General features: G+C 65.6%; 195 protein-coding genes and 1 tRNA gene (1 of these 196 cut by a window edge). 101 read left to right on the top strand and 95 right to left on the bottom strand.

Annotated features, from left to right (window positions below; translation table 11 throughout):
- Positions 1-510: the 5' portion of a DUF2066 domain-containing protein gene (locus tag WDC82_RS14070; RefSeq protein WP_340117970.1), read on the bottom strand. 696 nt of this gene lie to the left of the window's left edge; 510 of the gene's 1206 nt are visible here — the first part of the coding sequence; its start codon is at positions 508-510; its stop codon lies beyond the left edge, outside the window.
- A gap of 119 nt (positions 511-629) precedes the next feature.
- Here WDC82_RS14070 and purM point away from each other — a divergent pair, with 119 nt between their 5' ends.
- From purM to WDC82_RS14055, 3 genes are all read left to right on the top strand, one after another.
- On the top strand, positions 630-1700 hold the full coding sequence (purM, locus tag WDC82_RS14065; protein ID WP_370661553.1) for a phosphoribosylformylglycinamidine cyclo-ligase: 1071 nt from the start codon (positions 630-632) through the stop codon (positions 1698-1700).
- Positions 1700-2365 (top strand): phosphoribosylglycinamide formyltransferase, encoded by a 666-nt coding sequence (gene purN, locus WDC82_RS14060; protein WP_340117969.1) that lies wholly within the window; start codon positions 1700-1702, stop codon positions 2363-2365. Before purM ends, purN begins: the two co-directional genes overlap by 1 nt.
- 131 nt (positions 2366-2496) lie before the next feature.
- Positions 2497-2619 carry an aa3-type cytochrome c oxidase subunit IV gene (locus WDC82_RS14055; protein ID WP_340117968.1) on the top strand — a complete coding sequence of 41 codons (123 nt, stop codon included), beginning with the start codon at positions 2497-2499 and terminating at the stop codon, positions 2617-2619.
- 79 nt (positions 2620-2698) lie between these two features.
- On the opposite strand, the gene WDC82_RS14050 is transcribed toward WDC82_RS14055, so the two are convergent.
- The 3 genes from WDC82_RS14050 to ndk form a co-directional block, all read right to left on the bottom strand.
- The gene (locus tag WDC82_RS14050) at positions 2699-3202 is read right to left on the bottom strand and encodes a hypothetical protein (RefSeq protein ID WP_340117967.1); all 504 of its coding nucleotides are present in this window, start codon (positions 3200-3202) and stop codon (positions 2699-2701) included.
- Positions 3203-3289: 87 nt separating this feature from the next.
- Positions 3290-3748 (bottom strand): PRC-barrel domain-containing protein, encoded by a 459-nt coding sequence (locus WDC82_RS14045; protein ID WP_340117966.1) that lies wholly within the window; start codon positions 3746-3748, stop codon positions 3290-3292.
- A 197-nt stretch (positions 3749-3945) separates the two neighbouring features.
- Positions 3946-4368 carry a nucleoside-diphosphate kinase gene (gene ndk, locus WDC82_RS14040; protein ID WP_340117965.1) on the bottom strand — a complete coding sequence of 141 codons (423 nt, stop codon included), beginning with the start codon at positions 4366-4368 and terminating at the stop codon, positions 3946-3948.
- A 228-nt stretch (positions 4369-4596) separates the two neighbouring features.
- Between ndk and WDC82_RS14035 the strand changes: the two genes are divergently transcribed.
- Positions 4597-6480, top strand: a complete 1884-nt coding sequence (locus tag WDC82_RS14035) for an ABC-F family ATP-binding cassette domain-containing protein (protein WP_340117964.1) — start codon at positions 4597-4599, stop codon at positions 6478-6480.
- Here WDC82_RS14035 and WDC82_RS14030 read toward each other — a convergent pair.
- On the bottom strand, positions 6477-7001 hold the full coding sequence (locus WDC82_RS14030) for a PAS domain-containing protein (RefSeq protein WP_340117963.1): 525 nt from the start codon (positions 6999-7001) through the stop codon (positions 6477-6479). The genes WDC82_RS14035 and WDC82_RS14030 overlap by 4 nt on opposite strands.
- 235 nt (positions 7002-7236) lie before the next feature.
- On the opposite strand from WDC82_RS14030, the gene WDC82_RS14025 reads away from it, so the two are divergent.
- Positions 7237-8214: a DMT family transporter gene (locus tag WDC82_RS14025; protein WP_340117962.1), complete on the top strand. Its 978-nt coding sequence runs from the start codon at positions 7237-7239 to the stop codon at positions 8212-8214.
- Between the two features lie 21 nt (positions 8215-8235).
- On the opposite strand, the gene WDC82_RS14020 is transcribed toward WDC82_RS14025, so the two are convergent.
- Complete coding sequence (locus WDC82_RS14020) at positions 8236-8685, bottom strand: DNA polymerase III subunit chi (protein WP_340117961.1); 450 nt, start codon at positions 8683-8685, stop codon at positions 8236-8238.
- Positions 8686-8737: 52 nt separating this feature from the next.
- Positions 8738-10252 (bottom strand): leucyl aminopeptidase, encoded by a 1515-nt coding sequence (locus WDC82_RS14015; protein WP_340117960.1) that lies wholly within the window; start codon positions 10250-10252, stop codon positions 8738-8740.
- A 242-nt stretch (positions 10253-10494) separates the two neighbouring features.
- Here WDC82_RS14015 and lptF point away from each other — a divergent pair, with 242 nt between their 5' ends.
- The 6 genes from lptF (at position 10495) to rsmA (ending at position 18044) form a co-directional block, all read left to right on the top strand.
- Positions 10495-11616, top strand: coding sequence for an LPS export ABC transporter permease LptF (lptF, locus tag WDC82_RS14010; protein ID WP_340117959.1), 1122 nt, complete (start codon positions 10495-10497; stop codon positions 11614-11616).
- The gene (lptG, locus tag WDC82_RS14005; protein WP_340117958.1) at positions 11613-12746 is read left to right on the top strand and encodes an LPS export ABC transporter permease LptG; all 1134 of its coding nucleotides are present in this window, start codon (positions 11613-11615) and stop codon (positions 12744-12746) included. The genes lptF and lptG overlap by 4 nt, the downstream gene beginning before the upstream one ends.
- Before the next feature lie 115 nt (positions 12747-12861).
- Positions 12862-14955: an LPS assembly protein LptD gene (locus WDC82_RS14000; RefSeq protein WP_340117957.1), complete on the top strand. Its 2094-nt coding sequence runs from the start codon at positions 12862-12864 to the stop codon at positions 14953-14955.
- A gap of 139 nt (positions 14956-15094) precedes the next feature.
- Complete coding sequence (locus WDC82_RS13995; RefSeq protein WP_340117956.1) at positions 15095-16084, top strand: peptidylprolyl isomerase; 990 nt, start codon at positions 15095-15097, stop codon at positions 16082-16084.
- A 50-nt stretch (positions 16085-16134) separates the two neighbouring features.
- Entirely contained in the window at positions 16135-17151 is a 1017-nt protein-coding gene (gene pdxA / locus WDC82_RS13990) for a 4-hydroxythreonine-4-phosphate dehydrogenase PdxA (protein ID WP_340117955.1), read from the top strand.
- On the top strand, positions 17148-18044 hold the full coding sequence (gene rsmA / locus WDC82_RS13985) for a 16S rRNA (adenine(1518)-N(6)/adenine(1519)-N(6))-dimethyltransferase RsmA (protein WP_340117954.1): 897 nt from the start codon (positions 17148-17150) through the stop codon (positions 18042-18044). Before pdxA ends, rsmA begins: the two co-directional genes overlap by 4 nt.
- Here the strand turns inward: rsmA and gmk are convergent.
- Both gmk and WDC82_RS13975 read right to left on the bottom strand, forming a co-directional pair.
- Positions 18027-18665 (bottom strand): guanylate kinase, encoded by a 639-nt coding sequence (gene gmk / locus WDC82_RS13980; protein ID WP_340117953.1) that lies wholly within the window; start codon positions 18663-18665, stop codon positions 18027-18029. The two genes, rsmA and gmk, sit on opposite strands and share 18 nt — an antisense overlap.
- Positions 18666-18671: 6 nt before the next feature.
- A complete protein-coding gene (locus tag WDC82_RS13975; RefSeq protein ID WP_340117952.1) occupies positions 18672-19574 on the bottom strand; it encodes a YicC/YloC family endoribonuclease in 903 nt (300 codons plus the stop codon).
- Positions 19575-19719: 145 nt separating this feature from the next.
- Here WDC82_RS13975 and WDC82_RS13970 point away from each other — a divergent pair, with 145 nt between their 5' ends.
- Positions 19720-20508: an SDR family NAD(P)-dependent oxidoreductase gene (locus tag WDC82_RS13970; RefSeq protein WP_340117951.1), complete on the top strand. Its 789-nt coding sequence runs from the start codon at positions 19720-19722 to the stop codon at positions 20506-20508.
- On the opposite strand, the gene WDC82_RS13965 is transcribed toward WDC82_RS13970, so the two are convergent.
- From WDC82_RS13965 to fabD, 9 genes are all read right to left on the bottom strand, one after another.
- Complete coding sequence (locus tag WDC82_RS13965) at positions 20493-21371, bottom strand: SMP-30/gluconolactonase/LRE family protein (RefSeq protein ID WP_340117950.1); 879 nt, start codon at positions 21369-21371, stop codon at positions 20493-20495. The genes WDC82_RS13970 and WDC82_RS13965 overlap by 16 nt on opposite strands.
- 2 nt (positions 21372-21373) lie before the next feature.
- Positions 21374-22654: a TRAP transporter large permease gene (locus WDC82_RS13960; protein WP_340117949.1), complete on the bottom strand. Its 1281-nt coding sequence runs from the start codon at positions 22652-22654 to the stop codon at positions 21374-21376.
- A complete protein-coding gene (locus tag WDC82_RS13955; protein ID WP_340117948.1) occupies positions 22654-23145 on the bottom strand; it encodes a TRAP transporter small permease subunit in 492 nt (163 codons plus the stop codon). The genes WDC82_RS13960 and WDC82_RS13955 overlap by 1 nt, the downstream gene beginning before the upstream one ends.
- A 55-nt stretch (positions 23146-23200) precedes the next feature.
- Complete coding sequence (locus WDC82_RS13950; RefSeq protein ID WP_340117947.1) at positions 23201-24190, bottom strand: C4-dicarboxylate TRAP transporter substrate-binding protein; 990 nt, start codon at positions 24188-24190, stop codon at positions 23201-23203.
- 192 nt (positions 24191-24382) lie between these two features.
- On the bottom strand, positions 24383-25378 hold the full coding sequence (gene mltG / locus WDC82_RS13945) for an endolytic transglycosylase MltG (protein ID WP_340117946.1): 996 nt from the start codon (positions 25376-25378) through the stop codon (positions 24383-24385).
- A gap of 12 nt (positions 25379-25390) precedes the next feature.
- Positions 25391-26656, bottom strand: coding sequence for a beta-ketoacyl-ACP synthase II (gene fabF, locus WDC82_RS13940; RefSeq protein WP_340117945.1), 1266 nt, complete (start codon positions 26654-26656; stop codon positions 25391-25393).
- Between the two features lie 82 nt (positions 26657-26738).
- Entirely contained in the window at positions 26739-26975 is a 237-nt protein-coding gene (locus WDC82_RS13935) for an acyl carrier protein (RefSeq protein ID WP_340117944.1), read from the bottom strand.
- A 163-nt stretch (positions 26976-27138) separates the two neighbouring features.
- Positions 27139-27876 (bottom strand): 3-oxoacyl-[acyl-carrier-protein] reductase, encoded by a 738-nt coding sequence (gene fabG, locus WDC82_RS13930; protein WP_340118150.1) that lies wholly within the window; start codon positions 27874-27876, stop codon positions 27139-27141.
- Positions 27877-27964: 88 nt separating this feature from the next.
- Complete coding sequence (gene fabD, locus WDC82_RS13925; RefSeq protein WP_340117943.1) at positions 27965-28906, bottom strand: ACP S-malonyltransferase; 942 nt, start codon at positions 28904-28906, stop codon at positions 27965-27967.
- Positions 28907-29266: 360 nt separating this feature from the next.
- On the opposite strand from fabD, the gene rpsF reads away from it, so the two are divergent.
- The 13 genes from rpsF (at position 29267) to WDC82_RS13860 (ending at position 41183) form a co-directional block, all read left to right on the top strand.
- A complete protein-coding gene (gene rpsF / locus WDC82_RS13920) occupies positions 29267-29770 on the top strand; it encodes a 30S ribosomal protein S6 (RefSeq protein WP_340117942.1) in 504 nt (167 codons plus the stop codon).
- Positions 29767-30021, top strand: coding sequence for a 30S ribosomal protein S18 (gene rpsR / locus WDC82_RS13915; RefSeq protein ID WP_340117941.1), 255 nt, complete (start codon positions 29767-29769; stop codon positions 30019-30021). The genes rpsF and rpsR overlap by 4 nt, the downstream gene beginning before the upstream one ends.
- Positions 30022-30044: 23 nt before the next feature.
- Entirely contained in the window at positions 30045-30650 is a 606-nt protein-coding gene (gene rplI, locus WDC82_RS13910) for a 50S ribosomal protein L9 (protein ID WP_340117940.1), read from the top strand.
- A gap of 168 nt (positions 30651-30818) precedes the next feature.
- Entirely contained in the window at positions 30819-32336 is a 1518-nt protein-coding gene (locus WDC82_RS13905; RefSeq protein ID WP_340117939.1) for a replicative DNA helicase, read from the top strand.
- Between the two features lie 16 nt (positions 32337-32352).
- Entirely contained in the window at positions 32353-33480 is a 1128-nt protein-coding gene (alr, locus tag WDC82_RS13900; RefSeq protein WP_340117938.1) for an alanine racemase, read from the top strand.
- A gap of 6 nt (positions 33481-33486) precedes the next feature.
- The gene (locus tag WDC82_RS13895) at positions 33487-34260 is read left to right on the top strand and encodes an ABC transporter permease (RefSeq protein WP_340117937.1); all 774 of its coding nucleotides are present in this window, start codon (positions 33487-33489) and stop codon (positions 34258-34260) included.
- Entirely contained in the window at positions 34257-35084 is an 828-nt protein-coding gene (locus tag WDC82_RS13890; RefSeq protein ID WP_340117936.1) for an ATP-binding cassette domain-containing protein, read from the top strand. Before WDC82_RS13895 ends, WDC82_RS13890 begins: the two co-directional genes overlap by 4 nt.
- Before the next feature lie 34 nt (positions 35085-35118).
- Positions 35119-36585 (top strand): DNA repair protein RadA, encoded by a 1467-nt coding sequence (gene radA, locus WDC82_RS13885; RefSeq protein ID WP_340117935.1) that lies wholly within the window; start codon positions 35119-35121, stop codon positions 36583-36585.
- Positions 36586-36594: 9 nt separating this feature from the next.
- On the top strand, positions 36595-37299 hold the full coding sequence (locus tag WDC82_RS13880) for a CvpA family protein (RefSeq protein WP_340117934.1): 705 nt from the start codon (positions 36595-36597) through the stop codon (positions 37297-37299).
- Positions 37299-38774, top strand: coding sequence for an amidophosphoribosyltransferase (gene purF / locus WDC82_RS13875; RefSeq protein ID WP_340117933.1), 1476 nt, complete (start codon positions 37299-37301; stop codon positions 38772-38774). Before WDC82_RS13880 ends, purF begins: the two co-directional genes overlap by 1 nt.
- Positions 38775-38791: 17 nt before the next feature.
- The gene (locus WDC82_RS13870; RefSeq protein WP_340117932.1) at positions 38792-39289 is read left to right on the top strand and encodes a DUF2937 family protein; all 498 of its coding nucleotides are present in this window, start codon (positions 38792-38794) and stop codon (positions 39287-39289) included.
- Positions 39289-40020, top strand: a complete 732-nt coding sequence (locus WDC82_RS13865; RefSeq protein ID WP_340117931.1) for an SDR family NAD(P)-dependent oxidoreductase — start codon at positions 39289-39291, stop codon at positions 40018-40020. The genes WDC82_RS13870 and WDC82_RS13865 overlap by 1 nt, the downstream gene beginning before the upstream one ends.
- Before the next feature lie 125 nt (positions 40021-40145).
- Entirely contained in the window at positions 40146-41183 is a 1038-nt protein-coding gene (locus WDC82_RS13860; RefSeq protein WP_370661551.1) for a methionine synthase, read from the top strand.
- A gap of 1 nt (position 41184) precedes the next feature.
- Here WDC82_RS13860 and WDC82_RS13855 read toward each other — a convergent pair whose 3' ends face one another.
- The 6 genes from WDC82_RS13855 to WDC82_RS13830 form a co-directional block, all read right to left on the bottom strand.
- Entirely contained in the window at positions 41185-42147 is a 963-nt protein-coding gene (locus tag WDC82_RS13855; RefSeq protein WP_340117929.1) for an alpha-L-glutamate ligase, read from the bottom strand.
- A 178-nt stretch (positions 42148-42325) separates the two neighbouring features.
- Positions 42326-43108: an alpha/beta fold hydrolase gene (locus tag WDC82_RS13850; protein ID WP_340117928.1), complete on the bottom strand. Its 783-nt coding sequence runs from the start codon at positions 43106-43108 to the stop codon at positions 42326-42328.
- An 18-nt stretch (positions 43109-43126) separates the two neighbouring features.
- The gene (der, locus tag WDC82_RS13845; RefSeq protein WP_340117927.1) at positions 43127-44551 is read right to left on the bottom strand and encodes a ribosome biogenesis GTPase Der; all 1425 of its coding nucleotides are present in this window, start codon (positions 44549-44551) and stop codon (positions 43127-43129) included.
- A gap of 79 nt (positions 44552-44630) precedes the next feature.
- Positions 44631-45962 (bottom strand): PQQ-binding-like beta-propeller repeat protein, encoded by a 1332-nt coding sequence (locus tag WDC82_RS13840; protein WP_340117926.1) that lies wholly within the window; start codon positions 45960-45962, stop codon positions 44631-44633.
- Between the two features lie 7 nt (positions 45963-45969).
- Positions 45970-46614, bottom strand: coding sequence for a tetratricopeptide repeat protein (locus tag WDC82_RS13835; RefSeq protein WP_340117925.1), 645 nt, complete (start codon positions 46612-46614; stop codon positions 45970-45972).
- Between the two features lie 156 nt (positions 46615-46770).
- Positions 46771-47322 (bottom strand): thioredoxin family protein, encoded by a 552-nt coding sequence (locus WDC82_RS13830; RefSeq protein WP_340117924.1) that lies wholly within the window; start codon positions 47320-47322, stop codon positions 46771-46773.
- Positions 47323-47578: 256 nt separating this feature from the next.
- Between WDC82_RS13830 and WDC82_RS13825 the strand changes: the two genes are divergently transcribed.
- From WDC82_RS13825 to WDC82_RS13815, 3 genes are all read left to right on the top strand, one after another.
- Entirely contained in the window at positions 47579-47968 is a 390-nt protein-coding gene (locus WDC82_RS13825) for a hypothetical protein (protein WP_340117923.1), read from the top strand.
- A 153-nt stretch (positions 47969-48121) separates the two neighbouring features.
- Complete coding sequence (locus WDC82_RS13820) at positions 48122-48451, top strand: DUF2794 domain-containing protein (RefSeq protein ID WP_340117922.1); 330 nt, start codon at positions 48122-48124, stop codon at positions 48449-48451.
- A gap of 401 nt (positions 48452-48852) precedes the next feature.
- Positions 48853-49209 (top strand): PilZ domain-containing protein, encoded by a 357-nt coding sequence (locus tag WDC82_RS13815; protein WP_340117921.1) that lies wholly within the window; start codon positions 48853-48855, stop codon positions 49207-49209.
- Between the two features lie 92 nt (positions 49210-49301).
- On the opposite strand, the gene WDC82_RS13810 is transcribed toward WDC82_RS13815, so the two are convergent.
- Positions 49302-50210, bottom strand: coding sequence for a c-type cytochrome (locus tag WDC82_RS13810; RefSeq protein WP_340117920.1), 909 nt, complete (start codon positions 50208-50210; stop codon positions 49302-49304).
- Between the two features lie 327 nt (positions 50211-50537).
- Between WDC82_RS13810 and WDC82_RS13805 the strand changes: the two genes are divergently transcribed.
- The 3 genes from WDC82_RS13805 (at position 50538) to WDC82_RS13795 (ending at position 51769) form a co-directional block, all read left to right on the top strand.
- The gene (locus WDC82_RS13805) at positions 50538-50846 is read left to right on the top strand and encodes a BON domain-containing protein (protein WP_340117919.1); all 309 of its coding nucleotides are present in this window, start codon (positions 50538-50540) and stop codon (positions 50844-50846) included.
- 103 nt (positions 50847-50949) lie between these two features.
- A complete protein-coding gene (locus WDC82_RS13800) occupies positions 50950-51336 on the top strand; it encodes a DUF488 family protein (protein WP_340117918.1) in 387 nt (128 codons plus the stop codon).
- Positions 51337-51349: 13 nt separating this feature from the next.
- Entirely contained in the window at positions 51350-51769 is a 420-nt protein-coding gene (locus WDC82_RS13795; protein WP_340117917.1) for a VOC family protein, read from the top strand.
- A gap of 39 nt (positions 51770-51808) precedes the next feature.
- Here the strand turns inward: WDC82_RS13795 and WDC82_RS13790 are convergent, their stop codons facing one another.
- Together WDC82_RS13790 and WDC82_RS13785 are read right to left on the bottom strand one after the other, a co-directional pair.
- Positions 51809-52162, bottom strand: a complete 354-nt coding sequence (locus WDC82_RS13790; protein WP_340117916.1) for a RidA family protein — start codon at positions 52160-52162, stop codon at positions 51809-51811.
- A 44-nt stretch (positions 52163-52206) separates the two neighbouring features.
- Complete coding sequence (locus WDC82_RS13785; RefSeq protein ID WP_340117915.1) at positions 52207-53460, bottom strand: D-amino acid dehydrogenase; 1254 nt, start codon at positions 53458-53460, stop codon at positions 52207-52209.
- Positions 53461-53680: 220 nt separating this feature from the next.
- Between WDC82_RS13785 and WDC82_RS13780 the strand changes: the two genes are divergently transcribed.
- Complete coding sequence (locus tag WDC82_RS13780) at positions 53681-54478, top strand: Asp/Glu racemase (RefSeq protein ID WP_340117914.1); 798 nt, start codon at positions 53681-53683, stop codon at positions 54476-54478.
- 16 nt (positions 54479-54494) lie between these two features.
- Here the strand turns inward: WDC82_RS13780 and WDC82_RS13775 are convergent, their stop codons facing one another.
- A complete protein-coding gene (locus tag WDC82_RS13775) occupies positions 54495-55283 on the bottom strand; it encodes an alpha/beta hydrolase (RefSeq protein WP_340117913.1) in 789 nt (262 codons plus the stop codon).
- Between the two features lie 182 nt (positions 55284-55465).
- A complete protein-coding gene (locus tag WDC82_RS13770) occupies positions 55466-56365 on the bottom strand; it encodes a LysR family transcriptional regulator (protein WP_340117912.1) in 900 nt (299 codons plus the stop codon).
- Between the two features lie 105 nt (positions 56366-56470).
- On the opposite strand from WDC82_RS13770, the gene WDC82_RS13765 reads away from it, so the two are divergent.
- Positions 56471-57460: a zinc-dependent alcohol dehydrogenase family protein gene (locus tag WDC82_RS13765; protein WP_340117911.1), complete on the top strand. Its 990-nt coding sequence runs from the start codon at positions 56471-56473 to the stop codon at positions 57458-57460.
- Positions 57461-57625: 165 nt separating this feature from the next.
- Positions 57626-58132 (top strand): peptide-methionine (S)-S-oxide reductase MsrA, encoded by a 507-nt coding sequence (gene msrA / locus WDC82_RS13760; protein ID WP_340117910.1) that lies wholly within the window; start codon positions 57626-57628, stop codon positions 58130-58132.
- Positions 58133-58390: 258 nt separating this feature from the next.
- Here msrA and WDC82_RS13755 read toward each other — a convergent pair whose 3' ends face one another.
- The 7 genes from WDC82_RS13755 to guaB all read right to left on the bottom strand — a co-directional run bounded on the left by WDC82_RS13755 (position 58391) and on the right by guaB (position 65928).
- A complete protein-coding gene (locus WDC82_RS13755) occupies positions 58391-58783 on the bottom strand; it encodes an MAPEG family protein (RefSeq protein WP_340117909.1) in 393 nt (130 codons plus the stop codon).
- Positions 58784-58986: 203 nt separating this feature from the next.
- On the bottom strand, positions 58987-59592 hold the full coding sequence (locus WDC82_RS13750) for a hypothetical protein (RefSeq protein ID WP_340117908.1): 606 nt from the start codon (positions 59590-59592) through the stop codon (positions 58987-58989).
- Positions 59592-60626 carry a ParA family protein gene (locus WDC82_RS13745; RefSeq protein ID WP_340117907.1) on the bottom strand — a complete coding sequence of 345 codons (1035 nt, stop codon included), beginning with the start codon at positions 60624-60626 and terminating at the stop codon, positions 59592-59594. The genes WDC82_RS13750 and WDC82_RS13745 overlap by 1 nt, the downstream gene beginning before the upstream one ends.
- Before the next feature lie 262 nt (positions 60627-60888).
- On the bottom strand, positions 60889-62436 hold the full coding sequence (gene guaA, locus WDC82_RS13740) for a glutamine-hydrolyzing GMP synthase (protein ID WP_340117906.1): 1548 nt from the start codon (positions 62434-62436) through the stop codon (positions 60889-60891).
- A gap of 87 nt (positions 62437-62523) precedes the next feature.
- Positions 62524-63066, bottom strand: a complete 543-nt coding sequence (locus WDC82_RS13735) for a GNAT family N-acetyltransferase (protein WP_340117905.1) — start codon at positions 63064-63066, stop codon at positions 62524-62526.
- Complete coding sequence (locus WDC82_RS13730) at positions 63063-64376, bottom strand: RsmB/NOP family class I SAM-dependent RNA methyltransferase (RefSeq protein WP_340117904.1); 1314 nt, start codon at positions 64374-64376, stop codon at positions 63063-63065. The genes WDC82_RS13735 and WDC82_RS13730 overlap by 4 nt, the downstream gene beginning before the upstream one ends.
- An 88-nt stretch (positions 64377-64464) precedes the next feature.
- Positions 64465-65928, bottom strand: coding sequence for an IMP dehydrogenase (gene guaB, locus WDC82_RS13725; protein ID WP_340117903.1), 1464 nt, complete (start codon positions 65926-65928; stop codon positions 64465-64467).
- Between the two features lie 252 nt (positions 65929-66180).
- On the opposite strand from guaB, the gene WDC82_RS13720 reads away from it, so the two are divergent.
- Entirely contained in the window at positions 66181-66630 is a 450-nt protein-coding gene (locus WDC82_RS13720) for a host attachment protein (protein WP_340117902.1), read from the top strand.
- On the opposite strand, the gene WDC82_RS13715 is transcribed toward WDC82_RS13720, so the two are convergent.
- Positions 66627-67394: an RlmE family RNA methyltransferase gene (locus tag WDC82_RS13715; protein ID WP_370661550.1), complete on the bottom strand. Its 768-nt coding sequence runs from the start codon at positions 67392-67394 to the stop codon at positions 66627-66629. The genes WDC82_RS13720 and WDC82_RS13715 overlap by 4 nt on opposite strands.
- Positions 67395-67418: 24 nt before the next feature.
- Positions 67419-68504, bottom strand: coding sequence for a Ppx/GppA phosphatase family protein (locus WDC82_RS13710; RefSeq protein ID WP_340117901.1), 1086 nt, complete (start codon positions 68502-68504; stop codon positions 67419-67421).
- 461 nt (positions 68505-68965) lie between these two features.
- On the opposite strand from WDC82_RS13710, the gene WDC82_RS13705 reads away from it, so the two are divergent.
- Positions 68966-69039: transfer RNA gene (locus tag WDC82_RS13705), tRNA-Gln, on the top strand.
- 148 nt (positions 69040-69187) lie between these two features.
- Positions 69188-71182 carry a site-specific integrase gene (locus WDC82_RS13700; RefSeq protein ID WP_340117900.1) on the top strand — a complete coding sequence of 665 codons (1995 nt, stop codon included), beginning with the start codon at positions 69188-69190 and terminating at the stop codon, positions 71180-71182.
- A gap of 114 nt (positions 71183-71296) precedes the next feature.
- On the opposite strand, the gene WDC82_RS13695 is transcribed toward WDC82_RS13700, so the two are convergent.
- From WDC82_RS13695 to WDC82_RS13675, 5 genes are all read right to left on the bottom strand, one after another.
- A complete protein-coding gene (locus WDC82_RS13695; protein ID WP_340117899.1) occupies positions 71297-71839 on the bottom strand; it encodes a hypothetical protein in 543 nt (180 codons plus the stop codon).
- 243 nt (positions 71840-72082) lie between these two features.
- A complete protein-coding gene (locus WDC82_RS13690; protein ID WP_340117898.1) occupies positions 72083-72928 on the bottom strand; it encodes an ion transporter in 846 nt (281 codons plus the stop codon).
- Positions 72929-72963: 35 nt separating this feature from the next.
- A complete protein-coding gene (locus WDC82_RS13685) occupies positions 72964-73722 on the bottom strand; it encodes a hypothetical protein (protein ID WP_340117897.1) in 759 nt (252 codons plus the stop codon).
- Between the two features lie 59 nt (positions 73723-73781).
- The gene (locus WDC82_RS13680; protein ID WP_340117896.1) at positions 73782-79886 is read right to left on the bottom strand and encodes a DUF3320 domain-containing protein; all 6105 of its coding nucleotides are present in this window, start codon (positions 79884-79886) and stop codon (positions 73782-73784) included.
- Between the two features lie 542 nt (positions 79887-80428).
- Positions 80429-81004 (bottom strand): hypothetical protein, encoded by a 576-nt coding sequence (locus WDC82_RS13675; protein ID WP_340117895.1) that lies wholly within the window; start codon positions 81002-81004, stop codon positions 80429-80431.
- A gap of 185 nt (positions 81005-81189) precedes the next feature.
- Between WDC82_RS13675 and WDC82_RS13670 the strand changes: the two genes are divergently transcribed.
- The 5 genes from WDC82_RS13670 (at position 81190) to WDC82_RS13650 (ending at position 88252) form a co-directional block, all read left to right on the top strand.
- Positions 81190-82596, top strand: a complete 1407-nt coding sequence (locus tag WDC82_RS13670) for a hypothetical protein (protein ID WP_340117894.1) — start codon at positions 81190-81192, stop codon at positions 82594-82596.
- Between the two features lie 54 nt (positions 82597-82650).
- The gene (locus WDC82_RS13665; protein ID WP_340117893.1) at positions 82651-82914 is read left to right on the top strand and encodes a hypothetical protein; all 264 of its coding nucleotides are present in this window, start codon (positions 82651-82653) and stop codon (positions 82912-82914) included.
- 70 nt (positions 82915-82984) lie between these two features.
- Positions 82985-85015 carry an AAA family ATPase gene (locus WDC82_RS13660; RefSeq protein WP_340117892.1) on the top strand — a complete coding sequence of 677 codons (2031 nt, stop codon included), beginning with the start codon at positions 82985-82987 and terminating at the stop codon, positions 85013-85015.
- A 4-nt stretch (positions 85016-85019) separates the two neighbouring features.
- Complete coding sequence (locus WDC82_RS13655; RefSeq protein ID WP_340117891.1) at positions 85020-87050, top strand: UvrD-helicase domain-containing protein; 2031 nt, start codon at positions 85020-85022, stop codon at positions 87048-87050.
- A 122-nt stretch (positions 87051-87172) separates the two neighbouring features.
- A complete protein-coding gene (locus WDC82_RS13650; protein ID WP_340117890.1) occupies positions 87173-88252 on the top strand; it encodes a DUF3800 domain-containing protein in 1080 nt (359 codons plus the stop codon).
- 308 nt (positions 88253-88560) lie between these two features.
- Here the strand turns inward: WDC82_RS13650 and WDC82_RS13645 are convergent, their stop codons facing one another.
- Positions 88561-89052, bottom strand: coding sequence for a 3-methyl-2-oxobutanoate hydroxymethyltransferase (locus WDC82_RS13645; protein ID WP_340117889.1), 492 nt, complete (start codon positions 89050-89052; stop codon positions 88561-88563).
- Positions 89053-89343: 291 nt separating this feature from the next.
- On the opposite strand from WDC82_RS13645, the gene WDC82_RS13640 reads away from it, so the two are divergent.
- A complete protein-coding gene (locus tag WDC82_RS13640) occupies positions 89344-90369 on the top strand; it encodes a tyrosine-type recombinase/integrase (protein ID WP_340117888.1) in 1026 nt (341 codons plus the stop codon).
- On the opposite strand, the gene WDC82_RS13635 is transcribed toward WDC82_RS13640, so the two are convergent.
- The gene (locus WDC82_RS13635; protein WP_340117887.1) at positions 90366-91844 is read right to left on the bottom strand and encodes a transposase; all 1479 of its coding nucleotides are present in this window, start codon (positions 91842-91844) and stop codon (positions 90366-90368) included. The genes WDC82_RS13640 and WDC82_RS13635 overlap by 4 nt on opposite strands.
- Before the next feature lie 609 nt (positions 91845-92453).
- On the opposite strand from WDC82_RS13635, the gene WDC82_RS13630 reads away from it, so the two are divergent.
- The 4 genes from WDC82_RS13630 to WDC82_RS13615 all read left to right on the top strand — a co-directional run bounded on the left by WDC82_RS13630 (position 92454) and on the right by WDC82_RS13615 (position 94526).
- Positions 92454-93125: a GIY-YIG nuclease family protein gene (locus WDC82_RS13630; protein ID WP_340117886.1), complete on the top strand. Its 672-nt coding sequence runs from the start codon at positions 92454-92456 to the stop codon at positions 93123-93125.
- Positions 93126-93271: 146 nt separating this feature from the next.
- The gene (locus WDC82_RS13625; protein WP_340117885.1) at positions 93272-93751 is read left to right on the top strand and encodes a hypothetical protein; all 480 of its coding nucleotides are present in this window, start codon (positions 93272-93274) and stop codon (positions 93749-93751) included.
- Between the two features lie 112 nt (positions 93752-93863).
- Positions 93864-94178, top strand: coding sequence for a DUF6634 family protein (locus tag WDC82_RS13620; protein ID WP_340117884.1), 315 nt, complete (start codon positions 93864-93866; stop codon positions 94176-94178).
- Positions 94179-94235: 57 nt separating this feature from the next.
- Positions 94236-94526 (top strand): hypothetical protein, encoded by a 291-nt coding sequence (locus WDC82_RS13615; protein WP_340117883.1) that lies wholly within the window; start codon positions 94236-94238, stop codon positions 94524-94526.
- 196 nt (positions 94527-94722) lie between these two features.
- Here the strand turns inward: WDC82_RS13615 and WDC82_RS13610 are convergent, their stop codons facing one another.
- The 8 genes from WDC82_RS13610 to WDC82_RS13575 all read right to left on the bottom strand — a co-directional run bounded on the left by WDC82_RS13610 (position 94723) and on the right by WDC82_RS13575 (position 102167).
- A complete protein-coding gene (locus WDC82_RS13610) occupies positions 94723-95289 on the bottom strand; it encodes a helix-turn-helix domain-containing protein (protein WP_340117882.1) in 567 nt (188 codons plus the stop codon).
- A gap of 1012 nt (positions 95290-96301) precedes the next feature.
- On the bottom strand, positions 96302-96847 hold the full coding sequence (locus WDC82_RS13605; RefSeq protein WP_340117881.1) for a cytochrome c: 546 nt from the start codon (positions 96845-96847) through the stop codon (positions 96302-96304).
- Entirely contained in the window at positions 96834-98105 is a 1272-nt protein-coding gene (gene soxC, locus WDC82_RS13600) for a sulfite dehydrogenase (protein WP_340117880.1), read from the bottom strand. The genes WDC82_RS13605 and soxC overlap by 14 nt, the downstream gene beginning before the upstream one ends.
- Before the next feature lie 4 nt (positions 98106-98109).
- Entirely contained in the window at positions 98110-98625 is a 516-nt protein-coding gene (locus tag WDC82_RS13595; protein ID WP_340117879.1) for a DUF302 domain-containing protein, read from the bottom strand.
- 34 nt (positions 98626-98659) lie between these two features.
- Positions 98660-99688, bottom strand: a complete 1029-nt coding sequence (locus WDC82_RS13590; RefSeq protein WP_370661549.1) for an alkene reductase — start codon at positions 99686-99688, stop codon at positions 98660-98662.
- 180 nt (positions 99689-99868) lie between these two features.
- A complete protein-coding gene (locus WDC82_RS13585) occupies positions 99869-100204 on the bottom strand; it encodes a carboxymuconolactone decarboxylase family protein (protein ID WP_340118148.1) in 336 nt (111 codons plus the stop codon).
- Positions 100205-100339: 135 nt separating this feature from the next.
- Positions 100340-101098, bottom strand: coding sequence for a glycine betaine ABC transporter substrate-binding protein (locus WDC82_RS13580; protein ID WP_340117877.1), 759 nt, complete (start codon positions 101096-101098; stop codon positions 100340-100342).
- 40 nt (positions 101099-101138) lie between these two features.
- On the bottom strand, positions 101139-102167 hold the full coding sequence (locus tag WDC82_RS13575) for a zinc-binding alcohol dehydrogenase family protein (protein ID WP_340117876.1): 1029 nt from the start codon (positions 102165-102167) through the stop codon (positions 101139-101141).
- A gap of 168 nt (positions 102168-102335) precedes the next feature.
- Here WDC82_RS13575 and WDC82_RS13570 point away from each other — a divergent pair, with 168 nt between their 5' ends.
- Entirely contained in the window at positions 102336-103217 is an 882-nt protein-coding gene (locus tag WDC82_RS13570) for a LysR substrate-binding domain-containing protein (RefSeq protein ID WP_340117875.1), read from the top strand.
- 12 nt (positions 103218-103229) lie between these two features.
- On the opposite strand, the gene WDC82_RS13565 is transcribed toward WDC82_RS13570, so the two are convergent.
- Positions 103230-104336, bottom strand: coding sequence for an L-dopachrome tautomerase-related protein (locus WDC82_RS13565; protein WP_340117874.1), 1107 nt, complete (start codon positions 104334-104336; stop codon positions 103230-103232).
- Between the two features lie 289 nt (positions 104337-104625).
- Here WDC82_RS13565 and WDC82_RS13560 point away from each other — a divergent pair, with 289 nt between their 5' ends.
- Positions 104626-105783 carry an L-dopachrome tautomerase-related protein gene (locus WDC82_RS13560; protein ID WP_340117873.1) on the top strand — a complete coding sequence of 386 codons (1158 nt, stop codon included), beginning with the start codon at positions 104626-104628 and terminating at the stop codon, positions 105781-105783.
- 332 nt (positions 105784-106115) lie between these two features.
- Here the strand turns inward: WDC82_RS13560 and WDC82_RS13555 are convergent, their stop codons facing one another.
- Positions 106116-106652, bottom strand: coding sequence for an AraC family transcriptional regulator (locus WDC82_RS13555; RefSeq protein WP_340117872.1), 537 nt, complete (start codon positions 106650-106652; stop codon positions 106116-106118).
- A 448-nt stretch (positions 106653-107100) separates the two neighbouring features.
- On the opposite strand from WDC82_RS13555, the gene WDC82_RS13550 reads away from it, so the two are divergent.
- From WDC82_RS13550 to WDC82_RS13535, 4 genes are all read left to right on the top strand, one after another.
- On the top strand, positions 107101-108603 hold the full coding sequence (locus WDC82_RS13550; protein ID WP_340117871.1) for an ATP-binding protein: 1503 nt from the start codon (positions 107101-107103) through the stop codon (positions 108601-108603).
- Between the two features lies 1 nt (position 108604).
- Positions 108605-109267 (top strand): response regulator, encoded by a 663-nt coding sequence (locus tag WDC82_RS13545; RefSeq protein WP_340117870.1) that lies wholly within the window; start codon positions 108605-108607, stop codon positions 109265-109267.
- Between the two features lie 141 nt (positions 109268-109408).
- The gene (locus WDC82_RS13540) at positions 109409-110071 is read left to right on the top strand and encodes an alpha/beta hydrolase (RefSeq protein ID WP_340117869.1); all 663 of its coding nucleotides are present in this window, start codon (positions 109409-109411) and stop codon (positions 110069-110071) included.
- A gap of 141 nt (positions 110072-110212) precedes the next feature.
- Positions 110213-110728, top strand: coding sequence for a DNA starvation/stationary phase protection protein (locus WDC82_RS13535; protein WP_340117868.1), 516 nt, complete (start codon positions 110213-110215; stop codon positions 110726-110728).
- 362 nt (positions 110729-111090) lie between these two features.
- Here WDC82_RS13535 and WDC82_RS13530 read toward each other — a convergent pair whose 3' ends face one another.
- Entirely contained in the window at positions 111091-112071 is a 981-nt protein-coding gene (locus WDC82_RS13530; RefSeq protein ID WP_340117867.1) for an alpha/beta hydrolase, read from the bottom strand.
- A 266-nt stretch (positions 112072-112337) separates the two neighbouring features.
- Here WDC82_RS13530 and WDC82_RS13525 point away from each other — a divergent pair, with 266 nt between their 5' ends.
- The 5 genes from WDC82_RS13525 (at position 112338) to tehA (ending at position 118057) form a co-directional block, all read left to right on the top strand.
- Positions 112338-112805, top strand: coding sequence for a (2Fe-2S)-binding protein (locus tag WDC82_RS13525; protein ID WP_340117866.1), 468 nt, complete (start codon positions 112338-112340; stop codon positions 112803-112805).
- Positions 112806-112809: 4 nt separating this feature from the next.
- Entirely contained in the window at positions 112810-115008 is a 2199-nt protein-coding gene (locus WDC82_RS13520) for a xanthine dehydrogenase family protein molybdopterin-binding subunit (RefSeq protein WP_340117865.1), read from the top strand.
- A gap of 293 nt (positions 115009-115301) precedes the next feature.
- Positions 115302-116138 carry a 3-hydroxybutyrate dehydrogenase gene (locus WDC82_RS13515; RefSeq protein WP_340117864.1) on the top strand — a complete coding sequence of 279 codons (837 nt, stop codon included), beginning with the start codon at positions 115302-115304 and terminating at the stop codon, positions 116136-116138.
- Between the two features lie 56 nt (positions 116139-116194).
- On the top strand, positions 116195-116974 hold the full coding sequence (locus tag WDC82_RS13510; RefSeq protein WP_340117863.1) for a cysteine hydrolase: 780 nt from the start codon (positions 116195-116197) through the stop codon (positions 116972-116974).
- Between the two features lie 51 nt (positions 116975-117025).
- On the top strand, positions 117026-118057 hold the full coding sequence (gene tehA / locus WDC82_RS13505; RefSeq protein WP_340117862.1) for a dicarboxylate transporter/tellurite-resistance protein TehA: 1032 nt from the start codon (positions 117026-117028) through the stop codon (positions 118055-118057).
- A gap of 79 nt (positions 118058-118136) precedes the next feature.
- Here tehA and WDC82_RS13500 read toward each other — a convergent pair whose 3' ends face one another.
- The 7 genes from WDC82_RS13500 to WDC82_RS13470 form a co-directional block, all read right to left on the bottom strand.
- Positions 118137-118475: a hypothetical protein gene (locus WDC82_RS13500; protein ID WP_340117861.1), complete on the bottom strand. Its 339-nt coding sequence runs from the start codon at positions 118473-118475 to the stop codon at positions 118137-118139.
- An 86-nt stretch (positions 118476-118561) separates the two neighbouring features.
- The gene (locus tag WDC82_RS13495; RefSeq protein ID WP_340117860.1) at positions 118562-120166 is read right to left on the bottom strand and encodes an MDR family MFS transporter; all 1605 of its coding nucleotides are present in this window, start codon (positions 120164-120166) and stop codon (positions 118562-118564) included.
- 5 nt (positions 120167-120171) lie between these two features.
- The gene (locus tag WDC82_RS13490; RefSeq protein ID WP_340117859.1) at positions 120172-121470 is read right to left on the bottom strand and encodes an HlyD family secretion protein; all 1299 of its coding nucleotides are present in this window, start codon (positions 121468-121470) and stop codon (positions 120172-120174) included.
- Positions 121471-121797: 327 nt separating this feature from the next.
- Positions 121798-122622 (bottom strand): SDR family oxidoreductase, encoded by an 825-nt coding sequence (locus tag WDC82_RS13485; RefSeq protein WP_340118147.1) that lies wholly within the window; start codon positions 122620-122622, stop codon positions 121798-121800.
- A 52-nt stretch (positions 122623-122674) separates the two neighbouring features.
- On the bottom strand, positions 122675-123655 hold the full coding sequence (locus WDC82_RS13480; RefSeq protein ID WP_340117858.1) for an alpha/beta hydrolase: 981 nt from the start codon (positions 123653-123655) through the stop codon (positions 122675-122677).
- Positions 123656-123721: 66 nt separating this feature from the next.
- Entirely contained in the window at positions 123722-124423 is a 702-nt protein-coding gene (locus WDC82_RS13475) for a cysteine hydrolase (protein WP_340117857.1), read from the bottom strand.
- Between the two features lie 191 nt (positions 124424-124614).
- Complete coding sequence (locus WDC82_RS13470; RefSeq protein WP_340117856.1) at positions 124615-125382, bottom strand: NmrA family transcriptional regulator; 768 nt, start codon at positions 125380-125382, stop codon at positions 124615-124617.
- A 207-nt stretch (positions 125383-125589) separates the two neighbouring features.
- Here WDC82_RS13470 and WDC82_RS13465 point away from each other — a divergent pair, with 207 nt between their 5' ends.
- Positions 125590-127164 carry a winged helix-turn-helix domain-containing protein gene (locus tag WDC82_RS13465; protein ID WP_340117855.1) on the top strand — a complete coding sequence of 525 codons (1575 nt, stop codon included), beginning with the start codon at positions 125590-125592 and terminating at the stop codon, positions 127162-127164.
- Between the two features lies 1 nt (position 127165).
- Here the strand turns inward: WDC82_RS13465 and WDC82_RS13460 are convergent, their stop codons facing one another.
- From WDC82_RS13460 to WDC82_RS13420, 9 genes are all read right to left on the bottom strand, one after another.
- Positions 127166-128389 carry an NnrS family protein gene (locus tag WDC82_RS13460; protein WP_340117854.1) on the bottom strand — a complete coding sequence of 408 codons (1224 nt, stop codon included), beginning with the start codon at positions 128387-128389 and terminating at the stop codon, positions 127166-127168.
- On the bottom strand, positions 128377-129153 hold the full coding sequence (locus WDC82_RS13455; protein ID WP_340117853.1) for a Crp/Fnr family transcriptional regulator: 777 nt from the start codon (positions 129151-129153) through the stop codon (positions 128377-128379). Before WDC82_RS13455 ends, WDC82_RS13460 begins: the two co-directional genes overlap by 13 nt.
- Before the next feature lie 27 nt (positions 129154-129180).
- Complete coding sequence (fdxA, locus tag WDC82_RS13450) at positions 129181-129567, bottom strand: ferredoxin FdxA (protein WP_340117852.1); 387 nt, start codon at positions 129565-129567, stop codon at positions 129181-129183.
- Positions 129564-129965 (bottom strand): group III truncated hemoglobin, encoded by a 402-nt coding sequence (locus tag WDC82_RS13445; RefSeq protein WP_340117851.1) that lies wholly within the window; start codon positions 129963-129965, stop codon positions 129564-129566. The genes fdxA and WDC82_RS13445 overlap by 4 nt, the downstream gene beginning before the upstream one ends.
- A 177-nt stretch (positions 129966-130142) precedes the next feature.
- On the bottom strand, positions 130143-130589 hold the full coding sequence (locus WDC82_RS13440) for an Rrf2 family transcriptional regulator (protein ID WP_340117850.1): 447 nt from the start codon (positions 130587-130589) through the stop codon (positions 130143-130145).
- A 97-nt stretch (positions 130590-130686) separates the two neighbouring features.
- A complete protein-coding gene (locus WDC82_RS13435; RefSeq protein WP_340117849.1) occupies positions 130687-131091 on the bottom strand; it encodes a SirB2 family protein in 405 nt (134 codons plus the stop codon).
- 67 nt (positions 131092-131158) lie between these two features.
- The gene (locus tag WDC82_RS13430) at positions 131159-133459 is read right to left on the bottom strand and encodes a nitric-oxide reductase large subunit (protein WP_340117848.1); all 2301 of its coding nucleotides are present in this window, start codon (positions 133457-133459) and stop codon (positions 131159-131161) included.
- A 158-nt stretch (positions 133460-133617) separates the two neighbouring features.
- On the bottom strand, positions 133618-134049 hold the full coding sequence (locus WDC82_RS13425; protein WP_340117847.1) for a cupin domain-containing protein: 432 nt from the start codon (positions 134047-134049) through the stop codon (positions 133618-133620).
- Between the two features lie 238 nt (positions 134050-134287).
- Positions 134288-135871, bottom strand: coding sequence for a winged helix-turn-helix domain-containing protein (locus tag WDC82_RS13420; RefSeq protein ID WP_340117846.1), 1584 nt, complete (start codon positions 135869-135871; stop codon positions 134288-134290).
- A gap of 256 nt (positions 135872-136127) precedes the next feature.
- Between WDC82_RS13420 and WDC82_RS13415 the strand changes: the two genes are divergently transcribed.
- From WDC82_RS13415 to WDC82_RS13395, 5 genes are all read left to right on the top strand, one after another.
- On the top strand, positions 136128-136877 hold the full coding sequence (locus tag WDC82_RS13415; RefSeq protein WP_340117845.1) for an SDR family oxidoreductase: 750 nt from the start codon (positions 136128-136130) through the stop codon (positions 136875-136877).
- Between the two features lie 34 nt (positions 136878-136911).
- Complete coding sequence (locus WDC82_RS13410; RefSeq protein ID WP_340117844.1) at positions 136912-137352, top strand: hypothetical protein; 441 nt, start codon at positions 136912-136914, stop codon at positions 137350-137352.
- Between the two features lie 41 nt (positions 137353-137393).
- Entirely contained in the window at positions 137394-138344 is a 951-nt protein-coding gene (locus WDC82_RS13405; protein ID WP_340117843.1) for an MBL fold metallo-hydrolase, read from the top strand.
- Between the two features lie 43 nt (positions 138345-138387).
- Positions 138388-138843, top strand: a complete 456-nt coding sequence (locus tag WDC82_RS13400) for a carboxymuconolactone decarboxylase family protein (protein ID WP_340117842.1) — start codon at positions 138388-138390, stop codon at positions 138841-138843.
- Positions 138844-138912: 69 nt separating this feature from the next.
- Positions 138913-139641: an SDR family oxidoreductase gene (locus WDC82_RS13395; protein WP_340117841.1), complete on the top strand. Its 729-nt coding sequence runs from the start codon at positions 138913-138915 to the stop codon at positions 139639-139641.
- A gap of 402 nt (positions 139642-140043) precedes the next feature.
- Here WDC82_RS13395 and WDC82_RS13390 read toward each other — a convergent pair whose 3' ends face one another.
- Genes WDC82_RS13390 through WDC82_RS13365 form a run of 6 tightly spaced genes read right to left on the bottom strand, consistent with a single transcriptional unit; the run spans position 140044 to position 149910 of the window.
- Positions 140044-142851: a hypothetical protein gene (locus WDC82_RS13390; RefSeq protein WP_340117840.1), complete on the bottom strand. Its 2808-nt coding sequence runs from the start codon at positions 142849-142851 to the stop codon at positions 140044-140046.
- Complete coding sequence (locus WDC82_RS13385) at positions 142848-144116, bottom strand: alginate lyase family protein (RefSeq protein ID WP_340117839.1); 1269 nt, start codon at positions 144114-144116, stop codon at positions 142848-142850. Before WDC82_RS13385 ends, WDC82_RS13390 begins: the two co-directional genes overlap by 4 nt.
- Positions 144116-144982: a polysaccharide lyase gene (locus WDC82_RS13380; RefSeq protein WP_340117838.1), complete on the bottom strand. Its 867-nt coding sequence runs from the start codon at positions 144980-144982 to the stop codon at positions 144116-144118. The genes WDC82_RS13385 and WDC82_RS13380 overlap by 1 nt, the downstream gene beginning before the upstream one ends.
- A gap of 23 nt (positions 144983-145005) precedes the next feature.
- Positions 145006-146361: a UDP-glucose/GDP-mannose dehydrogenase family protein gene (locus tag WDC82_RS13375; RefSeq protein WP_340118146.1), complete on the bottom strand. Its 1356-nt coding sequence runs from the start codon at positions 146359-146361 to the stop codon at positions 145006-145008.
- A gap of 46 nt (positions 146362-146407) precedes the next feature.
- Positions 146408-147940 carry an HlyD family efflux transporter periplasmic adaptor subunit gene (locus WDC82_RS13370; RefSeq protein WP_340117837.1) on the bottom strand — a complete coding sequence of 511 codons (1533 nt, stop codon included), beginning with the start codon at positions 147938-147940 and terminating at the stop codon, positions 146408-146410.
- A complete protein-coding gene (locus WDC82_RS13365; protein ID WP_340117836.1) occupies positions 147940-149910 on the bottom strand; it encodes a glycosyltransferase in 1971 nt (656 codons plus the stop codon). Before WDC82_RS13365 ends, WDC82_RS13370 begins: the two co-directional genes overlap by 1 nt.
- A 1113-nt stretch (positions 149911-151023) precedes the next feature.
- Here WDC82_RS13365 and WDC82_RS13360 point away from each other — a divergent pair.
- The gene (locus WDC82_RS13360) at positions 151024-151383 is read left to right on the top strand and encodes a HigA family addiction module antitoxin (protein WP_340117835.1); all 360 of its coding nucleotides are present in this window, start codon (positions 151024-151026) and stop codon (positions 151381-151383) included.
- A 273-nt stretch (positions 151384-151656) separates the two neighbouring features.
- On the opposite strand, the gene WDC82_RS13355 is transcribed toward WDC82_RS13360, so the two are convergent.
- Positions 151657-152577: a LysR substrate-binding domain-containing protein gene (locus tag WDC82_RS13355; RefSeq protein ID WP_340117834.1), complete on the bottom strand. Its 921-nt coding sequence runs from the start codon at positions 152575-152577 to the stop codon at positions 151657-151659.
- Positions 152578-152690: 113 nt separating this feature from the next.
- Here WDC82_RS13355 and WDC82_RS13350 point away from each other — a divergent pair, with 113 nt between their 5' ends.
- From WDC82_RS13350 to WDC82_RS13330, 5 genes are all read left to right on the top strand, one after another.
- Positions 152691-153695, top strand: coding sequence for a D-cysteine desulfhydrase (locus tag WDC82_RS13350; RefSeq protein WP_340117833.1), 1005 nt, complete (start codon positions 152691-152693; stop codon positions 153693-153695).
- Positions 153696-153747: 52 nt separating this feature from the next.
- Positions 153748-154737, top strand: coding sequence for a TRAP transporter substrate-binding protein (locus WDC82_RS13345; RefSeq protein ID WP_340117832.1), 990 nt, complete (start codon positions 153748-153750; stop codon positions 154735-154737).
- Positions 154738-154871: 134 nt separating this feature from the next.
- Complete coding sequence (locus WDC82_RS13340; RefSeq protein WP_340117831.1) at positions 154872-155402, top strand: TRAP transporter small permease; 531 nt, start codon at positions 154872-154874, stop codon at positions 155400-155402.
- Entirely contained in the window at positions 155399-156682 is a 1284-nt protein-coding gene (locus WDC82_RS13335; protein ID WP_340117830.1) for a TRAP transporter large permease, read from the top strand. Before WDC82_RS13340 ends, WDC82_RS13335 begins: the two co-directional genes overlap by 4 nt.
- A 16-nt stretch (positions 156683-156698) precedes the next feature.
- Positions 156699-157466: an alpha/beta hydrolase gene (locus WDC82_RS13330; protein WP_340117829.1), complete on the top strand. Its 768-nt coding sequence runs from the start codon at positions 156699-156701 to the stop codon at positions 157464-157466.
- Between the two features lie 391 nt (positions 157467-157857).
- Here WDC82_RS13330 and WDC82_RS13325 read toward each other — a convergent pair whose 3' ends face one another.
- On the bottom strand, positions 157858-160065 hold the full coding sequence (locus tag WDC82_RS13325) for an adenylate/guanylate cyclase domain-containing protein (protein WP_340117828.1): 2208 nt from the start codon (positions 160063-160065) through the stop codon (positions 157858-157860).
- Positions 160066-160782: 717 nt separating this feature from the next.
- On the opposite strand from WDC82_RS13325, the gene WDC82_RS13320 reads away from it, so the two are divergent.
- From WDC82_RS13320 to WDC82_RS13310, 3 genes are all read left to right on the top strand, one after another.
- A complete protein-coding gene (locus tag WDC82_RS13320) occupies positions 160783-168330 on the top strand; it encodes a Calx-beta domain-containing protein (RefSeq protein WP_340117827.1) in 7548 nt (2515 codons plus the stop codon).
- A gap of 372 nt (positions 168331-168702) precedes the next feature.
- Positions 168703-169089, top strand: coding sequence for a hypothetical protein (locus tag WDC82_RS13315; RefSeq protein ID WP_340117826.1), 387 nt, complete (start codon positions 168703-168705; stop codon positions 169087-169089).
- A 695-nt stretch (positions 169090-169784) separates the two neighbouring features.
- Positions 169785-171551: a phosphoenolpyruvate hydrolase family protein gene (locus tag WDC82_RS13310; RefSeq protein WP_340117825.1), complete on the top strand. Its 1767-nt coding sequence runs from the start codon at positions 169785-169787 to the stop codon at positions 171549-171551.
- Here WDC82_RS13310 and WDC82_RS13305 read toward each other — a convergent pair.
- The gene (locus tag WDC82_RS13305) at positions 171541-172197 is read right to left on the bottom strand and encodes a hypothetical protein (protein ID WP_340117824.1); all 657 of its coding nucleotides are present in this window, start codon (positions 172195-172197) and stop codon (positions 171541-171543) included. The genes WDC82_RS13310 and WDC82_RS13305 overlap by 11 nt on opposite strands.
- A 350-nt stretch (positions 172198-172547) precedes the next feature.
- Here WDC82_RS13305 and WDC82_RS13300 point away from each other — a divergent pair, with 350 nt between their 5' ends.
- The 28 genes from WDC82_RS13300 (at position 172548) to WDC82_RS13165 (ending at position 204350) form a co-directional block, all read left to right on the top strand.
- Positions 172548-173558, top strand: a complete 1011-nt coding sequence (locus WDC82_RS13300) for a branched-chain amino acid ABC transporter permease (RefSeq protein ID WP_340117823.1) — start codon at positions 172548-172550, stop codon at positions 173556-173558.
- Between the two features lie 12 nt (positions 173559-173570).
- Positions 173571-174611, top strand: a complete 1041-nt coding sequence (locus WDC82_RS13295) for a branched-chain amino acid ABC transporter permease (protein WP_340117822.1) — start codon at positions 173571-173573, stop codon at positions 174609-174611.
- A 75-nt stretch (positions 174612-174686) separates the two neighbouring features.
- A complete protein-coding gene (locus WDC82_RS13290) occupies positions 174687-175922 on the top strand; it encodes an ABC transporter substrate-binding protein (protein WP_340117821.1) in 1236 nt (411 codons plus the stop codon).
- Positions 175923-175950: 28 nt separating this feature from the next.
- Positions 175951-176736 (top strand): ABC transporter ATP-binding protein, encoded by a 786-nt coding sequence (locus WDC82_RS13285; protein WP_340117820.1) that lies wholly within the window; start codon positions 175951-175953, stop codon positions 176734-176736.
- Positions 176729-179011, top strand: a complete 2283-nt coding sequence (locus WDC82_RS13280) for an ABC transporter permease (RefSeq protein WP_340117819.1) — start codon at positions 176729-176731, stop codon at positions 179009-179011. The genes WDC82_RS13285 and WDC82_RS13280 overlap by 8 nt, the downstream gene beginning before the upstream one ends.
- A complete protein-coding gene (locus tag WDC82_RS13275; protein ID WP_340117818.1) occupies positions 178998-179831 on the top strand; it encodes a phosphoenolpyruvate hydrolase family protein in 834 nt (277 codons plus the stop codon). The genes WDC82_RS13280 and WDC82_RS13275 overlap by 14 nt, the downstream gene beginning before the upstream one ends.
- A 13-nt stretch (positions 179832-179844) precedes the next feature.
- Positions 179845-181908, top strand: a complete 2064-nt coding sequence (locus WDC82_RS13270; RefSeq protein WP_340117817.1) for a flotillin domain-containing protein — start codon at positions 179845-179847, stop codon at positions 181906-181908.
- A 3-nt stretch (positions 181909-181911) separates the two neighbouring features.
- On the top strand, positions 181912-182349 hold the full coding sequence (locus WDC82_RS13265; protein ID WP_340117816.1) for an SRPBCC family protein: 438 nt from the start codon (positions 181912-181914) through the stop codon (positions 182347-182349).
- Between the two features lies 1 nt (position 182350).
- A complete protein-coding gene (locus tag WDC82_RS13260; protein WP_340117815.1) occupies positions 182351-183841 on the top strand; it encodes an SRPBCC family protein in 1491 nt (496 codons plus the stop codon).
- A complete protein-coding gene (locus tag WDC82_RS13255) occupies positions 183838-184617 on the top strand; it encodes an alpha/beta fold hydrolase (protein ID WP_340117814.1) in 780 nt (259 codons plus the stop codon). The genes WDC82_RS13260 and WDC82_RS13255 overlap by 4 nt, the downstream gene beginning before the upstream one ends.
- A gap of 39 nt (positions 184618-184656) precedes the next feature.
- Positions 184657-185994, top strand: coding sequence for an amidohydrolase family protein (locus tag WDC82_RS13250; RefSeq protein ID WP_340117813.1), 1338 nt, complete (start codon positions 184657-184659; stop codon positions 185992-185994).
- A gap of 320 nt (positions 185995-186314) precedes the next feature.
- Positions 186315-187502, top strand: a complete 1188-nt coding sequence (locus WDC82_RS13245; RefSeq protein ID WP_340117812.1) for a transporter substrate-binding domain-containing protein — start codon at positions 186315-186317, stop codon at positions 187500-187502.
- 6 nt (positions 187503-187508) lie between these two features.
- On the top strand, positions 187509-188117 hold the full coding sequence (locus tag WDC82_RS13240; protein WP_340117811.1) for an ANTAR domain-containing protein: 609 nt from the start codon (positions 187509-187511) through the stop codon (positions 188115-188117).
- 367 nt (positions 188118-188484) lie between these two features.
- A complete protein-coding gene (locus WDC82_RS13235) occupies positions 188485-189735 on the top strand; it encodes a transporter substrate-binding domain-containing protein (RefSeq protein WP_340117810.1) in 1251 nt (416 codons plus the stop codon).
- Between the two features lie 76 nt (positions 189736-189811).
- Entirely contained in the window at positions 189812-190705 is an 894-nt protein-coding gene (gene urtB, locus WDC82_RS13230) for an urea ABC transporter permease subunit UrtB (protein WP_340117809.1), read from the top strand.
- A gap of 4 nt (positions 190706-190709) precedes the next feature.
- The gene (gene urtC / locus WDC82_RS13225; protein ID WP_340117808.1) at positions 190710-191864 is read left to right on the top strand and encodes an urea ABC transporter permease subunit UrtC; all 1155 of its coding nucleotides are present in this window, start codon (positions 190710-190712) and stop codon (positions 191862-191864) included.
- A gap of 5 nt (positions 191865-191869) precedes the next feature.
- Entirely contained in the window at positions 191870-192640 is a 771-nt protein-coding gene (urtD, locus tag WDC82_RS13220; protein ID WP_340117807.1) for an urea ABC transporter ATP-binding protein UrtD, read from the top strand.
- Complete coding sequence (urtE, locus tag WDC82_RS13215) at positions 192640-193335, top strand: urea ABC transporter ATP-binding subunit UrtE (protein WP_340117806.1); 696 nt, start codon at positions 192640-192642, stop codon at positions 193333-193335. The genes urtD and urtE overlap by 1 nt, the downstream gene beginning before the upstream one ends.
- A 7-nt stretch (positions 193336-193342) precedes the next feature.
- Positions 193343-193810, top strand: coding sequence for an urease accessory protein UreE (ureE, locus tag WDC82_RS13210; protein WP_340117805.1), 468 nt, complete (start codon positions 193343-193345; stop codon positions 193808-193810).
- Complete coding sequence (locus tag WDC82_RS13205; RefSeq protein WP_340117804.1) at positions 193807-194484, top strand: urease accessory UreF family protein; 678 nt, start codon at positions 193807-193809, stop codon at positions 194482-194484. Before ureE ends, WDC82_RS13205 begins: the two co-directional genes overlap by 4 nt.
- Positions 194485-194500: 16 nt before the next feature.
- Positions 194501-195199, top strand: coding sequence for an urease subunit gamma (locus tag WDC82_RS13200; protein ID WP_340117803.1), 699 nt, complete (start codon positions 194501-194503; stop codon positions 195197-195199).
- A 4-nt stretch (positions 195200-195203) separates the two neighbouring features.
- Positions 195204-196916, top strand: a complete 1713-nt coding sequence (gene ureC / locus WDC82_RS13195; protein WP_340117802.1) for an urease subunit alpha — start codon at positions 195204-195206, stop codon at positions 196914-196916.
- Positions 196913-197590: an urease accessory protein UreG gene (gene ureG / locus WDC82_RS13190; RefSeq protein WP_340117801.1), complete on the top strand. Its 678-nt coding sequence runs from the start codon at positions 196913-196915 to the stop codon at positions 197588-197590. Before ureC ends, ureG begins: the two co-directional genes overlap by 4 nt.
- The gene (locus WDC82_RS13185; protein ID WP_340117800.1) at positions 197587-198471 is read left to right on the top strand and encodes an urease accessory protein UreD; all 885 of its coding nucleotides are present in this window, start codon (positions 197587-197589) and stop codon (positions 198469-198471) included. Before ureG ends, WDC82_RS13185 begins: the two co-directional genes overlap by 4 nt.
- Before the next feature lie 18 nt (positions 198472-198489).
- Positions 198490-200013 carry an amidase gene (locus WDC82_RS13180; RefSeq protein WP_340117799.1) on the top strand — a complete coding sequence of 508 codons (1524 nt, stop codon included), beginning with the start codon at positions 198490-198492 and terminating at the stop codon, positions 200011-200013.
- A 112-nt stretch (positions 200014-200125) separates the two neighbouring features.
- Positions 200126-201166 (top strand): aliphatic amidase, encoded by a 1041-nt coding sequence (locus WDC82_RS13175; protein WP_340117798.1) that lies wholly within the window; start codon positions 200126-200128, stop codon positions 201164-201166.
- A gap of 84 nt (positions 201167-201250) precedes the next feature.
- Entirely contained in the window at positions 201251-202069 is an 819-nt protein-coding gene (locus WDC82_RS13170; RefSeq protein WP_340117797.1) for a CbbQ/NirQ/NorQ/GpvN family protein, read from the top strand.
- Positions 202070-202076: 7 nt separating this feature from the next.
- On the top strand, positions 202077-204350 hold the full coding sequence (locus WDC82_RS13165) for a VWA domain-containing protein (RefSeq protein WP_340117796.1): 2274 nt from the start codon (positions 202077-202079) through the stop codon (positions 204348-204350).
- Between the two features lie 453 nt (positions 204351-204803).
- On the opposite strand, the gene cysG is transcribed toward WDC82_RS13165, so the two are convergent.
- The 14 genes from cysG to WDC82_RS13095 all read right to left on the bottom strand — a co-directional run bounded on the left by cysG (position 204804) and on the right by WDC82_RS13095 (position 230232).
- Positions 204804-206270 carry a siroheme synthase CysG gene (gene cysG, locus WDC82_RS13160; protein WP_340117795.1) on the bottom strand — a complete coding sequence of 489 codons (1467 nt, stop codon included), beginning with the start codon at positions 206268-206270 and terminating at the stop codon, positions 204804-204806.
- Positions 206245-208917: a molybdopterin-dependent oxidoreductase gene (locus tag WDC82_RS13155; RefSeq protein ID WP_340117794.1), complete on the bottom strand. Its 2673-nt coding sequence runs from the start codon at positions 208915-208917 to the stop codon at positions 206245-206247. Before WDC82_RS13155 ends, cysG begins: the two co-directional genes overlap by 26 nt.
- A 10-nt stretch (positions 208918-208927) precedes the next feature.
- Positions 208928-209272 carry a nitrite reductase small subunit NirD gene (gene nirD, locus WDC82_RS13150; RefSeq protein WP_340117793.1) on the bottom strand — a complete coding sequence of 115 codons (345 nt, stop codon included), beginning with the start codon at positions 209270-209272 and terminating at the stop codon, positions 208928-208930.
- A 13-nt stretch (positions 209273-209285) separates the two neighbouring features.
- The gene (gene nirB, locus WDC82_RS13145; protein ID WP_340117792.1) at positions 209286-211754 is read right to left on the bottom strand and encodes a nitrite reductase large subunit NirB; all 2469 of its coding nucleotides are present in this window, start codon (positions 211752-211754) and stop codon (positions 209286-209288) included.
- Positions 211754-213484: a nitrate ABC transporter ATP-binding protein gene (locus tag WDC82_RS13140; RefSeq protein ID WP_340117791.1), complete on the bottom strand. Its 1731-nt coding sequence runs from the start codon at positions 213482-213484 to the stop codon at positions 211754-211756. The genes nirB and WDC82_RS13140 overlap by 1 nt, the downstream gene beginning before the upstream one ends.
- A gap of 10 nt (positions 213485-213494) precedes the next feature.
- Positions 213495-214589 carry an ABC transporter permease subunit gene (locus WDC82_RS13135; RefSeq protein WP_340117790.1) on the bottom strand — a complete coding sequence of 365 codons (1095 nt, stop codon included), beginning with the start codon at positions 214587-214589 and terminating at the stop codon, positions 213495-213497.
- Between the two features lie 188 nt (positions 214590-214777).
- The gene (locus tag WDC82_RS13130; RefSeq protein ID WP_340117789.1) at positions 214778-216160 is read right to left on the bottom strand and encodes a CmpA/NrtA family ABC transporter substrate-binding protein; all 1383 of its coding nucleotides are present in this window, start codon (positions 216158-216160) and stop codon (positions 214778-214780) included.
- A 303-nt stretch (positions 216161-216463) separates the two neighbouring features.
- Entirely contained in the window at positions 216464-217717 is a 1254-nt protein-coding gene (locus tag WDC82_RS13125) for a CmpA/NrtA family ABC transporter substrate-binding protein (protein ID WP_340117788.1), read from the bottom strand.
- Positions 217714-218286, bottom strand: a complete 573-nt coding sequence (locus WDC82_RS13120) for an ANTAR domain-containing protein (protein WP_340117787.1) — start codon at positions 218284-218286, stop codon at positions 217714-217716. Before WDC82_RS13120 ends, WDC82_RS13125 begins: the two co-directional genes overlap by 4 nt.
- A gap of 780 nt (positions 218287-219066) precedes the next feature.
- Positions 219067-219222: an SDR family oxidoreductase gene (locus WDC82_RS13115; protein WP_340118144.1), complete on the bottom strand. Its 156-nt coding sequence runs from the start codon at positions 219220-219222 to the stop codon at positions 219067-219069.
- Positions 219223-219337: 115 nt separating this feature from the next.
- Positions 219338-223111, bottom strand: a complete 3774-nt coding sequence (locus tag WDC82_RS13110; RefSeq protein ID WP_340117786.1) for a calcium-binding protein — start codon at positions 223109-223111, stop codon at positions 219338-219340.
- Positions 223112-223756: 645 nt separating this feature from the next.
- Complete coding sequence (locus tag WDC82_RS13105) at positions 223757-225073, bottom strand: HlyD family type I secretion periplasmic adaptor subunit (protein WP_340117785.1); 1317 nt, start codon at positions 225071-225073, stop codon at positions 223757-223759.
- Positions 225070-226851, bottom strand: a complete 1782-nt coding sequence (locus WDC82_RS13100) for a type I secretion system permease/ATPase (RefSeq protein WP_340117784.1) — start codon at positions 226849-226851, stop codon at positions 225070-225072. Before WDC82_RS13100 ends, WDC82_RS13105 begins: the two co-directional genes overlap by 4 nt.
- Before the next feature lie 246 nt (positions 226852-227097).
- Positions 227098-230232, bottom strand: coding sequence for an Ig-like domain-containing protein (locus WDC82_RS13095; RefSeq protein ID WP_340117783.1), 3135 nt, complete (start codon positions 230230-230232; stop codon positions 227098-227100).
- Positions 230233-230686: the final 454 nt, after the last annotated feature.

The following is a 230686-nucleotide window of genomic DNA, read 5'->3' as shown; positions in this document are numbered from 1 at the left end:
CATGAGCGCCCAGACATCGCGCCAGGGGTTGTCCGCCAGCCACAGCGTCGCGTCCGTTCCCGGGGCGCTGAACACCGGCAGCACCACCACCGGTTTGCTGCGCGTCTCGGCGAAGCCGACACCGGCATTGCGCAGGAAGCTGCGCACCTCATTGCCGTTGAAGCGGAATGTCAGGTCGGCGAGGTAGCGCACCGTCGAGGTGCGCTCGTTGTTCACCGAGAAATCCTGCACGTAGTATTGCAGCGCGGACGACTCGACGGCGGGAACCCGGTCCTGCTGGTCTTCCGGCACCAGGCGCTCCATGAGGCGCCGGAAGGCCCGGCGCTGGCCGACCGCCAGGGCGGCCTGGCGGGCATCGGCCGCCGTCGCCGCTGTCTCGTCCACCGGCACATCGCGCACGGTGAAGATGTCCGCGCTGGCCTGGGCGAAGGCCGTGCCGGCAAGCATGCCGCTGCCCACCAAGAGGGCGAAAGCCAAAGTCAAGGCGCCGCTGAACCGGCGAAACCACATTGCAAACCGTCCCGGATTCTCTATCTTCGCCCGGCAAAGCGGGCAGAAATGCCTGATCCCCTAAATACCCCATGTGACCGGAGGACGCCATAACAAGCCGGAATTCGCGCGACAACCAGCTGACCTACAAGGACGCGGGCGTCGACATCGATGCCGGCAACGCCCTGGTCGAGGCCATCAAGCCCCTGGCTCGCTCCACGGCGCGCAGCGGCGCCGATGCCGGCCTCGGGGGCTTCGGGGGCTTCTTCGACCCCAAGGCGGCCGGATTTCGCGATCCCCTGCTGGTCGCCGCCAACGACGGCGTCGGCACCAAGCTTAAGGTCGCCATCGCCGCCGGCCGCCACGACACGGTCGGGATCGACCTGGTCGCCATGTGCGTGAACGATCTGGTGGTGCAGGGCGCCGAGCCGCTGTTCTTCCTGGATTACTACGCTTCCGGGCAGCTCGAAGTTCCCGTCGGCACGGCAATCATCGAGGGCATCGCCGAGGGCTGCCGCCAGGCCGGCTGCGCCCTGATCGGCGGCGAGACCGCCGAGATGCCGGGCCTCTATGCCGCCGGGGACTACGATCTCGCCGGCTTCGCGGTCGGCGCGGTGGAGCGCGACCAGGTGCTGACAGGCGACGGCGTCACCGCCGGCGACGTGGTGCTCGGCCTCGCCTCCTCCGGCCTGCACTCCAACGGCTTCTCGCTGGTCCGCCGGGTGGTCGAGACCGCCGGGGCCGACTATGCGGCGCCGGCCCCCTTCGCGCCGGAGAAGAGCCTGGGCGAGGCCTTGCTGGTGCCCACCCGCATCTACGTGAAGAGCTGCCTGGCCGCCCTCAGGGGCCCCGGGGCAAAACACGGCGGCATCAAGGCGCTGGCCCACATCACCGGCGGCGGCTTCCCCGAGAACCTGCCGCGCGTCATGCCCAAGACCCTGGCGGTGGTGCTGGACGGCATTACCTGGCCGGTGCCTGCCGTGTTCCGCTGGCTGGCCGCGACCGGCGGCATCGCCCCCAAGGAGATGATGCGCACCTTCAACTGCGGCGTCGGCATGGTGGTGGTGGTCAATCCGGATCATGCCGGCAGCGTCCGCGCGGCTTTCGAGGCGGCCGGCGAGAGGGTCTTCGAGATCGGCCGCATCCAGGCGCGCGCCGAAGGGGCCCCCTCGGTCGCCATCGAGGGGCTCGACGCGAGCTGGCCGCGCTGATGGCGGAGGCCGCGGCCCGCAGACTGAAGGTCGGCGTGCTGATCTCGGGGCGCGGCAGCAACCTGAAGGCCCTGCTCGATGCCTGTGCCGCGCCGGGTTTTCCTGCCGAGATCGTCACCGTCATTGCCAACCGGCCCGGCGCCGGCGGGCTGGAGCACGCTCGGGCGGCCGGGGTCGCCGCCGAAGTGATCGATCACAAGGCCTTTGACGGCAAGCCGGCCTTCGAAACCGCGGTCACTGCGGCGCTGGAAAGGGCCGGCGTGGAACTGCTCTGCCTCGCCGGCTTCATGCGCGTGGTCAGCGCCGCCTTCGTGCAGCACTGGCACGGCCGCATGATCAACGTCCATCCCTCCCTCCTGCCGCTCTTCCCGGGCCTCGACACCCACGAGCGGGCCCTCGCCGCGGGGGTGAAGCTGCACGGCTGCAGCGTCCACTTCGTCACCGAGGAGGTCGACGGCGGCCCGATCATCGGCCAGGCCGCGGTGCCCGTGCTGCCCGGCGACGACCCGGCCCGCCTGGCCGCCCGCGTGCTGGGGGTGGAGCACCGCCTCTATCCCGCCTGCCTGCGGCTGGTCGCCGAGGGCCGCGTCCGCCTGGCCGGCGGAAAAGCCGAGATTTCGGGGGACTTCGACGGTTCGGGCCAACTCTTGAACCCGGCTCTCTGAGCCCGCCGCCAAGGCGGGAAGGCTTGCCCGCCGCGGCATCTCGGGCTAGAAGAACGCCAGGAACGGGGTGTCGGCCGGGGGCGGCCGTTGCCGCAAGAGCAACCGTTGGACCACGCACGGGGACTTGGGAAATGGCAGACGATCAATTGCTTCGTGAGCATCAGCAGATCTGGAAGGGCTTCACGCGCTTCATCACGATCTCTACGGTGCTGGTGATCATCACCCTGGCCCTGATGGCGCTGTTCCTCCTGTAACACAGCTTCTCCGACAATCGGATCGCATCGCGACCGGCCTCGACGGCCGGCGAACGGGCCCGGCTGATCGGCACGCAGGCTAATCGGCACTGACCAAGGTCTGCACGCGCCAGCCTCCCAGCCCGCGCACGGCCAGCCGATAGGTGCCCGGCTCGATGGCCTCCGAACGGCCGCCGCCCCTGCCGATCTGGTTGCCCACCACATCGACCAGTTCACCCTGCTCCGTACGAAGCTCCACCGTCAGCAGGCTGCCCTGATTTTGCCAGACCAGCCGCCATGGCTGGTCGAACTCCAGGGCTTCGGAATCCCAGTCGTCCTTGCCGGTGAAGCTGTGCAGGGTGCCCGGTCCTTCGCTGTCGCTCGGCTGGTCGAGCCCCATGAGCGGCGCGGCCACCCCATCGTAGCACTCCAGCCGCTCCGCATCTGTGTCCAGGCCGGCGCAGCCGATGATCTCGTCGGCCAGCTTCGTGGTGTCGTCCTCCGCCCGTGATTGAGCAAGGGCCGCGGTTCCGGCAATAAATGCAGATGAGCCGTAAAAGACAGCGCCGAAGAGTGCGGCGGCAAGGGCGGTCGATGATTTCATATCTTCAGCATCTCTCGGACGGAGCGCACGGACAACCGCCCTCCCCGTCGCGGGAAAGGCGGTTGCTTGTCGCGTTGCAGAGGCGACTTACTGAGCCGGCAAGGTGGCCGGAGGCTGCTCCTGCTCCATCATTTTCTGATCGCTTTCCACCTGCTTGGCTTCCAGCGTCTTGAACTCCGGCGCTTCTTCCAGTTCCGCGCGGCTCAGGCTGGTGCGGAGCATCAGCTCGCCGTCATTCTGCTCTTCGCTGAGCGAGGCCCAGGAGAGCCCGACGGGCTTGGCGGCGACGCCGAGGAAACCACCGACATCCACGATGACGCCGACGATCTTGTTGTCGGGTCCCAGCACCAGGTCGGAGACCGTGCCGACGCTTTCCACGCCTTCGGGTGACCCGGCCACCACCTCGGCGCCAATGTACTTGTCGGAGAGGACCTGGTCGGGGCTCTGCTCCGCCATCACCGGCGGCGACATCTGCTGTGCCGCGGCAATCGCCGGCACCGCCGTCGCCGTCGCCAGGGCCAAGGTAACGGCTGTCAGGGTACGCATGGCTGTGCTCCTTTTCTGCTTCGATTACACGAAGGCCAGTTGCACTTCCTTCGCCTTATAGACGCACAACCCCCGACTTTTGTTCCTTGCGCCGCCAATCCCGGCACCAGCGCCCCTGCGCAAAGAAAAAGGCGGATCCGCGAGGACCCGCCTTTGCTCTGGCAGCGGGCGCCTGGCCCGCCGCGGACTTGCCTGCTTCAACCGACGATTTCGGCGTCCTTGAAGAAATACTTTATCTCCTGCGCCGCGGTCTCCGGAGCGTCGGAACCGTGCACCGAGTTCGCTTCAATGGACTCGGCGAAGTCGGCGCGGATGGTGCCGGGGGCCGCATCCTTGGGATTGGTGGCGCCCATCACTTCGCGGTTCTTGGCCACGGCGTTCTCGCCCTCCAGGACCTGGACCACGACCGGGCCGGAGATCATGAAGCTGCACAGGTCGTTGAAGAAGGGACGCTCCTTGTGCACCGCATAGAAGCCTTCGGCCTGCTCGCGGGTCATGTGGATGCGCTTGCTGGCGACGACGCGCAGGCCGGCAGCCTCAAGGCGGTCGATGATCTTGCCCGTGATGTTGCGCTTGGTGGCATCCGGCTTGATGATCGAAAAAGTGCGTTCGATAGCCATAGGCTCCGGCTCTCCTTTGATTGCTCGTGTGCGGGCCACCCCGGATAGCGGTGGGGGCGGCCCATTGCGTTTCGCGCCGGGCTTATAGACCCTTTGCCGGGTCAGGGCAACGGCCAGGCTGCGGCCCGTGCCCGGGCCTTTCCGGGGCCGCTTCAGCCGGACTTTCCCCCCTCCCCGGGCCGTGCTATCACCCCTCGCCGCCATTTCTGGCCGGAGCGCAACGGGCCGATGCTGCACATTAACGATCTTGTCTACCGGGTTCAGGGCGACCTGCTGTTCGACCAGGCGACGGTTGCCGTCAACAAGGGCGACCGGGTGGGTCTGGTCGGGCGCAACGGGTCGGGCAAGACCACCCTCTTGAAGCTGATCTCGGGCGACCTGCACGCCGACGGCGGCAGCATCACCTATCCGCGCCTCATCCGCGTCGGCAAGGTGGCCCAGGAGGCGCCCTCCGGCCAAACCAGCCTGATCGACACCGTCCTGGCCGCCGATACCGAGCGCACCGCCCTGCTGGCCGAGGCCGAACACGCCACCGACCCGCACCGCATCGCCGAGCTGCACGAGCGCCTCGCCACCATCGGGGCGGATGCCGCCCCCGCGCGCGCCGCGCGCATTCTCGCCGGCCTCGGCTTCGACGAGCCGGCGCAGCAGCGCCCCTGCGCCGAGTTCTCCGGTGGCTGGCGCATGCGCGTCGCCCTTGCCGCACTGCTGTTCCGCGCGCCCGATCTGTTGCTGCTCGACGAGCCGACCAACCACCTGGACCTCGAAGCCGCGATCTGGCTGGAGAGCTTTCTCAAGGGCTACCCCGGCACGCTGCTGCTGGTCTCGCACGACCGCGGCCTGCTGAACCGCGCGGTGAACCGGATCATCCACCTGGAACACCGCAAGCTGACCGCCTACACCGGCAACTACGACCGCTTCGAGCGCCTGCGCCGCGAGCACCTGGAACACCAGGCCGCGCTGCACGCCAAGCAGCAGGTCGAGCGCCGCCACATCCAGGCCTTCGTCGACCGCTTTCGCTACAAGGCGTCCAAGGCGCGCCAGGCGCAGTCGCGCCTGAAGGCGCTGGCGCGCATGGAACCGATCGCGGCGGTGATGGAGGACCGCACCGTCACGTTCGACTTTCCGGCACCCACACAGCTTTCGCCGCCGATCCTGACGCTGGAGAATGCCGCCGTCGGCTACGAGGTCGGCAAGCCGATCCTCTCGCGCCTCAGCCTGCGCCTCGACATGGATGACCGCGTCGCCCTTCTGGGCGCCAATGGCAACGGCAAGTCGACCCTCTCCAAGCTGTTCGCCGGGCGCTTGAAGCCGATGGACGGGCGCATGACCCGCTCCAGCAAGCTGAAGATCGGCTACTTCGCCCAGGACCAGGCCGAGGAGCTCGACCTCACCGCGACGCCGCTCGCCCACATGGCTCGGCTGATGCCGCTGGAGACCGAGACGAAGCTGCGCGCGCAGCTCGGCCGCTTCGGCTTCGGCGCCGACCGCGCCGAGGTCGCCGTCGGCAAGCTGTCGGGCGGCGAGAAGGCGCGCCTGCTGTTCGCGCTGATGAGCCGCGATGCGCCGCACGTCCTGATCCTCGACGAGCCGACCAACCACCTCGACGTCGATTCCCGCCAGGCCCTGGTCCAGGCGCTCAGCGCCTTCGAAGGCGCGGTGATCCTGGTCAGTCACGATGCTCATCTGGTCGAACTCGTGGCCGACCGCCTGTGGCTGGTGACCGACGGCGGGGTGGTGTCCTTCGACGGCGACATGGACGACTATCGCAAGCTGCTGATGGAGCAGCGCCGCCAGGAGCGCTCGCGCCAGCGCGAGGACAAGCCGGAGCGCGAGGACGTCGTCTCCAAGAAGGACAAGCGCCGCGCCGCCGCCGAGGCGCGCGCGGCCGTCGCCGACCTGCGCAAGGCGGCCCGGCAGGCCGAGGCGCAAATCGAGAAGCTGAACCGCCAGAAAGTCGAGCTGGAAAGGAAGCTGGCGGACCCGGAGGTCTATGACGGACCGACCGCCCGGCTGCAGGAGCTCCATATAAAGTTCGGCCAGATCAAGCAGACGATCGCCGAGGCCGAGGACCGCTGGCTGGAACTGCAGACCCAGCTCGAGGAAGCCTAGCCCGTCGCCTTCACCGGCACGCCGTCGTAACCGCTGAGGACCAGCAGCATGTCGACCGTCTCGCCGTCGCTCGCCAGGGGGTGATACATGCGCTGGGAAGCGATGAACTGGCGGTCCGCATGGGGCATGGGAAAGCTGTCATAGACGGGCAGCCGCTCAGTCGACGCCAGGGTCATGTTCGCCTGGATGCGCGGCACCAGTGCCGGCAATACGGCCTCCTCCACCGTCAGCCCGACGATGTCGCGCCCAGCGGCCTGGCGCTGCCGCTCACCCACCAGGCGGTAGCGGAACCGGAGACCAGCATCACCGGATTCGACATCGACCAGATTGATCAGGCCCAGCAACTGCGGGAAATCGCAAGGATCGATATGCTGGCGCCCCGGCAAGCGACCTTCCGGCGCGACCTTTCCCAGATAGCGGATCATCTCTGTGAAGCGCGGATGAACCGTCGGCGGGTCCACGCCCGCCAGATCTTTCAGGTAGAACTCGGAAAACAGAAAATCCGCCATCTCGATCGACACCCCGTCCATCTAATCGAAACAACTATGGCTCGCGCAGTTTTACATAGCTGGAGTGGGGAACAAGAGAAAAAACTCCCGGGCCGCCGTCCTGGGTTCGCCATGTCAGGGATTTCTTAAACGCCCGCGCCCAGACTGCGCGCTCGCCGCGCCGCAGCCCTGCAAGAACAGCGCATCCGGCGGGCCCCCCCGGCGCTTAATCTGCCATTGCTCCAATTCCGTTCCCGAAGAGAAATCCATGGCGATCGCCGACCCCAAGGCCGCTCTGCCGGCGGCGCCGGCCGCCCCCGCGGGAGCCCCGCTTGCGGGCGCCCTGCCGGCCGCCGTTTCGCCCGCGCGCGCCATCGTGATGATGGTCGGCAGCGTCGCTTTCTTTGCCGTCATGGACGCCCTGGTGAAGGACCTGGGGGCGCGCTATCCGACCCTGCAGGTGATGTTCTTCCGCAGCTTCTTCGCCTTCGTGCCCATCCTCTTCCTGATCCTGCACGGCGGTTCGCTGAAAGCGCTCAGGGTGAACAGCATCAGCGGCCACCTGCTGCGCAGCCTGGTCGGCATCGGCGCCATGTTCTGCTTTTTCCATGCCTATGTGCGCATGCCGCTGGCCGACGTCGTCGCCATCAGCTTTGCCGCGCCGGTTTTCGTGGTGGCGCTCTCGGTGCCGCTGCTCGGCGAGAAGGTCGGGCCGCGCCGCTGGGCCGCCGTGCTGGTCGGCTTCATCGGCGTCGTCATCATGATCCGGCCCGGCGCCGGGCTGCTCACCAGCGTCGCCCTGGTTCCGCTGATCGGCACGCTGTTCTTCGCCCTCGCGATGATCGTGCTGCGCCGGCTCGGCCGCACCGAGACCAGCGCCTCGGTGGCCTTCACCTTCACCCTCGCCTGCACGGTGGTCTCGGGGCTCGCCCTGCCCTTCGTCTGGGTCGCGCCGGATCTCGTCGACCTCGCCGCCCTGATCGCCGTCGGCCTGCTGGGCGGCGTCGGACAGATCCTGATGACCGCCGCCTTCAAGCATGGCGACGTCGCCGTCATCGCGCCCTTTGAGTACACCGCGATGATATGGGCTACCCTGCTGGGCTTCGTGTTCTGGAGCGAGGTGCCGGGCCTCAACATCTGGATCGGCGTGGCCGTCGTGATGGCCTCCGGCCTCTTCATCCTGTTCCGCGAGGCGAATCTGCGGCTGCCGCGTGGGCGTGCCCGCCGCCTGCAGGTGAAACGCTAGGCCTTGCGGCCGTCGCGGCCCCTAGGCCTTCTGGCCCCAGCGGCCATCATCGTCCTGCTGCCAGTAGCTGACGGCGTGACCGGCCTCCTTGAAAGTCTTCCACTGGGCGCGCGCCTGCGCCAGCGCCTCGTCGTCGCCGCCGTCGAACAGCAGCACGCAGCGGCCGAAGTCGGCGATCTTGTCGGAGGTGGCGCCGTCGGTGAGGAACAGCACCTCGGCGCCGTTGGGCGCCTCGTCCTGCACCGTCAGCCAGACCGGCTGGCGCTCCGCGCGGCCATCCTTGACCGTGCCGTGGGGCAGGAAAGAGCGGTCATGGTAGGTCCACAGCCGGGCCGACAGCGCCTCCACCCGCGCCTCTGAGCCCGCGCGCACCACCGCCCGCTGGCCGCGCTCCAGGGTCTTCTCCAGCATCTGGGGCAAGGCCTGGTCGAGCGGCGTGCGGGTCAGGTGGTAGAAACGCACCTCTGTCATCGGAAGCGGCCCCCCTGGACCGTGGGGGGCGGCGGGCCGCCCCCCGGCGGCCCTACTTCTCGTAGTGCTCCGCCACGAAGGCGTCGAGCAGGCGCACGCCGTAGCCGGTGCCGCCCTTGGGCACCGTCGGCTTGTCCTTGGTCGACCAGGCCACACCGGCGATGTCGAGGTGCGCCCAGGGCGTGCCTTCCTTGATGAAGCGCTGCAGGAATTGGGCGGCGGTGATCGATCCCGCGCCGCGGCCGCCGCTGATGTTCTTCATGTCGGCCACATCGCAGTCGATCGCCTTGTCGTATTCGGGCCCCAGCGGCAGGCGCCACAGCGGCTCGCCGACCTTCTTGCCGGCGGCCGTCAGCTGTTCGGACAGCTTGTCGTCGTTGCTGAACAGGCCGGCCTGCTCGTTGCCCAGCGCGATGATGATGGCCCCGGTCAGCGTCGCCAGGTCGACGATCAGCTTCGGCTTATAGTTCTCCTGGGTGTACCAGAGGGCGTCGCAGAGCACGAGGCGGCCTTCCGCATCGGTGTTCAGCACCTCGATGGTCTGGCCCGACATCGACGTCACCACGTCGCCCGGGCGCTGGGCGGTGCCCGAAGGCATGTTCTCGACCAGGCCGCAGATGCCGACGGCGTTGACCTTGGCCTTGCGGCCGGCCAGCGCATGCATGACGCCAACCACGGCGCCGGCGCCGCCCATGTCCCACTTCATGTCTTCCATGCCGGCGGCCGGCTTCAGCGAGATGCCGCCGGTGTCGAAGGTGACGCCCTTGCCGACGAAGGCGACCGGTGCGCCCCCCTTCCCCTTCGCGTCCTTGGCACCCGCCGCACCCTGCCACTCCATTATGAGCAGCTGCGGCTCCTGGGCCGAGCCCTGGGCCACGCCCAGCAGCGCCCCCATGCCGAGCTTCTTCATCTCCTTTTCGCCCAGCACCGTCACCTTGACGCCCAGCTTGGTCAGCTTCTTGGCCTCGGCGACCAGCGACTTGGGGAACAGCACGTTGGCCGGCTCGGTCACCAGATTGCGGGTGAAAAAGACACCCTCGGCGATCTTCTCAAGCTTCTGGAAAAGCCGCTTCGCCGTCGCAGCATCTTCCACCAAAACTTTGATTTCCTTAAGTTTTGGCTTCTTCTCCGGCTTCTCCTTGGTCTTGTACTTGTCAAAGCGGTAGCTGCGCAGCAAGGCGCCGAAGGCATAGTGGGCGGCGCGCTCCTGCGCGCTCTTGCCGCCGCGCAGCTTGTCGACCAGAAAGGCGGCCTTCTCGTCGCCGCCGGCCAGCAGCCGCGCCGCCGCGCTGCCGCCCAGATCCTCCAGGTCCTTTTCCGACAGCTTGCCCGGCTCGCCGATGCCGACCAGCAGGATGCGGCTGTTCTGCAGATTGGCCGGGGCGATGATCTCCAGGATCTCGCCTTTCTTGCCGGCGAAGCTGCCCGTGGCGATGGCACGCTCCAGCGCACCATCGGTCTGCTTGTTGAGGCTCGCCGCCGAAGGAGTCAGTTTCTTCCCCTCGAGCACGCCGACAACCAGGGCGCCGGACGTCGGTACGCTCGGCGCAGCAAAGCTAATATTCATCAATTCCCTCGCGGACAGAACTAGAGCCGGCGCCAGCTGCCCCGCGGCGCGGCGGCCATGAAATGATCAAAGGGCAAAACGATAAGGCGGAACAGACTGTCAGCGCCGGCGGCCAAGTTCAAGACCTCATCGAAGGCCCCGGCCAAGGCCTCGCCGAGGCCTGAAATTCCAGGGATTTCGCTGGACGCGGGCAAGGGCTGCGCGTTATCTCTGAACTTTGCGGACCGCAGCGATTGGGCCCGATGCCCTGGATCACACGCTACATCTTGGGACAGCTCGTCATGGCGACAATTTTTGTCACCATGGCGCTGACTTTCGCCATCTGGCTGACGCAGTCGCTGCGCCTGATCGACTACATCGTCAACCGGGGCCTGCCCGCGTCCACCTTTCTCACCTTCGTGGGCCTGCTGCTGCCCTCATTCCTCGGCGTCGTGTTGCCGGTTGCCGCTTTCGTCGCCGTGCTCTTCATCTATCACAAGCTGGCGATGGACAGCGAAATGGTGGTGATGCGCGCCGCCGGCCTGTCGCAGCTGCAGCTGGCCCGCCCCGCCCTCATTCTGGCGGTCCTGGTGACCGTTGTGATGTATTCCATCACGCTCTACTTCCTGCCGCTTTCCTTCCGTAATTTCAAAGATCTGCAGAATGCCTTCCGCAACGACTTTTCGACCGTGTTGCTGCAGGAGGGCGTTTTCACCGTGCTCAGCGAAGGCGTCACAGTCTATGTGCGCGAACGCTCCGCGGACGGAGAACTACGCGGGATCCTGGTGCACGACAACCGGGAGCCGGCCAACCCGGTGACCATGATGGCCGAGCGTGGCGCGCTGGTCGCCAGCGAAGCCGGCCCGCGGGTGGTGATGGAAAACGGCAACCGTCAGTCGGTGGACAGCGCCACCGGCCGTTTCTCCCTGCTCTACTTCGACCGCTACACGGTTGAGCTCAGCGAGTTCGGCGAAGCCGCGCAGTCGCGCTGGCGCGAGCCCAAGGAGCGCTTCCTGGGCGCGTTGCTGTTTCCCAGCGAGGAGCGGCGCGATCAGCGCTATCGGCAGGAGCTGATTGCCGAGGGGCACAATCGCCTGGTCGGGCCGCTGTATACGGTTGTCTTCGTCCTGATCGGCATGGCGGCACTGCTGTCCGGCGAGTTCAACCGACGCGGTCAGACCAAGCGCGTGCTGGCGGCTATCGCTTGCGTGGCCGCGCTGGAAGGCGCTTCGCTGGCGCTGCACGACCTGGCCAGCCGTAATGCCGCGGCGGTGATTGGAATGTATGCAGCGCCGGTGCTTGCCACCGGCCTCGGAATCTACGTTCTGCTGCACCGACCAGTGCGGCGCGAGAGTCCCTCGCGTCTCGGCGAGGCCTCGGCATGATGACCGACCTGGTCACCAGCCAGCCGGCGATGCGCCGGTTGCGCCTCTCCCCCACGCTGAGCAAGTACATCGCGCGCCAATACCTGTCCTGGTTCTGCAGTTTTTTCTTCGCCATCGTCGCCATCATCTACCTGGCCACCATCGTCGATCTGCTGGATCGCCTGGCCACCAAGGATGTTTCGCTCGGCATCACCCTGAACATGGCGTTCCTGAAACTCCCCTATCTCAGCCAGGAGGTGATGCCCTTCACCATTCTGTTCGCCGCCATGGCGACCTTCTGGCGCCTCACCCGCTCGCACGAGTTGGTGGTCGCGCGTGCGGCCGGTGTATCCGTGTGGCAGTTCCTCCTTCCCGTGCTGGCCAGTTCGGTGGTGCTCGGGGCCTTGGCGGTCTGCGCTCTGAACCCGCTTTCCTCGGTTCTGCTGAGCCGCTACGAGCGCCTGGAGGCCAACTACGTCCGCAACCAGGCCAGCATGCTGGCGGTGTCGGAAACCGGGCTCTGGCTGCGCCAGGCCGACGAGAGCGGCCAATCGGTGATCCATGCCGAAAGCATCAAGCCCGGGTCGGTCGCGCTGCAGCAGGTGATGGTCTTCCGCTACGCCGAACAGGACCGCTTCGTCGACCGAATCGACGCGCGCGAAGCACAGCTGCAGAGCGGCCGCTGGCTGCTGTTCGACGCCTGGCTCGCGCGCCCCGGCGTACCCTCGGAGTTTCACGAGCAGTTGGCATTGCCCACGGACCTGACGGCCGACAACATCCAGGACAGCTTCGCGCCGCCGGAGACCATTTCGTTCTGGAACCTGCCGGGCTTCATCAGCCTCATGCAAGCTGCCGGATTCTCCGCGACTCCACACCGGCTGCAGTTCCATCGGCTGCTCGCCTTGCCGATGCTGTTTGCCGCCATGGTCCTGCTGGCTGCCACTTTTTCCCTGCGCCCGCAGCGTCGGGGCCGGGTCGGCGTGGTGATTCTGGCGGGCATGTTGACAGGCTTTCTCCTATACTTCCTGTCGAACTTTGTATTCGCGATCGGGCTTTCAGGAACCATCCCGGTCGTGCTAGCAGCCTGGGCCCCCGCCGGCGTGTCGTTGATGCTCGGCGTGGCGATGCTGCTTCATTTGGAGGACGGATAGCCAAGGAATGGAACGGGGGGGATTGGGGCGAGCGGTGGCCGTGGCTGCCGCGATGTTTATTGTCTGTGCGGGCGTCGGGGATATTGCGGCGGCCCAGGACCTGGATGTCCAGGGGTTGGATGAAGTTCCGGCGCTGATCACGGCTGATCAGCTGACCTACGACGAGACCAACGGGCTGGTGATCGCTTCAGGCGAGGTCGAGATTTCGCAGGCCGGGCGCGTCGTGCTTGCCGATCGGGTGACTTACGACATCAACGCCGACGTGGTGACGGCTGAGGGCAACGTCAGCGTTATCGAGCCGAACGGGGACACGCTCTTTGCCGATTTCGTCGAGCTGACCGGCAATCTGAGGGAAGGTTTCATCCGCGACATCCGCGTGCTGCTGGCCGACAACACCCGAATCGCGGCAGCCAGCGGGACTCGCACCGGCGGCAATCGGACGGAATTCAACAAAGGTGTCTTCAGCCCCTGCGAGCTGTGCCGTGACGACCCGACGCGCCCGCCGCTATGGCAGATCAAGGCCAACGAGGTCATCCACGACCAGGAGGCCCACGACATCATCTACCATGACGCCTGGCTGGAGTTCTTCGGCATCCCGGTCCTCTACACACCCTACCTGCAGCACCCCGACCCCACCGTCGACCGCCGCAGCGGCGTGCTCGCTCCCACGGTCGGCAACAGCGACTATCTGGGCTACGCTTTCGAGGTCCCTTATTTCTGGGCGATCGACGATACCAGCGACCTCACCGTCGCGCCGATCGTCTCGACCGAGCAAGGCCTCAACCTGACGGGCGAATACCGCCACCTTTTTACCGATGGCGAAATACGCATCGCTGGCAGCGCCACTGTTGCCGACCGCGTGGAAAGCGGCGGCAACGTCGCCCACGACCGCTTTCGCGGCCACATCGACGCCGAGGGCCAGTTCGAACTCGACCCGACCTGGCGCTGGGGCTTCGAAGTCAACCGCGCTTCGGACGATACCTACCTGCGCGCCTATGACTTCGACTCATCGCGGACCTTGACCAGCGAAGGCTATCTCGAAGGTTTGAAGGGCCGCAACTACGCCGCCGTCCGCGGCTTCGCCTACCAGGGCCTGCGTGAATCCGACAGCAGCAACGAGTTCCCCATCGTCGCGCCGCTGGCGGACTACAATTTCATCAGCGAGCCCGGGATCGTCCTGCCGGGCGGCCACTACACCGTCGATGCGAATCTCGTGGCATTGAGCCGCATCGAAGGGCGCGACAGCCGGCGGCTGTCCGTGATCAGCGGCTACCACCTGCCCTTTGCCGGCCCGATCGGAGACATCTACGAAGTCACCGCGCAGGTCCAGGCCGACGGCTATTGGACCCACGGTGTGGTGCCGGGCTCCAACAACGTCAACCCCTCCAATGCCCCCGGCAGCGACACCGCCGGCCGCCTCTTTCCCCAGTTCGCGGTGAAGTGGCGCTATCCCTGGGTGCGCCAGGACGGCACGGTCCAGCAGGTCATCGAGCCGATCGCTCAGGCCGTCTTCGCGCCAAATGGCTCCAACCCCGGCGACATTCCGAATGAGGACAGTCTCGGCTTCGAGTTCGACGACACCAACATCTTCGAGCTGAATCGCTTTCCCGGCCGCGACCGCGTCGACTCCGGAACCCGCTTCGACTACGGCATCAAGTGGACGGGGACCTTCGGCGATGATGGATCCGCCGGCGCCTTCCTCGGCCAGAGCTACCGGCTGACGGAGAACCACGACGTCTATGCCGAGGGCTCGGGCCTCGAGGACAAGTTCTCCGACCTGGTCGGCCGGGTTCAGCTGCGCCCGCTCGAGGATCTCGATTTCCTCTACCGCTTCCGTCTCGACAAGGACGATCTGCAGGCCCAGCGCAGCGAAGTCTCGACGAGCATCGGCCCGCCGGCGCTAAAACTCGATCTCTCCTACTTTTTCATCAACGATCAGTCCGGCGACGAATTCGATGACCGCGAGGAGGTCACCTTCGGTATCCGCTCACAGCTCAACGAGAACTGGTCCGTCGGATTTTCCCATCGCCGCGACTTGCAGGAAGACCGAGCGCTGCGCTCCGCCATCACCCTCGGTTATCAGGACGACTGCTTCCTCATCGAAGGCGTCGCCCAACGCACCAACTACAGCGACCGCGAGCTGGAAGAAGACGACAGCGTCTTCGTGCGGGTGGTGTTCAAGTATCTTGGCGGGATCACGGGCGGTTGATGCGCTGTTGAAACCCTTAGGCTAACCCTCGAAGGGGTTAACTTGGCACCCGCCGGCAGCCACGCATCAGCTTCCGTTTGAACCGGCATTGACCGGCGCGATATACTGCGGCCACGTTTCAAAGAAACCGGAAATATCAATGAGTCTGCTGAAAAAGCCTCTTAAGATTGCGCGACGCCGTATCGTCTTCGGCCTTGGGGTCCTGGGTCTGGCCTCCGTCCTGGCCGCCGGCGGTCCCACGGATGCCGCCAGGGCGCAGTCAGACCTCTTCCGTCCCGCCGCGGTGGTCAACGACGACATCATCTCGGTGCTCGACCTCGCCATGCGCGTTCAACTGGCCGTGGTCGCAGCCGGGGTGGAAGACACCCAGGAGGTGCGCCGCCGGCTGACCCCGCAGGTGCTGCGCAGCCTGATCGACGAGCGCCTGCAGATGCAGGAGGCCGAGCGCCTGGACATCTCGGTGACCGACCTCCAGGTCGCCGGCGCGCTGGAGCAGATCGCCCAGCAGAACAGCATGACCGAGGGCCAGTTCCTCACCATGCTGCGCAACCGCGGCATTATCCCGACGACGCTGATCGACCAGATCCGCGCCCAGATCGCCTGGCAGGCCATCATTCAGCGGCGCCTGCGTCCCAACGTGGTGATCACCCCGGAGGAAGTCGAGGAGGTTGCCAGCCGGCTCTCCGCGCGGCGCGGCGCGGTCGAGCGGCGCGTCGCCGAGATCTTCATTCCCATCGAGTCGACGGCCAGGGAGGGCGAGGCAAGGGCCAACGCCGAGCGCCTGTTCGAGGAGCTGCGCCAGGGGGCGAACTTCGCCGGCCTCGCCCGCCAGTTCTCGCAGTCCGGAACGGCCTCGCTGGGTGGCGACCTTGGCTGGGTACGCGACGGCGAAATGGAGGAGGAGCTGAATTCCGTCCTCGCCCAGATGGGCCCGGGCGAGGTATCCGTTCCGATCCGCACCGTCTCCGGCTATCACATCCTCTTCCTGCGCGACATGCGCAAGAATGAAGGTCAGGACATCGACCGCGGGCGCATCGAGGAGACCCTGACCAACCAGCGGCTCGACCAGCTCGCCCAGCGCTCCCTGCAGGACCTGCGCCGCGCGGCCAACGTCGATGTGCGCATCTGACGGGCTGCCGGCCCGGTCTGCCCAACCTCTGTGCCGGATCCGTTGACGCCATGGCGGCGCCGGCGCCCCTGGCGCTCACCATGGGCGAGCCCGCCGGCATCGGCGGCGAGTTGACGCTGAAGGCTTGGCAGCGGCTGCACAGTGACGCCGCGGCGGCCTTTTTCGTCATCGATGATCCGCGCCGCCTCACCGCCTTGGCGAAGCGGCTCAATCTCGACGTGCCGGTGATTGAGATCGCCGGCCCTGAGGCCACGGCCGGGGCTTTTTGCGCCGGTCTGCCGGTGCTCGCCCTGGAGCAGGCAGTGGCCGGCGAGCCGGGACGCCTCGACCCCGCCCATGCTGAGGCCGTGCTGGCCTCGATCCGCCACGCCGTCGCGCTGGCGCAGTCGGGCGCCGCCGCCGGCGTGGTCACCAATCCCATTCACAAGCAGGTCCTCATGGAGGCGGGTTTCAAACACCCGGGCCATACCGAATACCTCGCCGAGCTCTGCCGCAGCGCGCGGGCGCCGGTGATGATGCTCGCCTGCCCCGAGCTGCGCGTGGTGCCTGTCACCGTGCACATGCCGCTGACGCGGGTACCCGAGGCGCTGACGACGGCGATGATCGTCGAAACGGGGAGGACCACCGCCGAGGCCCTGCGGCACCACTTCGGCATTGCCCGGCCGCGTCTCGCCGTCGCGGGCCTCAATCCCCATGCCGGTGAAGGCGGCCAGCTGGGCCGCGAGGACGACGCGGTCATCCGCCCCGCCGTGCAGAAACTCCAGGCCGATGGCATCGAGGCCTTCGGGCCCTTGCCCGCCGACACGATGTTCCACGCCGCTGCCCGGCGCGGCTACGATGTGGCGCTGTGCATGTACCACGACCAGGCGCTGATCCCGATCAAGACCATCGATTTCGAGGGCGGGGTGAACGTCACCCTCGGGCTGCCGATCATTCGCAGCTCGCCGGACCACGGCACCGCGCTCGACATCGCCGGCACGGGCAAAGCCTCGCCCGCCAGCCTGCTGGCGGCGCTGCGCATGGCGGCGGAGATGGCGGCGGCCGGCCGCCAGACCGCCGCGTCATGACGGGATCGGCCGAGCCGTCCCTGCCGCCGCTGCGCGAAGTCATCGCGCGCTACGGCCTCGGCGCCCGCAAGGCCCTGGGTCAGCACTTTCTGCTCGACCTCAACCTGACGGGACGCATCGCGCGCGCGGCCCCCGACCTGACGCAGGGCACCGTGATCGAGATCGGCCCCGGCCCCGGCGGCCTCACCCGCGCCCTGCTGGCAGCCGGCGCCACCCGGCTTGTCGCGGTGGAAAAGGACCGCCGCTGCCTGGAGGCGCTGGCCGAGCTCGCCGCCGCCTACCCCGGCCGACTGCAGGTGATCGAGGGCGACGCCCTGGAGATCGACCTGACGGCGCTCGGGCCGGCGCCGCGCCAGATCGTCAGCAACCTGCCCTACAACATCTCGACCGCGCTGCTGGTGAACTGGCTCACCGTCCTGGCCGATGACCCCGGCGCCCTTTCCGCGATGACCCTGATGTTCCAGAAAGAGGTCGCCGACCGCCTGGTGGCGAAGCCGCGCAGCAGGGCCTACGGGCGCCTCTCGGTGCTGACCCAATGGCTCTGCGCGCCGCGCCCTCTGTTCGACATCCCGCCCCAGGCCTTCACGCCGCCGCCCAAGATCGTTTCCACCGTCGTCGCAGTGACGCCGCGCGCCGCGCCGCTGGCCCCCGCCAGCCTGGCCGTCCTCGAGAAAGTAACCGCCGCCGCCTTCGGCCAGCGCCGCAAGATGTTGCGGCAAAGCTTAAAGTCCCTGGGCCTGAAATCGCTGACGCGCGATCCGGCCGCGCTGTTCGAGGCGACGGGCATCACGCCTACCGCGCGGGCGGAAGAACTCTCGGTGGAGGATTTCTGCGCGCTCGCGCGGCAGGTCGCATCCGGTGGGGCGGGCGGGCCGTCACTGGCCGGCGCGTAGGGTCTCGACGAAAGCGCGCAGACCGACGCGGCGCTCGCGCTTCAGACGCTCGGCGGTGAGGATCGCCTCCACCTGCTCGACGCTCTTTTCCAGATCATCGTTGATGATGATGTAGTCGTACTCGGCCCAATGGCTCATCTCATCGGCGGCCTTGGCCATGCGTGCATGAACCACCGCCTCGCTGTCCTGGGCGCGCGTATGGAGGCGCCGCTCCAACTCGGTCGTCGAGGGCGGCAGGATGAAGACGCTGACGAGGTCGTCGCGCGCGGTCTCGCGCACCTGCTGCGTGCCCTGCCAGTCGATGTCGAACAGCACGTCGCGGCCCGTCTCCAGCGCGCGCTCGACCGGTGCACGGGGCGTGCCGTAGTTGTTGCCGAAGACGAGCGCGTGCTCCAGCAGTTCGCCGTCGTCGACCATCGCGCCGAAGCGCTCGGGCGTGACGAAATAATAATCCTTGCCGTCGGTCTCGCTGGGACGCGGCGGGCGCGTCGTCGCGGAAATCGACAGCGAGAGATTGTCGTCGGTATCGAGCAGCCTGCGCGAGATGGTGGTCTTGCCGGCGCCCGAGGGCGACGACAGCACCAGCATCAGGCCGCGGCGCTTGATGTGGGTATCGACCATCCTGCGCTACTCGATGTTCTGGATCTGCTCGCGCAGCTGCTCGATCGAGGACTTCAGATCGAGGCCGATGCGGGTCAGCTCGACATCCGCCGACTTGGAGCACAGCGTGTTGGCTTCGCGGTTGAACTCCTGGCACAGGAAGTCGAGCTTGCGGCCGACGGCCCCCCCCTGGTCCAACAACTCGCGCGCCGCCTCGACGTGGGCGGCCAGACGGTCGAGCTCCTCGCGCACGTCGGCCTTGCCGGCGAGGATCGCCAGCTCCTGCGCCAGGCGCTCTTCGGCCACGCCGGTGCTTTCTTCCACCAGCACCGCAAGCTGCTCCTTCAGGCGCTGGCGCAGGGTCTCCGGCTGGGTGGCGGCGCAGCTGCGCGCGGCCTTGGCCAGGCGCTCGATCTCGTCGAGATGGCCGCGCGCCATGCCGAGCAGGCGCGCCCCTTCCGCCGCGCGCATGGCGAGCAGCGCCTGGAGCGCCGCATCGAGGTCTTCGCGCAGGGCGGCGAGCCGGACTTCCTGATCTTCGGGCGACTCTTCCTCTTCGACCGCTTCCAGCACGCCGCGCAGGCCAAGAATGCCGTCCAGGCGCGGCGGCGCCGCCTGGGTGCGCGACTCCAGCCTGGCCATGAGGTCGATGACCTGCTGCAGAAGATCCTCGTTGACCTGTAGCTGCAGCGGCGCGCTGCCGCGCTTCATGGAGAGATTGACCTGCAGGTTGCCGCGGCTGCAGGCCGCGGTCACGGCGCTGCGGACGATAGGGTCCAGGCTTTCGTAGCCCTGCGGCAGGCGGGCGCGCACGTCGAGGCTGCGACCGTTGACGCTCTTGACCTCCCAGGTCCAGCTCACCGTTGCATCGCCGCCGTCGCGGCGGGCGAAGCCGGTCATGCTGTGGACCACTTTGCCGGATTTGCTCACGCTGTCGAAGATTCCCCCTACCGCACGCGCCGCCGCCTTGCGGTCGGCGCAAATCTGTTCTGGACTGGTTATACTGGCCCGCCTTCAGGGCAACAAGCCCGGCCCGCCGCAGGCCGCCCGGCAGGAAAGGAGCGCCTGGACCCTCATGCAGAACCCCGGATCGATCCTCATCACTGGCGGCTCCAGCGGCATCGGCGCCGGACTGGCCCTTGCCTATGCCGCGCCCGGCGTGCGCCTGGCCCTCACCGGCCGCCACGCCGGACGTCTGGCGCAGGTCGCCGAACGTTGCCGCGCGGCTGGCGCCGAAGTGGCAGCGGGTGTCGTCGACGTCCGCGACCGCGCGGCGCTGGCGGCCTGGATGGCGGAGCAGGACCGCTGCCGGCCGCTCGACCTTGTGATCGCCAATGCCGGCATCTCCGCCGGCACCGGCGCCTTCGGTGAAACGGATCGCCAGGCGCGGGAGATCTTCGCGGTGAACTTCGACGGCGTGGTGAACACCGTGCTGCCTGCCGCCGAGCTGATGCGCCCGCGCCGCCGCGGCCAGATCGCCCTGATGTCGTCGCTGGCGGGTTTCCGCGGCTTTCCCGGCGCCCCGGCCTACTGCGCCTCCAAGGCCGGTGTGCGGGTCTGGGGCGAAGCGCTGCGCGGCACCCTGGCCGCCGACGGCCTCACCGTTTCGGTGATCTGCCCGGGCTACGTGAAGAGCCCGATGACCGACCACAACGACTTCCCGATGCCCTTCCTCATGGAGATGGACCGGGCGGTGGAGGTCATCCGCCGCGGCCTGGGCGCCGGCAAGTCCCGCCTCGTCTTTCCGCGCCGGCTCTTCGCGGCGGTCTGGCTGCTGGCGCTGCTGCCGCCGGCGTGGACCGACCGCCTGCTCGCCCGCCTGCCGACGAAGCCTGCCGATCCTGAACCTCAGGCCGGTCCATAGCTAAAGGGCGTCTCACGCTGCCCGCTGACGCCCGCCGTTCCAACGGCGAGGCATCCGCCGCCGCCTGTCTTGCCAAGCTTCGAGGTGAGAAACACCCGGTCCAGCAGCGGCCCGCCGAACGCGATCTTGGTCGGATCGGGCATCGGCGTCGCGACCTCGGCCACCCGCCGGCCCTGCGGCGAGAAGCCGTGCAGCATCCCGCCGCCGACGCCGGCGATCCAATAGTTGCCCGAGGCGTCTATGGCGCCGCCGTCGGGGCGCCCCTTCAGGTCCGCGAAACGGGCCAGTTCCTGCCATGCCCCGGTCCCACCGCTGGCGAGGTCGAGCGGCAAGCGCCACAGAGCCTGCACCGTGGGGTGCGAGTCGGAGAGATAGAGCAGGCCGCGCCCGCTATCGATGGCCAGCCCGTTGGGGGTCAGCAACCCGCTCGCCACTTCGCGCACCGCAAGGTCGGGGCCGATGCACAGCAGCCTGCCCAGGGGTTGCTTGTTGTCGACGTCGCAGGTCGCCGCCCACAGCCGGCCGGCCGCGTCGGTGGCGGCATCGTTGAAACGGGTGCCGCTGCCCTCCAGGCGCCAGATCAGCGTGAAGCCGCCGCCCGCCGGATCGAAGCGGAAGAGCCCGCTCTCCATGCCCACGACAATGGCGCCACCGGCCGCCAGCACGACGAAGCCGATCTCCTCCGCCGTGCGCCAGACCCGCGTGTGGCCACTCGCCGCATCGCTGCGCAGCAGCTTGCGGCCGGTGACGTCGACCCACCAGACGCAGCCGTCGCGCGGCGACCACTGCGGGCTCTCCCCCAGCACCGCGGCTGCATCCGACAGCGTCTCGAAGCGCCACTCCGCCTGCGCGATCTCGCTCATGCTCACATCAGGTGGTTGGGCAGGAACAGCACGATGTCCGGCACCAGGGCCATGGCGGCGATGAGCAGGACCATCGCCACGACGAAGGGCCAGGACCACTTCACGAAATCGGCGAAGCTGCACTTCAGGATGCCGCAGACCGTGTACATGATGACACCGACCGGCGGCGTGTTGCCGCCGACCGAGACCAGGACGATCATCACCACGCCCATGTGCACGGGATCGAAGCCGACGTGCACCAAGGCCGGCAGCACCAGCGGCGTCACCAGCAGCACGTTCACCGTCGCTTCCATTACCGTGCCGGCGACAAAGACGATGGCAAGCACGGCAAACAGCGTGACGTACTTGTCGCCGGGCAGGCCGGCCAGGAATCCCGTGATGGCGCCCGGTGCCTGCTCGATGGTAAGGGCATGGCCCAGCACCGCCGCCATGACGATGATCAGCATCACCATGCCGATGTCGATGACCGAGTCCCGCATGGCGCCGATGAGGTTCTTCCAGGTCAGCTCGCGGTAGACGAAGACGCCGATGACCAGGGCATAGAGCACCACGATGGCACCCGCCTCGGTCGCGGTGAACACGCCGAAGCGAAAGCCGATCAACAGGAAGACCGGGAACAGCAGCGCCCAGATGCACTCTAAGAAGCTGGCAGCCACCGCACGAAAGGCCGGCCGCTCGGCCAGTTCCGGCTGATAGCCCATGCGGCGCGCGACCATCGATGTGACGCCCATCAGCACGGCCGTCATCAGGATGCCCGGGACCACACCGCCCAGCAGCAGGCGGCCGATCGAGACCTCGCTGATGAAGCCGAAGAGAATGAGGCCGATGCTGGGCGGAATGGTCGCGGTGATGACGGAGGAAAAGGCGATGACGGCGGCGGTGAAGCCGGGCGCATAGCCGCGCCGCGCCATGGCGGGCCCCAACAGGCGCGACTCCATCGCCGCGTCGGCCACCGCCGAACCGGAAATGCCGCCCATCAGCGCACTCAATACGATGGAGACCTGCGCCAGGCCGCCGATCATCCAGCCGGTCAGCAGACGCGCGAAGGTCAGCAGACGGTCGGTGATACCGGTGATGTTCATCAGGTTGCCGGCGAGGATGAAGAAGGGGACCGCCAGCAGCGGAAAGGACTGCGTCGCGCCGTACATGCGCTGCATGGCGACGGTCAGCGGCATGTAATCGCCGAACACGAAGACCGGCACCGTGGCGAGGCCCAGCGCGAAGGCAACCGGCACGCCGATCGCCAGGAAGACGAAGAAAAGAGCGGCGATGACCGTCAGCATCACATCACGTCCCGCTCGGCATGAGCCTGCGGCAGGCCGCGCAGGTGGCGCAGGATCTGCTCGATCACGGTGACGATCATCAGCGCGTAGGCTACCGGCAGCGCGGCGGCGGCGTAGGACGACGGCACGCCGGTCATCGGCAAAGGCCGCGGGTCGGAGAGCCGCACCAGCGCCATGCCGTAGTAGACGAGGAAGACCAGCAGCACCGCGATGGTCAGCTTGATCGCCAGTTCCAGCAGGAAGCGCGGGGTCGCCGGCAATAGGCCGAGCAGCACGTCGATGCGGAAGTGTCCGGCCCGCTGCAGCGTCAGGTCGGCGGCCAGCATCGCCAGCCAGACGAACAGCGCCTGTGCCACCTCGTCCGACCACAGGACCGGCCGTCCGAGATAGCGCCCGAAGGTCCCCGCGAGGACGACCGCCACGATGGCGCCCAACAGCGCCACCGCGGCGGCCATTTCCACGCGCCGCAGGATCACCAGAATGCTCTGCAACGATACCCCCTTTGGAAGCGCCCTGTAGCGCCCTCGATCGTCCGCCCGCCGCGGCTCAGTTGTCGAGCGTCTTGCGCACTTCGGCGACCAGCTCGGTCAGGCCCATCTTGGCCCATACCGGCTTTACCGCTTCCTTGAAGGGGGACGTGTCGACCGAGGACACCGTGACGCCGGCGCCGCGGATGTCGGCGTAGATCTTCTCGGCGCCGTCGACGTTGGCTTTCAGGGCCTCGGCGCCCCAGCGCTTGGCCTCTTCGTTCACGATGGCGCGCAAATCGTCCGGCAGCGACTGCAGCCAGGCGTCGGAGACCAGGAGGCCGCTCATCAGGTAGATGTGGCTGGTCAGCGTGATGTCGGAGACGACTTCGTAGAGCTTGGCGCCCCAGATGGCCGCCGGTTGCGCCTCGGCGCCGTCGATGACGCCGGTCTGCAGCGAGGGATAGACTTCAGCCCAGGGCAGCGGCGTCGCCACCGCGCCCATGGCGCCGATGGTCTCGACCCACAGCGGCTGGCCGATGGTGCGCACGCGCACACCGCTGAGGTCGGCCGGCGAGGCGATCGGCTTCTTGGTCAGCATCTGCCGGGCGCCCTGGTACCAGTTGAACGACAGCAGGGTCAGGCCGCTCTTCTGGCGCAGTTGCTCGTTCCAGCCGGCGAAGGTGTCTGACTCGACGAAGCGCGCCAGTTCCTCCACCGACTCGAAGGCATAGGGCGCCACCAGCACGTTGAACTCGGGCACGAAGACCGAGACCCGCGAGGCTTCCACGAAAGTGCCTACATTCGCGCCGGCGGCCGCCTGGTCCATCATGTCCTGGGTGTCGCCGAGCTGCGAACTGGGGAACAGCTGGACCTCCATCGCCCCCTTGCTGCGCTCCTCGACGGCCTGCTTGAAGCCTTCCGCGGCAACCTGCAGCGGGTCGCTCGGCGCCAGGACGGAGCCGAGCCTGAGGGTGTAGTCGGCCGCGGCCGCCACCTTCGGCTGGACGGTCATGAGCGGAGCGAGCGCGAGGGCAGTGCCCAGCACCAGTGCGTTGAAGGCTTTCATGGTTTTCCTCCCGGGGATGTCTTTGGTTCCATAGCGACCGTCCCCGCTGCCCTCGGGGATCTGCATCTTGTTATACTAATATATTAGAGCATCAGTGAGCCGGACGTCAATGCGCTGACGGCCTCTTCTGCACGATCCGCCGGGAGTTGCGGAATGGGAGGCGGAGGAGTCGTCCGGCCGGGAGCTGAGGTCTTAGTTCGTCGTCTGCTTCTGCAGGCTGCGCAGATGCTTGCGCCACTTCGCCACGTTGCGGTTGTGCTCGGCCAGGGTCTTGGCGAAGGCATGGCCCCCGTCCCCGGCGGCGACGAAGTAGAAGTACTCGGTCGCGGCCGGATTCAGCGCGGCTTCCAGCGCGGCGCGGCCGGGATTGGCGATCGGCGCCGGCGGCAAGCCGGCGATCTGGTAGGTATTGTAGGGGGTCGGGCTGGCGAGGTCCTTGCGCGTCAGCGAACGGCCGAGCGGCGCCTTGCCGAGGGTAATGCCGTAGACCACCGTCGGATCGGACTGCAGCGGCATGCCCTTGTTCAGGCGGTTCACGAAGACGCCGGCGACCAGCGCGCGCTCGCTGTCGACGCCGGTCTCCTTCTCGATGATCGAGGCGAGCACCAGCGCCTCCTCCGGCGTGTTCAGCGGCAGGTTCGGCGCGCGCTTGTCCCACAGCTCGCTGAGCGCCGCGTCCATCGCCTCGCTCATGCGCTGCAGCACCGCCGCGCGGCTGTCGCCGCGGTGAAAGTGATAGGTCTCCGGCAGCAGCGCGCCGTCCGGCGGGATCTGGTCGATGGCACCGGCCAGCGGATCGGCGGCCTCCAGCAGCGCGACGATCTCCACGCTGGTGAGGCCTTCGGGAATGGTGAGGCGGTGGACCACCGTCTGACCGCTGGCGATCAGTGCCGCGGCGTCCTTCATCGAGGCGCCCGGCGCGAAGGCATACTCGCCGGCCTGCAACGCACGCGCGTCGCCGAAGAGGCGCACGCCGAGGCGGAACAGGGTGGCATCGGAGATCACGCCGGCCGCCGACAGATCGTCGGCGATGGCGGCGAGGCCGGCGCCGCGGGGCACGATGACCACGGCCTCCGCGGTCAGCGGACCCGGCGCTTCATAGCGGCTTTGCAGGTAGAACCATAGGGCGCCGGCGGCCACCGCCAGCAGGACGGCAAGGGATACGGCGATTGTCCCCAGCCGCCGCATCAGCCGGAATCGCTATTGGTACTCGGCCAGGACGACACTCGCGTTGGTGCCGCCGAAGCCGAAGGAGTTGGACAGGGCGCGGCGGATCGGCCGCTCCTTGGCCTGGTGCGGCGTCAGGTCCATGTCCGCGCAACTGGGCGACGGATTGTCTAGATTGAGCGTCGGCGGCGCGACGTTGTGGCGGATTGCCAGGATCGAGAAGATCGCCTCGACCGCGCCGGCGGCGCCCAGCAGGTGGCCGATCGCCGACTTGGTCGACGACATGGAGATATTCTTCGCGGCATCGCCGAACAGGCGCTTCACCGCACCGACTTCGATCTCGTCGCCCAGCGGCGTCGAAGTGCCGTGCGCGTTGATGTAGTCGATGTCGCTGGGGTCGAGGCCGGCACGCTTCAACGCCGCCTGCATCGCCCGGAAGCCGCCGTTGCCGTCTTCGGGCGGCGCGGTGATGTGGTGGGCATCGCCCGACAGGCCGTAGCCGACCACCTCGGCATAGATCGTCGCGCCGCGTGCCTTGGCGTGCTCCAGTTCTTCCAGCACCACCACACCGGCCCCCTCGCCCATCACGAAGCCGTCGCGGTCTTCGTCCCAGGGCCGCGAGCCGCGCTCGGGCGTGTCGTTGAACTTGGTCGACAGCGCCCGCGAAGCGGAGAAGCCGGCGATGCCGATACGGCACACAGCCGCCTCCGCGCCGCCGGCGATCATCACGTCGGCGTCGTCCAGCATGATCAGACGGGCTGCGTCGCCGATGGCATGGGCACCGGTCGAGCAGGCCGTGACCACGGCGTGGTTCGGTCCCTTGAAGCCGTAACGGATGGAAACCTGGCCGGAGACGAGGTTAATGAGCGCGGCTGGGATGAAGAACGGCGACAGGCGCCGCGGGCCACGTTCCTTCACGGTGATGGAGCCTTCGTAGATGGTCTCCAGCCCGCCGATGCCGGAGCCGATCATCACGCCCGTGCGCCAGCAGTCCTCGTCGGTTTCCGGCGTCCAGCCGGAATCGTCGATGGCCTGCTGGGCCGCCGCCATGCCGAAGATGATGAAGCGGTCCAGCTTGCGCTGGTCCTTGGCCTCAAGATAGTCGTCGGCATTGAACAGGCCCGCCGAGGTCTCGCCCAGCGGCACCTGACCGGCGATCTTCGCCGGCAGGTCGGAAACATCGAAACTTTGGATGCTACGCAGTCCGGATTGGCCGTTGATAAGGCGATCCCAGACATGACTGACGCCGCTTCCCAGCGGTGTGACCAGCCCCAACCCTGTAACGACAACCCGTCTCATACTGCAAGCGGCCTTTATGCGGCGAGATGATGGAGCGGCAGCGTCAGACGCCTAGCGCGCCCCCGCCGCCATCGCCGTTGGCTCAGGAGTGTTCCTGAATGAAGTCGATCGCGTCCTTGACGGTGACGATCTTCTCCGCCGCGTCATCGGGAATCTCGCAGCCAAACTCTTCCTCGAAAGCCATCACCAGTTCCACGGTGTCCAGGCTGTCGGCGCCCAGATCGTCGATGAAACTCGCAGACTCAGTAACCTTCGCATCATCGACGCCCAGATGTTCGACGACGATCTTCTTCACGCGCTCGGCGATGTCGTTGCTCATAAGAATTAGCCCTCAGGTTCTTCAATGCTTCTTAGCGGGAAGCGGTTGCCGTCACAGCGGATGACCACCCTGCCTCTAGGCAAGGCGCCGCCTCTTATCACAGTTCTTAAAGGTTTGCCAACGCCCTACAGACGCCTACTCGAAGTGGGTCCCCCCGCAGGCGTCATATCATGGCCATTCCCCCGTTTACATGCAAGGTTTGGCCCGTCACATAGCCCGCTTCCTCGCTCGCGAGATACGCCACGGCCGATGCGATTTCATCTGGGTTTCCAAGGCGTTGCATTGGAATCGCTGCGAGCAGCCGGGCGTGCTGCTGTTCATTGAGCGCGTCGGTCATCGGCGTCTCGATCATGCCCGGCGCCACGCAGTTCACGGTGATTCCGCGACTCGCCACTTCCAGGGCCAGCGCCTTGGACATGCCGATCAGGCCGGCCTTGGAAGCCACATAGTTGGCCTGGCCCGGATTCCCGGTCACACCGACGATTGAGCTGATTCCGATGATGCGACCCCAGCGCCGCTTCATCATGCCCTTCAGGGCGGCCTTGGAGAGCCGGAAGGCGGCAGTCAGGTTCACCTCGATGACCTCGCGCCAGTCCTCGTCCTTCATACGCATGGCCAGGCCGTCGCGGGTCAGGCCGGCGTTGTTGACCAGAATGTCGAGGTGACCGAGCTCCTGTTCGACGCGTCCGACCAACGCGCTCGCCTCGCCTTCTTCGGCGAGGTTGCAGGTCATGACATGGGCCCGCGCGCCCAGCTCGCCGGCCAGCGCTTCCAGCGCTTCGGCGCGCGTGCCGCTCAGCGCCACCGTGGCGCCCTGGGCATGCAGGCGCCGCGCGATGGCGCCGCCGATGCCACCCGAGGCGCCGGTCACCAGGGCAATCTTTTCAGTCAAATCAAGCATCAAGACGTCTCCACGACGATAAAGCTTCAAGCGGTGTCCCGGTTCGGCCTCGGGCCGGCGGGGCTTCGGGCCGCATGGCGCGGCTTCTTCAGATCTGGCCTAAGATGGCTTCGACTTCCTGCGGCGTCTCAACACTGTGGGCCGCCAGGGTCCGGTCGATACGCTTGGCAAGGCCGCTCAGCACCTTGCCGGCGCCCAACTCGATCACGGTCTCGACCCCCTGGCCTGCCATGTAGGCAACGCCCTCGCGCCAGCGCACCATGCCGGTGACCTGCTCCACCAGCTTGCGGCGGATCTCCTCCGGGTCGCTCAGGTGGCTGGCGGTGACGTTGGCGACCAGCGGCACAGCCGGCATGGCCACCTCGACGCCCGCCAGCGCCTCGGCCATCACCTCGGCGGCCGGCGCCATCAGGCTGCAGTGGAAGGGCGCGCTGACCGGGAGCATCACCGCCCGCTTGGCGCCCTTGGTCTTGGCGATCTCGCAGGCCCGCTCGACGGCGGCAGTGTGTCCGCTGATCACGACCTGGCCCGGCGCGTTGTCGTTGGCGGCGGCGCAAACCTCACCCTGCGCGGCCTCGGCGGCGACCTCCTGGGCCGCCGCCAGGTCGAGCCCCAGCAGCGCCGCCATGGCCCCCTCGCCCACCGGCACGGCCTCCTGCATGGCTTGGCCGCGACGGCGCAGCAGGCGCGCGGCATCGTCAAGGCCCAGGCTGCCGGCGGCCGCCAGAGCGGAATATTCTCCCAGGGAGTGCCCGGCCACGAAGGCCGCCTTGTCGCCGAGGCGCCAGTTGCCCTCGCTCTCCAGCACCCGCACCACCGCCATGCTGACCGCCATCAGGGCCGGCTGGGCGTTGGCGGTCAGGCGCAGTTCCTCCTCCGGTCCCTCGCGCATCAGCCGCGACAGGTGGAAGCCCAGGGCATCGTCGACCTCCTCGAAGATGTGGCGGGCGACGGGAAATGCCTCGGCCAGCGCCTGGCCCATGCCAACCGCCTGGGACCCCTGCCCCGGGAACACGAAAGCGAGGGTCATGGAAGGTAACTCCGCTGGATCTTGTGGTTGGAGGTCATGTGTCGGCGAACGCCACACCGGCCCACACATAGACACGCTGACTTGGCTGTCAAGCCAGATTGGCGCTCAAAGGCCGGAAAACCGCGCCTTACAATGGTGAAGAGTCGCTCCCTTAGGCCCGGAAGGGGACCGCACGCGCCCTCTTGCCTGGGGGAGGATAAAGTGTATAGTCCCGCGGCTTTGCGGCCTTGGGCAGCGCTTTTTGGCGTGTCCCGGGATAAAGACGCAAGGCGCTCCTTGCCGGCCTTATAAGAGGGTCGGCTAGGGCCGGGCGGCTGGTCCGACCAGCGCCGGTCCACGAATAGCCAGAGGGAGTACAGAATGGCATTCTACGAGTGCGTGCTGATTGCACGCCAGGACGTCGCCACGTCTCAGGTCGAAGGCCTGGTGGCGGAATACACCAAAATCCTCGAAGACAACGGCGGCCGAGTCGCGGGATCCGAGTACTGGGGGCTGCGTACCCTGGCCTACCGGATCAAGAAGAACCGCAAGGGCCACTACGTCATGCTGCGCATCGATGCGCCGGCGGCGGCGCTGCACGAGATGGAGCGCAACATGCGCCTCAGCGACGATGTCATCCGCTACCTGACCGTGCGCGTCGAAGAGCTGGAGGAAGGCCCCTCCATCGTGATGCAGGCGCGTGATCGCCGCGACGACCGGGGCGACCGTGGGGGCCGTGGCGATCGCGGTGACCGGGGCGACCGGGGCGACCGCCGTGGTCCGCGCGAAGGCGGCTACCGCGACCGTGGCCCGCGTGAGGGCGGCCCGCGTGAAGGCGGTCCGCGCGAGGAAAGAGCGACCTCCAGTGAAGGAGCTGCAGAATGAGTGTGCAAGTTGTCGGTGGCGGCGGTGGCCGTCGCCCGTTCTTCCGTCGCCGCAAGAGCTGCCCGTTCTCCGGGCCGAAGGCACCGAAGATCGACTACAAGGACACGCGTCTGATGCAGCGCTTCGTGTCGGAGCGCGGCAAGATCGTGCCGAGCCGTATCACCGCCGTGTCGGCCAAGAAGCAGCGTGAGCTCGCGCGCGCCATCAAGCGTGCCCGCTTCCTCGCTCTTCTGCCCTACGTGCTGAAGTAAGCGCCCTAGCAGGAGAACCGAAAATGGAAGTGATCCTGATGCAGCGCATCGAGAAGCTCGGTCAGATGGGCGACGTCGTGTCGGTCAAGCCGGGCTTTGCGCGCAACTACCTGTTGCCGCAGAAGAAGGCGATGCGGGCCACCAAGCAGAACATGGCCCGCTTCGAAACCCAGCGGGCTCAGCTCGAAGCCGAGAACCTGAAACGCCGCGAAGAAGCCGAGCGGGTCGCCAAGGACCTCGAGGGCATGACCGTGACCCTCATCCGTCAGGCGGGTGAGAGCGGCCAGCTCTACGGCTCGGTCACCAGCCGCGACGTCGCCGAAGCGGTCACCGCGGGTGGCGTCACCGTCAGCCGCGGCCAGGTCGACCTCGGCCCGGTGATCAAGATGCTGGGCCTCCACAAGGTGCGCGTCCGACTGCACCCGGAGGTCATCGTGACCGTCACCGCCAACGTGGCGCGTTCCGACGAAGAAGCGAAGATCCAGCTGCAGAGCGGCCGGGTTATGAGCGTGGAAGAGATGCGCCAGGCCGAGGAAGCCGCCGAAGCCGAACTGGAAGCGGCGGTCGATGCGACCGAGCAGCAAGAAGAGGCCGGCGAATCGGCAGGCGAAGAGGCCAAGCAGGACTAACGTCCGCTCCCCCTCGCCCTTCCGGCCGAATGACAACGGCGGCTCCCCTGGCGGGAGCCGCCGTTTCTCTTTTGCCAGACCTGTCAACCGAATAGAATCGTCCTTATCCCCGATTCTCCCGTAGAGTCCTGTTTGGGGATATCGGCTTTTCCCGTAGCTTTCGGACTCATGAACACACCCCAGCCGAACCTGCCGGCCTTCCTCGGTCCGACGAACGAAGACCTCCTGCGCCTGCCGCCGTCCAATGACGAGGCGGAGCAGGCCCTGCTGGGCGCCATCCTGGCCAACAACGCGGCTTACGAGAAAGTGTCCGACTTCCTGCGCGCGGAACACTTCGCCGATGCGGTGCACGCGCGCATCTTCGAGGCCTGCGGCAAGCTGATCGAGCGCGGCCAGATCGCCAACGCGATCCAGCTGAAAAATCTCTTCGAGCAGGAGAGTGCCCTCACCGAGGTCGGCGGTGCGCAATACCTGGCGCAGCTGCAGTCCAGCTACGTCACCATCATCAACGCCGTCGACTACGGCAAGACGATCCACGACCTCTACCTGCGCCGTCAGCTCATCGCGATGGGCGAGGACATGGTCAACGACGCCTTCGACTACGACCTCGACATCGACGCCAGCCAGCAGATCGCCGTCGCCGAAGACAAGCTCTACAGGCTGGCCGAGATCGGCGAGACCGAGGGCGGGCTCAGCACCTTCAAGTCCGCGGTGCTGGAATCGCTGCACATGACCGAGGCGGCGATGCGGCGCGACGGCCTGGCCGGCGTGTCCTCGGGTCTGCACGACCTCGACAAGCTGCTGGGCGGCTTCCACCCCTCCGACCTGGTGATCCTCGCGGCGCGCCCCTCCATGGGCAAGACGTCCTTGGCAACCAACATCGCCTACAATGTCGCCGCGGCGGCGCGCACCGAAAAGGACGCCGAGGGCAACCCCATCGAACAGCGCCAGCCGGTCGCCTTCTTCTCGCTGGAAATGTCGTCCGAGCAGCTCGCTTCGCGCGTCATCGCCGAGCGCACCGGCGTCCGCTCCGATTCCATGCGCCGCGGCGACATCCAGGACGAGGATTTCGACAAGATCTTCGAAGCGAGCCGCGAACTCTTCGAGCTGCCGCTCTTCGTCGACGACACCCCGGCCCTCTCGGTCAGCCAGGTCCGCACGCGCGCGCGCCGCCTGAAGCGCCAGCACGGCCTCAGCCTGATCGTCATCGATTACCTGCAGCTGATGCAGCCGCCCGCGGGCAAGCGCAGCGATAACCGGGTGCAGGAGGTCTCCGAGATCACCCGCGGCCTGAAGGCCCTGGCCAAAGACCTCGACGTGCCGGTGATCGCTCTGTCGCAGCTGTCGCGCGCCGTCGAGCAGCGCGAGGACAAGCGTCCGCAGCTGTCCGACCTGCGCGAGTCGGGCTCGATCGAGCAGGACGCCGACGTGGTGATGTTCATCTACCGCGACCAGTACTACCTGGAGCGCGCCGAACCGTCCCAGCGCGACGGCGAGGACGACAACAAGTACCACGAGCGCCTGGAGCGCTGGAAGGAGCGCTGCGAGCGCGCCTACGGCAAGGCCGAGATCATCATCGCCAAGCAGCGCCACGGCCCGATCGGCGCGCGCGAGTTCGCCTTCGACGGCGACACCACGCGGTTCAGCGACCTGGTCGCCGATGACCACCTCCCCGACCACTACTGAGCCGGCAGCAGGCGCCGTGAGAGAGAACGCCCTTGGCCAGGTGCCGCCGCGCGTCGCCGGCGTGCTGACCGTCGACCTCGCCGCCATCGCCGAAAACTATCGCATCCTCAAGGCTGCCATGCAGCAGCGCGCCGTCGGCGCCGTGGTGAAGGCCGACGGCTACGGCCTGGGCGCCGAGCGGGTCGCGCCCGCACTGGTGAAGGCCGGCGCGCGCAGCCTCTTCGTCGCCCAGCTCGACGAGGCCCTGAAGCTGCGCCCGGTGCTCGACCGGTGCCACCCGGCGCTCTCGCTCTACGTGCTGAACGGCCTGATGCCCGGCGCCGAGGCGGACTACGCCGACAACAACATCCTGCCGGTGCTCAACTCCCTGGGCCAGATCGACGCCTGGGCCGCCTTCGCCCGCAGCCGAGACAAGGTGCTGCCGGCCGCCGTCCACCTGGACAGCGGCATGTGCCGCCTGGGCCTGCCGCCCGACGAGGTCGAAGCCCTGCGCGCCGATCCGGGGCGGCTGGACGGCATCGTGCCGACCTGCGTCCTGAGCCACCTCGCCTGCGCCGACGAGCCGCAGCACCCGAAGAACGCCGAGCAGCTGGCGGCGCTGAAGGCGGCGCTGACCGCCCTGCCCCGCGCGCCGGTGTCGTTCTGCAATTCCTCGGGCCTCTTCCTCGGGCCCGACTACCACTTCGACCTCGGCCGGCCGGGGGTCGCGCTCTACGGCGTGAACCCGACCCCGGCGGCTCCGAATCCGATGCGCCAAGTGGTGCGTTTACAGGCAAAAATCCTGCAAATCCGCGCGATTGACGCTCCTCAGACCGTTGGCTATGGTGCCACCCACCGCGCCACGGGGCCGGCCCGAATCGCGACCGTTGCCGCTGGCTATGCCGATGGCTACCTGCGGTCGATTTCCTCACGCGGGCATGCCTGGGTCGCCGGTCATAGGGTTCCTGTGGTTGGACGCGTTTCCATGGATTTGCTAGCGCTGGATGTAACCGGAGTGGCGCCTGAGAAGGTGCAGCCGGGAGACTGGGCGGACTTGCTCAACGGCGAGCAGGACGTTGACGCCCTGGCGCGCGAAGCCGGGACCATCGGCTACGAAATCCTGACCTCCCTCGGCGCGCGCTATCACCGGCTGTATGTGGATTAGCGATTGATGCCGATTCTCCAGCCGATCGGCCGCACCTTTCTGACCTTTTTGGAAGCCACCGGCCGGCTGACGCTCTTTACCGTGCTGTCGCTGTCGCACTGTGTGCGGCCGCCGCTCTACCCGCGCCTGATCCTGCGGCAGATGATCGAGATCGGCTATTACTCCCTGCCGGTGGTCGGCCTCACCGCGATCTTCACCGGCATGGTGCTGGCGCTGCAGAGCTACACCGGCTTTGCACGGTTCTCGGCGGAAAGCGCCATTCCCAACGTGGTCGTCGTTTCGATCACCCGCGAGCTGGGTCCCGTGCTGGCCGGCCTCATGGTCGCCGGACGGGTCGGCGCCTCCATGGCCGCCGAGATCGGAACCATGCGCGTGACCGAGCAGATCGACGCGCTCGAGACGCTGGCGACCAATCCCTTCAAGTACCTCATCGCGCCGCGCCTCATCGCCGGCCTCACCATGCTGCCGATCCTGGTCCTGATCGCCGACATCATCGGCGTGTTCGGCGGCTACATCGTCTCGACGCAGAAGCTGGGCTTCAACCCGGCGACCTACCTGAAGAACACCTGGGACTTCATCGAAACGCAGGACGTCATCTCCGGCCTGGTGAAAGCCGGCGTCTTCGGCTTCCTGGTGACCCTGATGGGCTGCTACCACGGCTACCACTCGCGCGGCGGCGCGCAGGGCGTCGGCGCGGCGACCACCAACGCCGTGGTCTCCGCCTCGATCCTGATCCTCAGCTTCAACTACTTCATCACCGAGCTGTTCTTCGCACGATGAACGACAGCCCCGCCCTCTCCGAAACGCAGGCCGGCGCCGAAGCCACGACGGGCACCACGCCGAAGATCGCCATCCGCGGCCTCACCAAGGTGTTCGGCGACAAGGTCGTGCTGAACGGCATCGACCTCGACATCCTGCCCGGCGAGTCGATGCTGGTCATCGGCGGCTCGGGCAGCGGCAAGTCGGTGCTGCTGAAGTGCATTCTCGGCCTGCTGCACCCTGACGCCGGCTCCATCAAGGTCGACGGCGAGGAAGTCGTCGGTCTCTACGGCTCCGAGCTCGACCGCGTGCGCCGCAAGTTCGGCATGCTGTTCCAGAACGCCGCCCTCTTCGACTCGCTGACAGTGTGGGAGAACGTCGCCTTCGGCCTCATCCAGGGCCAGCGCATGGAGCGTGCCAAGGCGCGCGGCATTGCCCTGGAGAAGCTGGCCGCGGTCGGCTTGGGCGATGACGTCGGCAAGCTGATGCCGGCGGAGCTGTCCGGCGGCATGCGCAAGCGCGTCGGCCTCGCCCGCGCCATCGCGACTGAGCCGGAGATCATCTTCTTCGACGAGCCCACCACCGGCCTCGATCCCATCATGGGCGACGTCATCGACCGCCTCATCGTGGACTGCGTGAAGGGCCTGGGCGCCACGGCGCTGTCGATCACCCACGACATGGCGAGCGCGCGGCGCATTTCCGACCGCGTGTCCATGCTCTACCAGGGCAAGATCATCTGGACAGACCACGCCAGCGAACTGGAACGCTCCGGCAATCCTTACGTCGACCAGTTCATCAACGGGCGTGCCGAAGGACCGATAAAGGTCCAGGTGAACGGCATTTGAGCCGCGGGCGCCGCTACAGGATCGAGGGCTGAGCATGGCCAAGCCGCGCTCGCAGTACGTCTGCCAGGACTGCGGCGCCGTCACCGCCAAGTGGGCGGGGCGCTGCGAGGGCTGCGGTGCCTGGAACTCGCTGGTCGAGGAAAGCGTGCAGGCGGCGCCCGGTGGGCTCTCCGGCCGTGGCAAGGCCGCCGGCCGGATCCAGTTCGTCGACCTGAAGAGCGAGAGCCAGCCGCGCCCGCGCTTGACCTGCGGCATCGCCGAGTTCGACCGCGTGACCGGCGGCGGCCTGGTGCCGGGCTCCGCCGTGCTGGTCGCGGGCGACCCGGGCATCGGCAAGTCCACGCTGCTGCTGCAGGTGACCGCGCGCATGGCTGCGTGCGGTTCGACCTGTGCCTACATCTCCGGCGAGGAGTCGATCGACCAGGTACGCCTGCGCGCGCGCCGCATGGGCCTCGCCGAGGCGCCCGTGCAGCTTGCTGCCGCCACCTCGGTGCGCGACATGGTGGCCAGCCTCGACCACCCGGCCAGCCCCGAGCATCCGGGCCCGGCGGTGGTGATCGTCGATTCGGTGCAGACCCTCTACATCGACAGCCTGGAGTCGGCGCCCGGCACGGTCTCCCAGGTGCGCGCGGCGGCGCAGGAGCTGATCCGTCTCGCAAAAAAGCGGGGGTTCGCCCTGCTGCTGGTCGGCCACGTCACCAAGGAGGGCCTGATCGCCGGCCCCAAGGTGCTGGAGCACATGGTCGATACCGTGCTGACCTTCGAGGGCGACCGCGGCCATCATTTCCGCATCCTGCGCGCGGTGAAGAACCGCTTCGGCCCGACCGACGAGATCGGCGTCTTTGAGATGACCGACGAGGGCCTGCAGGAGGTCGCCAACCCCTCCGCCCTGTTCCTCGCCGAGCGCCGGGGCAATGTCACCGGTGCCGCGGTCTTCGCCGGGCTGGAGGGCACCCGTCCGCTGCTGGTTGAAATTCAGGCCCTGGTTTCCACATCTCCCCAGGCGACTCCGCGGCGCGCCGTGGTCGGCTGGGATTCCGGCCGTCTCGCCATGGTGCTGGCGGTCTTGGAGGCGCGATGCGGGCTGGCATTGGCCGGCCAAGAGGTATATTTGAACGTTGCCGGCGGCCTCAGGATCGGGGAGCCGGCAGCGGATCTGGCCGTGGCGGCGGCCCTGGTATCGGCGGCATCGGGACAGGAAGTGCCGGAAGAAACGGTGATTTTCGGCGAAATCGGCCTTTCGGGCGAGATCCGCCCGGTCAGTCAGGTGGATCTGCGCCTGAAGGAAGCCGAAAAGCTCGGCTTTACCCGGGCCTGGATCGCCCCACGCCGCAAGCAGGCAAAAGGCAAGGCGACGGCAGCCGCGGGCGCCGGCATGCGGGTTGAGGAGATCGCCCACCTGCAGGACCTTGTCGCCCGCCTGGCCGCCCCGGAGTCCGACGGCCGATCGGGCGGCGATTCGGGCAATCGGCGCCAGCAGGCCTACGAGAAAGCCCGTTAGAGACCCTGAATGGACAGCTTGCCGATCAACCTGGCAGACCTCATCGTCATCATCGTCCTGGTGGTGTCCGGCATCTTCGCCTTCGTGCGCGGCTTCGTGCACGAGGTGCTGGCGGTTGCCTCCTGGGTCGGCGCGGCTTTCGTGACGCTCTACGCCTTTCCCGTTGTGCAGCCCTACGTACTGAGCGTCATCGCGGTTGAATTCATCGCCAGCCTGGTGACCGGCGTCGGCCTGTTCCTGGTCACCCTGGTGCTGTTCTCGGTGCTGACCCGCATCCTGTCGAACCGCATCCAGCAGAGCAGCCTGGGGGCGCTCGACCGCTCGCTGGGCCTGCTGTTCGGCTTCGTCCGCGGCGCCGTCATCGTGGTGCTGGCCTGGCTGGCCCTCGACTACATGGTGGCCGAGGAAGACCGCCCGGCCTGGCTGCAGGAGGCAAGGGCACGCCCGCTGATCGAGCAGGGCGCCGGCTACATGCTGGCCCTGGTGCCGCCCGGCCTGCTGGAGCGCGGCGACCAGGCCGCCGAAGACGCCAGACGCCGCGCCGAAGATCTGCGGCGCGCCGAGCAGAGCTATCAACAGCTCGTCTCTCCGCTGCGAAAAGCCGATGCAGTGGAGGAGCAGCCCACGTATAACGAAGGCATGCGCGACGAGATCGAGAAGGCCATCGAAGGCCTCATGTCGGACGAAACCGCGCCAGGAGAGACCAAGCAGTGATGATCACCAATCCTCTGGCTCCCCCTCCCAGTCGAACCGGGGACGACGATAAGTTCCACGAGGAGTGCGGCGTTTTCGGCGTCTTCGGGCATACCGACGCCGCGGCGCTGGCCGCCCTCGGCCTGCACGCCCTGCAGCACCGCGGCCAGGAAGCCGCCGGTATCGTCGCCTACGACGGCCGCCAGTTCAACGCGCACCGCGACCTTGGCCACGTCGGCGACATCTTCTCCTCCGAAGGCATCATGGCGCGCCTCACCGGCCATGCCGCGGTCGGCCACAACCGCTACTCCACCACCGGCGAGACCGCGCTGCGCAACGTGCAGCCGCTGTTTGCCGACCTCTCCCTCGGCGGCTTCGCCCTCGCCCACAACGGCAACCTGACCAACGCGCGCCACCTGCGCCACCGGCTGGTGGAGCAGGGCGCGATCTTCCAGTCGACCAGCGACACCGAGGTCATCCTGCACCTCATCGCGACCTCGGAGGCCGGCAGCCTGATCGACCGCATCATCGCGGCGCTGCGCCAGATCGAGGGCGCCTACTCCCTGGTCGCGCTGTCGAAGAGCTGCATCTTCGCGGTGCGCGATCCCATGGGCGTGCGCCCGCTGGTGCTCGGCAAGCTGGGCGATGCCTACGTCGTCACATCGGAGACCTGCGCCCTCGACATCATCGGCGCCGAGTTCGTGCGCGATATCGAGGCCGGCGAGATGGTGGTGCTGGACGAGTCCGGCGTACATTCGCTGCGCCCCTTCCCGCCGGCGCCGCGCCGTCCCTGCATCTTCGAGTATATTTACTTCGCGCGGCCGGACTCCATGATGGAAGGCACCTCCATCTACGAAGCCCGCAAGCGCATCGGTGCCGTGCTCTCTGAGGAAAGCGGCCCGCCGGCCGATGTCGTGATTCCGGTGCCGGACTCCGGCGTGCCGGCGGCGATCGGCTATTCGGAGGCCTCGGGCATTCCCTTCGAGCTCGGCATCATTCGCAACCACTACGTCGGGCGCACCTTCATCGAGCCGGGCCAGCAGATCCGCAACCTGGGCGTCAAGCTGAAGCACAACGCCAACCGCCATACCATCGCCGGCAAGCGCGTGGTACTGGTCGACGATTCCATCGTGCGCGGCACCACCTCCATCAAGATCGTCGAGATGGTGCGTGCCGCCGGCGCCACCGAGGTGCACATGCGCATCGCCGCGCCGCCGACCACCCATTCCTGCTTCTACGGCATCGACACGCCAGAGCGCGACGAGCTGCTCGCCTCGCGCATGGACGTCGCCGGCATGGCCAGCCACATCGGCGTCGACAGCCTCGCCTTCATCTCTATCGAGGGCCTCTACCGCGCCATGGGCGAGAACGGCCGCAATGCCGAAGCGCCGCGCTTCTGCGATGCCTGCTTCACCGGCGACTATCCGATCCGGCTGACCGACTTCGCCGGCCGCGACCGCCCGGCACAGCTGTCCCTGCTGGCCGAGCGCGCCTGAGGCGCACCGCTGCCGCGATGTTTGCCCGCCTGATCTACAGTCTCGGTGCCATTGCGGGCGGGTCGGCTTTCTCGCAGTTCCCGGAGTATTACGCCCACTACCTGCAGCGCCTCGGCGGGCGCATCGACCAGGCCCGCCTGCGCGCCGCGGAGATCCGCGAGGACGCCGCCGAGAGGGGCCTTTCGGTGGAAGACTACGTCGAGACCTTCCTGGACAGCGCGCCGCACAGCCTGGAGGGCGGGCGCATGGCGGAGAGCATCTTCCAGCTCGACCGCATGGAGGCGGCCTACCAGGCGCTGCGCGACGCCACCCCGCTGCAGCGCCCTCTCGCCTTCGCCGAGCACATGAATGCCGGCCTCGCCGAAGCGACGCTGGGCGATTTCGCCCCCGCCGTGCCGATCACGCCGGAAGGGCTCACCTATGCCGCCGCCGGGATGCTCGCCGGCCTCATCGTCATCTTCGGCTCGCGCCGCCTCCTGCGCCGGCGCCGCCGCCACAAGGAGTTGCAAGCGTAATGTCCGAGAGTAAGGACCGCCCGGAGGGAAGGCTCGAGGGCCGCATCGCCGTCATCACCGGCGCTTCGCGCGGTATCGGTGCCGCCGTCGCCGAGCGTTTCGCCGCTGAGGGCGCGCAGCTGATCCTCATCGCGCGCACCGTCGGCGCGCTGGAGGAGCTCGACGACGCCATCCGCGCCCAGGGCGGCAGGCAGCCGGTTCTCGTCCCGCACGACCTGCGCGACTTCGACGGCCTCGACCGTCTCGGCGCCTCGCTGCACGAGCGCTACGGCAAGCTGGACATCCTCATCGGCAACGCCGGCATCCTGGGGCCGCTGACCCCCGTCGGTCATATCGCGCCGGACATCTGGCAGGAGGTCATGGACGTGAACGTGACGGCGAACTACCGCCTGATCCGCAGCCTCGATCCGCTGCTGCGGCTCTCCGATGCCGGGCGCGCAGTCTTCGTCACCTCCGGCGCCTCCAGCGGCCTGAAGGCCTACTGGGGCCCCTACGCGGTCTCCAAGGCGGCTCTCGAAGCGCTGGTGCGCACCTACGCCGCCGAGATCACCAAGACCAACGTCAAGGCGAACCTGCTCTCGCCCGGCCCGATCCGCACCATGATGCGCGCCGCCGCCTTCCCCGGCGAGGACCCCAAGACCCTGCGCAGCCCCGGGGAGATCGCCGAGCTCTTCGTCGCGCTGGCGGAGCCGGCCTGCGCGCGCAACGGCGAAGTGGTCGAGGCCCGCTAAGAACAACGCCGGTCTGCGGCAAGTCCGATCCTCTAGGGCATTGCCGCTCCCGCACTTCGGACCCATGATGGGCCGTCGCAGCAATGCCGCGGGACAGCGGCCGGACAGAACCTGGGGAGGAGCCGTTGATACCGACGACCGTGGCGGGCAGCCTGCCGAAACCCGATTGGCTGGCGGAGCCGGAGAAGCTCTGGGCGCCCTGGCGCCTGGAGGGCGCAGCGCTGATCGACGGCCAGAAGAAGGCGGCCCTGGAATGGATCCGCTTCCAGGAAGATGCCGGCATCGACATCGTCAGTGACGGCGAGCAGTTCCGCAAACACTTCGTGCACGGCTTCCTCGAACACATCGAGGGGATCGACTGGCAGCGCATGACCACCATGGGCATCCGGAACGACCGCTACGAGGCGCAGGTGCCGACGGTGACCGCGCAGGTGCGGCGGCCCAAGCCGGTCCATGTGGAAAGCGCGAAGTTCTGCCGCGCCAACACGAAGAACAAACTGAAATTCACCCTGCCGGGCCCGATGACGATCTGCGACACCATCGCCGACGGCTACTATGGCGACCGCCCGAAGATGGCCATGGCCTTCGCCGAACTGCTGAATGCCGAGGCGCGCGAGCTGCAGGCCGCCGGCGTCGACGTCGTGCAGTTCGATGAGCCCGCCTTCAACGCCTTTACCGAGGAAGCGGCAACCTGGGGCGTCGATTGTCTGAACCGCGCCATCGAGGGCCTCACCTGCACCACGGCGGTTCACATCTGCTACGGCTACGGCATCCAGCAGAACATCGACTGGAAGAAGTCCCTGGGCGGCGAGTGGCGCCAGTACGAGGCGTTCTTCCCCGCCCTCAACAAAAGCAACATCGGCCAGGTTTCCCTGGAGTGCGCCAACTCCCACGTGCCGCTGTCCCTCATCGCCCTGTTGAAGGACAAGGACGTGCTGGTCGGCGCCATCGACGTCGCCACGAACGAGATCGAGACGCCCGAGCAGGTGGCGGCGACCCTGCGCGCCGCCCTGGAGTTCGTCGCGCCCGAGCGCATGGTGGCCTGCACCAACTGCGGCCTGGCGCCGCTGACGGCGGCGGTTGCCCAGGGCAAGCTCAAGGCTCTCGGCGCCGGCGCACGCCTGCTGCGCGAGGAACTCAGCAAGGGCCGCGGGCGGCCCTGATCTAGGCCGCCTGGCGCTCGCTCCGCGCCAGTTCGCCCTTCAGGTAGCGGGCGATGGCGTCCATGCCGGTGAGCGGCACGCCGGCCGCGGCCTCGGCTTCGCTGTTGTAGTTGGTGTTGGTGTTCACGTCGTAGACCAACGGCCTGCCGTCCGCGCCGGTGGCGAACTCAATGCCCGCGATCTCGATGCCGGCGATCTGCAGGAAGCGCTCCAGCTTCGTCTTGAGACCGGCGTCGATATCCTCGATCACCTGGAAGGCCGGACGCGTCGCGTCGGGGACGCTGCAGACATCCGCCGGGCAGAGCTCGAAGCCGTTGCTGGTATCCACTTCGACGGCATAGAGGAAGCGGCCGCCGACGAACTCCGCCCGCGTGATGATCGGCTCACGCGTCACCACGTAGTCCTGCAGCAGGTGGACGCCGTCCAGCGGCGCCTCGTAGTCGAAGGTCTCCAGGTGCGCGGCGAGATCGTCGGCGTTCTCGAGCAGCCGCACGCCCAGGCCCTTGCCGCCGCGGTTCGGCTTCAGGAGGAAGCGTGAGTCCCCGAAGGCATTGCGCGCGGCTTCGACAAGCTTGTCCTTGCCGACCACCGGCACGGTGCGCGGCGTCGCCACGCCGGCGCGCGCCAGCGCCGCGTACTGGCGCACCTTGCTGATCTCGAGATCGAGGGCGCTGGGACCATTCACCACGCGGCGGCCGTACTGGGTCAGCCAGGCCAGCGTCACCGCCGTCAGCTCCGCCGAGTAGCGGTGCCCGCGGGTGTGCGAGGAGGCGCTCATGCGGTTGTAGAAGACGCCCTCCGGCGGCGGCGCCGCGAGGTCGATCGCCCGCTCCACCAGGAACCAGTCGTCCCAAGGCGCGCCGCTGCGCTCCAGCGCCGCGGCCAGCGGCGGCAGCCAGTCGGGGTTCTCGTGCAGGACGTGGATTTGGGGCCGGGAGATCTGGGGCTGGGTGATGCGGGACATCTGCGGACGCCTTCCTCGCTGCGACACCGGCTTGGCCGCCGGCGGGTGGGAATCTTCCCTTGGAAATGGCCATTCGGAACAAAACTACAATACAAAATGAGGAATAATAATGAAATAACATATTATTTATGTATTTTATACTGACATTGATTTCCTGCAGGAAGCCTTCCCCCGCCCGTCAGACGCTGAGGCGCTCTTTCAGAAAGTCGGAAACCACCCGATTGAAGGCCTCCGGGGCCTCGAAGTAGGCCGAGTGGCCCGCCCCGGGAACGACCTCCAGCCGCGCGCCGGGGATCGCCGCCGCGACCTCCTCCATCGCCTCGGGCGGGAACAGCACGTCCTCCGGGCTGGTGAGCACCAGGGTCGGCACGGCGTAGCCCCGCAGCTCTTCCAGCGTGACCGAGCGCGCCGACGTCAGGCGATTGAAGCTGCGCGGGAAGTTGCAATTGAGGCCGGAGATCTGCCGGGCGAGATAGGCGCCCTCGGGATTGCCTGCGGCGAAGGACTTCCCGATCTGCCCGGTCCCCGGCGGGATGGCCCCGGAGGCGAGGTGCGCTATGGCCGCGGTGGCCTTGGGCGTGTCGAGGCCGCCGGGAGTGTTGGCCAGCACCAGCGCCGCGACGCGCGCCGGCTGCGTCACCGCCAGCTTGAGCCCGCCCCAGCCGCCCATCGACTGGCACACCACGGCGGCGCGCCCGATGCCCTCGGCATCCAGGATCGCCGCGATGTCGCGCGGGAAGTACTCGGCCTCGAAATGCTCAGCGTCGCAGCGTGAGCGCCCGAAGCCGCGGTGGTCGAAGACGATGACCTTGTAGCGCCGCGAGAAGACCGGCACCTGCTGCCACCAGCTCGCGCAGTTACCGCCGCGCCCATGCGCGAAGACGACGGCGGCGGCGTCGCCATCACCCTCGCCATGGACCTCGTAGTAAAGCGTCGCGCCTTCGTTCTCGACAGCAGCCATCGGCTCTCCTTAGCAGCGCTAGCGCTTCTTCTTGTCCGCCTTCGGCTTCTTCCGCCCAGCGTAGGGGTTATCGCCCTTGCGGAAGTGGATGCGGATCGGCGTGCCGGGCAGCTTGAAGGCGTCGCGCAGGCCGTTCTCCAGGTAGCGCAGGTAGGATGGCGGCAGCTCGTCCGGCTTGGAGCAGAAGATGGCGAAGGTCGGCGGCCGCGTCTTGGCCTGGGTCATGTACTTCAGGCGCACCGGGCGCCCGGCGGCGGCCGGCGGCGGGTGGGACGCCGTCACCGCGTCGAGCCAGCGGTTGAGGTCCGCCGTCGGAACACGGCTTCTCCACACCTCGTAGGCGCCGAGCACCGCGTGCATCAGCCCCTCGATGTTATGACCCTGCAGGGCGGAGAGTGTCACCACCGGCAGGCCGCGGGTCTGCGGCAGCGAGCGCGTGAGGCGGTCGTGGATCGCCTTCAGCTTCTCGTCGCGGTCGCGGCAGGCATCCCACTTGTTGACGCCGATGACCAGCGCGCGGCCCTCCTCCACCACCATGCGGGCGATGGTGAGGTCCTGCTTTTCGAGCCCTTCCTCGACGTCCAGCAGCAGCACCACGACGTGGGCGAAGCGGATCGAGCGCAGGGTGTCCTGGGTCGAGAGCTTCTCCAGCTTCTCCACCACCCGCGCCCGGCGGCGCAGGCCGGCGGTATCGACCAGGCGCAGCTGGCGGCCCTCGAAGGTCCAGTCGACGGCGATGGAATCGCGGGTGATGCCGGCCTCAGGCCCGGTCAGCAGTCGATCTTCGCCGATCAGCTTGTTGATCAGGGTCGACTTGCCGACGTTGGGGCGTCCGACGACGGTGAGCTGCAATACGCGCTCGTGCTCGGCCTCCTCGTCCTCCGCCTCGACATCGACCCCTGTCGCCGGCACGGCGATCGCCTCGCCCGCCGCTTCGGCCGCCGCCTTCTCGGCATCGACCGCGGCGACGGCGTCGTAGAGGTCGCTCATGCCGAGGCCGTGCTCGGCGGAAATCGGGATGGCCTGGCCGAGACCCAGGCTGTAGGCCTCGCCGAGGCCCGATTCCGCCTCGCGGCCCTCGCACTTGTTGGCGACCAGGGCGACGGCCTTGCCGCTTCGGCGCAGCCAGTTGGCGAAGTGCTCGTCCAGGGCGGTGATGCCGGCGCGGACGTCGAACACCAGAAGGGCGAGGTCGGCCTCTTCGAGAGCCTTTTCGGTCTGGGCGCGCATGCGGCCCTCCAGGCTGGCGTCGAAGCGCTCCTCCAGGCCGGCGGTGTCGACCACGCGAAATTCCAGGCCGAAGAGGTTGGCGTCCCCTTCGCGGCGGTCGCGGGTCACGCCCGGCGTATCGTCGACCAGCGCGATGCGCTGGCCGACCAGCCGGTTGAACAGGGTCGATTTGCCCACGTTGGGGCGCCCGATGATGGCGACGGTTATGGTCATGGGGTGATGGCATAGGGGGCCGGCGCGCCCGCCGCAAGCCCGTTTATCGCCCCGCCGCGGCGCTTCCCGGCGCCCCTACCTACCGCAGGGCGATCAGATCGCCGCCGTCGGTTAGCAGGTAGAGACTGTTGTTGGCCACCACCGGGGGCACGGCGACGCCGTCGCCCAGGGTGATGAAGCCCAGCAGCTTGCCGTCATAGGGCGATACCGAGATCACCTCGCCGTTGGAGCCGGCGACGATCAGGCGGTCACCGGCCAGCACCGGTCCGCGCCAGCGGATCGGGTCTTCCTGCTCCTCGGGGTCGGCAAAGCGCGGCAGCGGCGTCACCCACTTGATGCGGCCGTCGTGGCGCTGCAGGCAGACCACCTGGCCGTCGTTGGTCAGCACATAGATGAAATCGCCGGCGGCCCAGGGCATCTGCACGCCGCCGATCTCCGCCTGCCAGGCGCGCACGCCCTGGCGCAGGTCGACCGCCATCATCTGGCCGGCATGGCTGACCGCCAGCACGAGGTCGCGGTCGATCACCGGCAGGCCGCGGATCTGGGCGATGTCAGCCAGCGGGTCGAGGCGGCGGAGGGAGCTGAGGTTCTCGCTCCACGCCTGGCGGCCGTCGTCGGTCAGCAGCGCCAGCACCTCGCCCGAAGAATAGGGCACCACCACCGTGTTGCGCGCCACCGCCGGGCTCGCCGAGCCCAGCAGGCCGGCGGTCTCCTGGACGCCGACATGGTTCCACAGGCGCTCGCCGGTCTCGACGTTCAGCACCAGCAACTGGTTGTCCAGGGTGACGACGAAGACGCGGCCTTCAGCCACAACCGGGGCACCTCGGATCGGCCCGGGCGCCTTGTGAATCCACAGGGTCTCGCCGGTCTTCTCGTCCAGCGCGAAAATCCGCGCAAAGCCCGTGGCCGCGAAGATCTTGCCGCCCTCCGCGGCGATGCCGCCCCCGAAGAAGCCGTCGTCCTCGTCCTCGTCCTCCAGGTCGACCTGCCACAGGCGGCTGCCGTTGGTGGCCGAGAAGGCGGAAACCAGAGAGCGCGCGTCCATGGTGAAGACGGTGTCGCCGACCACGATGGGCTGCGCCAGCAGCGTCGCCACGTCCCCGGACCCTTCGCCGACATCGGCGCTCCACACGCGTTGCGGGTTGGCGCTGAGCGACAGGTGGTACATGGCGTGGGCCGCGCTGCCGCCGGGCTGCGCCCAGTCGGCGTTCACGTAAGGCTCCGGCAGGCGCACGGGCACGTCGGCGATGGCGGGATCGGCGCGCAGTCCGCGCTCGTAGGCGAGGATCGCGATGCGCTGACCGGGCAGCGGCGGGGCCTCTTCCTCGCCGAACCAATCAAGGACGCCGCAGGCAGAGAGCGCGAGCAGCAGCGGCAGCGGCAGAAAGAAGCGCTTCAAAGTCACGGGCATTTGAGGGTCATCCAGGCAGGGAGGCGAGCAGTTCGGCAGCCCGCGAGCGGCTGCCCGCCGGCGCGGCGGGATCGTCGGTGATCTTGGTCAAGTGATCGCGCGCCGCGGCCGTGTCGCCCTCGCGCAGCGCCAGGGCGGCGAGCAGTTCCAGCGCGGTAAAGCGGTAAGGTGCCTCAGGCTCCGCCAGCGGCCGCAGTTCGCCGCGCAGGACGGCGGGGTCGGCGTCGTTCATCCTGTGCATCACGGCAAAGAGCGCACCGAGTTCGTTGAGCGCCTCCACGCTGCCGCCGCCGGCAGCCAATTCGCCCCACACCCGCTCTGCCGTGGCGGTGTCGCCGGCCTCGGCGGCCAGTTGGGCCTGGGTCAGTGCCGCCATCAGGGGGTAACCGGTGCCATCGGGATCGCTGAGGGCCTCCAGTTCCGCCCGCGCCTGTGCGGTGTCGCCGCTCTGCGCCAGCGCCGTCGCCTCGGCATAGGCATCGGCCTGCTGGCCGCGCAGCTTCAGATCATAGGAGCGCCAGCCCTGGTAGCCGGCGGTGGCGATGACGACGACCGCAGCCCCGACGTAGATATAAATGCTGTAGCGTTTCCACCAGTCGGCCGCTTTGTCGCGACGCAGATCTTCTTCGACTTCTTTAAAGATATCGGCCACTGGCCACTCCCCAAACGCACCCTGCTCACAATCACAGCCGGGATGACGGACTCTGCCAGCTCTGTGGCGCTTCGTTGATAAAGCCCTTGCCCGCCCGCATCAACCACCGAATTCAGCGGAACAGGGCGCCTCCGCCCGCCCTTCAGGGCCTCTGGGTCAGGCCGCCTTCCACTTGATGCTGCAGCCCATGGAGGCGATCTGCTCCGCCGGCCCCTTGCCGGTCTCGGCGATGCGCTTCATGGCCTCGTAGAGGTCGCGCCGGGCACCGGACGCCGGGGTGGTGCGTGACTCGTCCAGGCGGCCGCGGTACTGCAGTTCCAGATCCGCGTTGAATCCGAAGAAATCGGGGGTGCAGACGGCCCCGTAGGCCCGGGCGGTCTCCTGGGTTGCGTCGACCAGATAGGGAAAGCCCAGGCCATGCTCCTCGGCGAAGGCCTTCATGTTCTCGTAGGAATCCTCGGGATAGCTGGTCGGGTCGTTGGCGTTGATTCCGGCCACGCCGATGCCCAGGGCGGCCAGCGCCTTGGCCTCCTGCGCCAGGCGCCCGGCGATGGCCCGCACGTAGGGGCAGTGGTTGCACATGAAAACGATCAGCGTGCCCTTCGGCCCGGCCAGGTCGGCCAGGCTGTAGGTTTTGCCGTCGGCACCCAGCAGGGAGAAGTCGACGGCCTTCCAGCCGAAGTCGCAGATGGGGGGCGTTGCTGCCATGGCTCGCGGCTCCATTACATCGGATTATCAATTGGTTGTTCGGTCTTCCTCAACCTTCCGGAAAACCGTCTTACGTTAACAGATTTTTCAGCGCGGGCGGCCAGACTGGAAGCCGATGTTTGGCGAAAATCCGCCGCCCACTGCCGCCGCTCCAGCCGCACCCTGTCGAGGCCATCCTAAGCCGCAAGGGGCGACTTGTCAGGACGCCAGGCGGTGCCGGCGACACTGCCGCTAGCGGCGACCAGGAGCTCAAGGTATGAGACGCGGACTGACGATTCTCCCGGCCCCTCTTTGCCGTCCCCTGCTTCGGTCGGGACTGGCGCTGGGGCTGGTGGCAGGCCTGGGCGCCTGCGACCCGACCTCCCAGGCAATGCTGGCCGGCGCCTCCCTGGTGACCCTCGTGCACACCGACAAGACCGTCAGCGACCATGTCGCCACCTGGGCCTTCGACGAGGACTGCTCCACCCTGGCACTGGCCAACGGCGAGGACTACTGCAAACCCTTCGTGACCGAGGAGGAGCGCGCGGCCGCCGAGGCCGAAGCCGCCGCCCGCCAGGCCGGCACCTACTGCTACCGCACCCTCGGCGCCGTCACCTGCTACCGCCAGCCCGACGAGATGGCCAGCGCCATGGCCCGGGTCCGCTGATCGCCGCTTTCCCGGACGGACCGCTCACGCTTCAGCCGGCCAGACCTCGGCTCTGGACGTCGGCTCTGGACGTCGGCAAAAAATTGCGGAACACTGGCGACGTTAAGAGAATAAGACTCCATCCGGGACGCAATAGGGAGCCAGGCAGCCTGCATGAGCCAGCTGTACCGCTTCAGCGAATACCGCAAAAGCCCACGCCGCATCTTCTTCGACCGGGCAGAACTGAACCAACTGCTCTCCCTCTACAGCCGCAATGTCGCCAGTGGCGAATGGCGCGACTATGCCATCGACCAGGTCGGCGGCTCGGCCATTTTCTCGGTGTTCCGCCACACCCACGACGCTCCGCTCTACTCGATCGCCAAGCAGGGCAACAGCCGCTCGATCGAGTATGTAATCTTCTCCGGCAGAGAAAAAATTAAGCGGGCCAAGACGTTGGGTGACGCCCTTAAAGTGTTTAAGAAGAATTTGAGGGTGGTGTCCTGAGCCTCGCGGCGCCCCTTGCCGCCGGGGCGCCACTCAGAGGCGAAATTCCAATAATCTCACCTCTCAGCGACCATTCATAAAATATTGAAATAAAGAAATATTTTTAATTCTCGAGCTCGCCTTCCCTGCGCCAGTACGCAACCCCTGATGTAAACGCGTCCTTAACCTAAAAACTTAAGCGGCGGGAAATCATCTGGTGCGACCATCGGGTAATTCCTGAGCTTTCCCCAATCGGCTTTTGGAAGAGTATCTGTCTCGATCGAGCCAGCGGCAGGATCCCCCAACTGTCGCTGGCTCATTCGTCCCGGCCCTGGTTTTCCGGGGGAACCCGGTGACGGAATGCAGACAGCCGCACAATGCGGGCGGCCGCCAGGGCGCCCCTCTCAATCTCGGTGGTGATCATGTCGTGGGACCAGGACGTCAGTGCATCCAAGCTGCAGACCCTTCACGATGCTGACCGCCGCCGCTTCATCCGCGCCTCCACCGTGCTCAAAGCCCGCCTGCTCACCCCCGCCGGCGCCGTCGAGGGCACCGTGCTCGACGCCTCGCTGAACGGCGTAAAGCTCTGGGCGGCCGGCAATGTCCCGGTCGGCACCCAGGTGACCCTGGTGCTCGCCGGTTCGGTCCACTTCGGTGGCGAGGTGGTGTGGCGCCGCGAGGAGACGCTGGGCATCTGCTTTCGCGACGATCCGGAAAAGGTCGCCGTCATTATGGCCGCCCTGCTGCCGCAGCGCTGCCTCCAGGTCGGCCACGCCTGACCTAGTCGCCTCTTACCGATTCCGCTATCATCAGCTGACGCGCGGCAAAAAGCCCGGGTAGATTCCTCCGCCCGGGCTTCCCGTCGCTTAGACTATTTCGCCGGCAGGCTGCGCAGATAGGCGATCAGCGCCGTAAGGTCCTGCTCGGAGACGTTCTTGTAGTAGCCATAAGGCATCGGGGGCATGAGATGACGCCCATCCGGCCGGACGCCTTGGGTAATCGCCCGCTTGATCTCGTCGTCGCTCCACTCGCCGAGGTTGCTCGGCGTGATGTTGGCCGAGACGCTGACGCCCCAGGGCCCGGGAAACTCGAAGCCGCCCGCCCCCAGCTGGTTGCGCCAGTCCGGGCCCTGCGGCCCCATCGGCGAATGGCATTCGATGCAGTGCCCCAGCGGCCCGGCCAGGTAGGCGCCGTAGGCCAGGCCGTCGTCCGGCGACACCTCGGCCACGCTCTCCACCGGCGGCCCGTAGCTCGGCGGCAGCGGCACGCGGTATTCCGACTTCTGCACCGCGTTCCGCACCGGTTTCAGGCTGCGCAGGTAGGCGACGATCGCCTCCACGTCGCGGTCCGCCATGTTGCTGTAGAGCGCGATCGGCATAATGGGCCCGATCAACGTGCCGTCCGGGCGCCGCCCCTCGCGGATCGCGGCGATGATCTCAGCGTCGCTCCAGCCGCCGATACCCGTCTCGACGTCCGGAGTCAGGTTGGAACTGTAGGCCGTAAAGGCCTCGAACTCGAACGGCAGGCCGCCGGCCAGTTCCATGCCCGGCAGCGGACCGTTCGGGCCTTGGGGGGTGTGGCAGTTGCCGCAGGCAACGATGCCCTGCATCAGGTAGGTGCCCCGCTCCAGCAGGGTCTCCGCCTTCGCGGCCGCGCCCGGCAGCGCCATCACGGCCAGGGTGAATGCAATACAAGCGACCACCGTGCTGGAACGCGCGCGGGAGCGCCCCGCGCCGGCCCCAGCGGCGGCCCCAGCGGCGGCAACGGCATGCACAGTCATGATGTTTCGATCCTCAGTCAGTCGGCGCTTTCCGGCGCCTGTTCATGCGCGGCGGCGCTGTCTATCCGATCCGCCGAACGCGCGCCAGTCCATTTCGCCGGCGCAAAGGGGGCAGCCAGCGGCAATTTATGGGGCCAGCGGGATCGCGCCGCCCCGCATCACGGCGGCGGGAACAGGATGCAACCAAATCGCCTGCCGGCGCGTTCGGGGAGCGATGGGAAGAAATCCATCGGCCGGCACTCTATCTGATTATGGCCGCCGCGATTGGCGCGGCGGCAGTGGGCTGTCGCCTGAGAGACGGCATAACTGAAACAAAGGAAGACCAAGATGAAAGCATCCTTTCTCTTTAGAGCGCTCTTCGTGATCGGCCTCCTGGCCAGCCCCGTCGCGCTCACAGCCTGCAGCGGCGAGACGGCCGGCGAGTACGTCGACGACTCGGTCATCAGCAACACGGTGCGCGCCAAGCTGGTCGACGACCCGGACCTCAACGTCTTCCAGATCGACGTCACCACCCTGCAAGGCGAAGTGCAGCTGAGCGGTTTCGTGGACTCCCAGGCCGCCAAGACCCGCGCCGGCTCGGTGGCCGCCGGCGTCGACGGCGTGAGGCGGGTGCACAACAACCTCGTCGTCCGGTAGGCGGCAGGCCATACGGGCCGGCGGAAAGGAATGGCCGACGTTCAGGCCGCTCTGGTAAAGGTTCCGTTTTCTTAACGGCGCATAAACCGATGGAGCCGGCCCCATGACCCTGCGCATCGTTCGCCTCGGCACGCCCCGGCATCCGCGGGAAGGCACCCGCATCGGCACGGTGCGGCGCCCGCCGCGCGGCGTGAAGAAGGAGCGCTATGCGGCGGACGACTGGTACGACGTGTGGTATCCGGAACTCTCGCCCAGCCCTGAACTGGTCTCCCAGGCGTTGAAGGCGGAGACGGATGCGGACTGGCGCGCCTTCACGCGCGCATTCCAGGCCGAAATGAAACAGCCGGCGGCAAGCCGCACCCTCGACCTGCTGGCCGCCCTTTCGCAGGGCGCAGACTTTTCGGTCGGCTGCTACTGCGAGGACGAGGCCCGCTGCCATCGCTCGGTACTGCGGGACCTGCTGGCCGAGCGCGGTGCGAAAATCAGCTGAGGAGGCGACAGCCTTGGCCGTCACGCTGAACCACACCATCATCCACGCCCACGACAAGGCGGCGACGACGCAGTTCCTGACGGAGATTCTGGGCCTCGAACCGCCCAGGACGCTCGGCCCCTTCACCGTGGTGCAGGTCGGCGACACCTCGCTGGACTTCCTGGAGACCGAAGGTGAAATCTCCTCGCGCCACTTCGCCTTCCTGGTCAGCGAGGCCGAGTTCGATGAGATCTTCGCGCGCATCCTTGCGCATGGCCTGCCCTACTGGGCGGATCCTTCCCGCCGGGAACCGAATGCCATAAACCGCTGGGACGACGGTCGCGGACTCTATTTCGAGGACCCCAACGGCCACCTGCTGGAGATTCTCACCCGCCCCTACGGCAGCGGGGGTTTGGATGCAGAGCATCCAAACCCCCTGCTCGGCCGGCCTTAGCGGTTCTTCCGGAACCGTTCTTACGGCGCGCGGTCTTTCTCAGACCGCGACCACGAAGGCGATCTCCACGGCGTACTGCGGCGCCGCGAGCTTGGCCTCGACAGTGGCGCGCGCGGGCGTGCAGCCCGGCGCCACCCAGGCATCCCACACCGCGTTCATCTCGCCGAAGGTCGCCATGTCGGTGATCCAGATGGTGGCCGACAGCAGCTTGGTCTTGTCGGTGCCGGCTTCGGCGAACAGCTTGTCGGCGCCGGCGAGGATGTCCTTGGTCTGCTCGGCGACGGAGGCGCCCGGCGCGTTCGCCGCCACCTGGCCCGCCAGGAAGGCGATGTTCCCGTAGACGACGGCCTGGGACATGCGGGGGCCCGGCTGGATACGCTTGATCTCGGTCATGAAGAAAGGGTCCTTCTTAGGGTAGGAACGGAAGCTTTGTGCCTTCAGGCAGCTTCCGCAGGGACGATCCCGTCCAGCGGGATCGGCGGGGACCGGCCTGCGATGAGGTCGGCGATGATGCGGGCGGAGCCGTGAGACATGGTCCAGCCGATGTGGCCGTGCCCGGTGTTGAGCCAGAGGTTCTTGAGGCCGCGGCGGCCGAGCACCGGCAGGTTGTCCGGCGTCATCGGCCGCAGGCCGGCCCACATCTCGGCACGGTCGTAGGCGAGGCCCTCGGGGAACAGGGCCTGGACGACACGCTTCATGAAGGCGAAGTCCGCCGGCTTGTGGCCGCGGTCGTAGCCGGCGAACTCCGCCGTCGCCGTCACCCGCAGGCGCTCGCCCATCGGTGTGATGGCGACCAGATTGTGCTCGTCGATCACCGGCAGTCGCGGCGCCAGGGCGCGATCGGTCACGGGGATGGTCAGCGAATAGCCCTTGATCGGATAGATCGGCAGGCCGATGCCGAGCTTGCGCGCCAGGATCGGGCTCTCCGCCCCCAGGCAGAGCAGGTAGGCATCGGCGGTGAAATCGCCCCTGTCGGTGACGACCCGCACCACGCTGTCGCCGGCACACTCGATGTCGGTGACGCGGGTAGCGGTCAGAATGCGGCCGCCGCGCTGCTCGACGATCTCCGCCAGCGCGCGGGTGAACTTCGCACAGTCGCCGGTCTCGTCGGTCGGGCAGAGAATGCCGCCGGCGATGCTGCCGGCCGAGCCCGCCAGGGCCGGCTCGCGGCGGACGACCTCCGCCGTGTCGACCACCATGATCTGCTGGCCGTCGGATTCGAGCAGCCGCATATGGGCGACGCCCTTCTCCAGCGCCTCGCGGCTGCGATGGAAATAGAGAATGCCGTCGGCCGTCCGGTCGTAGTCAATGCCCTCCTCCGCCACGACTGCTTGCAGCACCGCCTGCGAATGCACCGCCAGACGGTGCTTCAGCAGCGTGTTGCGGCGCGCCTTTGCCGCCGTGCACTCCTTGAGGAAGCGCAGCGACCAGGCATAGAGATGCGGATCGGCGGACAACCGGAAGCGCAGCGCCTGGTCCTTCAGGAACAGCGACTTCAGCAGGATCATCGGCGCGGCGGGAGAGGACCACACGAAGGAATGGCCGGGCGCGATCATGCCGGCATTGCCCCAGCTCGCCCCCTCGGCGACCTTGGGCGCCTGCTCCAGGACGGTGACGGCATGGCCGTCCTTCTGCATCTGGTAAGCGGTGGTGATGCCGACCACGCCGCCACCCAGGATCAGGACCTCCATCTCAGCCCCGGCATCGCCGCCCCACCCTCATCGCTCCCCGCCGACAAAGTCGTTCTCGTTGCCGACACTTAGAAGCACCGCCCTCGCGCTGTCAACGCGGCGCGGCGCAACCGCACTGTGCGGAGCGGCTGTAGGTGTTTTCATTGTGGGACCGCCGCTTTTCGGTCCACAATGGAGGGCCCGGACACAGCGAGCGGGCCCGGCCCGCGGGAAGATGACGATGAGTCCTGCCGCCGCACCCCAAGTGGATCGCTCCCTTATTCTGAATAAGGAGCGTATCGCCTTCGAGGCCGACAAGGGGGTCGGCCGGCGCGCCAGTCTCGGCCTGCTGGTCCTGCGCACCGACCAGACCATCGAGGACGAGTTCCGCTTTGCCCTGCCGGACGACGGCATCGCCCTCTACGGCGCGCGGCTGTTCAACGACGTGGCGATCACGCCCGAGACCCTGGCCAAGATGTCGGACCAGGTCCCCGGCACGGTCCGCCTGCTGCCGGACGTGGATTTCGACGTCATCGGCTTCGCCTGCACCTCCGGCGCCCTGGTCATCGGCGAGGACCGCATCGCCGCCCGCGTGCACGAGGTGCTGCCGGACGTCGAGGTCACCGACCCGGTGACGGCGGTCCGCGCCGCGCTCGGCGCCCTCGGCATCTCGCGCATCGCGCTGCTGACGCCCTACATGGCGTCCATCAATCACAGGATGCGCGATTCCCTCATGGCGCGGGGCATGGACATTCCCGTCATGGGCTCCTTCAACGAGCCGGACGACAACACGGTCGCGCGCATCACGGAGGCGTCGGTCGAGCGCGCCCTCCTCGACATCGGGTCATCGGATGATTGCGACGGCGTGTTCGTCTCCTGCACCAGCCTGCGCCTCGCGCGCGTCGTCGAACGCGTCGAGCGGAAGCTCGGCAAGCCGGTGACCTCCAGCAACCACGCCCTCGCCTGGCACATGCTGCGCCTCGCCGGCGTGACCGACGATATCCCGGGCAAGGGCGAACTCTTCCGCCGGGGCCTGTAGCTGGCTCCGGCCGCGACTACCGGCGGCCGGCGGCTTCCAGGATCAGGTTCGCGATCTCCTGCGGGTGGGAGACCATCGACAGGTGGCCGGCAGCGACTTCGATCGTCTTGGCCTTCATGCGCTTGGCGAGAAACCGCTCCAGATCAGGCGAGATCGTCATGTCGTCGCTCGACACGGCGTAGTAGCTCGGCTTCGAACGCCAGGCGGCAGCCGTGGTGCGGTCGCCGAACAGCGAGGCCGCGGTCGGCTGCTGCTCGGCGAAAAGGACCTTCGCCTCCTTCTCCGGCACACCGTTGGCGAAGTAGTTCACGAAGGCCTCTTCCGAAAGCGTGGTGAAGCCGTCATAGGTCTGAACGCCCGCGCGCACCGGCATGGTCGGGAACTGCTTGGACAGCGCGACGAAGTCTTCACCCGCATCGGGCGCCCGCGCGGCGACATAGACGAGCGCGGCGACCTTCGGATCGGTTCCCACCTCGCTGACCAGGGTGCCGCTCCAGGAATGGCCGACCAGCACTGTCGGGCCGTCCTGCTGCGCAAGCGCGCGGCGCGCCGCCGCCGCCGCATCGGGGAGCGAGGTCAGCGGGTTCTGCACAGAGGTGACATGCAGGCCGGCGGCCTGCAGGATGGGAATGACCTTGTTCCAGCTGGAGCCGTCTGCCCAGGCACCATGCACCAGGACGACGTTTTTGACCGGCCCGGCGGCGGCCGTGGCAGGGGTCTGGCCTGCCGCCTGCGCCGCGGCGACAGACGCAGCGGTAATGAGCAGAGAGGCGACAATGAGGGGACGGATCCACGAGAGCTTCATCGGTTTTCTCCACATAGGGCCATGCCGGTCGCCGGGACACTGGTGAACTTTCCCGGGGGCGGCAGCACGGTGGTCATATGGGGATCAGGCCGGAGGCGATCTGGAACGTTCCGATCACATCGGATCACGAAAATTTGGGCCGCGCGAGGGCGCTGCGCGCAGCACCATAGGGCGCCTCGCCGTCATTGCATGAAGCGGGGCAGCGCCGCTGCCAGTGCGTCCACCGCCAGGCGCACCTTCAGCGGCATTTGGGGACCTGGCAACCACAAGGCATGGCAGTCGTAAAAGAACCCCGCCTGGTCCGGGAGCAGGTCCACCAGACTGCCGGCCTCGAGGCGTTCGCGGACCAGCCACCGCGGCAGCCAGGCAATTCCGACGCCGCCTGCCGCCGCATCGGCGATGGCTTCCAGGTCGTCGAACCGGAAGCGGTGGGACGGCGCGACTTCCAAGGTGCTGCGGTCGGTTTGTGGAAACAGCCAGGGACGCACACGGCCGGAGCGGCGATAGACGATCGCCCGGTGTGCACCGAGATCGCCGACCGCCTGCGGACGGCCATACCGTGCGAGGTACTCGGGCGCCGCACAGACGATCATGCGCTGACGCGCAACGCGGCGCGTGATCATTCCTGATCCGCCGTCCAGTTCGCCCGTGCGCACGGCAAGGTCGAAGCCGTCTTCCGCAAGATCCATGAGCCGGTCGCCGAACGACAGATCAAGCTCGAGCGATGGATAGCGCGCCGCCAGGTCCAGCAGCACGGGCGCGACACAGCGCCGGCCGAAGTGCACCGGCGCGGTGACGCGCAGCCGGCCGCGCGGTTCGCTCAGCTGGTCGGCGGCCAGCGCGTCCGCCGCCTCTGCCTCGGCGAGGACCGCCCGGCAGCGGTCATAGTAGGCCCGCCCGACTTCCGTCAGGCTCTGGCGCCGCGTAGTGCGGTGGATGAGCTGGACGCCCAGGCGCTCTTCGAGGAAGCGGACGTGCTTTCCGACCATCGGTCCGGAGAGGTCCAGGGCGTCGGCGGCGGCCGTGAAGGAGCCGAGATCCACCACCTTCACGAAGACGGCCATGCTGGTCAGACGATCCATGATTAAAAACCCTGAGTTTCTACTCTTCTGCCAAAGCGGCCATTTATTGCGGTCATAGCGCACTCTACTGCTTATTCCATTCAATCATTTTGGAGTTAGCAGCAGATGGCAAGAGTCGTTCGCTTCCATGAGCATGGCGGTCCCGAGGTCCTGCGGATCGAGGACGTCGATCTGCCGCCCCCCGGCCGCGGCGAGGTTCAGATCCGCGTGAAGGCCCTGGGTCTGAACCGGGCGGAAGCCATGATGCGCGCGGGGCACTATCTCGAAACGCCGAGCTTCCCGGCGGGCCTGGGCTTCGAGGCTGCCGGGACCGTCGAGGCGCTCGGCGAGGGCGTGGACGGCCTCGCGCGCGGCGATGCGGTCAGCGTCATCCCGCCGCTCTCGATGCTGCAATGGCCGGCCTATGGTGAACTGGCCAGCTTCCCCAGCGCCCATGTCGTGAAGCACCCCGCCTCGCTGAGCTGGGAGCAGGCCGCGGCAGTCTGGATGCAGTATGTCACCGCCTACGGCGCCCTGATCGACATTGCCGCGATCCGCCGGGCGACCTTTGTCGTCATCACCGCGGCCTCCAGCAGCGTGGGACTGGCCGCGATCCAGATCGCCAACAGCGTCGGCGCCACGACGATTGCCGTCACGCGCAGTTCGGCCAAGAAGCAGGCTCTGCTGGATGCCGGCGCGGCCCATGTCATCGCCGCGGCGGAAGAGGACCTGGAAGGCCGGCTGAAGGCGATCGCCGACCCGGCCGGCGTGCAGGTGGTCTTCGACCCGATCGGCGGCCCGATCTTCGAGCCGCTGACGGCGGCCATGGCGCGCGGCGGACTCCTCATCGAATACGGCGCCCTCAGCGCGGAGCCAACCCCCTTCCCGCTGTTCAAAGTGCTGAGCAAGTCCCTGACGTTGCGCGGCTACGTCGTCCACGAGATCACCGGCGACCCGGCCCGCCTGGCGGCCGCCAAGGCCTTCGTTCTGGACGGCCTGCGCTCAGGGGCGCTGCAGCCGGTCATCGCCCGGACCTTCCCCTTCGAGCAGATCGTCGACGCGCACCGCTTCCTTGAATCGAACCAGCAGTTCGGCAAGGTTGTCGTGTCCCTGTGATGCTGGCGGGACTAGGCAGGCCGGTACGGACCCGGCCGGCGGCCCGGCGGGTGGCCCCACCCCCTGATCGCGCGACTGTTACCGGTCCGACGTCGACCCGGCCTTGGCAAAGGCCACCGCCCGGCACCATATTCCGGGGGCAAGACCGCAAAAGGAGACATTCGAATGACCGAGCGCGCTGTTCTGGCCGGTGGCTGCTTCTGGGGCATGCAGGACCTCATCCGCAGGCTGCCCGGCGTCCTCAAGACCCGTGTCGGCTACAGCGGCGGCGACGTGCCCAACGCCACCTACCGCAACCACGGCACCCATGCCGAAGCGATCGAGATCGTCTTCGACCCGCAGAAGATCAGCTACCGGCGCCTGCTGGAGGTGTTCTTCCAGATCCACGACCCGACCACCAAGAACCGCCAGGGCAACGATGTCGGCCTCTCCTACCGCTCGGCGATCTACTACGAGAACGAAGACCAGAAGCGCGTCGCCGAGAACACCATCGCCGACGTGAACGCCTCCGGCCTCTGGCCCGGCAAGGTGGTCACCGAGGTGGAGCCGGTCGGCGACTTCTGGGAGGCCGAGCCGGAGCACCAGGACTACCTGCAGCGCATCCCGAACGGCTACACCTGCCACTTCCCGCGCAAGGACTGGGTGCTGCCGAAGAGGAGTGCGGCGGAGTAGCGGGCGCTAGGTCCTCACACACTCCGCTGTCGTCCCGGCACTTGATGCCGGGACCCATTGCCCGGGCCGCACGGCACGCAGGCTAAGCAGATACGTGGGGCGCTTGCAGCGGGCACAGAAGCCAACAGATCTGGGAATCACCGCACGCCAACGGCATTGGGTCCCGGGGTCAAGCCCCGGGACGACAGCGGGGTGTGCGGCATAGCGCCAGGCGATCCCTCGCCCACATCCTGCGATCACTCTACGCTGTGCCGCCGTTCAGCCGCCTGACCATTGCATGAAGATCCCGGCGAGCGCGCCGATCAGCAGCACCACGCAGACGACGGCCTGGATGAGGAAGCCCGGCGTGCGCTTCTCCACCGCCTTGCGGTAGCCGGCATAATAGAGAATGCGCCCGCCGATCCAGACGAGCCCGAGCGCTGCCGCGGCGATGTCGTTCAGATAAACCGCGCAGAGCCACAGCGTCGGCAGGAAGATCGGCATCCACTCCAGCGTGTTCATGTGAATGCGGTGAACGCGTTCGAACTCGGGATGGCCCGTCACGGCCGGCAGCTTCACGCCGAATTTCCCGTGCGCCGCCGCCACGCGGGTCCCGAGGAAGACGTAGAACAAGACGGCGAGCAGCGTGACGAGCGCGGTGTACTGCGGCATGAAGAGTCCCCCTGGCGGTTCAACCGTTACGAAAGGTCGCAGCCTCCAGGAAAGTCCGTCGCTTCGCAAGGGCGCCTATCACCGGAACGCCCTCGCCTCCTACTCCCACTCAATCGTCAACACCCACAACGGAACAATGAGACAGAAATCGAGAAAGAACGAACTACCGCATCTCAAATTCCGCCACAGCCTTCCTCAAGAAATCAGGTCCAAATGCCCGCACTCGGATAGACTCCTCTAGCGTACTCCGCTAGTCCCATGTCCGTTGCTTTAGCCAGATGCATTAAGAAAGCGTCAATTCGTTTGAGGCTCCTTGCGTCCAGCCTTCTGTCGCCACTTGGCGTCGTTGTCCAGTCGTATGATGGAATTGCAAAACCGTGGGCGAAGCTATGCCTCACCTTTAGGATTTGATCCAGAAAATCCCTCGCCTCAGTGGCATTCAACCCCGCCTTTGGCCACTTCCAGTCGTTAATGGGATCATATCCGGTACAATCAACAAGGAGAACTCTGGAATTGTTCGAATTCGGCGTATTGAACCGCTTCAAGCTCCTTTCAACAAACACCTCTAAACTTCCGTGAACCTGTGAATATTCCGGATCCAGTGGCTTTCTGATTCCCGCACAAAATTCACGGACAACATTATTCAAATAGCTATCCCAGGACGCCACATACGCAGCGAGGGATGCATGAAGGAAGCCACGCTTCTTTTCATGTGGAATGGGTCTGAGCCGAGGATCACCGGCAGCTTCCTGAATTCGTCTTCCAGACGCAAGCCCACTAGCAAACTGCACTAAGGACTGACTCTTCATTACAGCCTATCCACGAATTCCCTTAGCGCAGCCTTATATCGATCCAGCGGGTCTTGGTTTAGCTGAATTCGCTCGCCATCGAGATTCTTCGGACCGGGAGTGACCTTATGAAGTGGCGTTCCAGTCGTCGCGACATAAACGCAAGCACCGTGATAGTCCGGAACCTGAACAAAAGCCGAACTAGGTTTCTCTTTCGGTATGGCGTAGAAGGAACGGTGTTTCTCATGAATACGATCGACCGTGGCCTGGACACGCTCATTCACTACCTTAAAGGCTTTGCTCGGCTTTCCGTCGTATAAGGTAACTCTGTTAGAAACGAAGGTGTGAAGCCGAGGCTGAACCACACCCTCTTCCTTAGCTTTCTTGGAGAAACTGATCTTCGCATAAACCTGCGTATGCTTGTCTCCAACACCAAAAAGAAGCGCGATTACATTTTCTATAGCCCTTCTTGAACTGTCGTCTGCGGTGAATGGTACAATCACATTATCCGCAGCCACCAATCCGAGCTGAGTGTAGATCGCAAAACTTGGATTGAGGTCGATAATGAACATCGCGTCCCTATCGCCACTGCGCAACCTCAACTCTTTAACCAAGTCGGCAATCCAAGAGATCACCTGTTTCCAAGCGTCAAACGGAACGGCAAGCTGTGAGGTTTGACGAATAGCCTCCGAAAGAATTTCAAGAAGATTATCCCCACATAAAAGAAACAAGTTTTCAGGTATATTATTGTTGAAGTCGCTCGGACGACTGACGTATTTTCCCACATCTGAAATCATTCGAAACGGACTACTAAGCCTTTCCTCGATATACCCTGCTATGGTGCATCGCGGATTTGCTTCGGTTAACGTCCGCAAAGCTTTGGCGTCTATATCAAATCCCCCCAAAAGAGTCTCAGATATATTTCCTTGCGGGCAAAGATCAATCACGTAAACATCTGCATCAGGGTGCGTATGTGCATATTCAGTTGATGCAATAAAGCCGAGGAAGCTTTTCCCGACCCCGCCCTTGTTGTTCCAAAATGCGTAACTCGACATAAGCTTCCTCTAGATATTGTTCAGTTTTCCGGGATACCAAGTCGGTTGACTTCAGACAAGCATATCGGATTGAATAACACTATAGCGCACCTACACTCTAAAACACTACGCAAACGTTGGTTCGAGCGTTATCGCTTGGCAGATCGCCCCGAGAATTTGGCGATTGATTTCGCAATGAACTCCGCCATGCGTTCCCCACTATTCGTCGAGTGCAATAGACTTCAAAAAGCACCCGACCAGATGTGACCTGACATCAAGCCCCCTACTCCCACTCGATCGTTCCCGGGGGCTTGGAGGTGACGTCGTAGACGACGCGGTTGATGCCGCGGACCTCGTTGATGAGGCGGGTGGCGACGCCGGCCAGGAAGTCGTGGTCGAAGGGGTAGCTCTCCGCGGTCATGCCGTCGGTCGAGGTGACGGCGCGCAGGGCGCAGACGTAGTCGTAGGAGCGCGCGTCGCCCATGACGCCGACGGTCTTCACCGGCAGCAGCACGGCGAAGGCCTGCCAGATGGCGTCGTAGAGGCCGGCCTTGCGGATGGCGTCGAGGTAGACCGCGTCGGCCTTCCTCAGGATCTCGGCCTTGTCGCGGCTGACCGGGCCGGGGATGCGGATGGCGAGGCCCGGCCCCGGGAAGGGGTGGCGGCCGACCAGGGTCTCCGGCAGGCCGAGCTCGCGACCCAGCTCGCGCACCTCGTCCTTGAACAGCTCGCGCAACGGCTCCACCAGCTTCATGTCCATGCGGTCTGGCAGGCCGCCGACATTGTGGTGCGACTTGATGGTGACGCTGGGGCCGCCGGTGAAGGAGACGGACTCGATCACGTCCGGATAGAGCGTGCCCTGGGCCAGGAAATCGGCGCCGCCGATCTTCGCCGCCTCTTCCTCGAAGACGTCGATGAAGGTGCCGCCGATGATCTTGCGCTTCTTCTCCGGGTCGTCGACGCCTTCCAGCTTGCCGAGAAAGAGGTCGCTGGCGTCGCGGTGCACCAGCGGGATGTTGTAGTGATGGCGGAACACCTCGACCACCTGCTCGGCCTCGTTCAGACGCAGCAGGCCGTGGTCGACGAAGATGCAGGTGAGCTGGTCGCCGATCGCCTCGTGGATCAGCACGGCGGCCACCGAAGAGTCGACGCCGCCGGAGAGGCCGCAGATCACCCGGCTGTCGCCGACCTGCTTGCGGATCGCCTCGACCGCCTGCTGGCGGAAGGCCGCCATGGTCCAGTCGCCCGAGCAGCCGCAGACCCGGTGGGTGAAGTTGGCGAGCAGCTTCGCGCCGTCGGGCGTGTGCACGACCTCCGGGTGGAACTGCACGGCGTAGATCTTCTTCGCTTCGTTGGCGACCACGGCGAAGGGCGCGCCCTCGGAGGTGCCGCAAACCTCGAAGCCCTCGGGCAGCTTCACCACGCGGTCGCCGTGGCTCATCCACACCTGGTGGCGCTCGCCGGTCTTCCAGACGCCTTCGGTGAGCGTGCAGTCGCTCTGCATGGCGACGAAGGCCTTGCCGAATTCCTGGTGGTCGGAACCCTCGACCACGCCGCCCAGCTGCGCGCAGATGGTCTGCTGGCCGTAGCAGATGCCGAGGACCGGCACGCCGAGCTCGAAGACGATCTGCGGCGCGCGCGGCGTGTCCGTGCCGGTCACCGAGGCCGGGCCGCCGGAGAGGATCACCCCCTTGGGCGCGAACTCGGCGATGCGCTGCGGCTCGGCATTGAAGGGAAAGATTTCGCAGTAGACCCCGCTCTCACGCACCCGGCGGGCGATGAGCTGGGTCACCTGGGAACCGAAGTCGAGAATGAGAATGCGGTCTGTCATGCGGTCTTTCCGTCCTGATCGCGCCCGAGATTTTACCGTTGTGTTTCGTTGCCGCGCGGATCGCCTGCCAAGCCTGGCGTCATCGCCTCAGCCTCCGCACTGCGCCAGCCAGGACTCGAGGTCCGGCCAGCCGTAAGCCAGTTCTTCCAGGTCGGTCCCGGCGAAGGCCTCCCTGCGCTCGCCGGCGCGTTCGCCGCCCATCGCCTCATAGAAGAAACGCGCCGGGTTGGCGGCCAGCACCCAGACCATGGCGCCGCGGTGGCCTTCCTTGGCCAGCGCCTCCAGCGCGGTCGCCAGCAGGCGGCGGCCGAGGCCCTCGCCCTGCCAGTCGATGGCGACATAGAGGGCGTAGACCTCGCCGCTGTAGGGAATCTCGGGCGTGCGCGTCGGCCCGAAGGAGACAAAGCCGACAACTTCCTCGTCGATTTCCGCGACCACCAGGTCGTTGCCTTTCTCGGCGCGGGCGGCGGCGCGGTGCCACTGCGGCGAGGAGCGCGCCACGCTCATGCGCGCCAGATAGTCGGCCGGCACCAGGCCGGCGTAGGCGCTCTGCCAGGTCTCCACGTGGACACGGGCGATCGCGTCGGCATCGCGCGGCAGTGCCGGGCGCAAGACCACGAGTTCGCTCATGCGGCAGTCTCCCGCTCGAAGAGGGCGACGAAGAACCCGTCGGTGCCGTGGCGCGCGGGGGTCAGGGTCAGGTAAGGCGCGCCGCCGGGATAGGGCACGCTCAATACCTGTTGCCAGACCGCCTCGGCCGGCAGCACGGCAAAGCCCGGCACCTCCGATAGGAAGGCGTCCGCCTGCACCCGGTTCTCTTCCGGCAGTAGCGAGCAGGTGACGTAGATGAGCCGCCCGCCCGGCTTCACCAGCGCCGCCGCCTTCAGCAGCACCTCGCGCTGCAGGATCGTGTAGCTCTCCAGGTCGTCCGGGGTCAGACGCCAGCGCGCATCGGGATGGCGCCGCCAGGCGCCGGTGCCACTGCAGGGCGCGTCCACCAGCACGCGGTCGAAGGCGCCGTGCAAAGACGTGTCGGCGGAAAGATCCTTGGCCGCGCGGCGCTCGACGAAAGCGGCGCCGGCGCGCTTCAGCCGTAAGGCGCTGCGGTCGAGGCGCGCCTGCTCCACATCCATCGCCAGCAGGCGCCCGCGGCCCTCCATCGCGGCGGCCAGCGCCAGGGTCTTGCCGCCGCCGCCGGCGCAGACGTCGGCCACCGCCATGCCGGGGCGCGCGTCGCAGAGCAGCGCGGCGAGCTGCGAGCCCTCGTCCTGCAGTTCTACCAGCCCGGCAGTGTAGGCCTGGCTGGCGCGCAGCGCGCGGCGGCCTTCGACGCGCAGGCCCACCGGCGACAGCGGCGTCGCCTCACTGGCGATGCCCTCCTCGGCCAGGGCCGCCCGCGCCGTCTCGCGCGTGCCCAGCAAGGTGTTCACCCGCAGGTCGATGGGCGCTTCCTGCAGCAGCGCCTCGGCTTCGGCGGCGGCGGCCTCACCGAAGGCCGCTTCCAGCTTCGGCATGAGCCACTGCGGCACCTCGTTGGCGACCCAGGCCGGCGGGGCGGCGTCGCGCAGGGCCGGATCGCCCAGCCGCGCGGCCACGGCCGCCTCCTCCTCGCTCAAGGGCGCCGGCGCATAGCGTGAACCGTCGAAGAGCTGGTTGAGGGGCTCCGGATTTTCCCGGCTGCAGAGCGCCAGGTAGGCCAGCAGCTGCTGGCGCGGCGACGCGGCCGTGCCCTCCCCATGCTCCAGCCACCAGCCGATGCGGGCGCGGTGGCGCAGCACGTCATAGGTCATCGCGGTGACCGCCCTGCGGTCTTTGGAGCCGATGTAGCGGCGCTGGCGCAGGTAGTCGTTCACCACCTGCTCGGCGGGCTGCTCGGCCGGCTTGTCGTCGAGACCTTCGAGGATTTCTATGACCGCCTGAAGGCGCGCCGCCGGAATCATGGCTCAGCCCTCAAACGGCTTCTCCGCCCGGGATAACGCGGACACACTTCTTGCCCGGCGGGTGGCGGGGAGATCAGCCGGCGCCCGATCACATCTCGTTGCGGTAGTTGGGCGCCTCGCGCGTGACGGTGACGTCGTGCACGTGGCTTTCCCTGAGGCCCGCATTGGTGATCTGCACGAAGCGCGCGTTCTTCTGCAGGTCGGGGATGGTGGCGCTGCCGGTGTAGCCCATGGCGGCGCGCAGGCCGCCGACCAGCTGATGGATGACCGCCCCGACCGGCCCCTTGTAGGGCACGCGGCCCTCGACGCCTTCGGGCACCAGCTTCAGATTGTCGGCGACTTCCTGCTGGAAGTAGCGGTCGGCCGAGCCGCGCGCCATCGCCCCGACCGAACCCATGCCGCGATACGACTTGTAGGAGCGGCCCTGGAACAGGAAGACCTCGCCCGGGCTCTCCTCGGTGCCGGCGAAAAGGGAGCCGATCATGGCGCAGCTCGCGCCCGCGGCCATCGCCTTCGCAAGATCGCCGGAGAACTTGATGCCGCCGTCGGCGATCACCGGGACGCCCTGCTTCGCGCAGACCTCCACGGTGTCGAAGATCGCGGTCAGCTGCGGCATGCCGACGCCGGCGACCATGCGCGTGGTGCAGATCGAGCCCGGTCCGATGCCGACCTTCACCGCGTCGGCGCCGGCATCGACCAGCGCGCGGGCCCCTTCGGCGGTCGCCACGTTGCCGGCGATCACGCCGGCCGCATTGGAGAGACGCTTCACCTGGCTGACCGCGCTGATGACGCCCTTGGAATGGCCATGCGCGGTATCGACCACCAGCACGTCGACACCGGCATCCAGCAGCGCCTCGGCGCGCGCGAGGCCGTCGGCACCGACGCCGATGGCCGCGGCGGCGCGCAGCCGGCCCTGGTCGTCCTTGCAGGCGTTGGGATAGGCCTGTGCCTTCTCCATGTCCTTCACGGTGATGAGGCCGATGCAGACGTAATCGTCGTCGACCACCAGCAGCTTTTCGATGCGGTGCTGGTGCAGCAGGCGCTGCGCCTCTTCCTTGCTGACGCCTTCCTTCACGGTGATGAGCCGTTCCTTGGTCATCAGCGCGGAGACCGGCTCCTTCGGGTTCTCGGCGAAGCGCACGTCGCGGTTGGTCAGCACGCCGACCAGCTTCTTCGTCTTGCGCTCGACCACCGGGATGCCGGAGATCTTGTGCCGTTCCATCAGCGCCAGCGCGTTGGCCAGCGGCTCGTCCGGGTGGATGGTGACGGGGTTCACCACCATGCCGCTCTCGAACTTCTTCACCCGGCGGACCTCGTCGGCCTGCTCTTCGATGGAGAGGTTCTTGTGAATGACGCCGATGCCGCCGGCCTGGGCCAGCGCGATGGCGAGGCGCCCCTCGGTGACCGTGTCCATGGCGGAGGACACCAGCGGAATGCCCAGCTCGATGGAGCGGGTCAGGCGGGTTCGCGTGTCGGTCTGACTTGGGAGAACTGCGGACTCCGCCGGCTCAAGAAGGACATCGTCGAAAGTAAGAGCCTGTCGGAGTTTCATGCCTATCCCCTTGGCGGTGATTGGCGCCGCATCATACACATAGGCCCCGCCATGCCAAGCGGATTGCGCCGCCAGCCCCGCAGCCCCGGGCTGCAGCGGGCTCATGGCTCGCAGAGGGGCGCCCGCCCCTCCCCTTTTTGCAGCCCCCCTTTTAAGCGCGGCGGCAGGAACCCATTTGACCTCTATCATCGCGTCTTGCCCGCAAGTGCGGGAAGATCCGCCCGAAATCCTTGCTTTAACGGGGAAAAAGTCATGAAACCGACGAGGAGCTGGATCGTCATCGCCGATGGGGCAAAGGCCCGCATCCTGGAAAACACCGGCCCCGGCAAGGGCCTGACCCCGCTGCCGGAAAAAGAGATGCACCAGACCCCGCACCCGACTCGGGAGATCAATGCCGACCGGCCGGGCCGCACCCACGACCGCATGGGCCAGGGGCGCCATGCCATGGAACCGCCCAGCGACCCGCACCGCGAGGAAAAGCGCCACTTCGCCGCGGAGCTGGCCGGCCACCTGAACACGGCGGCGCTGAACCACAGCTACGACCGCCTCGTCCTGGTGGCCCCGGCCAAAACCCTGGGCGACCTGCGCCAGGCGCTCAGCAAGGAAGCCGCCGCCAAGGTGGACGGCGAGCTCAGCAAGGACCTCATCAAGATCCCGGATCAGGATCTGCCCGGCCACCTGGGCGGGCTCATCGCCCTCTAGTTTTCGTCATCGGACGTTGCCCCGCCGCCGCGAAAGCCGGTGGCGACGAGGTACATCTCCGCCGAATCCGCGCGGCTCGCCGCCGGCTTCACATGGGCGACCTTGGCGAAGTCGCGCTTCAGTTCGGCCAGCAGGTCCTTCTCGGTGCCGCCCTGCAGCACCTTGGCGACGAAGGCACCGCCCGGGGCGAGCACTTCCTTGGCGAAGAGGTGGGCCACCTCCACCAGCGCCATGATCTTCAGGTGGTCGGTCTTGGAATGGCCGGTGGCGTGCGCCGCCATGTCGGTCAGCACGACATCGGCCGGCCCGCCCAGCGCCGTCTTCAGGCGGTCCGGTGCATCCTCGTCGAGGAAATCCCCGACCATCAGCTCGGCGCCGGAGATCGGCTCGACCTCGATCAGGTCGATGCCGACGACCTTGGCGCTGCGCCCGCAGCGCTCGACCACCACCTGGGTCCAGCCGCCGGGCGCGCAGCCCAGGTCCACCACCCGGGCGCCGTTCTTGAGGAAATGGAAGCGGTCGTCGAGCTGCGCGAGTTTGAAGGCGGCGCGCGAGCGGTAGCCGCGCTTGCGCGCCTCGGCAACATAGGGATCGTTCAGCTGGCGCTCGAGCCAGCGCGCCGAGGATATCGAACGCCGCTTGGCGGTCTTCACGCGGACCTTCAGGCTGCGCCCCGAAACGTCGCGTCCCGAACCGCCGCGCCCTGACGTGCCGCGCCCGGAACCGCCCGTGCCGCCGCCGCGGCCTCCACCTGATTTCGCCAAAATGCTGTCCCCGGCCTGCTGCTGTCAGTCCGCCGCCGCGTCGCCGGCCCAGCGACCCTCTGTCCAGCGGCCCTGGGGTGCGCTGATACCATGGATCATGGCATAGAGCATGCCCTCGCGCAGGCCGCGGTCGGCGACCCTCAGGCGGTCGGCCGGCCACAGCCGGCAGAGCGCGGCGAGGATCGCGCAGCCGGCGATCACCAGGTCGGCCCGTTCGGGGCCGATGCAGGGATGCGCCGCCCGCTCGGCGTAATTCATGGCGACGATACGATCGGAGATGTCGCGCACGGTGGCCATCTCCAGGTAGCTGCCGTCGACCGCCGTGCGGTCGTAGCGCGGCAGGTTCTTGTGGACACCGGCCAGTGTGGTCACGGTTCCGGAGGTGCCCAGCATCTGCACGCAGCCCGGCGGCACCGCACGGGCGATGTCATGGCGTGCCGCGAAGTCCGCCACCGCGGCGGCCATCTCCGCCTCCATGGCCTGGTAGGCCTCAAGGCCGGTCTCGCCGCGGCCGGGTTTCTGGGGGCCGTACTTCTCAGCCAGGGTGATGACGCCGATCGGCACCGACAGCCAGGCGTGCAGCGACAGTTCCAGAGGCTGCGCCGCGCCCTGCGGCGCCGGTTTGCCCTTCAGCCAGCAGATCTCGGTGCTGCCGCCGCCGATATCGAACAGCAGGATGTCGGGGATGTCTGGAGCAAAGAGCGGCGCGCAGCCACAGATCGCCAGCGCCGCCTCCTCGTTCTGCGAGATGATCTCCAGTTCGATGCCGGTGGTGCGCCGCACCTCGTCCAGGAAGGCTTCGCAGTTGCCGGCGCGCCGGCAGGCCTCGGTCGCCACCGCGCGCACCTGGGTGACGCCGCGCCGGCTGATCTTGCCGGCACAGACCTTCAGGGCCTCGATGGTACGGGCCATGGCCGGGCCGGACAGCTGGCCACTGGCGGCCAACCCCTCGCCCAGGCGCACGATGCGGGAAAAGGCATCGACCACCTGGAAGCCGTCGCGCGCCGGGCGGGCGACCAGCAGACGGCAGTTGTTGGTACCGAGATCGAGGGCGGCATAGACCCCTTCCCCGCCGGGAAGCCCGGCGCCCCGCTCGGTTGGGCCGGGCACCCCGGCCCCCAGGCTGGAACCCAGGCTGGAACCCAGGCTTGCGGAACGGCGGTGCCCGGCAGCGTCCCGCTCCGCCCGGACGGTCTCCCGCTGTCCCCAAGAGCCGTTTCGTTGCCCGTTGACGTAGGCCGTCACCTGAACCTGTTCCCGTTCTCGTTGTTGGGGACCGGAACGCCCGCGCCCCCTTATAAGCGCTGTGTAAGCGCTGTCTTAGCGGCCATCTTAGCGTGCCGGCGCCGCCTTTCGCCAGCACCCCGCGCCCGCCGGGCCGCAAAATCAGCAGCAAGGTCGCCGTCCGGCGACGGCGCGGGCGCCGGAATCGATCCGGAATCGATCCGGAACCGCCCCTGAATCTGCCCGAAAAGCGCCGAAAAGAGGTTGTCAGCGGGGGGGCGGTAGGACTATGTAAAGCACCGCCGCGCTATGAAGGGCCCGCACCGGACCCTCGTTGGCCCGCCTGCTGGGGGATAGTTTAGCGGTAGAACTCTCGGCTCTGACCCGAGCAGCCCTGGTTCGAATCCAGGTCCCCCAGCCAGTCCCCCAGGACAATTCAGCAAAATCAGTCACTTACAAGGTGCGGAGACGCTCTGTACCACAGAGGTGTACCACACGGCTGTCCACAAAACGGCCGTTTCGGGGCTCTTCTCGTGGCTACGGCGCGCCCACGCAAAAGGGACGCCACCTTGTCGAACCAGAACCCCCACCTGCGCCGCCGCGGCGCCGTCTACCACTACCGCCGCCGCCTGCCCGCCGCGCTCAAGGAAATCTTAAACCGGACCTATTTTGATGGGTCCCTCGCAACCGCCGATCCTGTCGTGGCCCGAAAACTCGCCCGCAGGATCTCGGTCGCGCTGGATCAACTGTCTGAGCAGCTGCAAGGTATGCCCAAAGCTCTCCAGCCCACCCCCGGGCAGCTCAATCTCGTCCTCAAGGAACTCTTCGACAGCATCCTTCGGGAAGGCGATCGCCAACGCGACCTGCTCGCCGGTGACCTGAACTACCTTCCCAACGGCAGCCGCGAAGAGATCCTGGACGGCACTGCCGATCCGGAGACGATGGAGCGATACCGCAGCTACCAGGCCCGCGGCATCTTTTCCGAAGGCTTGCCCGAGGAACTCGCTCAAGAGTGGTCCGACCTTGCCACCATCAATGAACTCGCATGCATCAACCCCCTGCTTGAGACCGCGCTCAAGGCCTGCGACCTGGAGATTGATCTCGCCGCTCCGTCGTCGCAACCGCTGCGCCAAGACGCCCTCAGCGTTGTCGCGGAGGCCTACCGCGTGGAGGTCGACCGCTGGGATGGCACACGCGGCCAGGGCCAGCGCGCCCCTGACTGGATCGACGACAAATACCCCTTGGCGCCCGCCGTGCTGCAGACCTGGAGCGGTCGTCTCAATGCCGAGGAGGTGAATTTTCTCGCACGTCCAGTGGAAGACGTGGCGAAAGAATATATGGATCGAAACCTTCAACATACCCGCGCCCGCAAAACCGAGCGCGACTGGGAAATGGCGATCCGCTATTTCGTGAGTCTGGGTGGAAAGGAGCGCATTGGCGACATCACTGAGACTGACGTGGACCGGTTTCGAGAAGAACTCCTGAAAATGCCTTCGGAGTTCGGTAAGGGCGTCTACGCTGGCCTGGAGCCGAAGCAGGCAATAGAGAGATGCGACCAGCTGCGCAGACGCATCTCGGAGGCGGACAAAGCCGGCCAAGATACCGTTCGATTCGAGGGCTATGAATGGTCGATAGAGCAGGCGAAGCGCAAAATCCGCACGATGACCCGAAAGACGGCGAACAAGCATCTGAGTTTCTTCACCAAGATGTGGACCTCCCGCGTGGTGCCACGCTCCCTCAGGCCGATGAGCCCCTTCGCTGGAGCGCTCTACCCGAAGAGCGAAGTGCGCAACGACAAAGTTCGCGCCGGCCGGGTGGAATACACTCAGGACGAACTGAAGCGGCTCTTCACCTCACCGGTATGGGGCGGCTGCCGGTCAATCTCACGGCGCTCCGTCGCCGGCGACCTCATAATTCCGGATGCCCGCTTCTGGGCGCCATTGATCGCCGTTTTCACCGGCATGCGCCGCGAAGAAATCTGCCAGCTGAAAGCGACCGACTTCAACGAGCACGGCGGTATCTGGTTCCTCATGGTGCAGGCAACTGAAGGTCGCCGCCTGAAGACGCCGGCGGCACAGCGCGACATTCCCATTCATGACGAGTTGGTCCGGATCGGGCTGAGAGAGTACGTAGACTTCCGCTATCCGGGCTGGCTCTTCCCCGAGTTGCGGCCCTCAGAGATTGACCGGGCGCTCGGTGACGGCCTGGGCAAGTGGTTCCACCGCTACCGTAGGGCCATTGGTCTCACGCGCAGCGAGACGGATTTTCATTCCTTCAGGACCACCTTCACGCAGCACCTGCGTCGAGCCGGCGTGCCGCTCGATCACATCAAGCCGATCACCGGGCACCAGGAGAACGACGTCACGCTGAGACACTACGCGCCTGTCTTCGGGCTTGACCAGAAGAAGGTGGTCGTTGAGAAATTCGAACTGGGGGTAACGCTCCCGACGATCTACGGCCGCATGCAGGAAATGTTGCAGAATCTCAAGCAACTCGAGGCCTCACCGCTGCCTCAAGCGCGCCGATTGCGGAAGCTTGTACCCGAAAGCCACCAAAGAGTCTGAGCAGACTGGCACCGTCCTACCGCTGAATGCCGACCAGCGACGGCCCTACGAACGAAGAGGCACCGGAGGCATCCTGCTACCATCAGGCGGCACCGCGCCAACGGGATTCTTCGCCTATGCGGCCGGCCTTGGCCGTCGATTATCGGCGGCTGATTTGACAGCCTCCACAAAGGATAAGGCAAACCATTCCTCATACCGTAGGGATTTTTTTTCGTAAGAATAGCGCCACTTTTCGAATCCATCGCTGATCGCCTCTACTTGCTGCAAGAAGCCATAGTAGGCGCGACGATTGCCGCTGAAGCGTTTCCGCAAAAGAACAGGCCCTCTCATAGTCCAGGGATTTTGGCTAATTGACTCGTGAGAGAAAATTTCACGCCTGATATGTTTTGGCAGTTTTTTATAGAGCTTCAAAATGTTGTGGCCACGCGGCGCCTTACCCCTAAGCACGACATGAAGATCTTTCATATAGAGCTCGACGGAGAACGCCAGACACACAACACTTGGACTCATTGCGGGGACCCCACCAAAGGCTGCTTTCCTTACTAAAGGCTTCCCATCCAGCTTCTCAAGATTATCCAACGCAGCATTGTGGCTGTCATTCAATACCCGATAGGCATGAAAGAAGTCATTCGCCTGCATCCGTATCTGTGAAGACATTTGCACTTTCTCTCAATCTACGACTTCCGCTGAAAATACACTGCCACCTTGTGCACTGCTGCACTGCCAAGCACTTTATCGTTAAATTATCTCTGTGCGTTTCAATTATTATTGGCCTGACTACAGCTCCGTATCACCTTGGCTTGCCGTGCCAGCCTGCCACTCGACCACATAAAGCCGGTCAATGGGCATCCGGAGCCTTGGCCAATTTGGACCGGTAGCCAGGATAACCGAATTGCGGGATTACACGTCCTCCGGGGCTGAATCAGGGTCACCTTTTCTTCCCTCCTCGGGCCGCGCTATGGCATTGGCAAAGGCGCCGGCAACAATGCCGGTCGGTATGGCGATAACACCAATCCCAATGAAGGCCACCAAGCCGGCCAACATTTTGCCGAGCGGCGTGACCGGATAGACGTCGCCGTAGCCGACGGTGGTCAGCGTCGCCATGGCCCACCACAGCGCCCGCGGCACCGATCCGAAGGCCTCCGGCTGGCGGGGGCCTTCCACCAAATAGAGGAAGACCGCAGCCACTATCATGAGGAGGAATGCCATCATCACGCTGACCAAAAGCTCGTAGCGCCGGGCGTAAACGCAAGATCCCAGCATTTGCCCGGCTGCGGTGAGGCGCGTCAGGCGCAGCACCATGAAGACCCGGCCGATGCGCAGGAAGCGCAGGATGAAGATCTCCGCGCCAAGGTGCGGCAGCAGGAACACCATGATCAGGGCCAGGTCGAAGAGATGCCACGGCCGCAGAGCCCACCTGAGACGCCCGCGCCAGCCCTGCCAGGATTCGACCTCGCCCGCCGCCCAGAAGCGCAGCAGGTATTCCAGCGAAAAGAAAACAAGCAACGCCCTGTCCATTAGGCGGAAAGCCGCCGCCACGTCCTTGTCGTGCCAGAGGCTCTGCTCGGTTTCCAGCATGGCGATGAGCGAACCCATGAGAATGACAAAGACGATGAGACGGGCAACAGCGGCGCTACCCGGCTGCTCCGCAGCGCCACCATCAAAACCGGCCCTGAGCCAGCGCCGGATCCGGATCAGAACGCTTGCCAACAACGCCCCTTCAGCTCTCTCTGCCGGTGCCGTCACTCTCTGCTCCGCTATCCGATTTCACCTTCGAGCCATCAGACCGTCTGCAAGAGTGCATCGACATACTCTATGTCCGCCTCCGAAAGACGGAAGACGTCGGGCTTTCCGCTGTTCTTGATAACCTCAATGCCGTCGCTATAGATCTCCCAGCGTGCCAAGCGCCCATAGGTCACATTGGTGGAACGCGGCTGACCGATGAATGCGAGCTTCTTGTTGGTGACATAGAGATCGCCACCGGCCTTCTCCACCAGCTCCTCGCGCGTCGAGGTAATCGGCACGGCACGGCCGAAGCGGAGGGTTACCCCCTTGGCGACGCGAAAGCCGATCGAGCCGCCGGCGTAGCCGTGGTGCTCGCGCACCGTCTTCATCTGCAGCCACACCGAAGGGCAGTAGTGAAAGCAAACCTCGTTACGCCCCAATCGGATGTCGGCCTCGATGGGCTCTGGCTCCAACCGCCCAGTCGCCTCCACCTCCCAGAGCTTGCGATAGATCTGCATCGACACCTGGTCAAAGTCGGGCGTCACCCTGAGCTGACGGCAGATATCGCGGATTTCCTCTTCGTCGTCTGGTGAGTAGCGGCGTGTCTTCTTTACCCGGTCTAGCACACGGCCGGTGAGCTTATTGGCGAGTGGCAATACCTGCTTTCGGAGGATGCCCTTTGCCTTCTCTTCAGAGAGCCCGAGCTCGGACTGCAGGCGTTCGATCTCCGCCAATTCACCATCGGTGATCACCTTGTCGGCCAGCGCCTTCTTGACCGCCCGCCCGAACTTGCCGCCTTTCGTGAATGCAAACATGCCCCTCGCCCCTGTTGTTTCGCCACCGGCAATCTCAGCACAACGAGATAGCCTCCGGCCTAGCCCTCTCCGCCAGCGCCGTCATTACCTTCTCCGCCCTTCTCTCTCATTTCGCCAACTCGGCGCAGCAACTCGGCGAACTCATCCCGCGTTGTCTGGCGCAGGCGAGTGAGCCCGAGCGCCGCGGCCATGGCGGCTGGCGGATCATCGTCCGGTCCTTGCTCCAAGATCTGCAGCGCAAGCCCCAACTTTTCCGGATAGGGAACGTCGGCCCAGGAACGGTCTACACCGGCGACGCTCAGCCCCCGAAAAGGGATGATGGCCTGCGGCTCCACCTCGGCTGGCCAGAGCACTTGCTCCTCCCCAGCCCCCCGCGACTGCGGCCGCTGCCGCGCCACCGCCTGTTGGACCTGCCGGCGGATCTGCCCGCCGGTGCGCTTGAACCCGTGCGCGCGGGCGATACGCATCGCCAGGTAGTCGAAGGACACGGGGCCCTCCGCATCGATGATCGCAAGCCCCAGGCGCCGGATGACCTGGCGATAGCCAATGTCGTTGAACTTTTCCGGGTCCAACTCGACGTGCAGATTGGCAGCGGACCCGCCGGCCGGAGCCGGACTGCTCCCGCCCTGCCGGGCGACGCGTGCCACGGGATGCCCTCGCTCGACGCCGACACGTTGACTGTCGTTGCCGAGGTCCTCAGGCGCATTCTCGACCTCCTCCTCGTGGTCGCTGTCGAACGATCCCTCTCCAACCTCCTCTCCCAGTTGCTCGTCCCTGGCCTTCCCACTGCTGCCACCGTTAATTCTGGGAACGCCCGCCGTTGTCTCTGTCTTCGGCTTCGACTGCGCCTGTTCCTGTGCCCGGGCACGATCCTCCTCAAGCAACTTCGAGAGCGCCTCGTCGATCCGCTCCAGGGTACCCTTCGGGTCGATAAAGAAGTCCGTCGACCAGATGCGCAGGAGCCGCCAACCGAGACTCTCGAGAATCGCCTGACGCACCCGATCGCGATCGCGTGCCGACGGCGAGGCGTGGTAGGTAGCGCCGTCGCACTCGAGACCCACTAGGTAGCGCCCGGGCCAGTCCGGATGGATGACGCCCAGGTCGATGCGGAACTTGGAGACGCCGATCTGCGTATGCAGGGACCATCCACGGCGCCGGAGTCCCTCGGCGACCGCCTCCTCGAAGTCGGACTCGAAGCTGTTCGTGCCGCCGACGGACTTCAGGACTTCTCCCAGCGCTGTGGGTCCCCGCTCGGCGAACTCCAGATAGTGACGCAGGTCATGTACCGCCTCGGCAGACGTTCGCGTGAGGTCGATCATCGAAGGATCGAAGCTCGCGAAGATCACCACCTCAGTGGTCGCCCGGGTGATCGCCACGTTGAGGCGGCGCTCGCCGCCCTTGCGGTTCAGAGGGCCGAAGTTCATCGACATGGTGCGCGCGCCCGGCTCCTTGGGCCCATAGCCGACGGAGAGCAGGATCACGTCGCGCTGGTCGCCCTGCACAGTCTCCAGATTCTTGATGAAAACCGGTTCGGCGGCATCCTCGCCGAAGAAGGCCTCGAGGGCCGGATCCGCCCGGCGCTCCTCGTCCAGCAGGTTCTCGACGAGACGTTGCTGCTCGGAATTGAGCGTTACCACGCCGACCGAGAGCTTGCTCAAGACGGGATCCTTCAGCCGCCGCACCACCTCGGCCACCACCTCCCGCGCCTCCTCCGGGTTGGTGCGTCCAGCCCCGCGCAGGTATACGCCCGCCACCTTGCGGAAGGAGACCGCGGTGGGCTTGGTATCGTTCGAGGGATAGGTCACGAGATCGCCGCCATAGTAGCGGTGGTTCGAGAAGGCGATGAGGCTCTCATGGCGGCTGCGGTAGTGGCCGGTGAGGCGATGCCACTTGATTCGGGCGGCCAGCGCCTCGTCGAGGATGCTCTCCATGTCGTCGGCAAACCCGGACTCTTCCTCGGCGTCCTCCGAGGCGGCCCGCTCGAAGAAGGACGTCGGCGGCATCTGCTTGGGGTCGCCGACCACGATGACGTTGTTGCCGCGGGCAATGGCGCCGATCGCATCCCACACGGTGATCTGGGAGGCCTCGTCGAAGACCACCAGGTCGAAATGCTTGCTGCCGGCGGCGAGGAACTGGGCCACCGAGAGCGGGCTCATGAGGAGGCAAGGCGTCAGCGTGGTCAGGACGTCGCCCAGCTCACCGCACAACTGGCGCACCGGCATGTGGCGCGACTTCTTCTGGATCTCGCGGGCGAGCACGCCGTAGCCGGGCGACTGAGCGGCGTCATGGCGCCCGGGGATGTCGCCGGAGAGCTTCGCCTTGATGTAGTCAATGGAGAGGTCGGCCAGCCTCTGGTCGAGCTCGCGAAACGCCTCGATCTTCTGCTCTTGCGCCAAGGCCGAGAAGGTGCGCAGCTCCTCGCGCTCGTCGACTAGGCGCCCGGCGATCCACCGGCAGTAGGCGGTCTTGAAGGCCTCTTCCGTCTCCTCCGCCGGCACTAGGCCGCTTTCCAGGGCCGCTACCAAGTCATCCAGGCCGGCGCCCAGCGCCTCGTTCCGGACGGCCTGCCAGCGGCACCACAGGTTGATGCGTTGCTGCAGGTCGAGCACGCCCTGGGCCTCTTCCTTGAGGGCGCCAAGATCGACCACGGTTCGGGCTTCGGCCGCCGCTTCCCTTGCGTAGTCGTCAAAGGCCTGCTTGAAGGCCTGCATCTCCTCGGCAAGCCGCCGGCCAGCCTCGGCGATCGGCATGCCGGCGGCGATGAGGTCCTGGCCCTCTGAGACGAGCTTTCTCAGCGTCTCGCGCACGGCGATCAGCTGATCGGCTCCCTCAGCAAGGCGCGTTGCGCCCTCGCGCAGCTTGGCGCCGGCAGTCGCAGCCTCCCGGGCCCGATCGACATCGCTTTCGAGGCCTTTCCAGGGCGTGTCCTGCGGCAAATCCCGTGCGGCCGCCTCCATCTCGCCCTTCAGGATCTGCAGCTTCTCCAGGGTGTCGAGATCGCTGGCCGCGATGGGGCGCCTCTTGAGGCCGGCGGCCTTCTTCATCCGAGAGGCGACCCCACGGCGCTCCAAGGCCCCAAAGGGCCAGATCTTGTCGCCAGCAGCACGCCACTGCCCCTTCCAGGTCTCGACCTCGGCCGCGGCGATGGCCACATCGCTCCAGGCAAGCGACAGCTTTTTCTTCTCCACCCGGTAGGCCTCCAGCTTGTCGAGCGCCCGCCCCAGGTCGTCCAGCGCCTGGCCACCCTTGCCGGTCAGCGCAAAGCCGAGATCGTGCCGAGCGGCCGCCGGCAGCAGCGCCGCAATCACGGCAAGCCCCTCGAGGCCGGCGAGACGGCTTCCCGGCTGCGGCAACCCGGCCGGGCCCGTGAAGTTGCCGGCGGCCGTCAGGACAGCGTCGATCCGCCCAATGAGACGACGGGCAGCCTCCACGAAACGCGCCTGCCAGGCATGGGACCAGTCCTCCTGGCGCAGGTCCTTGAATACCTTCAGCTCATCGGGACCGATCTGGCCGCGCTCGAGCCCCAGACGCCGGGCGATGTCCTGCAAGCGGACGAGGCCCTCGCGGTCCCGAGCGCGATCAGCCTCCAGATCGCCCTCCCAGGAGAGCTCCAAGCGATGCCGCTCGGCAAATCGTGCAGACCGGCCGATGGCGGCGCGAGGCGAGACACCCGTCCTGCCCGGAGTGTGGAGCGCCCTTACGAGGCCGTTCAGGCTGTCGCGCACTTCCTTCAGGCGCGCTGCCTCGGCCTGCCAGTGCTCAGCCATCTCTTCGCCCCGCTCGCTCCAGGAGCGGTCCAGCTGGCCCAGCACGTCCTTCTTGTTGGCCTTGGAGGAGTGCAGCTCGAGACAAAAGCGCCCGAGGCCCTTCTCGACCAGGCGGCGGTAGACGACCTCGAGGGCGGCCATCTTCTCCGAGACGAAGAGCACGCGCCGGCCGAGACCGAGATTGTGGGCGATGATGTTGGCGATGGTCTGCGACTTACCGGTACCCGGCGGGCCTTCCAGCACGAAGTCGCCGCCCTGCGCCGAGGCGTGCACCGCGACGATCTGCGAGGAATCCGCCGGCAGCGGCATAAAAAGCTCAGAGGGATCGATCTTCTCGTCGATCTCCGAGGGCTTCATGAATTCGGCCGATCCCTCGTAAGGATCGCGCGGGGTGTCAATCAGGTGAGCGACGAAGGGGCTCCCCTTCAACTCCGCCGTGCGGTCGGAGAGGTCTTTCCACATGAGATACTTAGCAAAGGAGAAGGTCGAGAGCACCACCTCCTCCACCACCTCGAAGCCCTTCATGTCGATCACCGCCTTACGGACGATGTTCCAGATGAGAGCCACATCGACACCCGAATCATCTTCCGGCAACTTGCCCTCAAGTTGAGGCAAACGCAGACCGAAGTCCTGGCGCAGCATCTCGAGCAGGGTCATGTTGAAGACCGTCTCGTCATCGTGCGCCATGATCCTGACGCGCGAGGCTGCGCTCTTGCGCTCGATCTTGACCGGCACCAGAATGAGCGGCGCCCTGTAGCTGCGCGTTTCGTCCTCCGACTGCTTCCACTTAAGCATGCCGAGCGCGAGGAAGAGCGTGTTGGCGCCACCCTCTTGGAGGTCCGACCTGGCTTTGCGGTAGAGCTCCACAAGCCCCGCATCGAGCTCTTTCTGCTCGCGTTCGGACACCAGCTCGTTATTCTCCAGGGCGTGCTGGGCAAACTCCCGAACATAGTCTTCGCCGCGGTTCTGCTGGAAGAGTTGCAGGTCGCGCCCACTGTCACCTTCCTGAGTTGGCTTCACCAGGGGCCGCACCGAGATCTTTTTGCCGTCGGCGAGCTTATCCTCCAGGGCGGCTGGATCGGGACAGATGAGCGGGATCGCCGTCTTGGAGGGTTTCAGGTTTAAAAGGCGGTTGCGCTTGGTGAGATCGAGAAGCTTGCGCTTCCAATGGTCGAGCCGACCTTCCGGTGAGTCGGGTGTCTCGTTCGTCTCGACCCCAAGATCAAAGCCGGGCAGCTCGGGAGCCTCCTCAAGGCCTTCGGCAACGACGACCTCGCCGGCGTTCTCGCCCTCCTTAATCACCCGCTCAATGCCGAGCGGGGAGATTTGCTGCTGGCGCGCGCGGGCTATGTCGAGGGCGTAAACGAACTTATCCTCGACGGCCTCGGCAATCTCGCCGTTGGCGACCTCGATTGCCTTGGAGAATTTCTTCGGTGGCTCATGGGTTACCAGCGTGGTCTCAAAGAGCAGCAGTTCCTTCAAGTCGATGTGCTTGCGTAGCTCGGAAGGGTCATCCGTGGTTAGGCTTGGAAGCGTCTGGGGCTGTAGCCACAGCCCGCAGATAGCGTGACCTTCAGTAAAAGCGATCAAAGGGCGAAGACCGATCTGCTCAAGTGCCGATGCGAAGAGCACAGCGGCATCGAGGCAGGTGGCAATGCCGTTGTCCAGCACCTCCCCGGGCGTGCGGATCTTCTGTCCATTGCGCTCAAAGCTCGCCGGCGGCTCCGAATAGGTGAGCCTGCGCTGCGCCACCGCCGACCAGACTGCTGCGGCGATCTCCCAGACCCGCTTGCGCGACTTCTGCTGGTAGCCCTCCAAGGAGGGATCCTTGCCGGAGCGACGAAGGATCTCAGAAGCCTCTTTCAGGAGGCGTGAGACGGCCGGGTCATTGGGCATGACAAAGGCGGCGAGGAGCTCTGGCATGTGGCTGGCGCCGCCCCACTCGTTGTGGGCAAGGCCGGTGATCTCGCGCCGCTCCTCGACAATCAGGTCGTCACCCCGGGTGAGGCGGAGGGAGAGATCGGCACGTCGCCGCTCGGTGAGTCGCGAGAGAGAGGCACCGGCGAGTGACACGTTGCGGTCTCTGAGCCGCAGCTCGCCGTCGGCCGCCAGGCGGTCGATGCGCCAGCGCTTCTCGGTAACGAGCGGCGGATCAACCTCGAGGGTCAGCACCAGGCCCTCGAGATCCTCCGCGCCGCGGTTGGCGAGGCTCAGATCTGCGATGACCGGAACGTCGTTCTGGTGGGTTGCGTAGGTGATCTGCGCTGCGATCGAGGCGGAGATCTCGACCGCTGCGGCGGCTGGCACGTGATCAACTACGGACTGACGCTCGCCCAATGGCGCGTCCTGGTCCTGATCTGCCACTGCTGACCAGCCGGCTTGGTTAATCTCGTTCACGGGCGCCTCCCTTTCGTTGCGCTATGACAAGGGAAGCCACACGATCTGCTGGCCGCTGCACCCAATGGCGTAATGCGTGCGCCACGGCGATACGCCGGGTTTGCGGCAAAGACTACAGGCTGGCCTGTCGACGATCGTCCAAGACGCAGTCCTGCGGCACGGGCAGCCCGAACTACCCTCCCCATTGCCGCGCAATGACCGGCCAACTCCCCTGGTCCGCTCCAGGAACCATCCTAAGCGAGAGTAATTAGAATGTCATTCGCTCAAAAGTTAACGCTGGACCATCGAAGGGAACGCGGCTGCGCGGCGCCGCCAGATGACCAAGTTGTTGACACCACCGACGACGGCAGTCGCTGCGGTCGCGAAGCTAGCTGTCGCCGCCACCATGTGGAGGCCATGACACGGCAACCCCGAGCCGCTAGGCTGACCGTGCCGCCAGGACGTTAGCGATCGGAGCCACGGCCCCCTTGCCTCTTACCTGCCTCAACCCGGAGGGTCGCAGCATCCTCTCGATCAACTTGTCCCGCGATGCCTGGGAGGCTTTACGACGCGACAATCGCCAGCATTTGCACCTTCGCTTTTCCTGTTGCGAGACGCCAGTAATCCTGAAGAAGTCCTCGCGCGGCCTTCAATATTTCGCCCACACGCCCGGCGGGGAGTGCACCAGCGGCCCCGAAAGCGAGGCCCATCGCTACCTTAAAGCCATCGCCGTGGACGCGGCGCGGGCAGCCGGTTGGACTGCGCGGGCCGAGGTATCCGACATGATTCCGTCGGGCGAAGAATGGCGAGCCGATGTGCTGGCCGAGAAAGGCCAGGCCACGGTCGCAATCGAGATCTAGCTGGCTGACCAGATAGACGAGGAGACTTTTGATCGCCAGCGGCGCTACGCGGCATCCAATGTGCGCGGCCTCTGGCTGCTGCGCCGCAAGAAGATCCCCATCAGCCGCGATCTGCCCGCAGCCCAGCTCGGTGGCGGCCCGCGCGCGGGCTTTCATGTCACCCTTGCAACCACCACCTCGACCCAACGCCTGACCGTCGAAGGATTTCTTGCCGCCGCTTTTGCGAAGCGCTTGCGCTTCGGCATTCCACGCGATGTCGGCGCGATAATCGCCATCCACGCCGGCAGCATGAACTGCTGGCGCAACGAGTGCCGTGAACGCACCCGCATCAAGGCCGAATTCGGCCCGAACAGCTGCGACTTCTCCCTCGCCGACGTCGGTGACTACCCGGGGGCTCGCCGAAACGGTTCTCCCTCACATCCCAGGGAAGAGGATTCGGCGTCATCAAACCGCGCTACAGCAAAATGGAGGAACGCTCCTATCTCAGTAACGGCTGTCGCGCCTGCGGACATCTTCTCGGCGCCTTCTACCTCTATCACGCCCTCGCAGATGAGCAGCAGATCGCCGTGTTTCCACAACATCTGAGCGGCCCCTGGCATGACGCCGTCGTGCGACAGCTTGAGCGCGAGCGCGCGCCGATGGCCTGGGGCGCCTTGATGAGCCTCTCAGCATCCCATCCCAATTCGCGGCAAAACCGATGCTGGACCGATGCTGGCGACGAACTCTGGCCATTGCCGGCAGCGACCGGCCGGCCAGGTCAGCCGCCCTCTTTTAACCATGAGGCGAGTCTGACATTGCTTTCTCGCGTGGGCTTGTGGCAGGCTTCTACCAGGGGAGATGCCGTCATGATCACACGAATGCTGCTGGCTGCGGCTTTCGCGGTTTTTCTCGCGATGCCAGCACGGGCCGAAAACCAGCTCATCTGGACCATTACCGCCGGCGACTGGACAGGCGGCGCCTACCAGTCGGAAAGTGGCCGCTTCAGCCACTGCTCGGTCTCCGCTAGCTATCGCAGCGGCACAGTGCTGGCGCTGACCATCAACGCCGATTATCAGTTCCTCATTGTTCTCGGCAATGCGTCCTGGCAGCTGCCGACCGGCAGCCGTTACGACGTCGTACTCAGCATCGACGGCCGCAACCTCGGCCGCTATAACGGGGAAACCTTCAACAACAGCTACCTCAGCATCACCCTTGGCAACGACGCCGATGCCTACCAGCGCCTGCGCAAGGGGCGCGAGATGAAGGTTGCCGCTGCCCGGCAGAATCTCTTCTTCGATCTGACCGGCACCGCACAAGCCCTCAGCACCGTGCTCGCGTGCGTCGAGCGCGCCAACAGCCTCGCCTCACCGAGCAATCCCTTCGCCGCGCCCGGCCAGCGCGAAGCCTCGACAAATCCCTTCGCCGACAACAACACCTCATCAGCAAGCAGCGAGCAGGAGCTGGTTCAAGGCTTGTTGCTGGCTTCAGGCTTCAGCGACATCCAGTTCACCGATCCTGACGGGACCGGCTTCTCAGAGGCCGGCTACACCTGGATCGCCGACGACTACGCTGGCGCCCTCTATGTCTACGACACACCGAACGCAGATCTCGATCAGGTGGTGAACACCCTACTCGGCGGCATTGCTACCGAATGCACCGCCGGATTTGCCTCGAAACCGCTTCCGCTCGAGTACATCCGCCGCTTCCGCCTGAAGCAATTCACCGCCGCCTGCCGGGTCTCCAGCGTTGACCAGTTTTTCTACGCGGGAACTGCTGTTACCGACGGAACGGTAGTCATTCTGATCTACAACGGCAACCCGACAACTGCTAGCGGTCTCGACGAGATCAACGCCTCCATGACCAAAGCCCTCCGCATTCTCCTGCCGCAGTGAGCCGGTCATGACCGCAGGCGCCTCCCCCAATCTGTCGGCCTGGCATGGGCGCTGATGGACGAGGCGCTCCTCTGGATCGTCCGCGCGGCTGTCGTAGTTGTCGTGATCGCGATCGCCGCGGCCATCGTCCGTTTCCTGCAGGCCGAGGAAGAGGTCGACCGCAATCGCTACGACGATCGCGACACCCCCTATCTCAAGCAGAAGAAAACCATCGGCAATGCCTTCGGCAGCGGAAGCTCCGTCCCTCGCTGGCTGGCTTGGCTGGGCGCGGCCTCGCCCTTCCTGCTCTTCGGCCTGGTCTGGTTGCTGACCTGCTGACGCGTACATCCCTCTGACCAGAGCCACACTGTTCGACGCAGCCCATCTAACGACAGGATCATGCCAGGAAATGTTTATTGCAGAACTGACGATTGAGAACTTTCGTTGTTTCGGTGAACGGGAGCACAGGTTCGTCCTGCCGCTCGGTGATGGGCTCACCGCGTTGGTGGGCGAGAACGACACCGGCAAGACGGCGGTCATCGATGCGCTGCGCTTTGCCCTTGGAACGCGCGACCAGGAGTATATTCGCGTCGAAGAGCGTGACTTTCACTGGCCTTCCGGCGCCGGGGAACGGCGGAAAGAAATCCGTATCCGCTGCAGGTTCGACGGGCTGAGCGCTCACGACAAGGGTGCCTTTGCTGAATACCTGACCTACGTGAAGCGGGACGGCGGAACCAACGCCGTGCTCTATCTCAACTGGACGGCCAGGGATGCGGCAGGAACCCGCGGCACCCGCCGCTTCGTGGCAATCGACCTAAGGTCCGGGGAAACGGGCGACGGCCCGGTGCTGGACACGGAAGCCCGCAACCTGTTGCGCGCCACCTACCTGCGGCCGCTGCGTGACGCAGAGCGCGCGCTCGCGGCCGGCAGGGGATCGCGCCTGTCGCAGATTCTGCAATACACGAAGGAGGTAAGGGAAAGCGGCGCCGACTATGACAGTGCGGCGACGCCCCACCCCGACCCGGCTACCCTGAGCGTGCTCGGCGTCGGCGACTACGCCAGCGCGCTGCTCGAAGGCCGGGACGGCATCAAGGCGGCGCGCAAACGCCTGAATGAAGACTACCTCAAACCGCTGTCGTTCAGCGGGGATGATCTCATCGGCAATATCGCCGTGAGCACGGCCGGTGACAAAGATACCCGGCTGCGTCAGCTGCTCGAAAAACTGGAGCTGGAACTCAAGCATGGGGATGCGCAGCGGCCGGCGAACCGGGGACTGGGATCGAACAACCTGCTGTTCATGGCCTGCGAGTTATTGCTGCTCGGCTCCGAGGCCGCCGATTTTCCGCTTCTGCTGATCGAGGAGCCCGAAGCGCACCTGCACCCGCAGCGGCAACTCCGGCTCATGCAGTTCCTGCAGAACCAAGCCGGCGTGGCGCGGGCAGACGGACAAAAGATCCAGATCATTGTCACGACGCACAGCCCGAACCTGGCTTCGGCGATCGCGCTGGACAATCTGGTAGTGATCCAGGGCGGCGGCGCTTACCCGCTGAAAGCGGGATTGACCAAACTCGAAAAGTCGGATTACCGGTTTCTGGAGCGGTTTCTCGACGTCACCAAGGCGAACCTGTTTTTCGCACGCGGCGTCGTCATTGTCGAGGGCGATGGCGAAAATATCCTGCTGCCGACGCTGGCGCGGCTGATTGGGTGTGATTTTGCCGAAAATGGCGTATCGGTGGTCAATGTCGGCCATATCGGTCTGCGCCGCTTTGCCCGAATATTTCAGCGCGCGAACCCGGACGAAGACGGCGTCCTCGATGTGCCAGTGGCCAGCATTGCCGATTTGGACGTTATGCCGGATTGCGCGCCGGTCATCACCGGCAGAGTCAAAGAAGGTGAAGATTGGCCCCAGAAGAAAAACCGGCGGTGGCGGGCAAAGTCTGATTTTGGGGAAGCGGAACTGGCCGTCCATCGCGAGGCGATCCGGGGAAAAGCCAGCGGACAGAAGGTCGAGACGTTCGTCGCTGACGAGTGGACACTTGAATACGACCTCGCCTACTCCGGTCTGGCGGAAGATGTCTGGGTAGCCGCGTCACTCGCCGGAAAAGACGACAGGATCAATGCCGGGACGGCTGACAAAGATGCGATTGTAGCCGAGGCGCGGGACGTATTTGCTGCAATGGGTCCACAAGGCCTGCCACGGGAGGAACTGGCCTCCAGAGTTTACGCGCTCTTCACCACAGGGAGCGAAGCATCCAAGGCGATAACGGCCCAGTACCTTGCCGAGCGGCTGGAAAGCCGGGTGGCACGAGGCGAACTGACGACAGAGGGCCTGAAGGCAAGCCTGCCAGCCTACCTGAAGGCGGCGATCGAATATGTCGCTGCGGCGCCGGCACCCGACGCACCACCGGTCGAGGCGGCGGCACCGGCGCCGGGGCAGTGATGGCATGGCTTTCGACCCGCCTGATATCACAGATGAAGCGGTCCTGCGGGTATGCCGCATACTCCGGCTGCCCGAGACGGCCTTCAGCGGACCCAACGGTCAGGACCCCCGCCTTGCGGTCCTGAAATCGCTCGCGGCGCGGGATATCGAGGCCTGTCCGGGAAGCGGCAAGACGACGCTCCTTGTCGCCAAGCTGGCGATCCTCGCCGGCTTGTGGACGGCGCCGCGCAACGGCCTGTGCGTGCTGTCGCACACGAATGTCGCGCGGCGCGAAATCGAGCAGCGCCTTGGCAACACGGCGGAAGGCCAGCGTCTGCTCTCATATCCGCACTTTATCGGCACCATCCACGGATTCGTCAACGAGTTCCTCGCCATCCCCTGGCTGCGCTCGAACGGCTACCCGATCGAGATGATCGACGACGATGTGGCGCTACGGCGGCGCTGGCGAAAGCTGTCGCATGCGACCCGCCGCGGTCTGGAAAACAACCGCTACGACGAGGGCATTCTGAGGATACAGGACGCGGCGTTCGGCGTCGGTGACATGCGCTGGGGCAGAGGCGCGCTGGGACGGGATACGCCGACATACCGGGCGCTGGTCGCTGCCTGCCGGCAATCTGCGGAAGAAGGGTATTTCTGCCATAACGAGATGTTCGTATGGGCGCATGACCTCATCGACAAAGCGCCGGAGGTTACGGCATTCTTGCGTGCCCGCTTTCCGTTCTTGTTCATTGATGAGATTCAGGATAACAGCGAGCAGCAATCAAGACTGCTGCACCGCGTATTCGCCGAAGGCGATGACTCTGTTCTCCGCCAGCGCTACGGCGATGCGAACCAGGCGATCTATCAGAACATCAGCCAGAGCGACGGGGCGGCAACGGACCCGTTCCCGGCCGCAGACATCCGCGCCGACATCCCGAACAGTTTCCGGTTCGGGCAGGAGATTGCGGATTTTGCCGATCCCCTCGCTCTCGCCCCGCAGGGATTGCGGGGCAATAGACGCGTCAACGCGGAAGGGGAATCGGATACCGCAGGAAAGCACGCGATTTTCCTCTTCGATGACGACAGCATGGCGCGCGTCCTTGAAACCTATGCCGCTTATCTGGTCGAGGTGTTTTCCGAGCGCGAACGTCAGGATGGCATGTTCACCGCGGTCGGTGCAGTGCACAGGCCCGGCGGCGACAATAACCTGCCGCGGAATGTCGGGCACTACTGGCCGGCCTACGATCCCGTCATCAGCCGATCCGACCCTCAGCCCCAGACCTTCATCCAGTATGTGACCGCCGGCCGCCGGCTGGCGGAGATGACGGGAGAAACCCATGCTCTCGTTGAAAAGATCGCCGAAGCCGTGATCAGGTTGGCACGTCTCATGGCCCCTGGTTTCTCTCCGGGAACGCGCAAGCGCAAGCATCGATATGTTCTCGAACTGATGGAAGACAAGCCGGCTGCCAAATCGGCATATCTGGAGCTGGTGCGGGTCATGGCTGTGGAACGGCAGGCCCTGACAGAGGCGGCATGGACCGCGGACTGGCGGCCGCAGGCCGACCATATTGCCCATGAGATTACCGGCGTCGGCGCGAACGAACAGGCGGTGGCGGACTTTCTCGCATGGGGAGACGCCGCTGGCGGTGGAGCCGGTCAGGGTCAGGAGAGCCGATCCGACAATATCTTCCGTTATCCGCCTGACGAACCGGCAGTGGCCGTCAGAGTAGGCTCAATCCACGCCGTCAAAGGCGAGACGCATACGGCCACGCTCGTCCTCGAAACCTTCTACTACGCTCACCACCTCAAGACCCTGAAGCCATGGCTGCTCGGTGATCGCAGGGGTGGCGGAGGAGCGAATTCCGCACTCCAGTCAAGACTCAAGCTGCACTATGTGGCGATGACCCGCCCTGCCCGCCTGCTGTGTCTGGCGCTGCGGGAGGATTCCCTTGAACCTGGGGAGACCGCAAGACTAATGCGTCGCGGTTGGCGCGTTGCACGGATCGGGCCAGCCGACCCAGAGTGGCTGGAAGCACAAGAAGAGCCGGAGCAGTGACTCACGTAGATAGCCTCCCTCGCAATCTTCCAAGGCTCGCTCGATGAGCTGCCCATCATTAGGCGCCATGCAAGCGGGCATGCTCTGTCCGTGGTTTGTGAAACTGTTTGGGCTGTAAAATCATGCGAACCTTTTACGTCGATGAGAGTGGATTTACGGGTGAAGACCTGCTCTCGGCAGAACAGCCAGTGTTCGCGCACGCGACGGTCGATTTTGACTCTGACGAAGCCGGGAAAATCGTTTCTTCGCTCTTTGCCGATATAAATGCGAAAGAACTTAAATATGGCCGCCTGCGCCGAAGCCCTCGATACCGGGAAAAAATTATCGAGCTGGTGACTATTGTCGCCCGCGATCCGCGTCGAGCTGCGTCATGGGTTGCTCACAAAGAATTTTCTTTGATGACGCTCGTTGTTGATTGGTGGATTGAGCCTCTCGCCTACCGGAACGGGTTCAATCTCTATAAGGACGGTGCCAACCTCGCCATGGCAAATATGATGTTCTATTGTCTGGCAGGCTTCTGGACACCAAGCTTTCGGCATAGGCTGCTTGCTCATTTTCAGCACATGATGCGGGCCAAGACACCGAAAGCCTTCAAACAGTGCGAAACATTTATCAGCAAAGCAAATGCTAGGGCGGATCCTAGCCGCAAGGAAGCTCTCCGCTATTTGCTTCCATCATTTTCCCTGCTGGGCCTTGACCACGTTCGCGGTCTGCCGGATCGCGTACTCGACATCGCGCTGCCAGGGCTAGTCTTTCTCGGGCATGTCTGGCGTAGCCGCCATGATGACCTTTGGCAGGTTGTCCATGATCAATCCGCAAATATGGCGAAGCAAAAGTGGTTGTGGGATGCCCTAACGTCACCTGATCTGACGGCTGCTAGGTTCGAAAATCCAGGCGGAGCCCAGCAATTTCCGATGAATGTTGCCGGTACACGCTTTGCGAACTCGGAGGACGAATGTCAGCTACAGATTTGTGACGTGCTGGCCGGCGCTACCGCCGCGTTCTTGCGGAACCGCGTTCAACATAGTGACGAGCAGGCATACTTCAATCGACTTGCGGAAGCAGGTATCGAAAAGTTGATCGTCGGTGGCCTATGGCCGAGCCCCGAGGTCTCGCCCGACGCGCTTGGTATGAGAGGATGGGACGGTAGCAAGGCAATCGAATGGATCAGCGAGCAGGTGACGGCGCGGAAGAGCGACTAACTAAAGCTCCGCAATCACTCCCATTAGAGGCGCAACTGGCTTTCTTGCCGATGACATTGGCAAGAAACGGAGTGCAACAGTGAGCAGTTTAAGAAGCACACGTGGCTGGGATGTTTGGCGGCAACGTGTTGCTTGGCTGGCCGGCGGGTGACGCAACATTCGCGTCTCAGGCGCTCTGCAACGTCCCCGGCGGTACGGTCGGCCACCAATTTGCAATCTAATTCGGCACATAGACAGTTACTCACCCAGCTACATCAGCCGAAAAGAGACTCTTTGACAAATATGACATCGCGGATGGCGAGCAGCGCTCACTTGTCCGCGAACACGTGCTCCAGGCCCGGAAAGCGCCTCTTGCGCACCTCTTCGGCGAAGGCCGCGATGGCGGCCTCGGCGTCACGGCCGAGTTCGACTTGGCGCTTCACGAACTTCCGCTGAAAGTCGGCGGAGATGCCCAGCATGTCGTCGATCACCAGCACCTGGCCGTCGCAGCCCGCAGAGGCCCCGATACCGATGGTCGGGATTGCGATCTCCTGTGTGATGCGGTCGGCCAGCGAGGCCGTCACCTTTTCCAGCACCACGGAGAACGCGCCGGCCTCGGCAACGGCCTCGGCATCGTTCAGGATGCGCCCGGCATCGGCGCCGCGGCCCTGCATCCTGTAGCCGCCCAGCGCGTTCACCGCCTGCGGTGTCAGGCCGACATGGGGCATCACCAGGATGCCGCGCGCGGTGAGGAAGCGAATGGTCTCCGCTGTAGTGGCGGAGGCGGAGAGAGAAATGCCGACTTCGGAAAGCCACTGCAAGGCGAAGTCTTTCGGACAGTTGGTGTTGAAGAGGAGCCCTCCCCATCGACCTCTGAAATTTTCGCCCACAGCCAGATTTTCATCTCTCTCGTCCCGCCCCCTTTCCGCCGAAGGAATTCCGCTCTCCGTCAAAATTTCGGGGGAACAAAGGCTATCTGCCAATCCCAGCCTGCCTGCTACCCTTATGGGTGCGCTTGAGGTCAACCAAGGAATACAACAACACAGGAAGCCAGCGCCGGCACTTCGGTCCCGACCCCGAGTGCCGCTATGCAAAACAGGGAGCCTGAAGTCATGCTGCAGGATAAGAACGGACTCTCCCCGCGCGGGACCACCGTCGTGGTCGCAACGCCGCACTCCGGCACTGAGCTGACCGCATCCGTCGACCGCTACCTCGAGCGGCTCGGCGCGGCCTACGCCGAGCGCACCCGGCAGATCATGTCCTCGGACTGGCGCTGCTTTTCCCGCTGGTGTGGCGAGAACGGTCAGGCCCCCTTCCCCGCCAGTGCCGAGACCATCATGCGCTATCTGGCGGACCTGGCGCCGCTGTACCGACTCTCGACCCTGCGCCGGCGCCTCGCCAGCCTCTCCCATATCCACCAGGCCCTGGGCGTGGCCAATCCGATTCAGGATCATCAGGTCCGGATCACCTTGCGCGGCCTCGCACGGCTCAAAGGCCAGCGCCCCGAGGGTCGGCGCGCGCCGTTGCTGGACGCCGACGTGAAGCGCATGCTGGCCGCCACCGGCCGGTCTCTGAGGGACTGCCGGGACCGGGCGCTGCTGCTGACAGCGCGCGACACGCTGGCCCGCCGCTCGGAGCTGGCACGGCTGGAAGTCGCGGATCTGGATTTCCGCGCCACCTCCGGCGATGCGCGGGTGCTGCTGCGCCGGACCAAGGCCGATCCTGATGGGCGCAGCGCGTGGCTGTCACCGGAGACCTGCCGGGCGCTTCGGTGGTGGCTGCGGCGGGCTCGGATCAAGAAGGGGGCGATCTTCTGCCAGGTGGACAATGGCGGTCGGGTCGGCGACAGCTTCCACCCGCAGAGCGTCGCCAAACGCTTCAAAGCCATGGCGCGGGCAGCCGGCCTCGATGAAAGGCGCATCTCCGGTCACTCGACCAGAATCGGCATGGCCGTCGACCTAGTGGCCGACGGCCATTCCCTCGTTGCGGTGCAACTCGCCGGCGGCTGGGCCAATCCCGCGATGCCGGCTCACTATGCAGCGGACCTCCTGCCGGAGCTCGGAGCGGTCGCGCGCTACCACGCCGCCCGGAAGCCCTCCGGAGGCAAGCGAAGCGCCCCCGGCGGCCGGCGATCCTAATCCTCGGAGCCGGTGTCCTTCAGAAGACGCAGGCTGCGGGCCTGGACGAGATAGCCCCTGCGGGCGATGAGGCGCTGCTCGAGGCGTGCAATCGAAGAGCGACGGGCATCGCGCCAGACCGCTTTGGCCTCCTTGTTGAAATTCTCGGCGTGATTGGTGCCGACCTTGCAGCGCAGCCCGGGATAGCAGGCATCGAGGATCTCGAGCACCACGAAGTAAGTCTTCACGGCGTCCCACTCCCTTTCCAGGTTGTTCGCCGGGGCGTCGAAGCAGTCGAGACCGGAAGCCTTCAGCTTCTCCTTCCAGGCGGCATAGCGGGCCTCGGCCTCTGCGAGCGTCCGGCAGTCGAAGATCTGCCTCAGCTCCTCCAGCAGCCAGAAGGCGGCCTCAAGGTCGGCGGAGGCTTCGAAGGCCGCCTTGACGAGGGCCTTGGAGCGGGGCTTCATCTCCAGCGTCGACCAGCGCGTGGTGCAGAGCGCCTTGGCGGCGCGCTTGATGGCCTTGATCTTCTTCAGCCGCTCCTTGGAGAGGCGCTTGCGCTTCCTGCCGAACCTGTCGCGTGCGAGTGACTGGTGGGTCTCGATGCGGAACTCGTTGAAGGCATCGGCAAAGGCCTTCTGGATGTGGAAACGATCGATGACGAAATAGGGATCGAGTCCGGGACAGCGCGCCTGGGCCATCTTCACGGCCATGGCGGCAATCGCCCGGTCCTCCAGGCCGTAGTCCGTCACGATCGCCAAGGGATCATCGGGGCGTGCCAGCTCCAGGATGGCCCGCGCCAGACGGGCCGCCGTCTTCGAGCGATGGCCCTTCTTCATGTCGGTCAGAAGCAGCGGGAAATGGATGCCGAGAGCTGGATTTGAAGCCGTGGCATTCAACGCGCCCCGGTTGGTGCCGACCTGCTGGTTCAGCTTCACGCCGTCGATCCCGATGAAGGTGACTTCGAAGCCGTCGTCCTTGAGAGCCTGGCGCTGGCGCGTGGGAAGGCTCTCGGCGACCGCCTCGATGACCGACCGCGGCGCCAGGGTGGCCCAGCGGCAGTGCTGGATGGAGTGGTAAGCCAGCTCCCGCTCCAGGAGGGACACGAGGGTTTCGTCGACCCCTGTTTCGGGATCGATGCCCGCCGGAAAGAGCGCCTTGCAGAGCGGCTTCTCGCCGGGCTTGGCCGGCTCTTCGTAGACCGGCACGAAGATGTAGGTCTCGGTCGGCACACCGCCGATCGTCGGTCCGTAGACCCGGACGAGGACGTCGCCGAGGTAGACGCTGCCCTCGGCGAGTTCGCGGTTGCGGGTCTCACTGTCGGGATGGTAGGCGCCGCAGAGACGGCTGGCGACGATCGTCTTGCCGGCGAGAGTCGCCAGTACGGGGTGGCGGCGGAGGGTCTCTACGTTGCGATACGGGAGAAACTGGGGGTGAACGGAGCCGTCGTTTTCGAAGGGGATGGCGAATTTGGAGCGGCGGGAGAAGCGAGGCATGGTCTGTGATCTTTCCTTGCAGTTGGAGCGCCGGGCGGTGCCGGCAGCGGCTGCATTGGTGACCTAGTAGAAAAAATTGGCGTCACAAGCTGACCCCTCAAAAGGCGCAGAACTCCGGGAGATTTAATTCGTGGCCAAGCGCTGGCGAAGGCGCAACAGCGGCGCCATCTCCATGATCAAGGGAGATGGTCTCCCTGCCAGACATCACCGCAGCGCACAGACTGTCGCCGGCGATCTTCTGATCGCCCCGTGTCCGAGTGACTTGAAATCGCCTCGCCACACTACCAAACGCGAGCTAAGGGTGATTGCCGCAGAGTGTTGTTTTCTCCCGTTTCCACTGTATCGACCATAGTAGTGGTCGATACAGTCCCGGTGCGGGAATCACCAAGCACGGCGCGGCCTCGAGAGGCCTCTCGAGGCCGCGGTGCAGACACTCTCCCCGACACTTCGAAGCAATCACCCATAGCTCGCAGGCAAGGTTCGGGTCGATCTGCGTGATCGCAGATCGACCCGGCGGCCTCCAGAAAACTATTTGCCAATTTTTGAAATTGTTTCGTTGAAGGGCGCTTCGCTTCCGACCCATCGTTTGCCCAGCCAAAGGGGAAACGAATGCTGCTCTACACGCTCACAACCAAAGACGTCCCGGTGTGGATACTCGACTTGACCGGACCAGCCACTGGTCCTGCAACGGTGGACGCGCCGAGCGTCTACGCTCTCGTCGTCCAGGGTCCAGCCGCCCAAGTCTACATAGGCTCGACCAAAGACCTGAGAGCGCGGATCCGACAGCACATTTCGCGCTGCCATTCCGCTTTGCACGGTGGCAGCGGCTCCTATCGGCGACCTCCGACGTCTGCCGATGCAGTTCTGTCACGCGTCGTATCGGGCCGCAGCGGATTGCTTGTCATCAGACTGGAAGCCGTGGCGCCCGGTGATGAAGAGCTACTACGGCGCCTGGAGCTCGCTTGGCTCATTGTCGCCGCCCGTCAAGAACTGCCCGTGGAGAAAAGGCGGGGTCCGAAGATCGCCTGGTGCGGCGATCCCGGCGAGCTTCGAAAAGCCTTCCTCCTGGCGCGCAAGCGCCACTGGCCGGGAAAGTGGATCCGCATCCTGAAGCCGCTCTGCCAGAAGACCGCATTGCCTGACCCGGTGCCGAACCGTACCCGCCGGGCAGCCCGGACGAGCCCACCGGCCACTATCTCCGCGAAGAAGCGCCGGAGACGCCTGCCGAAGCCCCGCCCAAGGCAAAGCGGACCGGCAATCCGGGGAGAGTCCCCCTCATGAGGGCGCCGCCAGCCCCCGGTTTTTCTGCTGAGAGCGCGATTCCCTGCCCTGCCGGTGTCACGAGACCCAAGATCAGGGAATTCAGCTCTCAGGTAAAAAAACGGGGCTTTGGGAGCGTCGCTCCTTGCCAGCGCACGGAAGACGGGATGGACATGCGAGAAAAGAAGCAACCGGGTGCCAAGGAGTCCACAACCTGTGAGGAAGGCAGGCCCCGCTACCATCCACCTGCTTACGCGCCCGACCGGCTGGCGCTCGTCGCTCTCGAAGCGGCGATCGGGACGCTGAGCTTTTGGACCTGCCAGCCGATCGAAATCAGGTCCGCTCTCGATATCCCCTCTTGCCGATGCCTTGCCCGGTGGCGGTGCGGAAAGGAAAGCGTCCCCGGCTCCACCCGCGAGCGTGTCGCCGTCGTTTCTGCGCTGCGGAACCGGATGATCGAAGTAGTTGACTTGGTCACGCTGAAGCCCCTGGCAGAGCCGGAACTGCCCGACTGCCATGAGGTTCCCGGCCGATCTCTACGCGCAAGCCAGCTCATCGATGAGCTTCTCACACTCTTGAAGCTGCTCGGCCTTGAAGATCAAGAAGCTCAGGGTCGCAAAGGGCATCACGAGCAAAGCTCAGAATGATGCCGGCAGGTCCTCACCAACTGACGATTCTACCACCGAGGCAGTCGCGGTCCGAACGTATGACGTCAGGCCGGCACCTCTCAGCCCACTCGATACTTTGGAGATCGCCCCTATGACTAAAGTGAAAGCTCTTCTGGAAAAAATGCGCAGCGCTCAGGCCGTGCTTGAGCGGCTGGAGCGCGGAGAGAACCCCACAGAAGAAGACCTCAACGGCGCCCCGCTTCTGAACTACTGGACCGTCATCGCACATGGCCGCTTCCTTGTTCTGCAGGGTCAGGTAACCGGCCACCCCAAGCTCGCCGACAACGACTTCATCGAAACGAGCGCGGTGGTGTGGCTCGCTCCAGATCGCACTACCGCCCGCACGCTGTCGCGGTTTTATCGCCTGGGCGCGCCCTGGGAAGACCTCCTGAAGACGCATCACTGACTGACTAAGTCGCCATATTGGAAACGGCGCTTTGCCGGCCGAATCGAGAGGAACACCATGGGCACCGGAGATCTGAAGAGCAGAGTCGCTTCCGGCGAGGCCGAACCTTCAGCGATCGTCAACCTCCTTGGCGGAGCGGCATTACTCGGCACCGAGGGGGAGGATCAATTTGCTTTGCATGACATTGTCGTTCTCGGCCTACCGTTGGGCGCCCTTGCCCACTTTCTCGAACGCTGCCCTCTCCTCGCCGCAGATCATTCACTTACCCGAATCTTGGGCTTGCTTCCATCTGCTTCTTGGCTTGAGATGTCAGGCGTGGAGTGGATCTATGTTTCTGAGTCCCGATAAGGCCTCGAAGGCTTCCAGGAGATCGCGCATCTCCGTCTCGGCCGGCAGCCGAACGACCATTCTGGCCCTCTTCCACTAGGCAGAGGTCACGACCCAGCAAACGCCGTGTTTACCTTCTCAGCTGGGTGCGCTGGTCCTGGCGTGGGTAGCTGCGATTTGGCGAGGCTGCCTACCACCCTCGAAGAGACCAGCTTCGTCAGCGATCCCGGACCATGCAGATCTGCGGCTCAATGGCCGCACTGAGTTTCCTGACGACTTCCGGGCTTTCACCGCGCAGCAACCACTGCCGGGGAGACACGGCCTCGTCTTCTTGGCCTACCACCAGATCACGCCGGGGTATCACGAAGAACCGGTGGACGGAAAGGGCATGGGCCCCGCCGTCGATATCCTTCAGGGCTGTCGCCAGACCCGGCAGTGTCCCGGATTCGCAGAACTGGAACTGTGGCAGCAGCCAGTGCCTCTCCGAGCAAAATCCGTAGAGGTCCCCGCGCCTGATCCTGCGGCGGACGGTACTCTCGTCAACCCTGAGACGCACAGCCGCCTCGCGGACCCTGAGCGACCGTGCCACGAGCGCCGAGTAGTCGGCGATCGCCTTTCTCACGAAGCTTCCCTCCGGAGAGGATCCTCCGGGGCGCAGCGCACTGCGCTGACGATGGATGGACTCGCCGACGAGCCGGATAAACTCTCCCACGGAGACCTGCATCCCCTGCGCTCTCAGCAGGGCCGCAAGCTCTTCCCCGAGGCCTGCTATCGAATCCGTCACGGCGTCGCTCCTGTCCTGGCAGCCTTCAAGGTCCGGGCTTCCGGCCGGGGACTTCCCCTCAACACCGGGCCTCCCGGCGCCACCTGCTGCCGGCAGTATAGCAGCCCGGCATCGAAGCTGCAGGGGGCCGGTCGCTCTTCCGGCCCAGCGGCTCTGTGCCAAGTGGAAGAGGCTCCTCCGCACGACTGCATCCGGCCGCCTCCCGGAGCTTCGTGCCTTCGCCGTTGGGCACCGTCGGAACGCTTGACGGCGCCGCGGCAGGCCGGGCCGGCATCAGGAAGGGCGCTGCCCGGCCAAGGCCTCGGGGCAACCGCATTCGACACAAATGCCTCTGGACTGTGCCCAAACGCTGTGACACATTGCCTTTTGGCGTCTGCCAAAATGGCTGCGAAATCTGATAGTTATGCTTAGTCCTGGTTCGCATCCAGGTCGCCCAGCCACTCCCCCGAAACCGGTCGCTTAAGAGCCCGTAGCGCGAAGCAGCGATCACGGAGGCGTTGACGGCCGCTTTCCCTCGAGCAGGGTCCGCAGGGTACCTATGGCGATAATCGAGCAAAGTTTGAGCGCTCCCCGAAAAGGGATCGGAAAGGGTCGGGTGCGGTCCCGGCAGGACCTATCGGGGACGGCCATGGCACCGGTAGGGGGAATTGTCTTCTGCCCACCGCGCGATTACACCGCTCCAAGCTCTGAACCGACCTGTTACCGAGACATCTCCGGTTGGAAAGTTCGCCAGGGTTCACGAGCCGGCTTGCCCGCTCCAATCGTCCAGGTCCGCCTAAGACTCCTGAGGTGCCGTCTCTGGTACTCAGACCCTCAATGTCGCCTGACCGGGACAGAGCGGACACGCTCTGTCCTCCTCCCAACTTCCCGGTCGTGCCAGAAGCCGAAGTCCGAAGCATCACGCGGCTTCCCGCTGCCGAGGCGCTTCAGGAGTTCCTCCACAAAGGCCGTGCGACCGCCCTCCGGCTACCGGTCCCCTGGCCACGTCCTTCACCCCTTCTGCCGACCAGCTTTAACGCGAATTGGTGATGGTCCTGAACTCCGGATCGGGAACGAAACCGTCCCGGTTCGGCATCCTGATCTTCGCTAGGTTGCTCTGATCGAGCCGGGCGTCCTCAGGCACGATGCCGTTCAGGTTCAGCAGGTAGGCTACGAGGGCATAGGTCTCGTCGTCGCTGAGCGATCCCGGTGCAGGATAGGGCATCGCGCGGCGGATGTAGTCGTACAGCGTCGTCGCATAGGGCCAGAAACTGCCGATGGTCTTCACAGGATGGCCCGTCGCCAAGGTACCCTGGCCGCCGACCAGGCGGTCCTTTATCCCGCCCTGCCCCGCCTCGCCATGACAGCCCTCGCAGTTGTCGGCGTAAATCGCCTTGCCCTCGGCCACAGTGCCCCCGCCCGGCGGCAGGCCGGTGCCGTCGGGCCGCACGTCTATGTCCCACAGGGCCATCTCCTCCTTGGTCGCCGGGCGGCCGAAATCATAGGGAAAGGCCAAGGCGGAATCGCTCAACAAGGCGGCGGCGGCCGCAGCGATGATCACGGTCTTAATCGAGTGCATTGCGGACACTCCCATCGGCGCCGATGCGCCAGGTCTGCTGGGCGTTGTAGTGAAACAGGGCCGTGGCGCCCACACGCTCGAGAAAGCTCTTGCGGTCGGGCTGCACGTTCCCCTTGTCGTCGGTTGAGCGGCTGACGATCCTGCTTGGGTTTCCATTCCAGGCCCAATCCATCTGAAAGCGGGTCTGTGCCTTGGCCAGGACCGGGCCGTTCAACTGCGCGTCGTGCCAACTGGCACCGCCATCGGTGCTCACCTCCACCCGCGTGACCTTGCCGTGGCCGCTCCAGGCAAGCCCGGTAATCCGGTTGTAGCCGGGCCGGATCGACATCATGCCGGAGGGTGAGGTGATGACCGAGTTCACGTCCTGATGAAGATGGAATTGCTCCGCCTTGCCGTCCGGCCGAAGCTGGGTGTAGCGGTCGGTCTCCCAGCGTGTCATGAAGGGACGGTCGCCGAACTTCAGGCGGCGCAGCCACTTGATGTTCATGTTGCCTTCAAAGCCCGGAAGCACCAGCCGCAGCGGAAAGCCGTGCGCCGGCCGAAGTGGCTCGCCGTTCTGCCCGTAAGCCAGCATCGCTTCGTCGATCACCTCGTCGGTCAACGGCACGCTGCGCGCAACGGCGGCACCGTCGCCTCCCTCGGCGAGCATCCAAAGGGCATCACGGTCGACACCCACCAGATCCAGTAGGAAGGACAGCGGCACCCCGGTCCATTCGTTGGTGCTGATCAGACCGTGGGTGTTCTGCACCGTGAGCGTCTCGTCTGCCTTGTGCCAGTTCTCCCAGCCGTTTCCGGTGCACTCAATGAACACCGTGCGCGACATCGACGGCATCGCCCTGATGTCATCCATCGTCAGGACCAACTGCTTCTCGGTCATGCCATGGATCAGCAGGCGGTGCTGCGCCGGATCCAGCATCGGCACACCGGCGTGGCTGCGCTCGTAGTGGAGATCGGCCGGCGTGATGCTGCCGACCAGCTTGTCGAGGGGTGCCTTGGAGTTGATAGCATCGCCCGGGTCGACATTGCGCTGTCCGGGTCCCGCTTCCGGGATCCTGCTGATATGCACAAAGGGCGAGCGCTCGCTGAGCCCGGAGAGGTCCTCGCCGGGCTCGCGCGCCGGCACGTCCGCCAGGCTGTCGGCGAGTGCCCGGCCTGAAACGATGGTACCGGCCGCAACGGTGGATGCGGCGAGAAAGCCGCGGCGGGACTGGAGGTGGCCACGCTGCGGTTCAGGGAGCGCCGGGGGCTGCTTCGTCATGCCCCTACTCCTGCACCACCGGCACGGCGCCGAGCTGCATCAAGATCGCCTCGGCGGGCGCAAGGCGGGCGGTCATGCCAGCTGGCAATCCATGCTTTTCCTCAAGGCCTTCGGAGCGATTGAAGGTCACGTAGCAAGCGCCGGCTCCCGCCTCTCGCACCAGGACGCGAAGGGGCAGTTCCAGGGCGAAGTCGGGCGCAGCCAGCATCAGCGGCGTACCGCCACGCGGGTTCCCATAGATGACGACGACTGTCGGCGGCATCTCCAGACCGACCGAGTGCGCGGCCGCACTGTGATCGATCTCCGCGAAGATGGTAAAGCCGGCATCCTTCAGCGCGGCTCTCAGGCGCTCCAGCGTTTCGGCATAGGGGTAGGCGCTTTTCAATTTCACACTGTCCTCCTTCGATAGGGACTTTGCCAGCGCCTGAGAGATGGTCGTGGCGCCGGCAACGGCGATCAGACCCGCCAGGGCATGGCGACGGATGACGGCGCCGCCGGCCAGACCGGCTCTTGATGTCATGACGTGGATATCCCTCATGATTGACCTGCCCGGTTCAGGCTTCAGGGTTGAGCGTCGGATAGTCGATGTAGCCCTTGGCGCCACCGCCATAGAACGTCTCCCGATCTCCCTCGTTGAGCGGCGCATTGCGGCGCAGGCGCTCGACCAGGTCCGGATTGGCGATGTATGGTCTACCGAACGACACCAGATCCGCCGCACCGCTGCGAATGGCATCGGCAGCCAGGCTCTTTGTGTAGCCATTGTTGGCGATGTAGTAGCCGCTGAACGCACGGCGGAAGGCCCGGAAGTCGAAGATCGGGTCGTAGTCCCGGGCCCCGCGCGTTTCTCCCTCGATGGCGTGCATGTAGACCAGCCCCATCTCGCTCAGGCGACCCGCGAGATGGTTGAACAGCGCCTTCGGGTTGCTGTCGGTGATTCCGCCGGCATGCGGCGTCACAGGCGAAACGCGGATGCCAGTACGGCTCGCGCCCCAGATGCCGGCGACCGCCGCCGCCACTTCCAGGGTCAGGCGGACCCGGTTTTCGATACTGCCGCCATAAGCATCTGTGCGCCGGTTGGTGCCATCGCGCAGGAACTGGTCCAGTAGGTAGCCGTTTGCCGCATGAATCTCGACGCCGTCGAAGCCCGCGCGCTTGGCCGCCTGCGCTGCGTGGGCATACTGCGCGATGATTCCGGGAATCTCTTCCAGCTCCAGCGCTCGCGGCGTGACCATCGGTTTAAAGCCGCTCGCCGTGAAGGCCTGCCCTTCCGGCTTGACGGCGGAGGGAGCCACTGGCAGCGCATTCCCCGGCTGCAGGTCTGGATGGCTGATACGACCAACGTGCCAGAGCTGGGCGAAGATGCGGCCGCCTGCTTGGTGCACCGCATCCGTCACCAACCGCCAGCCGGCCACCTGGTCATCCGAATAGATTCCAGGGGTGAAGGCATAGCCCTTCCCCTGGGCCGAGATCTGCGTCGCTTCGGAGATGATGAGGCCAGCCGAGGCGCGTTGACGGTAGTAGGTTGCGTTCATTGCGCCCTGGACGTCTCCGTCTCCTGCTCTGCTACGGGTCAGCGGCGCCATGACAACCCTGTTCGGCAATCTCAGGGACCCCAGCGGAAGGAACTCGAAGAGTTCGTCGCTGGCATGGTCCGCGTGAGTCTGTTGCGGACTTGCGTTCATCATCGATCCTCTGTGTTCGCTTCATCCGGCATGGCCGCGATTGCCATCCGGCTCTTGACCCGACGGTTTGTCGCCGGGCCGCTAGTCGTGGCTCGCGTAGGCGTCCATGACGCGCGTCGAATAGACCAGAGCCGCCCCGGCATTGATCGCGACCGCCACACCCAGGGCCTCCGCAATCTCTTCCCGGGTGGCACCCTGGCGCAGCGCCGCATCCGTATGAACGGCGATGCAGCCGTCGCAGCGTACCGTGACCGAAACGGCAAGAGCGATGAGCTCGCGCGTCTTTGCGCCCAGCAGATCCTGCTTCGCTCCGGCGCCGCTGAGCGTGCCATAGCCCTTCACGGTATCGGTGCTGAGCCGGCCGATCTCACCGACGCCGGCGGTAACTTGTCGGCGGTATTCATTCCAATCCATCATCATGGTCGTGGTCTCCAAAGAAACTTGCTGTCGCAATACCGTTCTGCGGCCCATTGTGCGCCTCGCCCGCTACCGGCTATTGGACGATCCTCCCGTCGATGGAGGAGTCCTGCCGCGGCGGCACGAGCCGCCACCTCAGGTGCGTTGCGCAAGAGTCTGGCTACGCCCGGCCGACTGGTGCAGGGCATCGTCTAAAGCGCTGACCCGCTGATTTCCCAGGTTCAGGCACTCCAGTTCCGCCAATGCCCCCGCCTGAATCCGCCCCATCACCTCGTTACGGATGACCAGGGTCGCCGCATCGGTGGTCCCCAGCAGGCCGCGGGGTTCCTCGAGGGCACGGATTCTGTAGCGGTTATGCAGGTACTGCGGATGCCAAAGCGGGATGACCAGCCAGCGTCCCTCCGCATAAGCCCTCTCGAAACCGTCGAAGCACTCCGCTTCCGTACCGGTATGAAAGCTGTAGCCCGCATCGCCCAGCCGATACTGCTCGACGATCGCCTGGGAGAATCGGCTGATCCCCGCGCCCGGATTGATGCCCTGAATGCGTTTTTGCATCCGGGAGACGGCCGGCTCCTTCAACAGGTCACTGACCGCGCTCACCGTCTCCTCCGGAACGTAGTCGGGTACGCCCCAGATGCAGTAAGGTTCGTAGAGCACCGTGATCCTCGTCACGTCATGCTCCATCGGCGCCAGGTAGCCGCCATGACTTGACGGCAGCCATGCCGAGACGAGCACATCAACGTCGCCACGGCCGAGGCGCCGGAACATTTCTTCATGGGGAGCGGCCGAGCGCTCGACGGCGTGGCCATGACGCCGCAAGACGTTCTCGACCTCGATCGCGCTTGCATCGTGAAACGACAGGTCTATGTGGCCGACCCGAAGCGGCATATTCATTGAAAGACTCCTCGCTTTTCTGGGGCCTCGGCGGCTCTCTTCAGCTCTGGTCGCCGGAGAAGCCGCTCAGAACCGTCTTGCCCATGCCGCGGCCGCTTTCGAGGTGACGATGCGCCTCAAGCAGAGAGGCCGCGGTGATCGGCCCCAGATCCTCGGTCATGGTGGTCCTCACCAGCCCGGCGTCGACCAGCTCCGCAACGGACTTCAGGATCCGATGCTGTTCGCCCATGTCCGGCGTCTGGTAGAGCGAGCGCGTGAACATCAGCTCCCAGTGCACGGATACGCTCTTGCGCTTCAGCGGGACGATGTCGAAGATTTCCGGGTCGTCGATCAGCGCGATCCGCCCCTGCGGCCGGATTGCCTTTGCGATAGCCGGGAAATGCCGGTCGGTCGCGGTCAGGCTGGCGATGTAGTCGACCTCCGGGAAGCCGATGCGGGCCAGCTCCTCGTCCAGCGGCTTGCGGTGGTCGATGACGTGGTCGGCCCCCATTTCGCGGCTCCAGGCGATTGTCTCGGGCCTGGAAGCGGTGGTGATGACGGTCAGTCCCGTCAGCCGATGGGCCAGCTGCGTCAGAATGGATCCGACACCGCCCGCCCCGTTGATGATCAGCAGGCTTCCGGCTTCCGTCTTTCGGCCGAACTCGACACCCAGTCTGTCGAACAGCAGCTCCCAGGCGGTCAGCGAGGTGAGCGGCAGGGCCGCCGCTTCGGCGAAGGTCAGCGACTTCGGCTTATGGGCGACGATGCGTTCGTCGACCAACTGCAGCGCACTGTTGCTGCCGGGACGATCGATGGCACCGGCATAGTAGACTTCATCGCCCGGCTTGAATCCGGTGACTTCGCTGCCCACAGCCTCAACGATGCCTGCGGCATCGAAGCCGAGAACGCGCGCCTCTCCAGCCGGCGGCGCCGCCTTGCTGCGTTGCTTCACGTCGACCGGATTGACCGAGACTGCCTTCACCGCCACCCGCAGGTCGCGCGGGCGAGGATCGGGCGCCGGCAGTTCCAGGTCGACCAGGGCCGTTTCGTCAGAGACCGGCAACGGCTGGCGGTAGCCAATGGCTTTCATGATTAACTTCCCTCTTTCTTGTGATGCCTGGCCGACCCTGTCGGGCGGCAGCTGCGATTTGCCCGCCAAGGGGCTCGTTCCATTGAAATTTAGGGATCGAGAGCAATTAATCTTGCGAATAGTAGTAATGGCATCTATTTGTATCGGTAATTGATACGGGGACCCGCCATGCGCATTCCGGACCTTGAGATCGATCTTCTGCGCGCCTTCGTCGCGGTGGCCGAAACCGGCGGTTTTACGGCCGCTTCCGAGGTCGTCGGCCGCTCGCAGTCAGCCGTCAGCCAGAAGATTATTCGGCTGGAAGAGGCCCTGGGGCGCCGGCTGTTCGAGCGCACGAGTCGCATGCTGCGCCTCACCGCCGATGGCGAGCAGCTCCTGGTCACCGCCCGGCACATGCTGGAACTGAACGACGCTGCCGTCCGCAACCTGCTGGAACCGGCCGCAATCGGCGTGCTTCGCCTGGGGATCTCGGAAGATTTCATCCCGCGCCAGCTGCCGAACCTGCTCGGCCGCTTTGGGCGTCTTTATCCCCAGGTTCAGCTTGAACTGAAGACCGGATTGAGCTGCGACCTGCTGGCGGCCTATGACGAGGGCGCGCTCGACGTCGTCATCGCAAAGAAGGACGGTGCTGCCCAGCGTGGCCGGGTCATCTGGCGAGAACCGCTGGTCTGGCTGGCCGCCAAGGAATACGAGGCGGACTTCTCCAGGCCTCTGCCTCTCGTCCTGCTCGGGCCCCCCTGCACGTACCGGGACCTCGTCATGCGGACCCTCGATGCTCAGCGCCAGGAATGGGTGCTCGCCTGCACAGCCAGCAGCCTCATGGGGATCCAGGCCGCCGTGGAAGCTGGACTCGGGATCAGCATTCTCGGGCGGTCCTTCGTTCAAGAGGGCCTGCAGGTGGTGCAGGTACCGGCAGACTGGCCCAGCCTGCCGATGACGGAGATCGTTCTGATCGGCGAGGACACCGCCGAAGCCGAAATCGTCAAACCTCTCGTGGCCTACCTGATGGACAGCCTCGCCGCCAGTCAGACGGTAACGCTGGTCGCGTGATGCTCGCGGCCTCTAGTCGGCCGCCTCCACTGGAAAACGGTAAAGACGCACCGGCCAGGCGATGCGGGATACGCCCCCGTGGAACAGAGCGGCGCGGTCGATTTGTGGCACCGGCAGCCACAGCGTACCGTCGGCCAATATCGGCGCATCGATCCAATGCAGACGGGAGTCTTGCACGACCGTCGTGATGCTGCCGTCCGGCGAGCGCCGCTTCACCGCGTTCGCAGCCAGGTCGGTGAAGTAGAGATTGCCGTCCCGATCCATCACCGTTCCCCCGACGGGAGGCAGGTCCGCCCATGGCTCGACCGCAGCCAGCAGGGCATCGGCCGACACATTTGGATCGTCAAGAAGCCGCGTTTCGATCCTGTACCAGGGCCCGTGCAGGGTACCGAAGTAGAGGAGCTGCCCATCGGGGCTGACCTCCAGGGGATCGGCATTCACCTTCACCGGCGTGCCATCCGGCCCGCGCAGGACCTCGCCGTCTAGAATGATCGGCCGGTCATCCGGTGCCGTCACGGCAGGCACTCCGTCAAGAACACGTCGGGCAGCCCCGCTTGTCAGGTTCAGGACGATGAGGCCCGGCCGCCCCGCGTCGGTCAGATAGGCGTGATCGCCGTGGAACCGGATGTCGTCGATATAACTCCCTGGTAGCGCAACGTCGGGCCCGAAGCGATAAATCCGCTCCACGCGCCCGCTGGCGAGTTCGATGCGGACGGCCTTGGGCGCTCCCGGCAGAGGATCTTCACCGAAGCCCGGTGTGCCGGTATCGATTGCCCACAGCCCGCCGCGCCCGTCGAGGTGAATTGCATTGACGCTAACGAAAACCGCCGCTGGATCCGCGGCCGGCCGCCAGCTGTTCCAGCGCTCGCCGGGATAAGCTATCGGGTGGCCAGCGCCGTTAAGCTTGGCCACAGCCGGCCCCTTCCCGCTGATCCACCGTGGCCCGGCCACAAAGACACGGGCCCCGTCGACAGCGACGGCATTCCAGACCATGCCGTCGGACTCCGCCACGATGGACAGAGCAGGCACGGCTTGCGCGTGCGACGGCAAAGCTTCGGCCGTCCAGACACCGCCCAGCAAGAACGATAGCGAGAAGAGAGAAAGGCGGGATCTCGGCATGGGGCCCTCCGTTTTATGCCGCAAAACGACTCATAGGAGATGAGCCACCAGAGGCACCCGATCGAACGCAAAGATCGTATTTCTGCCAGCTGGAAGGCTGATAGATCGCCTCCTAACAGCATCGCAAGCATTCGCCATCTCTCTAGAAGCAATCAAGAAAACGCGTTTGTGTGCGCCACCGGTCGGGAGCACTTATCGATGCAGAGAACCTCACAACAGTCACGGCGAGAAAGCGGTCAGGCTGGCCGCAGCCCTGCGTGACCGCGATGCTCAACCCGGAGTAACTGCCATGAAGTTTTCCCTGCCTGCCGCCTTCATCCTGGCCTTAGCCCATTCTGCACCCCATACCGCCCTCGCCGGTTCGCTGCCGTCCGAACATTCCATTGGAACGATCGAACCGGTGTTCACCTTCACCGGCGCCATGCCGACGGGCGTCACAGTCTCGTCGGGCGGGCGTATCTTTGTGAACTTTCCGCGATGGGGCGATGACGTTCCTTTCACCGTCGCGGAGATCCGCGGCGGTGATGTCGTGACCTACCCCAATGCAGCGGCCAATGCCTTCGACCCCGCCCGCCCTGGCGAAACGCTCAGCAGCGTCCAGAGCGTCGTCGTGGATGCAACGGACCGGCTCTGGCTGCTCGATACCGGCGCGCCCGGGTTTGCTGCCCCGATCGCCGGTGCGGTAAAATTGGTCGCCGTTGATCTGAAGACGGACAGCATCGTCAGGACGATCGTTCTGCCGACGTCGGTCGTGCTCGACACGACCTACGTGAACGATGTGCGCTTCGATCTGCGCCAGGGCTCCGCCGGCGTGGCCTACATCACCGACTCTTCCGTTTCCGGCCCCGGCGGGATCATCGTGGTGGATCTCGCCAGCGGCACGGCCCGGCGCCGGCTGACGGGACATCCCTCGACTTCCCCCGACCCCACCTTCGTTCCCATCGTCGAAGGCGAACGCCTGGCACTGCGGACGCCGGGCAAGGCCCCGGCCCCCTTCAATGTGGCGTCCGATGGCATCGCCCTCTCGGCCGACGGCCGGACGCTCTATTACTCGCCCCTGTCGAGCCGTCACCTGTTCTCGGTCCCGACGGCGCTGCTGCTCGACCCGGCGGCGACCGACGCCGAAGTCGGCGGAGCCGTTGCGGATCTCGGCGAGAAAGGCGCTTCCGATGGCCTGGAAGCCGACGACCGCGGACGCGTGTACGCTAGCGATTATGAGCACAATGCGATCCATCGCCGGGACAGCGATGGCGCCTGGACCACCATCGTTCATGATCCCCGCGTCCTTTGGCCCGATACTTTGTCGGTTGCCGCCGACGGCTATCTGTACTTCACAGCCAATCAGCTTCACCGCCAGCCACAGTTCCAGGGGAACAAAGACTTGCGCGAGAAACCCTACGTGCTGTTCCGGGTCAGGGTCGATGGCGGGCCGGTTTCGCTGAAGTGACAGGATGGGGGCTGTGCCGGCGCGCCCGACGCAGCCCCGGTCCGCCGCCCAGACCAGATCTGGAAAGTCCGGGCAGCAGGACAACAGCGGCCAGCATGGCGAGCAGAAGCAGCGCCAACGAAAGCTCGACGACATGAACGCCGAGAGAGAAAAGTTCAAGCAGGAGGAGCAAGAGTATGGGAAGCAGTCTCCACTCCAGCGGCACCGTCATGGCTTCTCCGGTCGCAGCCTGGCGCTGGCCGAAGCCACTATCATTGCGACACCGGTCAGCGTGCACGTACCTCGTCATGACCGCCCCCTCCCCGTTCAAGATTTCTTCAAAAGGGCAGCGTTCATTCCGCCGCCAGCAGTTCCGGTCCGACGGCGCGCTCGCGGCGCCAAAGGTTCGGGCTCTTGCCTTCTGCCCGCCGGAAGTGGCGGCAGAAATGGGACTGGTCGGCAAATCCGCAGGCCGCGGCAATCTGGCTCAGCGGCTCATCGCTGGTGAGCATGGCACGCTTCGCGGCCTCAACACGCCGGGTCACGATGTAACCGTGCGGCGGCTCACCGAAACTCGCCTTGAAGGCGCGCGAAAAGTGGCTGACGCTCAGCCGGCAAACCTCGGCGAGTTCTTCAATGGCAATGGAATCGCCGAGGCGCTCCTCGACGTGAGCGCGGACCCGCTTCATCTGCCAGGGAGCAAGACCGCCCCTGACCAGAGCGGCATTGGCCGCGGCTGCGGGCGGCTTGCCGGCGTTCTCCACCGCCACAACCTCATCAAGCAGCGCGGCCGCCTTTTCGATGTAACGGCGGGCAGCATCCCGGTCGGCGCGCAGCATGCCGCGGGCGCTGACGAGAAGCCCCTCTACGGTGGCGGCGTGTTCGGCCACGAGGAACGCCGGGGTTCCCTTGTTCGTGTGAAGCTGGCTCGAATGATTAAGCATGTCTTGCCCCCTGGCTTGGGTTTGGGCTTCGCATCGGCCGCTAGGCTCATCTCAATGGCCACCAGCCGTACAAGCAGCTTCCATCAGGGCAAGAAACCGAACAATTCTACGGGGGTAAAAGCAGATACGACATTCGGAAGGCAGACTATACCAAGGTATTATAGAGGCACGAATTCACGGAAGAGCCGCGCTCCGGGATCGGCCAGCCTGGTCGCAGTTGCCTCTTCGCGCTTCGCCGCTGCCGGATTAGACTTGCACGGACCAGACACCAACCAGTCCCCCGCCGGTGCTTGACGAGCCACCCCCGATGCCATCCGCTCTCTCTCCAAAAGCCGGTCGCGAGGCCTCAGCCCCCTTGCCCGCCGATGTGCCAACTGGCAGGGGTCTGCCCGGCGTGCGCGCCCTGCTCGCGGGCGTCCTGGCGATCGCCATCTTCTTCTTCGACACCCTGAGCCCCGCGGGCATCGCCGTCGCGGTCCTCTACGTCGTCGTTATTCTTATGCTGATGGACTTGACCAGCAGGCAGGGCCTCGTCCTGGTTTCGGCCGGTTGCGGCGCTCTAACAGTTTTGAGTTACCTGGCCAGCCACAGTGAGGACTATTTCGATTCTTCGGCCCTCCGCTGCCTGGTCAGCCTCTCGGCAATTGGTATCACTACCTTTCTGGCTCTGCGCAATAAACGCGCCACGGAGGTGCTGGCGCGCAGTGAACGGCGGTACCGCAACATCTTCGAGTCTGCCGGCGTGGCGATCTGGGAGCATGACCTCAGCCAGGTGAAGCAGGCCCTCGATCGTCTGGCCGACCGCGGTGTGGTCGACATTCGCCGCTATCTCGAAAGAAACCCGCAGTTTGTCGAGAACTGCATCGCCATGGTCCAGATCGTTGACGCTAACGTCGGGGCCGTCCGGCTGCTGGATGCCGAGAGCAAGGACGAGGTAACTTCGTCCCTGAAGCCGTTCTTTCTTCCGGAGACGGTCCAATCCTTTCGCGAGTTGATCTCTGCAATGTTCGAAGGCAAACGGTCCTTCGAGTACGAGACCGTGATTCAAACCGTCAGCGGCGAAACGCGCTCCATCCTGATGAGCGCCACCTTCCCCAGCGACTCCGACATGTACGGCAGCGTCCTGGTGAGTGTTTTCGATATTACCGAGCGCAACCGCACCCAGTCCGCCTTACGGCAAGCGCAGACGGAGCTGACGCATGTTTCGCGCGTGGCCACGCTGGGCGAGCTGACCGCCTCCATCGCCCACGAGGTGAATCAGCCCCTGGCGGCCGTGGTGACGAACGGCGATGCCAGCCTGCGCTGGATCAGCAGAACTCCGCCCGATCTCGAAGAGGCTCGGGTTTGCATCCAGGAGATCATTTCCGAGGGACGCCGGGCTGGCGAGGTGATCAAGCGCCTGCGGGCGCTCGCCACCAAGTCGGAGCCGCAGTTCGCGCTGATGGATCCGGGCACCATCGTGCGGGAGGCCGCAGACCTGCTGCAGCGAGAAGCCCTCGACCACGGGGTTGAGATCCGCCTGGATATCGCACCGCAGCTCCCGAAGATCAGGGCTGATCGTATCCAGCTTCAGCAAGTCATTATCAACCTGGCGATCAACGGTATACAAGCAATGGAACGGACGCCCCCGGGGCGCCGGGAGTTGCTGCTTACCGCAAATGGTGTCGAAGATGCTTGGATCGGCCTTGCTGTCTGCGACCACGGAACGGGCATCGCGGAAGCCGCCATGGACCGCCTCTTCGACCCCTTTTATTCAACCAAGCTGGAAGGCATGGGCATGGGCCTGTCGATCTCCCGCACGATCGTAGAAACTTTGGGCGGCCGGATCCGGGCGGAAAATAACCCGCAGCGGGGAGCAACCATCCGGGTAACCCTGCCGATAGCAGAGGGGCAGTAGCGTGAGTATTAGCCAAAAAAACGGGCCGGCGACCGCCTCAGAGGCTCCCCTGGTCGTCGTCGTGGAAGACGAGGCCCCCGTGCGCAATGCCCTCAGCAGCCTGTTCCGCTCCGTCGGTTACCGGGTGACGGCCTATGCGGCGCCGCACGACCTTCTGGCCGAGGGGGTCCCCGAGGATGCGAACTGCCTGGTTCTCGACATCAGGCTGCCAATCACCAGCGGCCTGGATCTTCAAAAGCAGCTCAATGACGGCCAGATCAGCATTCCCATCGTCTTCATGACCGGTCATGGCGACATTCAGATGTCGGTCCAGGCAATGAAAGCCGGGGCCGTCGACTTCCTGGCCAAGCCTTTCCGGGAGCAGGAAATGCTGGACGCCGTCACCGCGGCTATTGAACGGGATCTGCAGCGCCGCGAAGCGGATGCCGGCCTCGCCGACCTGCGCCGACGGCTGCAGAGCCTGACCCCACGGGAGAGGGAGATCCTGGAACTCGCGACCGCCGGAATGATGAACAAACAGATCGCCGCCGAACTGAGCGTCAGCGAGGTGACCGTCAAGATTCATCGCGGCCGTGTGATGCAGAAGATGGAGGCGCGCTCGATCGCCGACCTGGTGCGCTACGCGGAGGCACTGGGCATCCGCCGGCAGGACGGGCACCAATAGCGGCACCTCCGAACGGCCATAGGCATATGGATGGCAGCTTGGCGGGCAACAATGGCGGAAACGTTCAAGGCACGCTGCCCTCTTTCGGGTTGATTGGTTGTTTGGACGGCCCAGATAGGACCGTCGTCCCGAGGACCGCAGATGCCCCCTCCCATTCTGTTTATCCAAGGTCCCTGGTTGCCCGGGGACTGCTGGGCTGGTTGGCGCGCCCGATATGTCAGCGCCGGCAAGACTTGCCTTGAGCCTCTGACGCTTGCCCCCGGGGACACAGCTGCGCCCTACCTCGGATCGCTGATCGACGCCTATGCCGCGCGGATCGCCGGGCTTGCGGAGGGGCCTGTCCTGATCGGGCATTCGTTCGGCGGCCTGATCGTCCAGTCGCTGCTTGACCGCGGGCTCGGCAAGGCGGGGATCAGCCTGGCCGGCTGGTCACCCAGGGCCCGCAAACGAATCCCCGGCACCGCTGCCCTCAGGGCCGCACTCCGCCTGCTGGTGTCCACTCCGGCGGATCTCCCGTTGCAGAACCTGCCCGGATTGCTGCCCGAGGCGTTGTTCTCGCGCCACACCGCGATCAGGCCCGCGAACGACCGGCGCCCGCCCCTTCTGCTGATCGCCGGATCACAGGACAGGGTGGTGACACCGGACATGGTTCAGCAGAACCATCAGCTGCAACTTCGCGGCCGTTCGGAAACGTCGTTCCGAAATTTCTCCGGTCGAGGCCATCTCTTGGTCACCGAACCGGGCTGGCCAGACATCGCAGACTATTGCCTCGCCTGGGCGGACACCCGGACCCTGGAGCCCTGACCGACAGCCTGACCGGCACCTCGGCGTGAGCGAAACGTTCAACGCCCGAAGCAGATCGTCAAGGCGGGCGGCAGCCGAAAGACTAAGTATCGGACTCCCCCAGGCCGAACCTGGCCTCACTCCCGGAAGGAGCCCCGTAAAATGACCGAAGGTCAGATGCATAGGCAGCAGCACGCGACCCCTGTTCATCCTGCGTCCCGCCGCCCGAATTCCACGGCAAGCGTCGCCTCCGAGCTGACGACGCTGCTGGCGGATTTCTTCGTCCTCTACATCAAGACAAAGAACTTCCACTGGCACGCTTCCGGCCCGCACTTTCGCGACTATCACCGCCTCTTCGACGAGCAGGCAACGCAGATATTCACCGCCACCGACGCCATTGCCGAGCGCGTCCGCAAGCTCGGCAGCACGACGCTGCGATCAGTGCGGCACATCGGCCTCATTCAGCGCCTGCGTGACAATGACACGGATGCTCTCCGTCCGCAGGATATGATCAAGGAACTGCGTGATGACAACCGCCTCCTCCGCGACTACATGAAGGAAACACACGCACGCTGCGACGAAATCGGCGATGTGGCCACCGCCAGCCTGTTGGAGAACTGGATCGACGAGGCGGAACAGCGCATCTGGTTTCTGGCCGAGGTCGGAGCTGAAGCCTGAGGGCGCCGACGTGGAGAAAGGAAAGCACATGACCCGAATGAGATCAGAAGGACCGCAAGCGCCGGCACAAAGGGCCATCGGCGGCACGACTGAGAGATCCGACGGAAAACGGCGTCACCAGGAGGCTCTGCTGGATGAAGCGCTCAGGGAGAGCTTCCCGGCAAGCGATGCCCCGGCCACCCAGGACTTCGGCTAAAGACACCGGCTTCCTACCGGGTGCGCAGAAGCGAAGAAGGCAGGGATGACTATGCTCCCTGCCTTTTTGCATGCCTGCCCGCTCTATCCGATAGCGGCGGCTCTCGCCGCGGAGATCCGGCCGTCGATGGCTTTGCCAACGGCTGGCCGGATGCTCCGCCAGGCCCTCACGACTGAATGAATGCCAGAAGGTCGGGGTTGATCACATCCGCATGGATGGCGAAGGCCCCGTGAGGATAGCCCTTGTAGACCTTCAGCGTGGCGTTCCTCATCAGCTTGGCGGACAGCAGCGCGGAGTCCGCGATCGGCACGACCTGATCGTCATCGCCGTGCATCACCAGGGCCGGGACGTCGATGGCCTGCAGGTCCGCGGTGAAGTCGGTCTCGGAGAAGGCCTTGATGCAGTCGTAGTGTGCCTTGGCACCGCCCATCATGCCCTGACGCCACCAGTTACGGATGACGCCCTCATCGACCTTCGCACCCGGGCGGTTGTAGCCGTAGAAAGGCCCGCTGGCGACGTCCAGGTAGAACTGCGCGCGGTTGGCGGCCAGCGCCTTGCGGAATCCATCGAAGACCTCCATCGGCAGCCCGCCGGGATTGGCGGCGGTCTTCAGCATGATTGGCGGTACCGCGCTGATCAGAACCACCTTGGCGACCCGACCCTTGCCCGGCCCGGCGGCATAGTGCACCACCTCGCCGCCACCCGTCGAATGGCCGATATGCACGGCATCGCGCAGGTCCAGGTGCTCGGCGAGCGCGGCGACGTCCGCCGCGTAGGTATCCATCTCGTTGCCGGTGGCCGTCTGGGTGGAGCGCCCGTGTCCGCGGCGGTCGTGGGCGATCACGCGATAGCCCTTGTCCAGGAAGTAGAGCATCTGGGCATCCCAGTCGTCGCTGCTGAGAGGCCAGCCGTGATGGAAGACGATCGGCTGACCCTTGCCCCAATCCTTGTAGAAAATCTGCGCCCCGTCCTTGGCGGTGACAAATCCGCTGCCTTGCGCCTTTAGAGACGCCGCCGCGCTTTTGGTCTGGGCGGACGCCGGGATGCTGCTGGAAGCCAGAGCCGTGGCGGCGGCGGCGCCGGCGGTACCGGCCAGGATGGAACGGCGGGAGGGCATCGAGCCGAAGACCGACTGTAAATCGTTCATGACATTTAAACTCCTTGCACAGGGATTCAGGAAAAGCAGGGCCGACGCTCGACTTCGAGCCCCTGCGGCCGTGATCCTAGCCAGCCGTTCCCAGAGACGATTGAACGCCCCTCCTGCTTTTGGAATGGCTGTGGGAATGCCATGACGAAGCTCAGCGATGACAGGAGGATTTGTTCAATCGGTGCGCAGTTCGATCAAGCTGCTGCCCGACGTCATCCCTAGCCTGGAGGCCGTATTGCACAAACCGGCAGATCAGAGAGGTTCTCATGTCATACCGGATCACCGTCAACAGCCTTCCCAAAGAGGTCGATGTTGACTCGGATACGCCGCTGCTTTGGGTTTTGCGTGACGTCCTGGGAATGACCGGCACCAAGTTCGGGTGTGGCGAGGGTCTCTGCGGCGCCTGTACCGTCCATCTGGATGGTGTCGCGGTCCGCTCCTGCATCACGCCGATCGATAGCGTTGGCGACTCCCCCGTGACCACCATAGAGGCCGTCGGCCAAAGCTCGAGCGGAAGCGCGATCCAGAAGGCTTGGCTCGAGGCGGAAGTCGTGCAGTGCGGCTATTGCCAGTCAGGCCAGATCATGAGCGCCGCTGCCCTGATGGCGCAGAACCCGGATCCCGCCGATTCCGACATAGATGACGCCATGTCGGGCAACATCTGTCGCTGCGGCACTTACGTCCGCATCCGTGCCGCCATCAAACAGGCCGCTGCTGCTCAGAAGGAGGGCTGACCCTATGGACGTCATCAACCTCATCACTACCGCTGAGAAGGTGCCGACAGCGCCTGCCGGGCTCTCCCGCCGCAGCTTTCTTACCGCTTCAGCCGCAGCGGGCGGCGGCCTGCTGCTCGGCCTGCATCTGCCCACCCGGGCAGCGGCAGCCGGCACCGTTGCCTCTGACTTCCAGCCCAACGCATTTCTGCGGATCGACCGCGCCGGCGCCGTCACCTTCATCATGCCCTACGTGGAAATGGGCCAAGGCACCTACACCTCCATACCCATGCTGATCGCCGAAGAGCTCGAAGTCCGGCTCGACCAGGTGCGGCTGGAGCACGCGCCGCCGGATGAGAAACTCTATGAAAATCCCCTTCTTGGGCTCCAGGTGACGGGTGGTTCGACATCGATCCGCGCTGCCTGGACTCCCATGCGCCAGGCTGGTGCCACCGCGCGCACCATGCTGATCGCCGCTGCCGCCGCGGCGTGGCGGGTGCCGGCTGCCGAGTGCCGGGCGGCGGAGGGATACGTCACCCATACCAGCAGCGGGCGGCGCTTTGCCTACGGCGCGCTCGCGGACAGCGCAGCACGCCTGCCGGTTCCCGAGCAGGTGCCATTGAAGGACCCCAAGGACTTTACGCTGATCGGCACCTCTGCCAGGCGACTCGACACGCCCGCAAAGGTCAACGGCTCCGCCGTATTCGGCATCGACGTACAGCGCCCCCACATGAAGGTTGCAGCCCTGGCTACCTGCCCGGTGATCGGCGGCCGCCTGGCGGACGTCGACGATGCGCCCGCGCTCGCCGTCAAGGGCGTGCGCCAGGTGGTTCGCCTCGACAACGCCGTCGCCGTTATCGCGGACCACACAGGTGCCGCCAGAAAAGGCCTCGCCGCCCTGAAGATCGAGTGGCAGGAAGGCGCCAATGCCGGATTCTCCACCGACGAAATGATTGAAGAGATGGACAAGGCTTCCCGGCAGCCGGGCGTCATCAGCAAGGAAGCAACCCATGGCGATCTCGACGCAGCGCTGGCATCAGCGGCGACCAGGATCGAGGCGGTTTACCAGCTCCCGCTTCTGGCTCACGCGACGATGGAGCCAATGAACTGCACGGTCGATGTCCGGCCCGATGGCTGCGACGTCTGGACAGGCACTCAAGTGGCCGGCCGGGCCCGCGCGGTTGCCGCGGAGATCTGCGGGCTGCCGGCGGACAAAGTCGTGCTGCACAACCATCTTCTGGGCGGCGGCTTCGGCCGCCGGCTGGAGGTCGACGGCGTCGCCCAGGCGGTCCGCATCGCTAAACAAGTGAACGGTCCGGTGAAGGTCATCTGGAGCCGCGAAGAAGACATTCAGCACGATATCTATCGGCCGTACTACTACGACCGTGTCCACGCCGGTCTCGATGCCGATGGAAAGCCCCTCGCATGGCATCACAAGGTCACCGGTTCCTCCATCCTTGCTCGCTGGGCCCCGCCGGTCTTTCAGAACGGCCTCGATCCCGATGCCGTCGAAGCGGCAGCCGGCCCCTATGGCTTTCCGGCGTCGAAAGTCGAGTACGTCCGCCACGAGCCGCCTACCGGTCTCACCACAGGGTTCTGGCGGGGCGTCGGCGTTACTCACAACGCCTTCGTTGTGGAAGGGTTCATGGATGAACTCGCCGCCGCGGCGAAGCGCGACCCCGTCACCTACCGTCGCGATCTCCTGCGGGATGCCCCCCGCGCCCGTGCGGTCCTGGATCTCGCCGCCGAAAAGGCGGGTTGGCCGGGAACGGCCGGACCGCGCAGTGGGCTCGGCGTGGCCGTTCTCTTCGGATTCGGCACCTACCTCGCGCAGATCGCGGAAGTGGCGGTCGATGATGATGGCGGTGTGACGGTCAAACGCGTCGTCTGCGCGGTCGACTGTGGCATGACGGTAAATCCCGACACGGTTCGCGCCCAGATCGAAGGCGGCATCGTGTTCGGGTTGACTGCCGCCCTCTATGGCAACATCACCTTCAGAAATGGCAGGGTCGAACAGGCAAACTTCGACAGCTATCAGGCTCTTCGCATCGACGAGACGCCACAGATCGACGTGCACAGGATCGAAAGCAGCGAGGCCCCCGGCGGCATCGGCGAACCGAGCACGGCCTGTATCGGACCCGCGGTGGTCAACGCCGTATTTGCTGCGACGGGAAAGCGGCTACGGACCCTGCCGATCGATTCCGCTTCACTCAAAACCGCCTGATCTGCTCTGCTCCAGGCGATCGGCGATGAGTGAAATCGTCCAAACACGGATGAAGCGCAAAAGACCGGATCACCCATCGCAGGCATGCTTTGGCCATTCAGACGGCGCGGCAGGATAGAGCTCCCGAACCCGCGACACTCAATCTCCGTCGCCGGCCTGATCACTGCCTGGCGTCGATGCCCTCCCCCCAAGGCTCGACGGACGCCTCCCTGACAGGCAGTGACCTAGAGGCAGCCCGGATTGCTCACATCCGGGCTGCCTCCCTTTCCCAGGATCAATCCAGGAGACCGATCATGCCCGATACTTTGCCGCCGACCGAAAACAAGACAGCCCAGCATACCCCGCGGCCCTTGGCGGGCCGCGCCGCCATCGTGACAGGGTCGACGAGCGGCATCGGCCTCGCTATCGCCCGCGGACTGGCCGCCGGCGGGGCGGGGTTGCTGCTCAACGGTTTTGGCGACGCCAGCGAGATCGAGACGCTGCGCGCGGGGATCTCCGACGAGCACGAGGTCGACGTCCTCTACTCTGCCGCAGACATGACCCGGCCGGAAGAAATCGCCGGCATGATCGAAGCCGCCGAGGCTCACTTCGGAAAGGTCGATATTCTGGTCAACAACGCGGGCATCCAGCACGTCGCGCCGCTGGAAGACTTTCCTGCTGAAAAGTGGGACGCCATTCTGGCCATCGACCTGAGCTCGGCTTTCCACACCACCCGCGGCGTCCTGGCCGGCATGAAGAAGCGGCGTTGGGGCCGGATCGTCAACATTGCCTCCGCGCACGGCCTGGTGGGGTCTCCCTTCAAGTCCGCCTATGTGGCGGCAAAGCACGGCATCGTCGGACTGACCAAGGTGACGGCCCTGGAGGCGGCCGAGTTTGAAGTCACCTGTAACGCCATCTGCCCGGGATACGTCTGGACCCCACTGGTTGAAAAGCAGATTGGCGAGCAGGCAGTAGCCCACAGCATCTCCCGCGAGAAGGTCGTCCAGGACGTGATCCTGGCACCGCAGCCGAACAAGCGCTTCGTCACCGTCGAGGAAATCAGCGCGCTGGTCGCCTATCTGTGTTCCCCGCCGGCCCAGTCGATTACCGGTGCCGCCCTCGCCATCGACGGCGGCTGGACGGCCCATTGAGCGGTCCGGCGAGCCGGCTCCTGCCATTCCCTCCACTCCCATTCCATGGAAGTATCATGACCAACAAATCCGGGTCCGCGAGGCCCTCCTCCCCCGCCTCACCCTACAGCGACCCCATCAATGGGGTTCTGCCGAAAACCGACGTCGCGTTGGATCTGACCCGCGCTGCGCTCGTCGTCACCGATCCCCAGATCGACTTCATGAGCGTCCAGGGCGCCGCCTGGGGCGCTTTCGGCGAGAGCCTGACAGAACACGACACCGTCTCAAACCTTGGCCGGCTGTTCGCCGCAGCCAAGGCAGTCGGCATCCCCGTGGTCATCTCGCCTCACTACTACTACCCGCACGATCACACCTGGGATTTCGCCGCACCGGGCGAAGCCCTGATGCATAAAATCCATATGTTCGATCGCCGCGGCCCACTTTCCTTGGAAGGCTTTGCCGGGTCCGGCGCGGACTGGATGCCCGAGTACAAGCAGTTTATCGAGGACAGCAAGACCATTGTCTGTTCGCCGCATAAGATTGCCGGCCCACAGACCAACGATACCCTGTTCCAGCTCCGCAAGCACCGGGTCGACCAGGTAATCCTGGCCGGCATGGCTGCCAATTTCTGCGTCGAGTCCCACCTGAGGGACTTCGTCGAACACGGCTTCGAGGTCGCGGTGGTGCGCGATGCCACCGCTGCCAGCAAGGTGCCGGAGGGCGACGGCTATCTCGCCGCCCTGACGAACTTCCGCTGGCTGGCCAATGCGCTCTGGACCACAGACACGGCTATCGAGCGCCTCAATGCGGCCTTCGCCGCCGCGGAGCCGGAAAAACGGCTGGTCGCCGCCATCTGACCCGGCGGATCATCCCGCTTCCGGCCCACCCCAAGGAAGTGCAGGAGCCCTATGTTATCGGAATCGAGCATCAGCACGGCGGACGGAAGTCCGGGCATCCCCCGGGCAGGGCTGGCAGCGAAGCTGCCGGTCATTCCGGCCGCCGCCTTTGGAATGGTTCTCGGACTGGCCGGTCTGGCCAACGCCTGGCGCGCCGCCCATGACGCCTATCAGCTGCCCGCTGCGGTTGGCGAGGCGATCATGGCGGCGGCCGCAGCCGTCTGGGCCATTCTGCTCTGCCTCTACGCATTCAAGTGGTGGCTGACACCGCGGCTAGCCATCGCGGAACTCCACCATCCGGTGCAGTGCTGCTTTGTCGGTCTGATCGGCGTGGCCACCATGCTGGTGGCCATCGGCGCGCTGCCGTACGACCGGACGGTCGGGGTGGCGCTCTTCGCCGCCGGCAGCCTCTTCACCGCTGGCTTTGCCATCTGGCGCACCGGCTTGCTGTGGCAGGGCGGACGCCAGGACAGCGATACGACGGCCGTGCTGTATTTGCCGACGGTCGCCGGCTTCTTTGTAACGGGCACCACCGCTGCCGCGCTCGGTCGCCCCGACTGGGGCCAGCTGGCCTTCGGCGCCGGGCTGTTCTCGTGGTTCGCCATCGAGTCGATCCTGGTCCACAGGCTCTTCACCGCCCCCAGCCTGTTGCCGGCGCTGCGCCCCACCCTGGGGATCCAGATGGCCCCGCCGGTTGTCGGTGCCGTCTGCTATGTCAGCGTCACCAGTGGACCGCCCGACATCTTCATTCATGCCCTTATAGGCTACGGCCTGCTCCAGTCACTCTTTCTGCTGCGTCTGCTTCCCTGGATCTTCCGGCAACCTTTTGCCGCGTCCTACTGGGCCTTCACCTTTGGCGCTACCTCGCTTGCCGCCGCCCCGCTGCGCATGGTCGCCCGCGGTGCGGAAGGCCCTCTGGCTGCATTAGCACCGATCCTGCTCGCCGCCGCGACCGCCCTCGTCGCCGCCATCGCGCTCGGTAGCCTGTGGCTCCTGCTGAGAGGCCGCCTCTTTCCCCGTCCGACGACGGCAAGCCCAAAGTAAAAGCTACCTGCATTCATTGACTAAAGCGGCACCGCCCAGGCGGTGCCGCTTTGTTTGCCATTGTCTGCGTCGCAACGGCTCAAGCGCGATCATCCGTGTTTTCCTGCGCGTCCTTCTGCGCCTCGTCCTGCAGATGATAGAGCGTGTCGTCGTAGCCACTCCGGTCGCTGAAAAACACCAGCGCCATCAGCCCGATCGCCAGCGCCACGCTGACGACCACGCCCAGCATTACCGCCACCACACCGTGGCCGGAGATGCCGAGCCCGTGAAAGCCGTTACCGGCCCACAGCGCCAGCAAGGCCACGGCAATCAGAAAACCGCAGGTCCCACAGTAGGCCATCAGCCAGCGGCGATAGGGGTAAACCCGGTTCCATACGTCGTTAAGGCCCGATTGCGGATCTTCTTCGAATGCTTCCATGTTTCTATCCTCGTTTCATGCCTTGGGCCGGTGCTCAACCACCCCAAGAGCAGTTATCATGCACGTCGATTTCTGTGTCGCTGGCGTCAATGCCCGCTGGTAGGTTTACCCGCGCCTCGGGTGTCTCGAACAAACAGCAGACAGACGGCAGCGAGGATCAGAACCACACCGATCACAGCGAAGGTGTCGCCGAACCCCATGAGCAGGGCCTGCCTCCTGACGATCCGGCCCAGCTCGATCACCGCTTTGTGGTGTGCCGCCACGAGATCGGTCTCACCCAGCGATAGGAAGTGCGCCGTTAAGGCAGAAAGTCGATCGCGGACTTCGTCTCGGAAAAGGGTGATCGACTGTCCGATGATGTTGGAGTGATACTGTTCGCGCTTTGTCAGGATAGTCGCCAGCAGGGCTGTCCCGACGGCGCCACCCAGGTTGCGCAGCATGTTCGAAAGCCCAGACGCAGTTCCGGTATCGTTGGACGCAATCCCTGCCATCGTGATGGCCGTGATCGGTGTCAGTACCATCGCCTGCCCGACGGCCCGGACGATGTTCGGAAAGAGCAGCTGATCCGCCGCCGTGTCCGGGCTCAATGTCATATTCATGAAGCAACTGCCCGCGAAAATGCACGTCCCGACGATACCGACTTGCTTTGGTCCGAAGCGCTTCATCAGCAGAGGAACCAGGGGGATCAAAATCAGCTGCGGCAAGCCGGTCCAGGCCAGGACCTCGCCGATCTGCTCCGCGTTATAGCGCTGCACCTGGCCCAGGTACTGCGGCAAGACGTAAACACTGCCGTAAAGGGCAAAACCGACGAATACATTGGCCAAAACGCCCGTCGCGAAATTCCGTTGCCTGAACAGCTGCAGATTCACTAAGGGCTTATCGACTGTCAGTTCTATGACGATGAACGCGCTGAGCGCGATCGTGGCAATGATCGCGAGGCGGAGGATCAGCGGAGATGCGAACCAGTCGTCCTTGTTACCCTCTTCCAGAACGGTCTGTAGTGCGGCAAGTCCAACCGCCATGGTCGCAATGCCGGCCCAGTCGCCGTCTTTGAGGAGTGCCAGCCGCGGCGGGGTACGCTCCAGCGTCATCGCGAGCGCGACGAACATGATGATGCTCGGCGGTGCATTCACAAAGAAGATCACCTGCCAGCCGTATGACTCCGTCAGGTACCCGCCGATGGTCGGGCCGATCGCGGGCGCCAGCGTAGCGGACAGAGCAAACAGGGCCAGGCCGAACGGCTGCTGGGGCTTTGGCAACCTGGTCAGGGTCATCGTCAACGCCATTGGGATCAGGACGCCACCTGCGAAGCCCTGCAGGCCGCGCATGGCAATCATGCTGCTGAGATCATGCGTAAAGGCGCAGCCGATGGAGAAGACAGGAAACAGCGCCACGTTGAAGAGCAGGTAGCGGCGGAACGAGAAGACCTGGCTCAGGTAGTTGGTCAGGGGAATGACGACGATCTCGCCGATCAGGTAGGACGTGGATATCCAGGCGCCGTTGTCGACGCCGGTACCGATCCCGCCTTCGATGTCCAGTAGTGAGGCGTTGGTGATCTGGATGTTCAAAATGGCGATGAAGGCGCCGATCATGCCCGCCAGAACGGAGATCCAGGCGGCCAGGTCGGCCCTGTCATTGTCGGCCCTGGAGACATGCTGGCCCGCCGCCGGCGCTCGTCCGTCATTGCCCAAGGCTACTACTCCCCGGGGCGGGTCAAGGCCGGCAGCGATGCCTGCGCCGGCCCCGCGGCTTCCGCAAGGGTGTCGATGGTCGGCGTGACCGACATACCCGGGCGCAGCGCCAGGCCAGTTCCTTCATCCTCCACCAGCAAGATCTTCACGGGAATGCGCTGCACGATCTTGGTGAAGTTGCCGGTGGCATTGTCAGGAGGCAGCAGAGCGAACTCCTGTCCGCTGGCGGGTGCGATGCTGTCCACCCGGCCGTGGAAGACCTGGCCGGGGAACATGTCGACAGCGATCGCCACCGGCTGACCAGGCCGCACGTCGGTCAACTGGGTCTCCTTGTAGTTCGCCACGATGTAGGCCTTCTGTACCGGCACCAGCGCCATCAGCTGCGTGCCGGGCACAACATACTGGCCGACGCGCAGGGTGCGGTTACCGATCACACCATCGCCCGGTGCAACGATGGCGGTGTACGAGAGGTTGAGGTCTGCCTGATCCTGTGCCGCCTGAGCCGCCGCGCGAGCAGCCTGCGCCTCCGCCAGCTCAGCCCGCAAGACCTCCAACTGCTTTATAGCACTGGCCAGCACCGCCTTGTCCCTGGCGAGAGCGGCATGAGATGAGGCAAGATCCGCAGCAGTCTGCTGCGCTCGCTGGACACTGCCGAACTGCTTATCCGCCAGTGCCGCGTAGCGCTCGCTCTGCTGCGCGGCGAAGGCCTGGGTGGCCTCATCCGCCGCAACGGTCGCCTTCGCCGCCTCGATTTCCGCCTGCTGCGCCTCGAGAGCCGCCTGCTTATTAGCGATGGCGGCTTGCGCCTGGGCGACATTCGACCTGGCGAGATCGAGCGCGGTTCTATAGTCGCGATCATCGATGCGGGCCAGCACCTGCCCCGCCGTCACCGGCTCGTTGTCGGTCACCAGCACGCTACTGATGTAGCCGGAAATCTTCGGCGCGATCGTCGTGCTGTCGGCCTTCACGTAGGCATCGTCGGTCGACACCTGGAATCGGCCGACCGTCCAGTACTGCCGGCCGACGTGGCCGGCGGCGCCAAGGACGATAAATGCGAGAACGGCGACAACAATCCGGCGTACCAGGCGGCCCGCCGGGCGCCGTTCGATAGCAGGCTCGGCCGCATTGGGCACATGACTCGGTGCCTCGGTCTCGGAAGGCGATCCTTCGCGGCCTTGAGGCTGAGGTCTCGACCCGGTGCCCAAGGGAACCGGCGGCGGCTGCAGGCGGGCGATGTTGCCTTCCCCCAAGTCACCCGAACAGCCCGGGTTCTCCTGTTCCGTCATCTTTGCGCTGGCATCCATGGGGCACCTTCGACAAGCTTGCTGCGGCAGGGCGGACGATCACGCGCCTTCCCTCCCTGGCCAACTTGGGCAGCCGGGACGAGGGAAAATAGAACACCTATGTCGGGATAGGGACGCCAGCACTGCAGCGAGATAAGGCTCGCCGGAAACTGGTTACCCGGCAGGCTGCAAGGCCCTGCTCCGAGCCACTTTCCCGCAAGGGAACGCAAGTTCCACTTGTCGCCCGTTTTGCGGCAGGAAGCGGCACCGCTGTCTTGATCTGCTAGCCTGCCTCATGGGGCTCTCGCCGGCCTTACCTCGCTTCAGAAGCCCGGGAGAAGGTCTGCATTACGAACGTTCCTGTTTAGCGAAATGGCTGCGCATGAAGGCAACATAATCGTCGTCGCTCAAGGTCCGTCTGGCTCTCACGAAGCCCCGCGCATCGTCGCCGATGAGGTAACGCAGCCGCTCGGTGCCATCGGTGGTGGCATCGAAAATAACCCCCGCCACCTCCTCCGCGCTGATCGTCCGGGCCGCCGTCATCTTCGCGAAGGCCTGCTCGACCTCAGATACGAAGTCACCATAGTCCTCGAATGCCGCGCCTCTCGCGGCTGCCGCCGCCTGGCGCTCGGAAAAGGCTGTCTCCGTGACTCCGCCATGCGGAATGACCAGCTTTGTCCGGATGTTCTGGGACAACAGCTCGTAGGAAAGAGCCTCGGTGAAACCCTCCAGAGCGAACTTGCTGGCGCAGTAGAGGGAAATCATCGGCAGAGTGAATAGGCCGGCACCGGAACTCACATTGGTGACGACGCCGCTGCGCTGCCGGCGGAAGTGTGGCAGGACCGCCCGCAGGACGTTCATCACGCCAAAGACATTGACGTCGAATTGCGCCTTCGCCTGGCTGTCGCTGATGGCTTCAAACAGTCCGAACTGGCCATAGCCCGCGTTGTTCACTACGGCATCCAGGCTGCCGAAGCGCGCGATGCCCGCCTCGACCGCTGCCTGGATGCTGCCGTTATCCTGGACGTCGAGGCGCGCGATCAGCACCGATGGTAGGTCACCAAGCTCTGATGCTGCCGACGGGTCGCGCATGGTCGCGACGACATTCCATCCTTCGGTGGCGAAGTACATCGCCGCCGCCCTTCCGATGCCCGAAGAACATCCTGTAATCAAAACTGTCTGGTTCAATTTGCGTCCTCTCTCATCGTCGAAAGGTCAACCGCGGCTACTTTTGGATGAATGCAAGGAGACTCGGATTGACGGTCTCCGCATGAGTGGTACACATGCCATGCGGATAACCCTCGAAGATCTTCAGGGTGCCATTCCTCAGGAGCTTCACGGACAACAGCGCTGAGTCGGCTATCGGAACGATCTGGTCGTCGTCGCCGTGGATGACCAGCGTCGGCACCTCGATGGACTTGAGATCCTCGGTAAAATCGGTCTCCGAGAACGCCTTGATGCTGTCGTAGTGCGCCTTGGCGCCGCCCATCATGCCCTGACGCCACCAGTTGCGGATGACGCCTTCCGAGACCTCGGCGCCTTCCCGGTTGAAGCCGTAGAACGGCCCGCTGGGGATATCGAGGTAGAACTGCGCGCGGTTGGCTGCGAGCGCTTTGCGGAAGCCGTCGAAGACCTCGATCGGCAGGCCGCCCGGATTGGCGGCAGTCTTCACCATGATCGGCGGCACGGCACCGATGATGACCAGCTTCGCAACGCGGCCCTTGCCGTGGCGGGCCACGTAACGTGTCGCCTCGCCGCCCCCGGTGGAGTGGCCGATGTGAACGGCGTCGCGCAGGTCCAGGTGTTCGGTCAGCGCCGCCACGTCGGCGGCATAGTGGTCCATATCGTTGCCGGCGGCGGTCTGGGTCGAGCGGCCATGGCCGCGGCGGTCAAGGGCGATGACCCGGTAGCCCTTTTCCAGGAAATAGAGCATCTGCGCGTCCCAGTCATCGGCGCTGAGCGGCCAGCCGTGGTGGAACACGATGGGTTGGCCGGAACCCCAGTCTTTGTAGAAGATCTCAACGCCGTCTTTGGTCGTGACAAAGCCGCTGCCCTCGGCCTTCAGGGAGGCCGCCGCGCCGGTCGCCGCGGATGCGGCAAGCGGTACGGCCGCGGCCAGCGGCAGGGCGGCGGCCGCCCCGGAGGCGGCGACCAGCAGGGCGCGTCGGCTTGCCTCCAGCATGGTCGGGTGATTGGTGGTGTGCATCTTTCGTATCCTCTGTGTTCTGGTGTGGGACGATTAGGCCGGCGGCCGTCTGAAACGAGAGATCGCTCAGCCCTTTGCCTGGAGCCGCCGCACGGCCTCCTCGGTCGTCCACAGCGCGTTGGCGATGTAACGATAGTTGGTCACTGCGGCGAGATACCCGTCACCCTCGGGAAGCTTAGGCCCGGCGACGGCGTCACGGACCACCGCCACTTCGAACCCCTGCTCCAGAAAGTCGCGCAGGTGAGACTCGACGCAGAGGTTTGCGATCATGCCGGCCAGGATGATCTGATCCACCCGCTGCTTTCTCAGCTGCAGACCGATGTCATTCACGCGCGGGCTGTAGAGCTTGTGCGGCGAACAGATGATGGTTTTGCCGTCTTCGATGTAGGGCTTCAGTTCCGGCATGAAATCCGCCCCAGACCCGCGGAAGCCATCGAGAGTGAGCGGACCGGGCCGATCGAAAACGCCGATGTCGTGCTGGAAGATCTCGGCCGGACCGCCGAACTTCCAGGTGTGGTCGTAGGGATAGTAGTAGTGAGGCGAGATCGCGACGGTGATCCCCGCCTCCTTGGACGCCTTGAACAGGCGTCCCAAGTTACCGACCGTGTTCTGCTCGGTAACGCTCTCGCCCAGCACCGGCCAGGCCGCGCCCTGCGGGCTGAGAAAATCGATCTGCGGATCAATGACCACCAGGGCGGTTCTCGGCAGATCGAGTTCCATGCCCGGATCGGGCAGCGCCGGCTTCTCCGGATCCGCGTAGTCGCTCATCGCGGCTTGGGCGCCTCCAGCAGCCATGGCCGCGACCGGGGCCGCCGCAGCAATCGCCACGGCACCTGTCAGAAACCGGCGTCTGTCCGGCGATGGATGGTCGTCACACATCTTTTCACTCCTTTGATCGTGTCAGCGGATCTTGCGTAGGCTGACTGTTGCGGGAAGACTCATGTTCAAGAGGCGGCCCATCATGCAGGCGACGCATCGCCGCCGAGCCAGTCCTGGAAGCGGATTGAACCGATGATCGGATCCGCGCCGGGCAGCAGAGAGCGGTCATCCAGGACAGCTCCGTAGTAGCGCGCCCGGACGTCGGCAATGACCCGGCGGCCGTCCCCCCTCGCTTCCAGATAAAGCTGCGCGAACACGTCGAGCGGCTGACGCTCCGGGCCGGCAATTTCTCGAGTGCCATAGAGAGGCGGCTCGGTTACCAGCCTTGCCAGAACCGCAGCCACGTCGGCAGACGCCACCGGCTGGATGAGAGCGGGGGAGACATGGATCGTCGCCCCCCGGTCACCGGCCTCGACAAAGGCGGCAATGCACTCGAACAGGGGGGTTGCCCGAAGAATCGTGTAGGGAAGCCCCGACGCCCTAAGACGACTTTCCTGTCCAGTACGCGCCGCCAAGTTCGGACTGTCAGGAAAGCGGTCGACGCCGACGATGGACAGAGACAGGTGGTGGCCCACCCCCGCGTTCCGTTCGGCGGCCAGCAGGTTGGCGCCAAGAGGGGCAAAGAAAGCCAGGGTGGCTTCGTCCGCAAAAGCCGGCGGTACAATCGGTGGTGTATCGGAGATATCGATAACTACATCTTTGCATGCAAAGCGGGGACTGATTTCGCTCTTGGCGGTACCGCCGATGGAAGCCGGCGAAGCGGCTTCCACACTGTGGCCGCCATTGCCGAGAAGCTCCGCCAGATGGGGACCGATCGGCCCGACCCCTTCGATAATCAGAATATTCAAGAGATGCTCTCCAGCCCGCGAAAACGCTCTCGCCGTCTTCTTGGCTAACCTTGCTGAATGCGTGCTTCGAAAGCTTTGCGGGGAGCTTGAATTTCTATTGTTTTCACACTCAATCTTTGTCCAAAGTGCGTGCCTTGCGAGGGTCTTCCGGGCGGTGAGACCTCCGGCGAGCCGGGCGGCGCAGGCCGTCGATTGCGGAGCTGTCACGTGCGATATCTCTTCGAAGACTTCACCCTCGACCTGGACCGCCGGGAGCTGGTTCGGGGTGACGCGGCCATAGCGATCACCCCCCTTGCCTTCGACCTGCTCACTTACCTGGTGCAAAACCGCAGTCACGTCGTCAGCAAGGACCTCCTGCTCGATGCCGTCTGGGATGGCCGCATCGTTTCAGAGGCCACGCTCAGCAGTCACATCAACGCCGTCCGACGCGCGGTCGGCGACAGCGGTGGAGAACAACGCCTGGTTCGCACAGTCGCCCGAAAGGGGTTTCGCTTTGTGGGCTCGGTCATGGAAGAACAGGCCGACAGGCAAGCCACAGCCCCCGCCCGCCATGCGGCGGTGGTCAACCCGCTTCCCTTGCCGCTGCCGGACAAACCCTCGATTGCCGTTCTTCCCTTTCTGAATCTCAGCGGCGACCCTCAGCAGGACTATTTTGCCGACGGCATTGTCGAGGACATCATCGGAGCGCTCGCACGGATGCGGTGGCTTTTCGTCACCGCGCGCAACTCCAGCTTTGCCTACAAGGACCGAACCGTCGACGTGAAGCAGGTCGGCAGGGAACTTGGCGTCCGCTACGTATTGGAAGGCAGCCTGCGCAAGTCAGCAGACCGTATTCGCATCACGGGCCAGCTGATCGATGCGCATTCGGGCGCGCACATCTGGGCGGAACGCTTCGAAGGTGTCCTCGGCGACATTTTCGAACTGCAGGACCAGGTCACCACTGGGGTGGTGGGCGCCATTACACCCCGCCTGGAGCGCGCGGAAATTGAGCGGGCCCTGCACAAGCCGACGGAAAGCCTGGACGCCTACGACTACTACCTGCGCGGCATGGCCGATATCCACCAGGGAACGCGCGATGGGGTGACCAGGGCGCAGCCCCTTTTCCGCAAGGCTATCGATGCGGATCCGAACTTCGCTTCCGCCCATGCCATGGCGGCATGGTGTCATTTCTGGCGCAAGTTCAACGGCTGGATGGAAAATCGGCCCCACGAGATTGAAGAGGGCGTTCAACTGGCCCGCCGCGCCATCGAACTCGGTCCGGATGATGCCGTCGCGCTGGCCAGGGGCGGCCATGCCCTGGCTCACTTCATCGGGGACATAGACGGCGGCATAGAGTTGGTGGACCGCGCTCTCGTTCTGAACCCCAATTTTGCCGTCGGATGGTTCCTCAGCGGATTCCTCAGGATCTGGAAGGATGAGCCCGACGATGCCATTGAGCGGTTTCAGCGCGCCATGCGTCTCAGCCCCCTGGATTCGGAGATGTTCCGCATGCAGGCGGGCACCGCAATGGCCCATCTGCTGGCCGGGCGGCCCGACGACGCCATCCTCTGGGCCGAAAGGGCCTCTGCGGCCCTGCCCAGCTTTCTGATCGCCGCGAGTATCATCGCCGCGGGCCACGCGCTTGCCGGACGACTGCCGCAAGCACGCCAGGAAATGGATCGGCTTCGCAAACTCGATCCCACGCTGCGCATTTCAAATCTGACCGGCTGGATCCCGCTCTATCATCCGCCGTCCTTCACGCTCTTTGCCGACGGTCTGCGTCGTGCGGGCCTGCCGGAGTAGGTCAAGCCCGCACGGCGGTTGGTACCCCCACCTTCGCATCTGCTCTCGGTCGCAGCAGCATCGGGCCGAACCGGACCAGGAACAGGAAAAAGGCGGCGATCCACAACAGCGCCGAAGCCGAGAGAAAAGCCGTGTAGTATCCGGGGACGACCTCCGCCACGAGGCGCAGCACGGCGCAGAGATGGGCGGAAATATAGATGGCGGCCACCAGACCATCGGCGTGCAGCCGCCGCCCGGTGTGCCCCAGGGTCGCCCGGGTCTGGATCGCCAGGATCATTCCGAGGATGGCTCCGGCCGCCAGGGCATGCACGGGCGCGACCGCCGACACACCGCCCGGAAACAGGATGGATCCTGCGACAAGGGCAAGGCCGGCCGGAACCCAGAGATACGCCAGATGCAGGCTCCAGACCAGGGGCTCAGCCAAGCTTCGCAAACCGCCCCACCGCGACAGGCGCACGGCCTGCAGCAGCGCGGCAAGGCCCGCCGCGCCAGCCGTTACATTCTGCGCCGGCAGCACGGTCCACAGCAGCAGAGCGGCTGCCGTAGCCGCCAGCGCTGCCCGGTCAACCCAGCCGAGCGCCGGCGGGCGCGGCAGTTTCCTTGCCTCCAGCCAGTTTCCGGTGAAGGCGGGGATCACGCGTCCCCCGATAAGGGAGATCAGCAGGACCAGGACAGAAAGACCGGACCGCTCACCGGCGGCGATACATTCGGGAAGATCATGAAGAATCCCCCACTGCACCAAGCCGTCCGCCGCCAAAAACAGAGTGAGGAGCGTCACCAGAATCATACCCCGCCAGAACCGGGCCGCCGTCACTTCATGAGCGGCGAAAACCACGACTGCGAGGGGGAATGCCAGATCCACCGCGGCGGCAAGCCAGAGACCGGCCGGCTCAGACAGGTTCATGGCCAGGCGCCCCGACAGCCACAGAACCGCCAGGATGCAAAGCGGCCATCCTTGCAACTTCGGCCGACCCGTCCAGTTCGGCATGGCCGTCAGCGCAAAGCCCGCAACGGACGCCAGGGCGAAGCCGAAAAGCATCTCGTGGGCATGCCAGGCAAGAGCATCCGTAGCGATCGGCAGACGCCACCAGCCGGCCAAGGCCCCCATCCACGTCGTCAAGGCGACGACGGCATAGAGGCTGCCTCCCAGGAAGAACGGACGCAGTCCTTCGCTGAAGAAAGCCCCGTCGGCCGCGCCCCGGACGGTGCGAGTCACTTGGCGCATAGGGGATCAGCCGATCTGCGCCCTGCCTTGAAGGCTTGCCCGAACGGCGAGGTGCGCTTTGCCGCATCTTCGGCAATTTCTTCGATGGCAAGGGGATCGACTACAGTGACCCTTTGCCGGCCCAGTTCCACCAGCCCCCTCTGCTGCCAGCCGGAGAGGATGCGCGAGGCCGTGTAAAGCGTGGTGCCGGCCATCTCCGCGACGTCCTGCCGGGAAACCGGAAAATCCACGTCGATCCCCTCCGGATGGTTGCGGCCCGCCTTCGAGATCAAGCGCACAATGTTGTGCGCGATCCGCCGTTCGACACGCTCGGTCTGCAATTCGCAGAGCCGCATCTGGGTCTCCGTCAGGCGTCCTGTCAGATAGCGCACGGCGTTCAGAGCAATGACAGGGTGATCCGCGACCAGCTTTGCCATGTCCTGGCGGCGCCAGCGAAGCGACCAGGAATCCACGACCGCCGTGGCTGTGGCAGGATAGCTGTCGTCCGAGCAGACAGCGACGCAGCCAAAGACCTCGTTCGGCCCCACGTAGTTCAGCAGGACCTCCTGCCCCGCTGCGGTCCCTTGGATTACTTTGATGCGGCCGACGGCGAGGACGTACAACGCGTCGGCCGGCCCGCCCTGTTCGAACACCTGACGCCCGGCGTCCGCCCGCGTCCACTCGGCGGACCGCAGCGCCTCGGCCCGCACGGCGTGGTCTATGCCGGAAAACAAGCAGACGGCATCCAACTGCGTCGGATCAATGTTCTTTGTCGGAAACATCATGCACACCTCGCCTCAGAACAGGACGACCTAGCGGCCCTGTACAACGGCACCGGCTTCGGCCTTGGGACCTGGATCATCCGGCTCGCCGCCTGGCTCCGCAGAAAAGTACTTCTCGAACTTTCCCGCTTCATCCCGATAGGCATCCGCGTCCGCCGGCGGCTGCCCTTTCAGCGTGATGTTCGGCCAGACCTCGGCAAAGCGTTTGTTCAGATCCAGCCAGGGCTCCGCCTGCAGGTCCGCGTCGGGCAGGATTGCCTTAGCGGGACATTCCGGCTCGCACACGCCGCAGTCGATGCATTCGTCGGGATGAATCACCAGCATGTTTGCGCCTTCGTAGAAGCTGTCTACCGGGCAGACCTCGACGCAATCCATGTACTTGCACTTGATGCACAGGTCCGTGACGACGTAGGTCATGACGCCTCCGATCTGGGCAGCCGGACGGCGCCCGCCTGCCCTGCATGGGGCTGGAAGAACATGCCGAGCTGAAGGCTTTCCGCAATCCGCTCCGCTCGGTCGATGAACAGCTGCGCGATATGTCTCGGACATTCAGCGCGCGCCGTCTCGCGGAATAGGGTCAGCCATTGCTCAAAATGGTCGGGCCGGACGTCTTTCAGCCGCAGGTGCGCGACCATGGGCTTTCCCTTGTAGCGCCCGGTCATCAGCATCACCGATGACCAGAAGTCGCACATCTTGGCGAGATGGTGATCCCAACCGTCTTGTATTTCCGTGTCGAAGATCGGGCCGAGGGTGGGATCGGCGCGCACCCTTGCGTAGAAGGTTAAGACCACCCGGCGCACCATGGCCTCGTCCACGTCCTCGTGGACGGGGTGCCTGAGCGGCCGGCCTGGTGCGCTGGGATCTGCTGGCTGTGACATCGCTGCCTCGAAACTCTGCGAAACTCCGTACCACCAATCTAGGCGTCCGCCCCCTTAAAGCAATATTTAAAATACTTCTTTTGTGCGACAGGCTGTCGCGGGGCGCGGCAGAGTTCAGGAAATCGCGGAATTCATCCCCAGGAGACGGCGCAGATTGCGCTGGGGCCTCAGCAGATCGGCAAGGGTGTAACCGTCCAGAACCTCGAAGAAAGCTTCCAGGGCATCGCGCAAGGCCGACGTCAGCACACAGCCGCCCGTCAGCCGGCAGCCGTTCGGCCCGGCCTCGAAGCACTCCACGAGCCTGAAGTCCGCCTCGGTCCGCCGCACCAGCGCGCCGACGTTGATTTCCGCGGGGTCCCGCAGCAGGTACATCCCGCCGCTCTTGCCGCGGACGGTCGAGATCAGGCCCTGGTGGCTGAGATCCTGAACGATCTTCATCAGGTGATTCCTGGAAATGCCGTAGCATTCCGAGATTTCCTGAATCGTTGCCCGTTCATTGCCGTTCAGGCCCAGGTAGATCAGGGTCCGCAGGGTGAAGTCGGTATAGCTGGTCAAGCGCATGGGCAGGTATCACCTGGAGAGCCGTAAATGCTGGTTTCCAGCATATTATATGCTTCTTTTGATCGGCACCCAAGACCCGCCGCCCGGCGGGCTGCGGTCAGCCGCCGGCGAGTCCCGAAAATACGCCCCAGGGTGTGTGACTTCGGGCGACGGATACGATGAATCCGAAAGTCAGCAGGGCCGTGCCGAAAGCGGCCCAACGGAACCACCGGGCGGTCCCTTCACGGAAGGCAATGACGCCCAGGAAAATGTAGAGTATCAGCAGTCCCACCTTCACAGTCAGCCAGGCGTCGACGAAAGGGTATTGCTCAATGATCGTCGTCAGCATCAGTGCCGCGGTCAGCAGTACCGTGTCGATGGTGTAGCTGAGATAACGCAGCGGTGCGGCACGCGGCCAGGCCGCGCCGAGGTTGAGCGCCAAGCCCCGGATGAGGAACAGCGTCCCGCTGGTAGCCACCGCCACGACATGAATCAGGTGGATCTGCTGATAGAATGCGTTCACCGGATGCGTTCCCGGCTGACAGGGTCAGGTAGACCGCCGAGGCGATACCACCTGACCCTGCCCTGCCCTAGCGGCCCGCCGCGGGGGAATCCCCGAGACGCCGGGCCAGGTTGGGGTCCGGATGCTTGCCTTCGCTACGCGGGGCGAGCCACAGGCTGGCCACGAAGGCCGCTAGGGAAAGGGCGCCGATGCTGAAGATGACATCGCCGACCATGCGCAGCCACACCAGCAGATCGACGAAGGGCTGCTGCATGAATTCGGCCGACCGCACATAGGCGTAACCATGCTCAATGGATGCGAACAGCTGGATCGTTCCCAGGGGCAGCAGCGTCAGCAGCGCCATCAAGCTAAGGCCGATGTTGAGCCCCCAGAAGCCGATCCGCAGCAGGCTCTCGTTCCACACCGCCTGCGGCTTCAGCCCACGCAGGCAGAACAACAGCAGGCCGATGCCCAGTATGCCGTACACCCCGAAGAGAGCCGTATGGCCGTGCAGCGGCGTGAGGTTGAGGCCCTGCATGTAGTAGAGCGAAAGCGGCGGGTTGATCAGGAAACCGAACAGGCCGGCCCCCACCAGATTCCAGAAGGCCACCGCGATGAAAAAGCGGATCGGCCAGCGGTAGCGCTGCACCCAGGGCGTCGCGCCGCTCAGCTTATAGATGTGATGCGCTTCGAAGCCGATGTAGGCGAGAGGCACCACCTCCAGCGCCGAGAAGCTCGCTCCCAGGGCCAGCACCACCGTCGGCGTTCCGGCGAAGTAGATGTGGTGCATGGTGCCCAGAACACCGCCGGCCATGAAGATGATGGTGGCGAACAGCACCGCAACCGTTGCCGTGCGGATCGCCAGCAGCCCCAGACGCGTGAACAGGAAGGCGATGACCGCGGTGGCAAAGACCTCGAAAAAGCCTTCGACCCACAGGTGGACCAGCCACCAGCGCCAGTACTCGACGATCGACAGGTGCGTCTTCTCCCCCCACATCAGCGAGGCGCCGAAAAACACGCCGATCGCCACCGTCGACAGGAAAACCAGTCCGACGATCGACCGGGACTCCGCGCCCTTCTGCAGCGCCGGCCAAAGTCCGCGTCCCACGAGAACCAGCCAGAGCATAAGCCCGATGAACAGGAACCACTGCCAGAAGCGGCCGATGTCGGCGTATTCCCAACCCTGGTGGCCGAACCAGAAGTTCAGGTCCAACCCCAGGGTCTGCATCACCGCCAGCCATTGGCCGGAGAACGCGCCAACCACGATGACCAGCAGGCAGGTCCAGAGGAAGTTGACGCCCAGCCGCTGGAAACGTGGCTCATGTCCCGATACCGCCGGCGCGACGTAGAGGCCGGTGCCGAGCCAGGCGACGGCGATCCACAGCACCGCGAGCTGGGTGTGCCAGGTCCGGCTGAGCGAATAGGGCAGCACCTCGGAAAGCGCGAAGCCGTAGGCGTCCTGGCCTTCGACCTGATAATGAGCGGTAATCGCGCCCAACAGGATCTGCACCAGGAACAACGCCATGACGAGCCAGAAGTACTTGGCGGTCGCCGACATGGAGGGTGTCACCCAGACCTTGTTCCAGGGATCCTCTGCCGGCGGCATGTGTCCGTCCCGGTGGTCCGCATTCACGGCGTAGTGCCAGCCCAGCAGCGCGATGCCGGCCAGCAGGAACAGCACACTGAAGACCGACCAGAGATAGGTGTTGGTCGGCGGATGGTTGCCGACTAGCGGCTCGTTCGGCCAGTTGTTGGTGTAGGTGATGTCGCTCTGCGGGCGCTCGGTAACCGCCGCCCAGGCGGTCCACCAGAAGAAGGCTCCCAGAAGCCGGCGGTGCTCCGGATCCGGGATCGTGTCGTTCTTCATCGCGTAGGCTTCGCGCAGATCCGCGGTAGCGGGATCGACGCCGAACAGGCTTTCATAGTGAGCGGAGACCGCCTTGTCCGCGGCGGCGCGTTCCATGCTGATGATGACGACGCCGGTCTGCGGATCGTAGGTATTGACCCTGAGCTGGCTCTTCAGCCGCCGCTCCAGTCCCGCCTGCTCCTCCGGATTGAGGCTGGCGTAGTCAGCCGCGCCGCTCTCCTGGGCCCAGATGTCCATCAGGGCGATGGCTTCCCGGTGCAGCCAGTCGGCGCTCCAGTCCGGCGCGACGTAGCCGCCGTGCCCCCAGATCGAACCGAGCTGCATGCCGCCGATCGACTGCCAGACCTGACGTCCGGTCTCGATATCGGCGCGTGTGTAGAGGGTCTGACCTCCGACCACCTCGACTCTTTCCGGCATCGGTGGTGCCTGCTGATAGATCTGCCCGCCGGACCACAGCAGGACGGAAAAGCTGGAGATCAGGAGGATCGCCAGGACGATCCAGAGCTTCTTAGTGGAGTTCATTTTGTGCCTGCCTCGGCCCGCCGGTGTCCGGCCGGGCCGTTTCCCCTTGGGTTTGATGGATCACCCGCACGAGTTAACCCGATACGCCGGTCCGGTCTTTGCGCTTCAGCAAAGACGGTTCACATCGGTGGATCGGGGCCGCCGGCCGGCAGCCCTCGTTATTCGCCGAATGGCGTAAGCAGCCCCTGCTCGTCACTGTCCAGCACGAAGACGGCCAACAATTTCGCGTCTTCAGTCTCGCTGGCATTGGCGCTGACACCGTGCCGGCTGCCCGGAAGTTCAATGAAAGCCTCGCCGGCGTGGAAAGTCGTGACCGGCCCCTCGTTGATCTGGCTTTTCACCGCGCCCTCGAGAACCCTCGCATAGATGAAGGCCGAGGCCGGGTGCGTATGGCCGGGCGAATAGCCGCCCGGTCCGTACTCGACCAGGACAACCTTCATTTTTTTGCCCGGAGCGTTCGGCAGTTCCTGCTCGAACACCACCGTCACTTTTGATTTCTTGCCCGGAACATCATGCCCGAAAGCAGGACTTTGTAGAGCGCAGCTCAGGAAAATAGCTGCCGTTAGAATGGCTGCAGAGATCCGTCCCATCTTCCAATCCTCCTATTGCGGCACCGCTGCCATCGCTGAGAGGACGGCACCGCTCGCCGGCACATCCCTGCGGTGGCCCCCGCCGAAATTCGTCGGCCGGAAGCGCTGTTAGGAGATGGAAGATCACAGAAGGCTGGTCGAAAGTCTTTGTGCGCCGGCCCATTTTCGTTTGCCGGAAGCTTCAAATTTCGTCCAAAGGGCCCTTATGTCACTCAGCTACTCATGGAAGAAAACCGGCCTATTCGGGGATTCCTGCCAGACGGAGTCCCTTCGAAAACGGCGCTATATGCTGCGGGTCCCGGATCGGAGTCCAATCCTGCAATTCGGTGACCCGCAGGGCCGGCACCACCCGCCGCAACGCGTCGGCAGCCTTCGCCGCCTCTTCCCCACGGCCGGCTAGGGCGTAGCTGGCCGCCAGAACGCTTAGTCCCAGGGCGAAATCCGGCAAGGCCCTCACCGCCTTTTCCGCCCACTCGGCCGCAGCATCGACACGTCCCGCCAACAGGTGGGCCAAGGCGACCCCGCCTTGGATCCGGCAGATCTCCGGATCGAAGGGGCTGAGCCGCATAGCCCGGGCGAACTGCTCGATAGCCTCTTCGGGCTTGCCATGCCACAGCTTGGAGAACCCACCGGCATACCAGGCGGCCGCAAGGTTTGGATTGAGCCTCTGGGACCTCTGTATCAGATCAGACCCACCGGTTACATCGCCTGCCAGATGCGGGAGCGCGTGGCCGCTTCGGGCTAAGGCGACCGCGTCTTCCGGGCCCGAGGCGGCGGCATGCCGCGCCAAGCGGGCTCCCTCGGGGAACTCCCGATGGCGATCGACAGTCCAGCCATTGACCTTGCGCCATGCATAGCACCAGGCGGCCATGGCACAGGCCGGTGCGTAGTCCGGATCCTGTTCCAACGCCCTATAGAAATGCGAGAGTGCTTCTTCCGTGGCCTGCCGCCCTCCCTGGTGAAAACGGGCCATGCCGCGCAGGTAGTAGTCATAAGCCCCGAGATTTTCAGGTGTTTTTATCGCGACACGCCGAATTTCCGCACGCTCTACTTGCGGCGCGATCGCCGCGGCAACGGCCGAGGCAATCTGGTCCTGCAACTCGAATATGTCTTCCAGGACAGACTCAAATCGATCAGCCCATATGTGGCCGCGGGTCGTTGCATCGATAAGCATTCCCGTGATGCGCACGCGGTTGCCATCCTTGCGCAGACTGCCTTCCAGGACATAGCGAACGCCTAGTTCCTGCCCCACCTGCTTGACGTCGATCGGGTGGGATCGATAGGTAAAGCTGGAGTCTCTGGCGATCACGAACAGCCATTGATTGCGCGCAAGACTAGAAATAACATCCTCAACCACGCCGTCGATGAAGTAGTCCTGTTCCGCATCCCCGCTGAGGTTCAAGAACGGCAGCACGGCAAGCGATGGCTTGTCCGGAAGGTCGGGCCAGTCGGCGGTGGCCGCTTCGGCAAGGCCGGTAACGGGGCCGGCTTTAAGGTCTGCGCCAACGACTTGTGATTCCCGCACCTCCGCCACAAATCGGAACCCTCTTCGGGCAACTGTCCGAATGATCCGTTGCTGCTCGCCATCGTCGGCAACGGCCTTCCGCACTGCATTGATGTGACTCGCCAGCGTGGACTCTGAAACGACACGCCCCCTCCAGACCGCGGCCAGCAGGTCCTGTTTGCTGACGACACGGTCTCGATTGACGAGCAGAAAATGCAGAAGGTCGAAGATCTGCGGCCCCACCGGGATCCCTTTGCCGCGGCGAGACAGCTCCCGCCGCTCCGGGTCTAGGACAAACTCTTCGAAGGTATAGCCCACCTCATCTTCCTCTCAGCCCAGCCAAGATCCTGCGCGCTCCCCTTGGGCGGGATCATCGCGCCCCCCGGGCAGCCAACGATAAAGCGCAATATGGGCCTCCATCCGGCCTTTCCAAGCTGACGCGACCGCCTTCTGCCGCCCATTTGGACAGTTAATCAGGAAAATTCACAACGGAATTCAAGACGGCTGCAAGGATTCCCATGCTCTGAGATGGCACTCTTCGGTCATTCGTCCTGCTACGAAATGGAAGAGAGCCATGAAAATCGTCGTCATCGGAGGCAGCGGCCTCATCGGAACGAAGCTGGTCAAGCGGCTCCGCGCTGCGGGCCAGGATGTGGTGGCCGCATCGCCCAACAGCGGCGTCAACACCGTGACCGGCGAAGGCCTGGCGGACGCGCTGACGGATGCCCAGGTTGTCGTCGACGTGGCCAACGCACCGTCTTTCGAGGACGAAGCGGTGATGCGGTTTTTCCGGACCGCGGGACGCAACCTGATGGCTGCCGAGGCGGCCGCCGGTGTGAGGCATCACCTTGCCCTTTCCGTCGTCGGAACCGATCGCCTGCTGGAGAGCGGCTACTTCCGGGCAAAGATGGTCCAGGAGGACCTGATCAAGGGATCAGATATTCCCTATACCATCCTGCGCTCTACGCAGTTTTTCGAGTTCGTCGGCAGCATTATCGAGTCGGGTGCCGAAGGCGATGTGGTCCGCCTGTCGCCGGCCCTGATACAGCCCGTGGCCTCCGACGATGTTGCCGCCGTTCTGGCAGACCTCACCCTCGGTAAACCCCTCTTCGCGACTGTCGAGGTGGCCGGCCCGGAGGCCTGCCCAATCGACAAATTTGCGCGCAAGTTCCTGGACGCCGGCGGCGACCAGCGCGAGGTGATCGCCGACGTGCATGCCCGCTATTTCGGAGCCGCACTGAACGACCGCACGCTCACCCCCGGCGATAAGCCGCGCCTGGGCGCTATTCGCATTGCCGACTGGCTCGACCGCGCCGCGTCCTGAGCACGTTCCTTCCCTGAAAGCCGGGAGAAATATCATGCCCCCTTTCGCCGAAAACCGCACCGTACTCGCCGGAGTGCTGCTCATGACCGCGTTCAACGGGCTGTTCCTGTCGTTGAACGGTCTTTTCATGCTGGTCGCACCGCTGACCTGGTACGAGCTGGTACCGGGCGTCACCGACACAGGTTTCTTCAATCAGCACTTCGTGCGCGATATCGGCATCATCCAGCTGTTCCTGGGGATTGCCTTCATCGCCGGCCTGATAAAGCCGGAACGCCGTATCGGCCTCTGGACCGCCGCGACACTGTGGCTCTCGGCGCACGCCCTCTTCCACTTCTGGGAGGTCGCTGTGGGCATCTGCGCCGCTTCGGCCATCCCACGCGACTTTCCCGCCGTCACGCTGCCAGCGCTCATCGGCATCGCGCTCACGCTCTGGGCGGTGCGCCGCTCGCGCACGCAAAGGACGTCATTTGCCTGATTCCGCCCACCAATCGTCCCTGCAAATCATAGGAGATAACCATGGCAACGACGCTGAATGCCCTTGCCCGGAAGAGTGAAGACGCACCCTTGGAGGACAATATCAGCCGACCCGAAACCGAGGAACTGGTTCCGTCGCGCTATGCGTTGCGGATCGGCGAAATCGATGTGCTGGTTGTCAGCGACGGGGTGCTGCCGTTGCCAACGTCGACTCTGGCCACCAATGCGGATCCAGCCGATCGGGCGGCATGGTTCCAGGCGATGTTCCTGCCGAAAGATGCCTTCGACTGGCCGCTGAATGTGCTGGTGCTGCGCAGCGGCGAGCGGACCATCCTGGTCGACGCCGGGCTGGGCGGCGAGTTTCCCGGCTTTCCGCGGGCCGGGCAGTTTCCCCAGCGGCTGGCCGCCGCCGGGATCGATCTTGCCTCAGTGACCGACGTGGTGCTGACCCACATGCACATGGACCATGTCGGCGGCCTACTGGTCGAAGGCATGAGGGACCGCCTGCGGGAGGGCCTGCGGATCCATGTCGCCGCCGCCGAGGTCGACTTCTGGGCGTCACCCGATTTTTCGCACACCACCATGCCGTCACCGGTGCCGCCGGTGCTGCGCTCGGTCGCGCTGCGGTTCCTGGAGGTTTACGGCAGCCAGCTGCGAACTTTCGCGGAAGAGGTCGAGGTGATTCCTGGCGTGACCGTGCTACGCACCGGCGGCCACACGCCAGGGCACAGCATCGTCCGCGTGACCGCCGGCGACGAGCGACTGACCTTCGCCGGTGATGCCATCTTCCCAGTCGGTTTCGACCATCCGGACTGGCACAACGGCTTCGAGCACGACCCGGAAGAATCGGTGCGCGTCCGGGTCCGCCTGCTGCAAGAGGCCGCAGCGACCGGCGAACTCCTGGTAGCCACGCACCTGCCTTTCCCGTCGGTCGGCCGGGTGGCCGCCAACGGTGACGCCTTCCGCTGGGTAGCGGCGTTCTGGGATTACTGAGCCTGCAATCCCCACGCCTTCCCTCGAACCACAGGAGAACACGATGACCAAACGCTTAAACTACATGACCCGCCAGACCCCAGGGCTCGAGGCCATGATCGGACTGGAGAGCTGGCTTAACAGCACCCTCGACCGCAAACTACTGGAACTCGTGCGCACGCGCGCATCCCTGATCAACGGCTGCGCCTTCTGCCTGCACATGCATCGGGAAGAGGCCTTGAAGGAGGGCGAGACTGACAGCCGCCTGCTCCTCCTGAACGCCTGGCGAGAGTCCAATCTCTATACCCAGCGGGAGCGCGCGGCATTGGCGTGGACCGAGGCGCTCACTCTGATCACCAATGGCCATGCGCCGGACGCGGACTACGAAGAAGTGAGCAAGGAATTCTCCGAGGAGGACCTCATCGCCCTCTCCTTCGCCATCGGCGCCATCAACACCTGGAATCGCATGGCGATCGGGTTCCGCGGCCAGCACCCGAAGGACCGCAGCCGGGCCGCGTGAGTGCCCGCGCAAGATCCGAGACCGACAGCAGGGTTATCACAAGCGATGAACACATTGAGAAACAAGGTCGTGATCGTCACCGGCGGCAGCTCCGGCATCGGCCGCACGGCAGCTCTACGCTTCGCCGAGGCTGGGGCCAAGGTTCTGATCACGGGCCGCCGGGCCGACGCACTGGAGCAGGCGGCCCGCGATCATCCCGGCATTTCCGGGGTGGTCGCGGACGCTGCATCGCCTGAGGATGCGGTGAGCACCGTTGCCACGGCTATAAGCCTGCATGGCCGTCTCGACGTGCTGGTGAACAACGCCGGAGCGGGCGCAATCATGCCCCTTGCCGACGCCTCCGCCGAAAGAATACAGAGCATCTTCGCCGTCAACGTGGTGGGGCCGAGCCTGCTTGCCGCGGCCGCCATACCCCATCTGGCGGCGTCGGGCGGGTCGATCGTCAACGTCTCCAGCACCTACGGCCATAAGGCGGCAGCTATGTTGTCGCATTACGCAGCCAGCAAGGCGGCGCTGGAACACCTGACCCGCTGCTGGGCACTGGAGCTGGCACCCCAGCACATCCGGGTGAATGCTGTCGCAGCGGGACCGACCGAGTCGGGTGCGCTGACCGGCATGATGGGTCTTTCCAGGGAACAGGCGGCCGCCGTTGAGGCCCAGGAGCGCGAACGGATCCCGTTGAAGCGCCGCGGCAAACCCGACGACATCGTCCGCTGGATCCTCGCCCTGGCCGATCCGGCTTCCGGCTGGATCACCGGCCAGATCGTAACCGCCGACGGCGGCCTTGGCCTGACATAAGGAGGCCTGCAAACAGCACATCATTCGCCCCCCTCTGGAGGGCCCAAGGGGGGCGGCCTCGGCGGCTTGCCACCTTAACCGGATTGTGGCACATTCCTGTCCACGTGCTTTGCAAGCATCTGATTTAACTGAATAACTTTGGCGACTTGGAATCCAGGTCCCCCAGCCAAAGCTTCCAGATTTATCTGCAAAATCAGTCGCTTACAGATGCGGAGACGCTCTGTACCACAGAGGTGTACCACGCGGCTGACCACAAAACGGCTGCCCAGGGCCCCTTCTCAGAAGACCTTGTGTACAGCAACGACGGACTTCGCCTACGGGTTACGAGCCGAAGTTTTGGAGGTACGTCGGCGGCGTCCGCTTTTTCATGCCGAGCGGATATCCCGCGGGCGCGACGCTGAATTACGGCCGGACTGCCTCATTCTCTGCAGACGGCATGCCTGGGTTGGTTGTCTCCACCTTCGCCTCGCGCAGCATCTGCGTCAGGGTTGCCACGGCAACATCCGAATCGCCGGCGACAACGGTATCGAGCCAGGCTTCCGCATAGTCCCTGTTGGCCCCTTCCAGGCCTTGGGACTGCAGAAAGGCCTCTGCCAGCACATAGCGCGCAGTGGGATGGCCGGCGCGGGCGGCGCGGAACAGCATCCTCGCTCCGGCGTCGATGCGTCGCTCACCCAAGGTGCCGCCAAGGTAGGCCCGGCCAAGTGCGGCCATGGCGCCAGCATGGCCGTTTGCGGCCGCGGCCTCCAGAATGTCCTCGCCCTTCTCTGGCTCGGCGGCGATCTCCTCCGTGCCGAAAAGATAGAGGTTGCCGAGTTCGGTGCGGGCAGTGTCATCCCCCGCGGCAGCAGCGCGCTGCAGGTATCGAATTCCCTCTTGCGAATCCCCGCCCGGCAGCGTGTTGTCCAGATAGCCCGAGCCCAGCACCGTCATCGAGGACACGTCGCCGTTGTCGGCGGCGCGCTCTAGCCAGATCTGGGCGTTTTCAGGGTTCGGCTTCACACCATCGCCACCGTCCAGGTAGATCTGGCCCAGCAATTCCATGGCGTAGGTATCGCCCTTACGGGCCGCGAGGGTGAGCAGCCGCAGGCCGCGTTCGGGGTTGGGCGGGAATCCCTCGTCGCCCGGCTCGACCAGGGCATAGCCGAGGTCGCGCTCGGCACTGGGGTCACCGCTGGCGACAGCGATTTCCAGCAGGCGCCAGGCCTCGGCCGGGTCGCGCTCCAAACCGTGGTCGCCGTACAGATAGGCTGCGCCGAGAGTCTGAGCGGCGTTCGGGTTGCCGGCTTCCACGGCCCGCTCGAGCAAGATCCTTCCCTTTATTGGGTTGGCCGACAGCCCCTCACCCATCAGGTAGGCACGGCCCAATTGGGACATCGCTCCCGGATGTCCCAATTGGGCCGCCTTCTGCAACTCGGCGAAGCGGAATTGCCCGCCTTCGTCCGCTTCGTCGTAGAGCATGGAGGCCAGCGCCGGCTTGGCATCAGGATCACCCGCCTTCATCGCATTTTCGAACCAGCGCCGTGCCGCCACCATGTCGCGCGGAACCGTTTTGCCGTCGCGCATTGCGCGGCCCATATCCATCATCGCCAGCGTGTCGCCGGACTGTGCGAAGGAGGCTACAATGCGCAAGCCCTTCGCCGGGTCTCCCGGAATTTCGCCGCTCAGCAGCGCGCGGCCCAGCATGAAGCGCGCAGAACTTTCGCCGTTCGCGTCGGCCTTTTCCAGCCACTGCTTTGCCAGGTCGGGGCGTCTGGGCAATCCATTGCCCTCCAGATAGCCTTTGCCGAGCGTCATCATGGCACCCGGCTGGCCCGCCTCGGCGGCCCGTTCAAGCAGGGGGATGGCTTTCTCCGGGTCGCGCGCCACGCCCCGGCCTTCCAAGTAGGCCTCACCCAGCTTCGCGCTCGCCGAGGCGACCCCGGCGTCGTGAGCCTTCAGCAGGTAGTCGGCGCCTTTAGCCGGATCCGCCCCAGGAAAGGCGTCATCGAGATGAAGTGATCCCAGGGTTGCCCAGGCATAGGGCGTATCCGGCCCGGCGACGCCTTCCAGCAGGGCAACGCCGCGCTGCACCGCGGCCGGGTCGTCCCGGCGGTCGGCCAGCATACGGCCATATTCCAGCTTGGCCCGGCGCGATCCCGCATCGACTGCGCGGCGGAACCAGTTCTCGGCCTCGATCGCATCTCGCTGTGTGCCCAGGCCATCGCGATAGGCCTCCGCCAGCATGGCCATCGCCTCGGGTGACCAGTAGCGGCTCGCTGCCATACGCAGGATGCGAAAGCCCTCCGCCGGGTCTGCCTCAAATCCGTTGTTGCCTTTCACAATATCTTCGCCGACCTGTGCGAGATACTCCGGGTGTTGCAGTTCCGCGGCACGCTCCAGCCACCGCATGGCGGTGTCGCGGTCTGTGGGAACGCCCAGGCCCTGGTAATGGATGATGGCAAGATCCCGCATGGCGCGCGGGTCGTTCTGCTCGTCGATGCGCTGGCGCAGCAGGGCGGAAACCTGATCCGCGAGCAGCGCCGACCGCGGCGGGTTCTCTCCGAGAAGCCCTCCGGGGCGATATTCCTGCAGCAGCCAAAAATAGCTTTCGATATCGCCGGACTCCGCGCTGGCCTGCGCCAACTCGACGGCACGCGGAATGTCCTGACTGCCCCCCTGTCCCTCAGCATATAACCTGGCCAGCGGTAACCCGGCGCGGGCGTAGCCGTTCTCAACGGCTTGCTCGAGTAGACGCCGGCCAAGCTCGCGGTCCTGCGGAACACCCTCACCATCGACGAACATGCTGCCGAGGTGGTAGGAGGCATGCGGCCGCCGGCTGTTGGGCTGCGAGACTGCGGCGATGAACCATTCCGCCGCTTTTTTCGCGTCCTGCGGCGCGCCATTGCCGTAGCGATAGGCCTTGCCAAGTTCATAGGCCGCCTCGGGCACGCCATCCTTGGCAAGTTTGCCGTATTCGTTGACCGCCTCGGTATAGTCGCCCTGCTGATACGATTCGCGACCCTCCTCGTAGGCGGCCTTGTACGAGTCGCCAAGATCGCGGCTGCCAGGGCCTGAGAACCAGAGCGCGGTGTTGGCCCTGTCGTAGGGCATTGGACGAACCGGCTGCGTTGAGCAGCCCGCGACCAACAACATGGATACGGTGACGAACCCCAGCACGAGGGAAGGGCGAAGCGGGCGGCCGTATCCGCCTAAGGGAATGCGTCTCATTGCGAACGTCTCCACTTTTCGAGCAGCGGATAGCGGCCAGTGGTTCCCGCCACCGTCATGTGCAGCTTGTCCAAATCGGCCACCTGGCGCGCATCGATGCCTTGCGGCGCGGAGGGCCGTTTAAAATAGAGGGTCAGGTATCCGCCAGCGCCGCGGTTGAACATCGGGCGGTAGACCTCTGCGAGGCGCTCCATCGGCGGATTGTCGAAGTGTGTCAGCCAGATCTCCATCCAGGCAAAGTACTGATTGTCATTGGTGAAGCTCATATCCTGGTCGCCGGGCGGCAAGGTATCGATCGCGTAGGGGTTCTGCAGGCTACGTAGCAGGAAGGCGACCGCCCGCTGAAAGCCGCGGCCGTGATCTCTCAGTGAGAAGAGGTCGTAGCCTTGGCGGTAAGCGATCTGCATCGTCATCGTCAGATAGAGCAGGCTATAGTTCTGATAGTGAATCGCCCGCCATCCTCGCCGCATGGCGAGCTGCAGCGCGCCGTCCTCGCCGATGTCGTCGAGCGCCGAGTGCACTGAGCGCAGCCCGGTGCGGAACATCGCATCGTTGTCGGCGACGACGCCAACGGCCGTCATATAGAGAGCCCTTCGGTAGTAGTGATTGTTGCAGCAGCTCGGGTTGCTCGCGGGCGTATCGAAGTGCTTCTTGGCGGTGCGCACCAACCAGTCGTTGATCAGCTTACGCCGCTGTGGATCGATCTCGACCTGACCGGTTACGGTCGAAAGCGCCAAGGCCGCTGAGAAGATCATCGATTCGATGCCGTACCAGGCCTGCGGCCGACTGGGGTCGAAGTCAAACTCATACAGCGCGTCCTTCTTCGCCCATGATTCCAGAATGTCTAACAGGCAATCGGCGTAGTAGCGATCCCCGCTGGCGACCCAGGCACCCGCGAGATCGCTCATCGTCTCCTCGAAGAAAAGCAGAGGCTCCACCGTCAGGTCCCACTCCTCTGGATTGTCGTAGAACGAAGGGAGCGTCACCTGCCCATCCAGCACCGGCCTCGCTTTCAGGCTGCGACAACTGAGCCCCATCTGCAGCGAGTCGCCAATACGCTGCAGCATGGGGTCCTCGGTCTCCCTGAGCAGCGCCATGCGTTTGGCGACATCGAAGAACGATTCATTCGGATCCCGCACCTCATAGGGCAGATCAAGGGCCTGACGCTCCCTGGGTGTAAGGTAGGCCTGCGCGGGACCGGATAGTCCTGCCAAGACGATGGTTGCGACGACCACCAACCGCGCTGACTTTCGCAAGACACTCATCACTCGCCGTTCCCGGCATAAAAGCGAAAGTCCGCGAAGTCGATGTGCTGGTCCTTGGGTGAGGCCCAGTCCTTGCTGCTGCCGCCGAAGAATGTGCTGAACATCAGGCCGCTCTCGGTATCGTCATCACCGCCGGTTACGAACACAATATCCTCCTGTTCGATGACCGGATTGCCGTCAATCCACAAGCGTGTCTGGCCGTTGCGCGCGCCGGGCTCGTTCAGTACCACCTCGAGGTCGACGGAGATCCAGCGCCCGGTCGGAAAAGTAAACTGGCCGCGCCCGACGCTGAGCCCATACTTGCCCTTTTTGTTGTAGATGTACTCGTAAAGCTCGCCCTGCCCTTCTTTGCGCCACATCAGGCGCACAGACCATCCGTCTCGCCCGCTTACCTTCTCACCGCCGGATGGGGCTTCGCCGGCATAGAGGCCCGGCAGCTTGCCGCCCTTCACGAAAGCAAAGTTGTCGGGAAAGCGCAGCTTGTAGTGAAGGCAGAGCGCTCGCGCAGAGGAGAAGGGCGCATAGAAGGAGGCCCCGCCCAGCGGGGTATCCTCGTCGGCCGAACCAAAGTTGAACGAGCCTTCGGGATAGCGCACGCGCAGGAATACCCCGCCCTCTTCTTCGCGAACTTCAACGTTCTCTTCAACGCCGAGATGACGTTCTGCTCCAAGCGACGCCTTCAGCGCCTCCTCAGCCGGTCTGTCGGGATCGAGCTCGGTTGAGCGAACAAGAGGCAGCCGCGACGAGCAGGCTTCGGATCCCGAGCGCGGCTCTACCTCCTTCTTCTCGGCATAGGGCCTGCGTTCCTCCGCTATGCCGTTGCTGGAGAAGAGAATGGCGATCGCGGATAGCGCGATGGCCGCCACGGCAATCGTGTGCGCCCGCCCCATCATTCGGCGGCGGCGATGGCTTGCCGTGCCGGATCGGCGGCGGGCAGCGGCCCCGCGCCGATGCAATTGTATTCCAGCCCGCTGCCCGTGACTGCAACCGGATCGAGCACGTTACGGAAATCGACCAGCGTCTTGCCCCGCATGGTCGCTGCCACTTTCCCCCACTGAAGGGTTAGGTAGTCCTGCCAATGGGTCAGCAGCACGACGGCGTCGGCATCCTCCAGACAGGTCCAGACATCACTGCAGTAGGCCAGGGTTGTACCTTCGAGAGCCGACTTGGCCATCTCGATGGCGCAGGGATCGTGCGCCCGGACCTCCGCACCCGCCTGCACCAGCGCGGGCACCAGATCTAGCGCGGGCGATTCGCGCACGTCGTCGGTATCCGGTTTGAAGGCCAGCCCCAGGACGGCGATTCGTTTGTCCGCGAGACTCCCGCCACAGGCCCGACGCACCGCATGAATCAGGTTCCGTTTGCGCGCGCCATTCGCCTCGACCACCGCCTCGACGATGCGCTGGGGCCGACCGCAGGCTTCGCCCATGCGCACAAAGGCCTTGGTGTCCTTCGGGAAACAGGATCCACCATAGCCGGGTCCAGGCTGTAGAAACTTCGGACCGATGCGCGTATCCAGTCCCATACCACGCCCGACCTGGCGGACATCGGCGCCGACCGCCTCACAGAGATCGGCGACATCATTGATAAAGGCCACCTTGGTCGCGAGGAAGCTGTTGCAGGCGTACTTGGTCAACTCCGCCGTCTCCGGATCGGCGATTTCCAGCGGAACGCCGGCGAGTTGCTGCGGGCGGTAGAGTCGCTGCAGCACCGCGGCGCTGCGCGGCGATGCTACGCCGATCACGATGCGGTCGGGGCACATGAAGTCCTTCACCGCCTCGCCCTCGCGCAGAAACTCCGGATTGGAAGCGGTTTCGAAGTCGGCGTCCGGATTGACCGCTCGCATCGCCTTGTATAGCGCTCGCGAGGTGCCAACCGGCACCGTCGACTTGGTGACCACCACGGTCGAGCCCTGCAAATGCTCGGCAACCAGCCGGCCGGCCGCAAAGACCGCCTCCAGATTGACGCTGCCGTCCGGGTTGTCCGGCGTGCCGACGGCAAGAATGACGACGTCGGCCTCGGGGATGGCCTCCACCATCGAGGTTGTGAAGTGCAGCCGCCCACCTTCGTGGTTGCTGACGACCACGTCTTCCAGGTTGGCCTCGAAGATCGGCATGATGCCCTGCTTCAGGCCCTCGATCTTTTGGCCATCCTTGTCAATGCACCAGGTTTCGAATCCCAACTCGGCAAGACAGGCGCCTGAAACGAGCCCAACGTAGCCAGTACCTACAACTGCAATCCTCATAACCATCTCCATCGTATCTGGGGTCCATGCGCGGGGTTCCGCGGGCCTACTCGCTTTTCCTCACTTGCGCCTCGGTCGTCGCCCCCGGGCTCGCATCGGCAAAGGACGCGGATAGCGGCCCGATAACCTCGTTCATCAGGTCTTTCAGATTTCCAAGTACAGCAGCCAAGGTCTCGCCGCCCAGTGAGTCGGTGTCGATGAAGCGCACCTCCACCGGATGACCGACCAGGCTAGGCGGTAGCGGGTCCTCCATTGAGAGGATCACACTGCCATGGCTCATGTCCTGCCGCGCCCAGTCCGGAAAGCCGGCACGCTCGATGTTCTGCGGCTCCAACTGGATCGAGGTGACCCGCGCAGTGTGGGTTTCGCCCGTGGTCGGCATCACAACTTCGGCGCGCTCATTTGGCTCGATGGCACTGATTTCACCAAGATGCACCAGCGCCTCGACGTTGACGTCCTTGGCGCCATTCTTGATCACCTGTGCGATCAGAGCGCCTTTCTGCACCCAGTAGCCGCCAGCCCCCGAACGGATCGTGTGGACGATGCAATCGCAGGGCGTATAGACCACGCCGGCAGCATTACGAGCCTCCAGCGCCCGTAATTTGGCCTTGGCGAAGCCGTAGCTGGACTCCAACTCCTTGATCCGCGCGCGCAGTTCCAGGGGACTGAGCTTGGTCAGGACCGGCTCACCATCATTGCCGCCGCTCACGACCGTCGCGCTGCGGCCGGCATTCAAGCTCTCGCGCATGTTCTCCAGCATGCGTTCGCTGTAGCTCAGCGTTGCGCGCGCCAGGACGAGCTGTGCTTCGGCCTCCGGGTCGTGCACGGTAACCAGCACTTCATCGCGCTTGACCAAATCACCAGGGTCGAAGTCATGTGGTGCCAGTTCGCCATCGGTCGGTGCGTAGATCCTGATCTCAGGCGCCGTCACCGCCGCGAAGTCCGGCTCGATGACGAAAAGCCGCTCGTAGAGCGCCGCGCCTAGAACCGCGAGCAGAACCGCGATCGCCGCGAGCGTCGTACCGAAGCGCAGCAGGCTCGGTGCCGGGTTGGGCGGACGCACCGTCTTCTTCACGCGCTCGCGTACCGTTTGCGGGTCCTCCTTTGCGGAGAGCTGTTCCAAGGTAAGGTGCGTTCCGGCAAGGTGGGCGCGGATCAGGCGCCGCAATATCGCGGCCTCCGGATCGCCGATCTCCGTCAACTCAAACCGGCCGCCGCGACCGTCGCCGCGCTGTCCAAGCATCCGTGCCGATGCCGGGATCGCAGCGCGAAAGCCGTTGCAGCGTATGTAGAGATCGCAGGAGATCGTCTCGCCCGGTTCGAGCGGCGGCGTCTTAACCGTGCTGAAGCCGCTGACGGAGATGTCGTGGCCGGTGTAGCGCCGGCCGTCAACTACAGCCAGGAATGGAAGAGCGACGCGCACATGCAGTCGCTCATTGCGCGCCTCGCTGTGCAGGGGCGCCCGCGTCGCCGATTCCGCCGGCGGTGCCTCGTCGAGGTCATCGTCATCACCCTCCGGTTCTTCGCCCGGCCTAGCCAAGCGCGGCTCGATCGGTTCGTTTCTGTGTTTCTTGCGCATTACTTCCCTCCGGGATGCCTTTCTTGGGACCTGCCGGCCAGTAACGTGAGATTGCTGAGGATCACGCGCCCATCGATGCGACAGGCTGTCGGACCGTCGCCACAGCGCAGTGGGTAGCGAGCGACCGACCCGTCGTTATCCGGCAAGCCGACGAGGCGCAGCTGTGTCCGATCCGCGCCTGCGCCGCGCATGAGGATATCCTCCCCATTATCGAAGGTTTGCCAGCGCGCTGTGATTTGTTCCGGGGGCAGCAGTATCGGGCTGCCGACCGTGCGGCGCTCCAGCGCGGCCGCGAGCCAAAAGTCGTCCACGGCGGCCTCGCTGGCGCGCACTATCGATTGCCAGACCCGAAGGTCGGGAAAGGCCAGCGCACCTGTCGCGAAATTGACGGCAGCGACCAGGGCAAGAAGCGAGGCCAGATGCAAGGCCGCGCTCTCGCGCCGCACACGCAGGGCCTGACGCGGATCGGCGGCCTCCAATGATGAGATCCCCTGGCGGGTCCACTTCTGCTGGTTGAAGCGAAAGTTCACCGAGCTCTTCAGGGCCGCACCGACAATCTGGTTGTAATAGAGCAGAATTGGCCACAAGGGGTTCATACGCCCCCAGGCGAGACCGAGCAGGCCAGAAGCGATGAGACGCGTCGACATAACCCACAACAGGTAGACCAAGCCAAACGATGGTCGGACCAGCAAGGTCATTGAGATCGCCACCGTGGGGCCGATCAGCGTCGTCCAGATCGACAGCCGCTGATCCACCAGGCACCACCAGGTGAACAGGCCCATTCGGCGCGGCCCTAGCGCGATGGCGCGCCCGCTGGTGCGGAACATGTTGCCGAACCAGCGGCGCATCAGCCCCGTGGTACTGACAAAGAAGCGGTTTCGGTCGGGCAGTTCCTCGAAGCCATAGGCCATGACATCGGGCAGATAGCGCATCGCCCAGTTGTTCTTCAGTAGCCAATACCAGGTCGATTTATCGTCGCCCGACAGGAACGTGATGGTGCCGAACCGGCGGTGCGCCAACTGGTCACGCTCGACCAGTTGGATGAAATCCGGACGCGTGCAAAGGTCGGCGCGGATGACCGAGTAGCGTCCGGTCAGCACAAGCACCCGGCGCGACAGCGAAAGTGAGCTCATCTGGACGTGCCGCTGAGCATAGCGCAGATCGTACCACTCTCGCGCCACATCGCCACCGTCGACCATGGCGCGGTTGTTGGTGGTTAGCGCGCCGAGATCGTCCTCCAGCAGGAAGAACGGCAAGGAGCGCCGGAAGGTCGACGCCGGCAAGCGGATATCGCCGTCCATGAAGACCACAAGGTCGTCTGGCCCCGGCTCGCAACGCGCGATAGCGCGCAGTACCTCAGCCATGGCGCCGCGTTTGCCGTCGCCGCGCTGAAACATGTAGCGGATCTCGAAGCCATCGGGTTGTTCATGGTCGGCCAGCAGTTGGTTTAGCACGTCGACGTCGGTACGGTCGCTGATCGCAGCGAACACCGTCGTCGGCACGCCGTAGTCCGCGGCATTGCGCAGCAGTCCCTCATAGACGGCATAGGTGACCGCCGGGTCTGTCCGATAGGAGGTGCAGAGCACATAGACATGCCCCGGTCGGTGCCCCTGTTCGTTGACGGCATCGGCGGCGTGCCGAAGCTTGGGGAAGACAATTCTGCCGTAGATCAGGCCGCGAAAGTAGTGAGTGAACCACCACGTGTAACGCCAAAGGCCTATGACGCCGATGGAGAGTAGGAAGATATGCGACGTCGAATCAAAGACGCCACTGGGCAGGTAGGCGACGAGAAGGCATAGTGCGCCGCCATAGAACAGGGCAACCACCAGAGAGGTCTGCCAAGTGGCCCGGGTGGGCTCGAAGCGGTCCGCCAGGGCCGCCTTCACCGACGTGCGCCCAGATTCATTCCTGCCCACCAGCTGTGAAGCGGCGTTCTGTTGCAACAGCTTCTTCTTGTCGGCGTGTCTCATCACAGGCGATCAGTTCTGATCCTTGGTTCGTCTTGGCCGAGTACCGCGACACCTGACGAGGGTATGATCGATTAGGGGGACGGGTTGGCGATCTGCGACGGCCGGGCTCTGCCAAAGCGATTTGTGGATGGTGGCGGATTACCTCTGGGGCGCCGCAAGAGCGGCTGAAAGCAGTCAGCACACGGGCTCGCGTTGCTTACTCGCGACGGCCGAATGAAGTAGTGGATGCTGTACATGTTTGCTCCCTTCGTGGAGGAATTGCTCCCTGTCGCATGAGACGTATTCCCCCTCCGGCGCCCGACCGCGCTTACTCCTACTGACTCGAGCTTCGTTGAATGGTTCCGGTCGCTTGGCGCCACCACAGAATTGTCACGTGGGCCATTCGCAATGTTCCGAGGAACTGACGGTTGGCAGACAGTTCTATTGCGAAAAAGTTGTCCGGTGCGCCGATCGGTCAAATCGGATTGAGCATTTGCGCTGTCTTCGCGCCACAATTGTAGGGACTTACGGGAAAGGGGTGAGATCACTCGCGTCCACTGCAGCAGAGGACTCCGGCTACCTTTGTGCCGGCGCTCTTTGCGAATCGTCCGGAGGAACTGCGGCGTTTCTTCGGCCCTGCATCGCCAGGCTCACCATACCGTAAGGCGCCAAGGGCCATTGCACCCCGAGCGGCGGCGCTTGGCGCTGAAGTTCAAGCCGGCATTCCGCCAGCGACCATAGAAGCGCCACTCATCCATTCTCCGCACCACAGCCACATTCGCATCTGTAGAGCCAAACCAGCGGACAGAAGACCGGGCCTGCTGCCCTCCGGTTCCTCGTCCATTGTGAGGGTCCTGGTTGGCTCCGCGTTGCTCCTAAAACAGACTCCGGACGGACCGGTGAACTTCGCCTTAGGGTCAGGTTGGGACATTTCGTCCTTAGGGCGTAGGCGCGAAACGTCTGAGTTGGCTTGAAAGCCGAAATCTCGGGCTGTGGCGCTCAAACCGATGCCATCCTTTCGCACTTCATCCAAGGTGGCTGGGGCGGCCCGGCTGGTGCCGGATATGCGCAACTGAATAAGCGCAGCAGCTCTAGCCGAGGGGCGGCTCGTCAGTCCCCATTTGGTGGTCTAGAATGCCAGCAACCCCACTGACGTCCGGAGCGCCCGTGACTGAGATATCTGGCTCTGCGCCCACTTATCCCGGCGAAGTCTTAGAAGCGGAGTTCCTTATCCCGCACGACCTAAGCCGGGCGCGCTTGGCGCGTGCAATGGGTCTTCCCTACGGCCGGCTCACCCGTCTCACCCAGGGCCGCACCCGCATCAGCGGCGAGACCGCCCTTCTATTGGCGCGGATATTCCAGACCACACCGGAGTTCTGGCTGAACCTTCAGGCACACTACGACTTGGCGCGTGCGCAAGCGCAACTCACAGGCGCGCAGGTCGCGCGCGCCAAGGCATTCGGCACCCAGCTGCAGAGATCACGGCAGCTTTGATGGCCACTTTCCTTCAAGCAGGGTCCTCCGAGTTCCGAACCGACTTGTCACCAGGACACCTCCTGTTGGAACGTTCGCCAGGGTTCAGGAGCCGGCTTGCCCGCTCCAATGGTCCAGGTCCGCCAAAGACGCCTGAGGCGCCGCCTCTGGTACTCAGCCCCTCAATGTCGCCTGACGAGGAGAGAGCGGACCTGCTCTGCCCTCCTCCCAACGTCCGGGTCGTGCCAGAAGCGGTCTTCGAATCCGGCCCGATCCGGCGCCAGTAAGTTTCCACTAGATCAGATACTGGTCTCGCCTATTGCTCAGGAAGTGCCAGATGTCTCTGACCACCGGGTTGGAATTCTGGCTCAGGCGGTGCAGCCGGATCTCGACATCAACCGCCCAGTCTTCCATGGCCGCCCGGGTCAGCAGCCCGGACTCGACGTCCTGCTGCACCATGCTCCAGGGCAGCCAAGCGACGCCGAGCCCGTCGCGGGCCCTGATGCGCAGCGCCCCGGCCATGGAGTTCTCGTAGATCGGGACCAGGCGCGGCAAGACGTTTCGCGCTTTCAGGATCGGCGCCACATGCCAGCCGATCGGGGCCGACGGACTGTACTGGAGATAGGGAATTGTAGCGTCCGCCTCCGCTTCAAGCCGAAACATCGGCGCGCCGTCGCCGTCGGGCTTGCAGACCGGAACCAGCTGATCGATGCCGATCTTCAGCGACTGCAGCGCCGGGGAGACCTCCACGCAGGTCGCATAGGCGCTTTCGTAGGAAATAACGAAGTCGACCTCGCCGCGCCGCAGGTCGGCGATGCAGTTCGGCAGGTCATCGGCCCGCAGGCGGGAAAGTATGGGGCCGAAGGCGACCTCGAAGGCCTGCATCCACGCCGGGAAGAAGCGCCAGCCGATGGAATGCTGGGCGGCGAAGGTGACCACGTACTTGTCGGGCCGGGAGAGCGACTCGCGGATCTGAGCGCGCTCGGTCTCGATGCGCGACAGCGCCTGCTGGCCGGCTTCCAGCATCTGCTTTCCGGCGCCGGTCAGTTTCACCGGATGGCTGGAACGGTCGATGAGATCGGTCCCGACCCAGTTCTCCAGCGCCTTGATCCGCCGGCTGAAGGCCGACTGGCTGATGTTGTTCTGTGCCGCCGCCTGGGAAAAATTCCCGGTCTTCGCCAGGCTCGCCAGATCGCTGATCCATTCCGTATTCATGCGAACAATGCGTTTCTTGCATCATGTTTGGCAAACATAACACTGGCCATACGGCGCGAGTGCGTCAAGCTCATGCGATCGTATCCGGATGGCCGAGGGGGAAGACTGAACCGATGCTGCTTTCGCGATTTCCGCGCGCCCGGCTCTGCCACAGCCCCACCCCGCTCGAGCCCATGGAGAACCTCACAAGGCTGCTGGGCGGCCCGCGCCTGTTTGTGAAGCGCGACGACTGCACCGGCCTGGCGACCGGCGGCAACAAGACGCGCAAGCTGGATTTCCTGATGGGCGAGGCCCTGCAGCAGGGCGCCGATTGCGTCGTCACCCAGGGCGCGGTGCAGTCCAACCATGCGCGCCAGACGGCCGCCGCCGCCGCCAAGCTGGGACTTGCCTGCCACATCCTGCTGGAGCGCCGCGTGCCCGACGCCGCCGGCGACTACGAAACCACCGGCAACGTGTTCCTGGACCGGCTGTACGGGGCGGAGGTCAGCTTTCATCCCACCGGCGGCGACATGAACCAGCTCGCCCGCGAGAAGGCAGACGCCCTGCGCGCGGCGGGCAAGCGGCCCTACTTCATTCCCGGCGGCGGATCGAACTGGGTCGGCGCGCTGGGCTACGTGAGCTGCGCCCACGAGATCGTTCACCAGGCGGAGCAGATGGGGCTGGCGATCGACAGCATTGTCGTCGCGACCGGCAGCACCGGCACCCAGGCCGGCCTCGTCGCCGGGCTGGAAGGGGTCAACAGCGGCATCGACGTGATCGGCATCAGCGTGCGCCAGAAGAAGGAGCCGCAGGAGGCGGCGGTCCACAAGCTGGCGAGCGAAACCGCCGGGCGCATCGGTGTCAGCGGCGAGATCGCGCGCGCGCGCATCGTCGCCGACGACGGCTATGTCGGGCCGGGCTACGGCCGGCCGACGCCCGAGATGATCGAGGCCATCGGCCTGACGGCGCGCCACGAGGGCATCCTGCTGGACCCGGTCTATTCCGGCAAAGGCATGGCGGGCCTCATCGGCCTGATCCGCGCCGGCCGCTTCGACAAGGGCCAGAACGTGGTTTTTCTACATACGGGGGGATCGGCAGCGCTCTTCGCGTACCAGGAGATTCTTCTCCCTGCCGCATAACGACAAAAACCAAAAACACTCAAACAACAGACGAACTGAACAGGAGCGTACGATGGGAATAACGAAGGTACTGGCAGCATCTGCCGTCGCGCTGACACTGGCCGGCGGCCCGGCCGCGGCCGAGACGGTTCTGAAACTGGGTCACGTCTCCAGCGCTGAAAACGTCTACCACAAGGGTGCCGAGCGCTTCGCCGAACGGGTGAAGGAACTGACCGGCGGGTCCGTGAGCGTCGATACGCTGTGCTGCGCGCAGCTCGGCAACGACGTCGCACAGGCGAAAACCGTGCAGCTCGGCGCGCAGGACCTGGCGATTGTATCGAGCAACAACCTGGCCCAGTTCGATCCGCGCATCGACATCTTCAGCCTGCCGGCCCTCTTCCAGGACATCCCCTCGGCCCAGAAAGCGGTCTTCGGGCCGGTGGGCGACGAGATCTTTGAGAACTTCCGTCAGGCCACCGGCATGCGGGTCGTCTATACGACGGCCTGGGGCTCGCGCTCGCTGATCAACAACCGCAATTCGATCAAGAAGCCCAGTGACATGGAGGGCCTGCTGATCCGCTCGCCCGGCAGCCCGGTGATGAATGCGACCTACAAGGCCTTCGGCGCCAACCCGACGCCGGTGGCCTTTGCCGAGCTGTTCACCGCCCTGCAGCAGAAGACGGTCGACGGCGCCGACATGTCGCCCTGCGATGTGCTGTCGCTGAAGTACTACGAGGTGCAGGAGCACCTCACGACGTCGAATCTCTTTACGGGCTTCGGCATGGTGGTGATGAACGACCGCAAGTTCCAGAGCCTCAGCGAGGCCGAGCAGCAGGCCATCCTGACGTCGGGCCGCGAGGCCGGCGAATACTCCTGGGGCCTCACCGCCCAGTGCGACGAGGACGGCATCGCCAAGGCCAAGGAGGTCGGCATGGAGGTCGTCCTGCTGGAGCCCGGCGAGCGTGCGGCCTTCTTCAATGCCGCCCAGGGCGTATGGACCGAGTTCGAGGAGCGTGTCGGCGGCCGCGACCTGATCGACCGCCTCGTCGAGGCTTCACAGTAGGACTTCGCCATGGGCCCCCGCAGTAACCGGCGGGGACTTTTCCCGGAAAATCGCGTGGGGACCGGACAGCCGGCTGTCCGGCCCCCCGCGCCGTGCCGCCCCTCCTGCTTCATGAGGCAGCGATGAAACGGTTCATGCTCTGGCTTCACCGCTTCGACGAGACCATCGTAATCGCGCTGCTGGCGCTGCTGGTCGCGATCGTCTTCCTGCAGGTGGCCTCGCGCTTCGTCTTCAAGCTTCCGATCGAATGGTCGGAAGAGATGGCACGCTTCATTTTCATCTGGTTCTGCTGGATCGGCTGCAGCTATGCGACGGTGCGCTACCATCACATCCGCATCACCGCGCATTTCCGCATCATGCCGCGGGGGCTGGCGCTCTGGCTGCTGCGCCTCGGCGACCTCGCCTGGATCGCCTTCAACCTGGTCGTGCTGTGGGGCGGCGTGCTCTATCTGGACTCGATCCTGCAGTACCCCTACCGGGCGATGATCACCGACATCAACATGTTCTGGATCTTCCTGCCGATCCCGGTGACCTTCCTGATCTTCACGCTGCGCATCGCCTACAACCTGCTGGACCCCGCGTACTTCGAGCGGAGCATGAGCGAGGCGGAGCGCGAAGCCGGCGAAGAGGTGGAGCTGGCCCAGCCCGGCGGAGGCGCCCGATGAGCGTCGGGGCGGCCATCGGCATCACTTTCGTCGCCTGCCTGCTGCTGGGCATGCCCATCGCGGTCGCCATGGGCTCGGCCGCCGTGGTCGCGATCCTGATCGCCGGCTATCCCATCACCTTCCTCGTGCAGGTAATGTTCGAGGCGCTGAATTCCTTCCCGCTGATCGCCATCCCGCTGTTCATCCTGGCCGGCGGCATCATGGAAAAGGGCGGCCTGTCGCAGCGCATCGTGAACATCTTCATGCCGCTGATCGGGCGCGCCTACGGCGGCCTCGCGGTGGTGACCATCCTGGCCTGCATGTTCTTCGCCGCCATTTCCGGCTCCGGCCCGCCAACCGTCGCGGCCATCGGCTCCATCATGATCCCGTCGATGCTGCGGCAGGGCTACTCCGCGACCTTCTCGGGCGGCGTGACCGCCTCGGGCGGGACGCTGGGAATCCTGATCCCGCCCTCGGTGCCGATGATCATCTTCGGCGTGAGTTCGGAGACCTCGATCCCGCGCCTCTTCGCCGCCGGCATCGTGCCCGGTGTCGTCGTGGGCCTGATGCTGACCCTGACCGCCTACCTGCTGGCGCGGCGGGCCGGCTACAGGTCCGCCGACTCGCGGGTCGATTTCAGAGCCTTCGTGGTGGCTCTGCGGCACGGCTTCTGGGCCCTGCTGGCGCCGATCATCATCCTGGGCGGCATCTACACCTCCGTCTTCACGCCGACGGAGTCCGCCGTCGTGGCGGTGGTCTACGGCCTTTTCGTGTCGACCTTCATCTACCGCGAGACGACCTTTCAGAAACTGAGGGAGGTCTTCGTCTTCACCGCGACGATCAGCGGCTCCGTGCTGGTGATCATCGCAACGGCAACGATCTTCGGGCAGATCCTGACCCTGCAGAACATTCCCCAGGACCTCGGCAAGTGGATCGCCGGCCTGTCCGACAACAAGTACGTGATCCTCTTCATCATCTGCGCGGTGCTGATCTTCATTGGCATGTGGATGGATACCATCGCGCAGATCATCCTGCTGACGCCGGTCCTGCTGCCGGTCGTGGTGGGACTGGGCGTCGATCCGGTGCATTTCGGCATCATCTTCGTGCTGTGCTGCGAGATCGGCTTCCTCACACCACCTCTCGGCGTGAACCTCTTCGTGGCCATGCGCCTGACCGGCTGTTCCATCGAGAGCCTGTCGAAATCCGCGCTGCCCTACGTGGCGGTGCTGATGGCCGCGATCGTCCTGATGGTGTTCTTTCCGAGCATCACGCTTTGGGTCCCCCGCTTGATCTACGGCTAAAAGGAAGCCCCCCCGCATGCTCAACTACTATCGCCGGGGCCAGGGGCCCGTGCTGGTCCTGCAGCACGGCTTTCTCGGCGGCGGCTCCCTGTGGATGCCGCAGATCGCGTTTTTCTCGCGCATGTTCGACGTCATCGCGCCCGACCTGCCGGGCTATGCGGGCAGCGCCCATCTGCCGCCGGCCGACAGCGTCGCCGGCATGGCGGCGGCGGTGGTGGACCTGCTGGACGCCCTGGGCGTCGGGGACTTCAATCTGGTCGGGCACTCGATGGGCGGCATGGTGGTGCAGGAGATGGCCGCCAGCCAGGGCAAGCGCATCACCAAGCTGGTGCTCTACGGCACCGCCTGCTCGGGCGAGATGCCGCGGCGCTTCGAGCCCTTCAGCGAGACCGCCCGCACCATGGCAGCCGAAGGCGTGGAGACCACCGGCGCCCGGATCGGCAAGACCTGGTTCGTTGAAGGCGAGCGGGCACCCTACTATCCCCTGTGCCAGAACTCCGGCGCCGGCACGACCCTGGAGGCGGCGCTGGCCGGCCTCAAGGCCATGCCGGCCTGGAACGGCACCGCGGCGCTGCCGGGTCTCGCCATGCCCGCCCTGGTGATGGGCGGCGACCGCGACCGCTCCTACAGCCTGCCGGAGATGGCGTATCTCGCCGCCACGCTGCCCGACGCGCAGCTCGCGATCCTGCCTGGCTGCGCCCACAACGCGCACCTCGAGAAGCCGGACCTTTTCAACCAGATCCTCAACGACTTTCTGCTTTCGACTCCTTCGGACAACTATTAGAGGCCGCTGCGGCGGGCAAGTCTGCGAGGAGAATCGGCAATCGCGTTCTATCGCGTGAGGCGACCTTTTGCTCTCCTTCATTGTCCGGCCAGGCTCACGATCAGCCTTCCCCGAGGCTAACTTCCGGATCCGCTAAGGGGGCCTAACGTGAGAACCTCGGAAGTTGAGACCCAATGTAGCCTCACCGAGGTCGAGCGGACACCCTTTGCCCAGCACCCGATGTCAGGGTCGTGCCATATCAAGGCATCCCAGCTCGTCTTCGAGAGAAGTAAGTCCTGAGTGGTGTTATAAGCCGGCTGAATGCCTTTAGAGCAAGGGGAGGAGTTATGATACGGTCAGCAACACTCCGATTAGTCAGGCCTTGCAGCGAATGTCTTCCGCAAGAAAGACATTACTTCGTCGTAGCGACGTAGACCCCCTCCCAGTCAGGCGGCGGAGGGTGGGCGGCGAACTCCACGATCCTCTGACGGTAGAGCCGCACGAAGACCCTGAGGTTCAGTCGCGCCAGGTGATAGTCGCCCAGCGCATCCAGCATCTCTTCCGCGCGCGGCCAATCACGCGCGCGGTAGGCAGCCAGCATTGAGTCGACGGCGGCCATTGCCGCGCGCACACCGGGATCTTTGACCAAGTCGGAGGTGCCGAGCAGCGCATAGATATGCTGTGGTTCACGCTTCCCTTTCACCCGAATGAGGTCCAGCTGGGTGCAAACGCCGGCGCCGTCCAGCGCCGTCGCGGTCGCCTCACCAAGAACGATGTCCGCTCCGTAGATCGGGCTCTGACCTTCCAGCCGGGAGGCCAGGTTTACAACGTCGCCCAGCACCGAATAGTCGAAACGCTGCCGCGAGCCCATGTTGCCGACCACGCAGAGCCCGGTATTGATGCCGATGCCGATGTTCAGCTGATCGATGTCGGCAAGCCCTGCGGAAGCCTCCGCTGCAAGCTCGCGGTTGAGATCTTCCAGCGCCTGCTGCATCGCAAGCGCGGCCCAGCAGGCATGATCGACGTGCGCTGCATCGCTCAGCGGCGCATTCCAGAACGCCATGATCGCATCGCCCATGTATTTATCGATGGTGCCGGCGTTGGACATGATCACCTCCGTCAACGGCGTCAGCAACCGGTTCATCAGACGAGTCAGCTCCTCCGGACTGTCCTGCAAACCTTCGGAGATCTGGGTGAAACCACGAACGTCGCTGAAGAGGATCGTCATCTCCCGCTTCTCACCGCCAAGCACCAGACGATTGGGATCGTTGGCGAGCTGATCCACCAGGGTCGGCGACAGATACTGGCTGAACGCGCCGCGGACCCGCTGGCGCCGGTTCTCCTCGCGCAGGTAGTTCGTAAAGATAAGAAGGACAAAGACCGAGAATGAACCAGCCAGCGGATAGGCGACGTCGATCAGCAGCCCCTCGTTGACGAAGAGGTGCCAGGAGCCGGCCACCAAGCCGCCGGCCACCACAGCGCCGAGCAACAGGGTGAGAACTGCACCGATCAGAGGCACCATGACAATGAGCAGCAGGCCGATCACCGCCAGAATGGAAAGCTCGGCGCCCAGAGCATAGTTGGGACGCAGCAGCAGCTGGCCGGAAAGAATCATTTCGAGTACCTGCGCATGCACCTCGACACCGGGGACACGGTCCTGAAGAGGCGTCGCCTTGATGTCGAACAGCCCTGCCGCGGAGGTTCCGACCAGCGCCAGCTTGCCGGCCATGCGTTCCGGCCCAACGGCACCGCTCAGCAGGTCCTTGGCAGAGACATAGAGCTGCGGCCGCGGCGTGGCGTAGTGCACCCACAGTCGCCCGTTGCGGTCGGTCGGCACCTCGATGCCGGCGACCACGAAGGAGCGCATCCCCGCCGCGTCCGTCTTGATCAGCACGGCATTACCGCCGGTCGCGATGCGCAACAGTTCCACCGCCAGTGACGGCCGGATCTGGTCATCGGCGACGATGAAGGCCGGCATGTGCCGCACCACGCCGTCTCTGCCCGACACCAGGTTGAAGATCGCCGTGCCGGCGGCGGAACGCTCCAGCATCGCGATATTGCGGACCAGCGCGGGAAAGCGAAAGAGGTAGGGCTTCGGATCCGGGCCGATCACCGCCAGGGGCACCTGCGACCGTTCGAAATTGCCTGCCGCACCCAACTTACGATGATAGCCGGCCTGACCGAGCACCACCGGCGTGCGCCGCAGCGCCAGAGCCATCAGCTCGTCGTTGCTTGGCAGGTTGCGCATAGCGTCCAGGAGATCGGGTGGCAGGTGACCCAGATAGTTGGCATAACGTCCCGGCGAGGTGCGGTCCGGCTCCGCGAAGACGACGTCGAAGGCCGTAGCTGCGACACCGGAACTGCGCAGCCGGTCAATCAGCCGTGCGACCTCGGTGCGCGGCCAGGGCCACTGCCCGATTTCGACCAAGCTCTCTTCGTCGATGTCGACGATCACCACAGGCTGCTGCTCCAGCGGCTCGCGCGGCATGGCCGTTTGATAGAGATCGAAGATCTTCAGGCGCAGGGCTTCCAGGGGAGCCGGGTCCCACACCCGCAGCACCAGTACCGGCACCAACAGCGCGAGGCCGAGTGCACGACTAAGACCGACGACGCGCAGCATGCGCCTCAACCTGCCCACCCACCGGGCACCTAGACGCTCCGCCCCTTCGCCGGTCACCCGCCTGCTCTCCCCCTCATCACCGCTTCCCGCGGGCCCGTATCGTCACAGCCTAGGCGATCGCGGCTGATTGCTCTAGGTCGACTTCGAAGAATCGATCTGCCTCGCCGATCCGCAGGGCAGACCCGATTGAATGAAGAGCATCGGCGGCCGCCTTGGAGGCCCTTGCCGGTGACTACCACCATGATCCTCTTGGGGAGACGGTCTTGCCGGCGGACGATGGTCAGAACCGCATCGACGCCAAACCGCCATCCAAAACACCTGGAACGCAGCTTCCCTCGTCGCCGACCGCCTGACAGGGGGTTCTGGGTCCCGTCCTGAGGGAACGGCGATAGTCACTTCTGATCTCTAGGTAGAAAGAGCGTAGAAAACGCATATTAACAAAGAAAACGCACAACTTTGCAGTAGACTACCCGTAATTTTACAGCTCTGACTTTCTTTGGCCGGAGGGAAATAACCTTAAGTAAGGTATTGAATTTTAACCACAATAGTAAGCGATCCGCCCTTCTTTTCCATATCAATGGAATATTTCCCTGTTGTACTGTGATCAATCGGGGAATGGAGTGGTGAGCCTTTCGGGATTGTTCGTGTTCCAGTCTAAATCGATCTAGGAACCTATAGTCGCCGCTCCCGGCCATTCTTGTGAATGGGAGGGGTGTTATGGTCGAAAAGATCGCGACGGCGTCCGAGTCGGTCGATGACGGTATCGGTGTCATTTACACTGCGGACCAGCAAAGCATCCTCTTCGATGCGGAAAGCCTGTTTTCGGCCGAGTTCTCTCGTGCCGGCGATGATCTTCTGCTGAACACCACCCATGGCGAGGAATTCCTCCTGCGCGACTATTTCGCACAGGAGCAGCCGCCACAGTTGGAAACGCCGGAGGGTGCCCGGCTCACGCCCGGTACGGTCGAGTCCCTGGCCGGCCCCGAGATCCCCACCGCCTATGCCCAGGCCGGAGGGGTTCAGCTCGAACAGTCCATCGGCGAGGTCAGCGCCCTCAACGGTATTGCCAGGGTGCAGCGGTCGGACGGCAGCCGCGAGGACCTCTCCGAGGGCGATCCCATTTTCCAAGGAGATGTCGTCTCCACCGGCGTCGGCTCCGATCTGGGAATTCAGTTCGTAGACAACACCGTCTTCTCCCTTTCGTCCAACGCGCGGATGGTGATTGACGAACTGGTCTACAATCCAGGCGGCACCTCGAATTCCATGGGCGTCTCCCTGATCCAGGGAACCTTCGTCTTCGTCACCGGCCAAGTCGCACCGAGCGGCGGCATGGATGTCGAAACGCCGACCGGAACCATCGGCATCCGCGGCACAACCGTCGGCGTGCAGATCGCCACCCTCGGCGGCAGCACACGTATCGTGAACCTAGTCAATCCGGAAACCGGCGAAGTCGGCAGCTTCATTTTCACCAACGGCGGTGGCAGCGCGCAGTTCACGCAGGCCAACCACTTCCTGCAGATCCGCAGCGCCAGCGACCTCCCGGGGATGCCCAGCGTGGCGCCAAGCGGGACCGTCGGCGACATTTTCGGGCGCAACCTGAATAACGCCGTCCGCATCCACGAGAGCTCGGATCAGGAAAACGGCGACCTGCCGCCGAGCAGGCCCGAGGACAGCGGCGACCAGGAAGGCAATGTCCAACCGGACGTGCCGCAGGAAATCATCGAGGCCCTGCTGCAGGACTGGCCGATCGAAACCGCCGCCGGAGGAGACCAGCCGTTGGGCGGGGGAGCGGAATTCCGTTTGCCACCCTGGCTGAGCCAGGACTTCGGTCTGCGCAGCTTGGTTCCCCAGGGTGTGATCGGCGAAGTCACCAGTCCCGAGCTGAACTTCCCCGGTAGCTTTACCTTCAGCGTGATTTTCACGCCGCCCGCCGAGACGCCCGTGGCGCCGAGCGCGCTTTTCGGCCTGCCCGGGGCTGCCGCAGGCGGCGCCGGCATCCTCGCCGCCATCAAGGAGGATTCCAGCGACAACCTGGCAATCTTCGCGGCGCAGGCGGGCGGTGCGGCGAACGAGCTCACCTCGATCGAGATCGCCCTGCCCGGCTTCGCACCCGGCGATATCGACATTTCCCAGATCATCGCCGACCTCGCCGGTCCGCCGCTGCTCGGCACCGCAGTGGTGGCCACACCAGGTGGCGTCACGACGATTGTCATCACCTTTCAGGATGCACAGAACGTTCAGACCTTCGGCAGTTCCTTCACACTGGATGCGCCGGTCGCCGACAGCGACAACGACCTGGCGGGACTGCAGATCACCGCGAACGCCAAGTCGATCCTTGACCCCTCCATGACGGGTACAGTCAGCGCGAGCGGAACTCTCGTCCTGGACGCCGTGCTGGATCAGGCCGGCTTCGCCGTCCAGGCTGCGCAGCCGGCCCTGGCAGAGGCGGCCGAGGCACAGGAAGTTCCCCTGAATCTGATCCTGGATTTCGCCGACGCGGGCTTTGGCGCCGCGGGACCGGACATCGACGCCTCGGAGGCGGTTACCAGCGTCATCGTGACGCTCTCCGCCGGTGAGCTGACCCTTGGCGCTGGCGCGCCGGCAGGCGCTCTAGTGACAGACAACGGCGGCGGCAGCTTTGCGCTGAGCGTAGCGGATCCGGCGGACTATGGGGCCGCCATCGCGGCCTTGCAGCTTCTTGTCCCGGCGGGCCTGGACGGAACGATAGGCGGTTCGATTTCGGTGACGACGGCCGAGTTTGCACCCAACGGCGAGGAAGTGGACGCTGCCGACAATAGCAAGACGGTGACCACTGAATTTTCGGTGGCGCTGACCGGCGGCTCGGTCTCGCCGAGCATCTCTTTCGGCGATGCCGTGGGTGGCCTGCCGGGCGAGGGCGGCGAAGGCGGCCCCGGAGATGGCGGCGATGGCGAGGAAGGTCCCATCGGGCAGTTCGCCCCTGCCTTCGCCGTCCTCGCAGTCGAGGACCCGCCGATTCAGATCCTCACGATAAAGGAAGACTCCCAAGGCAACATCATCCCGTTCTCGATCGGGGCCGGTGATGCAACGGATGAGCTGACCGCTGTCGTCTTCGAGCTGCCGGCGATTGCTGCGGACGACGTCGACATCACACAGATACTCACCGACCTGAACGGGTCCCCTTCCATCGGCAGTGCAACGGTGACGACGCCCGGTGGCGTCACGACCATCACCATCACGTTCAATCAGTCGCTCGACGTGCAGGGCTTCACAAGCTCATTCGCGCTCAATACGCCGCTGGCCGACAGCGACCTCGACCTGTCCGGGATCAAGGTCACAGCATTTGCCAAAGACATCTCAAACGACGACGCCACCGGCTCCGCCAGCCTCGAGGGTGCCATGGTCGTCGACGCCGTGGCCGACCCGGTCACGGTCGCGTTGAATGTGACGAGCACAACCGGGGACGGGACATTTGCACCGGGCCAGGCCGGTACCGCTCAGCTGCTCGCCAGCTTCGGCGATGCCGTCGATGGATCCGAAGTCCATACGATCATCGTCGATATCCCCGAGGGATTCAGCGTAGGGTCGCTGGACGCTGTGCCGGCCGGCGTCGACGCGGTGATGGATGTCAACGGTGACGTCGTATTTACGCTCGGCAGCGGGGGCGCGCCCCTCGATTTCACCTTCGAGGTGGTCGCGCCAGCAGTGCTGACCGAAGGCGGCAACTACGATTTCACCGCGACCGCCCGGGCGGAGGAACAGCCGGGCGACGCCGAGACTGATGTCAGCGACAATGTCGCCGAGGAGAGCGTGCAGGAGACCGTGGCCATCGTGCTGCCGACGGTCACACTGCAGTCTCTCGCCGGGTTCACCGGCGCACCCGCGCTGGACGGCGGATCGCCGCTCAGTTCCGCAGTCCAGGAAGGCGACGGCGCCTGGTTCCGCCTTGTGGTAAGTCAGACGATCTTCTCGCCGGCCTCCGTCATGCTGAAGAGCAATGACGGATCGGCGACCGCTCCGGCTGACTTCGACGGCACCAGCTTCGACTTCTTCCTGGCCGATGGAACTCTTCTTGACTCCGGTTCTGCGGTCGACATTCCTGCTGGTGAGACAGAGGTCTTCGTCCGCGTGACGACCGCCGCTGATGACCTCTTCGAGGGCTTGGAGGATTTCAGCCTCGAGATCACTGCCGCTACCAATGCAACCTTCACCGCCGATGCCGAGATCGCCGGCGCGGTATCCGACGGTGTGGTCGTCTCGGTGGACGACGCGGCGCTGTCCGGCGGCAACGCCTTCGAGGGCCCATCCCTGCCAGGCGGCGGCGGCCTCACCTTCACGGTGTCGCTGAGCGAGGTGAATGCCAGCGGCCAGCCGGTGGTGGTCACCTACACCCTGGGCGGCGCGGCGACGGCGGGGGTGGACTACGACACCGCCGGGCTGACGCCGGCGCCGGGCCAGCCGGCGGGCACCTACCAGGTGACCATCGGCGCCGGGGCGCAGAGCGCAACGATCGTGCTGCCGCTGCTCGACGACGCCGCGGTGGAGCCGGGCCCGGAGAGCGTCACGGTGACGCTGACCGGCACCAACACCGCCGCGGTGACGTTGGGCGATGCCTCGGGCAGCGCCACGATCACCGACCTCAACGGCACCATCACGATCGACGACGCCGGCACCGTGAGCGAGGGTGGCAGCCTGGACTTCGACGTCAGCCTGGCGCTCACCAGCGGCTCGCTGGCCCCGGGCACCGTGGTGCGGGTGCCGCTCAGCTACAGCGGCGAGGCGGTGGCCGGCGACTTCATCGCGCCGCTGCCGGCCTTCATCGACCTGGTGGTTGACGGCACCGGGCTTGCCGCTGCGGCGACCCTCGGCCTGGCGACGGTTACCGGCGACGGCTTCGAGGGGCTCGAGGGCCTGACGGTCACCGCCGCCGGCCCCTTCACGGTCGATCCCGCCGGCAGCGCCACTGCCGCCGAGGGCCTCTCCGGCGCCGAAGGCTTCGGTGCGATCAGCGACGGCGTGGTCGTCTCGGTGGACGACGCGGCGCTGTCCGGCGGCAACGCCTTCGAGGGCCCGTCCCTGCCGGGCGGCGACGGCCTCACCTTCACGGTGTCGCTGAGCGAGGTGAATGCCAGCGGCCAGCCGGTGGTGGTCACCTACACCCTGGGCGGCGCGGCGACGGCGGGGGTGGACTACGACACCGCCGGGCTGACGCCGGCGCCGGGCCAGCCGGCGGGCACCTACCAGGTGACCATCGGCGCCGGGGCGCAGAGCGCAACGATCGTGCTGCCGCTGCTCGACGACGCCGCGGTGGAGCCGGGCCCGGAGAGCGTCACGGTGACGCTGACCGGCACCAACACCGCCGCGGTGACGTTGGGCGATGCCTCGGGCAGCGCCACGATCACCGACCTCAACGGCACCATCACGATCGACGACGCCGGCACCGTGAGCGAGGGTGGCAGCCTGGACTTCGACGTCAGCCTGGCGCTCACCAGCGGCTCGCTGGCCCCGGGCACCGTGGTGCGGGTGCCGCTCAGCTACAGCGGCGAGGCGGTGGCCGGCGACTTCATCGCGCCGCTGCCGGCCTTCATCGACCTGGTGGTTGACGGCACCGGGCTTGCCGCTGCGGCGACCCTCGGCCTGGCGACGGTTACCGGCGACGGCTTCGAGGGGCTCGAGGGCCTGACGGTCACCGCCGCCGGCCCCTTCACGGTCGATCCCGCCGGCAGCGCCACTGCCGCCGAGGGCCTCTCCGGCGACAGCGGCACGGGCGCGATCGACAACGAGATCGTGGGGCTCGTCTGTATCAATGAGATCGGCCTGGGGATTGGCACCAGCCCAGGGGGTGCAGAGAACCAAAGCTACATCGAGTTGCGCAATATCATCGACAGCGCGATCGGCACCTCGAAGGTCAAATCGCTTACCATCCAGATCATTGGCGCCGACGGCGGGACGACAACCGTCGATCTCTCTACGGCAACCGGCGGAAGCATTAACATCCCGCCACACGGTTTCCTCACAGTCTTCGAAGACGGTACCTGGGCAACCTCGACGCCAGGCGGCGATGTTCAACAAAGCGGCACCTATCTGGTCAGCGCCCCCTGGGGCTTCGGCAGCGACACCTCGGCAAAGGCCGGCGTCCACGTAAGACAGGGCGATGCCTCGGTCGACATGTTCGTCGCCAATGGCGCTGCATTTCCGGAAGCCGGCGCCTGGACGGGGGCCGGCACGGGGACGCCCACAGCTGCGGCATTGTTCGGGGCCTTGGTGAATCTGCAGACCTATTCCGGTCTGATCGGCGACCAGGATGGCCTGCTCACCAGCCTCGGCCGCGCCGACATCGCCATCGATGAAGACCCCAAAGTCGATGACGAAGGCACGCGGATCTTCTCGCGCATCTTTGCCGATGAGGGAGCGGGCGACGAGGGTTCGGGCGACCCCTATCCGTCCGACACCAACAAGTCGCAGGACTGGACGACGAGCAATTTCCCGACCACCTTCGCAAGTTCGCTGAACGACGACAACCATCCCGCGCCGGGAATCGACGATCTGAATCCCCAGGACACTACCGACGATCTTAACCCGGCGCAGGGTGCCGGCACCAACGCCGCCGATGCCGGTCAGACCACCCTTGAGGCCGACAGCGACGGAGACACCCTGAACGGCGGCAGCGGCCAGGACTTTCTCTTCGGCGATGCCGACAGCAACCTGCTACGGGGTGGCGGCCACAATGACTTCCTCTTCGGCGATGCCGGCAATGACCGTCTCGAAGGCGGCAAGGGCGCTGACCTGTTGGTCGATGTGGACGGATCAGACATCCTGATCGGCAATTCCGGCGACGACATCCTGATCGGCGGCCAGGAGCATCTCGAAGGCAGCGTGGCGATCTTCAACGGTTCCGGCGATCTCTTGATTGGCGACAACGTCGTCGCTGGCCCGATTCCGTCCTTCAATCTTGTCTACGCGATCGACGTTTCCGGCTCGATGTCCCTCGCTATCGACGGCACCAACCCCGAGGTTGGGGAGAAGTCCCGCCTGGACCTGGCCAAGGAAGCCTTCCTCACCCTCAATCAGCAGATCATCGACGCCGGCTTCGCGGGGGTTGTGAATATCAAGGTCGTCCCGTTCAGTGGTGCGGCCATCAATTCCCAGAGTCTGGAGTTCGCCCGCGCAGACGATCCCGATCTGGCGGCAGCGATCAGCGGCCTGACCACTTCGGGCGGTACGCAGTTCGAGCCGCCGCTGGCCGCCGCGGCGAGCTGGCTGCTGGAAAACGAACGCCATCTTGGGTCGGAGAACTTCATCCTCGTCCTCAGCGATGGTGTCGACAGCAATGGCTACAACCCCTCGGCTTCGCTCTTTGCCGACCTCTACGACCACGGCCCCAACGGCACGGTGCCCCCGGAGATCTCGAACCTGACCATCGAAGCCTTCGGCTTCGGCAGCGGATCGACCTTCTCCGCGGACCAGCTCGGTGAAGTCGAGACAGGAGCAATCGGCAACGGCGGCCAAGTGACCGTGGTCGACGACGTCAGCAAGGTCGACCTCATCTTCTCCCGCCTCTTTCCAAGCGACGAAAGCTTCGGTGAGGACGTAATTCTCGGCGGCAGCGGCGACGACTACATTTTCGGCGACACCCTCCTGGTGGATCCGGACTTCGACGGCAGCGATCTCGCCTACGTTGAGCTCGTTCTGTTCGGTGAAGGTCCCGATGCTGAAGGTGCACGTCTTGCGATCGGCACATTCGGCGAGTCCGACTGGATTGAAGGCGGCGAAGGCAACGACAGCATCCTGGGCCAGGGTGGCGACGATATGATAGTTGGCGGCGCTGGCAGCGATCTCCTCCATGGCGGCAGCGGCGACGACACCCTGGATGGAGGGACCGGCCCAGATACGATCCATGACGGCACCGGTAGCGACCTGATCCGCGGCGGCATCGGTACAGACAGAATCTTTCTGCTGGGCGATGGAGAAACCGATACCGTGGCTTTCAGTGACGCAGCCGACGCAGGTGACACCGTCACCGGTTTCGATACCTCTGCTCCGAATGCCGGCGGCGATCTGATCAGCCTGTCGGACTTGCTCGATACCGGCACTTTTTCCGGCACCACCTTGTCTGAGGCGATTGCGCAGGGGTATGTCGACCTGTTCCAGGACGGTGCCAATGTCGACATCTTCGTCGACCTCGATGGCAGCGCCGCGGGCAGCGACCCCTTCGACGGAATTCAGATCGTAACATTCGAGAACGTGAGTGTGGCCAGCTTGAGCGACAACATTGTCGTCGACTAGATCGGTAACCGAAGCCGCGGGCGGATTCGCAGAGGTGTACTCAACAGAGTATCCGCGCAATGGATACGTTACTTTGCGTTACGCCCTTCTCTTCTTCGGACAAGTGGACAACTCATTGTCGCTTGAGCGTCACGAAGCGCCCTCGCACTTGATTATCCAGGTCCGCTAAGGGTGCCTCAGTTGATAATTTCGGTAGCTTGAGTTCCAATGTCGCCTTGCCGAGGCAGAGCGGACATGCCCTGCCTGAACCCTGATGTCCGGGATGTGCCAGGAGGAGACATCAAGATCCCATGATTGTTGGGTTGCCTCGCTTACCGTAAGGTTCGTCAAGCTTTTAAGTTCGTTGACGTTGAACAAAGAGAGCCGGCCGCAATGCTTGCATTCGAAATACTTCTGAACGGCGAAACCAAAGTGCTCGCCGGCTTTGAGGACTGGGAGATCCTTAGTGCGATTCTATCTGCGCGTCGTGCTCAAGAGGAGAGCGCAGATGACGACCTTGAAATAAGTGTCCGTGGTCTTGCTTTGATTAAAGTCGAAGGGCAGCGCGAACACGTGCGGTGGGAAAGATTGCGCCTTTCCGTTGGCGACGAGGTAACCATCCGACTGCTTGATGTCTCAAAAGCGGATGCTCCGAAGAAGCGTTACCGGAGTGACCGGGAGGTTCAAGAAAATCCATTTACAGATGAAGAGATCCTCGAAATGCAACGCGAGACCTATCTCGAACTTAAACGGAAGTTCGAGCCGAACTCCGGTAAGTAAGAGAGTTCTTTGGCAAACGTCGCGGCAAAAAGACTAATGGTTGTCCGGAATTTCCGCTTTGGGTCAAAAGCGGCGGTTCGACACAGCGCGGCATAGCAGCCGCTTCGGGCAGTTAAGCGGACGTCCCGACCCGGGTGTTCGCCGCAGAGCGCTGATGCCCTTGATAGGATCTCACAAGTCGGCGCGGCTTCCTTTGATACCCATCGGCCAGTGAAGTGCGCACCCTACGACCGTACGTTCACGGCCACGACCGCCCCGCGCCTGCAAAGCCCAGGTCGTCGAGCGAAGACCCGCTCCGCCATCTGCACGGAGCTGAATCGGGAAATAAGAAAACCACTGCAGGAAAAAGTGGAAACCACTTATCTTCCTGGGCTAATTCGATTTTGTTTTTCAGGGAGTTATGGTGCGCCCGAGAAGATTCGAACTCCTAACCTTCTGATCCGTAGTCAGAGGCGGGAGAACCGAGAAATCGCATTTTGCATTTTTTTCAATGGGTTAACAAAGCGTGGTTTCCACTTTTACTGTCTCATTCCATCTCAATCATTCCAATAGTTTATCAGAGAGAGTGGAAACCAGTGTGAACCCAAGCCAATTTCCGAGCGTCCCAGCGCGGCTTGTTGTTGGAGCCCGGTCACGGTTTGCTATTCTCGTAGTCGGCGCAGGTGCAGCGGAAGAGGGGGAAGCGCGACTTGCCGGTGGCGACCACTGATACGGGGTCCAACCTGTCCACAAGAGCCATTCCTGCGGGAAGTTTCCTGATCGGTGCGGCCATCGGTTCAGGCAATACCGCGCTGGCCGCCGAGCGCGGCGGCGCCGACTTCCTGCTGGCGATCAATGCCGGGCGGCTGCGCAACATGGGGGCACCCTCCATCGCCTGCATGCTGCCGATCTTCGATGCCGGTCCGCTTACCGAAGACTTCGCGCGCCGCGAGCTGCTCGCCCTCTGCCGTATCCCCATTCTGCTGGGCGTCAACGTCTGGGAGGCTGAGTGCGACCCCGATGCCATCGCCGCGCGCGTGCAGCAGATGGGCTTTGCCGGTGCCGTCAACTTCCCGAGCTGCATGCACTTTTCCCATGCCATGCAGCAGCTGCTGTCGCGCGCCGGCCGTGGCATCGAACGCGAGGTCGAGGTGCTGCGGGCGGTGCAGGACCGCGGTCTGACCTCGATGTTCTACTGCGCCACCCGCACCCAGGCGCGCCTCGCCGCCGACGCCGGGCTAGACCTTATCTGCTTGAACCTGGGCTGGAACGTCGGTGGCGCCATGGGCCACCGCACGCGCTCCTCCCTGGAGGAAGTCGCCAGCGCGGCGCGCGAGATCGGCCGCCTGATCAAGCGCATTCATCCCGGCGTCCGCTTTCTGCTGGAGGGAGGGCCTATCGTCACCGCCGACGATCTGGGACGCATCACCAACCTCGCGCCGATCGACGGCTACGTCGGCGGCTCGACGATCGAGCGGCTGCCCCTCGAAGTCTCGGTCGCCGACCAGATCAGCGGCTACCGGCAGGCCAGCCGCCGGCGGGCGGCCCTGGAAAGCCAAAGCGCCCGTCTCGTCGCCTGGGGACAGCGCTTTGGATTTGTCGGTCGCGCGCCGGTCCAGCTGGACTACCTGCGTCGCCTGCAGGGACTGTCCGGCACCACGGCGCCTCTTTTGCTGTTGCTGGAGCCCGGCAGTCCGACCCGCCCGAGCCTCACCGCGCTGGCGCAGCGCGGTACACGCCGCGGCCGCCCCGCCGTGCTGACCATCGACCCACAAGGTGAGGACTACCCCGCCAAGGCCCGTCGCCTGCTGTTCGGCCCGGGCGAGTCCGGTGCCGCGGCGCGGCCGGCCCTGGCCGATGACAATCTCGACCTGGTGGTGCTGCAGGCGCCGGAACAGCTGCCGACCGCCCTGCAACGCCGCCTTGCCGCGGCGCTGCGCGACGGCACCTTCGCCGCACTCGGATCGCGCCGGCAATACAAGGTGGCCCCGCGCCTGGTACTGGTGAGCCGGGGCCGCGGCAGCGAGGGCGCCGCCGGCATCGGCCTAGCTCCCGAGCTGGCCTTGCTGTTCGAAGGCTGGACCCTGGCGCCGCCGCCCCTGCGCGACCGTGTCGACGACCTGCCTGCCCTCATCGAGGACTTCGCGGAGGCTCAAGGGGGTGGCCTGCCTCGGCGCAAGGACTTCACCGCGGCCGCCATGAAACGGCTGACCGCGCACGACTGGCCACAGAACGAGGCCGAACTACACAACCTGCTGGGCCAGCTCGCCGGGCGGCGCGACAACGGGCCGATCCAGCTGAAGCAATTGCTGCCGCTGGTGCAGGGAGCGAACCCGGGCAGCGGTGACACCCGCGGCGAGAAGGACCGTATCGTCGATGCCCTGTGGCGCCACGGCTTCAACCGCAGCCGCACCGCCGAGAGCCTGGGGATGTCGCGCAAGACCCTCTACAACAAGATGCAGCGCTTCGGGCTCAGGGGCTGAGGGTGCCCGCCGCCGCGAGCGGCTCGGGCCGGCACAGCACAGCGTCCAGCACGTCCGGCCAGAGCGTCTCGTGGGCCCCCTCGCCGGCGCTGGCCAGACCCAGCAGGTTGCCGCGCCACTCACTTTCGGCCAGCGCCGCGGCAACCTGCTGCGCGACGACGCCGCGCTGGCGAAACGAGGGAAAGCCTGCCGCGAAGTCGGCCACGCGCGGAATCACCACCACCGCGAGAGGGTCGAGCGGCGCCACCGCCGCCGCGGCACCCGGGCCAGCGACAATGGCAATCACCTGGAAGCCGGCAGCCTTCAGCTGTCCGAGGCGATCGACCTCCCGGGCGAAGTCGAGGCCGACATCCTCCAACTGCTGGGCGAAATCCGGGTCATGCTGCTGAACGCTGGGCAGGTTGGCCAGACAGCTGATCCCGGCCCGCTGCAGTTCACCTGTCTCGGCGGCAAGGTTGAGAAAAGGGTCGGCGAGGAACAGGCCGAGGGCCTGTCTGCCGGCGCCATCGGCCGGGCCGGCGGCGGTGCGAGCGGTCGCGGCGATGACCCCGGAAGCGCCGCCGGAGTTGGGCAGCAGGAGGGCGACTTCGGGCGGCATGCTTTCGTGCCGGAAGGGCGGGCCGGCGGTCACGATGCTGTCCGGCAAGGGCGGATTTCCCGCCCCGGCAGAGGAGCGCCGGACCACCTTCCAAATCAAGAGATTCAACTTTAACCTCTAAAATTTACCCATTTTTACCCAGAATGCGCCGCAAGGCCGCTTGCGGGCAAGTCAATATCGGGACAAGCTTTCTTCCAACAAAACAACGAACAAGGCGCCATCCCCCGGTCCGCTTCGCACAGGAGGGCAGGTGGCGTCGAGGCAAGGCCCTCCGCAACAGAAGGGGCCTGCCAAGGGAGGAAGCAGGCGATGGCGCAAGATCAGGCGCCTTCAGCGGCCGTGGCAGCGGCCCGTCGGGGTCTCCTGGGGACGCCAGCGCTCCTGAGGACGCGCCCCCGATGAGACAGTTCATCGAACGCCACACTTTCTGGTCCTTCGTGATCCTGGTCGCCCTGGGGGTCTTCCTCTGGCTGATCTTCGCCGTCTGGCCCGAGTGGCTGGAGGCGGTCCTCGGCCGCAAGAAGACTTTCGTGAACACCTTCCTCAACGGGGTGACCCTGGGCGGCCTCTACTTTCTGGTCGCCAGCGGCTTCACCCTGGTCTTCGGCCTAATGCGCAACGTAAACTTGGCCCACGGGTCGATGTACCTGCTGGGCGCCTACGTCGGCTACGAGGCGGCCGAGGCCAGCGGCAATTGGTTTATCGGCCTGGCCGTCGCCTTCATTACCATCGCCGCCACCGGTATCGCCCTGCAGACCCTGATCTTCCGCCGCATGGAGGGGCAGGACCTGCGCCAGACCCTGGTTACCATCGGCATCTCAATTATCGCCGCCGACCTCATGCTGGCGGTCTGGTCGGGCACCACATACCAGTTCACCCCGCCGGAATGGCTGTTCGGCGCCGCCGAATTGCCGGTGGTCTCCACCCTGCGGTCCAACGGCGATGCCGTCTACATCAAGTACCCGCTGTACCGCCTGACGGTGCTGGGCGTCGCCGTGGCCGTCGGCATCGGCCTCTGGCTTTTCCTCAACCGCACCCGCATCGGGATGATGATCCGCGCCGGCGTGAACGACCGCGACATGCTGTCGGCGACCGGCGTGAACGTGCAACTGGTCTTCGCCCTGGTCTTCGCCATCGGCGCGGGCCTGGCCGGCTTCGCCGGCGTGATCGGGGGCACCGCGCTTTCCATCGCCCCGGGGGAGGACATCCGCTATCTGCTGGCCTCGCTCGTGGTGGTCATCGTCGGCGGCCTCGGCTCGGTTACCGGCGCCGCCATCGGCGCGCTGCTGATCGGTCTCGCCGAGCAGTTCGGCCTCGCCTATTTCCCGACCTACGGCGTGGTGCTTACCTTCCTCATCATGGTGGTGGTCCTGGCGGTGCGTCCGCAGGGCATCATGGGCCAGGCCTGAGGGAGCGGTAGCATGGACCGGCGCTCGCTCTTCTTCGGCAGCAGTCCGCTCTCCCAGGTGCATCCGGCGGTCTGGCTGGTCGCCGTCTTCCTGCTCGCCTACCCGACCTTTGCCTCCGATTTCTTCACCTTCCAGATCGGCGCCTATTCCCTGATCCTCGGCACCATCGCGCTGTCGCTGATGATGCTGGCCGGCTACGGCGGCATGGTTAGCCTCGCCCAACTCACCGTTGCCGGCTTTGCCGGCTATCTCGTCGCCATGCTGGGCGACAACTCGGTCGGCGTCATGGGACTCGGCTGGCCGTGGTGGGTCACCGTGCCCGTCGCGATTCTCGCCGCCGCGGTCTTCGCCGCCCTGATCGGCTTCATCTCGGTGCGCACCGAGGGCATCTACACCATCATGATCACCCTGGCGATCGCCGTCGCCTTCTTCTACTTCGTGCGCCAGAACTACGACCTCTTCAATGGCTTCACCGGCTTCGCCGGCGTCGCGCCGCCCACCTTTGCCGGCGTGTACTGGCGCGACCCGGTGCCGTTCTACTATCTGAGCCTGGCCGTCGCCGGCCTGTTCTTCATCGCCGTGCTGTACAGCGCACGCTCCACCTTCGGGCTCAGCCTGCAAGCGATCCGCGACAACCCCCGGCGCATGCGCGCCATCGGCTTCGACGTCACTCTGCACCGCGTTGCCGCCTATTTCCTGGCCGGCCTGATCGCCGGCAGCGGCGGTGTGCTGATGGTGTGGTTCAACGGGCGCATCTCGCCGGGCTCCGTCGGCGTCGACGTCGCCATCGACATCCTGGTCATTGCCGTGGTCGGCGGCCTGCGCCATCCGGTGGGCCCCTTCATCGGCGCCATCGCCTTTGTCCTGCTTGAGAACTTCGCCATCGACCTGATCGACCACGAACGTTTCAACACGGTGATCGGCCTCGCATTCCTGCTGGTGGTGTTGTTCTCGCCGGACGGCATCCTGGGACTATGGAACCGCTTTGCCGCAAGGCTGCGATTCCGGCGGCCTGCGCGGCTGGAACGATTGGAGGCCGGCGGCGCGGACTGAACGTGGGGTCGCGCGGCAGTAATACGCGCGGCCGGTAGAATCAAGAAACCATGGGAGGAAGTAATGCAAAGTGGAGTGAGAACCGTAATTGCCGCTGTCGTTGCCGCGGGGCTGGCCGGTCCGGCCGCGGCGCAGGACAGCATCAAGATGGGGGCACTGGCCACCTTGGAAGGCGCCTTCACCGTGCTGGGCGAGGATTCCATGCGCGGCGTGAAACTGGCGCTGGAAGAATTCGACTACACCGCCGGCGGCAAGAAGATCGAACTGGTCACCGGCTCCTCCGACGCATCGCCGGACAGCGCAATCCGCGCCACCCGTAAGCTGGTGGAGCAGGACGGCGTGCAGGTGCTGATCGGCCCGCTGTCGGGCTCGGAAGGCCTGGCGGTGAAGGACTACGCCAAGACCCAGCCGGACGTCACCTTCCTGAATGGCTCCTCCGCCGCCCAAGACACCACCCTGCGCGAGCCGGCGGAGAACTTCTTCCGCTTCAACACGGATGGCGCCCAGTGGATGGCCGGCCTCGGCGAGTACGTCTACAACGAAAAAGGCTATCGCAAGCTGGCCGTGCTGGCGGAGGACTATTCCTTCCCCTACACGCAGGTCTTCGGGTTCCTCGAGCCGTTCTGCCGCCTGGGCGGTGAGGCCCCGGTCGACGCCCGCTTCTGGGTACCGATCGGCAACAAGGACTACTCCTCGGTCATCGCCGCGCTGCCTGATGATGTCGATGCCATCTATGTCGCCCTCGGCGGGGCCGACGCGGTGAACTTCTTGACCCAGTACGAGCAGGCCGGTGGCGACCTGCCGCTGATCGGCGGCTCGATCACGGTTGACCAGACGGTGCTCGGCTCCAAGGGCCGCACCCGCGACTTCGTGATCGGCACGCCTTCGGCCGGCCCGATCTCCGATACCTGGGACAACGCCAACTGGAACGAGTTCGTCGCGGCTTACAAGGCCCAGTTCCCCGACGGTTTCCCCTCGCCCTCGCTGTTCGCGCATGCCTACTATGTCAATACCAAGGCGGCACTGCTGGCGCTCAACGAGGTCAACGGCGATCTCTCCGACGGCGGCAAGGCCTTCCGCGAAGCACTCACGAACCTCTCCTTCGAAACGCCGACCGGCATGGTCAGCCTCGATCCGCGCCGCAATGCGGTGGCGGACATCTTCCTGACGGAGGTCATCGAAGGGCCGGAAGGCAACCTGGTCAATAAGACCATCAAGGTCATTCCTCAGGTCGATCAGACCCTCGGCGTTTCCTACGACGAGTTCCTGAAGTACGGCGCGGTCAGCCGCGAAAACCCGAAGTGCGAATAGGACCAGCGCACTAAGGAGTGATCTGACCTTGTCCGACAGCGACGCCCTCTCCCGCCTGCAGAGCACCGGCCGTTTCGCGCTGGAACTCGAGGCCGTCAGCCGCCACTTTGGCGCCTTGGTGGCCCTGGCAGACATCAATCTCGCCGTGCAGGCGGGGGAGCGGCGTGCTGTTCTCGGCTCGAACGGCGCCGGCAAAACAACGCTGTTCAATGCCATCACCGGCGACTTTCCGCCGACCACCGGGCGCGTGCGCTTATTCGGCGAAGACGTCACCGATCTGGCGACCCACGAGAGAGTCCGTCGCGGCCTGCGGCGCACCTATCAGATTTCGCAGCTCTTCGGCGGGCTGAGCGTCATCGACAACATCTACCTGGCCTGCCGCGGCGTCAGCCGCGGGCGCTTCTCATTGCGCCGCCCGCGCCGCGAAGACGCCTTCATGGAGGCCGCCGAGACTCTGATCCAGGCCGTGCACCTGGAAGATGTGCGCGACCAGCTCGTTGCCGAACTCAGCCACGGGCAACAGCGGCAATTGGAGATTGCCCTTGCGCTGGCCGGCGCGCCGCGCCTCATTCTGTTCGACGAACCGGCGGCGGGCCTGTCGCCCAGCGAGCGGCGCGACTTGATCGAGATCCTGCAATCGCTGCCGCCGCACATGGGCTTCATCATCATCGAGCACGACATGGACGTCGCGCTGCGCGTCGCGGAGAGCGTGACGATGATGCACAACGGCCGCGTCTTCAAGGAGGGCACGCCGGCCGAGATCGAAAGCGATCCGGAAGTGCAGCAGCTCTACCTGGGCCACGGCCATGCCTGAGCGCCGCAACAGCCGCCAGAACAACTCGGCCGTGCTGCAGGTCCGTGGCCTGCACGTCTACTACGGCCAGTCGCACGCGCTGCAGGGTGTCGACCTGACGCTGGAGCGCGGGGTCCATGCCGTCGTCGGACGCAACGGCATGGGCAAGACGACGCTATGCAATGCCATCATGGGTCTGGTTCCGGTGGCCGGCGGCTCGATCCGCTTCGACGGCGAAGAAATCACCGGCCGCGCGCCGCACCAGATTGCCGCCCGCGGCATCGGCTATACGCCCCAGGGGCGCCGACTGTGGCCGTCCCTGACGGTGAACGAGCACCTGCGGCTGGCCGACACGCGGGGCGGCGCCTGGAGCATCGAGCGGGTCTACGAGACTTTCCCACGGCTGGCCGAGCGGCGCGGCAACGGCGGTGCGCAGCTTTCCGGCGGTGAGCAGCAGATGCTGGCAATCGCCCGCGCGCTGCTGCAGGACCCGCAGTTACTGGTGCTGGACGAGCCGACCGAGGGGCTCGCCCCGGTGGTGGTGCGCCAGGTGGAGGAACTGCTGGCGACGCTGGCCGGAGAAGGCGACGTCGCCATCCTGCTCATCGAACAGAACATCGCCGTAGCGACCGCCATCGCCGAGGACGTGGCCATCATGGTCAACGGTCGCATCACGCGGGTCATGCCCGCACGCCAGCTGGCAGCGGACCGTAACCTGCAGGAACGTCTCCTCGGTGTCGGGCGGCATTCCCACGAAGACCTCGCAATGGCGCCTGAACCCGCCGCAGAACCCTCTCTCGCGCGGAACGACGAAGACGAGGCGGTGGCAACCCCGGCCGAGGAAGCGCCGGCGGACTCAGCCAAGGTGCCGCAGGAGCCGCGCCGCAAGGTGGTCTACGTGCCGCCGACGCGCTGGTCCAGCGCGGCCTGGCGCGAGTCCGACCCGGGCCAGCGACAGGCATCTTCCGCCGCTGAGAGCCCGGCGCGGCCCTTCGACCAGCGCCCGGCCCCGCTCTACAGCGAGACCGCGCTCAGCACGCCGGCAACGCTACCCGACGCGCTACGCGGCGACGAGGTCCTGGTCGCCGGCACCTTCGACACCAAGCGCGCCGAGCTGCTCTACCTCCGCGACCGCCTGGCCGAACAGCGCATCAAGGTGCGGACGGTTGATCTCTCGACCTCCGGCAAGCCTTCCTCCGCCGACGTGCCGCCCCATGTCGTCGCCGCCTATCACCGCGGCGGCGCGGGAAGCGTCTTCAGCGGCGACCGCGGCGCCTCGGTGCGTGCCATGGCGGGAGCCTTCGAGAACTGGATCGTCCGCCAGCGCGGCATCGGCGGCATCATCTCCGCCGCGGGTTCCGGCGGCACCGCCCTGGTGACGCCGGCCATGCGCCGCCTGCCCATCGGACTGCCCAAAGTGATGATCTCCACCGTCGCTTCCGGCAACGTCGGCCAGTACGTCGGACCGTCCGACATCATGATGATGTACTCGGTCACCGACGTTCAGGGCCTCAACCGCATCTCCCGCGAGGTGCTGGCCAATGGCGCCGCTGCACTCGCCGGCATGGTGAAACAGGCCCGCCACATCCGCGGTAGCGAGAGTGACAAGCCGGGGCTGGGTCTCACCATGTTCGGCGTCACCACCACCGCAGTGCAGCAGATCGTGGCAAAGCTTGAGGACCGCTACGACTGCCTGGTGTTCCATGCCACCGGGGTCGGCGGGCGCTCGATGGAGAAGCTGGCCGACAGCGGCCTGCTGAGCGCCGCCATCGACCTCACCACCACAGAGATCTGCGACATGATGATGGGCGGCGTCTTCGCCGCCGACGAGGACCGCTTCGGCGCCTTCATCCGCACGCGCATTCCCTACGTCGGTTCGGTCGGCGCCCTCGACATGGTGAACTTCGGGCCGCGCGACAGCGTGCCGGAGAAGTACCGGAACCGGACCTTTGTCGAGCACAACCCGCAGGTGACGCTGATGCGCACCACTGCGGAGGAAAACGCGCGCATGGGCGAATGGATCGCCGGACGCCTGAACCGCATGGAGGGGCCGGTGCGCTTTCTGCTGCCCGAAGGTGGCGTCTCTGCGCTCGATGTCCCGGGCCAGCCGTTCCACGACCCCGCCGCGGACCGCGCGCTGTTCGACGCCATCGCACGAATCTTCAACGAGACGCCGAACCGGCGCCTGCTGCGCTTGCCGCACCACGTGAACGACCCGGCTTTCGCCGAAGCCGCCGTCGCCGCCCTTATGGAAATCGAGAGCACGCGAGGAAGAGACAGACATGCCGCGCTTTGAGCGGAAAGACCTGCTGGAGAAATTCCAGGACATGAAACGCCGTGGCACGCCGATCATCGGCGGCGGCGCCGGCACCGGCCTTTCCGCCAAGTGCGAGGAGGCCGGCGGCATCGATCTCATCGTGATCTACAACTCCGGGCGCTACCGCATGGCGGGGCGCGGTTCGCTGTCCGGCCTTCTGGCCTACGGCAATGCCAATGAGATCGTCATGGAGATGGCGCGCGAGGTGCTGCCGGTCACACGCAACACACCGGTGCTGGCTGGGGTCAACGGCACGGATCCCTTCTGCATGTTCGACAGCTTCCTCGATCAGGTGAAGGCGGTCGGCTTTTCCGGCGTGCAGAACTTTCCCACGGTGGGACTTATCGACGGCACCTTCCGGGCGAACCTCGAAGAGACCGGCATGTCCTACGGCATGGAAGTCGACTTGATCCGCTTGGCGCACGAGAAGGATCTGCTGACCACACCTTATGTCTTCTCGCCTGAGGACGCCGCCGCCATGGCCAAGGCCGGCGCCGACATCGTGGTCTGCCACATGGGGCTGACCACCGGCGGCTCCATCGGCGCCGAAACGTCGCTGAAGCTGGAAGACTGCCCGGCGCTGGTCGATGCCTGGGCCGAAGCCGCGCTGAAGATCAACCCGGAGATCATCGTGCTGGTGCACGGTGGCCCCGTCTCCATGCCGGACGACGCAACCTACGTGATGAAGAACACCAAGATCTGTCACGGGTTCTACGGCGCTTCCTCCATGGAGCGCCTGCCGACAGAAGTGGCACTGACCGAGCAAACCAGGGCCTTCAAGGCCATCGCCGGTCGCTGAAGGGAGAAGAACAATGACAAGCGGACTCATTGGAGCCATCATTCTGTGGCTCATTGTCGCGATCATCGGCATCGCGGTGGTGGTCTACCTGCTGAACTGGCTCTATCACCGTTCGACGAAGGAAGTCTCCTTCGTGCGGACCGGGTTCGGCGGCGAGACCGTGGTGATCAACGGCGGCGCCCTGGTGCTGCCGATCGTCCACGAGGTCACACCGGTCAACATGAACGTGCTGCGTATCCCGGTGGGGCGCGCACGCGAACAGGCGGTGATCACGCGAGACCGCATGCGCGTCGACATCGAGGCGGAGTTCTTCGTGCGCGTGGCACAGAAGCCGGAGGCCGTCGCCGCCGCCGCGTCGACCCTGGGCCGCCGCACCATGGACACCGAGGGCCTTGCCGATCTCCTCTCCGGCAAGTTCGTCGGCGCCCTGCGTTCAGTCGCCGCCGAGATGACCCTGGACGAGATGCACGAAAAGCGCGGCGACTACGTCTCCGCCGTCGAGGCGCGTGCCGCCGACGCCCTGGCGCGCAACGGCCTGGAGTTGGAATCCGTCGCCATCACCGACCTGGACCAGACCGACCTGGAGTTCTTCAATCCGGCCAACCGCTTCGACGCCGAAGGCCTGACCCAGCTGATCGAGGCCATCGAGACGCGGCGCAAGGCGCGCAACGACATCGAGCAGAGCTCCATGGTAGCGATCCGCAGCCGGAACCTGGAAGCGGAGAAGGAAACCCTGAACCTGGAGCGCGAAAGCGAAAGCGCGCGCCTGGCCCAGGAGCGCGAGATCGAGGCCCTGCGCGCAGCCCAGCGTACCGAGATCGTGCGTGACCAGGCGACCCGGGAGGCCGAGGCCGCCCGCGCCCGCATTACCACAGAGCAGGAGACACGGGAGCTGGAAATCGCCCGGCGGCGCAACCTGGAAAGCGCCGAGATCAAAGCGCAGCAAGACATCGAACAGTCGCGCATCGCCCAGGAACTGGCCCTGGAGAAGGCCCGCATCGAGCGCGAGAAAGCCCTGCGCGATGCCCAGATCGCCCAGCGTCATGCCAGCGAGACAGCTGAGATCTCTGCCAGCGAAGACGTCGAGCGGGCGCGCATCGTCTCCGAACGACAACTGCGCGAGGCGCGCATCGCCGCCGAGGAAGAGACCGAGGTGCGCGAAGCGGCGCGCGGCCAGCAGGTGGAAACTGCGCGCATCGGCGCCCAGCAGTCCATCGAATCGGCCCGCGTGGCGCAAGAGCAGGTGCTGAACAAGGCCCGTATCGAACGCGACCGCCTGCAGCGCTCGCAGCAGATCGCCCAGCGCCAATCGATCGAGGAGGCTGAGATCTCCGCCCGCGAGGAGATCGAACGTGCCCGCATCGCCTCGGAACGCGGCCTCGACGAGGCGCGCATCCTGCAGGAGCGTGACTTGAAGCGCCTGGAGATCGAGCGCAGCCAGGCCCTGGAACTGGCCGAGATGGAACGCCAGATCGCGCTGCTGGAAAAGCAGGTCGAGGAGGCCGACGCCCGAGTCGCCACCGAGGCCGCGCGCGCCAAGGCCGCGGTCGCCGCGGAGAAGGTCACGACCCTGCGCGAGACCGAAGTGGCTGAGCGCTTGGCCGCCATCGACCGCCTGATCGCCGCCAAGAACGCCGATACCGCGAAGACCGCCGCTGAAGCAGATCGGATCACTGCCGCCGCCGCTGCGGAGGCCCAGCGCTTGAGGAACGAGGCCGAGAACGTGCTGAGCGCCGATGCGCGCCATGCGCTGCTGCGCGGCAAGATGATCGACCGCCTGGAAGGCATCGTGCGCGAGAGCGTACGGCCGATGGAGAAAATAGAGGGCATCAAGATTCTCCACGTCGAAGGTCTGGCGGGCAACGGAGGGAATGGTGGCCATCGCTCGCCGACCGACGAGGTGATAGAGAGCGCCCTGCGCTATCGCGCGCAGGCGCCGCTGATCGACGAGATGATGAAAGAGATCGGGGTCGAGAACGCCGGCGTGTCGCGCATGGGCGACATCTTCCGCTCGGCACGCGATGCCCAGAGCCTGGCGAAGGAAGCCGAGGCCAAGAAGAGCAAGAAGGACAGCTAGGCCGTGGCGGAGGTCTATACCTCTTCCGTCATCGCCGCGCCGGTCGGGCGCATCTGGGCGCGCATCCGTGACTTCAACGGGCTGCCGGACTGGCACCCGCTGATCGCCGAGAGCCGCATCGAGGCCGGGGCTCCCGCCGACCAGGTGGGCTGCGTCAGGGCCTTCCGCCTGAAGGACGGCGGCTTCATCCGGGAAAAACTGCTGGCGCTCTCCGACTACGACCTCTCCTGCACCTATGCGATCCTTGAGTCGCCGATGGGCGTGGAGAACTACGTCGCCACCCTGAAGCTGACCCCGGTCACCGATGGCGACCGCACCTTCGCCGAATGGTCGGCCAGCTTCGACTGCCCGCCGGAGCGCGAAGCGGAGCTGACCGCTGACATCGGCGGCAATGTCTTCCAGGGCGGCTTCGCGGCCCTGAAACAGCAGTTCGGCGGCTGACGTGGTCCGGGTTCAGCGCTCCACCGTGATCGATGCCCCGCTGGCGGCGGTCTGGGAAGTGCTGCGCGACTTCAACGGCCACGACAGCTGGCACCCGGCGGTAACCACCAGCCGACTGGAGGACGGCCGCCGCACCGACCAGGTCGGCTGTGTGCGCGACTTCCGCCTCACCGGCGGCGAGCGGGTGCGCGAACAGCTGCTCAGCCTTTCCGACCGCGACCACCGCCTGCGCTACACCATCGTCGAGAGCGACGTGCCGCTGAACGACTACGTCGCCGAAGTGGCCTTGAAGCCCGTCACCGACGGCAATCGCACCTTCTGGAGCTGGACCTCGCGCTTCCGCCCGCCGGCAGGCCGCGAGCGCGAACTCGCCCAACTCGTCGCCGAAGGCGTCTACGAGGCCGGCTTCTCTGCGATCCGCGCGCTGGTCGAGCGGCGGGCGGCCCCTGCTGCGACCCCACGCCCGGCGATTGCACGCGCGGTCTCGACATCTGGCGCGATGACCGGGCAAGCTATCGTCGTCGCGCGCCACGGCGGGCCGGACGAACTGCAGCTCGCGCAGATCGAAGCGCTGCGCCCTGGCCCCGGCGAAGTGCGCCTGCGCCACACCGCGATCGGCGTGAACTTCATCGACGTCTACTGCCGCAGCGGCTACTTCAAGCTGCTGGAGCCGCCGGGCGTGCCGGGCATGGAAGCCGCCGGCGTGATCGTCGACGTCGGCCCCGGCGTGCCCCACCTTCGTGCCGGCCAGCGCGTCGCCTATGCCTGCCCGCCGGTCGGCGCCTATACGACCTTGCGCACCATGAAGGCGGACCTGCTTGTGCCGCTGCCCGACAGCGTCAGCGACGAGGTCGCCGCGGCGATCCTGCTGAAAGGCATGTCGGCGGAGTTCCTGCTGCACCGCGTCCACCCGGTGAAAGCCGGCGAGACGGTCCTGGTCTATGCGCCGGCCGGCGGCGTGGGCCGGCTGCTGTGTCAGTGGGCCTCCCACCTGGGCGCCCGAGTCATCGGCGCGACCTCTTCGCCGCAGAAGGCCGAGGCGGCGCGCAGGGCCGGCGCCAAGGATGTCATCGTGCCCGGCGCCGAGAGCCTGGAGGCGCAGGTCAAGCGGCTGACCGGCGGGCGCGGCGCCGACGTGATCTACGATGCCGTCGGCCGCGATACCTTCGACCATTCCCTGCACGCCCTCGCCAACTGCGGCCACCTGGTCAGCTTTGGCCAGGCCTCAGGCGACATCGGCAGCCGGGACATCGGTGCCCTGGCGTCGAACTCGGCAACGCTGTCGCGACCCAACTTCGGCCACTACACCGACTCGCCGGAAAAGGTGGCGGCGATTACGGCGCGCCTGTTCCAGGCCCTCGAGCGCGGCGTCATTTCCGCCGAGATCGGCCAGCGCTTTCCGCTCGCCGAGGCGGCGGAGGCGCACCGCGCCCTCGAAGGCCGCCGCACCTTGGGCGCCACCATCCTGATCCCGAAGGAAAAGACACCGTGACGGACTTTCGACTCGGCAGCCTGGTGGCGGAGGTCGCGGGAGAAGGTCCTGCCGTCGTTATGGTGCACGGCCTGGGCGGCAGTTCGAACACCTTCCAGCCGCTGATGCCGGCGCTTGGCGATCGCCGCGTGATCCGCCCCGACCTGCCGGGCGCCGGCCGCTCGGCACTGAAACCCGGCACGCCGGGCCTTACGGGTCTCTGCCAGGCCCTGCGCGACCTGCTGCGCGCCTGCGGCGTTACCGCGGCGCATCTGGTGGGCCACTCCATGGGCACACTGATCTGCCAGTACCTTGCCGCGGCGGAGCCGAAGCTGGTCAGCGGGCTGACCCTCTACGGCCCGATCCTGGAGCCGCCCGAGGCCGCCCGCAGCGGCCTTAAGGAGCGCGCGGCGGCCGCCCGGCGTGACGGCATGGCCGGCATTGCCGATGCGGTTTCGCGTGCCAGCCTTTCCGCGGCCACGCAGCGGAACAACCCGGCTGCCGTCGCCTTCGTGCGGGAGAGCCTGCTGCGTCAGGATCCCGCCGGCTACGCCGCTCACTGCGAAGCGCTGGCAGAGGCGAAACCCGCCGACCACACCGCCATCGCCTGCCCGACACTGCTGGCGACCGGCGCCGAAGACCCGGTGGCACCGCCGGAAATGGCGCGGCGCCTGGGTTCGCTCCTCGGCCGCGCACGAGTTGAGGTCCTGCCGGACTGCGGCCACTGGATGACCATGGAGGCGCCGGCAGCGGCGCTGCGGCTGCTGGACGGCTGCCTGAAGGAAACGACGCAATGACCCGGCGAACCCACCCGGGGGAAAAGGGAGGATCTGACGATGTCGGACAACGGATTTTCCGGTTGGGGCGGCAGCCGCACCGCCGGGGGTGAGAACGAGATCACCTTCACCAACGTGCGCATCCTGGATGCCACCGGGGAAGCGCCTTACGCCGGCGAGGTGACCGTCGAGGGAAACCGCATCAAACGTGTCAGCCGCCAGGGCAACGGCGGCTTCAGTTGGGGCGCCACCGGTCAGCGCCGCATCGACGGGCGCGGCGCCACCCTCATGCCCGGCCTGGTTGACGCCCACCTGCATCTCAGCTGGAACAACGCACCGGGCATCGCGCCGATCCAGATGATGCCGGTCGAGGAGCACATGCTCTCCACCATCGAGATGGCCAAGGTGATGATCGACGCCGGCTTCACCGCTGGGCGCGGCGCCGCCGCCGCCAAGCCGCGCCTGGATGTCGTGGTGCGCGATGCCATCAACGCCGGGCGCATCCCCGGCCCGCGCTACACCGCCGCCGGACCGGAGATCACCACCGTCGGGGGTCTGGGTGATACCGCGCCGCCGCACATTCCGCACGAGGGCATGAACTTGGGCATCGTGGTCTCCGGTCCCGAGGAGATCAGACGCAAGGTGCGCGAACTCATTAAGTACGGGGTCGACACCATCAAGCTGAACCTCTCCGGCGAAGAGATCACCGGCATGGGCGCGGAGGAGACGCCGATGTCAGAGGAAGAGGTTGCCATGGCGGTGCGCGAGGCGCGCTGTCGCAACAAGAAGCTGGCCGCTCACGCCCGTTCCTCGGACTCCATCAAGCAGTGTGTGCGTCACGGCATCGACTTCATCTACCACGCGTCCTTCTGCGACGACGAGGCGCTCGACATGCTGGAAGCCAACAAGGAGAAGCATTTCGTCGCGCCTGGGCTCGCCTGGCTGATCAACACCGCGCGCAACGCCGGCGACTACGGCATCAAACCGGGCACGCCGATCACCATCGCCTACGAGCGCGAACTGGAAAACGCGGTGGAGACCATGAAGAAAATGCACCGTCGCGGCATCCGCGTGCTCGCCGGTGGCGACTATGGCTTCGCCTGGACGCCCATGGGCACCAACGCCAAGGACCTGGAATACTTCGTCGACCTGCTCGGCTTCTCCCCCATGGAGGCGATCCGCGCGGCCACCGCTTATGGCGGGCAGATCATGGAGATGGGCGACGAACTGGGCCTGATCCGCGAGGGCTACCTCGCCGATCTACTGCTGGTCGACGGCGACCCGGCCAGCGATGTCCGCGTTCTGCAAGACAAGAGCCGACTCATCGCCATCATGAAGGACGGCAAGTTCCACAAAGCGCCAAACGGCATGGCGGAGGGACTGCGTCTGACGGCGTGAGCGGGGCGCGGCCGCCGGGCGACGAATACTCGCCCAAGAGCAGATGTTCCCCCAAAGCAGACTTTGCGCGGAACAGCAAAGGACTTCTCCGAAGTGCCAGGAAGAGATAACTCGGCTGGAACCCCTGCGCCCCCAGAGCCCCTGATCATTACATGTTGCCAGAGGAACCCTCCCTTATCGGATTGCACAGGGTGAAATCTTCGGGATAGCATCGTCACCGTAGAGAAGAGGGTCGCGTTTCTCGTCTTGGGTCGCCATAAGATTGCAGGTCTGCTTTTTTATGCACCCAAATTTGTTTGCAGTCTGACGAGGAGCGTTTGATGTCAGGTTCGTCCGCTGCGCCGCCCATCCGGGTCGGCGTTCTGTTTTCAGAGACTGGGGTGACCGCGCTGGTGGAGCGGACCCAGCGCCGCGCCGTGGAACTGGCGCTGGAAGAGTTGAACGCGGCCGGCGGCGTCCTGGGGCGCTCGCTGGAAGCGGTCGTCTATGATCCCGCCTCCGACCCGCGCAAGTTCCGCCGCCTGGCCGAGGACCTGCTGGGAAACGACGGAGTCGAGGTGATCTTCGGCTGCTACATGTCCTCCACCCGAAAGGCGGTGCTGCCCGTGGTCGAGCAGCGCGGCGGCCTGCTGTTCTATCCGACCCTCTACGAAGGCTTCGAGTTTTCGGCCAACTGCATCTATTCCGGCGCTGCGCCGAATCAGAACTCCATCGGCCTCGCCCGCTACCTGATGCAGAACTACGGAGAGCGCTTTTACCTGATCGGGTCCAACTATGTGTTCCCCTACGAGTCCAACCGCATCATCCGCGACTACATCTCCAGCCACGGCGGCAAGGTTCTGGAAGAGCGCTACATCCCGCTGAGCGCCGGCGAAGAGGACATCGCGCCGATCATCGCCGACATCCGCAAGTGCAATCCCTCGGTCATCATCTCGACCGTGGTGGGCGAGGCGACGGCAGCCTTTTACCGCGCCTACCGCAAGGCAGGCTTCGACCCGGCCGTCATGCCGATCGGCAGCCTGACCACCTGCGAGCCGGAGGTCGCCGCCATCGGCGCCGAGGCGGCGGAGGGTCACTACACCTCGGCGCCCTATTTCCAATCCATCCGTTCGCCCGAAAACGAACGCTTTGTCGCCGCCTACCAGGCGAAATTCGGCCCGGACGCGCCGATGTCGAGCTGTACCGAGGCCGCCTACTTCCAGGTCCATCTCTTCGCCCGCGCGGTGGAGCGCGCCGGCAGCGCCGCCATTCCCGACGTGAAGGAGGCCCTGCCCGGCTGCCTCTATGTGGCGCCCCAGGGACCGGTGCGTATCGACCGCGAGAACAACCACACCTACCTCTGGCCGCGCATCGGACGCGTCGCCGCCAGCGGCCAGTTCGACGTGGTGGAGGAGAGCGCCGTGCCGATCAAACCGGACCCCTACCTGATCACGCCGGAGGACGAAACCTGGGCCGCCGGGCGCAGTCCCGATACGAAATCCACGTCCATCGTGGGGAACGGCGGCTGAGCACAGATGTCCGGATCCTTCCTCAAAGATCTGCGCGACCTCAGCGTGGTGGTCATCCACCCGCCGGACTCCGACGGCGAGTCCCTGGTCGAACATCTGAAACGCATCGGCTGCAAGGTGGAGCCGCGCTGGCCCGCCCCCGCCGAACTGCCGCCCTCGGTGGACATTCTTTTCACCACCATCGACCGCGACCTGCACGAACGCATCACCAAGCTGCTGCGCCGCGCGCCGGACCCGAAGCCGGCGGTCATCGCCGTGGTCGACTATGAAAACCCGGCGACGCTGCAGCTCGTTCTGGAAAGCGAATCTTTGGCGGTCATCGGCAAGCCGGTGCGGCCCTTCGGTCTGCTGACTAACCTGGTGATCAGCCGCAACATCTGGCTGCGCCAGCAACGTCAGCAGGATCGCATCGCCAAGCTGGAAGGCAAGATCGCCGGGCAGAAACGCATCGCCAAGGCGAAGTCGATCCTGATGGAAACCCAGGCCCTGACGGAACAGCAGGCCTACAAGTCCATTCGCGCACAGGCAATGGCAAAGCGTGTTTCCATGGAACAGATCGCCGCGGCGATCATCCATGCAAATGAGCTATTGAGTTTCCGAGTGAAGGATGATTAGATCATCTTGCGCTGCAACAAAGACGTTGACCAGCGCGAGGCAATGACAGCCCACCGAGCCACCCGCGAGAAGCGGCGGCGACGTGGGTTTTTTTGTGGGCGGATCATCGTTGCTCCGCGGCACGCGTTGACGCGGCTGCCCTAGACAGCCGCACCGTCCAGCCGGGCCCGCCCGGCTCCACCTGGCACTGACGCCGCCGGACCACCAGGCACAGCTTCCGGCTTCCCCACGGCTTTCGACAGCGGAGCTTCGGCTCCGAACCGCGAAACGCACCCTCTCTACCACCTACCACCCTTTGCTCGGGGTCGTTGGGGAGAACGGCGGGTCCTGTGCCAGGCAAACAATCAAGATTTCGGAGACAGGGACCATGATTATCACTCGTCGCAAGCTTCTGAAGACCTCGGCCGCCGCCGGTGCCGCCGGTCTTGCCGCGCCCTACTTCTTCACCCGCGCCGCGCAGGCCGCGGACGCCGTGGAAGTCGGCGTGCTGTTCTCGCTGACCGGCGGCCTCTCGATCGTCGAGAAGTCGCTCGCCGATGCCACCAAGATGGCGATCGACGAGATCAACGCCGAAGGCGGCGTGAACGGCATGATGATCAAGCCGATCGTCGAGGACGGCGCGTCGGATCCCAAGACCTACAACGAAAAGGCCTCCAAGCTGGTCATCCAGGACCGAGTGCCCACCGTCTTCGGTTCCTACACCTCGGCCAGCCGCAAGGCGGTGCTGCCGGTGTTCGAGAAGCGCCGCAATCTCTACTTCTATCCGACCTACTACGAAGGCTTCGAGTGCTCCAAGAACGTCGTCTACACCGGCGCCGTTCCGAACCAGCAGCTCTCCAACTTCATCCCCTGGATCATCAAGAACCTGGGCAAGAAGAAGTTCTTCATCGTCGGATCGAACTACATCTATCCGCGCGAGATGGCCAAGGTCTCCAAGATCCTGATCGAGCAGAACGGCGGCGAGTGGATCGCCGACGAGTACCTGGAACTCGGCCACTCCGAGTGGGGCGCCATGGTCAAGAAGATCAAGGACAGCGGCTGCGACGTGGTGCTGTCCAACGTAGTCGGCGACTCGGTTGTCGCCTTCTATCGCGAGTACAAGAACCAGGGCCTGACCCACGACAAGCTGCCGATCTGCGCCACGGTCACCTCGGAAATCGAGATCGCCGCCATGGGTGCCGAGTTCGCCGTCGGCAGCTACACCTCGTTCCCCTACTTCCAGGCCATCGCCACCGACCGCAACCAGGCCTTCGTCGAGCGTTACCGCAAGTACGTAAACGATCCCAAGGCGGTAACCCACCACGCTCTGGAGAGCAGCTACTTCCAGGTCTACCTGTGGAAGCAGGCCCTGGAAAAGGCCGGCGAGGCGACGCCGGAAGCGATCCGCGAGGGCGTGAAGGGCCAGGTCTTCGAGGCGCCGAACGGTACCGTCACGGTAGAACCGGAGAACCTGCACACCTTCCTGACGCCGCGCATCGCCCAGTGGGGCGCCGACGGCCAGGGCAGCATCATCGACGAGTATGCCGCGCCGGTAAAGCCGCTGCCCTACGTCGCTTACGGCGAGACGGCGGATAACCTGTTCTGCACCGCAAAGGGCCTCGACACCTCGAAGCTTTGACCGCGTAGCGGCGAAGGGGCGGTGCACGGCCGCCCCTTCCCACCCTTCCCGCAGAACCAGGGAGTCTTCTCGGGCTATGGCTGACGTCATCTTCATCGGGCTGTCGCTGGCATCCATCCTGCTGCTCATCGGCCTCGGCCTGACCATCACCTACGGCGCCATGGGCGTCATCAACATGGCGCACGGCGAACTGGTCATGGTAGGCGCCTACACTGCGGTGATGGCCGGCATCTATCTGGGCGTGAACCTGCTGGTCGCCCTACCGCTTGCCTTCATCGTCGCCGGCGGCCTCGGCCTGCTGATCGAGCGCCTGGTGATCCGCCACCTCTACGGCCGCATGCTGGACACGCTGCTGGCAACCTGGGGCATCGCCATTTTGCTGCAGCAGATGATTCGCCTGGAGTTCGGCCTCAGCTTCTTCGACATCCACATCGAAGGCCTCGGACCCGGCCTGCAGAACCTCGCCATTCCCGCCTTCTTGAATCAGGCCTGGATGATCGGCGACTTCACCGTGCAGCCCTACCGCAGCTTCATCATCCTGCTGACCATCGCCCTGACCGTCGTGACCTGGTTCCTGCTGTACCGCACCAGCCTGGGCATTCAGGTGCGCGCCATCATGCGCAACCCGCAGATGGCCGCCGCCTGCGGCATCGACGTGAAACGCGTCTCCGCCTACACCTTCGCCTACGGCTCGGGCCTGGCCGGCGTCGCCGGCGTCATGATGGCCGGTTTCAAGACAGTCGCCCCCGACATGGGCTCCTCGCTGGTCGTCGACGGCTTCCTGGTCGTCGTGGTCGGCGGCGTCGGCAGCCTGCTCGGCACCGTCGCCGCCTCCGGTTTCCTCGGCCAGGTGAACGGCCTCTTCGCCACCTGGACAAACGACATCCTGGCCCGCGCCATCGTCTTCGGCCTGGTGATCCTGATCATCATGTGGCGCCCGCAGGGCCTGTTCTCCTTCAAGGGGCGCTGAAGCGATGACCGCGACTCTCAATCACCGGCGCCTGCTGGAAATCGCCGCCTACGGACTCTTCATCGTCGTCGTCCTGGCCATGCCGGCGTTCATGGACGCCTTCTGGCTGAACCGCATCGGCAAGTATCTCGTCTACGGCATGCTGGGCATCGCCATCTCGCTGTCCTGGGGTTACGCCGGCATTCTGAACCTGGGCCAGGGCCTGTTCTTCGGCCTGGGCGCCTACATGGTCGCCATGTCGCTGAAGCTGCAGTCCTACACCTCGCTGCAGCAAGGCTCCGACACGCCGGTGCCCGACTTCATGCTGTGGAACGCCGAGCCCGGCGCGGTCACCGACCTCTGCTGCATCAGCCAGGCGTCCTTCCTGTGGATTCCCTTCCAGGCGCAGTGGTTCGGCCTGGTCATGGCGGTGATCATCCCAACGGTCGTCGCCTACCTGGTCGGCAGCGCGATCTTCCGCCTGCGCATCTCCGGCGTCTACGTGGCGATCATCACCCTGGCGCTGGTGCTGCTGGTGCGCCTGCTGATCATCGACGCCCAGCCGCTAACCAACGGCTTCAACGGCCTGACCGACCTGGGCTGGCTCACCATCAACGGCTTCGAGTTCGATCCCTACCTGGTCGAGACCTATTACCTGATCGCGGGCTCGCTGATCGTCGTGCTGCTGGCCGCGCGCTGGCTGGTCGCCACCCGCGCCGGCCTGATCCTGCAGTCGACCCGCGACGACGCCAACCGCGCCCGCTACCTAGGCTATAGCGTCGCCGCCTACCAGGTGTTCTTCTTCACGGTCTCGGCGGGCATTGCCGGCTTCGCGGGGCTGCTCTACGTGCTCTCCGCCGAGTTCGCCTCGCCGACCTTCATGGATCTCGCCTTCTCGATCTCCATGGTGGTCTGGGCCGCGGTCGGCGGGCGCAGCTCCCTGCTGGGCGCCTGCATCGGCGCCATCCTGATCAACACGATCGAAGCGACCGTCAGCGAGAGCGAGATGCTGAAGGAAGCCTGGAAGGCGATCATCGGCCTGCTGTTCGTCCTGGTGGTGCTGTTCCTGCCGCGCGGCCTGGCCGGCCTGTCGCAGGACATCGTCGGCTTCTTCGAAAGCCGACGCGGCGGCAAGACCGCCGCCAAGCCCGGCATAGCCGCTTCGGAAGCCGGGGAGTGACGGCCATGGACACGACCCCCAACCAAGGCCGCGGCGCCGCCCTGACCGTCGACGCGCTCGGCGTCGACTTCGGCGGCTTCAAGGCCGTCGACGGCTTCACCATGATCGTCAACGACGGCGAACTGCGCGTTCTGCTGGGCGCCAACGGCGCCGGCAAGACGACCCTGATGGACCTGATCAGCGGGCGGACGCGCTCCACCAGCGGCTCGGTCTATCTCTACGACAAGAACATCACGAACTGGGAAGAGCACCAGATCGCCCGTGCCGGAGTCGGCCGCAAGTTCCAGATCCCCAGCATCTTCCGCGAGCTGACCGTGGCGCAGAACTTCGAGGTCGCGGGCACCGGCGAACCCAGCGTGCTGAAGAACCTGCGGCTGGGGCTTTCCGCCGGGGCCAAGGCGCGGATCGAAGAAGTCATCGAACTGACCGGCCTGGAGGACGTGCTGGGCAAGCGCGCCGGCGACCTGTCGCACGGCCAGATGCAGTGGCTGGAGTTGGGCATGCTGATCATCCAGGACGCCCGCGTCATCCTGCTGGACGAGCCCACCGCCGGCATGACCCAGGCTGAGACCCTGAAGACCTCGCAGATCATCAACCGACTGAAGGGCAAGCATACCATCCTGGTCGTCGAGCACGACATGGCCTTCGTGCGCGAGATTGCCAGCAAGATCACCGTGATGCACCTGGGAAAGCTGCTTGCCGAAGGGCCGATGTCGGAGATCGAGACCAACCCCGCCGTGAAGGAAGCCTATCTCGGCAGCGGAGGGATCCACTGATGCTCAGCCTCAGCAACGTCGATTCCTTCTACGGCCGCAGCCACATCCTGCACAACCTGTCGCTCCAGGCCGACAAGGCGAAGATTCTGGCGATCCTGGGCCGCAACGGCGTCGGCAAGACCTCGCTGCTGCGCACCATCATGGGCCTGACCGACCGTGCCGACGGCAGCCTGAGCCTGGAAGGCAAGGACATCTCCAAGACCCTGACCCATGAGCGGGCACGCGCCGGCATCGGCTACGTGCCGCAGGGCCGCCAGATCATTCCGGACTTCACGATCCGCGAGAACATCCTGATGGGGGGCTTCGCCGCCAACGGCAAGGGCCGTAAGATTCCGGACATCGTCCCGGAACTCTTCCCTTACCTGATGGAGAATCTGGAACGTCCCGGCGGCGTGCTGTCCGGCGGCCAGCAGCAGCAGCTCGCCATCGCCCGCGCGCTGGCGGCGCATCCGAAGGTGCTGCTGATGGATGAGCCGACCGAAGGCATCCAGCCGAACATCGTCGAGCAGATCGAGAACTGCATCGTCCGTCTGAACCGCGGCCTGAACCTCACCATCATCCTGGTCGAACAGAACGTGCGCTTCGCCCGCGAGGCCGCCCATGCCTTCGCGATGATCGAGAATGGCCGCAACGTCGCCGCCGGGCCGATCGCCACGCTGAGCGACGATCTGATCGCCAAGCACATGACGATCTGAGATGCCCATGCAGCTCATCACCTCCCTCATCGGCAAGGCGGACGAACCGGCACTGCACCGGGAACTGCACCGCCTGGAGCACGCCGGGAAGCTGGAGTGGCTGGTGCTGCCGCGCAACGACCTGGCCCGGCGCCGCCTGCGCGCGGCCACCGACAAAGGCAGCGAAATCGCCATCGCCCTGCCGCGCGACACCGCGCTCTACGACAAGGCGGTGCTGCTGCTGAACCGGGACCGCGCCGTGGTGCTGCGCGTCGAGGCGGAAGAGTGGCTGGGCCTGCAGCCGCGCGATCCCGCCGCCGCCCTGGCGCTGGGTTATCACGCCGGCAATCTGCACTGGCGCGTGCGCTTCGAGGGTGCGCGCCTGATGGTGGCCCTGGAAGGGCCGGTCGAGAGCTACGTCGAGCGCGTGCTGGGCTTCATCGAAGACGGCCGCGTCCGGGTGGTGGAGCCGGAAAGACAGAGAGGCGGCGGATGACCGGCGATGCCCTCACCCTGCTGCGCCTGCTGCAGCTCTCCGACAGCAACTTCCCCTCCGGCGGCTTTGCCTTTTCCAACGGCCTGGAGACCCTGGCCAACGAAGAGGCGCTGCGCGACGCCGCCGACATCGAGAGCTATCTGCGCGACCAGCTCGCCGCGCGTTGGGCCACCTTCGACCGCTGGTTCCTCGCCGCCGCCCACGCGGCCGGCGACGACATCGGCGCGCTGGGCGAACTGGACTGGCTCTGCGAGGCACAGAGCAGCGTCGCCAGCTTGGCCGCCGCCTCCCGCCGCATGGGCCGCGCCATGCTGTCCAGTCACCAGCGCATCGGCACGCCCTTCGCCGTCTCCTACCTGACCGCCCTGCGCGAGGGCGCGGTCCCCGGGCATCTGCCGGTGGTCCAGGGGCTGATCGCCGACGCGCTCGAGCTGCCGCGCGCGTCCGCCGAGGCCTCGGCGCTCTATCAGCTCGTCAGCGCCGGCCTGACCGCGGCGGTGCGGCTGGGCCGCCTCGGCGCGCTGGAAGCGCAGAGCGTCTACACAGCGCTGGCACCGCGGCTCGCCGAAATTCTGCTCGCCGCGCCGCCGGCGGAACCGCACGCCTTCACGCCGCTGGGCGACATCGCCGCCATGCGCCACGCCGACCACGCCACCCGACTTTTCGCCGCCTGAAGGAGATCCGCCGCCAATGCTGCTGACCCCGACCGAAATGGAGAGGCTCACCATCTTCACCGCCGCCGAGATGGCACGGCGGCGGCGCCAGAAGGGGCTGAAGCTGAACCACCCGGAGGCGGTGGCGCTGATCTGCGACGAGATCCTGGAAGGCGCGCGCGAGGGGCGCAGCGTCGCCGAGCTGATCTCCTACGGCTCGACCATTCTTACCACCGACGACGTCATGCCAGGCATCGCCGGCATGATGCACATGATCCAGGTGGAGGCGACCTTCCCGGACGGGACCAAGCTGGTCACCGTGCACGACCCCATCCGCCCGGGCGATGAAGCCTTCGACGCCGAGGCGCCGGAGCCCGGTGCCATCGCCGCGCCGGACGGCGAGATCGAATTGAACGCCGGGCGCCCCAAGACTGCGCTGAGCGTGGTGAACACCGGCGACCGCCCGGTGCAGATCGGCAGCCACTTCCACTTCTTCGAGGTGAACAAGGCGCTGGACTTCGATCGCGCCGCCGCCTTCGGCCTGCGCCTCGACATCCCCGCCGGTACCGCCGTGCGCTTCGAGCCCGGCCAGAGCAAGGACGTGACCCTGGTGCCCTTCGGCGGGCGCTCGGCCGTGGGCGGCCTCAACAGCCTGACAAGCGGCGAGACGGCCGCGGCGGGTGCCAAGGAAGCAGCGCTCAAACGTGCCCGCGCCGCCGGATTCAAGGGAGCCTGACACCATGGCGACGATGACCCGCGCGGCCTATGCCGCCATGTACGGCCCGACCACCGGCGACCTCATCCGCCTCGGCGATACCGAACTGTGGGCGGAGATCGAGCACGACTACGCGGTACCCGGCGACGAATGCCTGCACGGCGGCGGCAAGACCCTGCGCGACGGCCTGGGACTGGTCGCCGGCGCCACCAGCCGCGACGGCGTGCTGGACTTCCTCATCTGCAACGTCGTGGTGATCGACCCGGTGCTGGGCATCGTGAAGGGCGACCTCGGCATCAAGGACGGCAAGATCGTCGGCTTCGGCAAGGCGGGCAATCCGGACATCATGGACGGCGTCGATCCGCGCCTCATCGTCGGCGCCGCTACCACGGTGCGCGACGCCGAGGGCCTGATCGCCACCGCCGGCGCCATCGACGTACATGTCCACTTCGACAGCGCGCAGCTGGTGGAGCACGCGATTTCCTCCGGCATCACCACCATGCTGGGCGGCTCGCTGGGGCCGATCACCGTCGGCATCGATAGCGGCGGCCCCTTCAACACAGGCAAGATGCTGCAGGCAGCCGAGGCCTGGCCGATGAACTTCGGCTTCCTGGGTCGCGGCAACTCGCACAAGCCGGCCTCGCTGGTGGAGCAGATGGAGACCGGCTGCCTGGGCCTGAAGATCCACGAGGACTGGGGCGCCATGCCGTCGGCGATCGACTGCTGCCTCTCGGTCGCCGACGATCTGGACTTCCAGGTGCAGCTGCACACCGACACGCTGAACGAAAGCGGTTTCGTCGAGGATACCCTGGCCGCCATCGCCGGGCGCGCCATCCACATGTACCACACCGAGGGTGCCGGCGGCGGCCACGCGCCGGACATCATCCGCGTGGCGGGCGAGGACTACTGCCTGCCCTCCTCGACCAACCCGACCAATCCCTACACGGTCAACACCTTCGATGAGCACCTGGACATGACCATGGTGTGCCATCACCTGAACCCGGCGATACCCGAGGACGTGGCCTTCGCCGAGAGCCGCATCCGCGCGCAGACCATCGCCGCCGAGGACGTGCTGCACGACATCGGCGCGATCTCCATGCTGGGCTCCGACAGCCAGGGCATGGGCCGCATCAACGAGGTGATCTGCCGCACCTGGCAGCTTGCCTCCAAGATGAAGTTGCAGCGCGGGCGCCTGCCGGAGGAGACCGCGGCCCGCGGCGACAACGCGCGGATCAAGCGCTTCATCGCCAAGTACACCATCAACGCGGCGCGCTGCTTCGGTATCGCCGCCCACGTCGGCAGCCTGGAAGACGGCAAGATGGCCGACGTGGTGCTGTGGCGTCCGGCCTTTTTCGGCATCAAGCCCGAGTTGGTGGTGAAGGGCGGCTTCATCGCTTGGGGCGCCATGGGCGACAGTGCCGCTAGCCTGATGACCTGCGAGCCGCTGCGGATGCGCCCGCAGTGGGGCGCCTTCGGGCGCGCCAAGCAGGCACTCTCCGCCTGCTTCGTCCACCCCCTCGCCATCGACAAGGGCCTCGCCGCCAGCCTCGGCCTTGAAAAGCCGCTGCTGCCGGCCCGGGGCACCCGGATGCTCCGCAAGGCAGACATGTTGCACAACGACGCCTGTCCCCGCATCCGGGTGGACCCGGCCACCTTCGACGTCTTCGTCGACGGCGAGCTGGCGACCTGCGCCCCGGCGACGGAACTGCCCCTGGCCCAGAGGTACATGCTGCGATGACGGCACGCGCGAAGATGCAGACGACAGGCGGATCGGCGGCGCCCGGCGCGGCACGCATCGGCATCGGCGGACCGGTCGGCTCCGGCAAAACTGCACTGATTGAATGCCTCATCCCGCGCTTCCAGGCGGCGGGCGTCGACCTCGCCGTCATCACCAACGACCTAGTGACGAAGGAGGATGCCGAGCGGCTGCAGCGCAGCGGCCTGATCGACCCGCGCCGCGTCATGGCGGTGGAGGCCGGCGCCTGCCCGCACACGGTGATCCGCGAGGACCCGACCCTGAACATCGCCGCCGCCGAAGAATGCGAGTGGCGCTTTCCCGGCCTGGAGCTGCTGATCATCGAGTCCGGCGGCGACAACCTGGCCTCCACCTTCTCGCTGGACCTGGTCGACTGGTGGATGTTCGTCATCGACGTGGCCCAGGGCGACGACATTCCGAGGAAGCGCGGCCCGGCGATCCTGCAGGCCGACCTGCTGGTCATCAACAAGATCGACCTCGCCCCCTACGTCGGCGTCGACGCCGATGCTGTGCTGGCCGAGGCAAAGCAGATCCGCGGTGGCCGGCCGACCATCGCCTGCCGCTGCCGCGGTGACGAGAAGGATCCCGGCCTCGCTGCCATCGTTGCGACCATCCGGCGCGAGGTTCTCTTCACCGCGGAGGAAGCCACGGCATGAACGTCACGGCGCCGCTCGCCCTGCCCGCCGGCAGCGCGCCCCAGCGGCGGCGCAGCACCGCGGCGCTGACCTTCCGCCAGCGCGGCGGACGCAGCTTCCTCGCGCGCCAGATGACGCCGCACCCCTTCCACCTGACGCGGCCTTTTTACCTGCCGGACGACCCCGCCGGCATGGCGACGCTGTACCTGCAGTCCTCCTCCGGCGGACTCTACGGCGACGACGACCTGCATCTCGATATCGCGCTGGAAGAGGGCGCCGCCGCCCATGTGACGACCCAGGCATCCACGGTCGTACACGCCGCGCGCGGCGGCCTGACCCGCCAGCAAGTGAGCCTCACCTGCGCCCGCGACAGCCTGCTGGAGTTCCTGCCCGACCCGCTGATCCTCTTCGCCGGGGCGCGGCTGCAGACGACTTTGACCGCCGAGATCGAGCGCGGCGCGATCCTGGTACTGGCCGACAGCTTCCTCGCACACGACCCGGCGGCAAGCGCGGCCCCCTTCGAGCGTTTCGACAACGACATCGTGGTGCGGCGGCGCGGCGAGAGCCTGCCGCTGCTCATCGAGCGTCTGCGCCTCGGCGGCGCCGACTGGCCGCCCGCCGCCAACCGCCATCTCGGCGCCCACGCCTGCCACGGCAGCCTCTGCGTCGCGCACGACAGGGCGGGTGACGCCATCGCAGCCGCGATGAAGCAGGCGCTGGCCGACAGCGGCCTGGACCGCGCGGCTTGCTACGGCGGCGTGAACGCACTCGGCGAGCGCGGCGTCGTCTGGGCCCGCCTGCTGTGCCGCGACGGCGCCGCGCTGTCGAAGGCACTGAAAGCCGTCTGGCAGGGTGCCCGCGTGGCACTCACCGGCCGCCTGCCCTCCCCCCGCAACAAGTAGCCCAATCGAGGACACCCCATGACCCTGCGCCGCCCCGCCATCGACGACATCCTCGATATCAGCGCCACCTACGGCCTCGATCTCACCGAGGCCGAGGTTGCCGAACTGAAGCCGCTGGTCGACGGCGTCATCGCCGGTTACGACCTGATGGACCAGTATCCCGATCCGCTGCGCGCGGTGACGCCCGCCGTGCGCATCCCCGGCGCGCGGCCGGAGCCGGAAGACGATCCGCTGAACGGCATCGTGCGGAACTGCAGCGTGAAGGCCTATCCGGAGGTGAAGAAGGGCCCGCTCTCCGGCAAGTCGATCGGCGTGAAAGACACCATCTGCGTCGCCGGCCTGCCGATGACCTGCGCTTCCCGCCTGCTCTACGACTACACCTCCGACATAGATGCGACGGTGGTCAAGCGCGTCCTGGAGGCCGGCGGCCACATCACCGCCGTGCTGAACACCGACGACTTCGCGTTTTCCGGCGGGGGCCACACCAGCGCCTACGGTCCGGGCCGCAACCCGGTCGATCCCGCGCACGTGCCGGGAGGCTCCTCCAACGGGTCGGCCACGGCTCCGGCGACGGGGCAGGTCGACATCGCTCTCGGCGGCGACCAAGGTGGCTCAATCCGCATTCCGGCCTCGTTCTCCGGCGTCGTCGGCCACAAGCCGACCCACGGCCTGGTGCCCTACACTGGCATAGTCGGCTTCGACCAGACCATCGATCACATCGGTCCCATGGCGAAGCGGGTCGAGGACGTGGCGCTGCTGCTGGGCGTCATCGCCGGCGTCGACGACACCGCCATCGATCCGCGCCAGCCCTCCAGCATCGAGGTGCCGGACTACGCCGCCGCCCTCACCGGCAAGGTGAAGGGCCTGAAGATAGCGGTGGTGAAGGAAGGCTTCGAGACGCCGGAAGCCATGAAGCCGGTGAACAAGGCGGTCAAGGCCGCGGCAAAGCAGCTGGAAGGCCTCGGTGCAAAGGTGAAGGAAGTCTCGATCCCGCTGCACCGCCGCGTGGTGCCGCTTTGGAACTGCATCGCCATCGAAGGCGGCCTGGACAGTTTTTACCACGGTCACACGGCGTACCAGCACAAGGGCTATTACAACCCGCGCCTCATCAGCGCCATGATGCGCGCCGTCCGGACCAACGCCGGCGACTTCTCACCCACGGCGAAGCTCGGCGCCGTCGTCGGCCACTACATGCGCCAGCAGTATCACGGCGCCTTCTATGCCCGCGCCCAGAACATGGCGCGTGTGCTGACGGCTGCCTACGACAAGGTGCTTGCGGAGGCCGACCTGCTGCTGATGCCGACGACGCCGCAGACCGCGCACAGCATGCCGGCCTCGCCCGAGAAAGACCGCGTCGAGCACATCAGCCAGGCGCTCAACATGGTGGCGAACACCGCCGCATTCGACCTCTCCGGCCATCCGTCGGTCTCGGTACCGGTGAACGGCGTCGACGGCCTGCCGGTCGGCCTCATGCTGACCGGCCGCCGATTCGACGACGCCACGGTGCTGCGCGTCGCCCACGCCTACCAGCAGGCCGGGTAGGGCCGCGCGCCGTGAGACGCTTCCGCCCCGCTTTCCCCGCAGTCGCCGCGATCGCTCCCCGAAGCGGCGGTGTCAGCATCCTCAATCGCTAAGAACCAGAAGGAGACAGCCCATGTATCACGGCGATATTTCCAGCAGCAACGACACGGTCGGTGTTGCAGTCGTTAACTACAAGATGCCCCGCCTGCACACCAAGGCCGAGGTCCTCGAAAACGCCGGCAAGATCGCCGAGATGATCAAGGGCATGAAGATCGGCCTGCCGGGCATGGACCTGGTGATCTTCCCGGAATATTCGACCCACGGCATCATGTACGACGAGAAGGAGATGTACGAGACCGCCTCCTCCTGTCCCGGCGACGAAACCGAGATCTTCGCCGCCGCCTGCCGCGCGGCCAAGGTCTGGGGCGTCTTCTCGCTGACCGGCGAGCGTCACGAGGAACATCCCAACAAGGCGCCCTACAACACGCTGATCCTGATGAACGACAAGGGCGAGATCGTGCAGAAGTACCGCAAGATCATGCCTTGGGTGCCGATCGAGGGCTGGTACCCCGGCAACTGCACCTACGTTTCCGAAGGCCCCAAGGGCATGAAGATCAGCCTGATCATCTGCGACGACGGCAACTATCCGGAGATCTGGCGCGACTGCGCCATGAAGGGCGCCGAATTGATCGTGCGCTGCCAGGGCTACATGTATCCGGCCAAGGAGCAGCAGGTCATCATGGCGAAGTCCATGGCCTGGGCGAACAACGTCTATGTCGCCGTGGCGAACGCCGCCGGCTTCGACGGCGTCTATTCCTACTTCGGCCATTCCGCCATCGTCGGCTTCGACGGCCGCACGCTGGGCGAATGCGGCGAAGAGGAGATGGGCATCCAGTACGCCCAACTCTCCGTCTCGGCGATCCGCGACGCACGTGCCAACGGCCAGTCGCAGAACCACCTCTTCAAGCTGCTGCACCGCGGCTACACTGGCATGATTAATTCCGGTGAGGGCGACCGCGGCGTGGCGACCTGCCCCTATGACTTCTACACCAAGTGGGCGACCGATCCCGAAGGCACCCGCGAAATGGTGGAGGCGCTGACCCGCAAGACGGTCGGCACCGAGGAATGCCCGATGGAGGGCATTCCGAATCAGAAGACCGCCGCACACCGCTGAGGTCTTCGTTCTTCCTGCTGTTGACGACTGCCGGTGCGGGCTTTCTTTCCCCTCCCCGCACCGGCCCCTTTTTCCGGAGACGTCATGACCTCCACGACCGACAGCGGCTCCCTCGACGCCTATCGGATCGCCGAAGAACCCTACTACCGCCCGACCGGCGACGAGGTCGCTCTCTATGAAGCCGCCTACGCCGGACGCCTGCCGATGATGCTGAAAGGCCCGACGGGCTGCGGCAAAACACGCTTCATCGAGCACATGGCCTGGCGTCTGGGCCGGCCTTTGATCACCGTCTCCTGCCACGAGGACATGACCGCCTCCGACCTGGTGGGACGCTACCTGCTAGAGCCCGAGGGCACGGTCTGGCACGACGGCCCGCTGACCCGCGCGGTACGCTTCGGTGCCATCTGCTACCTCGATGAAATCGTCGAGGCGCGTCAGGACACCACCGTGGTGATCCACTCGCTGACCGACGACCGCCGCGTGCTGCCGCTGGAAAAAAAGAACGAGCTGGTGACGGCGCATCCCGACTTCCAGCTCGTCATCTCCTACAATCCGGGCTATCAGAGCGTCCTCAAGGACCTTAAGGAATCGACCAAGCAGCGCTTCTGCGCGCTCGACTTCCGCTACCCCAACGCCGCCATCGAGGTGGAGATCGTCGCCCGCGAGGCCGGGCTGGACCCGCAGCAAGCGGCAAAAGTGGTGCGCATCGCCGAGCGCTCGCGCAACCTGCGCGGCCACGGGCTGGAAGAAGGCGCCTCAACCCGCATGCTGATCCACGCCGGCAAGCTGGTGGCGCGCGGCGTGCCACTGGGCGAAGCCTGCGAAATCGCCCTGGTGCTGCCGATCACCGACGACCCGGACATGCGCGACGCCCTCGGCCACGCCATCGCCGCCAGCCTGTGACGCACCCGTGGCGGAAGACAGCAAACCCTTCCTCAAGCTGGTCTCGGACGAAGACAGCACCACGATGCAGCAGGATAAGGGGCTGCAGATGCTGTTCCCCGAGCCCTACATGGCACCCTGGCTGCGCGCCTGCCGGCGCATCGAGGGGGCCGGCTACGGCGAGGCCGTGACCCGCGCCTACGAGCGCCACGGCATCGCCTGCGCCCAGGCCATCGGCCCCGATGCCGCCATCGACCTTGCCGACGCGGTTTCCGCCGTCGCCATCAAGAGCGGCCGCAAGGCGGCGGAGACGCTCTGCGAGGCAGCGGCGATGACCGCCCGCCGGCTGGGCGAGCTGCCGCGCTTCCGCAACTGGCTGAGCCTCATGCAGCGCTTTGCCGCGATGGCGCCGGAATCTGCCTGGGTGGTGCTGCAGCGCATGAAATTCCTGCTCGGCCAGCTGAATGTCTCCGCGCTGGAGTCCTGGCTGCTGGCCGGCGTGCGCCTTGCCGGCGGGGACTCCGAGCGGCGCTACGCCTTCTTCACCATGGAGAACCCGGACGCCGAGCGCTGGCTGCTGCGTGAGGCCGGCGATCTTGTCTTCGCCGATGTCGAACGCCGCATGAAGGCCTACCTCGCCGCGCTGTTCGGCATCCGCGTGCCCATGGTTGAGCCGTCGGCCTCCGCACCCGAAGCCTCGCGCCGGCGCAGTTCCTTCGGTGCCGGGATCATCCGCCTGCCGCAGAGCTATCCCGGCTATCGCGGCCAGCGCTGCGAAGACGTGTTCCGCGCGGCACTGGCCCATGCCGGCGCGCACATGACCTACGGCGGGCCGCGCTATCCGATCGGCCAGCTGAAACCCCTGCAGGTCTCCCTGGTGTCGCTGATCGAGGACGCCCGCGTCGAACGCCTGGCGATGCGCGACTTTCCCGGCCTGGCGCGCCTCTGGCTGCCCTTCCACATCGCCCAGGCGAGCGGCGCCGAGACGGCGCCCAGCCTGTTCGCCCGCCTATCGCGCGCCCTGATCGACCCGGACTTCCACGATCCCAGCGCCTGGGTGCGCAAGGGCCGAGAGATGTTCAACGACCTGGGCGGCGAACTCGACAACCCGGCGATGAGCCGCCACATCGGCAACCTGCTGGGCAACGACCTGGGCCAGATGCGCGTGCAGTTCAACGCCAAGACCTACGTGGTCGAGCCGCCCTACCGCGACGACAATATGGGCCTGTGGGATTTCGGCGAGGAGAACACCGTCGACGAGGAGGTCGAGGTGGTGCTCGATTCCGCGCGGCTGGAGCAGCGCGACGACCAAGAGCCCGACCGCGAACGGGAGGAGGAGGAAGAGGAGCCGCAGGACGACAGCGAGTCCGCGCCGCTGGCCCGCGAGACCCTCGCCGACCAGGGCATTCCCGTTGCCCGCTACCCGGAATTCGACTACCAGACCGGTCGCGAGCGCAGCGAGTGGACCACCGTGGTGGAATACGATCCGCCAGCCGGCGCGCCGCAGCTCGTCCCCCGCATCCTGGAGCGCCACGCCGCCTTGGCCAATCGCATCTCTGGCTTGATCCGTTCGGCGCGGGTCAGCCGCGCCCAGCGCCTGAAGCGCCAGCCCGACGGCGAGGCCCTGGACCTCGACGCCTGCATCGAGGCCGCCGTCAGCCTGCGCCGCGGCGAGATGCCGGACACCCGGGTCTATCAGCGCATGGAGCGGCGCCAGCGTGACCTGGCGGTGCAGGTCGTGCTCGACGTCTCGCAGTCGACCGCGGACCAGGTGCCCGGCAGCGGAAGCACGATCCTGGATCTGGAGCGCGAGGCGACGGTGCTGCTGGCCCACGCCATGGCGGAACTGGGCGATCCCTTCGCCATCAGCGCGTTCTGCTCCAACGGGCGCGAGGAGGTGCGCTACACGCGCATCAAGGAATTCGAGCGGAGTTTCGCCACCGAGGCACACGCGCGGCTGGCCGGCCTCGCGCCGGCTTATTCGACCCGCATGGGCGCCGCCCTGCGCCATGCCGCTGCCGACCTGCAGCGCCAGCGCAGCTACCGCCGACTGGTGCTGCTGCTGACCGACGGCGAGCCCTCCGACGTCGACTGCCCGGAGCGCCGCTACCTGATCGAGGATGCCCGCCGAGCGATCCATGGCCTCGCCGCGCGCGGCATCGACGTGTTCTGCGTTGCCCTGGGTCGCGGCCATGAAGAAGCGCTGAACCGCGTGTTCGGACGGCGCAACCTGCTGCACATCGACCGCATCGAGCGCCTGCCCGAGAAGCTGCCGCTGCTCTACATGCGCCTGACGGCCTAGACTCTTCCCAGCTGATAAATCGAAAAATGTCCGTTAAGGGTCATTATGTAATCTTCAGATGGCATCTGTCGAAGTCGGTTAGGAGCACCAGAGGCGACATTCGCTGTAGCCGTCCCCTTCTCTCTCCTGGGTCAATTCCAGTGTCTGAAGGCGAGCATCGGTCCCTCACAGTCGACAAAATACGAGAGAGCTGATCGCAATTACAAAGCTGCCGGCCTGCGAAGAATCGTATTACGCACCGCGTTTTCACACAGCCAGGGTCACCAGGCGTCCTCGCCGTGCCGAGAAATCAGGTCCGCTGTAAGTGCCTCAGGCGACAATCGGAGTTACTGTGCTCCCCAGTGTCTCTTGACCGACGCAGAGCGGATACGCTCTGTCCTCCTCCCAACGTTCGGGTCGTGCCAGGAGGGGACTTTCGGCGACCTTGCTGCGGCCGGCATCGAAGGGAAGCCATTACACAGCGGCCCGCGCGAGCATGCCGCCGCTTTCCGACATTGCGGCCCGCCTCTGCCGGACGGGCGCAGGACAGATGGCGGCGCCTGCCACCTGGGCGAAGACCTGACCTATTCCGATCAAAACCGGCTGTTCGTGGGCGATCTCTCCCCGCATGGCCAGCGCTTCCAGGGTCAGAGTCTCGATCCTTTCCCCGGGGTGGGAGACAGCCGTCATGACAACGGCCGGCGTTTCCGGCGCGAGACCCGCAGCGACAAGCTTCGCAGCCGCCACAGGTCCAGTGCGCGCGCCCATGTAGAGCATCAACGTGCTCCGCGGGTCGGCGAGGCGCTGCCAGTCGATGTCATTCGGCAGCCCGCCCATCCGGCTGTGGGCCGTCACGAACTGCAGCGACTGGGCGCAGTCGCGGTGGGTGAGCGAGACACCGAGCCGAGCGGCGGCGCCGATGGCGGCGGTAATGCCGGGCACCACCGTGACCGGAATACCGGCAGCCTTCAGTTCCGCGATCTCCTCCCCCGCGCGCCCAAAGATCATCGGATCGCCGCCCTTCAGGCGCACCACGCGCTTGCCCTGCCGGGCGAGCTTCACCATCAGGGCGTTGATCTCTTCCTGCTTACAGGAGATGCGCCCGCCGCGCTTGCCGACCAGCATCCGTCGCGCCTCGCGGCGCGCCAGGGCCAGCACCTCGTCGGACACCAGGTCGTCGAATAGAATGACGTCGGCACCTTGCAGTGCGCGCACCGCGTTCAGAGTGAGGAGACCAGCATCGCCCGGTCCGGCGCCAACCAGGGTCACGCCGGGCATCGCGTCTTCGCAGATGCCGCCCGCGAGGCTGCGCAGCCGCGCGGCCGTGTCGCCGGAGGGTGATTCAGTGAAGGCCAGTTCGGCGAAGCTGCGCCAGAAGGCGCGGCGGCGATCGGCGCTCGGCAGGAGCGTTTTCAATCCGGCGCGGCAAGCCTGCGCAGCGGCAGCCCAGGCGGCGAGGCCGTCGGGCAGCAGGGTTTCGATGCGACGTCGGATCGCCTGACCCAGCACCGGCGCCGCGCCGCCGGTGGAAATGCCGACGACCACCGGCGAACGGTTCACAATGGCGCCAAACTGGAAGTCGCAGAAGGCGGGCTTGTCGATGACGTTGCAGGGCACACCCGCGGCGCGGGCAGCGGCAGCGAAACGCGCGGCTCCGGTATCGCCCTCGATATCTGCGACGGCGAGGGCAGCACCGGCGAGATCGTCCGGCCGCAGCGCCTCGAGAGACGCGACACTGACGATGCGCGCACCCGCGGCGGCCAGGAGTTCTGCCTTCCAGGCCGCCGCGGCCGAGCCGCCCACGACGACCGCGCTGCGGTTTCGCAGGGAGAAGAAGACCGGCAGCACGGCAAGCGGGTCGATGCGCGCCCGGCCTCCCACATCGGAGACAGCGGGGCGCGGTTCCAGGTGCGTTTCACTCGGCGGCGGCAACGCTGACATGATCGATCAGTCCTTGGATTTCGGCGCGGCAGGAGCCGCAGTTGGACCCGGCGGAAGTCGCCGCGCCGACGCCCTCGACACTGCCGGCGCCGCCGGCGAGCGCGGTGAGGATGGCGTTGCGGCCCACCGCGAAGCAGGAGCAGACGATGGGCCCGGGATCGGCAGCGGCCTGGGACGGCCGGCCGACCAGCAGGCTGCAGCGTCCGGTGCCCTCGAGCTGGCCTCTATCGAACTGCCGGCAGACCCAGGCACGCGATGCGGCGACCGGTTCGGCCGCGACATAGAGAAGTCCCAGCGGCCGCGCGCCCGCGAAGGCGGCGAAGCGGTGGCTGCCTTTGTCGGCATCGACGTAGGCGAGGAGTTCCACGTCTTCGCCATCGCCGAGGCCGAAGAGCTGCCCAGCGAAGGCCTGCCAGTCGGCCGGGTGCGCCCTGCCGCCCAGTTCGAGGCGCCAGCCCGACTCGGTGCGCGCCACCGCCCAGTAGTCGGCGTCGATGCCGGCGGGACGGAGCGCCACCACGGCGAAGCCGTACCAGACTAGGTCCACCGCCTCGGCAGCCACCCGCGTCATCTTCAGCGCCGGCTGACCCGAGTGCGGGTCACGGCGCGACGAAACGAGAGCATCGACGCGGCCGCTGCTCGCGGTCTGCGCTGTCCAGTGCATCGGGGCGAAAAGCTGGCCGGGCTGCTGGCGTCGGGTCACCACCGCGCGCGCGAGGTAGTCACCGCGATGGTTGGAGAGCTTCAGCAGGCCGGCGGGTACGACGCCGAGCACCTTCGCGTCGTCGGGGTGAATTTCCACGAAGGGCTCGGCGACGTGTTGGGCGAGGCGCGGCGAGCGGCCGCTGCGGGTCATGGTGTGCCACTGGTCGCGCACACGCCCGGTGTTGAGAAGGAACGGCAGCGTTGAAGACCGCGGTTCGGGCGGCTTCACGGCGACGAACCTCGCGCGCCCGTCTTCCGTGAAGAAGCCGCCCTCGGCGAAGAAGCGTTGCTGCCCCTGCTTCTCGCCTGCGCGCAGCGGCCACTGGAAGGGTGCCGCCACGTCGTAGGTCTCCGCCTCCCACTCGAGGCAGCCGGAAAGGTCGAGATCGCGGGCGCCGTCGTTACCCGCGGCGGTGAGTGCGGCGTATTCGCGGAAGATCTGCCAGGGAGAATCGTAGGCGAAGGCCGCGCCCCAGCCCAGCGCGGCCGCGACATCGCAGAGGATGCGCCAGTCCGGCTTCGCTTCGCCGGGCGGCGGCAAAAACGCACGTTGGCGCGAGATGCGGCGCTCGGAATTGGTAACCGTGCCGTCCTTCTCACCCCAGCCCGCCGCAGGCAGCAGCACGTCGGCCAGTTCCGTGGTGTCGGTACGGGCCTCAACGTCGGACACTACCACGAAGGGACAGGTCTTCAGCGCGGCGCGCACCTTGTCGGCCTGCGGCAGGCTCACCGCCGGGTTGGTCGCCATGATCCACAGCGCCTTGATGCGGCCTTCGGCCACGGCGTCGAACAACTCGACGGCCTTCAAGCCCGGCTGCTCGGGCATCGCCGGGGCCCGCCAGAAGCGCTGCACCAGCGCGCGGTGCGCCGGGTTCTCGATCTCCATATGGCAGGCGAGCTGGTTGGCGAGGCCGCCGACCTCGCGCCCGCCCATGGCGTTGGGCTGGCCGGTCAGCGAGAAAGGTCCCGTGCCCGGTTTGCCGATGCGTCCGGTCAGCAGGTGGCAGTTGAGGATCGCGTTCACCTTGTCGGTGCCGCCCGCCGACTGATTGACGCCCTGGGAATAAAGTGTCACCACCTGGGGACTGAGCGCGAAGAGCCGGTAGAATGCGAGCAGCTCCGCCAGGCTCAGGCCCGTCAGCCGAGCAGTCTCGCCGAAGCTGGTCCGCTGCGCCGCCGCCAGGGCCTCGTCGAACCCGCTGGTGTGGCGCGCCAGAAAGTCCTGGTCGACACAGCCGCTTTCCTGCAGCCAGCGCAGCAGGCCGTTGAAGAGGGCGACGTCGGAGTCGGGTTTGATGGCCAGATGCATGTCGGCCAGTTCGGCAGAGGCACTGCGCCGCGGATCGATCAGAACGATGCGCATTCCCGGCCGTGCCGCCCTGGCATCGGCCAGGCGCTGGGCCAGCACCGGATGGCACCAGGCGAAATTGCTGCCGACCGCGACCACCAGGTCGGCCTGCTCCAGGTCTTCGTAGCAGCCGGGCACGGTGTCGCTGCCGAAGGCGCGGCGGTGGCCGGCCACCGAGGATGCCATGCAGAGCCGCGAGTTGGTGTCGATGTTGGCCGAGCCGATGAAGCCCTTCATCAGCTTGTTGGCAACGTAGTAATCCTCGGTCAGCAGCTGGCCGGAAACATAGAAGGCAACGGAGTCCGGCCCGTGCTCGGCGATGGTGTTGTGGAAATTCTGCGCCACGGTCGCGACCGCCTGATCCCAGCTGACGCGCCGGGCGCCGATCATGGGATGCAGGAGGCGGCCGTCGTGCCCCAGAGTCTCAGCGAGCGCCGCACCCTTGCCGCACAGGCGCCCTTTGTTGGCCGGGTGATCGGGATCGCCGGCGACAGTCACCTGCCCGTTGCCGCTCTCGATCGCGACGATGCCGCAGCCGACCCCGCAGTAAGGACAGGTCGTCCGGGTCTTCTTTCGGGCAAGACCGTCGGGCATGGTCCTGGTCCTAGGCCGCGCGGCTGGCCATGCGGGCGAGGTCGAGCAGCAGGCGCCCGCCCTCGCTGCGCAGCGGCACGGTGGCGACACGCCCCTCGTCCGGCGCCTGAACCTGGCCGGTAGCGAGATCGATCACCCAGTTGTGCAGCGGACAGGTGACCGAACGGCCGTGCACGATGCCCTGGCTGAGGGGCCCACCCTTGTGCGGGCAGCGGTCGTCGAGGGCATAGACATCGTCGGCTGCCGTGCGGAACACGGCGATGCAGCCCGCCGGCGTCTTCACCACCCGGGCGCCGCGGCGCGGGATGTCGTCCAGCGCGCCGACGTCGATCCAGCGGCTCACCATCATGTCCATAGGGGCATGTCCATCACGCCACATCCTCCAGGGCCAGCTCGGCCATCGGCTTGAACTCGTGGGCGTCCAGCCCCTGCACCCGCTCGGCCCAGGGGTCGCTCTGCGAGAATTTCTGCGAGAAGACGAAGCGCGCGAAGAGCGCCTTGCGTTTGGCCGCGTCGTCAACGATCTGACGGCGCACGGTGGCGACGCCGACCCGGGCGGCCCACTTGTAAACCCGCTCCAGGTAGCGGCCCTGCTCGCGGTAGAGCTGCAGCAGCGCGCCGCAATACTCGATGACGTCGTCCTCGTCCGGCACGGTGCAGAGCAGATCGGTGCCCTTCACGTGCATGCCCGCGGCGCCCGCGAAGTGCAGCTCGTAGCCGGAGTCGACGCAGACCACGCCGAAGTCCTTGCACGTCGCCTCGGCGCAATTGCGCGGGCAGCCGGAGACCGCGAGCTTCACCTTGTGCGGCGTCCAGGACCCCCATAGGAACCTTTCCAGCTTCACGCCCAGCCCCGTGGAGTCCTGGGTGCCGAAGCGGCACCAGTCGGTGCCGACGCAGGTCTTCACCGTGCGCAGCGACTTGCCGTAGGCGTGGCCGGAGACCATGCCGGCGGCGTTGAGATCGGCCCAGACGGCGGGCAGGTCTTCCTTCTTCACACCCAAGAGATCGATGCGCTGGCCACCGGTCACCTTCACGGTCGGGATGGCGAACTTCTCCGCCACGTCGGCGATGGCGCGCAGCTCGGCCGGCGAGGTGAGGCCGCCCCACATGCGCGGCACCACCGAGTAGGTACCGTCCTTCTGGATATTGGCGTGCACCCGCTCGTTGATGAAGCGCGACTGGCTGTCGTCGAGATAGTCGCCGGGCCAGGTCGCCAGCAGGTAGTAGTTCAGCGCCGGGCGGCACTTCGCGCAGCCGCAGGAGGTCTTCCAGCCGAGCTCCTGCATCACCGCCGGCATCGAGCGCAGTTCGTGCGCGACGATGAGGCGGCGCACCTCGTCGTGGCCGAGATCGGTACAGCCACACACCGGCGATACCGCATCACGCGCGTAGCCGTCGCCAAGGGTCAGCTCCAAAAGCTGCTCGACGAGACCGGTGCAGGAGCCGCAGGAGCCGGAGGCCTTGGTGTGGGCCCTGACGGCGTCGAGGCTGCTGTGGCCGCCGTCGCTGATGGCGGCGACGATGGTTCCTTTGCAGACGCCGTTGCAGCCGCAGATCTCTGCCTCAGCCGGCAGCGCTGCAACGGCCGCCGTAGGGTCCAGCGGGGACCCTCCCGCATAGGCCGGACCGAAGATCAGGGTGTCGCGCAGCCCGGAGATGTCGCTGCCGTCCTTCAGCAGCTGGAAGAACCAGGCGCTGTCGCTGGTATCGCCGTAGAGCACCGTGCCGATGATGCGGTTCTCGGCCAAGATGAGTCGGCGGTAGACATTGCGGGAAGGGTCGCGCAGCACGATCTCCTCGCGCCCCTCGCCCTCTGCGAAGTCGCCGGCCGAGAAGAGGTTGATGCCGGTGACTTTCAGCTTGGTGGAGATCGCCATGCCACCGTAGACCGCTGCCGTATGACCCATGAGGCGCGCGGCCAGTACCTTGGCCATCTCGTAGAGCGGCGCGACCAGGCCGTAGCAGACGCCGCGATGCTCGACGCACTCGCCGACGGCGAAGATATCGGGATCGTCGGTGCCCATGGCATCATCCACCACCACGCCGCGGTTGACCGCGAGGCCCGCCTCCTTGGCAAGGCCGGCGTTGGGGCGGATGCCGGCGGCCATGACCACCAGGTCGGCGGGCAGTTCCCGCCCGTCCTCCAGCAGCACACCGGTGACCTGGCCCCCCTCTAGGCCGCCACCGAGGATCGCCTTGGTGTTGGCGCGGGTGATGACGTGGATGCCGCGCGCCTCGACCGCACGCTCCAGCAGGTAGCCGGCGCTGGGATCGAGCTGTCGCTCCATCAGGGTCGGCATGAGGTGCAGCACAGTCACTTCCATGCCGCGCGCCTTCAGGCCCGCCGCCGCTTCCAGACCGAGGAGGCCGCCGCCGATGACCACCGCGCGGCCGCCTCTGGCCGCCGCGGCCAGCATCTTCTCCACGTCGCCCTGGTCGCGATAGGTCAGCACCTCGGGCAGCCCGGCGCCGGGCACAGGGAGGACGAAGGGGCTGGAGCCGGTGGCGATCAGCAGCTTGTCGTAGGCCAGTTCGCCACCGTCGGCACTGCGCACGGTCTTGGCGGCGCGGTCGATGGCGGTGACCAGCCGGCCCTTCAGCAGGGTCACGCCGTGCTTCCCGTACCAGGCGTCGTCGTGAATCACGATCTCTTCGTACTCTTTCTCGCCCGAGAGCACCGGCGAGAGCATGATGCGATCGTAGTTCACCCGCGGCTCGGCGCCGAAGATGGTGATGTCGTAGAGACCCGGCGCCTTGGTCACCAGTTCCTCCACCACGCGACCGGCGGCCATGCCGTTGCCGACCACGACAAGTTTCTGTCGGGACGCGCTCATCAGGCGGCTTCCTCCTCTGCTGTCGCGTCATCCTCCGCCGAAACGTCTTCTTTCTCTTTGGGGGCGGGCTTGGCGCCGCCTTCATAGGCCTCGAGGAAGTCGAGCAGCTCCTCGCGGTAGGCGTAGTACTGCGGATGATCCAGCAGGGCCTTGCGGGTGCGCGGGCGCGGGATATCCACCGTCATGACGTTGCCGATGGTCGCGCGCGGGCCGTTGGTCATCATCACCACGCGGTCGGCCAGCAGGATCGCCTCGTCGACGTCGTGGGTGACGCAGACCGCCGTCACCTCGGTGCGCCGCCAGACGTCCATCAGCACCTCCTGCAGCTCCCAGCGCGTCAGGCTGTCGAGCATGCCGAAGGGCTCGTCGAGCAGCAGCAGCTTGGGCGAGAGTGCGAAAGCGCGCGCGATGCCGACGCGCTGCTTCATGCCGTTGGAGAGCTCGGCCGCCGACTTGTCCATGGCCTCGCCGAGCCCGACGCGGGCGAGATAATATTCGACGATGTCACGGCGCTCGCGCGCGCTGGCATGGGGATAGACGCGGTCGACACCGAGGGCGACGTTCTCCCGCGCCGTCAGCCAGGGCATCAGCGAGGGCGCCTGAAAGACCACGGCACGGTCCGGCCCGGCATCGGAGATCTCCTTGCCGTCCAACACGATACCGCCGTCGGTGACCGGTGTCAGACCCGCCGTCATCGACAGCACGGTCGACTTGCCGCAGCCGGAATGGCCGATGAGGGACACGAACTCTCCCTGGCGCATCTTGAGGTCGAAGGAGTCGACCACGGTCAGCGGACCCTTGGGCGTCGGGTAGACCTTCTGCAGCCGGAAGAACTCGACGTAGCCACGATCGATGGGCGACTGCGCCGCCTCTCGCCAGGCCGGCGGCGGCGGATCACTCTGGGTGATCGGCGCCACCTTGGGCAGTTCCACCACCACCTCCGACTCGGCGCCGCGCTCCAGGCCGACGCCCATGAGGTACTGGGTGATCTCACCGCGTAGCTTTTTGTAGGCGACATCATGGTTCATGGCGGCGCGATCGCGCGGGCGCGGCAGATCAACCTTGAAAGCCGGCCCGAAGGTGGCGTCCGGCCCGGGCTTCAGTGGCACGATGCGGTCGGCCAGCAGCAGCGCCTCGTCGACATCGTTGGTGATGAGGACCACCGTTTTGCGGTCGTCCTCCCAGATGCGCTCAATCTCGTCCTGCAGCTTGGCACGGGTGAGTGCGTCGAGCGCCGAAAGGGGCTCGTCGAGCAACAGGATCTCCGGGTTCATCGCCAGGGCGCGCGCCACCGCGACGCGCTGGCGCATGCCGCCGGATAGCTCCGCCGGGCGGCGGTCCAGGGCGTGGCCGAGGCCGACCATGTCGATGTAATGGCGCACCTTGGCGGCGCGCGCCGCCTTCGGCAGCGCCTTGAAGGCGGCATCGACGGCCAGGGCGACGTTGCCGTACACGGTGAGCCAGGGCATCAGCGAGTAACTCTGGAACACCACGCCGCGGTCCGGGCCGGGACCGCTCACCGGCCGCCCCTTCAGCAGCACCTCGCCGGTATCCGGCGCGATGAGGCCGGCGATGGCGGAGATCAGCGTGGTCTTGCCGGAGCCGGAGAAGCCGAGAATGGCGACGAACTCGCCCTCCTCGACCGTGAGGTCAATGTCCTTCAGCACCGCCGTGCGTCCACTGCCTGCACCGTAGGCCTTGGAGACACCCTTCAGTTCGAGAAATGCCATCGGAAGTCTCCTAGCGCGTCGCCGAATGGGTGAACATCGTCTGCAGGGCCAGCATCATGCGGTCCAGCAGCACCCCGATGACGCCGATGGTGAGCACCGCCACCATGATCTTCGCAAGCGAGGAAGACGACCCGTTCTGGAACTCGTCCCACACGAACTTTCCGAGGCCGGGGTTTTGCGCCAGCATCTCGGCGGCGATCAACACCATCCAGCCGACACCCAGCGAGAGGCGCAGGCCGGTGAAGATGAGCGGCAGGGCTGATGGCAGCACGACCTTGAAGATCTTGCTGCTCCACGACAGCTTCAGCACGCGGCCGACATTCATCAGGTCCTTGTCGATGGAGGAAACGCCGTGGGCGGTGTTGATGAGGGTCGGCCACAGCGAACAGAGCGTCACCGTCACCGCCGAAACGATGAAGGACTTTGCGAAGATGCCGTCGCTGCTCGACATCAGGGCGGAGACCACCATGGTGACAAGCGGCAGCCAAGCCAAAGGCGAAACCGGCTTGAAGATCTGGATCAGCGGATTGAGTGCCGAGTTCACGCTGGGCGAGAGACCGCAGAAGATGCCGAGCGGCACCGCTACCAGGGTGGCGATTAGGAAGCCCATGGCAACGGTCTGCAGCGAGGTGACGATCTGATCGAGATAGGTTGGATGACCGGTGAACTCGCGGAACTTAACGTCCTCGGCGCGGCCGGCAGCAACCAGCTTGGCGTTGCGCTGGTCCTGGCGTTCGTAGAAAGCGGCCGCCTTCGCGCGCTCGCGCTGGTGGTCGGCATAGAGGTTCTCGACCTGCTCCCACACCGCAGCCGGGCCGGGAATAGCCCCCAGCGAGGTATTCACCATTGGTGCCGTCTGCGCCCAGAGCGCGAGAAAGAGGCCGATGCCGAGTAGCGGCAGCACCAAGCTGCGCCACACCTCTTTCAGGTTATGGCGCGCCGATTCGCCGGCGGCGATCTTCAAGAGCGGCGTCACCCAGCCGAGCGCGACCAGGTTGAGGTAGAGGTCGAGCCTGCCGATGAGGGCAAAGAGGCGCGCGCGCCGCTCGGCGGCGGCTTCCGCGGCATCAAGCCGGGGGACGCTGTCGATGTCGGTGGCCGTCATGAGGGGATGTCTCTCCTTGGGGGTGCCTGAAATCGCGGGCATTTGCTCAGGCCGTCATCCCGGCCAAGCGAGCGCAGCGAGCGCGAGCCGGGATCCAGAACAACCACACCGTCGCTTGCCCCTGGACCCTCGGGTCAAGCCCGAGGGTGACAACTGAAGAAGGTGGAAGTGCCGTCGCGTCCATGGCCTCAGCCGCCCACCACCGCGTTCTGGGCGATTTTCTGGCTGCCCTTCAGACCGATCGGGAAGAGCTCCAGATAGGCGTTGGGCTGGCGGCCGTCGAAGGTGATGCCGTCGATGAACTCCCTCTGCGGTGCGCGAAAGCCGTCGCTTTCCCAGGGGAAGTCGGCCTCGGCAGCGTTGCCGTCTTCGACCACCAGACGCGCGGCCTCCAGGTAGATGTCCGGGCGATAGACCTCGCGGGCGACGTCAAGGTACCAGTCGTCGGACTTGTGCTCGGTGATCTGGCCCCACCGGCGCATCTGCGTCAGGTACCAGACGGCATCCGAGAGGTAGGGGTAGGTCGCGTAATAGCGGTAGAAGACGTTGAAGTCCGGCACCGCCCGCTTGTCCCCCTTCTCGTACTCGAAGGTCCCGGTCATCGAGTTGGCGATGACCTCCGCATCGGCGCCGACGTACTGCGAGCGCGCAAGGATCTCGACCGCTTCGCGGCGGTTGGCATTGTCGTTCTCGTCGAGCCACTTGGCGGCACGGATCAACGCCTTGGTGATCGCCAGCGTGGTGTTCGGATACTGATCGGCGAACTCCTTGGTGATGCCGAAGACCTTTTCCGGATTGTTCTTCCAGATCTCGAAGTCGGTGATCACCGGCACGCCGATACCCTTGAAGACCGCCTGCTGGTTCCACGGCTCGCCAACGCAGTAGCCGCTGATGGTGCCGGCCTCCAGGGTCGCCGGCATCTGCGGCGGCGGCGTCACCGAGAGCAGCGCCTCGGCCTGGATCTGCCCGGTGATGTTGTCTTCCGAGTAGAAGCCCGGGTGGATGCCGCCGGCAGCCAGCCAGTAGCGCAGCTCGTAGTTATGGGTCGAGACCGGGAAGACCATGCCCATGTTGAAGGGCTTTCCCTCGGCCCTGAACTTCTCGATGACCGGCTTCAGGGCGTCGGCCTTGATGGGATGTACCGGCTTGCCGTTCTCGTGCGGGATGTGCGACTTCATCATCTCCCAGACCTCGTTCGACACGGTGATGCCGTTGCCGTTCAGGTCCATGGAGAAGGGGGTGATGATGTGGGCCTGGGTGCCGAAGCCGATGGTGGCGGCCAGCGGCTGGCCGGCCAGCATATGGGCGCCGTCCAGCTGGCCGGTGATGACACCGTCCAGCAGCACCTTCCAGTTGGCCTGCGGCTCCAGCGTGACGAAGAGGCCCTCGTCCTCGAAGTAGCCCTTCTCGTAGGCGATAGCCAAGGGCGCCATGTCGGTCAGCTTGATGAAGCCGAACTTCAGCTCGTCCTTTTCCAGGTCAAGCATCTCGGCCTGGGCCGGCGCCGCGGCGCCGGCCAAGGAAATCCCGAGGCCGAGCATCAATCCGCGTAAGGTGGAAACGATCTGCATGGCTTGTCCCCTGTTGTCCTGAGCCGGCTTTCGCCCGCTTGCCGTGAGGCCAAAAAAAAACCGCCCGACCTGTCGCGCCCAAAATCGGGGCTGAGGTCGAGCGGCTGTGCTCGGGTGCTCCTGCGGCGGAGCGGTCACAGAATTCGATTATTCGGAGGGTCGGCCGCCATTGGCCTGTTCCCGAATGATGCAGTGCACGCTAAGCCAGTCAGGCGCGCCTGTCAATGAAAACGTCTAAATTTTAAGCATGTCCTATGCGTGCCTATGAATTGGGCACGCATACTCACCGGCGGCTCAAGGCCTCTACTTGCTGCCCAGGAGACCCCGTCCGGTCGGCCCGGCGGAAGCCAGGTAATCCTCCAAGCCGTTGGGATCGAACACCGTTCCATCGAAGAAGCGGTCTGGCCCGAGATACAGCTTGCCGGCGCGAGACGCGACGGGGGTCTCGGCCGCCAAAGCACCCTCGACCTTCTCGCTGGCCCCCGGGAGGTCGACTCCGGCCGGGCCGAGCGCTTCGCGGTAGAGGTCGGGACGGAAGGTTTGCCGCACCGCGGCAAGACGCTCGGCGCTGTGCTCGACCTGCCCGGCACGCACCATCTGGGCATAGATCCACAGCGCGAAGGAGCGCCAGGGAAAGGTCGCCGCCTTACGGTGCAGGACGAGGAAATCCTCCACCAAGCCCTGGCGCCCCCCCGGCGAGAGCGTGAGCCGGCCGTTCAGCGAGCGCTCGATGACCTCCGCCGGAAGGTCGAGGTAAGCCTCGCGTGCCAGGATTTCCGAGAGGGTCACGTGGTTCTCCGGCCGGTCGGCCCAGACCGCCGCCTTCGCCAGGGCGCGCAGCAGGGCAAAGAGCGTGTCGCGGTGGGTCTCGGCCCATTCCTGGCGCAGACCCAGCACCTTCTCCGGCGCAAACTGCCAGATCCGCGCGCCGGGCAGCACGATCTCCGCCAGTTCGGCATCGACGGCGACGCTGTTCCACGGCTCCCCCACGCAGAAACCATCCAGCTTGCCGGCGCGCAGGGCATCGACCATCAGCGGCGGCGGGACCACGACGATCTCCACCTCGTTGCCGGTGGCGAGCCCCGCGTGGGCGAGGGCATGGCGCAGCTCGTAGGCGTGGCAGGAAAAAGGGAACGGCACACCGAAGGTCAGCGGCGCCCCGCGCCGGGCATGCAGCGCGCGCACGCCGGCCGCCAGCCGGTCCAGCGCCTGCAGCGTAGCGGAGGCACCCCCGCCCTCGGGCGCGTCAGCCATGATGCCCGCCAGCTCGCGCGAGACCGAGAGGGCGTTGCCGTTCACGTTCAGCACAAATGGGGCGACGGCCTCATGTGCCACGGAGCCGAGGCCGAGGCGCATGGCGATCGGCATGGGCGCCAGCATGTGGGCGCCCTCGAACAGGCCGAAAGCCACCTTGTCGCGGATGTTGGACCACGAGGTCTCGCGACTCAGCTGCAGTTCAACACCTTCGGCCGCGGCAAAATCCAGCTCCCGCGCGGCGACGAGTACCGCCGCGTCCACCAGGGGAATGAAGCCGATACGGACCTGGCGCCGGCTCAAGAGAGGAGCTCCGCGGCGGTGACGACGCTCTGGGCGATCTCCGAGATTTTCCGGCTCTGGCTCATCGCCGCCTTGCGCAGCAGGGCATAGGCCTCTTCCTCGCTGATGCCCTTGGCCTTCATGAGAATACCTTTGGCGCGGTCGATCACCTTGCGCTCGGCCAGCGCCGCCTTGGTCGCCTGCAATTCCGACTGCAGCCGCGAGAATGTGTTGAAGCGGGTGATGGCGGTGGCGAGGATCGCCTTGATGCGCTCCTTCTTCAGGCCGTCGACCACATAGGCGCCGACCCCCGCCTCGACCGCCGCCTCGATCATCGACATGTCGCTCTCGTCGACGAACATGGCGATCGGCCGGCGGACCAGGCGCGAGACCTCGAACATCTGCTCGAGCACGTCACGATTGGGGTTTTCCAGGTCGATGAGGATGACGTCGGGCGCGAGCTCGCTGAGGCGCTCCAACACGCCGGACATCTCGGAAATATGGTGAATGTCGCGGTAACCCGCTTCGCGCAGGCCTTGCTCGATGACGTCCGCGCGTTCCCGCTGCGGGTCAACCACCGCGATCTTCATCGTGGAAAGACTGTTCTCCACCCTGATCCCACCATCTGCCGGTCTGTTGCGCCAGCCTTAACCATGATGGGCGTTTGTCCCCCCAGAGACATTTATTATTGTCGCTATAAAGGCGGGCGCTTAAGGACACGTCAAGTCGGAGATTATCCGTTCTTTTGGCAACTCGGGTCGCAGGAGGCGGATCTGCCTTAGATCTCCCGGGCCTGCCGAGCACTACCCAAGTAGTCGCCCGGCAGGCCGGCGCCCAAAAAGGGATTACTCGTCCGCTCCAGGTCTTGGTCGTGTGGAAATTCCTGCCGCGGAACGGGCTCGTGCTGACCGGATCAACAATTTGACGCCGATCCGGGAAATCGCCTATTCAGCCACCACCGGGCTGGAGGAGGTTCAGTCGGGTCCATTGGCGGGATCTGACAGCGTCACCGCGGGTAGATGCGCCCGGATGGCTCCTCTCATGCCTTCATTGCCGCCACCAGCGGAAAAGACCTGACTGCGACGCAGCCAGCCGCGGCTGCGGGCCTAAACCACTAGCCCAGTTCTCGGCCTCCTCTCGGCAAAAAGCTTGTCGTTGGCAGTTGCCGTCCGCAAAGGGTCAGAAGCCGCCCTCACTGTGCTCGTTCTCAAGGTCCTCTCAAGAAACCTCAGCGGACAATCTCGGCAACCTGCGCTCCAATTTCGCCTTACCGAAGCTGAGGGGACATGCCCTGCCTAAACCTCGATGTCGGGGTTGTGCCAGCAGCCGACACCGCCTTCTTAAAGGAGCGCTCCTCCCCCTAAGCAATTCTAGTCACAACGCGCGATCATGCCGACGTCGACGACAATCTCAGTGCCGGTGACGAAGCTCGCCTCGTCGGAAGCACGGTAGAGCGCGGCATTGGCGGTGTCGCGGCCGTCGCCCATGAAGCCGAGGGAAATGCGCGGCACGCGCTGTTTCAGCAGGGCGTCGACGTCGCCTCCGGCGCGCTGCCCGACCAGCCGTGCCTCGACTATCGACGTGTGCAGTTGCCTGCTGTCGGTGACTCGCAGAGATGGGCCGCGGCAGCCGCAAGCGCAACTAGCTGGCGTCGAGGCTTCCCCGGCTCAGCAGGGAATCGATGATCTCGGCATCGCTGGTGCCCAGGCTCGAGAGGTCACTTCCCTGCAGGACAATGCCCGCGGTCGCTGTTCCTGCCCCGGCACCGTCGGCATCGACGGTGATCGTCGTGTTGCCGCCGGCGAAGCTGAAGTCCAGATAGGCATCCAGCGCCGCGCCGTCCTCGCTAGCGACGCCCGTCAGCAGACCACGCAGGTCGAGCAGGTCGCCGTCGCCCGGCGGGCCGACCGCGAAGCCAAGGATGACGTCGATGTCGCCGATCGCATCACCGCCGAACACGAAGGAGTCACCGCCGTCGCCGCCAATGAGGGTATCGTCGCCATCACCGCCGATGAGCGTATCGGCGCCAGCACCGCCATAGAGCACATCGGCGTCCGCCCCACCCTCCAGTCTGTCGGCGCCCCCGAGGGAGTCGTCGGGATCGGTACTGTCGCCATAGAGGACATCGGCGCCACCGCCACCGAGCAGCAAGTCATCACCGGCGGAGTCGACGAGGATCGCCGTTCCGCCGTCAAAGGCCGCAGCGTCGCCGACGATCACGTCATCGCCCGCCCCGCCGTCGAGCGTGTCGTCGCCGCCGTGGGTGACGCTCGCCGTGCCGCCGAGCGAGAGCGCGTCGCCGGCAAGAGTGTCCTCATTGTAGGATCCACGAATGAAGTCGTCGCCGGCGGAAGCGTCTGTTGGTGCCAAGTTCACCACGACCGCATCGCCACCGTTGAGAGCCAGGGCATCACCGGAAATGATATTGTCGCCGGAGTCAACGGCATCGATGACGTCGCTGCCCGCCACTGCCAGCGCCGCCGCCGTGTTGGTGACTCGTGCAGTGCCGTTGCGGCCGCTCGCAAAGGCGTCGCCGGCGATGATGTTGGTGCCGCTGTTGTCCGCCCCGATGGTGTCGTTGCCAGCCCCGGCTCCGGCACCGGCCGCCTCGTTTACCACCTCGCTGAGTCCTGCCTCGCCGGTGGTCAGCGCGTCGCCGGCCAGGAGATTGTTCCACTGGCCACCCATGACCACATCACCGCCCGCATTAGCTTGTGCGCCCTCCGACGCCGTGGCGCTGTTGGTCACGCGCGCCACGCCACCAACGCCCGCGGCCAGCACGTCCCCGGCCATGGTGTCGTCGCCGCCGCCGTAGTGGTCAGCAATGTCGCCGTTGAGGGTGTCGGCGTCGGCTAGCGCCCAGGCAGTACCGCCGGCCTCGGCGCTGTTGATCACCTCGGCCAACGCGCCGCTGGCACCTGCGGCGAGCGCGCCGCCGGAGATCACATGCGTGGGCCAGCCGCCGTAAATCAAGTCTCCGCCAGCCTCGGCCAGACCTGTCTCTTCCGCTCGCGCCGTGTTGGCCGAAGCCGCCCGACCGGCCGTTCCCAGGGCGAGCGACTCGCCCGCGGCAAGGCCACCGCCCTGCACCGAGCGCAGATCGTCGCCACCCGCGGAAGCCTCCCCAGCGGCGAAAGCTTCGGCAAGGTTGTCGCTCACGGCCTCGGCTCCGTCGCCGCTGGCCAGCGCGTCACCAGCCAGGCTGTCGGACCCACTCCAATACAGCCCGAGGGTATCATCGCCAGCGGAGGCGAGCCCGCTGCCGTCAGCGGTGGCGGCGTTGCCCGCCAGCGCGCGCGCCTCCGCCGCCAGCGTCAGGGCATCACCTGCCACCAGGTTATCGCTGGTGGGCACCCGGCCGGACGAGGGCGAAGCCTGAAGTGCGTCGTTGCCGGCCTGCGCCGAACAGTTCGCTGCTGCGGCAAGAGCCGTATTGGTCACGGTGGCGTCGCCCCCGGAAGGATCAGTGGTCGCAGCGTCGCCGGCCAACACGTTGGTACCGGCGTAGCCGTCGATGGTATCATTGCCGGCAAAGGCCTCGGCACGGCCGATCTCGCCGCCGACAGCACTGGCCCGCGCGAAGTTCTCAGCGGTGGCGGTCCCGCCCGCCCCAATGGCCAGCGCATCGCCGGCGACGCTGTCGTTGTCGTGGCTGAAGAGATCGATCAGGTCGCTGCCAGCTGTGCCGCTGCCGGTGGTGAAGCTGGACGGCTGGAAGACGACGTCCACGGCCGCGCTGTTGGCCACTGTGGCTGCACCGGCCGCACCGCTTGCCAGGGCATCGCCCGCGACAATGTTGGTCGAGGGCCCGTCACCGCCGGTAACCGTATCGGTGCCGGCCGCCGCCGTGCCGCCGGGGCCGCGCGCCACACCGATGACCGCGACGCTGTTCTCCACGTCTGCCTCGCCGCCGGTCCCGGTCGCCAGGGCATCACCAGCGACGGTGTGGCTGCCGGGCCCGCGTGGAGCCGTAAGCTGGATTGTGTCACCGCCGGCCCCGCCATCCTGTGCGAGATTCAGCACTTCGGCGCGGCTGCCACCGAGGGCCAGAGCATCGCCGGCCAGGATGTCGAGGCCCCCCTCGCTGAGGATAAGGTCGCTGCCGGCGGACGCGAGGACGGTTCCCTCGGCAAAGTTTTCCACGCGCGCGATGCCCGGGCCCATCACGGCCGCGTCGCCGGCAACGCGGTCCCGATCATGGCCACCGATAATCACGTCGTTGCCGGCCGTCGCGCCGGAGCCCATGACGCGGTTCACCGTCACGGCGAGCGAGTCCGTCTCACCCCAGGCCAGGGCGTCGCCGACCAGCAAGTTGCCACCCTCGCCGCCGTGGAGAGTGTCATCGCCGGCCTTGCCGCTATCGGTGGTGTTGTCGGCCGACGCCTCGGCCCTGCGGCGGTGGGAGATCGCCAACGCATCGCCGGCGAGTTTGTCTGCCCCCGTGCCACCGTCGAGGCTGTCGGCGCCGACGGCAGCGTCGATCACAGAGTTCGTGATCCGGTTGGCCGCCGTGGCGGTCGCAAAACCGGCAGCCTCGGCCAGGGCATCGCCGGCCAGCCTGTCGTGGCCGTCAAAGCCGGTGAGGCTGTCGTTACCTGCACCACCGTTCGAGGGGTTGGGGCCATCGACGGTGAGCCCGCTGCCGCTGTTCTCCGCCATCGCTTCGGCGATGCGGCCGCTGGCCAAGGCGTCGCCGGCCGCTAGGTCGCTGCCGGAGCCGGCCTCCACAACATCGTTGCCCGCCCAGCCGCCTCGGGTCCCGTTCACCGCGCGGGCGAGGGCCGCACCCTCAGGATGATCCAGAGGCGCGACAGCGAGGGCGTCGCCGGCGAGGCTGTCCGTGCCGGGGCCGCCGGCGAGACTGTCGCTGCCGGCGATACCGTCTGAAGTGAGGTTGCGGGCAAGCGCGGCGGCGGGCCCGGCGGTAGCAAACGCTAGGGCCTCACCCGCAAGGCGATCGGCGCCGGTACTGCTACCGCCACCGCCGTGGACGCGGTCGACGCCGGCACGGCCGCCAAAGTCAGCGCGGTTGTCGGCCTCGGCGACGGCGAGGTCGGTGCCCGCGGCGAGGGCCTCCCCCGCCAGATGGTCGTCGTGGCCGCCGCCGCCGAGACTGTCGCTGCCGCTTGGTGCCAGAGTATCGGCGCTATCTTGATTCGCCGCAGTGGCGACAGCGAGCGCCGCGGCCTGGAGCGCCTCGCCGGCGAGCAGATCGTCGCCGCCCGCCCCGAGCAAGGTATCGTCATCAGCCGTCCCGGCCAGGGTGTCTGGCCCCGGCCCGCCTGACAGTACGAAAAAGGCTCCAAAGTCTTGAGACAGAACCGCCACCCCGAGCGCGCTGCGGGTGTTCGGCTCGTCGTCCGCACCCGTTTCGGCCCACCCAGCCGAACCGTCGCTTCCCTTGGCCTGTGCCATCTCAGCTCTCCCAGTTGCTTTGGTCTGCCTTCGCAAGGCTCGGGCCACGACGAGCGGAAGGCCAGAAACCAAATTGAGGCAACTGGTGGCTGCGGCAGCGCAAGAAAGACGTCACATGGTTGTCAAGATTGTGACCGTCCGACGAAGGTCACCGATACCGACATTCAATTAAAGCACTGATTTGAGTGCTAGGTTCTGGCTGGGCGCCGCTCTCCACGCCAGGACCGGTGCTAAAGGTGGTTACAGTCGTAGACCAGACCTACGCCGACAGGCCGTTGACTCCGCCTTTATGCCACGAAGAGAAGTTCATGGCCGCTTAGAGCATGTTCGCTTTCGAGAATTGAGCCGACCTTACCCACCCAAATGCCCGGCGTGACGGCAACCCCGAGTAAGGGTTGGGCGCTTGCCGCCTTAACCGGATTGTGGCACATTCCTGTTCACGCGCCCTGCAAGCCTCTGATTTGGTTGGATAAAACTGACGGCTTGGAATCCAGCCCCCCAGCCACTCCCCAGAAAACTTCCGCAAGAACAGTCAATTGCAGGGCGCCGTATCGCTCTCTGTGCAAAGGGTGCAATCACTTTTGCGGCGCTTTCCGGCGGTCCCGAAACCTGATCCTCAGTTCTCAGGGCCAGCTTGCTGAGTGGTCAGGTTTCCCGCCAGGCCTTCATGATGCTGTCGCGTAGCGGCTGGACGAGGTAGTCGAGCGGGGTGCGCTCGCCGGTCTTGATCATCACGTCGGCCGGCATGCCGGGCTGCAGCTTGTGGTCGCCCAGGCGGGCCGCCTCGTTGTCTGGCACCACCACGCGTGCCAGGTAGTAGGCCTCACCGCTGCGCTCGTCCTCGAAGCGGTCGGCGGATATGTAGATTACCGAGCCCAGCAGGCGCGGCGTCGTGCGCTGCGGGAAGGCGGTGAACACCACGTCAGCCTCCTGGCCGGCGAAGAGGTTGTCGATGTCGACCGGCCGGATTTTCGCCTCGACGATCAGCTGGTCGCCAACCGGCACCAGTTCCAGGACCGCCTGTCCCGGCCGCACCACCTGCCCCTGCGCATAGACCTGCAGGCCGACGACGATGGCGTCTTCCGGCGCGCGCACTTCCAGGTGGTTCAGGATGAAGCTGGCCGCGGTTACACGCTCGCGCAGGTCCAGGATCTGCGCCCGCGTTTCCCTAAGCTCCTGCTCGACCTGCTCGCGGAAGTCCTTCCCGAGTTGCAGGATCTGCAGCTTGGCCTCACTGATCGAGGTCTTCGCCGCAGCGATTTCGGCGATCAGTTCGCCCCGTTCGCCGCCCAGGCGGGCGGCCTCGCGCTCCAGTGCCAGCACCTTGGGCTTTTCCGCGTAGCCTTTTTCGAGCAGGGACTGTTTTGCCGCCAGTTCTTCGTTGATCAGGTCCATCTGGCGGCCCTTGGACTCCTGCTGGGCGCGATAGCCCGCGATCTGCTCCTCGATCTGGCCGATGCGCTGGGTATAGATTTCGGTCTCACCGCGCAGGGTTTCGCGCCGCGCCATGAACAGGCTCTCCTGGTCGCGCAGGATCTCGCGGATGTGCTGCCGGTTCACCCGGTCGGCGAGGGCATCGGGCACAATGATGGCCTCGGCGCCGTCGCGCTCGGCCAGCAGTCGCGCCTCGGCGGCCAACGCCTGGTCCAGCTTGATCTGCACGATGGCCAGCGACGCGCGCGCCTGGGTTTCGTCGAGGCGCAGCAGCAGGTCGCCACGCCGCACCGCGTCGCCGTTGCGCACCAGGATCTCGCGGACAATGCCGCCTTCCAGGTGCTGGATGGCCTTGCGGTTGCTGTCGACCATGACAGTGCCTGAGGCGATCACGGCGCTTGACAGATCGGCGGTGGCCGCCCAGCCAAAGAAGCCGCCGAAGGTCAGCACGATGACGGCAAGGCCGGCCAGCACCACGCGGCGGGTGCTGGTGGGGGCTTCGGCGGGCAGGTTGGATTCCGAGGTCATGCCTGCGCCGCCTCCGCGCGCCGGGACGCAGCGGCAAGCCGCTGCACTTCTGCCGCCGGCGCGCCCTTGGCAGGCTTCGGCGGCTTGGGCACCGCGCGGGTCACCTTGGGCAGTACCTCCGGCGTCGCGCCAAAGTGTTCGATCAGCCCGTCGCGCAAGACCAGCAGCTTGTCCATGCTGCCGAGTATCGCCGGCCGGTGGGCGATCAGCACCACCGTGGTCCCCTGCGCCTTCATCGCCTTCACGGCGCGGCGCAAGGCCTCCTCGCCCTCGCTGTCGAGGTTGGCGTTGGGCTCGTCGAGCACCACGAGCGCCGGGTTGCCGTAGAGGGCGCGCGCCAACCCGATGCGCTGCCGCTGGCCGCCGGACAACGCCGCCCCGCCCAGCCCGATGCGGGTATCGTAGCCCTCGCCCAGGTGCAGGATCATCTCGTGTACGCCGGCCCGCTGCGCCGCCTCCACCACCGCCCTGGGATCGGGCTCCGCAAAGCGTGCGATGTTCTCCGCCACCGTGCCGTCGAACAGCTCCACGTCCTGCGGCAGATAGCCCAGGTGCGGGCCCAGCTCGACGTGATTCCACTCGCTGACGTCGGCGCCGTCCAGGCGCACGGCGCCCGACGCCGGCGCCCAGATGCCGACCAGCAGGCGCGCCAGCGTCGACTTGCCGGCGGCGCTGGGCCCGATGATGCCGAGCCCTTCGCCGGCTTCCAGACCGAAGGAGATGCCCTTCAGCACAGGCTTGGTCACGCCCGGCGGCGCGGCGACTAGCTTCTCGACGGCGATCGTTCCTTTCGGCCGCGGCAGCGGCATGGAGGGTGCCGGCCTCCTGTCGTCTTCCAGGAAGGACTTGAGGCGCGTCCGCGCGGCGCGCGCCAGGACGAAGCTGCGCCAGTTACCGATGGCGCCTTCCACCGGCGCCAGCGCGCGACCCATCATGATCGAGGCCGCGATCATCACGCCCGGCGTGATCTCCTGCTGCAGCGCGAGGTAGGCGCCGGTGCCGAGGATCGCCACCTGCAGCACCGGCCGGACGAATTTGGCACCGGCGGTGAGGATGCCGCCGCGGTCGCTGGCCTTGGCCTGGGCGGCCAGCGCGGCCTGGTGGCGCGCCAGCCAGCGACGCTGCAGGCCGGGCAGCATGCCCATGGCCTCGATCACTTCGGCGTTGCGCAGGGTGTTTTCGGTGAAGCCGTGGGCGGCCGCGCTGTCACGCCCGGCCTCGCGCAGCGGCCCGCGCGTCGCCAGCTCGCTAAGCACCGCCAGGGCGAACAGCACCACCGCCCCGGCCAGTGACACCAGACCCAGGTAAGGGTGCAGGACGAAGATGATGGCCAGGAACAGCGGCGTCCACGGCGCATCGAAGAAGGAGAGCAGCCCGTTGCCGGTGAGAAAGCCCCGCAGCGTCTCGAGGTCGCGCAACGGCTGCGGTTCGACGCTTTCGCTGTGCTGCAGGTGGCGCCGCAGCATGCCCTCGAACAGCCGGCCGTTCAACCGTCGGTCAAGGCGTGAGCCGATGCGCACGAAAACGCGCGCGCGCACGAGCTCCAGCAGCGCGGAGGTGAGGATCATGCCGACCGCCACCACCGTCAGCATGACCAGCGTATGAGAGCTGCCGGAGGTGAGGACGCGGTCGTAGACCTGCATCATGTAGAGCGGTCCCGTCAGCATCAGCAGGTTGATGAAGAAGCTGAACAGACCGACGGAGCCGAAGGCGGCCCGCACGTCCTGAAAGGCTTCCGACAGCGGGTTCTCGGGCCCCTTGGCTGGCTTATCCGTCATAAATACTCGGTCCTTGCCCTGTCGCCTGGACACGCCCTACCGGCCGCCCGCCCATCGGACAGGGTCGATTCATTTGCGCGTTCGCCGTTGATTGCCTGATTAGCAACCAAGGCCGTTACACCCGTGTGGCCGAAATATGACGCTTTCCGGAAGCGACCGGGCCATGGCCTGAAAAGACGGGGCGGCGGCGCCGTCCTGGCACCGCCGCCCTTTTGCATCAGGGAACGCTTATCCGGGTCACACCGGTCAGGCGACGTTGAACAGGAAGTCGTCGTCGCTGAGGTCGTCGGTCTGGACGCCGACCAGGCGCAGCTCGTCGCCGGCGACGGCATCCAGGCTGAAGACCACGTCGCCGCCGTCGTTCACCGCCAACGAGATCAGCGCCGTGAAGTCGGTGAACGAGAAGCCGTTCAACGCGATCATGTCGTCGCCTGGCTCGAAGTCGGTCACCACGTCGAAGCCCGTGCCGGCGTCGAACACGAAGAGGTCGTCGCCGTGGCCGCCGGTGAGGGTGTCGTCGCCCTCGCCGCCTGCCAGGGTATCGTCGTCGCGCCCGCCCAGCAGCAGGTCGTCTCCCGCACCGCCGTCCAGGCTGTCGTCGTCGTAGCCGCCGTCGAGCGTATCGTCGCCGCCGTCACCCACCAGGGTGTCGTCGCCCCGGTCACCCAGCAGCAGGTCGTCGTCGTTGCCGCCATCCAGGTAGTCGTCGTCACGCCCGCCGTCGATGGTGTCGTCGCCGTCGCCGCCGTCGACCTCGTCGTCGCCGCGGTCGGCGAGGATAAGGTCATCCCCGTCGCCGCCCGCCACGTAGTCGTCGCCGCGGCCGGCATCGATGACGTCGTCACCGTCGCCGCCGTCCAGGCTGTCGTCGCCGCGGTCGCCGATCAGGGTGTCGTCGCCGTCGCTGCCGAACAGCAGGTCGTCGTCGCGACCGCCGTCGACCCAGTCGTCGCCCTCGCCGGCCAGCACGCTGTCCTCGCCGCGGTCGCCGGAGATCGTATCGAAGCCCTCGCCGCCCAGGATGACGTCGTCGTCGCGACCGCCGTCAAGGCTGTCATCCCCGTCGCCGCCGTCCAGGGTGTCGTCGCCCCGGTCGCCCAGCAGCGTGTCGTCGCCGCCATAACCCAGCAGGAAGTCGTTGCCGCGGGTACCCTCTAGGAGCAGGCCATCGTCTTCGCCCGGCTGTTCGCCGCCGCTGTCGGGGCCTTCGGTGGTGAAGTTCCAGGTCGTGCTGTCGCTGATCCCGGCGTAGGGATTGCCCGAGGTGGCACCGCCATCGGACTGTCCCTGAACGAGGATGTTGTCGATCGCCCACCACCAGTCGTTGCCGGCCTCGATCACGCCGAAGGAGATCACCACATTGCTGGCCCCTTCGGGGTTATCCAGGTTGATCGTGAGGGTCTCGTTGGTCGCGTCTTCCTTGAAATCGGGATCGCTCGGATCGGAGGAGAAACGCAGCACCTCGACCGACTCGCCGCCGTCATAGGAGACCGTCAGCACCGCCTTCTGGCTGTCTTCATAGCGCCAGCTCGAGTCGAAAGTCAGCGTCAGGCTGCCCGCCGCGACAGTGCTGATATCGATCGCAGGCGTCCGCATGTAGGCGTTGAACAGGTTCGGATCGATGCCGACGGCGCCGTCATCATACTCATCCGGATCCGCCACCATGACGGTACCGCTCCCATTGACGAAGCCGGACCGGCCCTGATCCGCCGCTGCATTGACCCAGGAGCTCTTGTCCATGAAGGTCCAGCCGAAGAACTCGGTTACCCCGCCCCCGGGCGTCGTATTGTCATGTGTCCAGCCTTCCGGTGCTTCGGCCGTGAAGTCGGTACCGTCACCACCGGTTTCGTTCACGAAGGGATCCAGCGTCAGCCCCTCGAAGTTCTCCGAGAACAGGGTGGTCAGGGAGGCGGTGTCCCGCAGGGCGCCGGCATCCACCTGCACGTAGTAAGCAGTGCCAGGCTCCAGATCGGCGGAAGGATCGATGGTCACTGTCTTGCCGTCGATGGTCACCTGGTCTGAGGTGACGTCGATGCTCTCGACCACGGAGTCGTCGCTCGCCCGGTAGATGACGATGTTGCCGTTACCAGCAACGATCGGCTCGTTGAACTCGATGGTCAGGTTGCCGTCCGCCGGCACTGCCGCGGCATCGTCAGCGGGGCCGAAGGAAACCGCTTCCGGCGCCACCGTGTCGGCCTCCGTGGTGAAGTTCCAGGCGGTGCTGCCCGACAGGCCGTAGAAGTCGTTGGTGCCGTCGGTGAAGGCCCCGGAGTCGATCTCGACATAGTACTGGGTCTCGTAGGCCAGATCTTCCGGCAGATCGACGGTCACGGTGTCGCCGTTTACGGTCACCGCCGCCGAGGTAACATCGATGGTCGCGACGATGGCATCGTCAGACAGCTGCTTGATGACGATGTTGCCGCTGCCGGCCTGAATGTTCTCGCTGAAGCGGATGGAGATATCCGTGCCCACCGACACGTTGCCGGCGTCGTCTTCCGGCAGCAGGATGTCTTCAAGCGTCGGCACCAGTGGATCGGCCGCTCCTTCCAGCAAGGAACCGCTGACCAGGCCGTCTTCGGACAACTCGAAATCGATCCCCAGATGGTCCAGGATGGTGGTCACGACCGATGTCGCCGGCACCGCTTCGTCGAACTCCTCCAGCTCCTTGTTCGCCGCGATGAAGGTCCGGCGCTCCGAGTCCGTCTGACCGCCGTGGCCGCTGCCGGTTAGCGGGTCGCGGCCATGGTCCGTCGTGACCAGGATCAGCCAGTCCTCGCCGGGGTTTTCCGCCATGCGCTGGTCGACCGCGTCCTTGATGGCCTGCAGCTGGGCCATGGCCGTCGCCAGGGCGTCGTTGTATTCCTCACCGAAGCCGTAGCCGTGCCCGGCACCGTCCACATCGTCCAGGTGAACGAAGGTAAAGTCCGGCGCCTCGTCCAGGATAAGATCAACGACCGTATCGGTCACTGCCTGGTCGGAAATCCCGCTGACGACCTCGTCGATGACCGCCTCGTCTTCCAGCAGTCCAGCTTCGCGGGAGAAGTGACCATTGTTGATCGGCGCCCAATGAACGACCGATGCGATGTTGGCATCGGGAATGGCGGCGTCGATCCGCTCGAAGATGCTGTCGACACCTCCTTCGACCGGCGCGTTGTTGTTGCTCTCGACACCGTGCTGATCGACCCAGGTGCCGGTCAGGATCGTCGACCAGCCCGGGCCGCTGGAGGTAGCCTGCTCCGTTTCGCTGCCGACTTCGCCGCCGACATAGGACTCGACGATGTCGAGACCCAGCAGTGCCTCGACCTCTTCCTGAAGGCCGAGCAGAAGCAGCTTTTCCAGCTGTGCGCCGTCGATGCCGACCAGAATTGCCTTTTGTGTCATGTTTCCTCGCGGATTTGCGTTGATCTATGCGTTGCCGTGGGAGGCGTCGTGCGAGGCGAGAGGCGCCCGGTGTCTCCGCTCGCGCGGATCGGCCCCGGACGAAACAAGCCCCCGCGTCACCCCCCTCTTGGCGCGGCGATCCACCGGCGATGGTCCGGTGAACAGAGAGCGATTAACGGGAAGCGCGATGACAGTCGTACAACCGGGTATGTGATTGAGCTGTGACGCTTTTTCTGCTTCGCAGCGCCGCTAGATGCGCTGTTGATTCGTCTTCTTCGTTTTGCTTAGATAGACGCAGGGCGACGGCGCCTTCTCGGCGCCGCCGCCCTTTTGCATCAGAAAGCGCTGGTCCAGGTAACGCCGGTCAGGCGACGTTGAACAGGAAGTCGTTGTCGTGGAGGTCGTCGGTGTTGAGGCCGACGAGGCGCAGCTCGTCGCCGGCGATCTCATCCAG

The organism is Pelagibius sp. 7325 (assembly GCF_037652055.1).
Classification (GTDB): Bacteria; Pseudomonadota; Alphaproteobacteria; order Kiloniellales; family Kiloniellaceae; genus Pelagibius.
The sequence above is the reverse complement of the archived record's forward strand: the minus strand, read 5'-3'. Positions and strand labels throughout refer to the sequence as shown.

Bases quoted from the DNA above. Each gene is read 5' to 3' on its own strand.
- WDC82_RS13580 (WP_340117877.1), bottom strand. From the start codon at position 101,098: ATGAATATGCCGCTTCGGGTCGGCCACATAGACCTGTCGTTTCACGAT.
- WDC82_RS13360 (WP_340117835.1), top strand. From the start codon at position 151,024: ATGCCAGCAACCCCACTGACGTCCGGAGCGCCCGTGACTGAGATATCT.
- WDC82_RS13200 (WP_340117803.1), top strand. From the start codon at position 194,501: ATGCTGCTGACCCCGACCGAAATGGAGAGGCTCACCATCTTCACCGCC.
- WDC82_RS13515 (WP_340117864.1), top strand. From the start codon at position 115,302: ATGCCCGATACTTTGCCGCCGACCGAAAACAAGACAGCCCAGCATACC.
- WDC82_RS13460 (WP_340117854.1), bottom strand. From the start codon at position 128,389: ATGCGCCAAGTGACTCGCACCGTCCGGGGCGCGGCCGACGGGGCTTTC.
- urtD (WP_340117807.1), top strand. From the start codon at position 191,870: ATGGACACGACCCCCAACCAAGGCCGCGGCGCCGCCCTGACCGTCGAC.
- WDC82_RS13300 (WP_340117823.1), top strand. From the start codon at position 172,548: ATGAGACAGTTCATCGAACGCCACACTTTCTGGTCCTTCGTGATCCTG.
- WDC82_RS13770 (WP_340117912.1), bottom strand. From the start codon at position 56,365: ATGGATCGTCTGACCAGCATGGCCGTCTTCGTGAAGGTGGTGGATCTC.
- WDC82_RS13235 (WP_340117810.1), top strand. From the start codon at position 188,485: ATGATTATCACTCGTCGCAAGCTTCTGAAGACCTCGGCCGCCGCCGGT.
- fabG (WP_340118150.1), bottom strand. From the start codon at position 27,876: ATGCTTGATTTGACTGAAAAGATTGCCCTGGTGACCGGCGCCTCGGGT.
- WDC82_RS13825 (WP_340117923.1), top strand. From the start codon at position 47,579: ATGAGACGCGGACTGACGATTCTCCCGGCCCCTCTTTGCCGTCCCCTG.
- WDC82_RS13385 (WP_340117839.1), bottom strand. From the start codon at position 144,116: ATGAGTGTCTTGCGAAAGTCAGCGCGGTTGGTGGTCGTCGCAACCATC.
- WDC82_RS13790 (WP_340117916.1), bottom strand. From the start codon at position 52,162: ATGACCGAGATCAAGCGTATCCAGCCGGGCCCCCGCATGTCCCAGGCC.
- WDC82_RS13155 (WP_340117794.1), bottom strand. From the start codon at position 208,917: ATGCCCGACGGTCTTGCCCGAAAGAAGACCCGGACGACCTGTCCTTAC.
- WDC82_RS13650 (WP_340117890.1), top strand. From the start codon at position 87,173: ATGCGAACCTTTTACGTCGATGAGAGTGGATTTACGGGTGAAGACCTG.
- WDC82_RS13585 (WP_340118148.1), bottom strand. From the start codon at position 100,204: ATGATGGATTGGAATGAATACCGCCGACAAGTTACCGCCGGCGTCGGT.
- WDC82_RS13440 (WP_340117850.1), bottom strand. From the start codon at position 130,589: ATGCGCTTGACCAGCTATACCGACTTCACCCTGCGGACCCTGATCTAC.
- WDC82_RS13720 (WP_340117902.1), top strand. From the start codon at position 66,181: ATGAAACCGACGAGGAGCTGGATCGTCATCGCCGATGGGGCAAAGGCC.
- ureE (WP_340117805.1), top strand. From the start codon at position 193,343: ATGCAGCTCATCACCTCCCTCATCGGCAAGGCGGACGAACCGGCACTG.
- WDC82_RS13490 (WP_340117859.1), bottom strand. From the start codon at position 121,470: ATGGATGCCAGCGCAAAGATGACGGAACAGGAGAACCCGGGCTGTTCG.
- WDC82_RS13355 (WP_340117834.1), bottom strand. From the start codon at position 152,577: ATGAATACGGAATGGATCAGCGATCTGGCGAGCCTGGCGAAGACCGGG.
- WDC82_RS13850 (WP_340117928.1), bottom strand. From the start codon at position 43,108: ATGGCTGCTGTCGAGAACGAAGGCGCGACGCTTTACTACGAGGTCCAT.
- WDC82_RS13535 (WP_340117868.1), top strand. From the start codon at position 110,213: ATGACCGAAGGTCAGATGCATAGGCAGCAGCACGCGACCCCTGTTCAT.
- WDC82_RS13905 (WP_340117939.1), top strand. From the start codon at position 30,819: ATGAACACACCCCAGCCGAACCTGCCGGCCTTCCTCGGTCCGACGAAC.
- WDC82_RS13815 (WP_340117921.1), top strand. From the start codon at position 48,853: ATGTCGTGGGACCAGGACGTCAGTGCATCCAAGCTGCAGACCCTTCAC.
- WDC82_RS13525 (WP_340117866.1), top strand. From the start codon at position 112,338: ATGTCATACCGGATCACCGTCAACAGCCTTCCCAAAGAGGTCGATGTT.
- WDC82_RS13685 (WP_340117897.1), bottom strand. From the start codon at position 73,722: ATGTTTGCATTCACGAAAGGCGGCAAGTTCGGGCGGGCGGTCAAGAAG.
- guaB (WP_340117903.1), bottom strand. From the start codon at position 65,928: ATGAAACTCCGACAGGCTCTTACTTTCGACGATGTCCTTCTTGAGCCG.
- WDC82_RS13410 (WP_340117844.1), top strand. From the start codon at position 136,912: ATGCCCCCTTTCGCCGAAAACCGCACCGTACTCGCCGGAGTGCTGCTC.
- WDC82_RS13960 (WP_340117949.1), bottom strand. From the start codon at position 22,654: ATGCTGACGGTCATCGCCGCTCTTTTCTTCGTCTTCCTGGCGATCGGC.
- WDC82_RS13345 (WP_340117832.1), top strand. From the start codon at position 153,748: ATGGGAATAACGAAGGTACTGGCAGCATCTGCCGTCGCGCTGACACTG.
- WDC82_RS13405 (WP_340117843.1), top strand. From the start codon at position 137,394: ATGGCAACGACGCTGAATGCCCTTGCCCGGAAGAGTGAAGACGCACCC.
- WDC82_RS13880 (WP_340117934.1), top strand. From the start codon at position 36,595: ATGGACAGCTTGCCGATCAACCTGGCAGACCTCATCGTCATCATCGTC.
- WDC82_RS13640 (WP_340117888.1), top strand. From the start codon at position 89,344: ATGCTGCAGGATAAGAACGGACTCTCCCCGCGCGGGACCACCGTCGTG.
- WDC82_RS13575 (WP_340117876.1), bottom strand. From the start codon at position 102,167: ATGAAAGCCATTGGCTACCGCCAGCCGTTGCCGGTCTCTGACGAAACG.
- ureC (WP_340117802.1), top strand. From the start codon at position 195,204: ATGGCGACGATGACCCGCGCGGCCTATGCCGCCATGTACGGCCCGACC.
- WDC82_RS13570 (WP_340117875.1), top strand. From the start codon at position 102,336: ATGCGCATTCCGGACCTTGAGATCGATCTTCTGCGCGCCTTCGTCGCG.
- WDC82_RS13335 (WP_340117830.1), top strand. From the start codon at position 155,399: ATGAGCGTCGGGGCGGCCATCGGCATCACTTTCGTCGCCTGCCTGCTG.
- radA (WP_340117935.1), top strand. From the start codon at position 35,119: ATGGCCAAGCCGCGCTCGCAGTACGTCTGCCAGGACTGCGGCGCCGTC.
- WDC82_RS13390 (WP_340117840.1), bottom strand. From the start codon at position 142,851: ATGAGACGCATTCCCTTAGGCGGATACGGCCGCCCGCTTCGCCCTTCC.
- WDC82_RS13615 (WP_340117883.1), top strand. From the start codon at position 94,236: ATGGGCACCGGAGATCTGAAGAGCAGAGTCGCTTCCGGCGAGGCCGAA.
- rpsR (WP_340117941.1), top strand. From the start codon at position 29,767: ATGAGTGTGCAAGTTGTCGGTGGCGGCGGTGGCCGTCGCCCGTTCTTC.
- WDC82_RS13170 (WP_340117797.1), top strand. From the start codon at position 201,251: ATGACCTCCACGACCGACAGCGGCTCCCTCGACGCCTATCGGATCGCC.
- WDC82_RS13315 (WP_340117826.1), top strand. From the start codon at position 168,703: ATGCTTGCATTCGAAATACTTCTGAACGGCGAAACCAAAGTGCTCGCC.
- WDC82_RS13870 (WP_340117932.1), top strand. From the start codon at position 38,792: ATGTTTGCCCGCCTGATCTACAGTCTCGGTGCCATTGCGGGCGGGTCG.
- WDC82_RS13750 (WP_340117908.1), bottom strand. From the start codon at position 59,592: ATGAAGAGTCAGTCCTTAGTGCAGTTTGCTAGTGGGCTTGCGTCTGGA.
- WDC82_RS13205 (WP_340117804.1), top strand. From the start codon at position 193,807: ATGACCGGCGATGCCCTCACCCTGCTGCGCCTGCTGCAGCTCTCCGAC.
- rpsF (WP_340117942.1), top strand. From the start codon at position 29,267: ATGGCATTCTACGAGTGCGTGCTGATTGCACGCCAGGACGTCGCCACG.
- fabF (WP_340117945.1), bottom strand. From the start codon at position 26,656: ATGAGACGGGTTGTCGTTACAGGGTTGGGGCTGGTCACACCGCTGGGA.
- WDC82_RS14050 (WP_340117967.1), bottom strand. From the start codon at position 3,202: ATGAAATCATCGACCGCCCTTGCCGCCGCACTCTTCGGCGCTGTCTTT.
- WDC82_RS13950 (WP_340117947.1), bottom strand. From the start codon at position 24,190: ATGAAAGCCTTCAACGCACTGGTGCTGGGCACTGCCCTCGCGCTCGCT.
- WDC82_RS13520 (WP_340117865.1), top strand. From the start codon at position 112,810: ATGGACGTCATCAACCTCATCACTACCGCTGAGAAGGTGCCGACAGCG.
- fdxA (WP_340117852.1), bottom strand. From the start codon at position 129,567: ATGACCTACGTCGTCACGGACCTGTGCATCAAGTGCAAGTACATGGAT.
- WDC82_RS13935 (WP_340117944.1), bottom strand. From the start codon at position 26,975: ATGAGCAACGACATCGCCGAGCGCGTGAAGAAGATCGTCGTCGAACAT.
- urtE (WP_340117806.1), top strand. From the start codon at position 192,640: ATGCTCAGCCTCAGCAACGTCGATTCCTTCTACGGCCGCAGCCACATC.
- nirB (WP_340117792.1), bottom strand. From the start codon at position 211,754: ATGAGCGCGTCCCGACAGAAACTTGTCGTGGTCGGCAACGGCATGGCC.
- WDC82_RS13120 (WP_340117787.1), bottom strand. From the start codon at position 218,286: ATGAAGATCGCGGTGGTTGACCCGCAGCGGGAACGCGCGGACGTCATC.
- WDC82_RS13270 (WP_340117817.1), top strand. From the start codon at position 179,845: ATGACAAGCGGACTCATTGGAGCCATCATTCTGTGGCTCATTGTCGCG.
- cysG (WP_340117795.1), bottom strand. From the start codon at position 206,270: ATGTCAGCGTTGCCGCCGCCGAGTGAAACGCACCTGGAACCGCGCCCC.
- WDC82_RS13500 (WP_340117861.1), bottom strand. From the start codon at position 118,475: ATGGAAGCATTCGAAGAAGATCCGCAATCGGGCCTTAACGACGTATGG.
- WDC82_RS13245 (WP_340117812.1), top strand. From the start codon at position 186,315: ATGTCAGGTTCGTCCGCTGCGCCGCCCATCCGGGTCGGCGTTCTGTTT.
- urtC (WP_340117808.1), top strand. From the start codon at position 190,710: ATGACCGCGACTCTCAATCACCGGCGCCTGCTGGAAATCGCCGCCTAC.
- WDC82_RS13730 (WP_340117904.1), bottom strand. From the start codon at position 64,376: ATGATTCCGGCGGCGCGCCTTCAGGCGGTCATAGAAATCCTCGAAGGT.
- WDC82_RS13100 (WP_340117784.1), bottom strand. From the start codon at position 226,851: ATGACGGATAAGCCAGCCAAGGGGCCCGAGAACCCGCTGTCGGAAGCC.
- WDC82_RS13995 (WP_340117956.1), top strand. From the start codon at position 15,095: ATGAGTCTGCTGAAAAAGCCTCTTAAGATTGCGCGACGCCGTATCGTC.
- WDC82_RS14020 (WP_340117961.1), bottom strand. From the start codon at position 8,685: ATGACAGAGGTGCGTTTCTACCACCTGACCCGCACGCCGCTCGACCAG.
- WDC82_RS13480 (WP_340117858.1), bottom strand. From the start codon at position 123,655: ATGCACACCACCAATCACCCGACCATGCTGGAGGCAAGCCGACGCGCC.
- WDC82_RS13660 (WP_340117892.1), top strand. From the start codon at position 82,985: ATGTTTATTGCAGAACTGACGATTGAGAACTTTCGTTGTTTCGGTGAA.
- WDC82_RS13455 (WP_340117853.1), bottom strand. From the start codon at position 129,153: ATGATGTTTCCGACAAAGAACATTGATCCGACGCAGTTGGATGCCGTC.
- WDC82_RS13780 (WP_340117914.1), top strand. From the start codon at position 53,681: ATGAGTCCTGCCGCCGCACCCCAAGTGGATCGCTCCCTTATTCTGAAT.
- WDC82_RS13370 (WP_340117837.1), bottom strand. From the start codon at position 147,940: ATGCGCAAGAAACACAGAAACGAACCGATCGAGCCGCGCTTGGCTAGG.
- WDC82_RS14055 (WP_340117968.1), top strand. From the start codon at position 2,497: ATGGCAGACGATCAATTGCTTCGTGAGCATCAGCAGATCTGGAAGGGC.
- WDC82_RS13830 (WP_340117924.1), bottom strand. From the start codon at position 47,322: ATGGCAGCAACGCCCCCCATCTGCGACTTCGGCTGGAAGGCCGTCGAC.
- WDC82_RS13295 (WP_340117822.1), top strand. From the start codon at position 173,571: ATGGACCGGCGCTCGCTCTTCTTCGGCAGCAGTCCGCTCTCCCAGGTG.
- WDC82_RS13970 (WP_340117951.1), top strand. From the start codon at position 19,720: ATGCAGAACCCCGGATCGATCCTCATCACTGGCGGCTCCAGCGGCATC.
- WDC82_RS13475 (WP_340117857.1), bottom strand. From the start codon at position 124,423: ATGAGCGACTACGCGGATCCGGAGAAGCCGGCGCTGCCCGATCCGGGC.
- WDC82_RS13175 (WP_340117798.1), top strand. From the start codon at position 200,126: ATGTATCACGGCGATATTTCCAGCAGCAACGACACGGTCGGTGTTGCA.
- WDC82_RS13280 (WP_340117819.1), top strand. From the start codon at position 176,729: ATGCCTGAGCGCCGCAACAGCCGCCAGAACAACTCGGCCGTGCTGCAG.
- ndk (WP_340117965.1), bottom strand. From the start codon at position 4,368: ATGGCTATCGAACGCACTTTTTCGATCATCAAGCCGGATGCCACCAAG.
- soxC (WP_340117880.1), bottom strand. From the start codon at position 98,105: ATGACGAAGCAGCCCCCGGCGCTCCCTGAACCGCAGCGTGGCCACCTC.
- WDC82_RS13890 (WP_340117936.1), top strand. From the start codon at position 34,257: ATGAACGACAGCCCCGCCCTCTCCGAAACGCAGGCCGGCGCCGAAGCC.
- WDC82_RS13625 (WP_340117885.1), top strand. From the start codon at position 93,272: ATGGACATGCGAGAAAAGAAGCAACCGGGTGCCAAGGAGTCCACAACC.
- WDC82_RS13655 (WP_340117891.1), top strand. From the start codon at position 85,020: ATGGCTTTCGACCCGCCTGATATCACAGATGAAGCGGTCCTGCGGGTA.
- WDC82_RS13855 (WP_340117929.1), bottom strand. From the start codon at position 42,147: ATGTCCCGCATCACCCAGCCCCAGATCTCCCGGCCCCAAATCCACGTC.
- WDC82_RS13240 (WP_340117811.1), top strand. From the start codon at position 187,509: ATGTCCGGATCCTTCCTCAAAGATCTGCGCGACCTCAGCGTGGTGGTC.
- WDC82_RS13185 (WP_340117800.1), top strand. From the start codon at position 197,587: ATGAACGTCACGGCGCCGCTCGCCCTGCCCGCCGGCAGCGCGCCCCAG.
- WDC82_RS13275 (WP_340117818.1), top strand. From the start codon at position 178,998: ATGCCGCGCTTTGAGCGGAAAGACCTGCTGGAGAAATTCCAGGACATG.
- ureG (WP_340117801.1), top strand. From the start codon at position 196,913: ATGACGGCACGCGCGAAGATGCAGACGACAGGCGGATCGGCGGCGCCC.
- WDC82_RS13735 (WP_340117905.1), bottom strand. From the start codon at position 63,066: ATGAGCGAACTCGTGGTCTTGCGCCCGGCACTGCCGCGCGATGCCGAC.
- tehA (WP_340117862.1), top strand. From the start codon at position 117,026: ATGTTATCGGAATCGAGCATCAGCACGGCGGACGGAAGTCCGGGCATC.
- WDC82_RS13130 (WP_340117789.1), bottom strand. From the start codon at position 216,160: ATGCAGATCGTTTCCACCTTACGCGGATTGATGCTCGGCCTCGGGATT.
- rplI (WP_340117940.1), top strand. From the start codon at position 30,045: ATGGAAGTGATCCTGATGCAGCGCATCGAGAAGCTCGGTCAGATGGGC.
- WDC82_RS13350 (WP_340117833.1), top strand. From the start codon at position 152,691: ATGCTGCTTTCGCGATTTCCGCGCGCCCGGCTCTGCCACAGCCCCACC.
- WDC82_RS13745 (WP_340117907.1), bottom strand. From the start codon at position 60,626: ATGTCGAGTTACGCATTTTGGAACAACAAGGGCGGGGTCGGGAAAAGC.
- WDC82_RS13135 (WP_340117790.1), bottom strand. From the start codon at position 214,589: ATGACGGCCACCGACATCGACAGCGTCCCCCGGCTTGATGCCGCGGAA.
- WDC82_RS13540 (WP_340117869.1), top strand. From the start codon at position 109,409: ATGCCCCCTCCCATTCTGTTTATCCAAGGTCCCTGGTTGCCCGGGGAC.
- WDC82_RS13565 (WP_340117874.1), bottom strand. From the start codon at position 104,336: ATGCCGAGATCCCGCCTTTCTCTCTTCTCGCTATCGTTCTTGCTGGGC.
- WDC82_RS14045 (WP_340117966.1), bottom strand. From the start codon at position 3,748: ATGCGTACCCTGACAGCCGTTACCTTGGCCCTGGCGACGGCGACGGCG.
- WDC82_RS13605 (WP_340117881.1), bottom strand. From the start codon at position 96,847: ATGCACTCGATTAAGACCGTGATCATCGCTGCGGCCGCCGCCGCCTTG.
- pdxA (WP_340117955.1), top strand. From the start codon at position 16,135: ATGGCGGCGCCGGCGCCCCTGGCGCTCACCATGGGCGAGCCCGCCGGC.
- mltG (WP_340117946.1), bottom strand. From the start codon at position 25,378: ATGCGGCGGCTGGGGACAATCGCCGTATCCCTTGCCGTCCTGCTGGCG.
- WDC82_RS13560 (WP_340117873.1), top strand. From the start codon at position 104,626: ATGAAGTTTTCCCTGCCTGCCGCCTTCATCCTGGCCTTAGCCCATTCT.
- WDC82_RS13895 (WP_340117937.1), top strand. From the start codon at position 33,487: ATGCCGATTCTCCAGCCGATCGGCCGCACCTTTCTGACCTTTTTGGAA.
- WDC82_RS13340 (WP_340117831.1), top strand. From the start codon at position 154,872: ATGCTCTGGCTTCACCGCTTCGACGAGACCATCGTAATCGCGCTGCTG.
- purF (WP_340117933.1), top strand. From the start codon at position 37,299: ATGATCACCAATCCTCTGGCTCCCCCTCCCAGTCGAACCGGGGACGAC.
- WDC82_RS13415 (WP_340117845.1), top strand. From the start codon at position 136,128: ATGAAAATCGTCGTCATCGGAGGCAGCGGCCTCATCGGAACGAAGCTG.
- WDC82_RS13375 (WP_340118146.1), bottom strand. From the start codon at position 146,361: ATGAGGATTGCAGTTGTAGGTACTGGCTACGTTGGGCTCGTTTCAGGC.
- der (WP_340117927.1), bottom strand. From the start codon at position 44,551: ATGACCATAACCGTCGCCATCATCGGGCGCCCCAACGTGGGCAAATCG.
- urtB (WP_340117809.1), top strand. From the start codon at position 189,812: ATGGCTGACGTCATCTTCATCGGGCTGTCGCTGGCATCCATCCTGCTG.
- WDC82_RS13430 (WP_340117848.1), bottom strand. From the start codon at position 133,459: ATGAACTCCACTAAGAAGCTCTGGATCGTCCTGGCGATCCTCCTGATC.
- rsmA (WP_340117954.1), top strand. From the start codon at position 17,148: ATGACGGGATCGGCCGAGCCGTCCCTGCCGCCGCTGCGCGAAGTCATC.
- WDC82_RS13330 (WP_340117829.1), top strand. From the start codon at position 156,699: ATGCTCAACTACTATCGCCGGGGCCAGGGGCCCGTGCTGGTCCTGCAG.
- lptG (WP_340117958.1), top strand. From the start codon at position 11,613: ATGATGACCGACCTGGTCACCAGCCAGCCGGCGATGCGCCGGTTGCGC.
- WDC82_RS13805 (WP_340117919.1), top strand. From the start codon at position 50,538: ATGAAAGCATCCTTTCTCTTTAGAGCGCTCTTCGTGATCGGCCTCCTG.
- WDC82_RS13140 (WP_340117791.1), bottom strand. From the start codon at position 213,484: ATGGCATTTCTCGAACTGAAGGGTGTCTCCAAGGCCTACGGTGCAGGC.
- WDC82_RS13595 (WP_340117879.1), bottom strand. From the start codon at position 98,625: ATGACATCAAGAGCCGGTCTGGCCGGCGGCGCCGTCATCCGTCGCCAT.
- WDC82_RS13630 (WP_340117886.1), top strand. From the start codon at position 92,454: ATGCTGCTCTACACGCTCACAACCAAAGACGTCCCGGTGTGGATACTC.
- WDC82_RS13250 (WP_340117813.1), top strand. From the start codon at position 184,657: ATGTCGGACAACGGATTTTCCGGTTGGGGCGGCAGCCGCACCGCCGGG.
- WDC82_RS13635 (WP_340117887.1), bottom strand. From the start codon at position 91,844: ATGCCTCGCTTCTCCCGCCGCTCCAAATTCGCCATCCCCTTCGAAAAC.
- lptF (WP_340117959.1), top strand. From the start codon at position 10,495: ATGCCCTGGATCACACGCTACATCTTGGGACAGCTCGTCATGGCGACA.
- WDC82_RS13530 (WP_340117867.1), bottom strand. From the start codon at position 112,071: ATGAACGATTTACAGTCGGTCTTCGGCTCGATGCCCTCCCGCCGTTCC.
- WDC82_RS13110 (WP_340117786.1), bottom strand. From the start codon at position 223,111: ATGGCACAGGCCAAGGGAAGCGACGGTTCGGCTGGGTGGGCCGAAACG.
- WDC82_RS14035 (WP_340117964.1), top strand. From the start codon at position 4,597: ATGCTGCACATTAACGATCTTGTCTACCGGGTTCAGGGCGACCTGCTG.
- WDC82_RS13095 (WP_340117783.1), bottom strand. From the start codon at position 230,232: ATGACACAAAAGGCAATTCTGGTCGGCATCGACGGCGCACAGCTGGAA.
- nirD (WP_340117793.1), bottom strand. From the start codon at position 209,272: ATGGACATGATGGTGAGCCGCTGGATCGACGTCGGCGCGCTGGACGAC.
- WDC82_RS13965 (WP_340117950.1), bottom strand. From the start codon at position 21,371: ATGAGCGAGATCGCGCAGGCGGAGTGGCGCTTCGAGACGCTGTCGGAT.
- WDC82_RS13670 (WP_340117894.1), top strand. From the start codon at position 81,190: ATGGAGGAACGCTCCTATCTCAGTAACGGCTGTCGCGCCTGCGGACAT.
- WDC82_RS13105 (WP_340117785.1), bottom strand. From the start codon at position 225,073: ATGACCTCGGAATCCAACCTGCCCGCCGAAGCCCCCACCAGCACCCGC.
- WDC82_RS13620 (WP_340117884.1), top strand. From the start codon at position 93,864: ATGACTAAAGTGAAAGCTCTTCTGGAAAAAATGCGCAGCGCTCAGGCC.
- WDC82_RS13180 (WP_340117799.1), top strand. From the start codon at position 198,490: ATGACCCTGCGCCGCCCCGCCATCGACGACATCCTCGATATCAGCGCC.
- WDC82_RS13775 (WP_340117913.1), bottom strand. From the start codon at position 55,283: ATGAAGCTCTCGTGGATCCGTCCCCTCATTGTCGCCTCTCTGCTCATT.
- msrA (WP_340117910.1), top strand. From the start codon at position 57,626: ATGACCGAGCGCGCTGTTCTGGCCGGTGGCTGCTTCTGGGGCATGCAG.
- fabD (WP_340117943.1), bottom strand. From the start codon at position 28,906: ATGACCCTCGCTTTCGTGTTCCCGGGGCAGGGGTCCCAGGCGGTTGGC.
- WDC82_RS13865 (WP_340117931.1), top strand. From the start codon at position 39,289: ATGTCCGAGAGTAAGGACCGCCCGGAGGGAAGGCTCGAGGGCCGCATC.
- WDC82_RS13325 (WP_340117828.1), bottom strand. From the start codon at position 160,065: ATGCTGCGCGTCGTCGGTCTTAGTCGTGCACTCGGCCTCGCGCTGTTG.
- WDC82_RS13800 (WP_340117918.1), top strand. From the start codon at position 50,950: ATGACCCTGCGCATCGTTCGCCTCGGCACGCCCCGGCATCCGCGGGAA.
- WDC82_RS13820 (WP_340117922.1), top strand. From the start codon at position 48,122: ATGAGCCAGCTGTACCGCTTCAGCGAATACCGCAAAAGCCCACGCCGC.
- WDC82_RS13840 (WP_340117926.1), bottom strand. From the start codon at position 45,962: ATGCCCGTGACTTTGAAGCGCTTCTTTCTGCCGCTGCCGCTGCTGCTC.
- WDC82_RS13810 (WP_340117920.1), bottom strand. From the start codon at position 50,210: ATGACTGTGCATGCCGTTGCCGCCGCTGGGGCCGCCGCTGGGGCCGGC.
- purN (WP_340117969.1), top strand. From the start codon at position 1,700: ATGGCGGAGGCCGCGGCCCGCAGACTGAAGGTCGGCGTGCTGATCTCG.
- WDC82_RS13320 (WP_340117827.1), top strand. From the start codon at position 160,783: ATGGTCGAAAAGATCGCGACGGCGTCCGAGTCGGTCGATGACGGTATC.
- WDC82_RS13665 (WP_340117893.1), top strand. From the start codon at position 82,651: ATGGACGAGGCGCTCCTCTGGATCGTCCGCGCGGCTGTCGTAGTTGTC.
- WDC82_RS14015 (WP_340117960.1), bottom strand. From the start codon at position 10,252: ATGAATATTAGCTTTGCTGCGCCGAGCGTACCGACGTCCGGCGCCCTG.
- WDC82_RS13755 (WP_340117909.1), bottom strand. From the start codon at position 58,783: ATGCCGCAGTACACCGCGCTCGTCACGCTGCTCGCCGTCTTGTTCTAC.
- WDC82_RS13765 (WP_340117911.1), top strand. From the start codon at position 56,471: ATGGCAAGAGTCGTTCGCTTCCATGAGCATGGCGGTCCCGAGGTCCTG.
- WDC82_RS13365 (WP_340117836.1), bottom strand. From the start codon at position 149,910: ATGAGACACGCCGACAAGAAGAAGCTGTTGCAACAGAACGCCGCTTCA.
- WDC82_RS13510 (WP_340117863.1), top strand. From the start codon at position 116,195: ATGACCAACAAATCCGGGTCCGCGAGGCCCTCCTCCCCCGCCTCACCC.
- WDC82_RS13590 (WP_370661549.1), bottom strand. From the start codon at position 99,688: ATGGCGCCGCTGACCCGTAGCAGAGCAGGAGACGGAGACGTCCAGGGC.
- WDC82_RS13425 (WP_340117847.1), bottom strand. From the start codon at position 134,049: ATGGGACGGATCTCTGCAGCCATTCTAACGGCAGCTATTTTCCTGAGC.
- WDC82_RS13400 (WP_340117842.1), top strand. From the start codon at position 138,388: ATGACCAAACGCTTAAACTACATGACCCGCCAGACCCCAGGGCTCGAG.
- WDC82_RS13695 (WP_340117899.1), bottom strand. From the start codon at position 71,839: ATGTCTTCACAGATACGGATGCAGGCGAATGACTTCTTTCATGCCTAT.
- gmk (WP_340117953.1), bottom strand. From the start codon at position 18,665: ATGGTCGATACCCACATCAAGCGCCGCGGCCTGATGCTGGTGCTGTCG.
- guaA (WP_340117906.1), bottom strand. From the start codon at position 62,436: ATGACAGACCGCATTCTCATTCTCGACTTCGGTTCCCAGGTGACCCAG.
- WDC82_RS14025 (WP_340117962.1), top strand. From the start codon at position 7,237: ATGGCGATCGCCGACCCCAAGGCCGCTCTGCCGGCGGCGCCGGCCGCC.
- WDC82_RS13785 (WP_340117915.1), bottom strand. From the start codon at position 53,460: ATGGAGGTCCTGATCCTGGGTGGCGGCGTGGTCGGCATCACCACCGCT.